Annotated in this window: 211 protein-coding genes, 5 tRNA genes, 1 riboswitch and 2 other annotated features (2 of these 219 running past the window's edge); of the genes, 73 read left to right on the top strand and 143 right to left on the bottom strand. The window is 31.4% G+C overall.

All coding sequences use genetic code 11. The features are described from left to right. The 4 genes from KQ51_RS02680 to KQ51_RS02665 all read right to left on the bottom strand — a co-directional run. Positions 1-707, bottom strand: the 5' portion of a protein-coding gene (locus KQ51_RS02680) for a DegV family protein (protein ID WP_038468583.1). The gene continues 142 nt to the left of window position 1, outside the view; the window shows 707 of its 849 coding nt (coding positions 1-707); its start codon is at positions 705-707; its stop codon lies off the left edge, out of view. 11 nt (positions 708-718) lie between these two features. Continuing rightward, positions 719-1,564 carry a DegV family protein gene (locus tag KQ51_RS02675; protein WP_038468580.1) on the bottom strand — a complete coding sequence of 282 codons (846 nt, stop codon included), beginning with the start codon at positions 1,562-1,564 and terminating at the stop codon, positions 719-721. A 12-nt stretch (positions 1,565-1,576) separates the two neighbouring features. Further along, positions 1,577-2,197: a PAQR family membrane homeostasis protein TrhA gene (gene trhA, locus KQ51_RS02670; RefSeq protein ID WP_038468577.1), complete on the bottom strand. Its 621-nt coding sequence runs from the start codon at positions 2,195-2,197 to the stop codon at positions 1,577-1,579. 137 nt (positions 2,198-2,334) lie between these two features. Next, positions 2,335-3,348 carry a hypothetical protein gene (locus tag KQ51_RS02665; RefSeq protein WP_038468574.1) on the bottom strand — a complete coding sequence of 338 codons (1,014 nt, stop codon included), beginning with the start codon at positions 3,346-3,348 and terminating at the stop codon, positions 2,335-2,337. Between the two features lie 77 nt (positions 3,349-3,425). On the opposite strand from KQ51_RS02665, the gene KQ51_RS02660 reads away from it, so the two are divergent. Further along, positions 3,426-3,653: a (2Fe-2S)-binding protein gene (locus KQ51_RS02660; RefSeq protein WP_052609094.1), complete on the top strand. Its 228-nt coding sequence runs from the start codon at positions 3,426-3,428 to the stop codon at positions 3,651-3,653. A 30-nt stretch (positions 3,654-3,683) separates the two neighbouring features. Here KQ51_RS02660 and KQ51_RS02655 read toward each other — a convergent pair whose 3' ends face one another. The 13 genes from KQ51_RS02655 to KQ51_RS02595 all read right to left on the bottom strand — a co-directional run bounded on the left by KQ51_RS02655 (position 3,684) and on the right by KQ51_RS02595 (position 17,353). Next, on the bottom strand, positions 3,684-4,322 hold the full coding sequence (locus KQ51_RS02655) for a cyclodeaminase/cyclohydrolase family protein (RefSeq protein ID WP_038468571.1): 639 nt from the start codon (positions 4,320-4,322) through the stop codon (positions 3,684-3,686). An 8-nt stretch (positions 4,323-4,330) separates the two neighbouring features. Then, a complete protein-coding gene (gene hutI / locus KQ51_RS02650; protein WP_038468569.1) occupies positions 4,331-5,584 on the bottom strand; it encodes an imidazolonepropionase in 1,254 nt (417 codons plus the stop codon). A gap of 11 nt (positions 5,585-5,595) precedes the next feature. Then, positions 5,596-6,558: a glutamate formimidoyltransferase gene (gene ftcD / locus KQ51_RS02645; RefSeq protein WP_038468566.1), complete on the bottom strand. Its 963-nt coding sequence runs from the start codon at positions 6,556-6,558 to the stop codon at positions 5,596-5,598. Continuing rightward, a complete protein-coding gene (locus KQ51_RS02640) occupies positions 6,555-8,579 on the bottom strand; it encodes a urocanate hydratase (protein ID WP_038468563.1) in 2,025 nt (674 codons plus the stop codon). The genes ftcD and KQ51_RS02640 overlap by 4 nt, the downstream gene beginning before the upstream one ends. An 11-nt stretch (positions 8,580-8,590) precedes the next feature. Further along, positions 8,591-10,102 carry a histidine ammonia-lyase gene (hutH, locus tag KQ51_RS02635; protein WP_038468560.1) on the bottom strand — a complete coding sequence of 504 codons (1,512 nt, stop codon included), beginning with the start codon at positions 10,100-10,102 and terminating at the stop codon, positions 8,591-8,593. A 129-nt stretch (positions 10,103-10,231) separates the two neighbouring features. Further along, positions 10,232-10,642, bottom strand: coding sequence for an acyl-CoA thioesterase (locus KQ51_RS02630; RefSeq protein ID WP_038468557.1), 411 nt, complete (start codon positions 10,640-10,642; stop codon positions 10,232-10,234). Between the two features lie 15 nt (positions 10,643-10,657). Then, positions 10,658-11,254, bottom strand: a complete 597-nt coding sequence (thpR, locus tag KQ51_RS02625) for an RNA 2',3'-cyclic phosphodiesterase (protein ID WP_038468554.1) — start codon at positions 11,252-11,254, stop codon at positions 10,658-10,660. A 65-nt stretch (positions 11,255-11,319) separates the two neighbouring features. Beyond that, positions 11,320-12,090, bottom strand: coding sequence for an endonuclease/exonuclease/phosphatase family protein (locus tag KQ51_RS02620; RefSeq protein WP_038468552.1), 771 nt, complete (start codon positions 12,088-12,090; stop codon positions 11,320-11,322). Continuing rightward, entirely contained in the window at positions 12,077-13,591 is a 1,515-nt protein-coding gene (locus KQ51_RS02615) for a bifunctional ADP-dependent NAD(P)H-hydrate dehydratase/NAD(P)H-hydrate epimerase (RefSeq protein WP_038468549.1), read from the bottom strand. Before KQ51_RS02615 ends, KQ51_RS02620 begins: the two co-directional genes overlap by 14 nt. A 129-nt stretch (positions 13,592-13,720) precedes the next feature. Then, the gene (locus tag KQ51_RS02610; RefSeq protein ID WP_038468546.1) at positions 13,721-14,815 is read right to left on the bottom strand and encodes a hypothetical protein; all 1,095 of its coding nucleotides are present in this window, start codon (positions 14,813-14,815) and stop codon (positions 13,721-13,723) included. 49 nt (positions 14,816-14,864) lie between these two features. Then, positions 14,865-15,983 (bottom strand): hypothetical protein, encoded by a 1,119-nt coding sequence (locus KQ51_RS02605; protein WP_038468543.1) that lies wholly within the window; start codon positions 15,981-15,983, stop codon positions 14,865-14,867. Further along, complete coding sequence (locus KQ51_RS02600; protein WP_052609091.1) at positions 15,976-16,521, bottom strand: RNA polymerase sigma factor; 546 nt, start codon at positions 16,519-16,521, stop codon at positions 15,976-15,978. Before KQ51_RS02600 ends, KQ51_RS02605 begins: the two co-directional genes overlap by 8 nt. A gap of 130 nt (positions 16,522-16,651) precedes the next feature. After that, complete coding sequence (locus KQ51_RS02595) at positions 16,652-17,353, bottom strand: DsbA family oxidoreductase (protein ID WP_038468541.1); 702 nt, start codon at positions 17,351-17,353, stop codon at positions 16,652-16,654. 136 nt (positions 17,354-17,489) lie between these two features. Here KQ51_RS02595 and KQ51_RS02590 point away from each other — a divergent pair, with 136 nt between their 5' ends. Next, positions 17,490-18,860 carry a GNAT family N-acetyltransferase gene (locus KQ51_RS02590; RefSeq protein ID WP_038468537.1) on the top strand — a complete coding sequence of 457 codons (1,371 nt, stop codon included), beginning with the start codon at positions 17,490-17,492 and terminating at the stop codon, positions 18,858-18,860. 11 nt (positions 18,861-18,871) lie between these two features. Further along, positions 18,872-19,555 (top strand): metal-dependent hydrolase, encoded by a 684-nt coding sequence (locus KQ51_RS02585; protein ID WP_038468535.1) that lies wholly within the window; start codon positions 18,872-18,874, stop codon positions 19,553-19,555. 23 nt (positions 19,556-19,578) lie between these two features. Here the strand turns inward: KQ51_RS02585 and KQ51_RS02580 are convergent, their stop codons facing one another. The 8 genes from KQ51_RS02580 to KQ51_RS02545 form a co-directional block, all read right to left on the bottom strand. Then, positions 19,579-20,805, bottom strand: coding sequence for a hypothetical protein (locus KQ51_RS02580; RefSeq protein ID WP_038468532.1), 1,227 nt, complete (start codon positions 20,803-20,805; stop codon positions 19,579-19,581). 10 nt (positions 20,806-20,815) lie between these two features. After that, positions 20,816-21,511 (bottom strand): SGNH/GDSL hydrolase family protein, encoded by a 696-nt coding sequence (locus KQ51_RS09335; RefSeq protein ID WP_052609088.1) that lies wholly within the window; start codon positions 21,509-21,511, stop codon positions 20,816-20,818. A gap of 11 nt (positions 21,512-21,522) precedes the next feature. After that, on the bottom strand, positions 21,523-21,783 hold the full coding sequence (locus tag KQ51_RS02570) for a hypothetical protein (protein WP_038468529.1): 261 nt from the start codon (positions 21,781-21,783) through the stop codon (positions 21,523-21,525). 96 nt (positions 21,784-21,879) lie between these two features. Then, on the bottom strand, positions 21,880-22,878 hold the full coding sequence (locus KQ51_RS02565; protein WP_052609086.1) for an NAD(P)-dependent alcohol dehydrogenase: 999 nt from the start codon (positions 22,876-22,878) through the stop codon (positions 21,880-21,882). Further along, the gene (locus KQ51_RS02560; protein ID WP_038468526.1) at positions 22,868-23,113 is read right to left on the bottom strand and encodes a helix-turn-helix transcriptional regulator; all 246 of its coding nucleotides are present in this window, start codon (positions 23,111-23,113) and stop codon (positions 22,868-22,870) included. The genes KQ51_RS02565 and KQ51_RS02560 overlap by 11 nt, the downstream gene beginning before the upstream one ends. Positions 23,114-23,115: 2 nt before the next feature. Beyond that, a complete protein-coding gene (locus KQ51_RS02555; RefSeq protein WP_038468523.1) occupies positions 23,116-23,580 on the bottom strand; it encodes a hypothetical protein in 465 nt (154 codons plus the stop codon). A 412-nt stretch (positions 23,581-23,992) separates the two neighbouring features. Then, positions 23,993-24,066, bottom strand: a tRNA-Trp gene (locus KQ51_RS02550). A gap of 16 nt (positions 24,067-24,082) precedes the next feature. Then, a tRNA-Tyr gene (locus tag KQ51_RS02545) sits at positions 24,083-24,166 on the bottom strand. Positions 24,167-24,581: 415 nt separating this feature from the next. Here KQ51_RS02545 and KQ51_RS02540 point away from each other — a divergent pair. Next, positions 24,582-25,799: an aminotransferase class I/II-fold pyridoxal phosphate-dependent enzyme gene (locus tag KQ51_RS02540; protein ID WP_052609085.1), complete on the top strand. Its 1,218-nt coding sequence runs from the start codon at positions 24,582-24,584 to the stop codon at positions 25,797-25,799. Continuing rightward, positions 25,792-26,577: an SDR family NAD(P)-dependent oxidoreductase gene (locus KQ51_RS02535; RefSeq protein ID WP_038468520.1), complete on the top strand. Its 786-nt coding sequence runs from the start codon at positions 25,792-25,794 to the stop codon at positions 26,575-26,577. Before KQ51_RS02540 ends, KQ51_RS02535 begins: the two co-directional genes overlap by 8 nt. 222 nt (positions 26,578-26,799) lie before the next feature. Here KQ51_RS02535 and KQ51_RS02530 read toward each other — a convergent pair whose 3' ends face one another. Next, entirely contained in the window at positions 26,800-29,181 is a 2,382-nt protein-coding gene (locus KQ51_RS02530) for a heavy metal translocating P-type ATPase (RefSeq protein WP_052609083.1), read from the bottom strand. Between the two features lie 2 nt (positions 29,182-29,183). After that, on the bottom strand, positions 29,184-29,552 hold the full coding sequence (locus KQ51_RS02525; RefSeq protein ID WP_038468517.1) for an ArsR/SmtB family transcription factor: 369 nt from the start codon (positions 29,550-29,552) through the stop codon (positions 29,184-29,186). A gap of 152 nt (positions 29,553-29,704) precedes the next feature. Here KQ51_RS02525 and KQ51_RS02520 point away from each other — a divergent pair, with 152 nt between their 5' ends. From KQ51_RS02520 to mgsA, 4 genes are all read left to right on the top strand, one after another. Beyond that, positions 29,705-29,899, top strand: a complete 195-nt coding sequence (locus tag KQ51_RS02520) for a 4Fe-4S binding protein (RefSeq protein WP_038468514.1) — start codon at positions 29,705-29,707, stop codon at positions 29,897-29,899. Further along, positions 29,900-30,211 (top strand): thioredoxin family protein, encoded by a 312-nt coding sequence (locus KQ51_RS02515; protein ID WP_038468511.1) that lies wholly within the window; start codon positions 29,900-29,902, stop codon positions 30,209-30,211. It abuts the gene before it with no gap. Between the two features lie 120 nt (positions 30,212-30,331). Then, on the top strand, positions 30,332-30,940 hold the full coding sequence (locus KQ51_RS02510; RefSeq protein WP_052609081.1) for a carboxymuconolactone decarboxylase family protein: 609 nt from the start codon (positions 30,332-30,334) through the stop codon (positions 30,938-30,940). A gap of 50 nt (positions 30,941-30,990) precedes the next feature. Continuing rightward, on the top strand, positions 30,991-31,353 hold the full coding sequence (gene mgsA, locus KQ51_RS02505) for a methylglyoxal synthase (protein WP_052609079.1): 363 nt from the start codon (positions 30,991-30,993) through the stop codon (positions 31,351-31,353). Positions 31,354-31,380: 27 nt separating this feature from the next. Here the strand turns inward: mgsA and KQ51_RS02500 are convergent, their stop codons facing one another. The 7 genes from KQ51_RS02500 to KQ51_RS02470 form a co-directional block, all read right to left on the bottom strand. Further along, positions 31,381-32,157 carry an ABC transporter permease gene (locus tag KQ51_RS02500; protein ID WP_038468509.1) on the bottom strand — a complete coding sequence of 259 codons (777 nt, stop codon included), beginning with the start codon at positions 32,155-32,157 and terminating at the stop codon, positions 31,381-31,383. Next, positions 32,141-33,055, bottom strand: a complete 915-nt coding sequence (locus tag KQ51_RS02495) for an ABC transporter ATP-binding protein (protein WP_038468507.1) — start codon at positions 33,053-33,055, stop codon at positions 32,141-32,143. The genes KQ51_RS02500 and KQ51_RS02495 overlap by 17 nt, the downstream gene beginning before the upstream one ends. Next, on the bottom strand, positions 33,055-33,261 hold the full coding sequence (locus KQ51_RS02490; RefSeq protein WP_038468504.1) for a PLDc N-terminal domain-containing protein: 207 nt from the start codon (positions 33,259-33,261) through the stop codon (positions 33,055-33,057). The genes KQ51_RS02495 and KQ51_RS02490 overlap by 1 nt, the downstream gene beginning before the upstream one ends. An 18-nt stretch (positions 33,262-33,279) precedes the next feature. Continuing rightward, on the bottom strand, positions 33,280-33,717 hold the full coding sequence (locus KQ51_RS02485; RefSeq protein ID WP_038468501.1) for a hypothetical protein: 438 nt from the start codon (positions 33,715-33,717) through the stop codon (positions 33,280-33,282). A 27-nt stretch (positions 33,718-33,744) separates the two neighbouring features. Further along, positions 33,745-34,071: a YbjQ family protein gene (locus KQ51_RS02480; RefSeq protein WP_038468499.1), complete on the bottom strand. Its 327-nt coding sequence runs from the start codon at positions 34,069-34,071 to the stop codon at positions 33,745-33,747. A 202-nt stretch (positions 34,072-34,273) separates the two neighbouring features. Further along, complete coding sequence (locus tag KQ51_RS02475; protein ID WP_038468497.1) at positions 34,274-34,552, bottom strand: hypothetical protein; 279 nt, start codon at positions 34,550-34,552, stop codon at positions 34,274-34,276. After that, entirely contained in the window at positions 34,522-35,805 is a 1,284-nt protein-coding gene (locus KQ51_RS02470) for a cation:proton antiporter (RefSeq protein ID WP_038468494.1), read from the bottom strand. Before KQ51_RS02470 ends, KQ51_RS02475 begins: the two co-directional genes overlap by 31 nt. 529 nt (positions 35,806-36,334) lie before the next feature. On the opposite strand from KQ51_RS02470, the gene KQ51_RS09330 reads away from it, so the two are divergent. Continuing rightward, positions 36,335-36,901 (top strand): TetR/AcrR family transcriptional regulator, encoded by a 567-nt coding sequence (locus KQ51_RS09330; protein WP_144242076.1) that lies wholly within the window; start codon positions 36,335-36,337, stop codon positions 36,899-36,901. 67 nt (positions 36,902-36,968) lie between these two features. Further along, the gene (locus tag KQ51_RS02460) at positions 36,969-37,367 is read left to right on the top strand and encodes a VOC family protein (RefSeq protein WP_038468491.1); all 399 of its coding nucleotides are present in this window, start codon (positions 36,969-36,971) and stop codon (positions 37,365-37,367) included. 56 nt (positions 37,368-37,423) lie between these two features. Here KQ51_RS02460 and KQ51_RS02455 read toward each other — a convergent pair whose 3' ends face one another. The 15 genes from KQ51_RS02455 to KQ51_RS02385 form a co-directional block, all read right to left on the bottom strand. Beyond that, positions 37,424-37,942 (bottom strand): hypothetical protein, encoded by a 519-nt coding sequence (locus KQ51_RS02455; RefSeq protein WP_038468490.1) that lies wholly within the window; start codon positions 37,940-37,942, stop codon positions 37,424-37,426. Positions 37,943-37,947: 5 nt separating this feature from the next. Next, the gene (locus KQ51_RS02450) at positions 37,948-38,712 is read right to left on the bottom strand and encodes a hypothetical protein (protein WP_144242075.1); all 765 of its coding nucleotides are present in this window, start codon (positions 38,710-38,712) and stop codon (positions 37,948-37,950) included. Further along, positions 38,694-39,485, bottom strand: a complete 792-nt coding sequence (locus KQ51_RS02445) for an InlB B-repeat-containing protein (protein ID WP_038468484.1) — start codon at positions 39,483-39,485, stop codon at positions 38,694-38,696. Before KQ51_RS02445 ends, KQ51_RS02450 begins: the two co-directional genes overlap by 19 nt. Beyond that, positions 39,482-41,353: an ATP-binding cassette domain-containing protein gene (locus KQ51_RS09325; protein WP_052609074.1), complete on the bottom strand. Its 1,872-nt coding sequence runs from the start codon at positions 41,351-41,353 to the stop codon at positions 39,482-39,484. Before KQ51_RS09325 ends, KQ51_RS02445 begins: the two co-directional genes overlap by 4 nt. Further along, positions 41,343-42,383, bottom strand: a complete 1,041-nt coding sequence (locus KQ51_RS02435) for an ABC transporter ATP-binding protein (RefSeq protein WP_038468481.1) — start codon at positions 42,381-42,383, stop codon at positions 41,343-41,345. The genes KQ51_RS09325 and KQ51_RS02435 overlap by 11 nt, the downstream gene beginning before the upstream one ends. Beyond that, the gene (locus KQ51_RS09320) at positions 42,383-43,795 is read right to left on the bottom strand and encodes an ABC transporter permease (protein WP_052609072.1); all 1,413 of its coding nucleotides are present in this window, start codon (positions 43,793-43,795) and stop codon (positions 42,383-42,385) included. Before KQ51_RS09320 ends, KQ51_RS02435 begins: the two co-directional genes overlap by 1 nt. Beyond that, a complete protein-coding gene (locus KQ51_RS02425; RefSeq protein ID WP_144242074.1) occupies positions 43,792-44,757 on the bottom strand; it encodes an ABC transporter permease in 966 nt (321 codons plus the stop codon). The genes KQ51_RS09320 and KQ51_RS02425 overlap by 4 nt, the downstream gene beginning before the upstream one ends. A gap of 233 nt (positions 44,758-44,990) precedes the next feature. Further along, a complete protein-coding gene (locus KQ51_RS02420) occupies positions 44,991-47,618 on the bottom strand; it encodes an ABC transporter substrate-binding protein (protein WP_038468475.1) in 2,628 nt (875 codons plus the stop codon). Positions 47,619-47,909: 291 nt separating this feature from the next. Beyond that, on the bottom strand, positions 47,910-48,752 hold the full coding sequence (locus KQ51_RS02415) for an undecaprenyl-diphosphate phosphatase (protein WP_038468472.1): 843 nt from the start codon (positions 48,750-48,752) through the stop codon (positions 47,910-47,912). A 91-nt stretch (positions 48,753-48,843) separates the two neighbouring features. Continuing rightward, the gene (locus KQ51_RS02410; RefSeq protein WP_038468470.1) at positions 48,844-49,740 is read right to left on the bottom strand and encodes a hypothetical protein; all 897 of its coding nucleotides are present in this window, start codon (positions 49,738-49,740) and stop codon (positions 48,844-48,846) included. Positions 49,741-49,820: 80 nt separating this feature from the next. Further along, entirely contained in the window at positions 49,821-51,449 is a 1,629-nt protein-coding gene (hcp, locus tag KQ51_RS02405; protein ID WP_038468468.1) for a hydroxylamine reductase, read from the bottom strand. 214 nt (positions 51,450-51,663) lie between these two features. Continuing rightward, the gene (locus KQ51_RS02400) at positions 51,664-53,976 is read right to left on the bottom strand and encodes an ABC transporter ATP-binding protein/permease (protein WP_038468465.1); all 2,313 of its coding nucleotides are present in this window, start codon (positions 53,974-53,976) and stop codon (positions 51,664-51,666) included. Positions 53,977-54,226: 250 nt separating this feature from the next. Further along, on the bottom strand, positions 54,227-54,772 hold the full coding sequence (locus KQ51_RS02395) for a nitroreductase family protein (RefSeq protein ID WP_038468463.1): 546 nt from the start codon (positions 54,770-54,772) through the stop codon (positions 54,227-54,229). Between the two features lie 200 nt (positions 54,773-54,972). Beyond that, complete coding sequence (locus tag KQ51_RS02390; protein WP_038468460.1) at positions 54,973-55,863, bottom strand: DMT family transporter; 891 nt, start codon at positions 55,861-55,863, stop codon at positions 54,973-54,975. Between the two features lie 254 nt (positions 55,864-56,117). Next, a tRNA-Val gene (locus KQ51_RS02385) sits at positions 56,118-56,193 on the bottom strand. A gap of 135 nt (positions 56,194-56,328) precedes the next feature. Here KQ51_RS02385 and KQ51_RS02380 point away from each other — a divergent pair. The 3 genes from KQ51_RS02380 (at position 56,329) to KQ51_RS02370 (ending at position 59,784) form a co-directional block, all read left to right on the top strand. After that, positions 56,329-57,600, top strand: a complete 1,272-nt coding sequence (locus KQ51_RS02380) for an endonuclease (protein ID WP_052609067.1) — start codon at positions 56,329-56,331, stop codon at positions 57,598-57,600. Between the two features lie 101 nt (positions 57,601-57,701). Then, the gene (locus KQ51_RS02375; RefSeq protein ID WP_038468457.1) at positions 57,702-59,393 is read left to right on the top strand and encodes a M3 family oligoendopeptidase; all 1,692 of its coding nucleotides are present in this window, start codon (positions 57,702-57,704) and stop codon (positions 59,391-59,393) included. 85 nt (positions 59,394-59,478) lie between these two features. Next, positions 59,479-59,784, top strand: coding sequence for a hypothetical protein (locus KQ51_RS02370; protein ID WP_038468454.1), 306 nt, complete (start codon positions 59,479-59,481; stop codon positions 59,782-59,784). 38 nt (positions 59,785-59,822) lie between these two features. Here KQ51_RS02370 and KQ51_RS02365 read toward each other — a convergent pair. From KQ51_RS02365 to tsaE, 34 genes are all read right to left on the bottom strand, one after another. Further along, positions 59,823-59,899: transfer RNA gene (locus KQ51_RS02365), tRNA-Glu, on the bottom strand. A 76-nt stretch (positions 59,900-59,975) separates the two neighbouring features. Continuing rightward, a complete protein-coding gene (locus KQ51_RS02360; RefSeq protein ID WP_038468451.1) occupies positions 59,976-60,377 on the bottom strand; it encodes an arsenate reductase ArsC in 402 nt (133 codons plus the stop codon). Between the two features lies 1 nt (position 60,378). After that, positions 60,379-60,615: a helix-turn-helix transcriptional regulator gene (locus KQ51_RS02355; protein WP_038468448.1), complete on the bottom strand. Its 237-nt coding sequence runs from the start codon at positions 60,613-60,615 to the stop codon at positions 60,379-60,381. Continuing rightward, positions 60,605-61,036: a DUF2178 domain-containing protein gene (locus KQ51_RS02350; RefSeq protein WP_038468445.1), complete on the bottom strand. Its 432-nt coding sequence runs from the start codon at positions 61,034-61,036 to the stop codon at positions 60,605-60,607. Before KQ51_RS02350 ends, KQ51_RS02355 begins: the two co-directional genes overlap by 11 nt. 337 nt (positions 61,037-61,373) lie before the next feature. Beyond that, positions 61,374-61,464, bottom strand: a tRNA-Ser gene (locus KQ51_RS02345). Between the two features lie 78 nt (positions 61,465-61,542). Beyond that, positions 61,543-63,747, bottom strand: a complete 2,205-nt coding sequence (locus KQ51_RS02340) for a Tex family protein (RefSeq protein WP_038468443.1) — start codon at positions 63,745-63,747, stop codon at positions 61,543-61,545. Between the two features lie 42 nt (positions 63,748-63,789). Beyond that, on the bottom strand, positions 63,790-64,266 hold the full coding sequence (locus KQ51_RS02335) for a thioredoxin family protein (RefSeq protein ID WP_038468440.1): 477 nt from the start codon (positions 64,264-64,266) through the stop codon (positions 63,790-63,792). A gap of 91 nt (positions 64,267-64,357) precedes the next feature. Continuing rightward, positions 64,358-64,705, bottom strand: coding sequence for a holo-ACP synthase (gene acpS / locus KQ51_RS02330; RefSeq protein ID WP_038468437.1), 348 nt, complete (start codon positions 64,703-64,705; stop codon positions 64,358-64,360). Next, on the bottom strand, positions 64,698-65,639 hold the full coding sequence (gene whiA, locus KQ51_RS02325; RefSeq protein WP_038468434.1) for a DNA-binding protein WhiA: 942 nt from the start codon (positions 65,637-65,639) through the stop codon (positions 64,698-64,700). Before whiA ends, acpS begins: the two co-directional genes overlap by 8 nt. Positions 65,640-65,726: 87 nt before the next feature. Then, positions 65,727-66,653, bottom strand: coding sequence for an NAD(P)/FAD-dependent oxidoreductase (locus KQ51_RS02320; RefSeq protein ID WP_038468431.1), 927 nt, complete (start codon positions 66,651-66,653; stop codon positions 65,727-65,729). A gap of 62 nt (positions 66,654-66,715) precedes the next feature. After that, positions 66,716-67,816: a prolipoprotein diacylglyceryl transferase gene (gene lgt / locus KQ51_RS02315; protein ID WP_052609065.1), complete on the bottom strand. Its 1,101-nt coding sequence runs from the start codon at positions 67,814-67,816 to the stop codon at positions 66,716-66,718. Between the two features lie 10 nt (positions 67,817-67,826). Beyond that, positions 67,827-68,759: an HPr(Ser) kinase/phosphatase gene (gene hprK / locus KQ51_RS02310; RefSeq protein ID WP_038468428.1), complete on the bottom strand. Its 933-nt coding sequence runs from the start codon at positions 68,757-68,759 to the stop codon at positions 67,827-67,829. 4 nt (positions 68,760-68,763) lie between these two features. Continuing rightward, entirely contained in the window at positions 68,764-69,321 is a 558-nt protein-coding gene (locus KQ51_RS02305; protein ID WP_038468425.1) for a hypothetical protein, read from the bottom strand. A gap of 4 nt (positions 69,322-69,325) precedes the next feature. Further along, the gene (gene uvrA, locus KQ51_RS02300; RefSeq protein WP_038468423.1) at positions 69,326-72,136 is read right to left on the bottom strand and encodes an excinuclease ABC subunit UvrA; all 2,811 of its coding nucleotides are present in this window, start codon (positions 72,134-72,136) and stop codon (positions 69,326-69,328) included. Between the two features lie 5 nt (positions 72,137-72,141). Further along, positions 72,142-74,127, bottom strand: coding sequence for an NAD-dependent DNA ligase LigA (gene ligA, locus KQ51_RS02295; RefSeq protein WP_038468421.1), 1,986 nt, complete (start codon positions 74,125-74,127; stop codon positions 72,142-72,144). A 36-nt stretch (positions 74,128-74,163) separates the two neighbouring features. Next, complete coding sequence (locus KQ51_RS02290) at positions 74,164-76,335, bottom strand: ATP-dependent helicase (protein ID WP_038468419.1); 2,172 nt, start codon at positions 76,333-76,335, stop codon at positions 74,164-74,166. Positions 76,336-76,399: 64 nt separating this feature from the next. Next, positions 76,400-76,702, bottom strand: coding sequence for an MGMT family protein (locus tag KQ51_RS02285; RefSeq protein ID WP_038468416.1), 303 nt, complete (start codon positions 76,700-76,702; stop codon positions 76,400-76,402). Positions 76,703-76,792: 90 nt separating this feature from the next. Beyond that, the gene (locus KQ51_RS02280; protein WP_038468414.1) at positions 76,793-76,990 is read right to left on the bottom strand and encodes a cold shock domain-containing protein; all 198 of its coding nucleotides are present in this window, start codon (positions 76,988-76,990) and stop codon (positions 76,793-76,795) included. A gap of 158 nt (positions 76,991-77,148) precedes the next feature. Next, positions 77,149-78,801 carry a glutamine--tRNA ligase/YqeY domain fusion protein gene (locus KQ51_RS02275; protein WP_038468411.1) on the bottom strand — a complete coding sequence of 551 codons (1,653 nt, stop codon included), beginning with the start codon at positions 78,799-78,801 and terminating at the stop codon, positions 77,149-77,151. Positions 78,802-78,937: 136 nt separating this feature from the next. After that, positions 78,938-79,654 (bottom strand): hypothetical protein, encoded by a 717-nt coding sequence (locus tag KQ51_RS02270; protein ID WP_038468408.1) that lies wholly within the window; start codon positions 79,652-79,654, stop codon positions 78,938-78,940. Further along, the gene (locus KQ51_RS02265) at positions 79,654-80,691 is read right to left on the bottom strand and encodes a hypothetical protein (RefSeq protein ID WP_038468406.1); all 1,038 of its coding nucleotides are present in this window, start codon (positions 80,689-80,691) and stop codon (positions 79,654-79,656) included. Before KQ51_RS02265 ends, KQ51_RS02270 begins: the two co-directional genes overlap by 1 nt. A 22-nt stretch (positions 80,692-80,713) precedes the next feature. Next, on the bottom strand, positions 80,714-83,062 hold the full coding sequence (locus tag KQ51_RS02260; RefSeq protein WP_038468403.1) for a CvpA family protein: 2,349 nt from the start codon (positions 83,060-83,062) through the stop codon (positions 80,714-80,716). A 90-nt stretch (positions 83,063-83,152) separates the two neighbouring features. Continuing rightward, complete coding sequence (locus KQ51_RS02255; RefSeq protein ID WP_038468400.1) at positions 83,153-85,045, bottom strand: hypothetical protein; 1,893 nt, start codon at positions 85,043-85,045, stop codon at positions 83,153-83,155. A gap of 99 nt (positions 85,046-85,144) precedes the next feature. Continuing rightward, positions 85,145-86,137, bottom strand: a complete 993-nt coding sequence (gene tsaD / locus KQ51_RS02250) for a tRNA (adenosine(37)-N6)-threonylcarbamoyltransferase complex transferase subunit TsaD (RefSeq protein WP_038468397.1) — start codon at positions 86,135-86,137, stop codon at positions 85,145-85,147. Next, positions 86,137-86,586 carry a ribosomal protein S18-alanine N-acetyltransferase gene (gene rimI, locus KQ51_RS02245; protein ID WP_038468394.1) on the bottom strand — a complete coding sequence of 150 codons (450 nt, stop codon included), beginning with the start codon at positions 86,584-86,586 and terminating at the stop codon, positions 86,137-86,139. Before rimI ends, tsaD begins: the two co-directional genes overlap by 1 nt. A 10-nt stretch (positions 86,587-86,596) precedes the next feature. After that, on the bottom strand, positions 86,597-87,484 hold the full coding sequence (locus tag KQ51_RS02240; protein ID WP_038468391.1) for a hypothetical protein: 888 nt from the start codon (positions 87,482-87,484) through the stop codon (positions 86,597-86,599). Then, positions 87,484-88,338, bottom strand: coding sequence for a hypothetical protein (locus KQ51_RS02235; RefSeq protein ID WP_038468389.1), 855 nt, complete (start codon positions 88,336-88,338; stop codon positions 87,484-87,486). Before KQ51_RS02235 ends, KQ51_RS02240 begins: the two co-directional genes overlap by 1 nt. Before the next feature lie 10 nt (positions 88,339-88,348). Beyond that, a complete protein-coding gene (locus KQ51_RS02230) occupies positions 88,349-95,116 on the bottom strand; it encodes a leucine-rich repeat domain-containing protein (protein WP_038468387.1) in 6,768 nt (2,255 codons plus the stop codon). A 1-nt stretch (position 95,117) separates the two neighbouring features. Next, positions 95,118-97,826 (bottom strand): ABC transporter ATP-binding protein/permease, encoded by a 2,709-nt coding sequence (locus KQ51_RS09315; RefSeq protein ID WP_052609064.1) that lies wholly within the window; start codon positions 97,824-97,826, stop codon positions 95,118-95,120. 5 nt (positions 97,827-97,831) lie between these two features. Then, positions 97,832-100,033, bottom strand: a complete 2,202-nt coding sequence (locus tag KQ51_RS09310; RefSeq protein ID WP_052609062.1) for an ABC transporter ATP-binding protein/permease — start codon at positions 100,031-100,033, stop codon at positions 97,832-97,834. Then, positions 100,030-103,314 (bottom strand): ABC transporter ATP-binding protein/permease, encoded by a 3,285-nt coding sequence (locus KQ51_RS02215; protein WP_038468384.1) that lies wholly within the window; start codon positions 103,312-103,314, stop codon positions 100,030-100,032. The genes KQ51_RS09310 and KQ51_RS02215 overlap by 4 nt, the downstream gene beginning before the upstream one ends. Then, positions 103,311-104,771, bottom strand: a complete 1,461-nt coding sequence (locus KQ51_RS09580) for an ABC transporter ATP-binding protein/permease (RefSeq protein WP_071162082.1) — start codon at positions 104,769-104,771, stop codon at positions 103,311-103,313. The genes KQ51_RS02215 and KQ51_RS09580 overlap by 4 nt, the downstream gene beginning before the upstream one ends. Positions 104,772-104,836: 65 nt before the next feature. Continuing rightward, the gene (tsaB, locus tag KQ51_RS02205; RefSeq protein ID WP_038468382.1) at positions 104,837-105,439 is read right to left on the bottom strand and encodes a tRNA (adenosine(37)-N6)-threonylcarbamoyltransferase complex dimerization subunit type 1 TsaB; all 603 of its coding nucleotides are present in this window, start codon (positions 105,437-105,439) and stop codon (positions 104,837-104,839) included. Further along, a complete protein-coding gene (gene tsaE / locus KQ51_RS02200) occupies positions 105,408-105,857 on the bottom strand; it encodes a tRNA (adenosine(37)-N6)-threonylcarbamoyltransferase complex ATPase subunit type 1 TsaE (RefSeq protein WP_038468379.1) in 450 nt (149 codons plus the stop codon). Before tsaE ends, tsaB begins: the two co-directional genes overlap by 32 nt. Positions 105,858-105,959: 102 nt before the next feature. On the opposite strand from tsaE, the gene KQ51_RS02195 reads away from it, so the two are divergent. After that, on the top strand, positions 105,960-106,808 hold the full coding sequence (locus KQ51_RS02195) for a diacylglycerol/lipid kinase family protein (RefSeq protein WP_038468377.1): 849 nt from the start codon (positions 105,960-105,962) through the stop codon (positions 106,806-106,808). Positions 106,809-106,832: 24 nt separating this feature from the next. Here KQ51_RS02195 and KQ51_RS02190 read toward each other — a convergent pair whose 3' ends face one another. The 13 genes from KQ51_RS02190 to KQ51_RS02130 form a co-directional block, all read right to left on the bottom strand. Beyond that, positions 106,833-107,495, bottom strand: a complete 663-nt coding sequence (locus KQ51_RS02190; protein WP_052609060.1) for a hypothetical protein — start codon at positions 107,493-107,495, stop codon at positions 106,833-106,835. A gap of 69 nt (positions 107,496-107,564) precedes the next feature. Further along, positions 107,565-108,452, bottom strand: a complete 888-nt coding sequence (locus KQ51_RS02185; protein WP_038468375.1) for a DMT family transporter — start codon at positions 108,450-108,452, stop codon at positions 107,565-107,567. Between the two features lie 40 nt (positions 108,453-108,492). Next, a complete protein-coding gene (locus KQ51_RS02180) occupies positions 108,493-109,827 on the bottom strand; it encodes a glucose-6-phosphate isomerase (RefSeq protein WP_038468373.1) in 1,335 nt (444 codons plus the stop codon). Positions 109,828-109,915: 88 nt separating this feature from the next. Then, positions 109,916-110,242 carry a S1 RNA-binding domain-containing protein gene (locus tag KQ51_RS02175; RefSeq protein ID WP_038468370.1) on the bottom strand — a complete coding sequence of 109 codons (327 nt, stop codon included), beginning with the start codon at positions 110,240-110,242 and terminating at the stop codon, positions 109,916-109,918. 103 nt (positions 110,243-110,345) lie between these two features. Beyond that, entirely contained in the window at positions 110,346-110,579 is a 234-nt protein-coding gene (locus tag KQ51_RS02170) for a NifU family protein (protein WP_038468368.1), read from the bottom strand. A gap of 75 nt (positions 110,580-110,654) precedes the next feature. Further along, positions 110,655-110,912, bottom strand: coding sequence for a YutD-like domain-containing protein (locus KQ51_RS02165; protein WP_038468365.1), 258 nt, complete (start codon positions 110,910-110,912; stop codon positions 110,655-110,657). Beyond that, entirely contained in the window at positions 110,905-112,119 is a 1,215-nt protein-coding gene (locus tag KQ51_RS02160) for an MFS transporter (protein WP_038468362.1), read from the bottom strand. Before KQ51_RS02160 ends, KQ51_RS02165 begins: the two co-directional genes overlap by 8 nt. Positions 112,120-112,133: 14 nt before the next feature. Continuing rightward, a complete protein-coding gene (gene ispF / locus KQ51_RS02155) occupies positions 112,134-112,610 on the bottom strand; it encodes a 2-C-methyl-D-erythritol 2,4-cyclodiphosphate synthase (RefSeq protein WP_038468359.1) in 477 nt (158 codons plus the stop codon). Beyond that, positions 112,607-113,263: a 2-C-methyl-D-erythritol 4-phosphate cytidylyltransferase gene (gene ispD, locus KQ51_RS02150; RefSeq protein WP_038468355.1), complete on the bottom strand. Its 657-nt coding sequence runs from the start codon at positions 113,261-113,263 to the stop codon at positions 112,607-112,609. The genes ispF and ispD overlap by 4 nt, the downstream gene beginning before the upstream one ends. Positions 113,264-113,609: 346 nt before the next feature. Next, the gene (locus KQ51_RS02145; RefSeq protein ID WP_038468353.1) at positions 113,610-114,764 is read right to left on the bottom strand and encodes a diguanylate cyclase domain-containing protein; all 1,155 of its coding nucleotides are present in this window, start codon (positions 114,762-114,764) and stop codon (positions 113,610-113,612) included. Between the two features lie 17 nt (positions 114,765-114,781). After that, positions 114,782-117,115 (bottom strand): hypothetical protein, encoded by a 2,334-nt coding sequence (locus tag KQ51_RS02140; protein ID WP_144242073.1) that lies wholly within the window; start codon positions 117,113-117,115, stop codon positions 114,782-114,784. Between the two features lie 85 nt (positions 117,116-117,200). Next, positions 117,201-118,019, bottom strand: coding sequence for a nucleotidyltransferase domain-containing protein (locus KQ51_RS02135; protein WP_052609058.1), 819 nt, complete (start codon positions 118,017-118,019; stop codon positions 117,201-117,203). Positions 118,020-118,077: 58 nt separating this feature from the next. Continuing rightward, entirely contained in the window at positions 118,078-118,812 is a 735-nt protein-coding gene (locus tag KQ51_RS02130) for a diadenylate cyclase (protein WP_052609057.1), read from the bottom strand. Positions 118,813-119,096: 284 nt separating this feature from the next. On the opposite strand from KQ51_RS02130, the gene KQ51_RS02125 reads away from it, so the two are divergent. Beyond that, on the top strand, positions 119,097-121,628 hold the full coding sequence (locus tag KQ51_RS02125) for a vitamin B12-dependent ribonucleotide reductase (protein ID WP_038468349.1): 2,532 nt from the start codon (positions 119,097-119,099) through the stop codon (positions 121,626-121,628). Between the two features lie 75 nt (positions 121,629-121,703). After that, complete coding sequence (gene hflX / locus KQ51_RS02120; protein ID WP_038468346.1) at positions 121,704-122,945, top strand: GTPase HflX; 1,242 nt, start codon at positions 121,704-121,706, stop codon at positions 122,943-122,945. Positions 122,946-122,955: 10 nt separating this feature from the next. On the opposite strand, the gene dusB is transcribed toward hflX, so the two are convergent. Further along, positions 122,956-123,939 (bottom strand): tRNA dihydrouridine synthase DusB, encoded by a 984-nt coding sequence (dusB, locus tag KQ51_RS02115; protein WP_038468343.1) that lies wholly within the window; start codon positions 123,937-123,939, stop codon positions 122,956-122,958. A gap of 112 nt (positions 123,940-124,051) precedes the next feature. On the opposite strand from dusB, the gene hslO reads away from it, so the two are divergent. Beyond that, complete coding sequence (hslO, locus tag KQ51_RS02110; RefSeq protein WP_038468340.1) at positions 124,052-124,921, top strand: Hsp33 family molecular chaperone HslO; 870 nt, start codon at positions 124,052-124,054, stop codon at positions 124,919-124,921. A 144-nt stretch (positions 124,922-125,065) separates the two neighbouring features. Here the strand turns inward: hslO and glnA are convergent, their stop codons facing one another. The 4 genes from glnA to pyrR all read right to left on the bottom strand — a co-directional run bounded on the left by glnA (position 125,066) and on the right by pyrR (position 128,866). Beyond that, the gene (gene glnA, locus KQ51_RS02105; protein ID WP_038468337.1) at positions 125,066-126,397 is read right to left on the bottom strand and encodes a type I glutamate--ammonia ligase; all 1,332 of its coding nucleotides are present in this window, start codon (positions 126,395-126,397) and stop codon (positions 125,066-125,068) included. 131 nt (positions 126,398-126,528) lie between these two features. Beyond that, positions 126,529-127,080 carry a hypothetical protein gene (locus KQ51_RS02100; RefSeq protein WP_038468335.1) on the bottom strand — a complete coding sequence of 184 codons (552 nt, stop codon included), beginning with the start codon at positions 127,078-127,080 and terminating at the stop codon, positions 126,529-126,531. A 32-nt stretch (positions 127,081-127,112) separates the two neighbouring features. Continuing rightward, positions 127,113-128,354, bottom strand: coding sequence for a serine hydroxymethyltransferase (gene glyA, locus KQ51_RS02095; protein ID WP_038468332.1), 1,242 nt, complete (start codon positions 128,352-128,354; stop codon positions 127,113-127,115). Next, positions 128,354-128,866, bottom strand: a complete 513-nt coding sequence (pyrR, locus tag KQ51_RS02090) for a bifunctional pyr operon transcriptional regulator/uracil phosphoribosyltransferase PyrR (protein ID WP_038468329.1) — start codon at positions 128,864-128,866, stop codon at positions 128,354-128,356. The genes glyA and pyrR overlap by 1 nt, the downstream gene beginning before the upstream one ends. A gap of 97 nt (positions 128,867-128,963) precedes the next feature. Between pyrR and KQ51_RS02085 the strand changes: the two genes are divergently transcribed. Further along, on the top strand, positions 128,964-129,659 hold the full coding sequence (locus KQ51_RS02085) for a hypothetical protein (RefSeq protein WP_038468326.1): 696 nt from the start codon (positions 128,964-128,966) through the stop codon (positions 129,657-129,659). 53 nt (positions 129,660-129,712) lie between these two features. On the opposite strand, the gene KQ51_RS02080 is transcribed toward KQ51_RS02085, so the two are convergent. The 9 genes from KQ51_RS02080 to KQ51_RS02040 all read right to left on the bottom strand — a co-directional run bounded on the left by KQ51_RS02080 (position 129,713) and on the right by KQ51_RS02040 (position 139,409). Next, a complete protein-coding gene (locus KQ51_RS02080) occupies positions 129,713-131,149 on the bottom strand; it encodes an NCS2 family permease (protein ID WP_038468323.1) in 1,437 nt (478 codons plus the stop codon). A gap of 74 nt (positions 131,150-131,223) precedes the next feature. Beyond that, positions 131,224-131,324, bottom strand: a riboswitch (purine riboswitch). 58 nt (positions 131,325-131,382) lie between these two features. After that, positions 131,383-132,021, bottom strand: coding sequence for a TIGR01906 family membrane protein (locus KQ51_RS02075; RefSeq protein ID WP_038468321.1), 639 nt, complete (start codon positions 132,019-132,021; stop codon positions 131,383-131,385). 1 nt (position 132,022) lies between these two features. Beyond that, on the bottom strand, positions 132,023-133,318 hold the full coding sequence (gene purB, locus KQ51_RS02070) for an adenylosuccinate lyase (RefSeq protein ID WP_038468317.1): 1,296 nt from the start codon (positions 133,316-133,318) through the stop codon (positions 132,023-132,025). After that, complete coding sequence (locus KQ51_RS02065; protein WP_038468312.1) at positions 133,315-134,163, bottom strand: bifunctional 5,10-methylenetetrahydrofolate dehydrogenase/5,10-methenyltetrahydrofolate cyclohydrolase; 849 nt, start codon at positions 134,161-134,163, stop codon at positions 133,315-133,317. Before KQ51_RS02065 ends, purB begins: the two co-directional genes overlap by 4 nt. Before the next feature lie 4 nt (positions 134,164-134,167). Next, a complete protein-coding gene (locus tag KQ51_RS02060) occupies positions 134,168-134,683 on the bottom strand; it encodes a flavin reductase family protein (RefSeq protein ID WP_038468309.1) in 516 nt (171 codons plus the stop codon). Between the two features lie 124 nt (positions 134,684-134,807). Continuing rightward, positions 134,808-136,298, bottom strand: a complete 1,491-nt coding sequence (locus KQ51_RS02055) for a carboxypeptidase M32 (RefSeq protein ID WP_038468307.1) — start codon at positions 136,296-136,298, stop codon at positions 134,808-134,810. Positions 136,299-136,353: 55 nt separating this feature from the next. Continuing rightward, positions 136,354-137,334 carry a DUF4097 family beta strand repeat-containing protein gene (locus tag KQ51_RS02050; protein ID WP_038468304.1) on the bottom strand — a complete coding sequence of 327 codons (981 nt, stop codon included), beginning with the start codon at positions 137,332-137,334 and terminating at the stop codon, positions 136,354-136,356. Next, on the bottom strand, positions 137,279-137,653 hold the full coding sequence (locus tag KQ51_RS02045) for a PadR family transcriptional regulator (RefSeq protein ID WP_052609052.1): 375 nt from the start codon (positions 137,651-137,653) through the stop codon (positions 137,279-137,281). The genes KQ51_RS02050 and KQ51_RS02045 overlap by 56 nt, the downstream gene beginning before the upstream one ends. A gap of 82 nt (positions 137,654-137,735) precedes the next feature. Next, positions 137,736-139,409, bottom strand: coding sequence for a formate--tetrahydrofolate ligase (locus tag KQ51_RS02040; protein WP_038468302.1), 1,674 nt, complete (start codon positions 139,407-139,409; stop codon positions 137,736-137,738). Positions 139,410-139,558: 149 nt separating this feature from the next. On the opposite strand from KQ51_RS02040, the gene KQ51_RS02035 reads away from it, so the two are divergent. From KQ51_RS02035 to aroF, 8 genes are read left to right on the top strand one after another with little or no spacing between them, the layout of a single operon-like run. After that, entirely contained in the window at positions 139,559-140,392 is an 834-nt protein-coding gene (locus KQ51_RS02035) for a prephenate dehydrogenase (RefSeq protein ID WP_038468299.1), read from the top strand. Then, positions 140,389-141,681: a 3-phosphoshikimate 1-carboxyvinyltransferase gene (aroA, locus tag KQ51_RS02030; RefSeq protein ID WP_038468296.1), complete on the top strand. Its 1,293-nt coding sequence runs from the start codon at positions 140,389-140,391 to the stop codon at positions 141,679-141,681. The genes KQ51_RS02035 and aroA overlap by 4 nt, the downstream gene beginning before the upstream one ends. Then, positions 141,668-142,666, top strand: a complete 999-nt coding sequence (aroB, locus tag KQ51_RS02025) for a 3-dehydroquinate synthase (protein ID WP_038468294.1) — start codon at positions 141,668-141,670, stop codon at positions 142,664-142,666. Before aroA ends, aroB begins: the two co-directional genes overlap by 14 nt. 8 nt (positions 142,667-142,674) lie before the next feature. After that, entirely contained in the window at positions 142,675-143,763 is a 1,089-nt protein-coding gene (gene aroC / locus KQ51_RS02020) for a chorismate synthase (RefSeq protein WP_038468291.1), read from the top strand. Next, on the top strand, positions 143,751-144,002 hold the full coding sequence (locus KQ51_RS02015; RefSeq protein ID WP_038468288.1) for a chorismate mutase: 252 nt from the start codon (positions 143,751-143,753) through the stop codon (positions 144,000-144,002). The genes aroC and KQ51_RS02015 overlap by 13 nt, the downstream gene beginning before the upstream one ends. A gap of 5 nt (positions 144,003-144,007) precedes the next feature. Next, positions 144,008-145,267 carry a shikimate kinase gene (locus KQ51_RS02010; protein WP_052609049.1) on the top strand — a complete coding sequence of 420 codons (1,260 nt, stop codon included), beginning with the start codon at positions 144,008-144,010 and terminating at the stop codon, positions 145,265-145,267. Beyond that, a complete protein-coding gene (gene aroQ, locus KQ51_RS02005; RefSeq protein WP_038468286.1) occupies positions 145,239-145,682 on the top strand; it encodes a type II 3-dehydroquinate dehydratase in 444 nt (147 codons plus the stop codon). The genes KQ51_RS02010 and aroQ overlap by 29 nt, the downstream gene beginning before the upstream one ends. Further along, a complete protein-coding gene (gene aroF / locus KQ51_RS02000) occupies positions 145,672-146,685 on the top strand; it encodes a 3-deoxy-7-phosphoheptulonate synthase (protein WP_038468283.1) in 1,014 nt (337 codons plus the stop codon). The genes aroQ and aroF overlap by 11 nt, the downstream gene beginning before the upstream one ends. A gap of 34 nt (positions 146,686-146,719) precedes the next feature. Here aroF and KQ51_RS01995 read toward each other — a convergent pair whose 3' ends face one another. The 8 genes from KQ51_RS01995 to rpmH all read right to left on the bottom strand — a co-directional run bounded on the left by KQ51_RS01995 (position 146,720) and on the right by rpmH (position 155,874). Further along, positions 146,720-148,003, bottom strand: a complete 1,284-nt coding sequence (locus KQ51_RS01995; protein WP_038468280.1) for an adenylosuccinate synthase — start codon at positions 148,001-148,003, stop codon at positions 146,720-146,722. A gap of 10 nt (positions 148,004-148,013) precedes the next feature. Then, complete coding sequence (locus tag KQ51_RS01990; protein WP_038468277.1) at positions 148,014-149,426, bottom strand: NAD(P)/FAD-dependent oxidoreductase; 1,413 nt, start codon at positions 149,424-149,426, stop codon at positions 148,014-148,016. A gap of 195 nt (positions 149,427-149,621) precedes the next feature. Beyond that, complete coding sequence (gene mfd, locus KQ51_RS01985) at positions 149,622-153,065, bottom strand: transcription-repair coupling factor (protein WP_038468274.1); 3,444 nt, start codon at positions 153,063-153,065, stop codon at positions 149,622-149,624. Positions 153,066-153,181: 116 nt separating this feature from the next. Then, the gene (gene pth / locus KQ51_RS01980) at positions 153,182-153,730 is read right to left on the bottom strand and encodes an aminoacyl-tRNA hydrolase (protein WP_038468271.1); all 549 of its coding nucleotides are present in this window, start codon (positions 153,728-153,730) and stop codon (positions 153,182-153,184) included. A 1-nt stretch (position 153,731) separates the two neighbouring features. After that, on the bottom strand, positions 153,732-154,340 hold the full coding sequence (gene jag / locus KQ51_RS01975; RefSeq protein ID WP_052609047.1) for an RNA-binding cell elongation regulator Jag/EloR: 609 nt from the start codon (positions 154,338-154,340) through the stop codon (positions 153,732-153,734). 12 nt (positions 154,341-154,352) lie between these two features. Next, positions 154,353-155,288 carry a YidC/Oxa1 family membrane protein insertase gene (locus KQ51_RS01970; RefSeq protein WP_038468269.1) on the bottom strand — a complete coding sequence of 312 codons (936 nt, stop codon included), beginning with the start codon at positions 155,286-155,288 and terminating at the stop codon, positions 154,353-154,355. After that, positions 155,272-155,628, bottom strand: coding sequence for a ribonuclease P protein component (rnpA, locus tag KQ51_RS01965; RefSeq protein WP_038468266.1), 357 nt, complete (start codon positions 155,626-155,628; stop codon positions 155,272-155,274). The genes KQ51_RS01970 and rnpA overlap by 17 nt, the downstream gene beginning before the upstream one ends. 102 nt (positions 155,629-155,730) lie before the next feature. After that, positions 155,731-155,874 (bottom strand): 50S ribosomal protein L34, encoded by a 144-nt coding sequence (gene rpmH / locus KQ51_RS01960; RefSeq protein WP_038468263.1) that lies wholly within the window; start codon positions 155,872-155,874, stop codon positions 155,731-155,733. A gap of 372 nt (positions 155,875-156,246) precedes the next feature. Here rpmH and dnaA point away from each other — a divergent pair, with 372 nt between their 5' ends. The 8 genes from dnaA to KQ51_RS01920 all read left to right on the top strand — a co-directional run bounded on the left by dnaA (position 156,247) and on the right by KQ51_RS01920 (position 167,830). Beyond that, positions 156,247-157,620 carry a chromosomal replication initiator protein DnaA gene (gene dnaA / locus KQ51_RS01955; RefSeq protein ID WP_038468260.1) on the top strand — a complete coding sequence of 458 codons (1,374 nt, stop codon included), beginning with the start codon at positions 156,247-156,249 and terminating at the stop codon, positions 157,618-157,620. Positions 157,621-157,746: 126 nt separating this feature from the next. Further along, the gene (dnaN, locus tag KQ51_RS01950; protein ID WP_038468257.1) at positions 157,747-158,871 is read left to right on the top strand and encodes a DNA polymerase III subunit beta; all 1,125 of its coding nucleotides are present in this window, start codon (positions 157,747-157,749) and stop codon (positions 158,869-158,871) included. A gap of 121 nt (positions 158,872-158,992) precedes the next feature. After that, on the top strand, positions 158,993-159,205 hold the full coding sequence (locus KQ51_RS01945) for an RNA-binding S4 domain-containing protein (RefSeq protein WP_038468255.1): 213 nt from the start codon (positions 158,993-158,995) through the stop codon (positions 159,203-159,205). Further along, positions 159,205-160,299, top strand: coding sequence for a DNA replication/repair protein RecF (recF, locus tag KQ51_RS01940; protein WP_038468252.1), 1,095 nt, complete (start codon positions 159,205-159,207; stop codon positions 160,297-160,299). The genes KQ51_RS01945 and recF overlap by 1 nt, the downstream gene beginning before the upstream one ends. Next, positions 160,292-162,193 (top strand): DNA topoisomerase (ATP-hydrolyzing) subunit B, encoded by a 1,902-nt coding sequence (gyrB, locus tag KQ51_RS01935; RefSeq protein ID WP_038468249.1) that lies wholly within the window; start codon positions 160,292-160,294, stop codon positions 162,191-162,193. The genes recF and gyrB overlap by 8 nt, the downstream gene beginning before the upstream one ends. Before the next feature lie 12 nt (positions 162,194-162,205). Next, complete coding sequence (gyrA, locus tag KQ51_RS01930) at positions 162,206-164,743, top strand: DNA gyrase subunit A (protein WP_071162081.1); 2,538 nt, start codon at positions 162,206-162,208, stop codon at positions 164,741-164,743. Positions 164,744-164,935: 192 nt separating this feature from the next. Continuing rightward, positions 164,936-165,117 (top strand) — a binding site (T-box leader). Positions 165,118-165,157: 40 nt separating this feature from the next. Next, positions 165,158-166,432, top strand: coding sequence for a serine--tRNA ligase (gene serS / locus KQ51_RS01925; protein ID WP_038468246.1), 1,275 nt, complete (start codon positions 165,158-165,160; stop codon positions 166,430-166,432). 9 nt (positions 166,433-166,441) lie between these two features. Then, positions 166,442-167,830 carry a leucyl aminopeptidase gene (locus KQ51_RS01920; RefSeq protein WP_052609045.1) on the top strand — a complete coding sequence of 463 codons (1,389 nt, stop codon included), beginning with the start codon at positions 166,442-166,444 and terminating at the stop codon, positions 167,828-167,830. Between the two features lie 29 nt (positions 167,831-167,859). Here the strand turns inward: KQ51_RS01920 and KQ51_RS01915 are convergent, their stop codons facing one another. The 3 genes from KQ51_RS01915 to KQ51_RS01905 all read right to left on the bottom strand — a co-directional run bounded on the left by KQ51_RS01915 (position 167,860) and on the right by KQ51_RS01905 (position 170,686). Further along, positions 167,860-169,473, bottom strand: a complete 1,614-nt coding sequence (locus KQ51_RS01915; RefSeq protein ID WP_038468243.1) for an alpha-glucosidase — start codon at positions 169,471-169,473, stop codon at positions 167,860-167,862. Between the two features lie 123 nt (positions 169,474-169,596). Then, positions 169,597-170,022, bottom strand: coding sequence for an HIT family protein (locus KQ51_RS01910; protein ID WP_038468240.1), 426 nt, complete (start codon positions 170,020-170,022; stop codon positions 169,597-169,599). Between the two features lies 1 nt (position 170,023). Next, the gene (locus KQ51_RS01905) at positions 170,024-170,686 is read right to left on the bottom strand and encodes an HAD-IA family hydrolase (RefSeq protein WP_038468238.1); all 663 of its coding nucleotides are present in this window, start codon (positions 170,684-170,686) and stop codon (positions 170,024-170,026) included. Positions 170,687-170,796: 110 nt separating this feature from the next. Here KQ51_RS01905 and pta point away from each other — a divergent pair, with 110 nt between their 5' ends. The 10 genes from pta to asnS all read left to right on the top strand — a co-directional run bounded on the left by pta (position 170,797) and on the right by asnS (position 180,529). Then, positions 170,797-171,759 carry a phosphate acetyltransferase gene (pta, locus tag KQ51_RS01900; RefSeq protein WP_038468235.1) on the top strand — a complete coding sequence of 321 codons (963 nt, stop codon included), beginning with the start codon at positions 170,797-170,799 and terminating at the stop codon, positions 171,757-171,759. A 66-nt stretch (positions 171,760-171,825) separates the two neighbouring features. Further along, positions 171,826-172,734: a diacylglycerol/lipid kinase family protein gene (locus KQ51_RS01895; RefSeq protein ID WP_038468232.1), complete on the top strand. Its 909-nt coding sequence runs from the start codon at positions 171,826-171,828 to the stop codon at positions 172,732-172,734. A gap of 2 nt (positions 172,735-172,736) precedes the next feature. Next, positions 172,737-173,882, top strand: coding sequence for an aldo/keto reductase (locus KQ51_RS01890; RefSeq protein WP_038468229.1), 1,146 nt, complete (start codon positions 172,737-172,739; stop codon positions 173,880-173,882). Then, complete coding sequence (rnmV, locus tag KQ51_RS01885) at positions 173,873-174,415, top strand: ribonuclease M5 (RefSeq protein ID WP_081909875.1); 543 nt, start codon at positions 173,873-173,875, stop codon at positions 174,413-174,415. Before KQ51_RS01890 ends, rnmV begins: the two co-directional genes overlap by 10 nt. Before the next feature lie 3 nt (positions 174,416-174,418). Continuing rightward, on the top strand, positions 174,419-175,282 hold the full coding sequence (gene rsmA, locus KQ51_RS01880) for a 16S rRNA (adenine(1518)-N(6)/adenine(1519)-N(6))-dimethyltransferase RsmA (protein ID WP_038468227.1): 864 nt from the start codon (positions 174,419-174,421) through the stop codon (positions 175,280-175,282). A gap of 47 nt (positions 175,283-175,329) precedes the next feature. Further along, on the top strand, positions 175,330-176,172 hold the full coding sequence (ispE, locus tag KQ51_RS01875) for a 4-(cytidine 5'-diphospho)-2-C-methyl-D-erythritol kinase (RefSeq protein WP_052609043.1): 843 nt from the start codon (positions 175,330-175,332) through the stop codon (positions 176,170-176,172). A 100-nt stretch (positions 176,173-176,272) separates the two neighbouring features. Beyond that, positions 176,273-176,533: a septation regulator SpoVG gene (spoVG, locus tag KQ51_RS01870; RefSeq protein ID WP_038468224.1), complete on the top strand. Its 261-nt coding sequence runs from the start codon at positions 176,273-176,275 to the stop codon at positions 176,531-176,533. A 112-nt stretch (positions 176,534-176,645) separates the two neighbouring features. Beyond that, on the top strand, positions 176,646-177,626 hold the full coding sequence (locus KQ51_RS01865) for a ribose-phosphate diphosphokinase (protein WP_038468221.1): 981 nt from the start codon (positions 176,646-176,648) through the stop codon (positions 177,624-177,626). Between the two features lie 61 nt (positions 177,627-177,687). Next, a complete protein-coding gene (locus tag KQ51_RS01860) occupies positions 177,688-178,854 on the top strand; it encodes a DNA recombination protein RmuC (RefSeq protein WP_038468217.1) in 1,167 nt (388 codons plus the stop codon). Positions 178,855-178,895: 41 nt separating this feature from the next. Continuing rightward, positions 178,896-179,098, top strand: a binding site (T-box leader). A gap of 42 nt (positions 179,099-179,140) precedes the next feature. Continuing rightward, positions 179,141-180,529 (top strand): asparagine--tRNA ligase, encoded by a 1,389-nt coding sequence (asnS, locus tag KQ51_RS01855; RefSeq protein WP_038468214.1) that lies wholly within the window; start codon positions 179,141-179,143, stop codon positions 180,527-180,529. A gap of 50 nt (positions 180,530-180,579) precedes the next feature. Here the strand turns inward: asnS and KQ51_RS01850 are convergent, their stop codons facing one another. Genes KQ51_RS01850 through KQ51_RS01835 form a run of 4 tightly spaced genes read right to left on the bottom strand, consistent with a single transcriptional unit; the run spans position 180,580 to position 182,922 of the window. Beyond that, entirely contained in the window at positions 180,580-181,476 is an 897-nt protein-coding gene (locus KQ51_RS01850) for an SPFH domain-containing protein (RefSeq protein WP_038468212.1), read from the bottom strand. A gap of 25 nt (positions 181,477-181,501) precedes the next feature. Further along, positions 181,502-182,107: an RDD family protein gene (locus tag KQ51_RS01845; protein ID WP_038468209.1), complete on the bottom strand. Its 606-nt coding sequence runs from the start codon at positions 182,105-182,107 to the stop codon at positions 181,502-181,504. Next, positions 182,104-182,538: an NfeD family protein gene (locus tag KQ51_RS01840; RefSeq protein ID WP_052609041.1), complete on the bottom strand. Its 435-nt coding sequence runs from the start codon at positions 182,536-182,538 to the stop codon at positions 182,104-182,106. Before KQ51_RS01840 ends, KQ51_RS01845 begins: the two co-directional genes overlap by 4 nt. Before the next feature lie 3 nt (positions 182,539-182,541). Then, positions 182,542-182,922 (bottom strand): hypothetical protein, encoded by a 381-nt coding sequence (locus KQ51_RS01835; RefSeq protein ID WP_038468206.1) that lies wholly within the window; start codon positions 182,920-182,922, stop codon positions 182,542-182,544. A gap of 146 nt (positions 182,923-183,068) precedes the next feature. Between KQ51_RS01835 and KQ51_RS01830 the strand changes: the two genes are divergently transcribed. Then, positions 183,069-183,878 (top strand): tRNA 2-thiocytidine biosynthesis TtcA family protein, encoded by an 810-nt coding sequence (locus KQ51_RS01830; protein WP_052609039.1) that lies wholly within the window; start codon positions 183,069-183,071, stop codon positions 183,876-183,878. A gap of 19 nt (positions 183,879-183,897) precedes the next feature. On the opposite strand, the gene mnmE is transcribed toward KQ51_RS01830, so the two are convergent. Beyond that, complete coding sequence (mnmE, locus tag KQ51_RS01825) at positions 183,898-185,250, bottom strand: tRNA uridine-5-carboxymethylaminomethyl(34) synthesis GTPase MnmE (RefSeq protein WP_038468200.1); 1,353 nt, start codon at positions 185,248-185,250, stop codon at positions 183,898-183,900. A 66-nt stretch (positions 185,251-185,316) separates the two neighbouring features. Between mnmE and KQ51_RS01820 the strand changes: the two genes are divergently transcribed. The 11 genes from KQ51_RS01820 to KQ51_RS01770 all read left to right on the top strand — a co-directional run bounded on the left by KQ51_RS01820 (position 185,317) and on the right by KQ51_RS01770 (position 197,553). Next, the gene (locus tag KQ51_RS01820) at positions 185,317-185,790 is read left to right on the top strand and encodes a hypothetical protein (RefSeq protein WP_038468197.1); all 474 of its coding nucleotides are present in this window, start codon (positions 185,317-185,319) and stop codon (positions 185,788-185,790) included. A gap of 75 nt (positions 185,791-185,865) precedes the next feature. Continuing rightward, positions 185,866-187,806, top strand: a complete 1,941-nt coding sequence (gene dnaX, locus KQ51_RS09305) for a DNA polymerase III subunit gamma/tau (protein ID WP_052609037.1) — start codon at positions 185,866-185,868, stop codon at positions 187,804-187,806. A 2-nt stretch (positions 187,807-187,808) separates the two neighbouring features. Then, a complete protein-coding gene (locus KQ51_RS01810; protein ID WP_038468196.1) occupies positions 187,809-188,114 on the top strand; it encodes a YbaB/EbfC family nucleoid-associated protein in 306 nt (101 codons plus the stop codon). Positions 188,115-188,126: 12 nt separating this feature from the next. Beyond that, positions 188,127-188,726 (top strand): recombination mediator RecR, encoded by a 600-nt coding sequence (recR, locus tag KQ51_RS01805; protein ID WP_038468193.1) that lies wholly within the window; start codon positions 188,127-188,129, stop codon positions 188,724-188,726. A gap of 88 nt (positions 188,727-188,814) precedes the next feature. Next, complete coding sequence (locus KQ51_RS01800) at positions 188,815-189,132, top strand: hypothetical protein (RefSeq protein WP_038468189.1); 318 nt, start codon at positions 188,815-188,817, stop codon at positions 189,130-189,132. Positions 189,133-189,302: 170 nt separating this feature from the next. Next, positions 189,303-190,364: an ABC transporter ATP-binding protein gene (locus KQ51_RS01795; RefSeq protein WP_038468186.1), complete on the top strand. Its 1,062-nt coding sequence runs from the start codon at positions 189,303-189,305 to the stop codon at positions 190,362-190,364. Then, the gene (locus KQ51_RS01790) at positions 190,364-191,275 is read left to right on the top strand and encodes a carbohydrate ABC transporter permease (RefSeq protein WP_038468183.1); all 912 of its coding nucleotides are present in this window, start codon (positions 190,364-190,366) and stop codon (positions 191,273-191,275) included. The genes KQ51_RS01795 and KQ51_RS01790 overlap by 1 nt, the downstream gene beginning before the upstream one ends. A 12-nt stretch (positions 191,276-191,287) precedes the next feature. After that, positions 191,288-192,208 carry a carbohydrate ABC transporter permease gene (locus KQ51_RS01785; protein ID WP_052609035.1) on the top strand — a complete coding sequence of 307 codons (921 nt, stop codon included), beginning with the start codon at positions 191,288-191,290 and terminating at the stop codon, positions 192,206-192,208. Positions 192,209-192,230: 22 nt separating this feature from the next. Then, positions 192,231-193,625: an extracellular solute-binding protein gene (locus KQ51_RS01780; protein ID WP_038468181.1), complete on the top strand. Its 1,395-nt coding sequence runs from the start codon at positions 192,231-192,233 to the stop codon at positions 193,623-193,625. 10 nt (positions 193,626-193,635) lie between these two features. After that, on the top strand, positions 193,636-194,799 hold the full coding sequence (locus KQ51_RS09300) for a thermonuclease family protein (RefSeq protein ID WP_052609033.1): 1,164 nt from the start codon (positions 193,636-193,638) through the stop codon (positions 194,797-194,799). 24 nt (positions 194,800-194,823) lie between these two features. Beyond that, a complete protein-coding gene (locus KQ51_RS01770; RefSeq protein ID WP_038468178.1) occupies positions 194,824-197,553 on the top strand; it encodes an immunoglobulin-like domain-containing protein in 2,730 nt (909 codons plus the stop codon). A gap of 712 nt (positions 197,554-198,265) precedes the next feature. Here KQ51_RS01770 and KQ51_RS09730 read toward each other — a convergent pair. Further along, positions 198,266-198,439: a hypothetical protein gene (locus tag KQ51_RS09730; protein ID WP_158497942.1), complete on the bottom strand. Its 174-nt coding sequence runs from the start codon at positions 198,437-198,439 to the stop codon at positions 198,266-198,268. A gap of 279 nt (positions 198,440-198,718) precedes the next feature. Here KQ51_RS09730 and KQ51_RS01760 point away from each other — a divergent pair, with 279 nt between their 5' ends. The 11 genes from KQ51_RS01760 to cysE all read left to right on the top strand — a co-directional run bounded on the left by KQ51_RS01760 (position 198,719) and on the right by cysE (position 210,648). Next, entirely contained in the window at positions 198,719-199,660 is a 942-nt protein-coding gene (locus tag KQ51_RS01760) for a DHH family phosphoesterase (RefSeq protein WP_038468173.1), read from the top strand. Beyond that, entirely contained in the window at positions 199,653-200,618 is a 966-nt protein-coding gene (locus KQ51_RS01755) for a DHH family phosphoesterase (protein ID WP_038468170.1), read from the top strand. Before KQ51_RS01760 ends, KQ51_RS01755 begins: the two co-directional genes overlap by 8 nt. A 108-nt stretch (positions 200,619-200,726) precedes the next feature. Beyond that, on the top strand, positions 200,727-202,532 hold the full coding sequence (locus KQ51_RS01750; protein WP_052609031.1) for a Na/Pi cotransporter family protein: 1,806 nt from the start codon (positions 200,727-200,729) through the stop codon (positions 202,530-202,532). Between the two features lie 173 nt (positions 202,533-202,705). Next, entirely contained in the window at positions 202,706-203,086 is a 381-nt protein-coding gene (locus KQ51_RS01745) for a DUF1934 family protein (RefSeq protein ID WP_038468167.1), read from the top strand. Further along, entirely contained in the window at positions 203,083-203,727 is a 645-nt protein-coding gene (gene rpoE, locus KQ51_RS09295) for a DNA-directed RNA polymerase subunit delta (RefSeq protein ID WP_052609028.1), read from the top strand. Before KQ51_RS01745 ends, rpoE begins: the two co-directional genes overlap by 4 nt. A gap of 120 nt (positions 203,728-203,847) precedes the next feature. Beyond that, entirely contained in the window at positions 203,848-205,449 is a 1,602-nt protein-coding gene (locus KQ51_RS01735) for a CTP synthase (protein ID WP_038468164.1), read from the top strand. 200 nt (positions 205,450-205,649) lie between these two features. After that, positions 205,650-207,044, top strand: a complete 1,395-nt coding sequence (locus tag KQ51_RS01730) for a TldD/PmbA family protein (protein ID WP_038468162.1) — start codon at positions 205,650-205,652, stop codon at positions 207,042-207,044. Further along, positions 207,044-208,357, top strand: coding sequence for a TldD/PmbA family protein (locus KQ51_RS01725; RefSeq protein ID WP_038468159.1), 1,314 nt, complete (start codon positions 207,044-207,046; stop codon positions 208,355-208,357). The genes KQ51_RS01730 and KQ51_RS01725 overlap by 1 nt, the downstream gene beginning before the upstream one ends. 130 nt (positions 208,358-208,487) lie before the next feature. Beyond that, the gene (fba, locus tag KQ51_RS01720; protein ID WP_038468158.1) at positions 208,488-209,354 is read left to right on the top strand and encodes a class II fructose-1,6-bisphosphate aldolase; all 867 of its coding nucleotides are present in this window, start codon (positions 208,488-208,490) and stop codon (positions 209,352-209,354) included. A 47-nt stretch (positions 209,355-209,401) separates the two neighbouring features. Then, positions 209,402-209,983 carry a hypothetical protein gene (locus KQ51_RS01715; protein ID WP_038468155.1) on the top strand — a complete coding sequence of 194 codons (582 nt, stop codon included), beginning with the start codon at positions 209,402-209,404 and terminating at the stop codon, positions 209,981-209,983. A 107-nt stretch (positions 209,984-210,090) separates the two neighbouring features. Then, on the top strand, positions 210,091-210,648 hold the full coding sequence (gene cysE, locus KQ51_RS01710) for a serine O-acetyltransferase (RefSeq protein WP_052609026.1): 558 nt from the start codon (positions 210,091-210,093) through the stop codon (positions 210,646-210,648). 45 nt (positions 210,649-210,693) lie between these two features. Here cysE and cysK read toward each other — a convergent pair whose 3' ends face one another. The 7 genes from cysK to tilS all read right to left on the bottom strand — a co-directional run bounded on the left by cysK (position 210,694) and on the right by tilS (position 218,392). Then, positions 210,694-211,602 carry a cysteine synthase A gene (gene cysK, locus KQ51_RS01705; protein ID WP_038468152.1) on the bottom strand — a complete coding sequence of 303 codons (909 nt, stop codon included), beginning with the start codon at positions 211,600-211,602 and terminating at the stop codon, positions 210,694-210,696. Between the two features lie 82 nt (positions 211,603-211,684). Next, positions 211,685-213,175: a lysine--tRNA ligase gene (lysS, locus tag KQ51_RS01700; protein WP_038468148.1), complete on the bottom strand. Its 1,491-nt coding sequence runs from the start codon at positions 213,173-213,175 to the stop codon at positions 211,685-211,687. Between the two features lie 79 nt (positions 213,176-213,254). Further along, the gene (locus KQ51_RS01695; protein ID WP_038468145.1) at positions 213,255-214,208 is read right to left on the bottom strand and encodes a metal ABC transporter substrate-binding protein; all 954 of its coding nucleotides are present in this window, start codon (positions 214,206-214,208) and stop codon (positions 213,255-213,257) included. Positions 214,209-214,265: 57 nt separating this feature from the next. Next, positions 214,266-214,523 carry an RNA-binding S4 domain-containing protein gene (locus KQ51_RS01690; RefSeq protein ID WP_038468142.1) on the bottom strand — a complete coding sequence of 86 codons (258 nt, stop codon included), beginning with the start codon at positions 214,521-214,523 and terminating at the stop codon, positions 214,266-214,268. Between the two features lie 54 nt (positions 214,524-214,577). Next, positions 214,578-216,527 carry an ATP-dependent zinc metalloprotease FtsH gene (gene ftsH, locus KQ51_RS01685; protein WP_052609024.1) on the bottom strand — a complete coding sequence of 650 codons (1,950 nt, stop codon included), beginning with the start codon at positions 216,525-216,527 and terminating at the stop codon, positions 214,578-214,580. Positions 216,528-216,546: 19 nt separating this feature from the next. After that, the gene (gene hpt / locus KQ51_RS01680; RefSeq protein WP_096334935.1) at positions 216,547-217,086 is read right to left on the bottom strand and encodes a hypoxanthine phosphoribosyltransferase; all 540 of its coding nucleotides are present in this window, start codon (positions 217,084-217,086) and stop codon (positions 216,547-216,549) included. Between the two features lies 1 nt (position 217,087). After that, positions 217,088-218,392, bottom strand: coding sequence for a tRNA lysidine(34) synthetase TilS (tilS, locus tag KQ51_RS01675; RefSeq protein ID WP_038468136.1), 1,305 nt, complete (start codon positions 218,390-218,392; stop codon positions 217,088-217,090). A gap of 143 nt (positions 218,393-218,535) precedes the next feature. Between tilS and KQ51_RS01670 the strand changes: the two genes are divergently transcribed. The 4 genes from KQ51_RS01670 (at position 218,536) to KQ51_RS01655 (ending at position 222,405) form a co-directional block, all read left to right on the top strand. Next, complete coding sequence (locus KQ51_RS01670; RefSeq protein WP_038468133.1) at positions 218,536-219,930, top strand: MFS transporter; 1,395 nt, start codon at positions 218,536-218,538, stop codon at positions 219,928-219,930. Further along, positions 219,920-220,477: a Maf family protein gene (locus tag KQ51_RS01665; protein WP_038468130.1), complete on the top strand. Its 558-nt coding sequence runs from the start codon at positions 219,920-219,922 to the stop codon at positions 220,475-220,477. Before KQ51_RS01670 ends, KQ51_RS01665 begins: the two co-directional genes overlap by 11 nt. A gap of 128 nt (positions 220,478-220,605) precedes the next feature. Next, positions 220,606-221,127 carry a LytTR family DNA-binding domain-containing protein gene (locus KQ51_RS09290; protein ID WP_052609021.1) on the top strand — a complete coding sequence of 174 codons (522 nt, stop codon included), beginning with the start codon at positions 220,606-220,608 and terminating at the stop codon, positions 221,125-221,127. A 12-nt stretch (positions 221,128-221,139) separates the two neighbouring features. Further along, entirely contained in the window at positions 221,140-222,405 is a 1,266-nt protein-coding gene (locus KQ51_RS01655; RefSeq protein ID WP_038468127.1) for a hypothetical protein, read from the top strand. Positions 222,406-222,438: 33 nt separating this feature from the next. Here KQ51_RS01655 and KQ51_RS01650 read toward each other — a convergent pair whose 3' ends face one another. The 3 genes from KQ51_RS01650 to KQ51_RS01640 are packed head-to-tail and all read right to left on the bottom strand — an operon-like array spanning position 222,439 to position 224,984. After that, on the bottom strand, positions 222,439-223,629 hold the full coding sequence (locus KQ51_RS01650; protein ID WP_038468125.1) for an NAD(P)-dependent malic enzyme: 1,191 nt from the start codon (positions 223,627-223,629) through the stop codon (positions 222,439-222,441). A gap of 3 nt (positions 223,630-223,632) precedes the next feature. After that, entirely contained in the window at positions 223,633-224,148 is a 516-nt protein-coding gene (locus KQ51_RS01645; protein WP_038468122.1) for a FumA C-terminus/TtdB family hydratase beta subunit, read from the bottom strand. Next, on the bottom strand, positions 224,145-224,984 hold the full coding sequence (locus KQ51_RS01640; RefSeq protein ID WP_038468120.1) for a fumarate hydratase: 840 nt from the start codon (positions 224,982-224,984) through the stop codon (positions 224,145-224,147). Before KQ51_RS01640 ends, KQ51_RS01645 begins: the two co-directional genes overlap by 4 nt. 187 nt (positions 224,985-225,171) lie before the next feature. Between KQ51_RS01640 and rpmE the strand changes: the two genes are divergently transcribed. Next, positions 225,172-225,387, top strand: coding sequence for a 50S ribosomal protein L31 (gene rpmE, locus KQ51_RS01635; protein ID WP_038468117.1), 216 nt, complete (start codon positions 225,172-225,174; stop codon positions 225,385-225,387). Positions 225,388-225,464: 77 nt separating this feature from the next. On the opposite strand, the gene KQ51_RS01630 is transcribed toward rpmE, so the two are convergent. The 6 genes from KQ51_RS01630 to KQ51_RS01605 form a co-directional block, all read right to left on the bottom strand. After that, complete coding sequence (locus tag KQ51_RS01630; protein WP_052609019.1) at positions 225,465-227,168, bottom strand: [Fe-Fe] hydrogenase large subunit C-terminal domain-containing protein; 1,704 nt, start codon at positions 227,166-227,168, stop codon at positions 225,465-225,467. A gap of 10 nt (positions 227,169-227,178) precedes the next feature. Next, complete coding sequence (locus tag KQ51_RS01625; RefSeq protein ID WP_038468114.1) at positions 227,179-228,969, bottom strand: NADH-quinone oxidoreductase subunit NuoF; 1,791 nt, start codon at positions 228,967-228,969, stop codon at positions 227,179-227,181. Positions 228,970-228,983: 14 nt separating this feature from the next. Continuing rightward, positions 228,984-229,349: a (2Fe-2S) ferredoxin domain-containing protein gene (locus tag KQ51_RS01620; RefSeq protein ID WP_038468111.1), complete on the bottom strand. Its 366-nt coding sequence runs from the start codon at positions 229,347-229,349 to the stop codon at positions 228,984-228,986. Next, entirely contained in the window at positions 229,349-229,900 is a 552-nt protein-coding gene (locus tag KQ51_RS01615) for an ATP-binding protein (RefSeq protein ID WP_038468109.1), read from the bottom strand. The genes KQ51_RS01620 and KQ51_RS01615 overlap by 1 nt, the downstream gene beginning before the upstream one ends. Beyond that, entirely contained in the window at positions 229,901-230,542 is a 642-nt protein-coding gene (locus KQ51_RS01610) for a PHP domain-containing protein (protein ID WP_081909872.1), read from the bottom strand. It lies immediately after the preceding gene. A 62-nt stretch (positions 230,543-230,604) separates the two neighbouring features. Next, a protein-coding gene (locus tag KQ51_RS01605) for a DRTGG domain-containing protein (RefSeq protein WP_038471511.1) crosses the window boundary here: on the bottom strand, positions 230,605-230,686 show its final stretch. 251 nt of this gene lie beyond the right edge of the window; only the last 82 of its 333 coding nucleotides appear in the window; its start codon lies beyond the right edge, outside the window; it ends in the stop codon at positions 230,605-230,607.

Here is a 230,686-nt window from a genome sequence, read left to right as displayed (position 1 = left end):
GAGTGTTGGCTTAAAACGTAAAATGTAATTTTTTTATGATCAATTAATGACTTATTAATATGTTCCATGAAATACCTGAAGATTTTTTTGTGGGTTCTTTCACTCTTGACAAGTTGAAGTTTACCATCAATTACTTTGATAATTGGTTTAATTCGAAGAACTGTTCCAATTGTAGCTCTTGCTACACTTAAACGTCCTCCTTTTACTAAAGAGAATAGATTTTGCACTGAGAACATTTGCACTGAGGTTCCTATAATTCTTGTTATTCTTTCAACAATTACTTCTTCAGTTTTATTCTCATTTACCATTTCTATTAACTCAAGCGTAATCATCGCAGTTCCATAGGCGCAAAGCATAGTGTCAAACAAATGCACTTTTGTTGAATCACCTAACATTTTTTTTGCTAGCAATGCACTTTGATAAGTACCTGAAATATTTTTTGATAATAAAACACAGAAAATTTTATCGTAACCTTCACTAATCATTCTTTCAAATATTTCTAAGAATTCACCTGGTGAGGGTTGGCTTGTTTTCCAGTGTGCTCCCTTATCTTGCATGTCCCAAACAAACTTATTATCAATATCTAGTTCCTTATAAGAATCCACACCATTAATAACATTTAAAGATGCAACACCAATGTTGTTATCATCTATCAGTTCTTGTGATAGATAAACAGTACTATCAATTACAATTCCGATTTTTCCCATCATTGCTCCTTTTATTCAACACACCAAGAAATACCATATCCTACAGATCCAAGATGCAGACTAAAGATAGGTCCTAGGTACTCGTTGAAAGATAATTTTATATTATTAAATGTTTCATTGATTTTTGCTTCTAAAGCTTTTGCTTGTTCAATAGAATTGTGACTAAGAATTCTAACATAAATAGTCTTAGCCCCTTTGGTAGTTTCCTTCATATTATTAATAATATTCGTAATCACTTTCTTGTGAGTTCTTTCAGATTTAAACAAATCTAGTTTCCCATCAATCATACGAATTAAAGGTTTTACCCTTAAAACAGTACCAATTAAAGCTTTTGCTCTTGATAATCTTCCACTACGTGCTATGTAATGAAGATTTTCAAGTGTAAATATCAAATTAGATTTACTATTCAATTTAGTAATAAATTCAATAATCTCTTTTTCTTCTTTACCTTCATTAATCAGTCTTTGAATTTCAAGAACCAACATTTCGTTACCAAAAGCTGCCATTTGTGATTTGAAAATATGAACTTTATTTGGATTATCTAACATTGTTCTTGCTAAAGTAGCACTTTGATAAGTACCACTTAATGGTTCTGCTAAAGTAACAACAAAAATCTTTTCAACACCTTCACTTAACAATTCCTCATAAATATCAAAGAATTCTCCTGGTGAAGGTTGGCTTGTAGTTAAGTGATGTCCATTATCTAATCTTTCGAAAACAAATTTCTTATCCACACTTAACTCTTTAAATGATTCATCTTTATCAATAATGTTTAAACTTGCTCGTTTTATCCCATAACTTTTGAATTCCTCTTCAGACAAATAAACCGTACTATCAACTACTATTCTATAATTCATAATAAGCCTCCTTCAACTTAAAATCATTAATACACAAACGAAGTGAAAAACACTTCCGCCTAAAACAAAGAGATGCCATACAAAGTGTGCATATTTAAATCTAGATACATAAAAAGCAACACCTAATGTATAACTGATTCCTCCTAATAAAAGATATAAGAAACAATCACCAATACCATCAATAACATCGTTATATACAAAAATAATACTCCAACCCATTAATAGATAAATTGATAAATGAACATATTTAAATTTATCTATCCATATCGCTTTAAAAACAATCCCAACAATAGTTATAGCCCAAAGTATTCCCAGTAGGATATATCCTGTTAGATTATCAACAACTAAGATTAAGAATGGTGTATATGTTCCAGATATTAATAAAAAGATACTTGAATGATCTAATCTTTGAAAAACGGTAAATACTCTTGTCATCTTTTCGGGAAAAGAATGAAACAAAGTACTACTTAAATAAAGCATAATTAGTGATAAACCAAATACTATACTTGATAAAATTTCTGGTGTTGTATCACTTTTTATAATCAGTATAACTAGAGCAGTTATTGCGAATATAACGCCTACTCCATGAGAAATTGCGTTAGCTATTAACTCTCCTAAAGATGTTTTTTTCATGATGTTTCTCCCTCTCCAGTTTACTCGAAATAATTACTATGCGTAATTACTATATCTCACATAATAATTTATCAAAAATTACTCTATCTGTCAAGGTAATCAAAGGAAATAAAAAAAAGCCTCAACATATATGAGACTTATTCAAAGAAATGTTTCAAATGTGGTACATTTTTCTTTTTAAATTGATATTTTGGATCTTTTAGTAAATCACCAATAAATGTATTAATTCGGCGTAGTTTACCATTATCACTTAATATTGGATTATCATTCATCATTCTAACAAATGTGTGATTCCATAATTGATAATCCTCGAATTTTCCAAATGATTTAACACTCTTATTCTTTATACTCCAAGGTTTTAACCCAGCAAAGTGAATACCGTATAAAACATCTATTTTAGGATAACCATTAAATGAAGAGTATTTTAAATCAATATTAGTCCATTCGCCACTACACTTACCTGTAATGTACTGCATTTCAGGCCAGTTATAAGAAGATATTCTATCTTGAACTTCAGTTTGAAGTAAATCGTCCATAATTGAATCATACAATTCCATTGTAGGCTCAAATAGACATATAGAAGTGTTAATCCCTAAATTAGTTGGATCAGTTAGCACTCTATCAGTCATTATTTTCGGTACTAACGTTCCATGTGGAACATCCTTATAAATATCATGCCAGTTCCAAGTTCCTGTTTTTTCTACACTTTCAGGAATAATATACTTCCCATCAACAAACTCTAAGCAATGTTCTTTTCTCTCATTAATAATACCCGCTGGAGCTCTTAAATTAAATAATTCGTCAAATCCTCTTAATGGTAAGTGATCACAGTCTGCTAAGATGATTTTATCATAAGCTTTTCCTAAGTCACCATCTTTACCTAATCTAAAAGTATTAAACCGCGAAAACAAGAAAGGTCTATCCTGTCTTTCGTGTCTTCGATCATGAGCAACATATAGTTCATCAATTACTAATACGTCATCATATATAACTTTTAACGCTTTGATCGCTCTTTCTGAGATATTCTCTGATACTATACAAATAAGATCATTTACAGTATTTTGTAATCTTAAAGCATAACCAAAAACAAGTGCTCCTGGCATATAAGAATCATTTCTAATTATAAATGTAACATAAGCGTTTTTACCCATCAAATCACCTTTAACTTTTCATACTATGTTATGTTATACTATATTATACAATACATCTTAGAAAATGTGGTGATATTATGGATAAAAGAGAATCATATATTAAACTTAAGAAACAAGAAGCAGATGAACAAGGAGTTTTATGCCTTTGTAAGCAAGTAACAGAAAGAAAAATTAGAAAAGTTGTTAGAGAAGGACGAAGACGCTTTGTATCTGTAAAACAAGCGACAGAAGCAGGAAGCGGATGTGGCCTTTGTCAACCACTTGTAGAAGATGTAATAAAAGATGAATTAGGTAAAAGAAGATAATAAAAACGAGCAGAATATCTGCTCGTTTTTTTATAGTTTATTATATACTTTATTAACAAATGATAAGACTTCATTATTACTAAATGCAGTTAACTCATCAATAACCTTTTGATAACTACTTACTAAATCTTCACATTTTAATCCAGAAAGGTTTATCTTCATGTTCATCACTGCTCCAATAATTGTAGTGTGTAATAATAATGCACTTACACCTAAATCACTTAAACAATTTTGATTACCATATGTGAACAATTGCTCTAAGGCTGGTAGAATTGATTTTCCATTTTCAGCAACTTCTCGAGGTACTTCAATTGCAATAATTGTTGCTTCTTCTATTTTATCAGCTCTTATTTTTTTATCTTCATCTGTTTCCTTAGGAAGTTTGAAAGCAGCCATAATCATATTGAATGCTTCTGTGTCTTTATCGATTAACTTTGCATATTCTTCCTTTTTTGATTCTAAAACAACCATTGCTTCTTTAACTTCTAGTTGGATTTTTTCATCTAAAGCTCTAAATTTCTTTTTACCAATTGTTAAATGTGAAACCATGTTTGCTAGTGCACTTGATAAACTTCCAGAAAGAGCAGCAACGCTTCCTCCTCCAGGAGCTGGACTTTTTGAATCTACTACATTGATAAATTCATTTACTTTTAATTCTATTAATTTCATATTACCACCTATATTATTTGTCTGTCTTTAACGACTAATTTTCCATTCTTAAATACATCTTTGGTATGATTTACTCCAAAGTGATACATAATATATTCTAAGTTAGAAGCATCCATTATTACGATATCAGCATTTTTGCCTTTTGCAATACTTCCTACTTTTTCTTTTAATCCGAGACCATAAGCTGGATTAATTGTAACTGCAGTTAAAACTTCTTTTGGTCGTAATCTCATTTTATTACAACCTAATTGCATTGAGAATTGCAAGTTTTCTGAAGGAGAACTACCTGGATTATAGTCACTTGATAATGATACAATGCACCCTTCATCAATCATTTTACGAGCGTTAGCAAAATCCTTATTTAGATAAAATGATGTTGATGGCAATAAGTTAGCCACAGTTTTACTTTTAGATAACTTTTTAATATCTTCATTACTTGCAGCAATTAAATGATCAGCACTTGAAGCATTTAATTCAACTGCTAAACCTAAACCACCCATCGGATGAATTTCATCTGCATGTAATCTTACAAAGAAACCTAGTTTTTTTGCGGCTTCAACGATTTTCCTTGTATCTTCTAAGTTATAGACACTATCTTCACAAAAGACATCTACGCTTTCAGCAAGGTCATTATTTCTTATTAAAGCCATATCTTTTATAACTGCATTTATATATTCATCTTTATTGTCTTTGTACTCTGTTGGAACTGCATGCGCTCCAAGGTATGTTGAGATAACATCTATTGGATGTATCTCATTTAGTTTCTTAGCTACTTCTAATTGCTTTACTTCTGTTTCATAGTTAAGACCGTAACCAGATTTTGCCTCCACAGTAGTAACTCCGAGTAACAACATCTCATCTAATGATTTACGAGCTTTTTGAAATAAAGTACCAAAATCACTATTTCTAGTAGCTTCCACTGTACTAAGGATTCCACCACCTTGTTTTAAGATATCTAAGTATGGCACTCCTTTGATTTTTTTACCAAACTCATGTTCTCTACTGCCCCCATGTACTAAATGGGTGTGAGAATCAATTAGCCCCGGTATAACTATACAGTTGTGTGCATCATGAAGATAAGTAGTATCACTTAGATATTTAGAGTGATTACCTTTTCCATAATCAATTATCTTACCTTTTCTAATTGCGATGAAAGCATCTTTAACACTTTCTAGCTGACGCATTTCTTTACCACGATGAGCTAAAGAACGGTGTGGTGTAATAATTTCCTTGATATTGTAAATTATTGTATCAGCAACCATAAAAGACCTCCTTAGATATTTGCTTCTATTATTTTTGATTTATCAAAATCTCTAAATCCAATATACTCAATACTGTATTTAGTTATTTCTTCTAATGACATATCTTCATTGAAATCTCTTCCTTCTACTTGGAAGTAATATTTAATCGTCTTTAATAAGGCTGTTTTAGGGATTAAACCAACTAATTCACATGAAGGTACATTAATATTATATCTTCTAGCTTCCATCTTAACCGCTTCTAATACACGGTAAATTGGATTCTTAGTATAATCCAAGATATTCATCGTAACTTGCGTGTGTCCTCTTGATTCTAAGAATACAGGACCGGCTTGAATAAAACGATATCCTCCACTACTAAAACGAATAGTTCTAGCAATAAACCCAGTTCTTTTAGTATTTTCTGTATCCAAATCAATGTTGTAAGCAATTAAAGGAATTCGAGCACCAACACCAATAACCCCAAATGTTGGATGAATTTCTGCATTACCATAATCAGGATACCATTTTTCTAATTTGATTTTTTCTTTCATTCCTTCAAATTCACCTTTACGGATATTAGGTAATTTAACTCTAGCTTTAATGTTTGCTGCTTCAGCATACATAAAGATAGGAATAGAAAACTCTTCATTTATCTTTTTAGCTACCGTGTTTGCATATTCAACACATTCATCCATTGTTGTATCTTGGATTGGAATAAATGGTATTACATCTATTGCACCCATTCTTGAATGTTCTCCTGTTTGGTGATTCATATCAATTAGGTCTAAACACTTTTTGGTAAAAGGTATTAAAGCTTCAATGATATCATTAGGGTTTCCAAGCAAAGTTACTACAGTTCTATTATAATCTTTATCTGGTTCATAACTAACTAACTTAAATCCTTCTTTATTCTTTAATACACTTACAATTTCTTCTACTTTTTCTAAATCTCTTCCTTCACTAAAATTAGGAACACATTGTACTATTTTCATTATTTACCACCTTTTACGTAATTCTTGTTAACTAAATTACTAACAAGTTCTTCTTCAGTTAAATATGGAATTGTAATTTCCGAATTATTATCCAAGTTATTATACTCTTTTGCAGTTGATATAGCATTTTCATTACGAGCCCAAGAACGTCTCGAAACTCCACCCATTACATCAAACAGCATTGCGTTTTCTAGAATTTCGTCAACTCTTTTACTTCCGTCCAATACCATTCCATAACCACCATTAATTACTTTACCAATTCCAACTCCACCACCATTATGAAGTGCAACTAAACTCATACCTCTTGAGGCATTTCCTAGGGCTACATGAGTAGCCATTTCACTCATAACGTTTGAACCATCTTTAATATTTGAAGTTTCTCTAAACGGTGAATCGGTACCACCGGTATCATGATGATCTCTCCCTAACATGATTGGTCCAACTTCATTATTTCGTACCATATCATTAAATTTAAGGGCAATTTTTAATCTTCCATATGCGTCTTGATATAGAATTCTTGCTTTTGTTCCAACAACTAAATTGTTTTTTTCAGCATCTTTGATCCAGTTATAATTATCTAAATCTTGAAATCTACGATCTTTATCAATTTGATCCATAGCAGCTTTATCAGTTTTTCTTAGATCCTCATCGCTTCTAGATAGACATACCCATCTAAATGGTCCATATCCATAATCAAATAAGATAGGCCCCATGATATCTTCAACATAACTTGGCCAGATAAATCCATCTAAGTCATTATTACCATTTGCACAGATATCAGTGATTCCACTATCATAAATAGCTTTCATAAAGCTATTACCATAATCAAAGAAATATGTTCCATTTTTAGAAATTGCTTTGATTGCCTTATAATGTCTTTCTAATCCTAAATCTATTAGTTCCTTAAATTTATTCTTATTATGAGCAAGCAATTCAGTTCTTTCTTTGAAAGTAATTCCCACTGGACAATATCCACCTTCATAAACTGCGTGACAACTAGTTTGATCACTTAGTAAATCGATATGGATATTTTCTTTAACAGCGTATTCTAGTATTTCCACAATATTACCACTATAAGCGATAGCTAATGGTTTTTTATTTACCATATATTCTTTAGCTTTATCAAATGCTTCTTTTGGCGTGTTTGCAACATATGATACCCAACCTTGGTTAAATCTTGTTTCGATTCGAGATGGATCTACTTCGGCTATAATACCTACACCACCACTAATCTCAACTGCTTTACCTTGAGCACCACTCATTCCTCCTAAACCAGAAGTAACAAATAATTTACCAGCTAAATTCTCGTTTTCAGGTATTCCAAGTTTACTTCTACCTGCATTTAACAATGTTGAATATGTTCCATGAACAATTCCTTGAGGACCGATATACATCCAACCCCCTGCAGTCATTTGTCCATAATTAGCTACACCTAATTGTGCCGCTCTATTCCAATTATCACTATCATTAAACTGCCCTATCATTAAACCATTACTTAAAATTACTCTGGAAGAAGTTTTGTGTGATTTAAACAATCCTAGAGGATGTCCAGACATAACAACTAGAGTTTGTGTATCATTCATTTCTTCTAAATATTTCTTTACTAAATGATATTGCATCCAGTTTTGCATAACTCTTCCTGTTTCACCGTAGGTAACTAATTCGTAGGGATATAAAGCTATCTCATTATCAAGATTATTATCAATCATAACTTGGAAGGCTTTCCCTTCCACTATTTGTCCCTTGTAATCATCAATTGGTTTACCAAAGATTCTTTCAATGGGACGGAATCTATATCCATATATTCTTCCTTTAGTTAATAATTCTTCAAGAAATTCTGGAGCTAGTTCATTATGCCATTTCTTAGGGACATATCTTAAAGCGTTCTTTAAAGCTAATTTAGTTTCATCTTTAGTTAAAACAAATTCTCTTTTCGGAGCTCTTCTTATTCCTTCAACAAATGGTTTTTTCTTAGGTAATTCTGAAAAAATATCACCTAAGTTATATTCTCTTTGTTCATTCATTTAAATCACCTCTATTTATTAAATACATATTCAAATAATTCATCACTAGTAATCAATTCTTCAACTTTATGAATATGAGGATACATTATTACGTCATTGTCAATAAATGGAATATATTCTCTTACTTTAGTATAAGCCTTTTTAGTATATTTACCTAAATTATGAGCCTTTTTTAAATCAATAGCTTGGCAAGCAGTAAATATTTCCATAGCAATTACTTTACGAGCATTCCCTAAAATAGAATTTGCTTTTCTAGCACCAATTGTACCCATACTTACATGATCTTCTTGATTAGCACTACTAGGAATTGAATCAACACTAGCAGGATGAGATAATACTTTATTTTCGCTTACAAGTGAAGCTGCGCTATATTGTACTATCATAAACCCACTATTTATTCCCGGATTCTTAACGAGGAAAGGTGGAAGTCCATTACTTAAACTTGGATTTACTAGTCTTTCTAAACGTCTTTCACTAATATTAGCTAATTCACTTATTGCAATACCTAAGTAATCAAACGGTAATGCTAAAGGTTGCCCATGAAAATTACCAGCACTTATTGCAATCCCATCTTCAGCAAAAATGATAGGATTATCAGTAACCGCATTCATCTCAATTTCAATTTTCTCTTTAACGAATTCAATAGCATCTACGGTAGCTCCGTGTACTTGTGGAGCGCATCTTATAGAATAAGCATCTTGAACACGTTCTTCACCTTGACGAGTTATATTTTCGCTTCCTTCAAGTAAAACTTTAACATGAGCAGCTACATTAATTTGTCCAATGTGACCTCTTACTAAATGAACTCTCTCATCGTAGGCATCAATAATTCCGTGTAGAGCTTCCATAGTTAAGCTTAAACTTAAGTCAGCTAATTTAGCTAATTTAGTTGTGTCATATAATGTAAAAGCCCCAACACTTGTCATTGCTTGAGTACCATTAATCAAGCTTAATCCTTCTTTTGCCAAGAGGTTTGAGATTGGTGTTATTTCTGCTTTATTAAAAGCATCAATAGTGCTCATTCTTTCACCTTTATAAAAACATTCACCAAGTCCAATAATCGGAAGACTCATATGAGAAAGAGGTGCTAAATCACCACTAGCTCCAAGACTACCTTTTTCAAAAACAACTGGACATACATTTTTATTCAACATCTCAACTATTTTTTCTAATACTTCAATTCTAATACCACTATTTCCTCTAATCAAAGCATTAACTCGTAAAAGCATCATCCCTCTAACTATTTCATCAGAAAATGGATTTCCTACTCCACAAGCATGAGATTTTAATAGATTCTCTTGTAATTTACTAACATCTTCTCTAGAGACAGACATATCACTTAATTTACCAAATCCAGTATTTATTCCATATACTGGTTTCTCACTACGTACAACATCATGTACATATTGGTGTGCTTTTAAAACGAGTAAACGCTGTTCCTCACCAATTGCCACTTCTTCCTTAAATCGAGAAATTTCTATAAATTTCTCGAGATTTAAACCTCTACCATTTAATGTTATCATTTTGGTCACCTACCTTGTAATAATATTATACAGTAGTGAAAGCGATAACAAAAGAACTAAATGGCCTATTTTAGCACTTTAGTCCGGTAAAGCGATAAAGTGTTATAGAATAAAAAAAGACAAAATAATCTATTTTATTTTGTCTTTTAATGCATAAACTTCAGGTAAATATATATCCATTTTGGCTATACTAAAATCATTCTTCCTAACAGAAATAATTGAAGTATTTCCTTTAGCTTTCAACTCATTATTACTAGTTACTAATTCATGAGAGAAATCAATTCTCACTTTAGTAATTTTCACAATACTAGTAACCACATAGATTTCTTCACCAAGGCGAACACTTTTAAGATATGTGCAATTTACATCTCTAACAGGGAAGATAAAACCTCTATTTTCAATTTCATAATAATCTATTCCAAAAGCTTTTAACATCTCAGTACGACCTTGTTCAAAGAACGAAAAATAGTTAGCATGATATACTACACCCATTTGATCACTATCACTGTATCTTAGTTCTAATTTCTTTTTATGTATCATATTATCACCACTTACTTATTGAGTTACAAATAGATTTGTCTTAACGTTTTTAGCAGGTCTCCAAACTTCTTCACCGGTTAAAAACTGGGTATATAGAGGAGTATAAGTTAAAACCCCATCAACTCTATGAGATTGGAACAATGTGAGTTTTTCAACTTCGATTTCCTCTTTAAAATAAGGTAATCCTCCTGCCACAGCTCCATTATTAAAGATAACTTTTTTAGCAATTGTTACATGTGGTCTAAATTTACGTAATTCTAGTGGGAACCCACTTCTATTTGTTTCTGTGTCAGTTATTTTATGTAGTCTCGCAAATTCTTCTTTTCCACGAGTAATTCCCACCCAAACAATGTTTGTGGACTTCTTATTAAAGAAACCTAAATCACCTATTTTTATAGAAAAAGGTGCAGTATTTGAGCAAATGTCATCAATACACTGACATAGATCTTGATACTCACCATTATATATTTCACCGATATATTTTACAGTGAGATGGAAATTATTGTAATGGGTAAAATTCCCATTATAAGTGGTCGTTTTAACAATATCTTGGACTTCCTTAAGATATCTTTTGACTTGGTCTTCAAACTCTATGGCTATAAAAACTCTCATCGAACCACCTCACTATATAATAATTATAGCACAAAAAAAGGATGCTTGAGCAACCTTCTTAATTTTTATAATCTTATCTCGATATAAACTCCATAATGATCACTAACTCTATTCTTATTGAACAATACTTCTCTTCTTAATACTTCTAATTTCATGTTCGCAAACAAATAATCTATCCTAGTTTCACCTTTATGAAGATCCATATCTTTAATATGAGTAGGTTCAAATAAGAATTTTGGATTGCTTCCAAATAGATCTGATAATCCTCTATTAATAATATAACTATACTCTTTAGTTTTTGGAGAAACATTAAAATCTCCAGCTATAAGAAGTACATGATTATCATCAACATGTGTAAGCAAACGATCTATTTGGTCTTCAAACACTTCATATTTGTCAGACCAACCAAGATGTGCGCTAACTAAAGATATTTTCTTATCCAACCGATGAATGTCTCCTTTAATCATTTTTCTTGTTCTCCAATAATCATAATCTTGAGATTTAGATATGTAGTTTCCTTTCACATCATAAAGAATATGTTTAGAAAGGATAGCTACCCCTTCATCATATTTGTCAAAAGAGTGTTTAATTGTATCAAAGTAGAAATAATATTCTTTCCCATTTTCTTTTAGTAGTTGCTGAAGTTGATATCCATAATTAGATTCTTTTACATTCTCATAAACGGTTTTAGAATCAGTATATTGTGCTACTTCCTGTAGAAATATAATATCAACATCTTTCTTCAGGATTTCTTCTATGATAAATATTTGCTTTTCTTTTATATTATCTTCTTCTAAACAGTGAAGGTTTAGTGTAAGTAATTTAAGACTTCGCATCTCTTATTACCTTATATATATTCTTTATAACATCAGTAGCCGTCATAGACTCTTCTCCGTATTTATGAGAAGCCAATTCTCCAGCTTTCGAATGTATTAGTACACCAATTTTTGCAGCTTCTAGTGGAGAGTATCCACGACCTAGTAAACTCGCAATAATCCCAGACAGAACATCTCCAGTACCTGCTGTAGCCATCCCAGGATTACCATGAATGCTAAAGTATGATTCTTCGTTGTTTGTAATAATTGTGCAAACTCCTTTTAAAACCACAGTTAGATTATATGTATGAGCAATGTTCTTAGCAAATAAAACTGGTTCTTGTTTAACATCCTCGATATCTATGCCCAGAAAAGTTGCCATCTCTTGGTTATGAGGAGTTATAATTATATTCTTTCTGGTGCTATATTCTTTCAATAATTGCTTTAAGTAGAATATCCCGTCAGCATCAATTATTAATGGAATATCTAAGGAAAGTAAGTAATTCAGAACATCTAGATTCACTTCATCGTTTTGTCCTAAACCTGGACCAAATATTACTGCTGATCTTTTACGCACTTGTGATGGAATATCTTCTATTCCAATATAAGTATTCACCATAACTTCTGGATAAATGTTATGAATATGATGTAAGTACTTTTCGTTATATGAAACAGCTGACAACCCTGACCCAGTATATAAAGCAGATATTCCTGCTAATAACGGAGCTCCCATCATTCCTTTAGAACCACCAATAGTTAAGATGTTACCAAAATGATACTTATGAGAATTCTTAACTCTTTTGTTTAGTTTGTTTTTCAAATATGATTTGTGAAGTAAAACTTGTGGTTCTTCGTATAATGTTTGCAAGATTCCGATATCTAATAAGTGAAGTTGTCCTGAATAATCTAAGGCATCATTAAGAAGATTACCTTGTTTATAGTTTTGGATAACAATTGTATGATCAGCTTTTACAGCTGCTTTCATGACTAATCCGTTATCTGCATTTATCCCAGAAGGTAAATCGATGCTAATAACTTGTGCATAGCTACGATTAATTATTGTGATTACTTTTGAGTAATAATCTCTAACATCGGAGCTTAGTCCTATCCCAAATATTCCATCAATAATAATCGTTGCAGTATCAACTAAACTTGTGAAAGCATCAATGTCTTCTTCGCTAGATACATAAGTTATGGCAGTTGTTTTAACTTTGAGAGTTTCTAAAGCTTCTTGATTTTCCACAGATTCATTTTCTAAATTACCAACAATAATAACATTAGGAATAATATTTTGTTCTAAAAGCGACAATGCTATGACTAAAGCATCTCCTCCGTTATTACCTGTACCGGCAATTACTAAAATAGAATCTGTACTAGAAAACATATCATTTATCATTAAGTAGTTTGAGATACTCCTACCCGCATGATTCATTAATTCATAAGATGTCATTTCTTTTTCTTTGAGTGTTAGTTTATCTAATAGACGCATTTCTTGAGCGCTAACTATTTGTAGATCTCTCATAAAATCACCTTCTCATCTATATTATATCATATTTGTAAATAATATAAATTTACTGGTAATTATATAAAGCAAACCCAGTCTATATTAGACTGGGTTTGCTAATTTATAAAGGTGGACTTTAGTGAGAGTTTAGGCTTCACTCTCTTCTTCATCTTCGTTCTCTTCTTCATCTTCATCATCGAAATGTGAATTTGGTTCTTGTTTTTCAGTATGCTTTTCTCTTCCAGCTTCTTGGATGAAGTATTCATAAGTGATATTTCCTTCTTCATCTACAACTTCTGTAATTCTAACCATACCTTTTACACCATCAACTTCATATTGAAGTTTATAAACTGTACCTTCTTCTTCTAATTCTTTTTTGAAGGTATATTCATCTTCACCATCTGTAATTTTGACTTTTGTTTCATTATTTTCTACTTCAATTTTCAATGTTACTCGTTTTTCGATTCCATCAATTGTTTGTTCAATGTAGAACTTAGTTTCAAATTCACCATCTTCAAGTTCATTTTTATAAATTATTTTAATTGTATCTTCACCATTTGTAGCGATTAATACCATTTTTGTTTCGTTATCTTCAGTATCTACTTCATCATCGTCTTCAGAATCTAAATCCTCAGTATCTACTTCATTATCGTCTGAGGTATTACGATTTCCATTGGTATTTTCCTCATCATCTTCATCGTCTTCTTCTTTGTGACTTTCTGGTTTATCTTCTTGATTATGTTCATATTCTTTGATGTTATCCATAACTTCAAACTCGTATTCAACATCACCAATAACAATAATACCTGTCATTTCATTAGTTACCTCATCAATATTGTAATAAATAACATAGACTTCTTCATTTACAGTAAATGTAAGTTTGAAAGCATATAATTCATTATCACTTTCTTCTTCTAATACACTACCAAAACTTTCTACACCATTATCGATTAGAGCTTTTAAACGATCGATATAAACATTTACTTCGTCCAATTCTCCCTCTATAACTGTTGTTGGTTCTGCAACCCCATCAGTAGCACTTAAGAATGACATGTTAGAAGCAACAACTGCTTCTGTACTGAAATCTAAGAATCCTGTTGATAAATATGATAAAGTAGCAAGGCTTTCTTCACTACCTAGATCTGCTGCTAAAATTTCTAAATTTTCGTTGTCTGCTGTTGTACATCCACTTAGTGTGAATGCAGTTATTAATGCTAGTCCTATAAATAATAATTTTTTCATATAATTCACTCCTTTGATAATATATACAACTCAACTTATTTTTTTTCTCCTAAATTAAATATATTTTATTTTTTTCTTCCATTTTATTTCCGGTTTTCCCATTATTTTCACCATTACCACTATCATCCTCATCATCCTCATCGTCTTCTTCATCCTCGTCATCGTCTTCATGTTCGTAGTTAGGTCTACCATGTTCTATTTCTTTTTCATTGCTTCCTTCTTTGATTTGATATTGATAAACAATATTACCATTAACATCAACTGATTCAGTTATTATTGCTTCTCCTTCTATCCCGTTGATTTTGTATTCTAATTTATATTGGTATTCAGAGCCTTCCATTTCTTTTTCTAATCTATATTCGTTTTCGCCATCTTTAATTTCAATTTGATATTCATTTTCTTCTAGAGACACTTTAATTTCTTGTTCTTTTTCAACATTATTGATTCGTTCATGAATTTGGTATTTTCTTTCAATTTCATTCTCATCCTGCTCTGAAACAAATTCTATATGAACGTAATCATCACCATTTACGGCTTCTAATTCTAATTTTAATTCATCTATTGATTCTTCAAGTTTGCCAGTTACATCATATGTTACTCCACCAACACTAAGTGTTCCGGAAAATGTATTATTGAGGAATGTAACGGTTAAAACATATTCAATTTCTTGAATTGAAAAAGTTATAATATGAGTATTTGGATCATCTTCTGAAATTGTTGTAGTTATTGAGTTTTGAAATAAATCATCCTCTAAGAAGACACGTAATGTATCAAAATATAGATTGATTAATTCATCATTGTCTTCAAACTCAGTAGTTTCATTATCAGCCGTAATAATAATATTATTATCTAACAACATCATATCGGTGTTACTTAAGACAATGTTTGAACCAATAAGACTAGTTGTTAAATAAGTAACTTCTGCAATTCTTTCTGATTCATATGCGTTAATAGTTACTGGTGTTCCAGGGGTGTTAGTATTTGGTATTACAAACATAACTACTAATGCAATGATTAAAACAAATGTTGATAATAACATTGTTCTGGTTCTTGTAAAGAATGGTTGTCTTGTAGTTTTTGGTGCAATTGAACATAAAACAAAATCAATTGATTTATCTCTTGATTCATTCATTCTTGTTTCGTCAATTCTTCTATTCATTTTAGTCATTAGTAGTCACCTCCTCTTTAATTTTTTCGACACTTGTTTTTAAAGCTTTATATATTGTTTTCTCGGGAATTTCTAATGTTAGCCCTATTTCTTTAACTGATAAGCCTGAGAAATAATGTAGGATTAATATCTTTTGGTGTTTTTCTGATAATCTCATTTTCATTACTTTGATGATTTCTTTTATTTGCTGTTCCTTAACTATTTCTGCTTCTATATCCAAATCATCCTCTATAAATGTTGTATCTAGTTCATTACCAGATTTCCGTTTATAGCTTGATGATTTCAAATAATTTATCGTATGATTAGATGCAATGCGGTATAACCAGGTTCTAAATGATGATTTCCTAGAGTTATATCTATTAAGATTATTATAAACCTTAATGAATATCTCTTGAATTAGATCTTCGGTGTCATCGTAATTACCAAGCATGTTGAAAACAAACGAGAACATCTCATTGTGATATTTAGTCATTAAGCTTCCAAAATGATCAATTTTACCTTGTAAAACATTGTTGATGACAACGATATCTTCGCTCATTTGCATCATCCTTTCAGTAGTATTATACCATTTAGGTGTTTGGATATCTAACAAATGAAGTCCTACATAAATATATACAAACTAACAAGTCTTTTTTCTCAAAAAAAAAGAACTAAAATTTAATTTAGTTCTAAATTGAGCATGACTCATCGCTACAAGTATGTCCTTCATCGGCTCCACTTAAATCTTCAAGTGGTTTCTCTTCTTCCCAAAGTTTTTCCAATGATTGTGTGAAGTATTCAATAGGTTGTGCTCCACTAATTCCGTATTTTCTGTTTAATACAAAGAATGGAACACCTTGAACTCCGATTTGCTTACCTTCGTTAATTTCGTTATAAACTTGATCACTATATTTTTTTGATTCTAATACTTTTCTTGAATCCTCTTCACTTAATCCCACTTCACCAGCAATAGTAACTAATGTATCAATGTCTGCAATATTTAAACCATCAGTAAAATATGCTTTCATCAGTCTCTCAGTTATCATTTGTTCTTTATCGAACTGGTTAGCCCATTTAGCTAAGCGATGTGCATCAAAACTATTTGTCATTTGAATATTTTCATAATCATATGATAACCCGACACTTTGTGCTTGTTCATTAAACATAGTAAATCTTTGTTTTGCTGTATCTGTACTCATTCTGTGTCCTTTTGCAAAACTTTCTACAGGACTCCCCTTCATAACTTTCGGGGCATTAGGATTCAATTGATAAGCCTTATATACAACTTCAATTTTATCCTTATGTGGAAAATTCTCTAATGCTTTTTCAAAACGTTTTTTCCCAATATAACAGAATGGGCATGCAAAGTCACTCCATAATTCTACTTTCATAATAACACTCCTTTTTCATTAACATTTATATTATGGATTAAAATACAATATATATCAAATAGTTTGCTTACAAACTATTAAAAGTAGTAAATTTATTATTCTTTTTGTATAATGAAAGTGTATAGGAGGTAATTTGATGAAGAAAAAAAATAACATTTATTTAATCCTTACATATCTATTTTTTATTTATCCACCATTTATTTGGGGACTTGTATTAATCTATCAAGAAGGTAATTACGGGGAAGAACACATTGTTAGTTTATGGATTAACTTAATACTGATTGCTGTAATAGCAGCTATATGTGTACTCTTAATATATAAGAATAAAATCCATAAACCAAAAGGTAACGAGATTAAGCATCTTATTTTTGGTTTAATAGGTAATATTGTAGTGTATTTCTATACATTTCAAAATCTAATGAAGATTGATGATTATATCTCAATTTACTTAATTTTATTAATTGTTTTAGGGGTGCATTATTTGTTAATATCTAGAAAGATTGTTGCCAAAGAACTATGGCTTTTAATGCCAATATTCTTGGCACTAGATTTAATTCACCTAATTGGAACAGGTTGTGGATTCACTGATGGTTGGCAATGTTACCAATCTGCAAATACAGTTTTTCAATACATAATTTATTCAATCATGATTTTAGTTTCACTAGGCTACTATGCATATAGATTATATTTACTAAGACAATGGGATATTTTAAAATATATCACTTTGGCACTAATTATTGCATTGTCTATAGTATTCCAAAATGAAGATTGGATGGAAGAGAAACTATCATTAACCTTGATGATTGCTTTACCATTCTTTACGATTGTTGATTTTATCATAACAATCGTAAACAAAAGATACACTCATAAAATGCTATTCCATTATCTAAGGTTATATGCTATCTTTGTGATTTTTTCATTCATGGGAGCTTTTGATTTTTTCTATGGTGAAGCCAATTTTGATATGTTAGCTTTGATGGTAACTATAGCTTATATCTCATTGTTTATTATCATCTTTAGGTATCTACTTAAAGTAGATCATACTAAAAGTATAGTTATGGAAAAAGGTATAATGTTTGGTGTATGTAACGAAATTCATCTCAAGTTAATAAAGGAACAATTTGGTGAAGTAAAAGCTGAATATGTCTCATTAGAGATTAATGATTATTCACTAATAGCAATGAAAGATAAAACAGTTGTAGGTTTTATCTCAACTAAATTGAACCCTCTTTTAGAACCATTGTGTGAAGTAAACGAAGCCTTTGTTGAGATTCTTGAAGTTCATCCTAATTATCAAAAACAAGGTGTTGCATCAAAACTTATCGAAAAAACAGAGAAATATTTTAGAAGTGAAGGAATATCACAATTACGAGCATGGGCGCTAAATAATAATCCAAATTATATTAACTTATGGAAAAAATTTGATTATTGCTTATCACCTACAAAAATTCATATTAAAGAGCAAAATAAATACTTAGATGGATATCACTTTATTAAAAAACTTTAAGGAGGTATATTATGAAAGTCACATTTTTAGGACACTCAGCCTTACTAGTTGAGGACAAAAATTTTAAAGGCTTGATAGATCCTTTCTTAACAGGTAATCCGTTGTATAAATCAAAAAAAGAACATACAGAAGGTATAACTCATATTTTTATAACTCACGCCCATGGCGATCATGTTGGAGATGCAGTAAAAATAGCACTAGATAACAAGGCAATCATTATCAGTAATGCTGAAATAGCAAACACAATAAAACTAGACAATCCAGAAATAGAGACTCATGCCATGCATATTGGTGGTAGATTTGAGTTTCAATTTGGGCAGGTTAAAATGACACCAGCACTTCATGGTTCAAGTTTTTTCAAAGATGGAAATTTCTATGATGGTGGTAATCCTGGAGGATTTTTAATTGATATTGATAATAAAAGTTTATACCACGCTGGAGATACTGGTTTAACTTATGATATGAAGTTATTAGAAGATGAAGAAGTTGATTTAGCATTTCTACCAATAGGTGGGAATTATACAATGGATATAGATGATGCGGTTAGAGCTGTTCACTTTATTAAACCTAAAATAACAGTCCCAATGCATTATAATACCTTTGGACTAATCCAAGCAGACCCTACATATTTTGTAGCAAAGCTACCTGATTTTGTAGTAAAAATATTGAAACCAGGTAAAAGTATAACCATATAAAAAGGAGCTATTAAGCTCCTTTTTTATTTAATACCCGAAATATATTTTGATAATTCACTATCCATAAAAACAAGTTCAATAGATAAAATTAATCTGTTATCTGGATCATTATGAGCAAATCCATATACTAATAATTCATTTACATAGTTTGATTCAAAATATAGTTTAGCATTATTAATGTCACTTAAATTATAACCAGATTCTAAGCCATATGTCTCCAAAGTTATATCAGTGTTTTCTAAGTCACCTTCAAACATCTTATATGCAGTTACTTTTCCATAACCACTTAGTTGAACATCGAACTCATAATCTTGCATTATTGGGTAGTTACCTAGATAAAGATAATGATTCTCTAAAATATATTCAACAGTACTCCAGTTTTCGACACTTAACATGTTCCAAGATAATTCATTAACAGTCGGGTTATTATCCTTAACATTTATATCTGCCTTCAAAACTCTGTGTCCATCATCAAATAGTTTTACCCGGTAATCTTCTAATAAATCATTTTTAATATCATAAGATACAAATGCTTTAAACTGATGAATATAATACTCAATCGTTTGTCTAATAAATTCTTGATTAGAATCTAGAGTACCTTTATACATGAAATATTCTTGGTCCTCATAAGAAGTGTACTCATATACAAATGATCTTGTTTCAGGATAATAAAGTTTATCTAAGATATAATCACGTCCATAAACTTCGATTTTCCTATCAAGTATTTCTCGATCATTTGCAATATCATAAACTGTCATATATTTAACCATTGATACAACACCATCTATTTTGGTTAACTCATATCTATGACTCATAGCAACATCTAACTCAGATATATGTTCATAATATTCTATCTTCAATACTTCATTATCATAGTGAACACAAACAGTTTCGGTAGAGATAGTCTCGTTATAACATGTGTTATAAGCAAAATTATCTATTTCGTTGACTGCTTGCTTTACAAATATTAGATTACTAAATGAAGTGTAATAATCATCATATTCGATGTCTACATTATTTGTGTTTTTTAAATCATAATTAAAGAAACTAGCTTTTGTATAGGTGATTTTTTCTCCTACATCATCTAAATTAGTGTCAAAATAATCATTTAACAAATCATTATTTTGAAGATAGAAATCAATTTCACCTAAAACAAAATTCTGAGTAATCTCTGAATCAACTTCATTCCCACAACTACTTAATAATATAGTTAGGAATACTAGCATTGTTATGTTTAATAATTTCCTCATAATATCACCTTTAACAAGTTGTTTTAATATAATCAGCAATTATATCCGCAGTTAGTTTAGCACCCTTAGAATTTAAATGTACACCATCTAGAGTTAAATGCAATCCTCGCTCATCACTTTCCTGATCTGCGAGTTGGTTATTAACTAAAACCGCTGCATCCATTCCTGTTCTAAACAACGATTCAGGAATGTAATCTACTACTTCTTTATCTTTAAGATATTCAACAAAAGCACTATAGACATCCAAGTAATCGATATGGGGATACTCCTTCAATATATCTTTTATTACTTCGATATACTCTTTAAGTTCCTCATTCCATTTACTTTTCAAGTTTTCCCCAAATAGTAGTGGGGGAATAATAACAACTTTTCTGCATTTAGTATCAAGATATTTAATTAAATCATAATATAGAGCTCTGAACTCGACATTATCTTTACTCCAATACTGTCTTCTTAAAGCTTTCATAACTTCATGTTTTCTATTTATTTTGGAATAAACATCGTTAACCCCAATGAATACAAAAACTAAATCGTACTCTTCAAGATGCTTAATTTTTTTAATCCTTTTTAATAAACTGTCTACGGTGTCGCCACCTTTACCGTAATTGGTTAATTCATATGAATCAAGATCTTGTAAAAGCATTTCAAAATAAGATACTTTTGGTACCCCTTTTGTAATACTATCTCCTAAAAAAGCTACCTTCATAACCTCAACTCCTAAAAAATACCTAAAATATCCACATCGTAAGTAATAAGTAAAAATAAATATACTCCTATCAATATCCAAATAGCACCTGCTATTCTTGTAAATAGGATAGAGCTTTTAGTAAAATCCTGGCTAAACTCTGACAAAGACTTTCCTGTTGAAGGTTTGTAGTCTTTAAGTGTCTGAACTAATTTTGGATTCAGGATAAAAAGTGTTCCTATAATACTAAACATAATTAAGGGTATAAACCCCATATTTGATGCAAGTAACATATAACTCCTCCTAATAATTTCTAAATCAATTATATCATATAATCTAATTGTAGTATAAGCATACTAAAAAAGAAGCCAATTTGGCTTCTTTTTTTCTTATATCTTTCTTAAATCTACTATAATATTCCCTTTTTTATGTCCAGTACGAACATGTTGTTGTGCTTTAGTCATGTCCTTAATATCAAATATCTTTTCAATAACTGGTGTTATTTTTTTATTAATAAGTAATCCTTCCAAATAATCTAAATCTATATTTTTCAAGTTAGGTTTTCTAAGACCTGTTGCTGCAAATAGTGATTTCTTATTCTTTTGTTTAACTTTGAATAGTGCTTTTAACATTGCTGGTAAATCAGGTACTGTGATTAGGTATGAACCCTTTTCAGTTAAGATGTTTTGGCATTCTATAAATGAAGATTTTCCAACAGCATCAAAGATTATATCATATCTATAATTACTTTCAGTGTACTTTGTTTTAGTGTAATCAATAACATAATCACACCCAATATCTTTAAGAAGTTCTTGATTACTAGTTCCACTTACTCCAGTAACAATAGCTCCATAATTTTTAGCTAATTGAACACCCATACTACCAACGCTTCCAGAAGCGCCAATAATTAGTACTTTTTGACCTTTTTGTATAAGTCCTTTATCTCTTAAAAAAGGTAAAGCAGTAATTCCACCATCAAGTAAAGCAAGGGTGTTTATTGGTTCAACACCTTTTGGTACTTTTCTTATAACAGTAGTATCTTTAACTCGTACATATTCAGCGTATGTCCCTAATTTCATTCCGTTGGTACCATAAACTAAATCACCAATATTGAAATCCTTTACTAATTCCCCAACTTCTGTTACTTCACCAACATACATTTCACCATATACACCAAATTTAGGTCTAATTAGTGAGCTAAACAGTCTAAAAATAAATGAATCACCTTTTTTACTAGTTAAATCTGTCGGTGTCACAGGAGCGTAATGTACTTTAATAAGTAGTTCTTTTTCCCTAGGGATTGGTTTTAATATTTCTCTTATTATAATATCTTCTTCAGTCCCATATTTAGGAACAATACATGCATTCATTATTATATTATTTTTCATTTTCTATTACTAACTTCCCATCTATTTTCTCTACTGTAAATATTTCATCAATTGATTTTTCAAAAACAATTGAAAGTTTAAAACATAATTCAAGTGTCGGAGAATATTGCCTTTTCTCTATAGCCACAATTGTTTGTCGAGAAACTCCTACTTTTTGTGCTAATTCTTTTTGAGTCATTTCGTTATTTAAAAACCGGAGTGTTCTGACGTTATTTGCAATACTCAGTTTTTTCATATTTAAACCCCTTTTCTATAGTAAATAATAGATAGAGTTTCCGATAACACTTCTGTGATCAACCCTGATATTACCATAATAATAAAGAACGAATGATTGCTTACATCAAATAATTGAATTGCAAGAGCAATAATAAAACCTAAGGCGAAAACCATCATTGAGATTTTAGATACTTTCATTTCAATTAGTTTATCTCTTTCATCAACTATATCCATTTCAAGATCAACTTCTTCACCTTTGGCTGTCTGAACAACAGATTCCAAAATATGGAAAATAATCATGATAATAATTCTAGAAATTACAGATATAGGTATAAAGATCAAAATGATGATTGCCCATAATCTAAATATATTTGTTGTATCGAATGCTCCATTCAAGTATTTTTGGTACATTACAACCGCATATATACTCGTTATCACTATTGAACTAATGATATTTGTTAAACTCTTTTTTTCTTGGTATGACATTTTATTTCCTCCTTTTACTTCAACTTGATGTCGAAGTGTATATCTACAATGTATCATAAACTTTACTTGGTGTCAAGTTTACTTTACACTATATTTTAACTATAAATATAAAGCCCTAAGGGCTTTGATTTTTTATTTTACCTGTTATATATCTTTATTAGTCTTCTAAGTAAGTAGACTCACCCGGATACTTAGCCATGGTTGTCTTAAATTTCTTAAACCATAATTTATCATAGAATCAATTGCTCTATGTGATAAATTCTCTTCACGATATACTGCTAGTAATGTTTCACCTTAATTGAATGCATTAAACCATTGAACTGATATACCTGTTTACCTCATAATATCAATGCATTTTTGACATTGTACAATAAAAAAAGAAGCCAGTAAGTGACTTCTATATTTGATCTAATGGCAGGGGCGGAGAGGATCGAACTCCCGTAGACGGTGTTGGAGACCGCTGCATAACCATTTTGCTACGCCCCTAAAAAAAATTAAAAAATGGTGGGAGGGGACGGATTCGAACCGCCGAACCCCAAGGAGCAGAGTTACAGTCTGCCGCGTTTAACCACTTCGCTACCCGCCCACTGTTTGCACTATTATTTAATGCGCTTTTTCATTATAGCAAAGAGGTTTTTAAAAATCAATAGTTTTTTTTAGATACTCCACATCAAAAATTCATTAATTATATCCTCTTTTCGAAGATTATATAACTTTTTGAACTAGTTTTCTTTGAATGATTATTATAGTTGAAATCATCATACAGTTACTTGAGTAAATATTAGCAAATCAATTGTTATAAATATGGCTTAGGTAGCACATTTGTTTTAGTGCTCTATATGTCAAAATTGTAAAAGTTAAGTAGCTAGATAACTCCACATGCTGTGCAGTTTAGCTTAGTTTCGATACTAATGTTGCATAACTTGTTTTCACGTTAAAAAATATTGGTAAGACTCCTCTAATAAGGTATAATATTAGATAGATAAAATGGGGTGAAACAAATGGATTTATTTGAAAAATGTTTCTCATACAAGGAAGTAGAAAAGATTACAGCTTTAGGCTTGTATCCTTACTTCCATTCGTTGGAAACTAAACAAGATGTCGAAGTAGTTATGGAAGGCCGAAGACAAATAATGATTGGTTCTAATAATTATTTAGGATTAACAGGAGATCCAAGAATTATTAAAGTTGGTGTTGAAGCTATCCAAGAGTTTGGTAGTGGAGTATCTGGTTCGAGATTTTTAAATGGTACATTAGATTTACATATCCAATTAGAAAAGGAATTAGCTGATTTTTTAAACAAGGAAGCTTGCCTTACCTTCTCAACTGGATTTCAAAGTAACTTAGGAATTATAAGTGCAATTGCTGGAAGAAGTGATTTAATCTTTAGTGATAAGGAAAATCACGCTAGCATTTATGATGGAATCAAACTAAGCTTTGCGAAAATGGTTAGATATAATCATAGTGATATGAAAGACTTAGAGAGAAAACTTTCTGAAGCTAGTCCCAATAAGGGTAAACTAATAATTACTGATGGAGTATTCAGTATGAGTGGAGACATCTGCAAACTTGATGAAATTGTTAGATTAGCTAGAAAATATGGTGCTAGAGTAATGGTTGATGATGCTCATGGTTTAGGTGTTCTTGGTAAAGGTGGTAGAGGTACTGCAGAATACTTTGATTTAGAAGACGAAGTAGATATCATCATGGGTACTTTCTCAAAATCATTAGCTAGTTTAGGTGGATACATGGTTGCTAAAAAAGAAGTTGTTGAATTTGTTAAACACACATCAAGACCCTTTATTTTTAGTGCAGCTATTACACCCTCAAGTACAAGAACTGCTCTTGAAGCTTTAAGAATTTTAAAAGCTGAACCAGAAAGACCTGCAAGTCTATTAAAAGCAGCAAGATTTATGAGAGATAAACTAATGGGATACAATTTACCAGTTGGTGAAGATAATATTGTTCCTATTATACCAATATACACATATTCAAAATTAAGAACTTTATTTGCTGTAAAGAGATTATATGAAAAAGGTGTCTATGTTAATCCAGTATTACCTCCAGCCGCTCCTGAAGGAGAATGTATGATTAGAACTAGCTATATGGCAACCCATACAGAAAAAATTCTTAATGAAGCTGCAGAAATAATTAATGAAGTAATTTCTTCACTCCCTATGGATGATGAAGAATTAATGGAATCGCTTAATAATGAGTAAAGTTATTCTGATCTCAGGAGCCAGTAGTGGAATCGGAAAAGAAATTGCAAATACAATGCATAATGAAGGTTATACAGTAATTGGTTTATCAAGAAAAAAACCAACTGATATAAACTATAAGTATTATGAGTGTGATTTAACTAATCAAGAACAAATCAAATCAGTAACAAATCAAATTAAACAAGGTTATCCTAAAATTGATGTTTTAATCAATTGTGCCGGTGTTGGTACTGGAGGAGCTATTGAAGAAGTATCTTATGAAGATCTTAAATGGGTTTATGAAGTAAATTTATTTGGAACTATTGAATTAATAAAAGGAATACTTCCTTCATTAAAAAATCATCAAGGTAAAATTATAAACATCGGAAGTGTAGCAGGTGCAATAACAATTCCTTATCAAACAAGTTACTCAATGAGTAAATCAAGTGTTGGTATTCTAACAGAAGGACTACGAATTGAACTAAAACAATTCAATATTGATGTTTGTACTGTTTTACCAGGTGATACTAAAACTAGTTTTACTACAAATAGAAAAACTATCCTGATTGAAGATAGTCCTTATTATGACAATGTCAAAAGAAGTATTGAAAAGATGGAGAAGGATGAACAAAATGGTGTTGATCCTAGTAAAGTTGTTAAAGTTGTTACAAAAGTAATGAATAAAAAGAAAATGCCAATTCAAGTTACTGTTGGTTTAGATTATAAGTTCCTGGTCTTTTTAAGTAAGATACTACCGAAAAGAGTTGTAGAATTTATTATCACAAAAATGTATGGATAAACGGAAAAGAGAAGGAAAAATTCCTTCTCTTTATTTTTTTGAGTATTTCCCCTACCCTTTTCCTTAAAATCTGTAATTTTGGAGATTACCATTTCCCTATAACTTAGCACCCTTTTGTAGCATCGTCTCTCAATTGGAGGTTAAGTCCTTGCTACATTAAAATTATACTATATTTATTTATCTAATACAAAAAAGTGGACATAAATGGTAAAAACGGCTTTATTACTTGACGTGATAACCTTTTCCCTCAATTGCTTTTATTGCCTCCTCTGAAGTTTTTCCATTTAAATCAAATACAACTGATTTATCTTCTAGGTTTACCTCTACATTATTGAATCCATTTTCTGTTAAAGCATTAGTAATACTCATTTTGCAGTGATTACAAGTCATATCTGTTACTTCTAATTTCATAATATCGTCTCCTTTATCTATTTTAAATTCTGGTAATTTATATCCTTTTAATCTTAATGCATTTAATACTACAGTAATACTACTGAATGCCATTGCAGCTGCTGCAACAACCATACTTAATCTACCTGTTGCTGCTAAAGGTATTGCTATTAAGTTATAACTAAATGCCCATGCAAAGTTTTGATATATATTTTTTAAAGTTGCTTTTGACATATCAATTGCTTTTATAACTAACCCAAGATCGTAACTCATCAATGTTACATCACTACTATCAATCGCAATATCTGTTCCATGTCCCATAGCTATTCCAACGTCAGCAAGTTTTAGTGCCGGTGCATCATTTATCCCATCACCTACAAAAGCTGTTACCAAACCTTTTGATTGTATATCTCCTACAATTTTAGCTTTTTCATGCGGTAGTACTTCACTATAAACATTCTTGATACCTAACTCTTTTGCAATTTGTTTTGCTACTACATGATTATCTCCAGTAATCATATAAGGAATTAACCCTCTAGCTTTCATTTCTTTGATAACCAGTTGCGATGTATCTTTAATTTCATCTCTAACTGCATAAATCGCTTTTATTGAATTGTTTATAACCAAAAAGTTTACTGTCTTAGCTTCTAGTAAATACTTGTTATAATCATCTAAGTAATCATGAGGAACATTTAACTCTTTTATTAAGTTATATGACCCAATATATACTTCATCAGAATTAATTACTCCTTTAATACCTTTCCCTTCAACTACTTCAAACTCAGATAACTCCAATAGCTTTGCTTGATTATCTTTAGCATATTCTACTAGTGATACACTAATTGGATGTGTTGATTCTTTTTCTAATGTGTATAAGTAATCTAATGATTTCTTACCACCAATATAATCAGTTACTACAGGTTTACCTATAGTCAAAGTTCCTGTTTTATCGAAAGCAATAGCTTGAATCTTATTTGCTAACTCAAAGAATTCTCCACCCTTATAAAGGATATGATTTTGTGCTGCTTTCCCGTTTCCTACTAGAATACTTGTCGGAGTAGCAAGGCCTAAGGCACAAGGACAACTAATTACCAAAATGGCAATAGTTCTTTCGAAAGCTATACTAAAATCTATTCCTAAAAGCCAAAACTGAACTATGAAATTAAGGATTGCTATAGATACTACAATCGGTACAAAGTAAGATGCTATCTTATCCGCAGTTCTTTGAATAGGTGGTTTCAAAGCACTAGTTTCTTCAACTGTTTCAATGATTTTAGCTAACATTGTTTCGCTACCAATTTTGGTTGCCTCAACAATAATAGTTTCTCGCAAATTAATAGTAGCTCCAATAACTTTGCTATCAATACTTTTCTCAACAGGAATACTTTCTCCTGTAATCATTGATTCATCTACAAAAGATTTTCCTTTAATGATTTTTCCGTCAATTGGAATTTTCTCTTTTGCTTTTACAACTATTAAATCACCTAAGAATACTTCGTCAATGTCAACCATAACTTCTCTATCATTTTTAAGAACTCGGGCTTCTTTAGCACCTAGATTAACAAGTTCTACTAAGGCATCTGTTGTTCTTTCTTTTGCGATATGTTCGATATAATTTCCTATCAACACCATAGTAATAATTAATGCACTTATCTCAAAGTAATATGTCGGATGCATTACAGGATTACTTAACTGGGCATATAGTAAATATAGACTATATAAGTAAGCACTAGTTGTCCCCATAACAACTAGTATATCCATACCTAATACTTTCTTTCTAATACTATGATATGCAGCTTTATAAAATCTTCTACCAATATAGAATTGCACTATCCCAGATATTACTAATTGAACTATACCGTTCTTCAATATCTCTGGGACATATATAAAACTAAAGAACTCAATATGACTAAACATTGCCCAAAGTAAAGGAATACTAAATACAAGACTAATGTAAATTTCTCTTCTTAATTTCGCTCGTTCAATCTTATTATCATTTAAAGATCCTTCTAATATAGGTTCATAACCAATTTTAGTTACAATATCAGCTATATCAACTAAGCTATATTTTTCTTCTTCATAAGTAAATATAACTTTCCCAGCCCCTACATTCACGTTTGCACTAATCCCTTCATAATTATCAAATGTATTAGTAATTGTTTTAGCACACATTGCACATGTCATACCGTTAACCTTTATTGATTTCTTAATCATAATCAACTTACCTCATTTCTATATACGCTACATACATAGACATTCTCATCTTTTACTTCTTCATGTTTTATAAACTCTTCAAAGTCTTTTTTTAATTGTTCTTCAATCAACTTCAGTTCTTTTATATGATTAATCAAATGATTACTTTTCAAAAATTCTTCAGACAAAGAATAGAACCCTCTTTGCTTATCTCTTCTAACCTCGACAATACCAACATCTTTTAAACTTATAAGATTTTTCGATATATTAACCTGTCTTATATGGAGAATTTCTTCTAACTCACATACACAAAGTTCGTTCTCTAATAAGAGACTTATTAATCTTAACTTTGTGTTATTACTTATACTCTTAAGGAAATTAATACTTTTCATTTCATCACCTCTTAATCATATATTATCAATATGTTATATTCCATACAAAGAATATAACAAACATTATAATTTATGAAAACATTTTTATAATTAAGTTTCTTGACTTTTCACTTAAAAGTTTGTAAACTAACTATCGGCTCGGAGGTGTTATAATGGCTTATACAGTAAACGTAAATTCAGAGAAATGTGTTGGGTGTTCTTTATGTGCAAGAATTTGTCCTACAGGAACCCTTAAAATAGACAAAGTAAATAAAAAGGCTTATACTACAGATATAATGTGCGATAATGCATGGGGATGTATTCATGCATGTCCTACAAATGCACTCAAGATTGTTGAGGCGAAATAAATGAATGTAATTGAAACATACAAAGATGTTGAAAAAGTACTCAAAAAGGACTTTGTAATGATTATAGCTAAGTCACACACATGTTCTGCTTGTAAAAGCATTCTCGGAATGCTTGAACAAAATGTACCTAACTTAGATAATATTGAAATTCAATCTGTTTATATCGATGATATGGATCAGTTCAGAGGAGAGCATTTAATCTTTAGTGTTCCTACAGTTCTTATCTTTTCTAAAGGTAAAGAGCTATTGAGAGAATCGAGATATATAAATTACAGTAAAGTAACTAGATTAATTGATATATATACAAGTTAAGACTGGGAATCCAGTCTTTTTTTATAATTAATCTAAAATGAAAACGTACATATTTAGAAATATTAGTGTAATAACCCCACGAATATATCTTCTTTGTTATAGTACAGGTGAGGTGATACAATGAGCAGTCATAACTCAAGAGTTTTTAAAATAAATGAGCAAATAAAAAATACCTATTACGGTGCTAAAGGGTTTGTTTTACTACGTTTTTCAAAACGTTTAAAACTAATGAATAAAAAGTTCAAAGAAAGAATCATGTTAGCAACAACCGAAGCTAATGGATGTAGTATGTGTTCTTATGTTCATACAAAGATAGCATTATCATCAGGTATGACAAATGAAGATATAAAGAAAATATTAGATGGTGAGACTTCAAGTGTTCCAGTTAATGAAGCAGTGGCAGTATTATATGCCCAAGAGTTTGCTTCTTCGTTAGGGAAGCCAGGAGAAGAAAGTACAATCCGTCTAATCAATGAATATGGATTTAGGAAAGCAGAACTTATAGTCGCGGCATGTAATATGATTACAATGACTAATGGAATGGGAATTAGTTTACATTTTCTATTAGATAGATTGAAATTCAATAGAAATAAAAATTCAAATATCCTGTTAGAAGTTCTAAACCCATTAATAACAATTGTTTTATTTCCATTACTCACAATACTCTTCGGATTAAAGAGTTTAATTGGTTTTAAACCAAAAACCCTAAAATTCAATTACTCAAACTAAAAAGCACAATATGTGCTTTTTTTATTGTATAATATGTTTGAGGTGGTTATATGAAAATTGCAATTATAGCGCATGACAAGAAAAAGGATGAGATGATTAGATTCTGTAAAAAACATGTAGAAGTACTAAGAAGACATCAATTATTTGCAACTGGCACTACTGGACACAGAGTTATGGAAGAGACCGGTTTAATTATTCATTGTTTTAAGAGTGGTCCTTTAGGTGGAGACCAAGAGATTGGTGCAAGAGTAGCTAACGGTGATATTGATTTAATAATATTCTTTAGAGATCCCCTAACAGCTCAACCGCATGAACCAGACGTATCTGCACTATTTAGATTAAGTGATGTGTACAAGATTCCACTAGCTTCGAACATAAATACTGCTGAGTTATTCTTTGAAACTTTACAATAAAAAAAGCCTATTCATTAATAGGCTTTTTTATATGTCTTGATTTCGAATTTTTCTAATTGTAAACCCTAAGAATACAGCGATAAATCCTAGAACAACTAAGACGTTTAAAATAATATCTTTATAGTCTGCGACATCCATTAAAATGTTCCCCATATTCGCTTGTATTCTGCTTGGAAAATATTTAAGAACTTCCCATACAAATGGTACATCTTCAAGGAGATTTATAATTCCACTAAAGATATATATCCCCCAAGTAACAAGCATTGCAGGAATATATCCTTTAAAGTGAGTTGCACTAAACAATGCAATAGCACATACGAACATAAGATCTAGGAAATACATTAGACTTATGTAAATCCCTTTAATAACAAACACTTCATCAAATAGTAAGTACGTATAATAAGAAAATACGATATTCCCTAGTAAAACACAACCTAACAACATTGTAGTAAATGAAATGTATTTTGACAAAATATATTTCGTTCGGTTTATTGGTTTACTAAATATTAATGGTTGGAGATCTTTTGTTTTATCTCTTATAAAGATACTTACACCAACAAATAGTGTAACAGTAAAAACTATTTCATATAAGTCTCCAATATATTGCGAATATGCTGTGAATACAGTGGTTTCAGGAATAGGAAACCCTAAATCTTCGCCATTTAGGAGGAATTCAAGAATTTCATTTAAATATCTTGCAGTTAAAGGTGAGATGATTGAAAATAATATAAATATTGCTCCAAAGACAATAAACTTAGAAGTTTTTCTTAAGTAATAATAATCGTATTTAAGTAGTTTTTTCACTTGTAACCCTCACAAATACGTCTTCTAGTGATGCATTCAATCTTCTAAATTCTTTAATCTTTATATTATTCTTTATTAATAGTTCTAATATGTCTTGAGCAGTTGTTTCACCTTTTACGTCACAGATAATTCCTTTATGGTTCATCTCAAAGTTGTTTTTAACTTCAAGTTCCTCTAGCAATTCATATATCTCTTTAGCTTCTTTGTCTGTTTCAATAAACATTCTATTATTGAAGTAGTTTTCCTGAATATTTTCAATTGTATCTTCTAGCACAAGTTTCCCTTGCTCTAATAATCCAATTCTATCGCAAACTTTTTCCACATCTTCTAGTATATGTGTTGAATAGAAAATGGTTTTTTTACCTTTAAGTTTTGAGATAATCCCCATAACATCTTTTCTACCAATAGGATCTAAAGCACTTGTAGGTTCGTCCATAATAATAATTTCTGGATCATGAACCAAAGCTTGAGCTATTGCTAATCTTTGTTTCATTCCTCTACTATAAGCACTTATTTTCTTCTTATGATCTTTTAAATCTACAAAATCTAAAAGTTCTAACGCTTTTTCTTTTTGATTTTTTAATTCATACATGTCACATGTATAGATTAAATATTCCAAAGCGTTCATATATTTAGGATAGGCTGGTACGTCTGGTACATAGCCTATAATCTTTTTATAATCTTGATTTTTAAATTCAACAAGCTTTTCGTTTATATAGATATTACCTTCATTCTGATGGATTAGCGATAACATTAGATTGATAGTTGTAGTTTTACCGGCTCCGTTTCTACCAATAAAGCCATAAACTTCACCCTGTTTTATTTGTATGTTTAATGAATCCAAGGCGATTTTCTTATCATAAATCTTTGACAAATTTTCTGTTTTAATAGCTATCATTATTCATCTCTCCCAAATAGGAAATAGAATATCCATCCAAAATTAATTAATACAGATATTAGTATCCATATTATTTTGTTATTCCATCTAACTCTTCTATCTTCCTTAACAATATCGATAATTGCATAGATCTTAAATCCTAAATCGATTAAAACAACCGGAAGTAAAAGAGGTAACAATTCGATAATTTTATCTAGTATTTCCATTTTGCTACCTCCTATATTTTAGATTCCCGTTCTAATGTCTTTTTGCTCTTTGTGGCCATTATATCCACCAACACCTGAGATTAAATATAATACACCTGTAATTTGGTTTGATAATAAATTAATTCCTCCCCAAATAGCTTGATATAAATATACTCTTTTTGCTTGTTGTTCAGTGTACTTACCACCAATTAATCTTGAGAATAGGTAAACATTGATTAAAGTGATTGCCCCGACAACATATGCCATAACTTTTAGAATACTCACCATTAAATTAAAATACCACATCATTAAATCGTACTCTGCTTGGGACATTTCTGCTAAATCAATATCCATTCCTGGAATATTCTCAAAATTACTTAATATCCATATACCAAATACGATAGCTAAAACACTAATCACTTCAAATACTAAACCTATTATTGTTATTATCTTTTTAGTATTGTCCATTTCATGCATACTATCACTCCTTTATAGGTAATAAAATTAATCTAATTTCACTGCAGTTCCATAAGCAATAATTTCTGCTGCTCCACCCATTACTGCTGATGTTTGTAATTTAAATCCTAGTACTGCATCTGCACCAAGTGCTTCTGCATCTTGTAATAATCTTTCTGTTGCAATTTGTCTAGCTTCGTTCATCATCTCAGTGTAAGAAGTAATCTCTCCACCAATTAAACTTTTTAATCCAGCTAAGAAATCTTTCCCGACGTTTTTAGTTTGTACCGTTGAACCTTTAACATAACCTAAAACTTGAACTGTTTTTCTACCAGGATACTCATTAATTGTTAATAACTCTTTTCTTGTAATCATAATATATCTCCTCATATAGTTTTTATTAGGGTATAACCCTTAATTCAATTATATTATAACTTATATATTAATTGAAATCAACATTAAATTATTTTATATTATTTTTTATACATATTTATTAATCAATATTGCATTACTATTCCAACATTAAATATAAGTAAATAAAAAAAGGTGGATATTCCACCTTTATCTAAGTCCTGAGTTAGTTTGAAAACAAATATTGGGTTACAGCTTCTTCAAATTCGGCTTCACGGTTAAGTTCAACTCTATCTAGTGACCCTTTTGCGTGATGAGTGATAAAGTCTACTGATTTATTTAGAAGATTTACTTCAAGTTTATAATCCATCCAGTAATAATTATTATATTCGTAAGTGATCGAAACTTGCAGATGATTTTCATCTTCATAACTTAAGTTAAGTTCTTCTAATTTACCGTTAAGAAATCTGTCAGTTATTTTTGTAAAGTCTGCGTATTTTTCCATGATAACTCCCTTTCTGTATCTTGTATTGTGTTTTCTTTAGCATTAAATAATGCCATTTTAACTAGGACAGGACCGGTTAAAGCAAAGAATAGTACTGAGGCTAAAATAACATTTTTTATAACCAAGGCATATTCCATATTTACTGGTTCAAATGCATTGAATGCTGCAACACTTAAACCAATAGCAACCCCAGATTGAGGTAGCAAGCTAATTCCTAAGTATTTTTTTACTTTAGGACTAGATTTAGTTACAGTAGCACCTAAGTAGGCACCAAAGAATTTCCCTATCGCACGTCCAACGATGTAAACGAGACCGACAAAACCAGCAGCAATAATTACTTTGAACTGTAATTGCGCACCTGCGATAGTAAAAAATGCAATCATTAATGGTGGAATAAAAAATCTAATTGTTTCTTCTTCCAATACGAAGCATTCTTTATTAATAAGATTAGTTACAACTGCACCAGCAACCATAGGTGTCAATATTGATGAAGCACCTGTTAAAATTGCAGCTCCAGTAGTTAATAATACTGTGATAATAACAATGTTAAGATTTTTTTCTTTTCTGTCATTATTATGTGAAATTGATTGGATTGCCTTTCCTGAAGCAAATCCAATAGCCGCACCGATACCGATACTTTTAGCAATTTCAAATAGTGGTTCTCCTATCATGTGTAAGAAGCTAGTTTCTGTTGCTCCTGCACTTGATAAACTTATACTAATTGATAATAATGTACCAAACATCACTACTCCAACAGCATCATCTAACCCAACAACTGGTAAAATTGTATCTGTTAATTCACCTTTAGTACGATATTTTTTAATAATCATCATAATAGGTGCTGGCGCAGTTGCAGCAGCAATTGCCCCTAACATTAACGCAACAGGCAAATCAACGAAGAACGACGTAGCAACAGCTACTAGTGTTGTCGTTAAAACTGCTTGAATAACAGTGATAATGACAATTCTTTTACCAGATTTTCTTAACTTACCTAACCATAATTCATTACCTACTTGGAATGCAATGAAACCTAGAGCAACATCTCCAACAATACTGAAGTGTTCTAAGTAATCAACTGACATATATCCTGAGATAGGTCCTAAAATTAATCCCGCTACCAGATAACCAGTAACAGCAGGGATTCTAATCAATTCAAATGCTCTACCAATTAAAAACCCAACTAATATAACGATTCCAAGATCTACAACAATTGTAGATAATTGTGAATCAATTGCAACATTTAGCAAATTCATGTGTATCACTCCTTAGTGTTTTGAATAACCAGGTGTGACAATCTCAATTCATATTTTCAAATTTGATACCAAAAATTTTTCAAAATGCTTGATTAGCAAATTTGAAAATTGAGTAAGAAATCATCACGCTATTAGATTAATCACTAATTGTCATTATACTCCCAAGTAAAGCAAAATCAAGCACAATTTAGCAACTTAAAGTGACTGATGAGTCAATTTCTATCTAAAAAAACTAATACTTGGCGCTTAACTAGTTATAAAAAAAAGTTTTAATTATGAAAACGCTTTACATCCCCTTAATAAAGCGCTGTGTGACTACTCAGTCATTTTTAAGTCATAGATGTTATATATAATATATGTATATATATGTTATAAATTTGCGTGAATAGATATGAAAGCACATACATAAGACTAAATAAACCGGTCAATAAAGAAATTAAAAATAGTTTTTTAAATAATTCTGTTGACATACTGTCTTTAGAGGAGTAAAATTTTCCCTAGAGTGAGTATTAAGAAAGAAGGGTTTATTGTGGACGAAAACAAAAGAAAACATATTTTGTTTACAGCTATGAAGTTGTTTAACGAATTTGGATTCCATGCCACCCCAACATCAAAGATTGCTAAAAAGGCTAAAGTTAGTGTAGGAACACTATTTAATTATTTTCCAACAAAAGAAGATCTGATTCATGCTATATATGGAGATATCAAATATCATTCAAAATCTGTATTTATTAATCAAATTAGAGACTGTCAAACATCGCATGACACAATGAGAAATATGTGGGCAGCAGTTATTACATGGGGTATTGAAAATCCCGAAGAGTTTAATTATATGGAGTTGTTCTTGCATTCTCCATTCAAGAAAATGTATTTAGATGAGAAAAAAATGGAGACTTTTACAAAATTTAGAATCTCTATTCTTCAATCGATATCACCTAAAACTATCTGTGTGCAATATCCCGAATACTCAACAGTGTTCATCGATAATGCACTACATGCAACTATTAATTTCCTTTTAGAAAATGAGATTAATGATAAAGGACACTTTATTAATTCATCTTTTGAACTATTATGGAATGGGTTCTCACAAAAATAAAAGAGCAAATTGCTCTTTTTTTTGTTTTTTACTTGCTAATATTATTGTATAAAGCAAGGAGGTTTTTATGAAACAATTCATATATCCGTATATTTTTCTAGAAAACAGTCTAGAAGCTGCAAAATACTACAAGAAAATATTTAATGGCGAAATTACATATATTATGTATGGAAAAGACACACCAGATTGTCCTAAAGAAAGACATGAAGAAGTAATGCATCTGCAATTACAGTTTAATAACAATCAAATCTTTATGGCTGATGAAAAAGGTGAACCTAATAATCTAATTCAAATTCATTTAGATTATCAAGACAAAGAGGAATTAATCACTGTATTTAATCGTTTTAGAGAAAAGAGTGTAATTGTACAAGAACTTAGCGAAACACACTGGGGAGCTTATTTTGGTGTCATTAAGGACAAATACGGTATCACTTGGCAATTTCATTACATGTTTCATCAAGAATAGATACTAAATAGTGTATATAACATAAAAAAACGTAGACAAAAGTCTACGTTTTTATTTTATAAAAGTATGAATAAAGTAATTAGAGCCGGAATTAAAACAAAGAATGCAGCGACAAAGAACATGTAGTAGAAATACCCAGGAATTTGATTATCTTGAATATTTTTCATATATGAATAGTAATCTGTCTTCGGACGTTTACCTACAAACATTAATGCAAAAGATTTTAACCCGTAAATCACAGGTGAGAATATATTATGATTATACACAAATAAAACCCAACCCATGAAAAATTCTAATGCAAATACCAACCATAACCCATCACTAACAGTCATTAGAGTCCATGAACCTTGCCATAACATCGACAAGATGAATAAGATGATAGTTAATACTGTCATACCCAAAACAATACGAGTAAATCTAATTTGCTTCATCTTCTTCTCTTTTAATAATGTTTCGATTGTTCTTTGGTTGATTTCTTCTTGTGTTAATTCAACTTCTTCAAATTTATCATCAATAATAGATGATTCAACTGCGTTGATATCATTTACAAACTTAAACTTTTTATCTTCAGGCACTTATATCACTCCTTAACGTTTGACAAACGTTTAATCTCTTGACATGCAAAGTAAACATATTTATTAGGAAATCTTTTAGTTGGACAAATACAATAAATTGATTGAATATCATCCAGATAACCTATTGTAAGATTAATTAATCTTTGCTTACCTGATCTATAAAGTACAGCAGATTCAATATCTGCTTTTACTTCATCGTCTAATTGATTATACTTTTTAAACTGTAAAGTGATCTGTTTATTAGTTTTTTGAAACTCTTTATTCGTTATATATACAGCTTGCATTGCTTTATCAATTTCTTCATTATAAAAATCAAAAGATTCATTTTTTGCAATATTGACAAAGACTAACGTTTTATCTGAATTCGCGAGACCCTCTATCTTGTTGTGGTACTTATAAAGTAACATATGTGTTGGGTAATCTTGGGCAACGATAAATCCATCGTTTTTTATTTGTTTAATCCACGATGTTGTGAATAGTTTTTTTGTTGTTTTTCTTGGTTCTTGCTCTTCCAAAGTAAGTAATGCATATTCAGCATACATACTATATAGGCTAATTTTTGGAGATATTATCATAATTTTAATAAAATCAATCAGTAGCAATGGAAAGAAAATCGTTGCTAATGTTTGAATATCTACAATACTAAAGCCATAAAAAATTAATAACCCAGATATAATGACTGTTGTAGGAACAATTAGAAGAAAGAGATATGTATTTCTCTTTCTTCTATATTTTTTGTAATTGTCCTCTTTTAGTCGGCTAATTCCCATGTACCATAAAGTGTGATTCTTTGAGTTCTTTCAAAGAGATCACCATTCTCATAGAAAGTACCGGTACCATCAGACTTAGTGTTCCATCCTAAGAATGTGTACCCATCTGTATCTTCAAATTGTTCGAAGTCGATAGTATTACCATATCCTATCAAGACTGGAAATAGACCTTCTGGTCCTTGATCATCAACTGGGAAGTTAATTTTGAAAGTAACACGTACTTTTACTGCTTCCCAATGAGCATATAATGTTATATCTTCATACATATTATCAGGTAGTACTTGCCAACCAGCATCCCCAGGAATTGTTGAAGATTCATCTACCCAAGGGTAAAGGTACCAAGCAACAAAACTGAAACCAGGTTTTAAAGCAACTGGTAAAACTCCAGTATCTCCTGAATAAAACTCAGTCATATAATCTACACCAGAAATTTCTCCACCATATGTTTCGTAAGTTATTTGATGTAACCACGGAGTCCAACCAGCGTATAACACTATTGATTCATCACCTATTTTATCAACAGCAAAGTCCCAAGGTTGTGTTAATGCATAGTCTCTATACCAACCTTCGAATGTAAATCCTGTACGAATAGGAGTTGCAGGTTCATCTACAAAAGTATTAGCTTCTAAATTACGTAATCTTTCGAAAGAATCACCAGTATTATTTGCAGTAAAGAATACTACAGTTAATTCGTTTACTTCATCATTTCCATTACAAGCAGATAGCGTAAATAAACTAAATGCAAGTATTAAAGTTAATATTATTTTTTTCATTTTGAATCACCTTTTTTAACAGCTTTCTTTCCACTATTATCATCATATGCTTTTTTAGCTTCAGCAAATTCTTTATCGTTTGCATAGATAAAATGGTCTGGTCCGATTTCTCTTAGGCTTGGTTTATCCATTCTATAATCATGCGCTCTTGGATTATATCCAATTCTAGTTCTGTTTTTCTCATAATCAGGATCCGGTTGAGGAACTGATGATAATAAACTCTTAGTATATGCATGCATAGGATTGTTGAATAACTCTTCAGCTTCAGCTAATTCTACGATTTTACCATTGTACATTACAGCGATACGATCACAGAAGAATCTAACTACTGATAAATCATGTGCGATAAATAAGATTGTTAATCCAAGTTTTTCCTTTAAATCAGATAACAAGTTAATAACTTGGGCTCTAATTGAAACATCAAGAGATGAAATAGGTTCATCAGCAATGATGAAGTCAGGATTCATGATTAAGGCACGTGCTACACCGATTCTTTGACGTTGTCCACCACTAAATTCATGAGGATAACGAGCAGCATATTCTTTTGAAAGACCTACTATTTCTAAAGTTTCTTGAACAGTTGCTTTAATTTGCGCTTTAGTAAATCCACCTTGGATTGTTAAACCTTCACCAATAATTTCAAGTACTGTCATACGCGGATTTAAAGAAGAGATTGGATCTTGGAAAATCATTTGCATTTTACGAGAGTATTCAAGAGCATCTTTTGATTTGTTAATTTGACGTAACTCAGCAATGATTGCTTTTTTCTCGTTAACAGCTTGATCTCTCCAAGCTTTGATTTCTTCAATTGCAACTTTTACTTCAGCTTCATTAATACCAGTTTCTTTGTTACTTGGTAAAACTGAAATTTCTTGTTTAGCTTTTGCTTGTAATTCACTGATTTGTTTTCTCATCTCAGTAATTTTAATCTTGTTATCAGTTTTCACTTTGTTTACAGCAGCTCTAACAGCAACCTTATCAGGTTTCACAATAGCAGCTTTAGCTTTTTTGTAATTTTCTTTTGCAATAAGTACTTTCTTGTGTCTTGCTTCTTTTATTACAGCTATACGAGCTTTTGCATCCTCTTTAGCAATAATATTTTTATCTCCCTTTTCAATTAGGGGAGCATATTTGCTAGATAAATCAGCAAACAATTTTTCATAGTTTGCATTTAATTCACTAATACGTGCTTCAATTACATCTTCATTTAAAGCAGCAGACTCTTTTAAACCATCAGTTTTACGATTTTTACCGATTTTTAGTCCTGCTAATTCTCTATCATAATCTGCTTGAGCACTGTTAATAGATAAATTATGAACTTTACTTGCTTCCAAGTTATAATCATATTTGATTGTTTCGATATTAAATTCATAATCATTTTTTACTTGATAGACCTGTTCCTTATTAGCTTCAATTGGACGATTAGCAATTTTTAATTGTCCTTTTTCACCCAAGTTAATATTTCTAATGTCTAATTTTAAGAATCCAATCGTTTGATTAGCTTTGTTGTTAATTAATGATGCTTGATATTTTTGGTTATCGAACTTTAAGATTTTTTCAGCAGCTTCTTCTTTGATGCGTTTGATTTCTCTTATATGTTCTTTATATCCTGCACCAATCATTTCACCATTTAATGATACTACTCCCTCAGTTGGGTTATAAAGTTTAATAATAGTTCTACCAGTTGTAGTCTTACCACATCCTGATTCACCTACTAAACCAAACACTTCACGTTTATAAACGTCAAATGTTAAACCATCAACCGCTGGGATTACCAATTTGTTTCTACCTACACCATGATAGAAATGCTTTTTAAGATTTTCAACTTCTAGAACTTTGTGACTATAATCTACGCGATTATTTTCCATAACTCATTTTCCCTCTCATTTCTTTAAGTCTGTTAACAGCATCAGGTAACTTAACTTTAGGTGCATCTGGATGTAATAACCAAGTTGCAGCATAGTGAGTATCAGATACTTTGAAATAAGGTGGTTGTTCTTCGAAATCAATTTCTAAAGCATATTTATTTCTAGGTGCAAATGCATCTCCCTTAGGTGGGTAGATCATGTTAGGTGGTGTACCTGAAATTGCATCTAAATGTTTTGATGTTGCTAAGTTAGGCATTGATGATAATAACGCCCAAGTATATGGATGTTTTGGATCATAGAAGATTTCTTCTGCTGTTCCATATTCCACTATTTTACCAGAATACATTACAGCAATTCTGTCTGCAACGTTTGCTACTACACCTAAATCATGTGTAATAAATATAACTGATAAATCTCTTTTAACTTTTAAATCATTAATTAATTCAAGAATTTGACCTTGGATTGTTACATCTAAAGCAGTTGTAGGCTCATCACAGATTAAGATCTCTGCATTGTTAGCTAAAGCGATAGAGATAACGATTCTTTGTCTCATTCCTCCTGAGAATTGGAATGGGTATTGCTTGTAGCGTTTTTCAGCTTCAGGAATACCAACTTGTTGCATTAATTCAACGGCTCTTTTTTTAGCCATTCTTTCAGGCATATCTAATTTGAATTTCAATGCTTCAGAGATTTGTTGCCCTACAGTTTGAATAGGGTTTAACGAACTCATTGGATCCTGGAAGATCATTGAGATTTTTGAACCTCTTATTTCATGCATTTCTTCTTCATGAACTTGTAATAAATCACGACCGTTATAATGAATTTCTCCACTTTCATAAATACTGTTTCCGGCTAAGATACCAAGGATTGATCTTGATGTAACACTTTTACCTGAACCAGATTCACCAACGATTGCTAATGTTTCACCTTTGATTAAATCGAAAGATACTCCGCGAATCGCATGTAAAATCCCATATTGTGTTTTAAATGAGATCGCTAAGTCTTTAACTTCTAATATTTTTTCTGCCATTATTCAACACCCCTTAGTTGAGGATTAAATGCATCTCTTAGACCATTACCAAATAGGTTAAATGTAATCATAAGAACTGCGATATAGATTGAAGGATAAATTAATAAATGCGGATGAATTTGCATAACTTGTTGCCCTTGCTCGATAAGCATACCAACACTAGTTGCATCTGAATAATTAATAATTCCTAAGAATGAGAATGATGCTTCAGTAAATACGAAGATTGGAATAGACAATGCTAAACCAGTAACGATTAATCCTAAAGTATTAGGGAAGATATGTTTAAACATAATTCTTCCATCGCTTGCACCTAAAGTTCTTGCAGCGAATACATATTCTCTATTTTTGAAACGGTAGAATTGCATACGTCCTGTCCTATACATACCAATCCAACCGGTGGCGGTAAAGGCAAAGACAATAACCCACAACTCCGTACCATAACGTAACGTTAACAGTGTTAATACTGATAAGAATGGAATTGAAGACACTATTTCTACTAAACGGTCCATAGCTAAATCTAAAGCTCCTCCATAATAACCAGCAATTGCACCAACAGTGATACCAACTGTAGAGTTAATAACCACTACTGCTAATGCCATTAGTAACGAAATTCTTGCACCTAACCAAATTTCAGTAAATAAATCTTTACCTGCGTTTGTTGTTCCAAGCCAGAAAAACGTATCTTCAGGTTCAGTATCTAATGATAACATAAACTGATTAACACGAACTTCATATTGATAGAACGGTTCAGATGGGTTCTCTGGATTAGGTGTTTCAATAATTCGTAATATATCGATAATATAGTTTTTCTTTACATACTCATTGAAATTATCTTGAGTTAATGTTCTACGCACAGAACCTAGCGCATCTTCATTTCCTCCAGAATTTTCATTCTCAGCTAAAACACCGAAATAATTCTCAGGCATGTATGAACTAATATAGTTTTTATACTTATAATAATCAACTTTTACTTCCAGAGAATCTACACCATCATAATCTGGATGGTTAGGATCATCTATCAGTTCTTGTGGTAATCCTTCTAAAATGACACCTTCACCAAGTTCAGTCTCATTTAAATATAGTAAGAATTGTGTACCACGAGTAATTGTTTTGGTACCATCAAAAAGACCGAATTTCTCTAAAATAGGAATTTTTGGTGTCAAATTGTTTAAACGTGCAGCTTCAATTGAGTGGGTTTCTGGTAAATCATAACTTTTCATATATGGACCAAAGAATACAAAGAATAGTACAACACATAAGATATAGAATGCTACTAAAGAAGCTTTGTTCTTTTTGAAACGATTCCATGAATCTTTGTAATAACCAATTTCTTTTGTCTCTAAGGCGATATCTGAAATCATATCATCTTTGTTATGAACTAATACTAATTTTGATTTGTCGATATCCATCATGATAATCTCCCACTTCCTACACGAACTCTAGGGTCAAATAGTGTATACGATAAGTCCCCAATAATCGCTGAAACCAGCGTTAAGAACTGTCCGAATGTGTTAATTAACATTAACAGTGCGTAGTCACGACCATTAAATGCTTGTAAATAGAGACGTCCTGTCCCATCTACACGGAAAATACGTTCGGTTATGATACCACCACTCATGATACCAATAACACCGATAAAGATTGCTGGTAAGAATGGCACCAGCGCATTTTTAAGCGCGTGTCTAAACACGGCTTGTCTTCTTGTAAGTCCTTTAGAAATTGCAAGTAACATATAATCTTGAGTTAATTGTTCTGTTAACTCAGCACGTACAGATCTTGCAAATCCTGGTATTGCTGAAATAGTTAATACTACTACAGGTAAAATGTATGTTGAGAGTCCATACCAAGTACCTAATTCTGCGAATTCCGAGGTCGTCGCAATCTTATAATCTGGCGCCCATCCCAATTTAAAATAGAATAAGTACTGGGAAAGTACGGCGACAACAAAATAGGGAACGGATATAAATACCATTATCCCAATGGATATTATTGTATCCGTAAGTTGATTTTTCTTAAGCGCGGCAATAACCCCTATAACAATGGCAAAGGGGATACTTAAGAAATACGGAACAATATTGATTCTAATAGACGCAGGTATTTTTGAGAAATACGCTGAAGACACGTCACGTTTCAGTAATACTGAAAATCCAAATGAACCATCTTCAAAAATATTTCTTACCCAAAGTCCAAATTGAACAATGATAGGTTTATCCCATCCTTCTCTCGCTTTGTAAATTTCATACCAATCATCACCTGATAATGGAGCAGGTATATGATTATCTGGAATCAGTTTAATGAATACAAAAAACAGAAAAACTGTAATAATGAATGTAATTATCATTAATCCGACTCTCTTCATCAAGTATCTAAACAATTGAAATCACTCCTCCGAGTCTTTAAAAACTCTAAATTTTACTTAAAACTAAATATATTTATAGTATGCCACAGTAATATAATTTTAACAAAAAAAAAACTGCATTTCAAATAAAAAAAAATAAATCATTTATAATAGTTACATATAATGTAATGGATAAAGAAAAGGGAAATCTTTTTGCGGATTTCCCTTTTACAATTTTATCTAGTAATCGTCAAAATTTAAACGACTTATTACATGAAATCAGGGTCTGTATCTAAATATCTATATCTGTTAGCACCCCAAGCAAATGCACTTGAGTAAGCAGGCCATTCAATTACTACGTTTTCAGCATAAATTGTAGCTGATGAACGTGTAACTGTAGGAATCATAGGTACATGTTCGAAGAATAATGCTTCGAATGCTGCAACTAAGTTCCAAGTATCATTAGTAGCACCTGTAAATGGTTCAGCAGCTGATCCATCATAAGGAGTATCATTGAATACTTGTAATAAAGCTACATCTTCCATAGGTCCAACATAGATTCCAGCAGCTTTACCAGTTTCAGCATCTGCTTTTAACCAATTGTACATATCTTCATGTCCAGCTAATTCTTCTTCTTGAATGTAATCTAATCCTAATTCTTCTAAGTAGTTCCAAGTATTAGTTAAGTCAATAGTAACTTCTTGAGTAGCATAAGCTGCAACTCCATCATCAGTTGACATATCCCAAGGTTGAGATAATCCTAATCCTCCACCACCGATATAATCACCGAAGAATGCGATTGCTTGATATTGCCACCATACACCAGTTGAATTACCAAATCCAATTGAGTTAAGTGACATGTCAAAGTCCCATGCAGCGATTTGAGCTCTATTAGCTGTAGGATCTTTAGAATCAATAACGATATCTAATTTATCTACTTCACCAGTAGTATTGAATAATGTTTCAAAATGTTCTTCAATATAATCTACTAATGCAACTGAGAAAGGATCGTTATCTGTGATTAATCCAACAACAACAGGACCAGTATTACCATCAGCTACCCATGCAGCGTATGCAGCATCAAATAATTGAACCGCGCGAGCTGGGATATATCCTTCAGTAGCAGGATCGATGTCTAAATCTTCTAATAACTGTAAATGTTGAGGAGATTCAGAATAATATAATGCATCTTGATTATAAGATTTAGTGTCTAGCGGTACTGGTAATAAAGAAGCAGTATTTGGAGCGTAAACACTTGTTGCATAATATTTTCTATCGAATCCGTATAATAAAGCTTGTCTAAATCTTACGTCGAATAAGATATCATCTTGTACATTTCCGCCTTCAGTAACCTTAGTAGGTCCTAAGTTGACGATTAAGTATTGTGGATATCCATCCCAAGATTTATATACGTTTGGTGATTCAGCATATTGTGCATAATAATCTTTTGATAATCCTGCAACGCTTAAGTCACCAGCAGCAAACAATGCCATTCTTTGATCGATATCATCAACGATTTGAACAACTTGACATTTGTAGTTAATTGTTCCTTTAAGAACGTAGTCATAGTTTTTGTTAAATACTAATTTTTGGTTTTCATCCCAAGTTTTTAGGATATAAGGTCCATAAGAAACATAAGGATGAGCTGGAGTACCATATTCAGAGTTAGTTTTATCAGTAGTTAAAGATGCTTCAAAAGCAGCTTTTTGTACTAAAGGCATAGCTCCGAATCCAACAGCTTCAGATTGTGAGATAGCTTCGAAAGTAGTTAATGTAAATGTATAATCATCTACAACTTCGAACCCAACTTCTGACCAAGCAACTTCACCTAAATAATATTCGTATGCGTTAACAATTGGAACACCATTTTGGTTTAATTCAGTTTTATAGTATAAGTTAGCACGATAGTTATTTAATAAGTGATCTAAGAACATTTTTAGAGTAAATTCATAATCATAAGCAGTAATTCCTGTACCATCTTCATATACTAAATCTTCACGGATTTTGAAAGTCCATTCAGTATCTTTGAAAGTTGATGCAGCATCACGGTCATAGTTACCATTTTCGTCTAAATGCTCGTCATCATCTGAATCGATAGGATAATTAGTAGCACCTTCTAAGATCCATTTAAAATCTAAAGATTCAATTGAGAATTCTTTAGCTTCAATTTTAGAGAAATCTCCAGCGAAGTCAGCAACGCCTTCTTCAATAGCTTTATCCCAATCAACTTCAGTAACATATAGATCTGTAGTTAACATGTTAATAAATGTATCTTCATGAGACCATTCATAAACTAATGGGTTTAAGATTAATCTTGAACTTGAATCTAAACTTGTAGTATAAGTTACTTCAGGTCCATAAGTGATTTCCTTAGAATTAACAGGTTCCCAGTAAGCAAATAAAGTAGTTTCTTCTGCTACTGTAGTAGCAAAATCAAATGCTTCAGTTTCTAACCAAGATAAACCTTTTTTAGTTAAGAACCAACCAGCAAATTCATATCCAGTACGTGTAGGAGCAGTAGGAGCAGTACCTAAACCGCCAACTTCACCTAATAATTGTGCTTCAATAGTTGCATCAGTTCTTGTATCAAAATGTAATACTACTTCTAATACCCATTTAGCGTATAACGTTGTATCAGCGTTAACAGGGTCTTCGAAATTATAAGCAGTAGTTCCGGCAGCTTCTGTATACCACCCAACAAATGTGTAAACTTCACCTGTAACAGTTTTAGTTGGTGCAGTTGGAGCAGCGATAGTTAATCCCTCTTCAACAACAACAGCTTCAATTGCGTTTCCACCAGTAGAGTCAAATGTAACAGTGTACTCTGTAGCTTTACATGCAGATAAAGTCAGAACAGCAAGTAATACCATACTTGCGGCAATAAGTTTTTTAATCATGAAAAATAACCTCCTTCTATTTAATTATTAATATTTTATCACATAAACGGCAAAAAAAAAAACAAATTCCCAATAATATTGCACTTTTTTTGTATGGAAACGCTTTTTTAGTTAAGATATGCAACATCTTGACCCTGTTTTTTATAGCGAAATTGTACACTACAGGCTAAGAACGTCTATAATTCAACATAATTGACTAATAAATATAATAATTCTTAATATTAAAAAAATAAAAAAAGTCATCAAAATTTGATGACTTTTCCACAATATTGATTTTGCTGATTCCATTTCCTATATATATATACTAACTAAGTATGGAACTAAAAAATACACAATGACTATAACTCCAAGGATGATTCTGTACCATCCAAAGACTTTAAAGTCATGTTTCTTAATATATCCCAGTAAGAATTTAATAGTTATTATTGAAATTATAAATGCCGTTACCATTCCTGTTATAAGGATAATAAGCTCTGAGCCTGTAAAATTAAAACCAAAATCTAGTATTTTGATAAAACTAGCGCCAAACATAACAGGTATTGACAAGAAGAAGGAAAACTCCGCAGCAATAAATCTTGATGTACCTAAGATAACTGCTCCTAAGATTGTTGCTCCTGATCTAGAAGTACCTGGGATTAATGCTAATACCTGAAACATACCAATTAGAAAAGCTGTTTTATAAGATAAATCGTTAAAACTTGTAATAGTTGCTTTTTTCCCTTTATTCTTATTTTCAATAACAATAAATAGAACTCCATAAACCACCAACATAATAGCCACTGTAATATAATTGTATAAAGTATTATATAGCCACTCATCTAACAGCAGTCCTATAATCGCAGCTGGGATCACACCAATTAGTACCTTAAACCATATTTGCCATATATCATTTCTTTCTTCTTTTGTCTTTTTAAATGCCAAAGGATTCAGCTTATTAAAGAACAATACTACTACTGCAAGAATTGCTCCTAATTGAATAACCACTAAAAACATTTCCATAAATTCAGGGCTAACGTCAAGTTTAATCCATTCATCAACTAGTATCATGTGTCCTGTACTACTAATTGGTAACCATTCAGTTATACCTTCAACGATCCCAATTATAATTGTCTTTATTATCTCAATAAATTTCATCATCACACCTCAAAATATTTTGCTTACTACATTATACTACAATAGTTATTATATTCCAATATATTAAAAAAGCAGAATCAATGGATTCTGCTTAAATAATTCTATGTAATCTCAAAGCTCTAATCATATCGAAGTAAATTTGTCCAATCCAATCATTTTTAACTTTCTCAAATTCATCTTTATATTGATACCATTCCCAGTTCGGTTTAACACCAAGATCATTAATTTTCTTAATTACTCCTGTCAAGTTTTCCCCCAATTGTTCAAGATGAGTATTAGTAAAATGAGGTTCAATTATGTAGATTTTATATGGCTCTAAACTGTATTCATCCCAATTTCCAAGCCCTGCGTCTAGTTCCTTGTTAACTAATAGATGAATTCGATCATGAATCAAATTCCTCACATCATCATCAACTTTTTTATAGAATCTCATAACACTCATTAATGAATGCATTTTTGCATCTAAAAACCTATCTGACATAACGTAATCGACAACTTTATTGATTAATGATGAGTAGTTCAATTTAGTAATAAATTGCCTATTTTCATATAAGAAGCCAATTACTTCAGGATCAGGATTTCCAAAGGGAAAATTCTTTTCTAAATCAATAAAGTTCCACCAGACTGCATGTGGATAATTATCCACATTATCGTCCACCATAAAGAATCTTTCCTTATCTATATCGTAATTGTTTTCTATGTACTGAACAATGTCTTTTATCATATCCACTTTCAAATCTCGGTTCTTAACAAAAGCAAGAGATTTTATGGCAATATTTGTAGCTAATATACTACTATTTGGCATCTGTACATCAGGTTCTAAACCATTACCAAATCCACCATCAGAATTTTGGAATTCCTTAAGTTCTTCTAGTATCTTCGAATCAACATTCTCGAATAAAGACATTATCAAGTAATACTCCAACATACGTGATTTTTCTTTTACTAAGGGTAATACCTTATCATATATAAATTTCTTACTAATCATAATATCACTTCCTTTGTATATATATTATATAACTAAATCTATCAAAAATACAAAAAAAGCTCCAATAAGGAGCTTTGTAATTAAATCATTTCTCTTATGTCTTGTTCAACAGTTGAGATAGTTGACAAGTTAAATGTATCAATTAAGAAATTAGCAACGTTCTCACTAAGGAAAGCGGGTAAAGTTGGACCTAGCTTAATATTTTTAACCCCTAAGTTTAGCAACGCTAATAATACAATAACTGCTTTTTGCTCATACCATGCTATGTTATATGCAATAGGTAAGTCATTGATATCACATTTAAATACATCCGCTAGTGTTAATGCAATAACCGCTAAGCTATATGAATCATTACATTGTCCAGCATCTAAAACTCTAGGTATACCATTAATATCTCCCAAATTTAATTTGTTGTATTTAAATTTTGCGCAACCAGCTGTTAAGATTATTGTGTCTTTTGGTAGTTCTCTAGCAAATTCTGTATAATATGATCTTTTTGGACTACGACCATCGCATCCTGCCATAACAACAAACTTTTTAATTGAACCATTTTTGATGTTCTCTATAACTGTATCTGCAAGTTCAAGTACTTGATTATGACCAAATCCACCTACTATTGTCCCTGATTCTATTTCAATAGGAGCTTTTGAACTCTTTGCAAGTTCAATAATCTCACTGAAATCCTTTTTACCATTTGATTCTACAATAAATTTGAAATCAGGGTGTCCTGTGTTCCCAGTTGTAAATACTTTATTCTTATAAATAGTATCTCCTTTTGGTGGCACAATACAGTTAGTAGTAAATAGTATTGGTCCATTAAATGACGTGAACTCAGATTTTTGGTTATACCATGCACTACCATAATTACCATAAAGATGACTATATTGTTGTAATTCTGGGTAATAATGCGCTGGAAGCATTTCACTGTGGGTATAGATGTCAATTCCAGCATCTTTTGATTGTTCTAATAATTCCTTGATATCATGTAAATCGTGGCCACTAATTAGGATACCAGGTCGTTTTCCAACCCCGATATTTACATGTGATATTTTTGGCACCCCGTATGTAGTAGTATTAGCTTTGTCCAATAAAGCCATACCAATAACACCATACTTCCCAGTCTCATCAACTAAGCCAATATAATCGGTAAGTGTTAATGAATTATCCTGTAATGCAATTAAAGCTTTTCTTGTAAAATTAAAAATCTCTAAATCTATATAACCCAATTTATGAGCATGGGAATGATATGCAGTAAGACCCATTAACCCAGTAATAATAATCTCTCTAATGCTTCTGATATCCTCATCTATAGTAGACATTACACCAACACTTCCTGCTTTTAATACAAACTCACTTGCAAGTTCACTTGCCCATGTTGTGATGTCAGTATCAAACATTGTATCTAAATCTCTTTTCAAACTTTCTCTTAAGGCAATTCCCTCTGAGATACTCGACTTAAATACATCATCATCAAAGTTCGCATTAGTAATAAGTTTGAATAACCCTTCCATAATAAATAAATCAGCTTGAAGTATTTCTTGTCCATTTCTCATTGCTTCATCTGCAACAACAGCTAATCCTTTAAGTACATATTTAAATGTGTCCATATAACTAGATAGTAGTGGTGTTTTACCACATACACCCATAACTTCACAAGCTGTATTTTTAGCAGCTTCTTGGCATTGATAACAAAACATTTTTCTTTCCATAATAACCTCCAGTAATTTTTGTTCCTGTGTAGTATATTAAATTGAAAATGAAAAAAATGTGATTTGCGTCACAAATGAAGAAAATGAGCAAATGATTAAAAGAATAAAATATCTACTCCTACTAAATCAGTAAAACGGAAAAGAAAAACCACTTTGAAATCCCACGAGAAAAAGTAAAAAAAACCGGAAAATTTTCCGGTTTTCTTAATATACATTATTCTGTTCTTAAAGCTATAACGGGATCTTTTCTAGCAGCTATACCACTAGGGATAAATCCAGCAATTAGAGTTAATACACTAGATAATGCAATTAATCCAACTGCATAATACGCAGGTAATGTAGCAAACCCTCCAACATCAATAAACTTAGAAATAACTAAGTTAAGTGGTCCTTGTAATAAGTAATAAATCGCTATTCCTAAACCACCACTTGTTAATCCAATTAACAATGTCTCTGCATTGAAGATTCTTGAGATATCTTTTTTTCTTGCTCCCAAACTTCTCATAATACCAATTTCTTTAGTTCTTTCAATTACACTAACGTATGTGATTATACCAATCATAATAGATGAAACAACTAAACTGATTCCAGCAAATGCTGTTAACACGATTGTAATAGTGTTGATCAAACTAGAGATTGTACTTGAGATAAGCTCTGAAAGATCGGTATAGATTACTGTCTCATCAGTTGCCAAACCATCATTATATGTATCTAGATATGCTTTAATTTCATCTTTACCTTCATAAGTAGTTGGGTAGATTTCAGCTCCTGTAGGAGTTGCATCCCCACCTAAGATTTGCATAACTGCATCATAAGTAACTTGTTCATTAAAAGGTTGTCCAATTAACACATTAGTATCTGGACTAGCAATTTGAGCTAATACAATTTCTGAAGTCATAGCATTTGATAACATATGATCGGTTAAATCAGGGGTATATCCAATTCCAGAACTTAGTATTTCACTAGTTGCATCTTCATTAACTCTCAATATCCCAGTTACTGTCAATGTTATTGCATCATCGCTAGTGTACATTGCCTCATAATCAGTGTCAGCTAAATAGATACCCATGATTTCTGTATAGTATAAATCATTAGTTACTACTTTGAACTCTTTACCAATAAAATCATCAAAAGTATATTCGTCATTAATATTAATACCTAAGGCAGCTAATGTCTCAACGTCTAGTTGATTTTCTTTATCAACAACTAAAATGATTTCATTATAGTTAGTAGGATACATTCCTTTTAATATATCATATTGTGATTCTACAAATTCTTGATTTGAAGGCATTTCATTAAATACACCACTACCACCGAAGAATGAGAAATCATTATCTAGTTCCACTAATTCATAAGCCCCACTATCACTTTCAGCAACAATGTTCAATGACATACTTCTTGTGTAAGAGATTGAACTATATAATGATGAATCCATTGCTTCTAAAAACTCAATATACTCCTCACTAATTACATTTCTATGAAGTGTCGTTTCTTGTAAGGAATCATACGGTGTAATTGTTTCCCCAGTTGGAAACTCAGTGTCACTGTCTTCAATATCAAATGGGGCGTTTCCTCCACCAGGTCCAAAATCAGCCTGGACATATTGAGTTATTGTGATTGGGAATCCTGAAAGAGTATCACCTTGAATTTCATTCACATAGTTCGTCATCCCTGTAGAAATACCAAGGACGAGAGCCACACCAATAATCCCAATACTACCAGCAATAGCAGTAATAAAAGTTCTTCCTTTTTTAGTTATTAAGTTTTTGAAACTTGTTTTTAAAGCTTGATAAAATGACATTGATGTTTTTGTATTACCCAATGTTTCAGTAATTTTTAACTCATCTTCTTTGATTCCATTTGTATCGGATAACACTTCACCATCTAATAATTGAATCAATCTATCACTATACTCATTAGCTATTTTACTATTATGAGTTACCATAATTACTAAAATATCTTTTGAAATTTCTTTAATCAACTTCATTATTTGAGCACTAGTTTTACTATCCAATGCTCCTGTTGGTTCATCAGCAAGTAATATTTTAGGTTCGTTTACTAATGCTCTGGCAATAGCAACCCTTTGCATTTGCCCACCTGACAATTGATTTGGTTTTTTATAGACTTGATCCCCAAGACCTACTTGTTCTAAAACTTTGATTGAACGTTCTTTTCTTTCTTTTGCACTAACACCCGAAAGACTTAAAGCCATCTCAATATTGTCAAGAACACTTAAATGAGATATTAAATTATAGTTTTGGAATACAAAACCAATGATTTGATTTCTATATGCATCCCAGTCTTTATCTTTATAACTCTTAGTTGATTTATTATCTATTAACAGATCACCATCAGTATATCTATCTAGCCCTCCGATGATGTTCAACATAGTTGTTTTCCCACAACCAGAAGGTCCTAGTATTGATACAAACTCACTTTTTCGAAACTTCAAGCTTACATTCTTCAAAGCCTCTACTGTTTGATCACCAACATAATAATTTTTGCTAATATTCTTTAGTTCTAACATCCTGTCACCCATTTTCTATTTTTTATTCACTATACATATAATATATTATTATCTATTATTATATGTGAATTTCTAATGAAATAATATTATAATACTGTACTGTTTTCCTCACATTATTTACATATAAAAAAACCAAGAATAATCTTGGTTTCATATTTTCATTACCTCTCAATACATATAGATGTTTTTTTGTTATCTAAGTAATCACTTACTTCCTCTATTTTGACAATTCCTTAATCGACCTAAATCTTTATATGAATCTAATCAATTCTTTAATGTCTTTTCTTGGAGTAGGTGCAGAATGGACCCCACTTTCAAAACCATAGACGATTAATGCCCCAACAGATTCTTCTTCAGGAAGCTTAATAATTTCCCTAATTACTGTATCATCTATTACACCCATGATAACTGTTCCTACACCTTTTGCATATGCAGCTAGGCAAAACTGATGAGTCGCTATCCCAGCATCAAAAACTTCCCATGAGTTAGTTTTAGATGTGGCGTACTCATCTTTTCCTAACTTACCACTCTTGCCTTTAACATAACTTATTACCGCGACATTTCTAGCATTTAAAAGAGTCTTAATATTATATACAAATCCCTTTACTCCATCTTCAGCAATTCTTTTAATGCTGTTTTCGTCTGTGATAAATGTATACCTTGCAATTTGCAGATTACCCCATGATGGAGAATATTTTGTTAATTCAGAAATTTCTAACATTAATTCCTTACTTACTATTTCATTCTTATATTTTCTTACACTTCTTCTGTCTTTTAATAATGTAATTGCATCCATCTAAATACCTTCTTTCTTTCTATTACAAAACAATTGTATCATTCTTAAGCAATAACACAAGTTATGCATTTTTAATAACAAATGAATCAAAGTCCTTTAAAAGTAAAAAAAGATGCACATTTGAATGTTTCATCTTAAAAAACTATACATGAATTCCTAGATATTCATAGGTTAAAGCATCTAATTAAAATCACAATAACTTATCTTTTTTCTCGGTTTAAAAGATCATTTCTTTTAGATAATAACCCTACCCCTGTAAGAATAATTACTAAACCAACAAAAACATTCCAACCTGCTCTTTCAGCTAGGAAAATGTATGACCATAAAACTGTAAATAAAGGTATTAGATATGTTACTGTTAACGCTTTTACAGCTCCTACTTCCCTTAACAATTTATAGTACAATATGTAAGGAACAGATGTACACATTATAGCAAAAAACAACAGGTATAATATGTGACTTACCTGGATATCCAAAGATATTTTGTAAAAGAATGAGAATGGTAATAAGAACAATCCTGCAAAAAATAATGTTCCTAATGATAATGTAGTTGCATCAACATCTTTGTTTCTCTTCTTAACATATGTCCCAGCCAGCCCATAACATGCAGATGCTAGTAAACAGGCAAAAACACTAATAACTGCTTCAACAGTCCCTGTCCCAAAAGAAGTACTAGAAACAATAATAACTCCAAGAAAACCAACTATTAATCCAAGAATCTGTCTCGTATCAAATCTGTTCTTAAGAATAATGAATCCAAATAAAGCTCCAAACATTGGTGATGAGGAATTAAGAGTTCCACTTAATGAAGCATCTATATGTAATGCTGCAAATGCATAAAGTACAAATGGTATTGCTGAGTTTACTACTCCAACAAATATAAAGAAAAGAATATTTCCTTTAAAAGAAATCTTCTTTCTACTTACTAACATATATATAAGTAAAAACAGACTAGCTAAAAGCAATCTTAATGAAGATACTAATACTGGCCCAAATACAGGTGATATTACTTTCATAAATATATAAGAAGATCCCCAAAGAGAACTAATTATTACAAGTTGTGTTAATTGTCTAGTTGTCATACCTATCATCAATCCTTTCTCTTAAAGTATATCAAAAGACATACTAGATTTATACATCTAAAATATCTCTCTATTATTTGCTCATTTTTTCTATAGTTTACTTCACACAAAAACCGATAATATTATTATAGTAGGCAATACTAATAAACTCTCCGGAAGCGTGTAGATATGGTGGAGAATACTTGAGTCGAACTAGTGACATATTCACCCAACATAATCAAAAGAAAAACCCTAGTCTAATGACTAGAGTTAAATTTCAATTCTGGTGGAGAATATTGGGCTCGAACCAATGACCCCTTGCTTGTAAGGCAAGTGCTCTCCCAACTGAGCTAATCCTCCAAAACTGTATTGTTATTTTAACACTTAATTTTACTTTTGTCTATACCAAATAAAATGTTTGTTTACTATAATTATGTAGTGGTTTTTATGATATAATTATTTTGTATGCAAATATAAGTAAAGAGGGTGTTTTATATGAAAAAAGTTAGATTATATATTGGAATTCTAATTGTTACTATTACTGCAGCTATTTTTGTATCAGAAAACTTATTAGGAATTGATTTATTAGAAATCTTTAATCCTGATACAACTGCTCCTATTATTGATATTAGTGATGTTGAAGATAGTATCCAAAAGGATGGTATTATTGACTTAACTGTTATTACTTGTGATGACGATAGAGATTCTGAATGTGAAGTGTCTATATCAGGTTCAACGGATACAACTACTTTAGGCACAAAAGTAATTACCGTTACTGCAACAGATACTAAAGGTAACATAAGTGAAGTCTACCTAAGTATCGAAGTTGTTGATGTAGATGATGTTGTAGATGGCATAGACACAACTATATACGTTCCAGTTGGTTATTATGATGGTATTGACAGTTTAACTGGTGAAGCACTTAAAAATGCTTTAAACGACATAATTACAAACCATACCGAATTTCCTTATACTGATAAGGATCTTGACGACATGGATGTATGGAAAATGTTAAGAGCTGGAGATGAAGATCCAGATAACTCAAATAATGTATTGTTATTCTATAGTGATTTTAGTTGGCCTAAAGAGTGCCAAGATACAAATACATCTTTGCTTCCTGACATTTGTTTTGTAAACAGCGATAGAGACGAAGAGTATACAGAATGGAATAGAGAACATATTTGGTCTAAATCACATGGTGATTTTGCTGACGAAGATGGATATGCTTTTGAAGATTCATTTGGTGGCTATCCTCTTGGTGCACATACCGATGCACATCATTTAGTGGCAGCTGAAAGAAGTATGAATTCTATTAAAAATAATCGTTTTTTCGATGATTGTCATGATGGTGTAAACGATGATAACCTAGTAGACAGAGGTGCTGGAAATTATACATGTGGAGATTGGTATTTCGAACCTCGAGATGACATGAAAGGTGATGTCGCTAGAATGTTATTCTATATGGCAACTCGTTATGAGGGTGAAGATGGAGATTTCGTAGATTTAGAATTGACAACTGATCTTTACTTATATGAAGATTTAGCTACAGCTATTAAGAATAGTAAACTACCCTATTATGAAAGCTTAGAAGTTCTATTAAGATGGCATATTGAAGATCCTGTAGATGAATGGGAATTAGAAAGAAACGAAGCAATATTTCAATTTCAAGGAAATAGAAATCCATTTATAGATCATCCTGAACTTGTTGCACTTGTTTGGGGAACTACCGAAAATCCAACCGAATACGTAAGTACTACAGCTGAGTAAATATTACTCAGCTTTTTTTTACGAAAAGTTATTTATATCCATTTATTTAACTCAAGTATTAATATATAATATTTATAGAGAAATTATACGAGGAGGAATATATGAAATTTAGTGAATATAAGTATGAACGTCCTGATTTAGAGTTATTTAAAAAAGAAATGGAAGATTTACTAGAAACTTTAAACGGTGACATTACTTTAGAACAAGAAATCGAAGTCATCAACGAAGTATTTGGATTACAAGATGAACTGGATACAATGGGTGGCTTAGCTAGTGTTAGGTTAAGTCTTAATACTAAGGATGAATTCTATGAAAAAGAACAAGAGTTTTTCGATCAAAATGGTCCTATTATGCAACAATATAACCAAATGTTTATCGACAAATTCTTGGCTTCTAAAAACAAAGATGGTTTACAAGAAGAATTTGGAAAACTTATCTTTGAACAAGCTGAATTAGAAAAGAAAACATTCAAACCTGAAATCATTCCTGATTTACAGGAAGAAAATAAGTTGTCAACTGAATACTCAAAGTTAACAGCTAGTGCTGAAATTGAGTTTGATGGTGGGACTTACAACTTAAGTCAAATGCACCCTTTTGCTACTAACACCGATAGAGATGTTAGACATAGAGCTCAATTAGCTGTTTCTAACTGGTTTGAAAACAATGAAGAAAAATTAGATCGTATTTACAATGATATGGTTCAAGTGAGAAGCAAAATAGCTAAAGTACTTGGTTATGAAAACTTTGTGCAATTAGGTTACGATCGTTTAGGAAGAACCGATTATAATCATGTTGATGTTAAGAAATATCGTGATCAAATCTTTGAATCAGTAGTTCCACTTGTTTCAAAATTAATTGATAGAAAATCAAAGAGAATTAATATTGAAGATTCAAAATCATATGATTTACCTTTACAATTCCTAAGTGGTAACCCGACTCCTAAGGGAGATAAGGAGCATTTAGTAAATCAAGCTAAAGAAATGTATGAAGCTATGAGTAAAGAAACTGGTGAGTTTTGGAACTTTATGATGGATCACGAATTATTGGAATTAGAAGCAAAAGAAGGAAAAATGGGTGGAGGATATTGTACATACTTCCCATTATATAAATCACCATTTATTTTCTCTAACTTCAATGGTACTGCTGGTGATGTTGATGTCTTAACTCATGAAGCAGGACATGCATTCCAAATCTACTCAAGTAAAGAAAATATACCTGCTTATCGTTGGCCAACAATGGAAGCAGCTGAAATCCACTCAATGAGTATGGAGTTCTTAGCTTGGCCTTGGATCGATAAATTCTTCAAAGAAGATACTGAAAAATACTTATTCAGTCATTTGTCAGGAGCTATATCATTCTTACCTTACGGTGTTGCTGTAGATGAATTCCAACATGGAATCTATGAAAGACCAGAAATGACACCAGAAGAAAGAAAAACTTGGTGGCGTAAAACTGAGAAAAAATACCTGCCATATAAAGACTATGATGATGATAAATTCTTAGAAAAAGGTGGATTCTGGTTCCGACAAAGTCATATCTTTGGAATGCCTTTCTACTATATTGATTATACACTTGCACAAGTTTGCGCTTTCCAATATTGGATAAAAGCTCAAGAGAATCATTCAAAGGCTTTAGATGAGTACAAAGAACTTTGCAAGCTAGGTGGATCTAAATCATTTGTTGCATTACTAGATGCTGCAAAATTAGACAATCCATTTAAACCAGGTACAGTATCTAGAATTGTAAAACCAATTCAAGATTACCTAGATAATATTGATGACACAAAACTATAAGAGAAGCTTAAATGCTTCTCTTTTCTCTTTATTTAATTTTTTTGCTATAATGAGTATAGAAAGTTATACACATTAGGAGGAAAATATGGGAAAATCAGATTTAATCAAGTTTAGACACGATAATTGTAAAGGAATTTTTCATTATACAGTTTTTGAAGGAGCTTTTGTAGCCTTATCTGAACTGGATACAGGGAAAGTTTCTTATATAAAAAAACACGGAACTTTGGATATAACATTTGATCAAAAGAGTGAAACGTATGACATTATGAATATAGACATTGTAGAAGATAAAGAGTATGTTCAAAAAGTATATGATTATATGACAGCTTTAAGCAATAGTTATTTCAATGATGGTATTGAAGGACTTTGTGTACTAAAATTTCATAAATAACTAAAAAACACACTCCAAGAGTGTGTTTTATTTTTTTATGGTGACCCGTACGGGATTCGAACCCGTGAATGCATGCGTGAAAGGCATGTGAGTTAAGCCGCTTCTCCAACGGGCCATTTAATAGGCTTTTTTATTATAGCAATATATCATATTTAAAGTCAATGAAAATAACGAATTATAAAAAGAGAACCTTAAAGTTCTCCTTTTTTTACTCTCTTAACTAACTCTATAACTTTTTCCTTTATAATATCTCTAGTAATTTCAAATCCTGCTTTAGGACCGCCTGATGGATCATCTAAACCCCAGTCTTCTCTATGGTTAGTAGGAACATACGGACACTCTACTCCACAACCCATAGTAACGAGTATATCAAGTTGGTCTGGAATTTCACTTAATAATTTGCTTGATGCATAACTCATATCTATCCCTGCATCATTCATTACCTCTAGAGCCATTGCTTTTGGACTATCGTATTCCTCAGTTCCTGCAGAATAAACCTCAAGTTCATCTTTACCCAATATTTTAGCCCATCCTTCTGCCATAATGCTTCTACAACTGTTATGGACACATACAAATGCAATTACTTTCTTCATTCTAAACCCTCCTAGATTGTTCACTTTCTAGTGTAATTCTAATTACTTCTTTAGGAGTTACTCCGAAAACTTTCGCTACTTTTACAACTAGCAAATATGAAGGTGAGTACTTATTCTTTTCAAGTGAGATAATTGTTTGTCTTGTACAGCCAACTAAGTTGGCTAACTCTTGCTGTGACATATTTTTTGTATTAAACCTCATTTGCTTTATGTTATTAGTAACTGATTTAGTTATCATAGCCAATTCCTCTAGAATCTATTACATAATATGATAAACTACCCAAAGTATAAAACAAGCAAAAACTACTATATCCTAAAAACCAAAACCATTCTCTAGATATATCTTGTCCTTTATTAATATCATACATAACCATACAAAATAGAAAGACATACATCATCGTAGATAAAGCGGTAAATTGCATTGATTTAGCCTGTATCTTAATCATTCTTTCATCGGTAACTTCTTTTTTATTTCTAAAGAGTAAGATAAAATTTACAACTATCCCGATTAATATAATTAAACTTCCTACTAATTTTTCAATCTTTGGATTACTAAAAATAGTTAAATCCAACGCAGGAAAGAAGAATAAAATAATAGATAGCAATACTATTAGCCATACAATGCCATTAATTAGTGAACTTTTCCTTCTGATATCCATATTATCACCTCAACTATAATGTAATATATTTTTTACATATTGTCAAATATATATTACAATAAAAAGTAAAAAATACGCCAAAAGACGTATTTTTTATCAGTAATTAGTTACAAGAAGGAGTTTCAACTGCTTATAATTACTCTAGTTATATTCTCATTATAGAAGAATATACTTTGAATTTCAAAGTATTGAATAATATTTATAAATAGAAAAGGTAATGGTATAAAAAATTACAAATAAAGAATATTGAAATGCAAAAGATTGTAAGTATGGCTTAGTTGAGAGAAGATATGGACATTAATAAAAAAAACGGACAATGTCCGTTTTAATTTTTTACTGGCGGAGTAGGAGAGATTTGAACTCTCGCGCCGCGCAAACGACCTATACCCTTAGCAGGGGCACCTCTTCAGCCACTTGAGTACTACTCCAACTGTTAGCCTTTATATAATAATATATTTTAGGCTAACTGTCAATACGAATATCTCGGTTATTTTATAGTTATTTTATTAACTTGTGTAAGGAGCGTTTCCTTTAATCATTGTTAGTTGTAATCGATGACGTTTTAAATCAATATCTTTTACCCAAACAGTAACTATTTCTCCGACACTTACTACATCTAAAGGATGTTTAACATATTCTTTAGTTAATTGGGAAATATGTACTAAACCATCGTCTTTAACTCCACAGTCGACAAAGGCACCGAAATCTACTACATTACGTACTGTACCTCTTAATTCCATACCTGGCTTTAAATCATCTAGTTTCAATATGTCACTTCTTAAGATAGGTGCCTCAACATCATCACGAGGATCTCGTAATGGTGCAACAAAGACATCCATAATATCTTCTACAGTGTTGACACCTGCACCTAATTTACTTGCCAATTGCTTAATGCTTATGTCTCTAAATTTAAGTCGTAAAATTGGATTTCCAATTTCATCTGGAGTTAGTTTCAATTCCTTCATTAGTTGATCAGCAATTGGATAACTTTCAGGGTGAATACCTGTTTTATCAAATGGATTAGAACTATTTAAAACTCTCAAGAATCCTATTGATTGCTCAAAAGCTTTATCACCTAAGCGAGGAACCTTTTTAATTTCATCACGGTTTTTAAATGCATTTTTAGTTTCACGATATTTAACAATGTTTGTTGCGATAGTTTTATTTAATCCTGCAACATATTGTAGTAACTGCACACTAGCAGTATTTACATTAACACCAACTTGATTTACTGCAGTTTCAACAACAAAGTCTAAAGAGTTACTTAAGTTCTTTTGTGAAACATCATGTTGATATTGTCCTACACCAATACTTTTCGGATCTATTTTAACAAGTTCACTTAATGGATCTTGTAATCTACGAGCTATACTTACGGCACTTCTTTCTTCTACATGTAAATCAGGAAACTCTTTTTTCGCTAATTCACTAGCACTATATACTGAAGCTCCAGCTTCACTAACTATTACATAGAAGACGTCTTTATTGATTTCTTTTTCAACAAATTTGATGACATTGATAATAAATTGTTCAGTTTCTCTAGAAGCTGTACCATTACCAATAGCAACAATGTCGATATCATATTTCTTAATTAAAGCTGCTACTTTACGACCTGCTGTATTTCTTCTTTCAGCTGGTATTTTTTCTCCAGGGAACTTTTGATGTGGATAAATAACATCGATTTCTGTCATTGTACCCAGTTTATCAACTACAGCTAGTTTACAACCTGTACGATATGCAGGATCAACACCTAAAACCATTTTCCCTTTCATCGGAGGTTGTAATAATAAAGATCTTAAGTTTTCACTAAAGATATGAATTGCGTTATTATCTGCTTTTTCAGTTAATTCACTTCTTAATTCTCTTTCAATTGACGGTGCAATTAATCTTTTATAAGCATCTTTAACAGCATCTTTTACATAAGGGACAACAATAGATCTTTGATTCTTGACAACTTGGCGTTCTAAATATTGATGAATCTTTTCAGATTCAACTACGATTTTTACGGTTAAAACTTTTTCTTTTTCAGCTCGATTAAGAGCTAAAGCACGATACAACTTAACTTTATTTAGATGATCTTCATAATCGTAGTACATTTCATATGTACTCATCTCATCTTTTGCGTTCTTCTTGATTTTAGATTGAATTAATCCGTTTACGTATGTATAGTTTCTTACCCATTTACGATATTCACTTGAATCACTTATTTCCTCAGCGATGATATATAAAGCTCCTTCTATTGCTAACTCTATAGTTTCAACTTCTTCAGTTATAAATTCTTCAGCTCTCGATTCTAAAGAACCCTCTAAAGGGAATGTTTGAATGTAATCAGCAAGTGGTTTTAATCCTTGTTTGACTGCAATCGTTGCTTTAGTTTTCTTTTTTTCTTTAAATGGACGATAGTAGTCTTCTACATCTACTAACTTCTCAGCTTTCAATATGTCAGCTCTTAATTCTTCAGTTAATAGTCCTTTTTCATCAATTAAACGGATAACATCTTCTTTACGCTTTAATAAATTAAGTTTATACTCGTATTCCTTGTTAATGTCACGGATTTGCTCTTCATCAAGAGCTCCGGTTTGTTCTTTACGATAACGAGCAATAAATGGTACGGTATTTCCCTCGTCTAATAAAAGCAGCACGGTTTCTACCTGTTTCTTACCAATATTAAGCTTCCTAGTTATCTCACTTACTAATTTTTCATTAATTTCCATATCTTTCACCTCTACACAGATAAAAAGCCTTTAGAAGGCTAATTAATCAATAAGTCCGTATGATCCCTCTTCTATTTGTTTTAATAAATCTTTAATAATTGTAGGTCCAACTTCCATAGCAACAACTTTACCATTCTTTATTACCATAATCGTTGGTGTTCCTGGTATTGCTAATCCTGTAATAGGATCATAAACTGGAAATGCATTATAGTTATCTAAAGATACATTACCTGATTCTATAAAATACACTACTAATTCAGCATTGTTTGAGTCTGCAAATCCTAAAATATCAGGTTTTAAATCAGTGCAATGACTACAATTCACACCATAGTAATATAATAAATACTGCTCTTCATCTCGATCTAATGCGTGTTCCCATGATGATAAGTGATATACATTAAAATCATCATAATCTAAATCGTCTGAATTCACACATCCCGAAAGAGTAAATATCAATAGCGCAAATAAGGCCAATGCCACGTATTTATATTTTTTATTCGTTCTTGTAATAGTATGCATTTTATCACTCCTAGCCTTATTTATTTTATATTGTATATTAGATATTTGCAAGGAATATAGACTAATTACAATATTATATAAGTACTTTACTTTATTCTTTTATGCAGATAGCTACGGCATAATTTCTTGAATGTGAAATACTCACACTTACATGATCTTCTGGGCGATACTTAGAAACTATATAAGGTGCCCCAAATTCATCATTCAATATAATTACATCTTTAAAGTTTAATGGTTCATCAAATTTCTTATACACTTTTGTATAAGCTTCTTTTGCCGCAAATCTACCAGCTAAGTAAGAAATTTTACGACCTGTATTTTTTATTTGATGGTACTTGTTTAGTTCTTGTTCACTTAGTATTCTATCTACAAATCTATCAGTAAGTCTTTCTTTTATCTCTTCGAATTCAACAATATCTATCCCTATGTGCTTACTCATTTAAGTTACTCATAATCTTTTCTGCAAGGTCATTGATGTTCCTAAAGCGATGGTTTAAAGCTGATTTAGATATTGTTTTGTTGAAAAGATCATAACTGTGGTCTGATAGTTCATTTAATGATGACTCAGGATACTGTTTACGAAGCTCAATTGCTTCTTTTATACTTTTAGGTAGTTTAGCTAAATCTGTCATATTTTCTAAAACACTAATACTTCTTAATTGATTATTAGCAGCAGCAAGTGTTTTGTTTTGATTGGCGATATCCATATTCATAACTCTTGTTATTGAGTTAACAAAATCCCTTTTAATTCTTTCATCCTCATAAATAAATAGTGAGCTAATAGCTCCAGCTACTCTTAAAAAATCAGCGATTTTCTCAGATTCCTTAATATAAGAAATGTATCCTTTCTTTCTTTTCAATGTCTTAGCATTCAAATTAAAGAAATTCAGAGTCTCAGTTATATTTATTGCGTCTTGTTCTCTGTTGGAATGTATTTCTAAATGATAACTACTAGATTTTGGTGAATTTATTGAACCAGCAGCTAAAAATGCTCCACGGAGATAAGATCTTTTACAACATTCTTTAATTAATAGCGGTTCTGACAAGATGTTTTCACTAGGGCTCATCAAAGCTAACTCGTTTATAATCATTGAAGCCTTATTCTTTATAATTATAATATACATATCATGTTTTTGAAGTTTCATTTGTTTCTTACTTCTAATTTCAACATCAACATGATATAAATCCTTTACATTCTTAATAACTTTTCTAGCTATTCCTAAATTAGTAGTGTGAAATTGAACACTTAATCCTTCACTAGATATTGTTACATTTCCATTAATAGTTAAAAGAGCCGATAACTCTGCTAGTTTGCAGCAATCATCCGCTTTAACGTTTATTAATTCACTTTTTGTGTCAAATGCAAAACTCATATAAATCACACCTTAAATTCTTAATTTATTATACCAAATATGTAGTTAAAAGTCTAATTAAAAAAGAATAGGCATTGCGCCTATTCTTTAAATTTTATTTGATTTTTCTAAGTATCTTGCGACTTCAACAGCAGCAATACTTCCATCAGAAGCAGCTGTAATGATTTGTCGCAATTCTTTATTGATTACATCACCTATAGCATATATACCAGGAACTCTAGTTTCCATTTTTTCATTTACTTCAATATAACCCCATTTATTAGTAATGTTAAGATCTTTAGCAAATGATACTTCAGGTATTTGTCCGATAAAAACAAAAGCTCCTTCTACTGTAAGATCCGATTCTTCTTTAGTTTCAACATTTCTTAATGTAATGCTAGTTAATTGATTATCACCATTAAATGAAACTACTTCATATCCTAACATAAAGTCCATTTTTCCAGTTGCTTTAGCTTGTTCTACCGCTTTAGCATCAGCCTGTAATGATGGCAAAAGGTTAATTACTGTAATGTGTTTAACGGTTTTGGTTAAAAAGATTGCTTCCTCAATAGCACTATTACCGCCACCAATTACTGCGATATCCATTTCTTTAAAGAATGCTCCATCACAAATCGCACACCAGCTTACTCCTCGTCCAGTTAATTTTGATTCACCAGCAGCTTTTGTACTTCTTGGAATTGTTCCGCTCCCAATAATTACAGCTCCAGCTTCAAAAACATCACCTGTTTGAGTATGAACTTCCTTAAGTGTTCCTTTATCAATAATGTTAGTAACGTCGCCATAACGGTACTCTACACCAAGTTCTTGGGTATGATTAAACATCTTTTCACTTAATTCAAATCCACCAATTTTACCAAAACCAGTATAGTTTTCAATTTCGAAAGTAGTCATCATTTTACCACCAGGAGCGGCTTTTTCTAACATCATAGTTTTTAAGTTTGATCTTTGTGTATATATAGCTGCTGTCATCCCACCAGGTCCAGCACCAATAATTATTACATCATATTTTTCCATTATATTCACCTCGAAATAAATTATAATACTTTTTAAATAGTTTGTTCAGTATTTTGCATTTTTTATTTTTCTTCTTCTAATGATAATTCTTTATATTTATTCAATTCATCCTCAAATTCGGTTATTTCAGGATGTTCTCCTTGTAACCACTCATCATCTTTTTGTTTATCTATTACTTCTTTTAAAATTAAGAATTTAGTAGTGATTTCTACATCTGTTTCTTCATTAACACTAGAATTTTTATATTCATTCATTTTATCTTCAAAATCATTTATAACCTTGTTTTGTTCCAAAGCAACATGATATTTCTTTTGCTTAATTACTGTTCGTAATAATACTGCAAGAACTATTCCACCTATAATCATTAGTATACTTATTAACTGCGCAGTTCTAATTCCAGTATTCAAAATGTATAAACTATCTGTTCTCATAGCTTCGATGAAGTATCTACCCGCACTATACCATATTAGATAGAAAGCTAATAAATCACCTTGTCTAATTTTTTTAGTTCTTCTTAAAACCAGCATTAGAATAAATCCAGCGACATTCCATAATGATTCATATAGGAATGTTGGATGATAGTAATTTAAACCTTCATTACCATATAAAAACATATTGTTTGTAATAAAATCTGGTAAATGTAGTTTATCAGTTAGGAATGCACGTTGCGCATCCCATGTTGAGCCACTTCCACCTATTACACCACCGTGAGCTTCTTGATTAAAGAAGTTCCCCCAGCGTCCCATTGCTTGAGCAATTAAGAATCCAGGTGCCATTAAATCAAATGCACCAAAGATACTTACTTTTTTCCATTTAGTAAAGAAATAAGCACTAACAAAAGCAGTTATAAATCCACCATGAATAGCTAAACCACCATCAGTGATATTAATAATTTTCATAATATCCCAAGCGTATTTATCCCACTCAAAGACAACATACCATAATCTAGTACCGACAATACTTAATGGTACGATGATTAACAATCCATCAAGAAGTACATCTTTATTGATTCCTAATTTTTTTCCTTCAAATAAACCTAACACAGCAGCAATAATAATACCTGACATTATCATGACACTATATTTATACCAAGTAATAAATCCTAAATCTAAAAAGATATTAGGGATTGGATCAAACACATGATCTACAATAAGAGTTAACATACTTCTTCCTCTATTCTTCTAATTTATTTTTTCTTTTCAATTCTTCATCCAAAGCAGTTGTAAATTCTAGAGCAGCATTCTCACCCATATACTTTAATCTTGCGTTAACAGCAGCTACTTCAACTAAAGAAGCGGTATTTCTACCTTCACTAATTGGCATAACAATATGAGCAACATCAGTATCGAAGAATTTAATTGTGTGATTTTCTAACCCTAAACGGTCGTAACTAGAAGTTTCATCCCATTGTTCTAAATCAACAACTAACATAATCTTTTTGTTTTCCTTGAATGCTTTTGCACCAAATAATTTTACGACATTAACAATCCCAATACCTCTTATTTCAAGATATTTCCTTAAGATTGGTGGCGCTTCTCCAACTACTACTCCAATTTCACGTTGATATACATCAACTCGATCATCAGCTACTAATTGGTGTCCTCTTCTTACTAATTCTAAAGCTACTTCACTTTTACCTAAGCCACTTTTACCTCTAATTAAAACCCCAACCCCACTAACATCAACTAATGTCCCATGGAGACTTTTTCTTTCAGCGATTTTACTACTTAAGTATTGGTATAGGCTACTTAGTAAAGATGAAGTTTTCTTTTGACATTTAAGAATTGGAATATTATATTCGTTACCTTTTCTTACAAATATTTCTGGAATTTGTGCATTTCTTGAGAATATAAAACAAGGTGGACTCTTCTTAAATAACATATCCACTCTTATTTCTTGGTCTTCTTTGTTTAACCATCCAAAAAAGGCAACTTCTTTGCTTCCAAGAACTTGAACACGATCAAATTCATAGAAATCAAATAAACCTGCTAATTCAAGTCCTGGTCTAGATACTTGAGCTTTTAAAACTTTATTTGAAAGCCCACCTTCTCCACTTACCAACTTGATATTATAATCTTCTACTACTTGTTTTACTAATAATGACATCTAATCACCTCATAGTCTGATATCTTAAAAAATTTCGTATTATTTGTCCCAAGACGTACCTTGTTAAGGCTAAGAACAGTACAAAGAACGGTAAAGCTATTTCATTTATAAAATTAAATGATTCAACTAATATATATTGATCTACCACGAAGAATATAAGCAAATAGATAAAATAGAATATCGTACCAAATGTACGTAGAATAATTCTAAAGTATCTCATCATTACATATGTTTTAATAAGTTCTTCAGCAATACTAAATAATAATATAGCAACTGCAAAGTATATAATATCACGATAACTTACAAAGTTAAATAATTCAGAGATAAAGAATGCGATAATAAAAGTTAAAATATATGTAAAAATAAAGTTAATTACACGATTATGATGAAAAAACCCACCGAATTCAAATGAGATTACTTTTCGCCGTGATTTTTGGGGAGGTTGGTTTTTACTCATCTCCTCTAATTTTTTTATAACTTCTTTTAGCTCATCGAGGTTTTCTTGTTCTTCTTTTGTTATTTCTTCCTCAATATCTTCATCTTTTTTGGGATTGTTGTCCATAAAATCACCCCAATACTTTCTGTAAGTATTCTCCTGTAAAACTAGCTTTATTGCTAGCTATATCTTCTGGAGTACCTGTTGCTATAACAGTTCCTCCCATATCTCCACCTTCAGGTCCTAAATCGATAATATGATCAGCAACTTTGATAACATCTAAGTTATGTTCAATTATAACAACTGTCGCACCTAAATCAACTATATGTTGAATTACTTTTAATAATCTCTTTACGTCGTCACTGTGTAATCCTGTTGTTGGTTCATCTAAAATGTACAGTGTATTTGATGAAATTCTCTTATGTAATTCTTTTGCTAATTTAACACGTTGTGCTTCTCCACCACTTAATGTAGTTGCCGGTTGTCCTAATTTAAGGTATCCCAATCCTACATCATTTAGAGTTTTGAGTTTGTTAAAAGCTTTAGGAATATTTTTAAAGAAGACCACTGATTCCTCAATTGTCATTTCTAATACGTCACTAATGTTTTTACCTTTATATTTAACTTCTAATGTTTCACTATTATATCTTTTTCCTCTGCATACTTCACAAGGGACATAGACATCTGGTAAGAAGTGCATTTCAATCTTGATTAATCCATCTCCATTACATGTTTCACATCTTCCGCCTTTAACATTGAAACTAAATCTACCTTTTTTATATCCACGTATTTTAGCTTCATTAGTCATTGCAAAGATATCCCTGATGTTATCGAAAACACCTGTGTATGTTGCTGGATTACTACGAGGAGTTCTCCCGATTGGAGATTGATCTATGTTGATGATTTTTTCAAAATCTTCAACACCTTTTAAATCGTCAAATTCCCCTTCTTGTTGCTTCTTACGATAAATCTTATTAGCTAAACCTTTATATAAACATTCATTAATTAAACTGGATTTACCACTACCACTAACACCTGTGATTACATTTAAAACACCTTTTGGTAGTTCGACATCAATGTTTTTTAAATTATTTTGACGAGCTCCTTTTATTGAAATATAACCATTATCATGAGTCCTTCTTATTTTAGGTACGTCAATTTTTAATTTACCTGATAAGTATTTCCCCGTAATTGAGTTTTCATCTTTTAAGATTTCTTCGATAGTTCCTTGGAATGTTACTTCCCCACCAAACAAACCTGCCCCTGGTCCAATATCGATAATTTGATCTGCTTCAAACATAGTTTCCTCATCATGTTCTACGACGATTAAAGTATTACCTAAATCGCGCATTTTTTTAAGTGTACTAATCAACTTATGATTATCTCTTTGATGAAGTCCAATACTTGGTTCATCAAGGACATATAAAACTCCAGTTAATTGTGAACCAATTTGTGTAGCCAATCTGATTCTCTGGCTTTCACCACCACTTAAAGTAGCAGCCTGTCTTGATAATGTTAAGTAGTTTAACCCAACATTATTTAAAAAGCTTAATCTCTCAATAACCTCTTTTAGAACCATTTCACTAATCTTTTGATCTGTTTTATTTAATTTAATATTCTCAAAGAAATGAATAGTCTCTTTAACACTCATGTCAGTTAAATCGATAATATCTATCCCACCGACTTTAACACTTAATGCTTTTTCGTTTAACTTTTTCCCGTGACATACAGGACAAGTTATTTCATTCATATATCCTTCAATCCATTCACGCATAAAACGTGACTTTGTCTCCATGTAGCGACGTTCCAAGTTTCTAATGATTCCTTCATATTTGGATGACTTTTCATATAGGTAGGCATCTGATTTTTTACCACCAAATTTGAAATCTATCTTCTCCTTAGTTCCATATAAAACGATGTGCAAGTGTTTAGGATCCATATCTTTAACAGGTACTTTTAAAGAGAACCCATAAAACTTAGCTACTTGCTTAATCATTTTAAAGAAGTAAGTATCGGTATTTTCCCAACCTTTTATTGCTCCACTTAAAATAGAAATATTTCGATTTGGAATCAGTAATTCTGGATCGATTTTTCGTTTATGTCCTAAACCATTACATTCGCTACAAGCACCGTATGGTGCGTTAAATGAGAATAATCTAGGTTGTAAATCACCAATGCTAAAATCACATTGGGGACAAGCATAGTGCTCACTAAAAATATGCTCCTCATTATCGATTAATACAATTACTTTACCTTCTCCTATTCGAGCAGCTGTTTCTAAACTATCATATAAACGACTTCTTATTCCTTCTTTGATTCGCAATCTATCGATTACAGCCTCAATAGTATGTCGTTTGTTTTTTTCTAAGTTGATATCATCATCCAAATCGTAGATTTCACCGTTTATTCTAACACGGACAAAACCATCTTTTTGAAGTTGTTCTAAGGTTTTTTGGTGAGTTCCTTTTCTCTCTTTCGCAATAGGTGCTAAAATTATAACTCTACCTTCAGAAACTTCCAGTACTTTATATGTCATTTCTTCAATTGATTGTCCTGAAATCTCTATTCCATGATTAGGGCAAATAGGTTTTCCTATACGTGCATATAGTAAACGTAAATAATCATATATCTCCGTTACTGTTCCAACTGTAGAACGTGGATTCTTGGATGTTGTTTTTTGATCAATACTAATTGCAGGAGATAATCCTTCAATACTCTCAACATCAGGTTTCTCCATATTCCCTAAGAACTGTCTTGCATAAGCACTTAAGCTTTCTACATATCTTCTTTGCCCCTCTTTATATATTGTATCAAACGCCAAAGAAGACTTACCACTACCACTTAACCCTGTCATAATAACAAGTTTATTTTTTGGTATTTGTATGTCGATATTCTTTAGATTATTTTCTTTTGCGCCTTTAATAATTATTTCATTAAGCATTTATATCACCTATCTAGTAAGTCTTTAAAATCCTGTTCACTAATTACTTTGACGCCTAATTGATTAGCCTTAGTTAGTTTACTTCCAGCATCGGTTCCAGCAACAACAAAACTTGTTTTCTTGCTAACACTCCCTGAAACTTTACCGCCTAACGATTCAATTAAAGCTTTTGCTTCATCTCTTTTATATAACTCTAATTTACCAGTTAATACAAATGTTTTACCCTCAAATTCTTCTTTTAAAACGACATTAGAGGTATATAACATGTTTAACCCTAATAATTTAAGCTTCAAAAGTAGTTCTTTATTTTTATCATCATTAAAGTAACTAATGACACTATCTGCAATTACTTCTCCGATTTCATCAACATCAGTTAACTCTTCTTTAGTTAATTCATAGAAGTTTTCTATATCCTTAAATTTGGTAGCTAAAACCTTAGATACTTTTTCCCCAACGTGTCTTATTCCAAGACCGAAAAGAAATTTGTCTAAGTTGTTATTCTTACTTGCTTCAATACTATCAAGTAGTTTAGTAATTGATTTTTGTCCAAAACCTTCTTTAACTACTAAATCCATTCGATGTTTTTCTAACATATATATATCATCAATAGTTTTAATCAAATTATCATTATAAAACTGTTCGATTATTCTATCTCCAAGACCTTCTATAGCCATTGCTTTTCTTGATGCAAAATGGATAAGTCCTTCAATTGTCTTTGCATCACAGAAAGGATTAACACAATAGAGATCAACTTCTCCGTCTTTTCTTGATGTATCTTCATTACAGACAGGACATTTAGAAATCATACTGAATTTTTTACTTTCAGAAGTTCTTCTTTCTAGAACGATACGAACAACTTCAGGGATGATATCTCCTGCTTTTCTTATAACAACATAATCATTTTCTCTTATATCTTTTTCACTTATATAATCCTCATTATGTAATGTAGCTCTAGAAACTGTACTTCCCTGAACCATTACTGGATCTAAATTGGCAACAGGAGTTATTTGCCCCGTTCTACCAACTTGTAAAGTTATTGAATTAATTTTAGTTATTACTTCTTCAGCTGGGAATTTATAAGCTATAGCCCACTTAGGAGATTTTGCTGTATATCCTATAACATCATATAATGCCAATTCATCAACTTTGATAACAATTCCATCAATTTCATATTTTAAGTCATTTCTCTTTTCAGTATATATATTTATGTACTCGATAACCTCTTCAATAGTTTTACATTTTTTACTTAAAGGATTAACTTTAAATCCTAGTTTTCTGGCAAAATCTAATGATTCAATATGTGTTGATAACCCGTGATTAACCGGTGAGATAACACTATATATAAACATATCTAGATTACGCGAAGCAGCAACTTTACTATCTAATTGTCTAACACTTCCAGCAGCCGCATTACGGGGATTCTTGAATTCCTCTTGAGATAAGTTTCTTCTTTCAGTATTAGATTTATCAAAAGACTTCTTACTCATAAAAACTTCTCCTCTAACTTCAAGATTATTGTCATAATCAATGCTTAGCGGAATACTCTTAACTGTTCGTAAATTTGAAGTAATATTTTCTCCAATAACTCCATTACCTCGAGTTGCACCTAAAACAAGACTTCCGTTCTCAAATTTCAAAGAACCTGCTAGTCCATCTATTTTTAACTCTACATTATAAGTAACATCACTTACTACCTTCCTAACTCGTTCATCAAAGGCATATAAATCATCTTCATTAAATGCATTGTTTAGACTCATCATAGGAATATCGTGGGTTACTTTTTCAAATTTATCAAGAATTACTGTTCCTACTCTAACAGTAGGTGAATCATCACTCTTATATTCTGGATTTTCGTTTTCTAAACGAATTAATTCATGTAGCAAATCATCAAATTCTTGATCACTTACAGTTGAATTATCCTCGATATAATACTCATAATTATAACGATTTAACAGTCTTCTTAACTCGTCAATTCTAATCTTTATATTCATCAAATCACCACACCTAATTATACCATATTTTAACTATTATTTCTTGCTTATTGCTGGATGATCTTTAAGAAGTTTTTTCACTCCATGAGGGTGTTTAAAGGCGATAATGCAGTTATCTCCTGCAACACTCACTACTACTCCATCACCAAATACTTTATGAGTTACTTTGTCACCTTTTGAAATATCATTTTGATTCGCATTTTCTAGTGATACTTTTCTTTTCTTTATTATATTATCTCTATAAGTAGGTCTTTTGTTTATTGAATTAACATTAATCGATCTACTAACAGCAACACTGTATCCTTGTTTCTCAATTAATTCACTAGGAATCTCATCCAGAAACTTGCTATTCGGATTTCTACTTATCTCCCCAAATGTTTGTCTAACATCAGCATTTGTTAAGAATAATCGTTCCTTAGCTCTAGTTACTCCTACATACATAAGTCTACGTTCTTCTTCAAATTCAAATTTATCGCCAAATGTTCTTGCTAAAGGGAACATCCCCATTTCAAGAGCAACAATAAATACAACTTTAAACTCTAACCCTTTCGCAGCATGAAGTGTCATTAACGTTACACCGTCCTCGACATCTTCTTTATTTTCATCTGCTTTCAAAGAAATATCTTCCAATATAAAAGTCAACATCTCAACTTTAGATATATCGCCATATATTTCGTTATTTTCGGCTAAGATCGTCTTAAATTCTTGTAAGTTTTCATATCTAACGTCACCTTTTTCATCATTTTCCAAGGTTTGATAGTATCCTGATTTTTCTAAAACATAGTCGACAAAATCAATAAAAGGTATTTCATCCAGTTGAGTTCTGAAGTGTTCTATCAATGTAATAAATTCTTTTAGTTTATTACTAGCATTTCTACCAAGATATTCATGGCTTTGCTTTAATGAATCACTAAAAGTCAAACCATTATCTACAGCATAAGTAGTGATTTTTTCTATTGTTGATGGTCCTATTCCTCTTCTTGGTGCGCTTATTACTCTTAGAAAACTAAAAGCATCATCTTGATTTAGAATAAATTTTAGGTATGCTGTGAAATCTTTAATCTCTTTTCTTTTAAAGAAACTAGTATTCCCAAAGATACGATAAGGAATTTGTTTTTGCAATAATATATCTTCATATTGTCTAGAGGTACTATTTGCACGATATAAAATAGCCATATCATTAAAGTTATAACCCATTCTATTTAAAGCTCTAATTGTTTGAGCAACGTATTCTACTTCATCGCGTGCAGTTACCCCTTTATAATGAGTAATTAATTCTCCTGCGCCTTTCGATGAGAAAAGATTTTTAGGTATCCTCGTACTATTATTTTTGATAATGCTGTTAGCAGCATCCAAAATATTATTTGAACTACGATAGTTTTGTTCTAAAAGAACAATATGATAACCTTTGTAGTCTCTTTTGAATTTGTTAATATTCTCAATATTTGCCCCTCTAAAGGCATAAATACTTTGATCCTCATCTCCAACTATAAATAAGTTCTTATCCTCGTTAACAAGCAATTTAACTAGTTCATACTGAATATTATTAGTATCTTGGAACTCATCCACTAAAACGTACTTGAATAAATCGTTATAGTATTTTTTTACTTCGGGTTCTTGTTTTAATAACTTAATTGTCAAAATCATCAAGTCCTCAAAATCAACTAAGTTTGATTCGAAAATATAGTCTTGATATTGCTTAAATATTCTACCTACAAACTCTTTTAAAGGAGATTCTATATCATCTATATAATCTTCATCAAACTTCATTTTTAAAACTAAACCTCTGACAACTCTGGGTTTATATACTTTTATATCTATATTAGCCTTTTTCATCAATGATTTAACAATTTGAAGGTTGTCATCATCATCTATAATTTGGAAGTTTCTTTTATACCCTAATTTTTCAATATGATCGCGTAATATTTTTGCACACATTGAATGAAATGTGCTAATCCACATATCATAAGGATTTATTCCAAGTAACGTTTTTACTCGTTGTTTCATCTCTTTCGCAGCTTTATTAGTAAAGGTGATAGCTAGAATGTTTTTATAATGAACATTCTTCTCATAGATTAAATAAGCGATCCTTTTTGTAAGAACGCTTGTTTTACCGCTTCCAGCTCCGGCTATCGCCATGATTGGACCCTCTGTTGTTAGGACTGCTTCTTTTTGCTTCTCATTTAAATTATCTAGTAAATTATTCATAAAATCACCTATATAAAGTATATCAAAAAAAGCACCAAAATAATAGTGCTTTGAATGTTATTTTTTAGTCTAAAAAGTGTTGATAATCTTTTAGATTTATTCGCTTATTTTCAACTTGAACTCCTTCACTAGATAAAAGATCGCCTTGGATAAATCCAGGCTCACCACTAAGTGAGATTCCACCTTTAGAGTTAATCACTCTATGCCAAGGAAGTCCATATTTTTTGCTCATACTACTTAGAATCCTTGAAACTTGTCTAGCACCTCGAGGATTACCTGCATAAGTAGATATTTGTCCATATGTCATTACAGTTCCATAAGGGATACTTTTTATAATTCCTAAAACCTGTTCAGTAAAGTTTGTCATTACATCACCTCTAGATAATAATATCATTTTAAGGTAATTAAATACATATAGATATAAAAAAAGACCCGTTAGGGTCTTTAATTGTTAAGATTATAAGCTTTCTACGTTTGCAGCTTGAGGACCTTTATTTCCTTCAATTACGTCAAAACTTACAGCTTCTCCTTCTTCTAAAGTTTTGAAACCATCTTTTTGAATTTGTGAGAAATGTACAAATAAATCTTCTCCATTTTCAGTTGTGATGAATCCGAATCCTTTTTCAGAATTAAACCATTTAACTTTTCCTGTCATGTTTGTTACCTCCTATATTATTTGATAATTATAAATTACTTTATAAAAATTGAGGTAACATTGTTATCCAAATTTATATTATTATTCATAATGCATCGACTTTATAATACACTATATTTTATTAATTGCAAGTCATTAACAAAAAAAGACGAAAAAAATTATTTCGTCTTTGGTCGATATGATGATTTTAATGACACAATTCTGTTAAAAACAAGGTTGTCTTCAGTAGAGTCTGTATCTATACAATAATAACCATTCCTAGTGAATTGAAATCTATCGCCTACTTTAGAGGTTATTCCTTCTTCAACATAACCATGTTTTATGATTAAAGAATCAGGGTTGATTTTCTCACTAAATGGTACATCTTTGTTCTCAAAATCAGTAATTAAATCATCATATAATCTAATTTCTGCTTTTTGGTTGTGAGTACCATCAACAAAGTGAATATTTCCATTTGGTTTTCTTTCTTTGAATCCACTACCACTTTTAGTGGCCGGATCATATGTACAATGTACTTCAATAATGTTTCCATCATCATCTTTTACAATGCTGTTAGCTTTAACAAAGTATGCATGCATTAGGCGTACTTCAATATCTAAAGCAAGTCGTTTCCATTTTTTATTTGGTTTTTGCTCAATAAAATCTTCTCTTTCAATATATACCTGTTTACTAAAAGGTATTTGTCTCGAACCTAACTCTTCATTTTCTCTATTGTTTTCTGCTTCTAAGTATTCTACTTTGCCTTCTGGATAATTATCAATAACTAGTTTTATAGGATCAAGTATTGCATTAGTTCTTGGTGCTTCTGTCTTTAACTCATCTCTTACTACTTGGTATAACATATCAATTTCAGTTTCACCTTGAGATTTTGGTAGACCTAAACTATAAATGAAATTTCTAATAGCTGCAGCAGGTATTCCTCGTCTTCTTAAACCAGATATTGTGATAAGACGTGGATCGTCCCATCCATTAACCGCACCACTTTCTACTAGTTCCTTAATATATCTTTTCCCAGTGACAGCACCTGCAATATACAGTTTACCAAATTCTATTTGTCTTGGTATATTAGGCATTTCACAGTTTTCTACTACCCAGTCATATAGAGGACGGTGATCCTCAAACTCTAAGCTACATAAACTATGAGTTATTCCTTCAATTGCATCTTCAATCGGATGTGCATAATCATACATTGGATAAATACACCATTTATCTCCGGTATTATGATGATATACTCTTTGAATTCTATATATAACAGGATCTCTTAAATTTATATTAGGACTTGTCATATCAATTTTAGCTCTTAAAACATGACTTCCATCAGGATATTTACCATTCCTCATATTAGCAAACATTTCCAAATTTTCTTCAATAGAACGATTTCGATATGGTGATTCCTTACCTGGTGTTTTAAAGTCACCACGGTATTCTCTAATCTCTTCAGCAGTTAAATCACAAACAAAAGCTTTACCTCTTTCGATAAGAAGAGTTGCTCGATTATACATCTCTTCAAAATAATCACTAGCAAAAAATAGATTTTCCCAATGACATCCCAACCACTCAATATCCTCTTTAATAGCTTCTACAAAGCTGATATCTTCTTTAATTGGATTTGTATCATCAAATCGCAAATTAAAATAACCATCATATTTTTCAGCCATTGAATAGTTTGTAATAATAGCTCTCGCATGACCTAAATGTAAAAATCCGTTTGGTTCGGGAGGGAATCTTGTGATTGCCTTCTCGTGTTTACCTAAACGAATATCTTCTTCTATTATTGTGTTTATAAAATGATTAATTTCCATATTTTTCACCCTTTTACTTTTTATTTTTTTATTACATCTTCTATTGATATTTGGGTGTTCTGCTGGACTTTCATAATAATCACCTCTAGTTTTTACTTTGATATTTTATATAATAACATAACTTTTATCAAGATAAAATCGAGAATTATGATTTATTCTCGATTTTTCTTTGTATTTCTTTAAATTCTTTTAAGCTTGTGGCAAAGATACCACTATTCTTATTTACCCATCCAAAGAAGTTTTCATCATCTAATACTTCCTCAGATATTTTTTCTATATCTAAGTAATGTTCATTTAAATATGTAATAAATTCTTCAACTTTTGTATATTTTTTGCCATTATATCTAAATACCTTTTGGTTCTTAACGTCTTCTTGAAGCTTTTCCTTCTTAGATATGTGATGACGTTTATCTTTCTTTTTACTTTCTGCTTTTTTAAGATTCTTTTTATCTTTGCGATTGAGTTTCTTATTCTTATCCTTACTATCTTCAAAGAAAGTACTCAACTCTTTTTTTGTTACTTCTTCTTTTGCTAGTTCCTCTTTTTCTACTTCTTCTGATTCTTTTTTACCTTTTCTACGTTTCTTTTTCTTTTTTTCTTTATTCTCTTTTCGTAGTTCATATTCCTCTGTATTTGCCCATTGCCAAGGTTCTTCCCCTACAACTATAGTAATAACTTCTTCATTACTTTCATCCTCTTCATCTGGTTCTTGTGATTCTGTTTTATCAAAATTAAAGAATGAAGAAGGTTTGTCACGCTCTATTACCTTTTCAGTTAGTTTGTCTTCTTTAGGTTCTTGGATCTTTTCGATTAATTCCTCTTCAATAATTTCCTCTTGAAGTTTCTTTTTCCTTTTAAACATTAGATCCACCCCCTAATTAAAGCAAATCCTACAGCAAAGAATAAAATAAATACAACAAAAGCTAAGACATATTCTAGTCGTAACAATCTAAACATTGTTTTGTAGTATTTTGTCATCCAATCATAACGCTTTTCAATCATTTGAACGTAGTCTTTAAATTTATCAAGTAAAATGCTAGGTCCAATCAATTGTTTTAGTTCTAATTCTGATTTATCAGGGTTTTTAACTACTATATCAACATAATCTTCTAAGATTCCCGCTTGTTTTAGTCGTGAATCTTTCATATCTTGTTCCCATTTGTCGAAAGTTTGCTCTGCACGCTTGTTTTTCTCGCTTCTCACATCTCTTATGTAGCGAGAGATAAAATTGTTTAGAACGGCATATCCTATCATTAGAAAGATAGCAACATTACCTAAGAAACTGTACCAAGGCACATCATATAGCAATTGCACATAATCATCAATAATTGTTTCCCAGAATGATAGCATTCCGATCAAGAATGATGGTTTTAATGAATCTGGAGCTTTGTATAAAAGCATTATTAACAATGCGAGAATAACACTTGTTAAGAATGTAATTTTGCTAGGTTTTTTATACTTTTTACTTTTCTTTGGTAATAATTTAACCATTTCACGAAGGTTTTCCATTTGGGTAATAGATGATTCACGGTATTCTTCAACCCAATTATCTAAAACGTCATATAAGATGCTTTCTCGGTTTACTTGGTTAAAATCTTTTAAGTTTAGGAACTCTTTCAATGTTATTTCATTATCCAAATCAGGATGAGTAATATGGAATTGATCCATACTTCTTACTTCCTGATTCCAATTAACTTGATAGGTTAAGGGATTACGGTGATAGAAATCAGCATCTTCATTAAAAGTATAATGACATACAATTAAATCAGCATATTTCTTATGCTTGTATAGTTCTAGGTTACCTGTTTTTTCATACTCTAGTTGTTTTTTAAGTTTAAATTTTCTTGTGTCAAACCCATTAAGTTCAAGTAACAACATTAATTCTTCACTAGATTTCATGGTATTCCCTCCTTTCAAGAGTTTATCTGATTAAACTTCTTACTCGGGCTCTGAAGTCTTCACTAAACAACTCGTATTCGTCATCTGCAAGAACTCTCATTGCTTCGATAGAAATATTTCCATCTTCATACATTTGCTCTAGAAGAGTTAATCCATTTGATTCATCAATTATGTTAAAAGCAAATTGATCAGCCATAGCTGTTACAACCTCTTTGCTTATTACACTATCTTTAACTGATTGATTAACTGAATCTAGATATTCATACATCATTTCTGAATCATAAGCTTTACTTTCATTATCTTCGTCAACCATAAAGTATGCCTTAAAGTAGATTTCACTAATTAGGTATCGCATATTCATTACTTCTTTAAACATTCCTGTTTCACCTTCAGATTTCGTGCAAATCTCGATATCATACCCACTTACCGGGTCTGGAGAAGCACAGAATCTAGCAGCATCATTAAAGAATGCGGCAATTAATGGTGTATTTTCTAATGTTTCATAGACATCCAAATGGTATTTCATAACACTAATACCAATTTTAAATAACATTGAGATATTCCCTTCAATACTGTTAGCAATATCCTTATATTTATCATCATATTCATCAACAAGTTCTTTAGTACTTTCTAAGACATCAGTCACTTCTGGATAATTAGTAAAGGCTTCATCGAATAATCCTGCTTCATAATCATATTTGAACTCCATAATAATCCACGAAACACTTTCACCTTCAAAGAGCGTTGTTACTATCCCTAAAGCATCATCAGTAAAGTTATAGTCTGTCACTTCTGAAACATCAAATGCAGGACATCTATTCTCTTCTAAATACAGTTCATCTAGAGATACAGAATCAATATTCCCTTGGGTATGTTCAAGCCAGATTGTAAAAACATCATAACTTCTAATACTCATTGCTGCTAAATATAATTTATCTTCTAGTTCTTTGTCGTTAATACTTTCACTTATTACTTCATAGTTATCTTTAAAGCTAACGATTACACTTGAAATATCACTTAGTCCCGGATCAAAACTTTGTCCTTCAGCTAACACATCAACATACCATACTAATAAGCCTTCATGGTTTTCAAAGTTAGTTCCTAAAGTATTCAATTCTGATGAAATATTTACTTTATCTTCGTATTCATCTACAAATGCAATAGCTTCTGTGACTGAAGTTAGGACACTTTCTAATGGATCTGTTGGAGGTATTAAAGGATTAATACCATCATCGTAAATGAAATCAATTGGTTCTACTAAGGTAAATGTCGGTCTTGTAAAATCAAATGTTTCGGTAAAGTCATTACCAGTACTTAAGGCAGTTAATTTAGCTATTGTATAAGTTTCTAATTCATCAATATAATCTTCTAAATCATCAACATAAGCATCATATAATACCTGATATTCAAAATTTTCTAAATCGGTATCATATTGTGCGATAGCTATTGTGTGTTCATTTTTAGTGTTGACGGCATTTGTATACTCGGTTTGGAAATCAGCTTCACTTCCAAGTAAGTCTTGGTAGATTAAATTATCTCCTGTACCATCCTGAATCAGAACTAATGATACCCCGTAATAGTTGGATGAACTTAAGTCATTAGCAAAATAAGCAAAATAAGCATCATCTATTATTCTCTTAGCATCGATTGTTAATTCAGGGTATATTTCTGACATAAAGTTAGATTCGTAAGAATCTTGTCCTCCAACATATTGCTGTTGATATTCATATATTGATTCATTGTAATAACCTTCAATTCCATCCACACTTAGTAATTCTTCAAAATTAGAAGCTTTATCAGCCAATCCTTTTATCGGAACAGCTTTTTCAGCTGTTCTAGCAATTCTTGAGAATGGTGGAGGGTTTTCTAGGACAAAGTTTGTAAGGTAAGCATTAGTATCTACTAGATTCAAACTGAAAGCTGGGAGAATAATGAAATACACTAACACGTATCCATTAATAAACCCGAATAATGCCCCTATATACTTGTTCTTTACACCTAGTTTAGCTCGCATATTTTCATTTAATACATATCTTCTTGCAAAGATTGATAAAACAAACACACCTGTAAATAAAAGCACATATGTAAATACATAGGCAAATATCATTCCAACTGTATTTTTAAAGATACCTAAATATTCATTTATTAATTCAAAGAAAAATGTTTCTGATAAAGGAGCGTATAGATAGGTAGTAATTGCACTCCCCATATAATAAATTATTACGAAAGGAAGGATTAAATTAATAGATATTCTAATTTGCTTATGTCCACCTGAAAAATATCCATATATTAGATATGAAAGGTAAATCATAATTAAGATTAAATCAAAGTTAAAATCTATACTTATTTCAGGGATTATACTAGATAACATCTATTTCCTCCTTTCCTCAAACTTCAAGAAAAACCCTTGTTTAATAAAGGGTTTTTCTATATAAGGGTTGGTTTTATTTCAAACTATAGTTTATTCTTCTTCACCTTGATCGAAATTACCGAATAGGTCTCCAAATTCTGCATATAAATCTTCATCGATTAGACCACCAATTGTTTCTAAGAATTCAATTTGGGTTTCTTCGTCTAACTCTTCAAAGTTTTCCATAAGGTCTTCTACTTGTTCAGGAGTTACTTCTTCAGCACCAGCAAGTGTTTCTTGGATATCTTCTATCGCTTCAAATACTTCTTGCTCTGCTCCGCCACCTGTTGTATCTAATACACCTTCAAGATCATCAAGTAATTCTTCACTTTCAATAACATCTTGTAATGCTGCTTGGAAGTTTTCTAATGTTTCTTGAAGTTCTGAGTCACTTGCTTCTACATCTAATACAATAGCGTCTGCTGTTAAACTAATTCCAGATACAACTACTGCACCTTCTTCAGAACCATCTTGTAATAATCCTGATAGTTTTTCAGTAGAAATTATTAAGTCTCCGTCAGCATTAAATTCTGCGAACTCAACATCTCCAAGTGTAGCAAATACGTTTTTGAATGCTGTTAAGTCTAAGATTTCAATGAAGTCTCCAGAGTTTTCTAATTCATCTTTACCAAATGTAATTTCAGTAAATTCAAATTTAAGTTCATCTTCAACACCATCTGCTGTTACATCTTCTGCTCTAATTACTAGCAATGAATCAATACCAGCTATTTTGAATAGTGCATGAACAAATATATCTTCTTCCTCGAACTCAAACCAGATTGCTTTTAATCCGAGTTCAATATCTTTAGTTTCAGTTTCTGAAACTTGAATTGGTTGAACTCCTCTTGTATCAGCAAATCCACCAGCTGCGCTGTAGATTAACTTATTAAAGATTTCTTCTTCAATTTCAAATCCGCCACCTAATAGTGAACTATTGAATAAGTATTGAGTAAATACGTCTGTTAAATAAGCTTCTGGATCGAATAAATCAGGATTAAATTCACCAATAACTGTTTCTCCACCTACTACTTCTTGATCATGTAGATCATATAAGTATTCAGGGAATTCAGGATTGTCTTCACTTCTAAATTTTGATACACCAGCCGTTAACACGAATTCAGTATCGGCTAAATCAAAGTTAATCAATTGATTATCAAAGATTATTGATAGTAATTCTTGCATTAACATAAATTCTGGAGTACTTTCGCCTTCTTGAGATTCAGCTACTTGTTCTAAAATCTCATCTTTTGCGATTGTATATGATACAGTATCAACATCAAAATCACCCATTGGGATTTGTCCATCTATTTCACTTTGTAAATCCATATTACCTTGATTTTCAGCAATTCCGATAATTGTTGTGAAAATCGATTTAGGTAATGGTAAGTTCCCTATTTGGATTTTATCAAATGCTAAATAGTATTCTTCTGGGTTATCATCAAATAACATATGTACTTCTAAAACAGTTTTATAAGTCATTTGATTATCAATGTTAATCTCTGCCATAACATTTAATACAAATCTACCTGGATCAGTAGCTGTTGAACCATCATAGAATGATACCCAAGCTCCTACTAATCTAAAACTAATATTATATCCTTCAATTTCCTGTGCTTCATCGAAAATATAGCATTCTTGATCGTTTGCACAATTTTCTCCTGGAGCATAATCAGGATTTTCTCCTATAATTGCTTCATAAATTGCACGGTTAATTACGTCTTGACTTAAATTAAATACTAAGTCGTCAGTAGTTCCGTCTTGTACTTCGGTAATTGAAGTGTCTAACTCTTCATATACCATTGTCATTGCGTCGTACTCATCTGTATACAGGTGAACTGGTAATTGTTCTGCCCCTGTACCATCATACATTAATGTAGCCACTAATGCGGGTGTTCCCAGTATTAATAGTACTGGAATTAATATAGCTAAAAATAATTTTCTCATAAATGTCTCCTCCTTCGAGAGCTTTCTTTATACAACCCTAGTATATAGAAAATATGTGTATATTTTATGAATATAGTTTTTATATGATATGAACTTGATTTATTCTAAATTAAGCCTACTTTTTCCGTTTAATTTCATATCATCTGTTTGCTGCTTGCTTAAGTATTGATAATACCCTGCAACACCAATCATTGCGGCATTATCAGTACAGTACTTAAACTCTGGCACAACAACCTTTACATTGTTAATTCTTTCTTCTATTTTCTTTCTCAAACCTTTATTTGCAGCAACTCCTCCTGCAATCATAAACATTTTTGCGTTATATTCAGCAATAGCTTTAATACTTTTATTTACTAAAACCTCAGAAACTGTTTCTTGGAAAGAAGCACATAAATCTGGTATATTTACTTCTTCATTTCTTTGGTTGATATTGTGTACTAAATTAATCACATGTGATTTGATTCCTGAAAAGCTGAAATTATATGTATTTCCTAAACTAATATCAGGCATTTTATACGAAGGTTTTCCTTCTTTAGCCAAACGATCAACAACTGGTCCACCTGGATAACCTAATCCAACTGTTCTTGCAACTTTATCATAAGCTTCTCCAACGGCGTCATCCATAGTTTCACCAAGTTTTTCAAAACTATAATGTTCTTTCATAAGAATTAATTCTGTGTGTCCACCACTTACAACTAAACAAACTAATGGAAATTCTAAATCTTTACTAATTGCATTGGCATATATATGTCCAGCGATATGGTGAACACCTGATATTTCAATGTCATTAGCAAACGCGAAAGCTTTTGCAGCATTTATCCCAATTAAAAGTGAACCAATTAATCCTGGCCCCTTAGTTACAGCCACTAAATCGATATCTTTTCTTGTTATTCCAGCAATTTGTATGGCTTCTTCAAAGACCATTGTAATTCCTTTTATATGTTCTCTTGAAGCGATTTCTGGAACCACTCCACCATATTGCTTATGAATGTCGATTTGACTTAAAACAACATTACTTAATATTTCTTTACCATCTTTAATAATACTTACACTTGTTTCATCACAAGAGCTTTCTACACTTAATATATTCATTATTTCACTCCTAAATCCAATACCATTAACAAGGCATCTTCACCGTTTTCGTAGTATTTCTTCCTTATTGCAGCATTTTTAAAACCCAATCCTTCATACAATTTTATTGCATATAAATTACTTACTCGTACTTCTAATGTTAAATTTTCTATTTCATTATCATTGCATACAATAATAACTTCATCCATTAAGAGTCTTCCAATACCTAAACCTCGATATTTTTCAGAAACAAAAAGGTTTAGAATTTCTGCGTTTGGTAGTGTCAACCAACTACCAACATATCCAGCTCTTCGTCCATCGACTAAAGCAATAAAGTATCTAGACATATCATTATACATTATTTCGTTGTATAAAGTCTTTTCCCCTAGAGATTTACCAAAAATCTTCAATTCTTCTTGATAAACATATGGTATATCACTTAGATCCATTTTTCTTACTGTAATACCCATAATATCACCTCTATTCTATAGGTTCTTCGTCTCCGGCTATTTCTTCATCTTCAATTTCTTCGGTCTCTGTATCGAAGTTAACTCCAATTTCTAGTTGTAGTTCTTCAATAGCAGTAATTTCAGACTCGTAGATGTCATCAAAATTATCAATTAACGGATTAATATCTGTCAAACTGTTTAAATCCATTAGATTTATATCAGCTGATAAGCCGTTTATTTCGTCTAAAGCACCTGAATCCTCTTGATGTTTCAAATATAACTGTTCAAAGATTGTCATATCTTTATAGTAATTGATTAAGTCATTATCAAAACCATCTTTATCTCTATTAATTAATATACTATTTACTCCAACCTTCTTAAAAGTATTAGGTAATTCATATATTTCAACAAAGTTTACTAATTCAGTTGGATTAAAAATAATTATACTAATCTCAACGTGAGATGCGACAGGTATTGTATCAGTTAATAAATACTCATCAGCATAACCTGGTTTGAATTGATTATGGTTATCGACAGTTTTATACTTGCATTCGTCATCTTCGTATTTATATCTTGTATTCCCTACTTCTAAATTTATTGGTATTAAAATGTCATTTGATATATCTGTGCAAGTATTACTTGGTTCAACAAAGATATCTCCGACAAATCCTTCTAATTCAAAGCCAAAGTCAATTGTAGGGTTTAATAGAATCATTTCTTCAATGGTTAATAATCTATCAACATTCAATTCTACCATTTTACCATCATTATTTGTTTTGTAATATATCATTATTGTTTCATCTTCACTTATATAATAAGAAGATTTTCTTTCTTGGAAGTTATAAACTGGACCACTTTCTGCGCAACTTGCTAAGGCAACGACTAAGAATAACATTAGGAATATCTTATATATTCTCATTAGAACATCCCCAATCGAGAAAGAGCATCATTGATTATATCAAGTATCTCTCCAGTGTTTTTAAGTCGTACTTTTTTAATTACTTCGTGGTCTCTTCCAAGAGCTTCTATGGTTGATTCTTCCCATATGTTGTTAATATCCTCTTCTTTGTAATCTAATCTTAGTCTTAATAAATTTACTGATTGATTTTCCAAAATGTAATTCTCAAGCACTTTCAGCTCTTCAATTATCTCATATGCATCTTCATAGTTGTTTCCAGCTTGGGTTAATGACATTGGGAGAACTGAAACAATCTCCTTGTACCATATATCATCAATAGCATCATACTTAATTTCTTCAATAAAGAGAATTTCTTCAAAAGTATTAATTGTGAAATCTGTATTTTTAAATCTTAGACGATTTAACTCTTCAATTGGTTCAACTAGTTCAGGAGCAATTATTTCCTCATCACTAAATCCGTCTTCATGGAATATATATTCATCATATGTACAATAACCATTTTCTCGGTTGTTGTAGAAGTATGTTTTCTCCCCTATTCTAAGGAACCTAGGAATTGGATAAGCTGTTTCTACACCACAATCAGTTAACTCAGCAACTGTAACATAAGAATTAATTGTTGTGTGCGTTGTTAACGTAGCAGCATCAAATCCTGTATATTCTAAAGCATCAAAGAATGTCATGATTTGATCAATCATAAAGATATCGATTTCGCCAATCGAATTGGTATGATAACTTACGATTAAATCATCGCTGATTACAAAGCCACTACGATCTTTTTCGTAATTACCACGATCAAATATCCCGCATCCAGTGAGTAGAATAATTGATAGTAAAGCAATAAATAGCTTTTTCATATGACACCTCCTAGCTTAATGTGAATGTTTTATTTGCTTGTTGTGCTATTGCAAATGTATCGGCATCTTCTTCAATTGAAGTAAGTACTAATACATATATGTCTCCTATTATAAGTGTTAATAATGCATCATCCAAAGTTGCTTGAATTGCATTCTTTATATTTGTTTCTTCTGTTGGTGTAACATCTAATGGATTAATTCCCGCATCATCAAGATAATCTTCGTAATAATCTTGTACAGATTGATATATTTGTGCATCAATTTCTGCTTTTGTTAGTGTTTCATCTAAATGATCCATATATTGATTTGTCAGTATCTCTGCCCATGCTTCATTGATTGCAGTTGTTCTAAATGCATCATAACGTGCATTGTTAGATGTTTCTAAATTATATAATCTTGTATATTCTTCATCATAATAGAAATCATATATATCATTATCAACAAGTGGACTAACAAGTGTAATACTTGTTCCATCTAGTTTAGCCATAATAGTTTCTATATTTGAAACACTTAATGTATTAATCGTTATTGTGTCTATATTCCCTAATACTTCATTACTAATGAATTCCAAATCATCAATTGGTGTACCATTCATTGTTAGCGATGTTAGAACTGTTAATGAAGTTGTTGTAATAGTGTCTAAGCTATCTCCACCAATTTCAAGGACTGCTATACTTCCTGTAATAGTTAATTGATTACTATTTACTATATCAAGAATCAATTCATTACTTAGGTTAGCATTAAGGGTTAACGCAGTTGCCCCTTCATATTCTAAAGTAACTTCAGCATTACCTGATGTATTTATATTAAGTGAATCTGATTTTGTAGTTATTGTGATGTTTGTAAAAGATCCAGAATAGTTTAATTGAGATATTGTCGCATCATTAGTATCAATTAAAGATACAGAAGTCGAACCAACACTCAATGTATCAATGTTTGATGGACTATTCACTTGCAGAGTTGTTATGTTATTACCATTTATATCAACAAATCCAGTTGCTACCAATTCAAGTGTTAATGTTCCTGTAGATACTCCAAAATGAAGAGATACTACATTTCCTGTTATTTGAATAAGATTAGTTCCTGAAACGTAGATATCAGCATTAGTTACATCTAAATCTAGTGTTTCTGTGTTTGTATCAATATTACCTGTATTGGTACTTATCAAGTTCAATGTCCCTGTTGTTAAACCAGAGTAATTAATTGCTTGGGCATCAGAAGTTAGTGTAAATACTCCTTGGTTTGTAGTTATTGATAAGGTACTAGATACTGATGTCCCATCGTCAAAACTAGTTAAACTATTTGCCTGCAATGTTAAATCTGTCGTTGTGTAGTCATCAATATTAAGTGAGGTTAAACTATCATTATCTATTAAAACCGTACTTGTTGAACCATTTAAATCAAGTGAACCATTAGTTGAATTTACAGTTAACTCACTTGATAAGGCAGTTGAATTTACAGTTAGAGAATTTAAGTTATCTCCATTTACTATAATTGTGTTTAACTCATCTCCGGTTATTGATACATCATTCAAATTAGTATTAAACACTAATTCATTAATATTTCCAGTTGTAAAATCTAGAGAACTTACATTTAGAGTATTTAACACTAGAGTCACGATATTTGTTGTAGCTAGTGCATCTAAGTTATCAATATCAGTTCCATTAAGAGTTACTTGATTAGCTGTACCATCTAGACTGAAACTTAAATTAGCCTTATTCAATATTAATTCTAAATCGTTTGTACTTAAATCAAAATCAATAGTACCTAATGTGCTACTAGTTATATTTGAATCTCCACTAGCAGTTAAAGTAATCTCATTTGTATTTGTAGTAACATCTACTCCTGTTTCAGATGAAATTGTAACATCTGTTGTTGAAGATAAAATTAAATCTAATGAGGTAATGTATGTATCAATAATGAATGTTTGAATATTTGAGCCAGAAACATTTAAGTTTGCACTAGACGTATCTATATTCATTGTATCAATATTTGCTGTATTAGATGTGATACTGGTTAATGATAAATCAGTAACACCAAATGTATCAATATCAGTGGTTCCTAAGAAAGTTATACTTGAAGTATCACCTAATAATGAGAAGTTAGAACTAATAATATCAAGATTTAATGGCAGGGAGTTATTTGAGTTCATATTAACTATACCATCTCCTGCGTCAATGGTTACATCTGTGAAATTGTCCCCATTTAAACCAATTAGGCCAACATTAGTTGCATCTATAACTATAATTGTTTCTGTTGATTCAAATGAGATAAACGATAAATCTACATCGTTTGAATTGAAAGTTGTGAATGAAGAGCTATTACTAATAGTAATTTCATCTAATACACTTAATGCATTTAGATTTAGTGTAACTAGAGATGTATTGTCAAATGTGATTTCATCAACTTTCAAATTAGCATTAACGACAGTACCTGAGCTATTAACAACTACAAATGCTAGACTTGCATCTATAACTATATTGGTATAACTTGCACCATCAAGAGTAATGTTTGTGAATGTTGTTCCTGTAATATTAATTGTTGTTTGATTTGTATCAATATTAATGAATTGAATACTTGCATCATTATAATTCACAGTATCCAGTGAATTATTGTTAGATAACTGCAATGAATTTATGTTTGAACCAGTTTCAATTATAACTGAAGATATATTATTTGCGTTTAACGTAAATACATCTGAAATTACAGTACCGGATAATGGTTGATTGTTTGTTGTATATAACTCTACATCCGCACCACTAGTTGATAAATCTAATGTCGTTATATTATTATCTGTGAGGATTAATGTAGTAATACTGTTATTAGATACAACTATAGAAGCAACACTTGTTGATAAGTTCAATGTAGTAATTGAAGCAGAACCAAGTAAGTTATCTATATTAGTTGATGAAATATCTACAATACCTATACTTCCGTTTAGTGTTAAATCAGTTAATGTATCCTGTGAGATTTCTAATTCAGTACTATTTGCATTAACCGTTATAACAGCTTGTGTATTGTTTATTGTAACTTTTCCTCCGCTAACAGTTATTGTATAGGAAGTTGCAATGTTGTTGTTAATTATTAAATTTGCTGCTCTTGTAGAATAACTAGGACTAATAACCGTAGAATTGATAGTAAATGTTGTAGCATTTACTTCAAAGGTTGTGTTTCTAGTTAAATCAATTAGTGCATCAGTATTAAATATTGTATTTGTAGTTTGATAATTATTAAGATCAATAGCAGTTACGTTTGAAGCATTCAATGTTAAATCATCAACATCTACTGATAGATTTAACGAAGCAACTGATGTATTAATAACGATATCAGCGTTTAATGCAGTAACGTCGTAACTCAGTGCATCTGTATTGAAGGTAATAGTACCAGTTCTAAATGAAGATAGATTAACTGTAGCATTAGCATTTAAATCAACAGTTATTGTATCAACTGCATTATCTGCAGAAATAATATGCAATAACTCAATACTATCATTTGCTAAATCAATAATATTTACATTTAGATTAGCTATAGTTACATCTGTTAGTAATGTATATCCATTTAAAAACGTAAAACTAGAATAATCACCATATATAAGGATTATCTCTTCTATATTGTCAAAACTTAGAGTATCGAAATTAGGTGTTAAATCTAATTCGTTTGTACTTATAGTAACAATGATAAGATTATTAAATGAATTTGTTACTGTTATTGATGCAGGGATTTCAACTGCATCATAATGAGAAGCTGTACCATATATATCAAAACTATTCGTAATTGCTACAAGACTAGTATAATTGTCAACCAAATAATCATTATCTGGATTATAGTCTGGTAGATTATTAAAACTATCTATAATTGATGTGATTTGAGAAAAATCAAATGTTAAATTTGCTAATTTATCTAATCCATCAAGGTTATTTAATGTTGTAGTTAGACTAGATTCAATAGTTAGATTTATAATCTCATCGTATTCACTTAGGTAAACAAAATCAGTTATTGATTGGAGATTTTCAATCGTCAAATGTACAAGAGTTAATTCAAAGTCTTGTCCTGAGAAATCGCTCAAATCAGCCAAATCAATTCCTATTGTCAGGTAAACCAAATTGTCAACATTATCTAAGAAAGTAACATCTGTAAATTGATGTCCTCCTAAATCTAACTCCGTTAAATCAGTACCAGTAAAAGATGTAGCGCTAATTGTATCAACTAAGATATCGTTATTATCTGAAAACGATAGTATAAACTCAGATATACCGATATTTTTTAGTCCATCTATTTGGCTTACGCCAATATTGGCATGTAGAAGAGTAGTAAGAGTTGGCATATTATTAATACCATCTATACTTACTAATGTCGCTGTATGTGTATCCTTTGTAGTTTGATCAGAGATATTTAATGTTATAACACCTGGTATCCCATCAAGGAATGAAAGTGTATTTAATAAATTACTATAAATTAGTAGAGTTTCTATTGATGTAGCTTGGTCTAATGAAGGAACTGTTTGTAAATAGTTTTCTCCTAGATTAAGTCCATCAATAGTACTTGATACAAACGAATTAGTAATTGTATATACATTGCTATCATTAAGTAATAATAAACTTGTTTCCAAATTGTTAAAACTATTAGTTATTGTTTCAAAGTTAGAACCACTTAAATCAACACCTGAAGAATTCTCTATTACTAAATTGTTAAATGAATCAGTTATTGATGTAGTAATAATGGTTGTAATTTGATCCTTTAGGTCTATTCTATGATAGTGTCCATTATTAAATGAACCGCTTATTACACCGATTTTACCGGCATCTAAAGCAAATATATTACTACTATTGTAAGTTGCAAATATATTATTAAATGAATCAGTTATTGTTTCTAAACTATCTGAATCAAAGGTAATTAGATTTAAAGTAGCTAAATCATTGAATGAATTATCGATACTAACAATTTGAGTATTCGCTAAATTGATATTTAATATGCTTGGTAAGTCGATAAAAGCATCTACGATATCATTATCAGCACTTATATCTGAAGCATCTATTTCTTCTAAATTATCTAAATCCGTTGTCGATAAACCACTGATTACTTGTAGATTAGCAACTGGGTTCCCACTAATATCTAATCTTTCAAGATTTGGATTACCTAAGATAAATCTGATATCAGTTAAATTATTGTTTTCAACATATATTGATGTTAATCCAGGTATGTTTATAGATAATTCATCAATAAGAGCGATATTCATATCTTCAAATCTTATTGTAGCTATATCTGTTAAACCATTGATACTATTATATATTTGTAAATTATCTTCAACTTCAAAACCAAAATCAAAGATATTATCTCCTGCTTGTAAAGGTAATTCAGGAACATTAGTAAACGAATCTCTAATCACTGTAATTGTGTTCGGGAATACATCCCCTGGCTCTAGTAGCGCTTCTAATTCAGCATCAAATATTACCAAATTATCTAGATTTGGTAGCTCATTAATACCTGAAAGTTCAGTTAAACCATTATTGTAAAGGATTAATGATTCTAATGTTGGATGTCCAGAAACCCCTGAAGTATCTGTAAGGACATTACTACTTAAGTCTAAAGTAGTTAAACTGCCCCATGCAGCACTAATATCTGGTATAATGACGATATTATTAAATGATAGATTAATTATTTCAACATTCTCAATACTCATTAAATCACTGATATCAACAATACTATTATGGGATAAATCAATACTTGTTAATCCTGTCATTCCCGATAAATCGTTTATACTACTTATATTATTATTATCTAAGTATAACTCAATGATATCTGTATATTCTGCTATTGGTGTTATATCAGTTAAATTATTATCATTCAAATACAATGTGGTTAAACTGATATCTCTGCCTCTTAATCCTTCGATAGAAGTTAAATCATTGTTATCAAGACGTAGTTCTATTAGATTTGGCGCATTTTCTAAACTTTCAAAGTTAGGACTGACACCAATACCACCACAACCTAAATCATTATTACTAAGAATCAATGTTTCTAAACTTACAAGATCGTCCAAAGTGGACAAATCACAGATTTCATTATTTTCTGCATTCAGAGTTCTTAAATTGCTTAATCCACTTAAATCATCACCTAAAACGTTGATATTGTTATCACTTATATCTAGTATTTCTAGGAATTCTAGATTGTTTATTGATGGGAATTCGATAATCTCATTGTCGTTTAAATATAGTGTTCTTAAATTAATCAAATTATTGAGTCCGAAAATATCTACAATACCGTTGTTAGATAAATCTAGATGGGTTAGTTTAGTCATTTCTTCTACACCATCGACACTTTGTAAGGTACGTGTATCAGAAATTTCTAAAGATTTAATTTTACTCAAATTTTTAAAACTGTCAATGCTTACTACATTTGTTCCAATTAATTCAATACTTTGTATATTGCTTAGAGCACTAATTGGGCTTAAATCTTTAAAACTTTGTCCAGTTAGTGAAATATCTGTTAGATTTTGGAAACACTGAATACCACTTAAATCAATACTTCTATTAGGTTCATCAACTTCAAAAGTTAAACTAATGACAGAAATAGCATCAAAATAATCAGAACGATTAATACTGATTCCACTATCGATTAATAAATCATAAAAATCCTTACTAGCAAAACTCGTAAAACCGGAATATGTTTGGCAATATTCAGGTAGATGTTCATTTTCAGCATTCCTACTACAAGCACTTGCGAAAAACACTACTATTAGTAGTAAAAATACTAATAAAGGTCTAAAGATTCTTTTCATCTTAGTCCACCTCTCTTAAAATATCGATTGGTTTTGTATTTGCTAGTTTGCTAACATTTCTATTACTTAAAATACCTAGTAAAACAAATACTATAACAATATAGAATGCAAGGTTGAAGAAGCTAATATTAGTAATAGTTCCATCATTACCAATACTTAATTTCATTCCAGCAAAGGTTATAACTCCGCTACCTTGGTTTATAACAGTTATAAATACATCATTAATAACATTATTAGCATAATAAATGATACCAATACTCATTATTGCTGCCAATACTACTTCGAATATAATCTCAATAAAGAACAATACTTTAATATCTTTACTAGTAGAACCAACACTACGGTAAATACCAATTTCACCGATTCGTTCGCTTAAAATTACTTGCAACAATATATTAAAGAAGATAATACTAATAAACATCAGTACATTAAAGAATACTCCAAAAAGAATACTAATAGAATTCAAGTAATGATAGCTATCACTATTGACTTTACAACCAGAGTAATCGGCAATATAGAAGACGTCTCCAGCGATTAGTACATTTTCAAACTCAGCACTATCTAGTAAGACATTGTCAATTGAATATATTGCACAAATTTCACCCTCTGCAGGATTCTTACTTTCTTTTCTTATAATTCTAAAGTCATCTGCGTAACCATTACTTGTTTCAAATTCAATTAATGGTAAAGCAAAATTATCTAATGCTATATCAATTGGTTCGTAATTATTATTGATTCCACCTTCTAAATTAATACTAAAATATCCATCTAAATTAACGATTTGATAACCTTCAATAAATAAATTGTTATATGTTTTATAATCCATATATATTATGGCTTCATTATCATTTTCAATGATTCCAGTTATTACCATTTCCTTAAATGTAGCTTGGCTTTTAAAGATTGCATCTCTAAATTCTGTTTCACTTGTACCTAGGATTGCTTCATTATATAGAGCACGATAAACCCGCTCAATATAGCGGTCATCTGTAGGATCTAAGTATGCATCTTTTTCATCAACTACGTAATAAATTGCACTACTTCTTAATAATATGTCAAAATAGTCTTCATCAATTTCATCAACTTGCACTTTGAAATCATCAAGGTATGCAATAAACTCTTCAACTGATTCAAAATATCTATTAAACTGCTCATCTCTAATTGTACTGTTACACTCACGTTGATAATACTCATTTAATTCATCATAGTTATAACAATACATTGGTACATATAAATCAAGGTATCTGACTTCAAGTTGCCCTCCAACTAAAAGTGGATTACTTTCTACAATACTACCATCTTCTAGCTCCACTAAGTTATTTAAATAGTCTTCAACACCAAAGATACCTTCTTCCATACTGAATGTATATTCAGGAATTAAGATAGTTTCATTCACAAATTCTGTTAGATTTCCAATGTCATCACCTAACATAAAATACTCTTGATAAAATTTAGTAGTTACCATTAATTCATCAAAATGTTGTGGATAAAGGCTTTCACCAATAAACAAATCATTATAACTATAAGTTTCTATATGTGATTGATCGAATAATCTTACTTTATACTGAGACAACATATCGGGATATAAAGGCTCATTATAAGTTCTTTCTGCTCCACCAGATGCTTCTGATATCGCTACATCTGGAGTATATCCAGTCACTATCTCACTATCAACATCATCGTATATAGCATTAAACTCACCTTGTAAATCGGATACAGCCTTTTCATAATCGCCAACAGTTATGGCATCTTCGATAGGGACCAAGCTAAAAGCATAGCTATTAGCTTTATTTAAAGCTTCAAAATATGCATCATAACTATCACTAACTCCTCGTTCTATTCCACTAAAAAGAATTGTAAAACTAAAAGCAAGAGCAAGTGATAAAGCTGTAAAGAATGTTCTTAATAACTGTGATTTTATCTTATTAAAAGTTAATTCTAATTTATCACCTAAACTTAAGTTTGTTGGCTTTATCTTGCGATATACGTTCTGATAAGTTTGTTCAATATCTTCTTTGATTAAGTCATTAACAAACTCACCTTCTGATAATTCAATAATTCTTGTTGCATGTTCATTAGCAATTCCTCTATCATGAGTAACTACAATTACTAATCTTTCTTTACTTAAACCTTTAATTAATTCAATTACATTCTCACTTGTTTTATGATCTAAAGCTCCAGTAGGTTCATCAGCTAAGATAATTGCAGGATCTTTAACAAGTGCTCTAGCAATAGCTACACGTTGTCTTTGCCCTCCTGATAACTGCCCTGGTAGTTTATGTATATGATCAATGATTCCCACATCAGTAAGAATTTGCTTAATTTTTGCATCTTTTGTTTTTCTATTTGATGAATGTTGATATTTCAAGGCAATTTCAACATTCTTATATACACTTAAATATTCTATTAGGTGGTATTCCTGGAAAATAAATCCGATTTTTTCATTACGAATAGCATCCCAATGTCCTTCATTAATATTCACGATGTTATTTCCTTCTAGGAAATAATCCCCTGAATTAGGCGTATCAAGACCACCTAATATATTAATTAATGTAGATTTACCACTACCACTTTTTCCAACAACTGCTACAAATTCGCCACGTTTAAAAGACGTAGTCACTTTATTAAGTGCTACAATTTTTCGTCCTTCTTTTGTTTCGTAAGTTCTTTCAACATCTACTAGACGTAAAATTATGTCTCCGCGGCTCATCTATCTCACCCACTTCTTAATGCATCTATTGCCCTCATATTTGCAGCTCTAAATGATGGAACTAGAACACTCACAAATAAGAATCCTACTGCTCCTAAAATTACATATATACTAAATGAAAGTTCATAACTGAACATTTCATTAACTCCGAAGAGCCCGTTAAATACCGTTAAATCAACTACTATCCATTTGTATAACCATTTGAACCCAAAGGCTATCCCAGCATAAATAACTGAATTAATCAATAAAATCCTAATTGCGGTTTCAACTGTTTCAAATACAAACATATTTCTAATACTTTTCTTACTAACGCCGATACATGAATATATTCCAATTTCTTTAATTCTTGAAGAAACAGAAGAAGCAACAATGTTTACATCAATCGTTCCTGATATAATTATTAAACTAAAGAATATTGCTAAATACATATAATAAAGCATATCTTCTAATGATTTAGTTTCTTGATATTCCCGTAATTGATCATTAGTAATCACATAACCCAATTCATCTCCTAAATCATTAATATTAATACCTTCATCAATATTGTTTAGGTAAAATCCGATGCTGTGATCATAATACTCATCAACTCTAGTAAAACCTTTATTATCTCTTAAATCATCTAAATAGCCTTTAAATCCTGCGTTAGGAGTGAAAATATGACCTGAGTAATTAATTCCTTTATAGTAACTATTAAGAACGCCACTAATAACAAATTGATAGCAATTGCTTTCAATTACTGAAATACTTATACTTTGATCAATAATCGTTTCACCGCAAACATAAAGTGATCTACCAACAAAATCATATAATGAATTAACTGGTTTTTCTGTATCAAGATTATTGATATCTTCCAAACTATACTTATAGAACCTTACTAACAGAAACTCACTTGAAACAATTATTTCATTATCTGCAACTGGATATTCTCCAGCAATTAGTTGATTATCTAAATAGAAATTACTTCTACTTTTTGGTAAAGAAACCATTTTAGGGCTATAAACTCCTTGGTTATAAGTTGGTTCACCAGATTGAATAGGCAAATAAGTACTTGCTAGTGAATCTACTAAATACAATTCAGAAACAAAGTGCTCATAGTAATCAGTTGCTTCATTAACATTGCTTTCTAGTTCTAAATTAGTGATAACTCCATCACTATCAGCACTTTCAATATCACTTATAATATACTGTTCATAATTATTGTTTATATTAAATAGATTGAAATTATAGGTTGTTATGTTCTTCATTACAATATTTACTACTAACAACATACTAATACTTATTACAAAACTCCATAAAATCCTTCTATTTATTTTTTTCTTCTGTTTATAGTTCTCTCGAGCTATCTTTCTTGTAAAAACAGGATTATTTGGTACATATTTTCTATGAAGAGGAACAAAATGTGTTTTTCCTACTTCTAAATCCCCTTCAAGTTCTGGGAATTGTTTTAATAAACGCTTTTTAAGTCTTCTTGTTACCTTTGTTTCATAAGATAAAACCTTATTAGTTGTATCTCTTGTCACGCTGTTTCTTTCTTTTACTACTTCATCACTAATAACTTCCCCGTCATGAAGCCTAACTACTCTAGTAGCATTCTTATAAGCTAAATCTTCATCATGGGTAACCATAATTATGATTCTACCTGCAGAGAACTTTTGTAATAGTTCTAATATTTCTTTAGCGGTTGTACTATCAAGAGCTCCTGTTGGCTCATCAGCTAGAATAATAGTTGGGTTAATAATGATTGTTCGGGCTATAGCCACACGCTGTCTTTGCCCACCACTAAGTTCACTAGCTAACTTATCTTCAATACCTTCAAGATCCACTTCTTTTAGTAATCTTCTTGCGATGTCTCGCGCAATATTATTATCACTACCTGTAAGAATTAAAGGTAATACTACATTTTCCATAACAGTTAAATGATCTATTAAATTGAATCTTTGGAAGATGAATCCTATTTCCGTATTCCTAATTTCACGCCATTTTGAGTCGTTAAATTTGTCTACATCTAGTTCATTAAACAAGATTTTACCTCTAGTTTTACTATCTACCCCACTGATCATATTTAAGAATGTAGTTTTACCGCTACCACTTTCACCTAAAATAGCGATAAACTCACCTGGTTCAAACCTAAGATTAACATCTTTTAATGCGATGAAATCTCTTTCTTTAGTTGGATATATCTTTTCTAGTTCGCGTACTTCAATCATAAGTTATCACCATCCCTAATCGCTTGAATAGTGTCAATGTTAGCAATTTTCTTATTTGAAACACGTTTGATGATAAATTTGTAGATAAACACATAGAAGATAATTGAAACAAATACTATAACTAAAGTATTCATTATGAATACATCGTATAAATTGAAGTCAAAGAATAAGCCTAATAATGGCATATAGAAATGATGAATTGGCGCATTAGTGAAAAACTGTAATTTACTTAATACAAATAGTACTAAGATAAAACTTCCATAACTAAATAAAGCAACACGGCGATTTTCCAGTTTTACCATACTGTGTATATCATCATATGATGTACCTAGAACACGTAAACTTGCTAGTTCTTTGATCCTTCTCCTAGTTGCAGTTTCATAGATGTTTCCGTAAAGGTTTATCAGTACAATACTTAGGAAAGTTATTGAGATTAATAAAACCAAATATATTACTATATATAAAACAACCATAACAATACTTCTAACAGCATTAGTACTAATACTACTTATTAACAAGTCGAGATTAGTATTTTGCATAAAGTTATTAAACGTTTGGTTTTCTTCTAAGTTTTGAATCATAACTACAATTTTGTCTAAGAAAGGAAGATTTTCAATAAAGAATCGCGGTACTACAACATATACAAGTGATAGTATGCTCCCTGATTCTCTTTCAAAACTACTAACTAGTTGCAATGAATAGCTTTCTTCATGATAAGTTTGATAAAATTGATTATTAAGTAAATGTCCATATTCGTTATATATTATTAGATTTGTACTTTCTTGATAAGTTAATCTAGAGAAATCTCCGTAATTCTCGAGCATATCGACATATTCTGAACTTTGTTTCAATCTTTCATATGCTGAATCTGCATAATCTAATAAGTCTTCTGTTTCTCTATTATTAATGTTACATGTTGAACAAAGGTAATTAAATTCATCTCGATCGTTAATTACGTGCATATGTTGCGCTATGTAATATCGTAGTAAATCACCGTAAGTAAGACCTTCAAACATTTCATTGTTAACTAAGTTATCCAAGAATAAACCACTTGGACTCTCTCCATTTAAATCGGCTTCAACATAATCAGCAACTATTGCACTTGCTGTATTTAGTGTCGTAATCCATGTTTCAAATTGATTGTGGATATCTTCTTCAATACCACCAACATACTCTTCTTCAAACTCAGCTTCAATTGAGGCAATATCGTATAGTTCATAGTTTTCTTGAGATATCTCAGCATATTGAATACTTCTTCCAAAATCACCAACAGTTGAATTATCAATGACTTCAAAGTTAATGTGTTCATCCGCTTTCTGGCTAAAAATAAAGCTAAAGTTCTCTCCTGAATCATCTGCAATGAAGATATCTTCTCTCATTTCTAAGTATGGATTTATGTCCCCATCAAAGTTTATTAGTCCAACAATAGTAAATTCATTTTCCTCAGTCTCAAAGCTTATAGTATAAGAATTACCTTCATCATCAATAGTTATTATATTTTTAGTGATTTCTATTTTCCTATCTTCTTCAGATAATTTAAAAAACTCGTCACTAATCATATCACTAGGAATAACTTCCATAATATTCCCATGTTCATCTTTAAAATTAGAAGGATTAAGGATTTCATATTCAAACAGGTAAGCAACAGGAATAACTACTTCAAATGTATCTGAAGGCAATCTACTGCCTTCTAACATGTGTTCATTAAGGATTTCTTCGTTACTTTCAGCATAAACATGATTAAATTGATAAATTGAGTCGTGATTTAAATCAGAATCCATAAATTTCGTCACCGAAACGTATGGTTCAGGGAATGTTACAATATTTTGATAGGTATATGATAAATCCTCAAATATAACATCTTCATTTTGCTGTTTTAAAATTATCGAAGCATTATTGTAATAAACACTGAATACATCTCCATTACCGTCTTCTATAAGTGCATTTTGAATAAATTTTATCTTCTCTTGCTCATATTGATATTGGTAATACGGATCAACGAACAACTTGTTAAAGAAGCGATTTCTTTCAATTTCAGTTTGTGAGAAATCGTTAATAAACATACTATCAACATCATAATAAAGAACACTTTCTTCCTCATCCATTTCATAGATATTTTCCGTGAAATAAAGGACATTATCATTATTCATTGTTCTTGTATACATAGCTTTTTCGTTAAATCCACCAAATGTCTCGGTTACAAAGTTCAATCCAAATACAATAGTTAGCAAGAACACGGTAAAAATAAGAGCACTAAATAAATGTAACCCTATGTTTCTATAAAAAGACTTACTTGCATAAGCTTTTTTACCATGAAAATCATCACTTGTTTGTAAGAATCTATATATTCTTGTATTTAGCTTAGAATTACGCATTCTTTGCTTAATTAAGCGACGTTTCAATTCTTCATCAATATCGAATTTCTCTTGATTATTTAATCTAAAGTCTTCTAAATCAACACCTAAATCTTTTAAGACTGTGACTTTATTTTCTTCAGTCATCTTCTCTTCAATATCAATGATTTTTTGAATTCTTTCATCATCTTTATGAATTTCTTTGTCAATAATTAAATCTAATTCATCAACATGTATTTTACTAGGATCAGTTATCAATTCATTTTTAATAGTATAACCACTTTTTAATTCAATTACACGTGACCCGAAGTCACGCACAATCGCTTTATTATGCGTTGCGATAAGTAATAATTTTGTACGACATAAGTCTCTTAATAATTCTAATATTTCATTAGAAGTACGTGAATCTAATGCTGCAGTTGGTTCATCAGCAATTATGATATCAGGATTCTTAACAAATGCTCTAGCAATAGCTACTCTTTGCTTTTGCCCTCCACTTAATTCATATGGGAATTTATCGGCGTGATCTCTTAAACCTACAAGTTTTAAAGCGTGCAATGCAGCTCTTTTTCTACTTCCTTGATTAGTAACACCAATTACTCTTAAAGCAAGTTCAACATTCTCAAGAACTGATAAGTTATTTAGTAGTACATAATGTTGGAAAACAAACCCAATACGTCGTTTTCTTATTGTATCTATTTCTCTTTCTGATTTTTCTCGCATGCCTTCACCATCAAGAACATAGTGTCCAGCATACTCACGATCAAATCCGCCCAGGATGTTTAGTAGCGTACTTTTTCCACTACCACTTTTCCCAAGTAAAACAACAACTTCACCTTTGTCAAGTTGATAATTGATATCACTAAGTGCAATTACGTTATAGTTCACTGTCTCATATACTTTAGTTAAATTCTTAAGTTCAATCATTCGCTGGCTAGCATCCTAATCGTATTACTACGTGATATTCTATAGGCTGGAATCAAACTACCTATCATGAATAAAACGAGTACTATACCAAATATTGGTAAGATATGGAGATAATGTAAGTGGAAGTCCACTAAAATACTCTCCGTGTTTATGAGCAGTGATATAAATGAACCGTAAACTATTTGCACAAAGTTTACGAAAAATTGATAGTAATCAGCATATAGAATACTTCTAAAATCAAGTACTCCGTTTAAGAGCAACATTAATACCGAAGTATAAATAAGTGTATCTTTAAAAATTGCTAATGTAAACTTAATTGGACGAAGCATAAACAAGATTCCTATAGATTCTTGAGAAGCTCCAAAAGCCTTTAATACAGCAATTTCCCTTTTCTTATTAATAATGTTTATTGTAAAAACAAATAGGTAACTGACAATACAGAAGCCAATTAGAATATACAAAATAAATTGAATTAAGATAGTTATGTTTTGTTCTAAGAATTGATAGATGAAGTCTAGAATAATATTCCTATCTGCCACTTCACTTTGAACAAAAAAGTTTAGGTATTTATTAGTAAATACATCTAAATTTTGATTAATAACACTTATCACAATAAAAAGAGTTAAAGAAATGCTAAACGTCCTAAACGTATTACCGAATTTCTTCTTATCAATATCCATACTCACAAAGGAGTACTTCAAAAGATTAAAGAAACCAGCTTTGCTTTCCTTTAACTTCTTAATTTTTTTGTCATTACTACCAGTAAATACGAAATCGCTTAAGATTTCGTCCTTTACTACTGTTCCATCAACTAACATAATGATACGGTTACTATATTTCTTGGCAAATTCCTCATCATGAGTAACCATTATGACAGTTTTTGTTTCAGATAATTCTTTTAATAAATTCAATATCTCAACAGCAGTATAATCATCAAGAGCTCCAGTTGGCTCATCACAAAGAATAATTTTTTGATCATTAACAATAGCTCTTGCAATTGCTACACGTTGTTGTTGCCCACCACTTAGTTCAGGCGGTCTTACTTTTATGTATTGTTCCAATCCGACTTGTTCCAAAGCTTCTTTAGCCTTTTCCCTAGCGTCTTTAAAACTAACACCATTAAGAATTAATGGTGTAGCTACATTATCTAGAACTGTCATATCTTTAACTAAATTGAATTCTTGAAATACAAATCCAATATAGTTATTTCTGATTACATTAATTTTCTTCTTATTTGCTTTAGAAATATCTTGGCCATCTATGATGATTTTACCTTTATCATACTCCAATAATGTGCTTATTACGTTTAAAAGTGTAGTTTTTCCCGATCCACTTCTACCGAGGATCGATACAAAACTACCTTCTTCTATATTCAAATTAATCCCTTTTAGGACATGTGTGGTGTTGCTACCATGGGTATAGCTCTTATGTAGATTCTTGATTTGAAGCATGCTCATGTAATCACCACCTTTTTTCCAACTATATATATAATACTAAAATTATGTGTATATAATATGAATTACTACAGATTTCTCTCGGCTTCAGTTAGTCGTAAGTAGTTAGGATTTAGTCCATGAATATCTTCAACTAACTCTAGAAGTTTACTGCATAGTACTTTAGGTATATTGGGTTCTCCAATACTTACGATTTCATACTCTTTAGTCAGAGAACTCTTATAATCCTCTAGATTAGTTAATTCTTCTTTACTAACTAATTCTAGCCCTTTATCAGTATTCTTATACAATCCTAAGAAAGAGTTTCCTCTTCTTGCATCAATCTCAGGTAGTATTAATTTATCACCATTATATGAGCTAGCAATCAAAGCCAAACTACTGATAGTTTTAACAGGAATATTGTTGTTCCAACCAAACATCTTAGCTACAACGACCCCTATTCTAAGACCAGTATAACTACCAGGACCAATACCAACTATGATCTCATCTAAATCACTAACTTTAAGATTGTTGGCTTTAAAAAGCACTTCAATTTCAGTCATTAATTTAACAGAATGATCATTATGCCCCGCTTCATAGAATTTTCCGATATTATTCTCATTATCAAAAAGACCAACATAAAGATATTTTGTTGCTGAATCAATTACTAATCTTTTTAACGATTTCTTCATATTTTCCAGTCCCTTCTATTTTTAATAAACGTCTAGTTTCACCGATTATCTCTATTTCAATAACCATTTTCTCCTCAGGTAAGCTATTGATGATGTTTTTATACCATTCAATAACACAAACACCTTCACCGTATATGTATTCCTCCAAATCATAATCAGAACCAATACCATTTAATCGGTAGACATCCATATGATTTAAATCTAAATCACCCTCATAAATTTTCATAATCGTAAAAGTCGGTGAATTAATGTTATCAGTAAAACCCATTCCTTTACCCATATACTTAGTAAACGTAGTCTTTCCGGCCCCTAAATCACCTTCAAGACATAAAATAAAGCCTGGAAAAACTTCCTTGCTCACTAATGTAGCAAAGTTCTTCATTTCTTCAATGTTCTCAATTATCATTTCTTTATACATATTCTCACCACTTATACTAATTTTCTATAAGAAGATTATAACATAATAATTATTTATGTTATATGTTTTTGTTATGATATAATCACAATAAGGAGTGATTTTATGGACCTAATATTATATAATCCGAAATCAAAAAACAGTAAAGCAAACATCCAAACACACAAACTAGTTAGAAAATACAAAATCGAGAAAAAACCCTTTAGATTAAAAAATATTCTGAAAATTCATGATATGAAGAAATATTTAGAAGATAATAAGCGCTTTGAGAACATCATCTTATTAGGTGGTGACGGTACTATAAACACTCTAGTAAATAATGTATTTGATTATGACATAAAGCAATCGTTTCATATTAAGAAAAATGGTTCAGGAAACGACTTCTTACGATCGCTAAAAAACAAAGATAAGAACCCCCAATATATTATGGAAAACACATTAGATCAAGAAGAGACACATCACTTTATTAATGGAACGGGATTTGGCTTAGATGGGCTAATAATTGATTATGTGGATAAAGCAAAAAACAAAGGGAAATTGAGTTACTTTATCTGTTCTATAAAAGGAATGATGAGTTATGTACCTGAACCTTTAGAAGTAGTAATTGATGGACAGAAATATAACTTTGAAAAAGCATATATGGTAGTAATAAATAATGGTAGATTCGTTGGTGGGGGAATGCAGATTACTCCTAACGCAAACATCGATGATGAGGACTTAGATGTTATCATTGTTCATGGTTTATCTAAGTTTATGCTATTAATCCTATTTTCAACAATATATTTAGGAATCCACACCAAATTTACTAAATGGGTCTTCTATAAAAAATGCAAATCCATTAAAGCAACATTCACAACACCTCAGATTTGCCAATCAGATGGTGAAAAACATGAAGATGTTACAAGTATGGAAGTTAAAAGTTCAGAAAAGAATATTCATTTAAGAGCATATTAAAAAAAGGAGCAAATTTTGCTCCTTTTATATTTCTTTCATATATGCTGTTTTCGAATCGATCGTTGTCTCCACAAATCCCATTTTCTTAAGATAATTTATGTGCATTAACTCATCAGTAAATGTTACAAATTTCTTAAACCCTAACTCTTTAAAATATTCTTTGTTCTCATCAAAAACAAACGAACCCATTTTAAAATCTCTATACTGGGGAACAGCGTAATCAAGCTCAATATTAAGCGTCTTACTATCTAGCTTGTTTCCTGAGAACAATCCAGCTAATGTCATATTTCTTAAGACATATAACTTCACATCTGAACCAGAAATGTAGATTTTATCTAATTCAATAAACTTGTTTATATCATCTTGGTAAAAATCTAAAAACGAACTTAATAATTCACTGTCTTTTGTTATTGGTTGTAATTTGAAGTAGTCTTTAGAAGTGTACATTTTGACTAAGTAGTAAGCATCAATAATTACTATTCCCAAATTCATAACTCCTGTTGGTAAACTTTCTATAATAAAGAATGCATATAAACCAAATAATACTGCACCTATCAAGTTAATCCATCTAAGTTTTTTTAAAGAACTCATTAACAGCGAAACTAAGACGATAAGTGATGCAACATAACCAATCCAATCTGCAACTGAAATCTCTAGAAATAACGTGTTTCTAATCCAATCTAACATATTAATTAATACCTCCTAAATAAAGTATATAAATTTTATAATTAATTTCTTCTTAATGCAAGTAATATATTATGTTTTCTGCTTTAGTTTATTAAAAGGCTTTATTTCCGAGACAATTACTGCACTAACAATCATGAACCCTCCAATAACAATATTAAGTGACAATACTTCATTTATAATAAGTACTGCTCCTATTGCAGCTACAACACTTTCTAATGTCACAATTAAGCTAACTCTAGTTGGCAAGCTGTACTTAAGAGCGTATCCTTGAACCAAGAATCCAAGACCCGTATTTAAAACACCTAAGAACAACAATGGCCAGTAATCTAATATTTCTACATTAGGTAATGTTTCAGAAACTGCCATAAATAATAATGATAAAACACAAGATACAATAATATTAACAAAAATGAATACTGCTGGATCTAAATCATATTTCTTTTGATAGAAAGAACCAGTTATAATATTAAAAGCCACCAGAATAGCACATATGATTGTATAGAAATCACCAATGTTAAATGAGTTAAATTCGTTCTTACTATAGAACATTAAGAACATTCCAATAACAGCTACTACCACAGCAATTATGTTGTAAAAATCAACCTTTTTCTTGAAGAATAAAAAGTACAAATAAGGTACAAAAACAATATTTAACTGTGTAATAAATCCATTTTTAGATGCCGTTGTATAGACGTTTCCCAATGTTTGGAAGTAGAATCCAAAGAATAGGAATAGTCCAGTTATTGTTCCAGTTACTAAGTATATTTTATTTATCTTTTTAAGTCTCTTAAAATATACTAACCCTAGAAGAATTGATGCAGTAAAAAAGCGTCCAACCATTATTGTGTTTGGACCAAATCCACTATTAATAGCTAATTTAGTAATAGGAAATCCTAATCCCCATATTACAGTTGTAAATATCAGTGCTATTTCTGAATATGTTCTCTTTTTACTCATAATTTCTCCTATCAAGAAAAAGCAATTCACGAAGAATTGCTTATTTTTTTAATCTTGCTTTTAGTTCTTTAGTAATTTCTTCATATCCTGGTTTTTCTAATAAACCAAACATATTTCTTTTATAGTCTTCAACACCTGGTTGATTAAAAGGATTAACACCTAATACATAACCACTAACTCCACATGCTATTTCAAAGAAATAAACCATGTATCCAAAAGTATAAGGAGTTAATTCTGGAACATTAATTATAATGTTTGGAACACCACCATCAGTATGAGCTAACAATGTCCCTAAAAATGCTTTTTTATTGACATAATCAACGGATTTTCCAGCTAAGTAATTTAAACCATCAAGATCTCGTTCATCTTCTAATACAGCCATTTCTCTTCTTGGCTTTTCTACATTTATTACTGTTTCAAACAAATGTCTTTCACCATCTTGGATGTATTGTCCTAAACTGTGTAGATCAGTACTAAATGATGCGCTTGCTGGGAAAATTCCTAAGTGATCTTTCCCTTCACTTTCACCAAATAATTGCTTCCACCATTCCCCTACGAAGAATAATGATGGTTCATAGTTTACTAACATCTCAATCTTCTTACCATTTCTATAAAGTAGATTTCTAATTGCTACATACTTATAAGCTTCATTATCTAAAGAAGGTTCACTATATTCATTTTTTGCGTCTAGTGCCCCTTTCATAATTGCATCTATGTCAACCCCTGTAGCGGCTATAGCTAATAATCCGACCGGTGTTAAAACACTATATCTTCCTCCAACATTATCTGGTACAACATAAGTCTCATAACCCTCTTTGTCTGCTAAAGTTCTTAAAGCTCCTTTAGCTTTATCAGTAGTTGCGTAAATCCTTTTATTTGCCCCTACTTTTCCATATTTATCAATTAAAACTTTCTTAAAAGTACGGAAAGCAATTGCAGGTTCAGTTGTAGTTCCTGACTTACTAATAACATTGATACTAAAGTCTTTTCCATCAATGTAATCTAATAAATCCATCATGTATGTACTTGAAATGTGATGTCCAACAAAAATAACTTCAACTTTTCTATTTTTATCAAAATGCTTATTTAACATATCAATAGCAGCCTTTGCTCCTAGATATGATCCCCCAATACCAATAACAAGTAATACCTCAGAATCTCTTCTAATTTTAGCTGCTGATTTTTTGATTCTACCAAACTCATCTTTATCATAATTTTCAGGTAAAGTAACCCATCCCAAAAAGTCATTTCCAAGCCCTGTTTTATTGTGAATATCATTGTGTGCCTTTTTAATTTCTTGTTCTAATAAAGCCATTTCCCCATTTTTAACAAAAGGTAATGCATTACTATAATCAACCTTGATATATTTACTCATTTTATACCTCCTTATTTCAAATAAAATATTACCATATAATTAAATAAATGTATATAAAAAAGAGTTTGTGTAATTTAAAAAGCGATGATTATTCATCGCTTTCAAACTTGTAGTCATTCAACCACTGAACCAATTCTTTTTTTAAAGGAGAAAAACCTTCCTTAAGGGTAATATTATAGCGTTTCTTTCGCTTATGTAATTCCTTAAAACTAAGTGATAATTTATTATTATTAACACTTATAACTTTTAGCTCTATAATATCTCCAACGGAAACGTAGTCATCTATGCTACGAACAAAACCATCACTGAACTCGGAAATATGGATTAATCCATCATACTCATTTCCAACTTTTACAAATGCCCCGTATGGCTTTATTGCAGTAATCTCCCCTTTAACACTGCTTCCTTTTTTCATGATATGAAACACCTCGTTTTAGATTACTCGTTAATATTATATCAAAAACAAATTGCATTTAAAAGAAATAAAAAAGAAAACCATATTAGGTTTTCTATGTTTATTAAATGTTCTCAACACCGATAATTCCCGGTACTTCTTCTAATAATATAGCTTCAATACCGTCTTTTAAAGTCGAATCAAGGGCACTACATCCAACGCATGCTCCCATCATCTCTACATATACGATTCCATCTTCATATCGTACATACTTCACATCTCCACCATCTCTTTGTAAGTATGGTCTCACTTTGTGAAGTATTTCTTTTACTTGCTTTTCAATCATTGTATCTTCCATAAAATCACCTCGAAATATTTACGCAAACTTATTATACAATTTTTTGAAGGTTGTGTATAATAAAACGCTAAAAAATTAATTAGACGGCTTTTTAATGCGTTTTAAAACGAAGTAAGGAGCGTTTGGTGTTGCTGATTCCATCAAGTAATCAGGAATCGTCTCATAATTACCTTCTGTAAAACCTTTAAGTCTTAACATATCAGCACTATAATCTCCTACTATATAAGGATATTTATTTAAATATTGTACATATCTTTCATTAAACGCAAGGATCTCTAAAGCTTCTTTATAATCTTTAACTACTTCAAATATTCCATGTTCTGTTTCAATCATTTTTTGCCTCCTTAACATAATTTTGACGATATTCTTTAACTTCTTTGTATTTTATCATTATTAGTACAGAAAAACCAATAAAAACAATAATATAAAACCCAACTGCTAAATAGTAAACATATAAATGTTCTACTTCATATAGAATCCCACCTACTATAAATCCTATGGTGGTTCCTAATCCTACAATACTTTGCCTGACTCCAACCAATACACCTTGGGAAACGGCTTTATTGTCAGACATGAAACTTATTGCTGTTGGTTCATAAACCGCAAGAATTAAGGTATATCCCATATAATATGTAAATAATCCTAACATCAAATCTTTCGTTGTAAATGCGAAAAAAAGGAAGATTGGTGCAAAGATAAACTGGATCTGTAAGAACCTAAAATTATGCATTCTCTTTAAGAAGAAAGGTGCAATATATACATTAGAAATCAAGCTTACAATTCCTGCTACAAATACTACAATACCTAAAGTAGTAGCGCTAAAACCTTCATCTATAACATAATAATCAAGCCATCTCCTAACATTATTATGAGAAAAACTAATAAAAAAAGTTAATGTAATAGTATAAATTGGTACCCAAGGTAACTTAAACACTTGTTTTATATTAACCCAGAAATGTCTTCTAGTTATATGATGATCAGTATCAACTAAGTCTGGTTTACTAAAATATATATATCCTGCAAATATTAATAATAGCATGGCTTGTATAATAAATACTATGTTGTAATTTGGACTAATTAAGTCTGTAATTATTCCACCTATAATATATGCAATCGCTCCCCCTAGTAAATACATGGAAACTGTATAACTAAGCATTTTATTCCGCTCTTGCTCTTCTTTAAAAGAATCGTTTATATATGAGTAAACATTAACTAAAACCCCAGCAAAAAATACACCACTAAACAATGATGCTCCTAGTAAAGCATAATCTGATTCAAACAACCCAAATAGAAGTTGTCCTACACCAAATCCGGCAAAGATAAGTGCAAGAACCTTGTTGCGATCCTTAATATCTCCTAAAGCGCCCCATAGTGTCGCAAATACTAATAGTCCTAATCCTGTGCTAGCTAAGTAAAAACCCACCATACTTTCATGAATTCCTAAACTTGCAGTATATTTAGGAAGAGCTGGGTTACCTAGACTAAATAGAAAACCATACATCAATGAAATTGTAAGTAAATAATTTTTCCTTTGTCTCATAAACTCACCTTTATTTAGTCATTTGTTACTAAAACAACACTTTCAGTTTGTATTGCTTCTTCTCTTCCTACCATCCCTACTCTTTCGCTTGTAGTAGCCTTTACACTAACAAATTCAATGTCAATATCTAGCAATAAAGCTATATTCCTTCTCATTTCTTCAATATAATTGGCTAATTTAGGCGTTTGTAAGAATACTGTAGAATCGATATTTACGATACGGTAACCTCTTCTTTTCACTTCAATCATTACTTTCCTTACTAATAAACTAGAATCAATACCTTTGAATTCCTCAGAAGTATCTGGGAATAACTTCCCTAAATCTCCTAGGGAAAGAGCTCCAATAAGCGATTCACAAACAGTGTGTAGTAAGCAATCACCATCGCTATGTCCAACACTACCTTTATAGTGGGGCACTCGTACTCCACCTATAATTAACTTGTTTCCCTCTTCTAATCTATGAATATCTGTACTATGTCCAATTCTTATCATAAAATCACCTTCAATATTTCAATATCCTCTTTAGTAGTTAGCTTAATAGAGCCGTAATCTCCTAATACATAAGAGGGTGTTACATCAGTAAATCGTGAAATTAAACTAGTGTCGTCTGTTCCAAAATACCCCATTTTTATTGCTTTCTCGTGAGCTTCAATAATTAACTCTCTCTTAAAAGCTTGAGGTGTTTGAATAGCTAATAACTCACTTCTATTTAACTGCTTGCCTAAACGGTTTCCACAAGTCTCAACAATTGAATCTTTCACAAGAACAGCTAATGTTGTAGCGTTTGTTTCTTTAAGATTAACCAATAATCGATCTATACAATCTTTTACAATATAAGGTCGCGCACTATCATGAATTAAAATATATTCATTTTTGGCTTTAACTAGTCCTTTATAAACACTTTGCTGTCTAGTACTACCCCCATGAACAATTAAATCGACTACATCTTTGTATTCATCAAACATGAAATTATAGTCTCTTTCCGAGGAAACTATAATTATTTCATCACATTCCTTATGTTTTTTAAAAAATTCGACACTATATTCTAGGACTCTTTTTTTGTTAATTCTAATAAGCACTTTGTTAGTATCAAGTCCAGTTCTAGAACCACTTCCAGCAGCTAAAATAATTGCTGTATATTTCATTAAAATCACCTCTAATTATTATGTCTTTTTTTGTAAATTTATTATGTTATATTTGGATACATTATGATATATATTAATCCCTGATATTCGAGAAGAATATTTGTGTCCTGAAAATATTTTTATCCACAATTTTAATGCAAATATCAACTCTTTTTATTGTCAATCTAGAACTGTTGATTATGATAGATGAGTATTTGTCACTCACTTTGAATAATTTTTATTTATTTTACATTTTTTCTGGCTTTTTTTTCAATGCTCTTCCAATATTTTTCTCTTATCATATCTATTCATTAAAACAAAAATATTTTTACGTATATATTAGTTTTTTTTGAATAGTTTTCCACACCTATATTCGATCATAGAAACAAAATGATGTTTCAAATCCATCTTTGAGGGATAGGTTCAACGCTTCATTTGCTTCTCTGATTACCAAATCAGAGTTTTTGGCACCATATGGCGACTCAGAGATTCCTAAATTTGGATAAACCGTTTGTGTAACCCCTCCAAATTGTAATTGCAAAGTCATTAATTCTCCTGTCCCTACAAGAGCTCTATCTAGTAAATCAAACTTGGCTTTTTCTTTTATCAATAAACCAAATTTTATTCCGGAAATTCTGAATAAACTTTTGTTATCTTTTATAAATTTAAATCGTAGTTTTGAAAGGTATTCTCCCATCAATAAATCACCAAAATCTCGTCCAAATTTTTCATTAATTTTCGGAATATTTGTTAGTTGAATGACTACTAGATGGTATGAGTTTTTTTGTCTATTTAAACGTTGCATTTCTTCATACATGTTTTTAAAATCTGAGAGAGTATTTAGAACGTCGACATCTGATTCTGGATACATCTTTATATCCATTGTTTTTATCGTAGATATGTAAGACTTTTTCTTTTCGAGAACTAATAATTTACCTCGCTCTGAAATCCATAAATATTTACCTTCTTTTTTAACACGATACTTTATATTATATATTGGATATTTCTTAGTAAGTTTTTCTAATTTCATATCATATTGAGGTAGATCATCTTTATGAATCATTCCTCTATAATCTTCTACGCCAAATTCATTACTTTCTATCCCTGTAATATCAATAAAGCGGTCTGTACCAAAGATAAACTCACCATCTCTAAAAGCAATACCATCATTTACTAACTCTATAGTAGAGATAAATCTTTTTCTTAACAACTCAGAAGCATCATTTGTTTGAGCTAATTCGTCTTCTAAGTCACTAAAATCGAATTCTGAGACGTTTTTCTTAAACAGTAGTAAAAGATTATCAAGTACAAGCCAAATTGCAAACAAGGCCAATATAGCGTATGAAAAATAGGTATAGTAATTTGAATCTATTTGATCATCTAAGTAAAAATACCCAAAAGCAAGTAAAAAAACAAAAGCGACTACAAAGGAGTAATCATACTTTCGTTTTTTTGTTAGTTTAATAATTATGGCGTAAATTAGCCATAGTCCAATAATAGATAATGTAATATACATATTCATTTAACTTCACTCCTCTATTAATCGATGTATCCTTTGATGTATGATGATGGATAATAAATTGATAAGTAAAGTGATAGAGCTACAATGTAATAAGTAAGCGATGCGTAACTTCTAGGTAACATGAAATCTGTCGCCATAAGAATAAAGAAGGTTGCACCCCATATAAATGTTAATCCTCCACTCATTTTCTTGAATAGCTTAGTTCTGGTGTAATCGGTACGATAATCATGTCTAATGTAATATAACGCTACAGGTATATTAATCAACCAAGTAACTAGTAAATATAATGTAAACAGTATAAGTGTGTATTTAGAATCCTTAACATAGTTAACTTCAGGTATAAATATACTCAACACTGAGATTACAAAATATAGACCAAGTACAACATACTCAAATATGGTAATTTTATTCAATACACGGTATTTTAAATAAACCGTTATACCGAATAAAGCCAAGGTTATTGGTGCTAAGTAAATGTTGTTATGGTAATTCCCTAAAAGATTAGATAACAGCAACATAGACAATTGCAGCAATAATATTTTATTACCCCAACCACCTTTAACATATTTGTATGTGTTTGGTTTTGTAATTTCTATTCCCATATCAAACGCTTCAATAACGGTATCTAAGAATTCTCGATCACCAACATATTCAAATGTTCCACTAGAAACTGCTTTATCTAGTGTAATATTACCAACACTGAGATCGTACAAGCACTCATTAGTAGCGATAATAATTAAATCAGAAATATCACTCACACCTTTATATAATCTTTGGTGAGCTCCTTTTGTTCTTATGTAATACGAGTCCTTACCAATGAAGAACTGCACATTTTTCTCTTCTTTACCTAAAGAGTTTGGAATAAATTGATGATTTATAATATTCATTAACTCATCATGATTAATGAAATAATCATCATCATCACCATGATAAATTAGGTCATCAATAATATCTCCATACTCTACTCCAGTTTGAATCATACCAGTAATCCCAGCTTCAGGTTTAGTCCATGAACCAATGAAATATCCATTTTTAAAAGGATTTAATTCCGAATAGTCGTCAATTGAGAATAAATCATTAATTGCTTTGTCACGCCAATACTCAGTCGTAGCCAGACTTCCGAAGTAAGGTCTTTTGTTTCCGATTCTCTTAAGAGTAATATGGTCTTTTGTTTTAGGGAAATATTTTAGGAACTGGGAAATTACTTGTTCTAATTTTGTCTTTCTTGGTGTTGAATCATCAATGAATTCAACCATAATTGCACTTTTTCCATTAGGACAAGCTTTTGAATCATAAGCTTTATAGTTCAGAATACTTAGTAATTGAACATCATCAGTCTCTACTTTATTAAAAATATACTGTTTTTCACTTAGTTCAAGATCTTCAACAGGTTTATTGAAGCCTAAATATACTTGATTAACAAATCGTTCAACTTTTGTATCTGGATACATATTATAGAACTTTTCTTTAAATTCAAGATTTTCTGGGAAATAACGGTCCATAAAATCATCAATTCTCATATTTATTACAAAGTGTTTAGCGCTAATCTCAACACCATTATTATCAATTACCTTCTTAATTACATTGTTTTCAACAATAACCTTTTCAATACTTCTTCCAACAAAAATCTTTTCTCTTGTTTTGGAAATTTCACCCGATAAAGTCTTAACAACGTCATCAAATGATGATGTAATAAAGTGTGATCCATCAATAAAAGTATCAAAAAACTTTATAAAGTAATGATAAGCGTTGATATCTTTAGAATCTAAGCCAACTGAACCATATACTAGAGTAAATTCTTCAATAATGTCATCATTACTAAAGTATTTAGCTAATGCATTATATAGACTTAAATCCCCCCATTCGATGATTGCGGACGTTAAGGTATATTCTTTATTAGTTAACCTTGCTTGTTTTTGTACACGATAATCTTCATAATGTATCATAATATCATCGAACAATTTGTGGATATTATCACGTAATTTGGGATAATGTCTCACTAAATATATTTTAAAATTAGATAAATCATTAGGGCGTCTTATCAATTGCTGATTTTTACCTACAACCATAGTGTAGGTATTATCGTAAAATTCAAAGGAACTAGAAAGGCCGCATTGTTTCAAATAATCATTAAACAAATCACCATCATGTACTCCACCAATATCATAGTTATAAAAACTAAAATTAAAGGTAGAATTTTCAGTATCTCTAAATTTTTTAGTGTATTTAGCTATTTTTTTCTTATTACCATCTTCAAAAACAGCGATATTTCTTAGTCGCTTTGATAGATAAGTGGCCGTAGTTAAACTTCCTAAGCCACCGCCAATAATTACAACATCGTATTTTTCCACATGATCACCCATTTTCTAAACTACCCTCTATTATAGCACAATTTATTTTCTAAAATATAGTCAAAATATAAAAAACGCCGACATTTCAGCGCTTTTCTTTGTAAGAGTGTATCTTTAAATTGTATCCTTGATCAATTAATAGTTTATATAATTCATTACTAATCTTCTCTAATAGCTTCAATGATTTGTCCTTTTCCACAAACAGATGTTCAAAATACAATTGAATGTCTTCTTTCATACCTTTAGGCTTATTCCTCAGTTCTAAAGCCATTTCTAGCATCCTTTTTTCACCTGGATGTGTTTTTCTATTTACAGCAAATAGAATATCAAAGTAAATAGCAAAATACTCAGTTGTTCGATGGTTTAACGATAAAAGGTCATTACGCAATATTGCCTTTTCCACTTGATAGTACAGACTAGGCATCTTGTCCATAATGAGAGGGAAGTTAGAATAAATTATTTTGTCATAGAAATCCTCAGTTAAAAGTTTTGAATACTTATCCCTCATAAGTGCAATTCTATTTTGCTTATCGAATATAATCTTAGATTTTAATAAGTTATCCACAAAACAAGTTGAATACCCATGTTTTGTATATCCCTTTACTAAGAGATTATCCATCATTTCCTCTATCTCTTCAACAGTTCTATATATAAACTCGATATCAATTCCATTCTTTAGTATTCCGTCGTCTTCTAGTTCCCAAAACTGATTAGAATACTCCATATAACACATAAATTCATTTAAAAGTACTTCTCTTTCTTTTTCAGATAGTTGTTTTTTTAAATATACATAATAGTCGTAATCACTATTAATATCAAAACATCCAGTTGCTCTGGAACCACCTAAGACTAATGCTTCAATCGCTTCACATTCATGTAATTTCTTAAATAGTATATTATTCATATTTATCACCCAAGTTAATTATACAAAATTTTTCAAAAAAAAAAGCCTGTAACGGCTTTTAAGTTTGTAAATGTTTCTCTAAATAGAGTAATAATGATTCTTTACTAATATCAAGATCTAAATAACCTTCAACTGCAACACTTATATTTCCAGTTTCTTCTGAGACAACAATAGTTAATGAGTCTGTTATTTCGCTAATTCCTATTGCTGCTCTATGTCTAGAACCAAGTTGCTTAGGTATATCTAGTCTTTCAGTAGGCGGAAAATACGCTCCTGCACATACTATTTTATTTGATCTAACGATAACTGCACCATCATGTAAAGGTGTGTTTGGGAAAAATATTGTTGATAATAATTCACTATTCAATGTTGCTTCAATCGGATAAGCTGTTGCGATAAACTCATCTAATGAAGACGTTTTCTCGAAGGTTATTAATCCTCCTATTTTTTTACCTGATAAGAAATCGATACTTTTTATTAATTCAATCTTAATTGTATCCTCAAGTGTATTTGAGAAGAATCCCCCACTTGTAATACCTAGTTTCTTTAAGATAAGCAATACTTCTGTTTGAATCATAACTACAAGTAATGGCACTAAAGGGAGCAATTTTACAATTGAAACCCATAAAACTAAGTCACTATCGATAATAAGTTCCACTATTACAATAATAAAAAGCGATAAAACGAGTAGTTTAAAAAAACGATATAGTTGAAGTGTCGTCTTAGTTTTTATTAAATTTGTAAAAATTGCCAGTAAATATACATTGATAATAAGAACATCAAAGTTAGTCATATAAACCACTCCTTTAGTACATTATAGCATAGTTTTAAAAACGCGATAAGGACGAAAATTAATTTATTCATAATCATAGGACAGATTTTGAGGTATATTCGGTAAAAAACAGTTGTAGAACCAACTAAATAAGTTGGGGATTTCAACTATATTTTTTTGAATTTATTTTTTGTAAAAATCGGCTATACTGTGCCATTTCACAGTATTAAAAAAAAGTCAAGACTGTTAAAATATATTTTTAAATTATATAATATAAGCACACTTTTCTATTAGGGGGAATATTTATGGTGAAATATAATAAAGAATTAATAAACAAGATAAATGGGGACATTAAAACTGCTTTTCCTCACCTTTTTCCGATCACGAAAGAGATGAGTAAAACTTTTGATGGTGTGTCTCGTTTAGTAATGCTTGATCGTTACACACAAAAGGATTTAACATTAGATTCATTAAGTATTGGTGATATTGTTATCACTATTGTTAAGAATGATCCTAAATTTCCAGCAAGAGGGATTGGAAATGTAGTTGATATAAATGGAGACACTGTACGTATTAAGCTAGAAGAGGATTATCTTGGTGCTGCAGAAGATGCAGACAAAGAGGGTTGTATATCTAGAAACAAGCGTCAGTTAGATAAACCTCTTGAATTATATTTTGAACAGATTGCTATGCGTTTAGCTCATCATTTAGGTGAAGATGAAACTAAAGAGACGATTGAAGCCTTCTATCATGAAGTTTCAACTTTAAACTTAGTTCCAGCAGGTCGTGTTTTATTTGGTGCAGGAAGCAATACTAATGTTACATATTTCAATTGTTTTGTTATGCCATTTATTCATGATTCACGTGGTGGAATCAGTGATCACAGAAAACAAGTAATGGAAATCATGAGTCGTGGTGGTGGTGTAGGTACTAACGGATCTACTCTACGTCCTAAAAATTCATTAGCTAAAGGTGTTAATGGTAAATCCAGTGGCGCTGTAAGTTGGTTACATGATTTAAGTGAATTAACTCATTTAGTTGAACAAGGTGGTTCTAGACGTGGTGCCCAAATGATAATGATGGCTGATTGGCATCCTGATATTGTTGAATTCATTATTTCAAAAATGCAAAATCCAAAGATTTTGCAATTCTTAATCGAAAATATTAAAGATGATTCAATCATCCAAGCAGCTAAAAACAAACTAAAATTCGTACCATTAACTGAATCTGAAATTCAAATAAATGAGTATATATTAGAACAATCTCGCCTTACTCCAGGCATTTTCTCTAAATCTATTGTTGATTCATCTTTCGAAATTATCAATAAAGGTGGACGTTATGAAGTAAACAATCCTGATTTCTTAACTGGAGCTAATATTTCTGTAGCAATTACAAAAAACTTTATGGACGCTGTTGAAGCAGACGCGATTTATGAACTTAAATTCCCAGATGTTGATTCATATTCTGGAGAAGAAAAAGAATCATATGACGCAAAATGGATGGATATCGGTGATGTTAGAGAATGGGAAAAACTAGGATATAGAGTTAAAACATATAGAACTATCCGTGCAAAAGATTTATGGAATTTGATTAATGTCTGCGCTACATATAGTGCTGAACCTGGGATATTCTTTATTGATAACGCTAACGAAATGACTAATGCTCAAGGCTATAATCAAAAAGTTGTTTGTACAAATCCTTGTGGAGAACAACCATTAGCACCATATTCAGTTTGTAATCTAGCTGCAATAAACTTAGCTAATATGGTAAATCGTGATAAAGGTGTTGTTGATTGGGATAAACTCCAAAATACAATAAAAGTAGCAATAAGAATGCAAGACAATGTTATAGATAAAACACATTACTTCTTAGATGAAAACCGTGAACAAGCCCTAGGTGAACGCCGTATAGGTCTTGGAATTATGGGTCTTCACGACTTATTAATCTGGACAAATTTGCGTTATGGTTCAAAAGAAAGTAATGTATTAGTAGATAAATTATTCAAGTTTATCGCAGTAAATGCGTATGGAACATCAATTGAAATAGCTAAGAATAAAGGTTCATTCCCATTCTTAGAGTCTCAAGGAAGCAGAGAAAAATTAGTTAATAGTGGTTATATTAGCAAATTACCGGAAAACATTAAAAAAGACATTATGAAATACGGTATTAGAAATTCACACTTACTAACTATCGCTCCAACTGGTTCTACAGGAACAATGGTAGGAGTTTCAACAGGATTAGAACCATACTTTGGATTCTCATACTTTAGAAGTGGTAGACTAGGTAAGTTTATAGAAGTAAATGCTCCAATCGTCGAAGAATACATAAATTTACACCCTGGTATTACTAAATCTACTTTGCCAGATACATTCATAAGCGCAATGGAGTTAGCTCCTGAGGAACATGTTGATATCCAATGTATTATTCAAAACTGGGTTGATTCTTCAATTTCAAAAACAGTAAATGCTCCTAAAGGTTATAGTGTCGAAGAAGTAGAACAAGTATATATGAGATTATATAAAGGTGGAGCTAAAGGTGGAACTGTTTATGTAGATGGTTCAAGAGACTCTCAAGTACTCACCTTATCAAAAGATGAAGATGATAAATTCACAACTCCTAAGCAAGTAGATATCGTTGAACTTGGTGTTGAACTAGATGAAGAGAAAAAAGAACCAAAAGCAGCAAAAACAGTTGGTTTAAGAAGTGATCGACAAGATAGAAATATAGGTGTAGAACCTGGAGATATCTGTCCTATCTGTTTAGAAGGAACAGTTGAAAACATCGGAGGATGTCACACTTGTACTAACTGTAATGCCCAACTAAAATGTGGATTATAAAATAAAAAGGCGCTAATCGTGCCTTTTTTTTGTATAATGGAGATGAGTTCAAAAATAAAAACCGAGGTGATAACTATGTTAAAAGCTGTACTAGTTGGCGCAGACTTAGTGAATGATGGTATGATTGATTATTATATGAAAGAGTTAGAAAATTTAGCTGAAGCAAGCAACATAGAGGTAGTTTATTCAATGACACAAGCTTTAAATAAAATCACACCAAATTTCTATATCGGACGAGGAAAAGTTGATGAAGTAAAACAATTTGTCATCAATTTAGAAGCTGACATGGTTATTTTCAATGATGAATTATCAGGTTCTCAAATTAGAAACATAGAAGAAGTTGTTGAATGTAGAGTTATCGATAGAACATTGTTAATCCTTGATATTTTTGCATCTCGAGCAAAAACAAAAGAAGCTATGTTACAAGTTGAAATCGCTCAATTAGAGTATTTACGCCCCCGTCTTGCTGGAATGGGAGCTAGTCTCAACAGACAACAAGGTGGTATCGGGAGTCGTGGTCCTGGTGAGAAAAAGCTGGAACTAGATCGTCGTAAAATTCATGAAGAAATACACAAATTGAAACGCGAATTACAGAACGTTGTTAAATCTAGACAAGTTCAAAGAAAAAACAGAAATCGTTCAAATATTAAGAAAATTGCCATTGTTGGTTATACCAATGCAGGTAAATCAACTCTATTAAATACATTTGTTGAATCAACTAATTCAGAAAATCCAAAAGAAGTATTTGTCAAAGATATGTTGTTTGCGACATTAGAAACAGCAACTAGACATATACAATTACCGTCAAATAAGGAATTTGTACTTACTGATACAGTTGGGTTTGTCTCAAATTTGCCTCATAATTTGGTTGAATCATTCAAATCTACTTTGGAGGAAGTTACAGAAGCTGATTATTTAATTCACGTAGTTGATGCAAGTAATCACTACCATTCTAAGCAAATTGACGTTACTAATGAAACACTTGAGGAAATCGGTGTCCATGATATTCCTACATTATATATCTATAACAAACAAGATCTTATTGAAGAAGAAGTTAATCCAACTTACTACCCTAATTTAATCGTAAGTTTACTAGACAATAGAGAGGTTTCTCGAATACTTGACACTATCGAAAAAGAAGTATTTAAAGGCTACTCAGTTGTTAAATTGCTAATACCTTTTAAAGAGGGTGAATTAGTATCTCATTTAATTGAAAACAGTCATATTATCAATCAAGAATTTTCCAATGAAGGAACAATATTAGAACTCGAATTGTCCCAAATTTTATTATCTAAATACGCTAACTATATTATTTAAAAAGAAGGACCTACATTGGTCCTTCTTTTAAATATTTTCGGTAGCTTTCCACTAATTTGTGTAAATCTTCCCTTGTTTTTATACTTCCTATTTCTCTTTTGACAAAACTAGCACCTTTCATTCCTTTAACATACCAAGCTGCATGAGTTCTCATTTCTAATAGAGCAATTTTTTCATTTTTCAACTCAATTAGTCGATCCATATGATTAATAATTCTGTTCAATCTTTCTTCATCTTCAATTACTTTTATATATGTCCCTGTTTCTAAGTATTCAACAGTTTGTTGGCATAACCAAGGATTCCCAAGGACTCCTCTACCAATCATAACTGCATCACAACCTGTTTCATCTAACATTCGTTTAGCATCTTCTGGAGATTTAATATCTCCATTTCCAATTACAGGAATATTAACAGCCTCTTTTACTTGTTTTATATAATCCCAATTGGCCTTACCTGTATACATTTGAGATCTTGTTCGTCCATGTATTGCAATAGCTTTGGCACCAGCTTTTTCGCATAGTTTAGCTATTTCTACAGCATAAATAGTTTCATTATTCCAACCGGTTCTCATTTTTACTGTTACTGGCTTATTAACATTTGCAACAACTTCACTTACTATTTCAAATATCTTTTGCGGGTCCAACAATAATTTTGCACCAGCATCGCTTTTAACTATTTTGTTTACTGGACACCCAAAATTAATATCAATAATGTCGCAATCGCTCTCTTGATCTATAATCATAGCACCTTTAACAATTGATTCCTTATCTCCACCAAAAACCTGCATAGACAAAGGTCTCTCTTCAGGTACAACTCTTATCATCTTAAGTGTTTTTTCATTACGGAAACTTAAAGCCTTATCACTAACCATTTCAGCATAAATAAGCCCCGCACCAAATTCCTTCATTATTGTGCGGAACGCAATATTTGAAACTCCAGCCATTGGAGCTATTATTACCTTGTTTTTTATTTCAACATTTCCAATTTTAAACATATTTTCACCTATTTCTTTTGCATTTACTATTTTACACAAACGAATTTATAATTGCAAACACGTTATACTTTTATTTTTTACAAATAATGTTATAATGTTTTTGGTGATTTATATGAAAGATTATTTAGTAAAAGCTTTTGCTTTTGATGGTACGGTAAGGATATACAGTGCCAACACAACAAATTTAGTAGCTCATGCACAGAAAATACATGATTTATGGCCAACAAGTGCAGCTGCTTTTGGTCGATTGTTAACAGCAAGCGTAATTATGGGTGCAATGTATAAAGGTGATCAGGAACTAACAATTAGAGTTGAAGGTGATGGTCCTCTTGGTGGTATGGTTGCTACAACAAATACCTTTGGTGAAGTTAGAGGTTATGTTGGTAACAATCATGTTTTTCTTCAATATGATAGTGGCAAACTGAATGTAGGACAAGCTGTAGGAAACGGCTTTATTCACGTAACAAAAGATTTGAAAGTTCGTGATATGTTTACATCAAGCGCTGAAATCCAAACAGGAGAAATAGCAGAAGACTTCGCATATTATTTTACAGCAAGTGAGCAAATTCCTAGCGCTGTTGGCTTAGGAGTATTAGTAAATGATGACAACACTATAATTTCAAGTGGAGGATTTATTTTACAAGTAATGCCTGGTTGTAAAAGTGAAACCATCGATAAGATAGAAAAAGCACTAGAAAATATAATGCCTGTTAGTGAAATGATAAAAAATGATTATACACCAGAAATGATTATTGAATCAATTACTAAAGATGATTATAAATTGTTAGAACATTTAGAGTTGGAATATAAATGTAACTGTTCTAGAGAGAAATTTGAAAAAGGATTAATTTCTCTAGGTGTAGAGGAATTAGAGAAACTAAAAATAGATGATGATCCTGTTGAAGCAGTCTGTCATTTTTGCAACACAAAATACAATTTTACCAATGACGACTTAGAGAAGATAATTGAAGAAATAAAATAAAGAGAGTTGAATTTAATCAACTCTTTTTTTATTAATACAATCTAAGATAAGTGTGGTTGGTCTTCTATCTAAGCGATTATCCAACAATATATATATTGCAAATAAAAAACCGTTTCTTATTCGAAACGGTTTTTTTTATATTACTTATAAATATTTTTTTATTTCCCATTCAGTTACTGAAGTTCTAAATTCATCCCATTCTCTTGTTTTTGCTTCAATAAATTTTTCAACAGCATGTTCTCCAAGGGCTTCTTGAATAACCGAGTTTCTTTTTAACGCTTTAACCGCATCTTTTAAGTTCTCAGGTAAGTTTTCTATTCCCATTGCTTCTCTTTCTGATCTTGATAACTCATATAGATTTATATATACTCTTTCTTTACATTCAAGTTTCTTTTCAACACCTTCAAGTCCACTAGCTAAAATAGCCGACATTGCCAAATATGGATTTGCAGAAGGATCTACACTTCTAATCTCTGTGCGTGTTGCACGTCCTCTCTTAGCAGGTATTCGAATCATAGCACTTCTGTTAGCATCAGACCAAGAAACATAACAAGGTGCTTCATAACCTGGCACTAAACGCTTATATGAGTTAACAGTTGGATTCGTAATAGCAGTAAAAGCACGAGCGTTCTTCATAATACCAGCGATCCAATACTTAGCTACATCGCTTAATCCAATCTCTCCATCAGGATCATAGAAAGCATTATTGCCATCTTTATCATTTAAGGAACAGTTTGTATGCATTCCTGAACCATTAATGTCAGAAATGGGTTTTGGCATGAACGTTGCATGAAGTCCGTGTCTCTTTGCAACATTTTTAACTACTACTTTAAAGATTTGTAAGCTATCGCATCCTTCAACAACACCTTCATACTCAAAGTTAATTTCATGTTGTCCTGGTGCTACTTCATGATGTGATGCTTCCATGTTAAATCCAATCTTCTCTAATTCTAATACAATATCTCTACGACAATCTTCTGCACCGTCAACTGGCGCTAAATCGAAATATCCTCCATTGTCATTAAAATCTAAAGTAGGATTTCCTTTCTCATCAAGTTTAAACAAGAAAAATTCTGGTTCAACACCAATATTGAAAGACGTAAAACCAAGTTTTTTCATTTTTAAAACATTTCTCTTTAGTATTCCTCGTGGATCTCCAATAAATGGTTCCCCTGAAGGTAAATAAATATCACAAATTAACATAGCGACTTTACCATAAGTTGTTTGCTCCCAAGATGATATTAACCAAGTATTATAATCGGGTCTTAAGTACATATCAGCTTCTTGTATACGTACGAATCCATCAATTGAAGAACCATCAAACATAATTTCATTGTCTAATGCATCTTCTAGTTTACTTGCTGGTACCTCAACATTTTTAATTACTCCGTGAATATCAGTAAAACATAATCTTACATACTTAACATTTTCTTCTTTTGCATTTTTTAGAATTGCTTCCTTAGTAAATTTAATCATTTTCTTTTTCCTCCTTGAAAAATAAAAAAAATGGTGTCAAAAATGCTTTGTCAGCATTGACACCATTATAATGATATTTTTTGTTTTATGAGACGTCCTTGTCTACAAAATCAATTATAGATAAGGGTGATTTAAAAGTCAATCTTATTTTCAATGATAAGGTTTACAAGCTTTAACTTAGAAACTCGTAATTCCATTGATTTTCTTTGTATTAACTTATGGGACTCCGCTTCAGTAAAGCCTTTTCTCATTAAAACTAATTTTGCCTTATTGGTTAGTTTTAGTAATTCATTACTTTCCTTCAATTGAGTGATTTCTTCTTCTAAATTGACAATTTCTTTAGTGTATTTTGAGTTATTATTTATAACTATTGGTAGCTCAATTTCTAGTGATATTTCAGTCACCATACTAAAGAATATATCATTAAATACATTATAGTAATATCCAATTGACGAAACATTATTTATATAAATAACTAAGATTTTTCTTTCCAATACCAATGTTTCAATTAGTTTTGGTAAGTTGGGAATATCAATATTATGTGAAAATATCACACAATCATAAACGTTTATCATATTTCTTGTTAGTTTTGTTTCAATATCACCCTTGATATTGTTATTTTTAAGTATTCTATCGATTCGCTTATCTAGATATCCACCACTTGAAATTATTATTGCTCTCATATGATCACTCCTTTGTGATTGAGATTATGATTCTAATAATTTAATGGGTATTTATCGGCTAGTTCTTTAACAGTTTTTCTTACATCATCATGTACTTTCTCATCTTCAGGATTCATTAATGTATCAAAAATACATTTTGCAATTACTTCCATGTCTTTTTCATTAAAACCTCTAGAAGTTACTGCAGGAGTTCCTAAACGAATACCACTCGTAATAAAAGGTTTTTCAGTATCGTTAGGTACTGTGTTCTTATTACATGTAATTTTAACACAATCTAATAATTTCTCAGCGTCTTTTCCTGTTAAACCCGTTAATGATTTAACTTCTACCAAAATTAAATGATTGTCAGTTCCACCAGAAACCACTTTAAATCCGTGACATATTAACGCTTTAGCTAAAGCATCTGCATTAACAATTACTTTTTCTTGGTATTCTTTGAACTCAGGGCTTAAAGCTTCTTTAAAAGCCATAGCTTTTGCCGCAATCACATGCATCAAAGGTCCACCTTGAATTCCTGGGAATATAACTCTATTGATTTGCTTATATAATTCAAAACTATTTGTAAGGATAATACCACCACGTGGTCCTCTTAATGTTTTGTGGGTTGTTGAAGTAATAACATCAGCGTAGTCACAAGGATTTTGGTGTAATCCTGCAGCTACTAATCCAGCTATATGAGCCATATCGACCATGAATTTTGCTCCAACTTTATCGCAAATATCCTTAATTCTGGCAAAATCAATTTTTCGTGGGTAAGCGCTAGCTCCAGCCACAATCAGATTCGGTTTGTTTTCAATAGCAATTCTTTCTAATTCATCATAATTGATTTGTTCTGTAATTTCATCAACACCGTAACTAATAAAATTATAATCGATTCCGCTAAAATTTAATGGATGTCCATGAGTTAAATGTCCACCATGATCAAGACTCATCCCTAAAACTGTGTCTCCAGGGTTAAGAATAGCTCTATAAGCTCCCATGTTTGCTGTTGAACCACTATGCGCTTGAACATTGGCATATTTGACATTAAATAGCTTCTTAACTCGATCTCTCGCTAAGTTCTCTGTCATATCAACAAATTCACAACCACCATAATATCTTCTTCCTGGATATCCTTCAGCATATTTATTAGTTAATACGCTTCCTTGTGCTTCTAAAACGGCCTTACTAACAAAATTCTCTGAAGCAATTAATTCAATATGTGATTCCTGTCTACCTTTTTCCAGCATTATTGCTTCATATAGTTCTGAATCTACCCTCTTGATATTCTCCACTATTGTTTCTCCTCTTTACTTAGAATATAAACACCTATTTCTCCAGTAAAACTAACTTTTACTAGTTCATCAGCACTTGTTGGCATATTTTTACCAACATAATCAGCTCGAATTGGCAATTCTCTATGTCCTCTATCAACCAAAACTGCTAATTGTATCTTTGAAGGTCTTCCTAAATCAATAATTGCATCCATGCTTGCTCTTACAGTTCTTCCTGTAAATAAAACATCATCGACAACTAATACAGTTTTATCATTAAGATCTATATCTAGTTTTTGAAAATCACTAATTTTTTTATCATCTCGATATCCGGAAATATCTAGATTATAAATTGGAACATCAACATTTTCAATTTTTAGAATATTTTCCTTAATAATTTTTGCCAATGGAACACCTTTCGATTTCACTCCTAAAATTATTAAATTTTCCAAATCTAAATTTTGCTCAATAACTTCATGGGAGATTCTTCGAATTGTTCGATGCATTTTTTCTTGATCTATTAATTTTCTCATAAAAATCACCTTCTTAATTTCATATCAATATTTTAGTAGAAAAGAAGAATATTGTAAACACTTTCTTAAAGTATTATAATAATAATCAGGTGATATTATGAACAAAATCTTCTTCAAATTTGCATTAAGTTTAGTTTTATTGCTAAATACAGCCGTTTTCCTTATATTCTTCCCTAACCTAATTGACGTTGTGGAACAGTATTTATACCCATTATTTTTCGTTTATTTTATAGTCGATTCATTTTCAGTGATTTTACCAGTGTTTAACGATGCTATCTATTCGGGTAAAATGCAAGAAAGACTTTATAAACCGGTAGTTGAGTATGACAAAGAAAAACTACGAATTTTTACTAAGAAAAGCAACAAAATAGCCCTATTAGTGTTCGTTTTATACAGTTTGGGAATAATAACACTTGGATTATCATACATTCATTTCGATTGGCTAGATAAGAAATTTATCTACTTAATCTTCTTTGGATTAAACTTTGCAGATTATTTTTGTATTATGTTATGGTGTCCATTTAGATCACTATTTTTTAAAAACTCATGCTGCAATACATGTCGTATCTCAAATTGGGATCGAATCATGAAATTTTCAATTCTGATTTTTATTCCGAATATTTATACAATAACAATTTTTATTTTGGGAATTGGAATTTTCTTATATTGGGAATATCATCATTTAGTTCATCCAGAAAGATTTTATAGAATTTCTAATGAAACATTATGGTGTACAAATTGTGATAAAGTGACATGTGGTAATAAAAATAAAAATATAGATAAAAAGGAGTAGCAATTTCGCTACTCCTTTTTTTGTTAAGAGAAGATATAAAATCAATTTATACTCTAAATTGCTCCTAATACAAAGTTAAGAACAAATAGAACTGCAAGTATGTACATTACAATATTAACTTCTTTACCTTTACCTTGTGCAAGTTTCACTACTGGGTAGAAAATAAATCCTACTGCGATACCAGTTGCGATTGAATAAGTTAACATCATCATTACAATAGTTAAGAATGCTGGGATAACGATTGCTTTGTCATTCCAATCAACTTCTTTAAGTTGTCCTACCATTAATGCTCCAACCATTACCAAAGCCATTGAAGTAACTGGTGCATAAACAACAACATCATTATATGCGTCAAATCCTATAACAACACCATTAACAATACTTAATAATGGATATAGGAAGATTGCTAATATGAATAATAGTCCAACAACTACACTAGATAATCCTGTACGTGCTCCAGATTCAATTCCTGTTGCACTTTCAATATATGAAGTAACATTAGATGTTCCTAATACAGCTCCTGTCATAGTCCCAATAGAATCAACTAATAGAGCTTTTTCTGAACCAACTAACTCCCCTTCGTCATTTACTAATCCAGCTTGATTTCCAACAGCCATTAATGTACCAGCAGTATCGAAGAAATCAACAAATAGTAAAGCGAAGATAATTGTGAATGCAGAAGCAGAACTAAATAATTCACCAAATCCACCAAATGCAGCTCCTATTGTTTTTCCAGCACCTGTCCATACTTCAGAAATACTAAAGTTAGAATAAGCAGGCATAACCATTAACTCAATTCCGGCATTTGTAGATTCAGGTCCAACAGCAGCAACTGTAAAGAAATCTGGTGCAACTGCTCCTAAAACTAACCCAACAACAGCAGTAGCGAATATTGAGATAATTAAACTGAAACGATTACCCATAGAATAAAGTACTACTACTAATAAAATTCCAAATAGTCCTAATAATACTGCAGGATGAGAAAAATCACCTAAAGCAACTAATGTTGCTCCATCATCAACAATAATACCAGCATTTTTTAATCCAATAAATGTAATAAAGAATCCAATTCCAGCTCCTACAGCAAATTTCAAGCCAGCAGGAATTGCGTTAATAACAATCTTTCTTAATCCAGTAACTGAAATAATAAAGAATAAAACTCCTGATACTAATACAGCAGCTAATGCAGCTTGCCATGATAATCCCATACCAAATACTAATGTGTATGTGAAAAATGCATTTAATCCCATACCCGGCGCTAAAGCTACAGGTAAATTAGCTAGTATTCCCATTACTATAGATGCGATTGCCGCAGCTAATGCAGTTGCTAAGAATACTCCTCCTAGTGGAATTCCGGTTTTTGCTAACATGAAGCTATTTACCGGCAATATATATGCCATAGCCAAGAATGTTGTTAATCCCCCGATTAATTCTCTAGTTAACCCAGAACCACGTTCTTCCAATTTAAAGAAACTTTTGATAAACTCCATTAAAAAATCCTCCATTTTTTCTTTTTTTGTATTTAGTAGGCACTATACACAAATGAAAAAAGGAGAATTATCTCTTTTTATTGTATAAGTATCATAGTCCTGTTGTTTACGGCACAGGGTAGAGACAATCGAACCATATTTTCGATCATATATAATACCAACTATTTTAATAATACCAAATTAATAATAAATAGACAATCAAAAGAAAGCATTTTCATAAAAAAAACGCTAAATTAAGCGTTTTTTAAATACTTTTCATTTAAGAAGTAAATTAATCCTAATGATGATGAGAATAATATGAGTATTATTATCCCGCTTACCATCCAAAACATTTCTGGTAGTAATAGAATTAAAACGTCATCACTATATAAGAGCCAATCATTATTTGAAAAGAATATTTGATGGAATGTTGTGAACGCTGTATTAAAATCAATAAGCATATATCCTCCTACAAATAGAATGAACAAGATTGGAGCTAAGGGTAATGCCTTTAATGTTTTGTAAAGTTCCTTTTTGTCTTTCTTATACAGATAGACTGACAGGGAAACCCCTATAGTTAAGGATCCAAGAGCAACTAATCTCAAAGCTGTATATAGGTTTTTAACATCTACCATATGACTGATTTCTATGTCTCTCATAATTGTAGCACCATCAAATTCATCTATACCAAACTCTAAATTATCATATCTATAATTCAGATAACCCATGATTCGATCTGCTGCAAAGTCGTGATCATAATATATTTCCTCATGAGATTCATAATGTCCTTTAGAAAGTAATAAATATTGTTTTGTTGTTAACAAACTAGCAAAAAGCATAATGATGAATATTGGTAGTGTTATACAAATTATTACTCGATATAATTTCATCATTTTAAACTATACCTACGCGTTCAAAGATGGTTCTGACATTCTTTAGAAAGTATGATATATCGAAAGATTCTTCAATCTCTTCTTTGGACAAATATTCATTTATTTCCTTACTATCAAGAAGCAATTCCTTAAATAACAAGCCATTTTCCCATGATTTCATTGATAAAGGTTGAACTGTATCATATGCAACTTCACGTGATAACCCTTTTTCAATTAACTTAGATAGAATTCTTTGTGAGAATATAACACCATTTGTAATATAGATGTTTTTTAACATTCTATCTTCGAATACAGTAATATTTTCTAACACCTTTGTATAGCGATTAAGCATATAATCTAGAAGCATTATTGCATCTGGAACAATAATTCTCTCAACTGCAGAATGTGAAATATCTCTTTCATGCCATAAAGGAATATTCTCATATGAAGCAAGCATATATCCTCTTAGTACTCTGGAACATCCAGCGATATTTTCTGAACTTATCGGATTTCTCTTGTGAGGCATTGCACTTGAACCTTTTTGGCCTTTTCTAAAGAATTCTTCTAGTTCTCTTACTTCAGTTCTTTGTAAATGGCGAATCTCAACAGCGATTTTTTCCATTGAAGAACCAATAAGTGCGAGTTCCGCCATATAATTAGCATGACGATCCCTTTGTAATGTCTGAGTAGATATATTTGCTGAGTTAATTCCTAACTTCTCACAAACATAATCTTGAACAAATGGAGGTGTATTAGCGAAATTTCCTACTGCACCGCTTATTTTACCCATTTCCACTTCATCTCTAACTAGTTTAAACCTTTCTAAATGACGACTAAACTCATCAAACCATAATGCCCATTTAAGTCCAAATGAAGTAATATCTGCATGAATTCCGTGAGTTCTTCCAATACAAGGCGTTTTTTCAAATCTCAAAGCTTGTTTTCTAAGAACTTCTTGGAATTTTAGTAAATCCTCAAATAGGATATCATTAGCTAGTTTATATAAGTAACCATTTGCTGTATCAACAACATCTGTACTTGTTAAACCATAGTGTACCCATTTCTTTTCTTCACCTAGATATTCGCTTACACATCTTGTGAAAGCGACGATGTCATGTCTTGTTTCTTGTTCTATCTCTTTTATACGTTCTACGCTAAAATTAGCGTTTTCCCTTACTTTATCAACATCTTCTTTGGGTATAACACCTAATTCACTCCATGCTTCTAAAGTATATATTTCCATTAATAGATAAGCTTTAAATTTATTCTCATCTGTAAAGATGTTTTCTACTATTTCTCTTCTATATCTATCTATCATTTCATTAACCTCTCAAAGCATTCAAGTGTATTTTGTAATAATGATGTTATTGTCATAGGTCCAACTCCACCTGGAACAGGAGTAATATAACTTGCTTTGTCTTTGATGTTTTCAAAATCACAATCACCACAAAGTTTACCATCAACTCGGTTAACACCTACATCAATTATAACTGCACCATCTTTTACCATATCAGATGTAACAGTATTTGGTCGTCCAACAGCAGCTACTATAATGTCTGATCTTAGACATTTTTCCTTTAAGTTTACAGTTCTACTATGAGCAATTTGCACAGTTGCATGTTCTTTCATCAATAGCATAGCTATGGGTTTCCCCACTATATTACTACGTCCAATTATAATTGCATCTTTACCTTTTAGCTCAATGTTTTTACTATGAATCATCGTCATGATTCCTTTAGGTGTAGCTGGTAAAATAGCATCTCTACCTAAATGCATATAGGCGACATTCAAAGGATGGAACCCATCAACGTCTTTAGTAATATCTATCGCATCAATTACTTTATTCTCATCAATATGTTTAGGTAATGGAAGTTGTACAAGTATACCATGAACCGTTGTATCATCATTTAAGTCTTTTACTATATTCAACAACGCTTCTTCAGTAATTGTTAATGGTTTTATAATTGCCGTACTTTTCATACCTGCTTTTATACAAGCACGTTCTTTCGCTTTCACATAACTTTGGCTTGCTGGATCTTCTCCAACTAAGACCACTGCTAGATGGGGAACGGCTTTATACTTGCATTTCAGTTCTTCTACTTGAAGTCTAACTTCTTCTCTTATTTGCTTAGATAATTCCTTACCACTAATGATTTCTCCCATAAATTTACTCTCCTTTTATGATATAAGAATCTACAATCTCACCATAAAATATAACATGAAAATTATTGTTTGTATAATACCTTTGTAAAATACTCTCAGGAATATTATTAGGTTCCATTGCTTGTTTATAAATAACTTTACATTCATAATGCATCTCACAATCAGCTATAATTGGCGTGTTAACAATTCTTCCATCTATGAGAGTAAAATTACATTCCCTAATTTTATCGTAGTCTCGGCCTGATTTCGTACCACAGAAGGCCAATTCATTCTTTAGATCATTGTGTAGAGGTACATTTATTGTGAATTCTTCAGTATTCTTCATCATTTCATATGTATCTCTAGAATATCTTACATAAGCAACAAATACTGGTTTATTCCAAACAAAGTTGATTCCACCCCAAGCGATAGTCATTGTATTAACTTTGTCTCCTACCTTCGTAGTCATAAAAATCCCATTTTCTAAAGCAGGTAACATTTCACTTGCTTTTTCACTATAATCTAGATCAATATATTTCATATTATCGCCTCCAAGTTAATTATAACACAGTGCTTTTTTAATAAAACAAAGAAAAGAGTAATCATTTGATTGATTACTCTTTTTGTCTATTTAAAGCGGTTTCCCCACTAGTCAATGATTCGTTTTATAAATACAGTTTTGTGTATTTCTCAATTAGATACTTAACGTAATATTTAGGATTGAATTTTTCACCAGTTATATCAACTAATAATTCTTCAGGATTCTTAGAACTACCGAATTGGTGAATTTTCTCCTTCAACCATTTATTTATATCTTTGATTTTGTTTGTTCTTACAAGTTCATCAATATCAATTTCCTTCATCATAGTGTAGTAGAATTGTGCTGCATAAGCACTTCCCAGTGCATATGTTGGGAAATATCCAAATAATCCAGCACTCCAGTGAACATCTTGTAATACACCGTCGGCATAATCTTTTGGCTCTATACCAAGATATTCCACCATTTTCTCACTCCATACTCTTGGTAAATCATCAACTTCAATTTCATTTGAGAACAGCATTCTCTCAATTTCATAACGAAGCATGATATGCAGAGGATAAGTTAACTCATCGGCTTCAACACGTACAAACGAAGCTTCTACTTTATTTGTAGCTCGATGAAAATCATCAAGTGTTACGTCTTTAAGTTGTTCTGGGAATAATTCCTTAAAAGCAGGATAATGTACTTCCCAAAATTCTCTACTTCTTCCAATAACATTCTCATAGAATCTAGATTGTGACTCATGAATACCCATTGAAGTCCCACCACTTAAGCCTGTCTCATTCCATTTTTCATCTATTTGCTGCTCATATGTAGCGTGACCTAATTCATGTATTGCAGCAAATATTGAAGAAAATACAAAGTTTTCTAAGTATCTTGTCGTAAATCTTACATCAGAAGGATGTGTATTCCAAGTAAAAGGATGAACACTCTCTTTCATAAGTCCTTTTGTACGATCAAAATCTAAAACGTCGATTAAATATTCACAGAACTCCTTTTGCTTGTTCGCTTCAAAGAAATCTAAAGTGAAGTCTTTATCTAGCGGTTTTCCCTCTTTAAGAACTTTTCTTACGAATGGTACCAAGTCTTTTTTCAATGTGTTGAAGAACTTATCGTATTTAAACATGTCCATTCCTTCTTCGTAATCGTCCAATAACACATCATAAGCCTCTTTATCTGTATCGAAATATGTAATAAATTTGCGATTATAATCAACTAATTTCTCTAAATTACCTTTAAACATGTCCCAATCATTCTTTTCTTTTGCTTCTTCCCAAAGTCTTTGAGATAACCCAACCAAAGTTTGGTATTCTACAAATTCATTTTCAGGAATCTTAGTAAGTTTGTCTAGCGCTTTTTTTGCTTTCTTAATCTCTCTTTGCACAGAATCTTCAAGAGTATCAAGTTGCTCAAACAAGCCATATACCGCTTGTTGGTATTCCTCATTTACTCCTAATTTAAATAATTCTCCGGTTACAAATTGTAACATTTTTGCTCTTCTTGGGAATGCAGCTCCTGGTGCCTCTGTTGCACTATCCCATCCAATTATGTTTAGGACATATTGATATGATTTCTGTTTTTCCTGTATTTCTCTAAATTTAGCTAATAAATCCAATTATATCACTCCTCTAATTCGATTATAACACAAAAAAAAGGAGCGAGCTCCTTTCTTATTGATTAATACTAATATCTCCACTTAATGATCTTTTTCTTCCTACAGTGATAGGTCTTGTTTTATCTGTATTACTAATTTCAACATCTCCACTTACAGATTTAAGATCGATTTTCTCAACATAAAACTCATTTGCTTCTAAATCTCCGCTTACTGAGTTAAAGACAGCACTGTTTGCTGAAACATTCAAGAATTCAAAATCCCCAGATACTGTATTCATATCGATGTCTTCATCTATTTTAAGATCTTTGCATTCAAAATCCCCTGAAACAGTATTCATTTTAACAGATTTTAAATTTGCATCTACAACTTCAAAGTCCCCGCTTACTGTAGTAAACTCTGTCGGCTCTGTTACGACAATTCCTGTTACTTCAAAATCTCCAGATGTAGATTTTAGTTTAAGTTTTGAAGTAGCAATACCTTTTAAATCACAATCTCCAGATACACTCTTAATATCATAATTTTCTAACTTTCCAACATTTGGATATCTAACAACAAAATCACCGTTATCACGATTAAACACATTTACATTTAATCCAGTTTTTCTAATTAGCTTAAATACGCCATTTTCCAGTGAAGTTTCATATTTATCTAAGTTCTTTACTTTATGATAATGAACTTCAATATTTTGCCCTTCATAAGGATAAATCTCAATATCCTCCGAGACCAATTTAACAATAATCTCCTTTAAATCAGTTACTGGAAATACTTTAAAGATTTCAAAATCTTTTATAGAGCTAAATTCACTATCTTGAACATATTTATTTACATCTACTTCAACTTTATTTAGGTCGTTATATAGGTCTTGAGCTACTTTCATAGGATCACCAAACTTATTTGATATTTCCTCTTCTGACAAACCTTGATTTAATGCTTCATTTATCATTTCTTCATGATCTGATAATATTTCTTCTACTTCCTCATTACTTACTTTCAATTTCTTCAATGCGTTTTGCAAATCTTTTAAAAATTTCTTCATTCTTTTTCCCTCCTTTATTAAGAATTTCATAAACTCCACCTATAAAACTGTCCCATGAATCTCGTAATTGTAAATAATAGTTAAATCCTATTTTAGTGATTTTGTAGTATTTACGCGGTGCACCTATATTTGATTCCTTTAAATATGTTGTAAAATATCCTTCTTTAGTTAATCTTCTAAGAATTGGATATATTGTGTTTTCATTTACATCTAGATGATCAGATATATTATTAATGATCAAATATCCATACATATCTTCTTGAACTAGTTCAGACAGAACACAAAGTTCTACAATACCTCTTTTAAATTGCGCATTCATATTATCATCTCCCAACTCAATCATAACACAGTACTGTGTCTAGCACAATACCTAATTAAAAAAAGAGAACTTTACGTCCTCTTTAGAATAATCCTTTAGCTTCTCCTTTAGGGGAAATGTCCATATTAAGGGCTGCAGGCTTTTTAGGTAATCCAGGCATTGTCATTACATCTCCTGTTAAAGCAACGATAAATCCCGCTCCCACTGATGGTCTTAATTCCCTAATAGTGATTACGAAATCTTCAGGTCTCCCAAGTTTTTTTGGGTTATCACTTAAACTATATTGTGTTTTTGCCATACATATTCCTAAAGTGTCCCATCCTTGTTTTTTGAATCTTCTTAATTGGATTTTGGCTTTAGAAGAGTATTCTACTGCTTTTGCTCCATAAACAATTTTAGCTATTTTCTCTATTTTAATAGATAAAGTATCTTCTACTTCATATAATCTATTGAAATTATTTTCTTTGGTATTTATTTCGTTTATCACTTTATTTGCTAAATCTATGGCTCCATCTCCACCTTTTGCCCAAACTTCACTAAGGCTATATGGATGATTACTTCTTATCAAGTAATCTTCTAAAGCTTGAGTTTCTTTATTTGTATCTGATGTAAATGCATTTATCGCTACAACATAAGGCAGTCCAAAATGTTTTACAGTTTCGATATGCTTCTCTAAGTTGGAAATCCCTTTAATTAGCGCTTCAACATTTTCTGGACCAAGTTCTTTCTTATTAACTCCACCATGCATTTTTAATGCTCTTATGGTCGCAACTATAACAACAGCACTAGGATCAAATCCACCTTGTAAGGTTTTTATGTTTAAGAATTTTTCAGCACCTAAATCCGCACCAAATCCAGCTTCAGTTATTACATAGTCTGCTAGTTTTCTCCCCATATTAGTAGCAATAATACTATTACATCCATGAGCAATATTCGCAAATGGTCCACCATGTACTAATGCAGGTGTATTTTCTAATGTTTGGACCAAGTTTGGTTTAATAGCATCTTTCAATATTAAAGCAACTGCACCTTCTACTCCCAAATCACCAATAGTAATCGGTTCTCTAGAATAGGTATATCCAATTACAATACGTCGAACTTTATCTTTTAAATCTGATAAATCATTAGCTAAACAAAGCACAGCCATGATTTCAGAAGCAACTGAGATATTAAACCCGTCTTGCCTAGGTAAGCTGTTTCCCACACCCCCAAGACCGATAACTACATCTCTTAAAGCTCTATCATTCATATCAATACATCGTTTCCAAGAAATACGTCGTGGATCAATGTTCAATTCATTGCCTTGATGAATGTGATTATCAATGATTGCGCTAACCGCGTTGTTTGCAGTAGTAATCGCATGAATATCTCCAGTAAAATGTAAATTTAAATCTTCCATTGGTACAACTTGGCTATATCCACCACCAGCGGCTCCACCCTTAACTCCCATGACAGGACCAAAAGATGGTTCTCTAAGCGCAATAATTGCGTTTTCCCCAATTTTATTAAAAGCTTGGCCTAATCCAACAGTTGTCGTTGATTTCCCTTCCCCTGCTGGTGTGGGGTTAATAGCTGTCACTAATATGACTTTTCCACTTTTTTTATCTTTCAGTGTTTCCATAACATCTAGATTTATTTTAGCTTTATAGTTTCCGTATAACTCAATATCACTTTCTTCTAAACCTAGGTTTGAAGCGATTTCCTTGATATTTTTCATGCTAGCTGCTTGTGCAATTCGTAAATCTGTATTTTCCATATCGTCATACCTCCTAATATTCTTTTTAATTTTCTCATTAAATAGCCACAAAAGCAACCATCTTACAAAAAACGCTTACAAATAATATAATTCTAAAATTTTCCACAATATAGTATAATTAGTACATAACTACGAAAATGGGTGATTTTATGAACATAGGAATAGTAGGTATGGGTTTAATTGGCGGTACTTACGCTAAAAGTTTGCGTAAATATCCATACAAAGTTTATGGAATTGACATCAAAGAAGAAACCATAACTTATGCACTAGAGAACAATATAGTAGATTATGGGACAATAGACCCTAAGTCTGTTTTGAAGAATCTAGATGTCATTTTTCTATGTTTATACCCAAAAGACACTATTAAGTTTATTCAAAAATATATACCCTGCTTTAAGAAAGATGCCATTATAGCTGATGCTGTAGGCGTTAAGCGAAAGCTTGTTGATTACTTTGAAATGTACAAAAATGATGATGTTGAATTTGTTTATACACACCCAATTGCTGGTAGAGAGAAAATCGGAATAGAATATAGTGATGAAGCGATTTTCCACAATGCAAACTATGTGATTACTCCAACAAAATACAATAATGCAGAGTCTTTAAATCTTATAGAAACACTAGCAAGACAAATGGGTTTTAAAAACATCACAAGAATAAGTGATGTCGAACATGATGACATAATAGCCTTTACATCTCAACTAACTCATGCAATTGCTATTAGTTTAGTGAATAGTGACAACGGTATGTACGACACAAGTCTATTTATAGGCGATTCCTATAAAGATTTAACTAGAATTGCAATGATTAACGAAAACCTTTGGACCGAGCTATTTTTGCAAAACAAAGATTTCTTGTCGAAAAGAATAGCAGCTTTCGAAGAAAAACTAGATGAGTTTAAAGAAGCGCTCGATAAGAACGATTCGGAAAAACTTAAAAAAATTATGATTCATTCAACCCAAAAAAGGGGTGAAATAAAATGACAAATTACGACCAAATAAAGCTCTTCCCCAGTAATTTAAAAGGTGATATAAAAGTTCCCGCCTCAAAAAGCATGTCTCATCGTGCATTAATATGTGCAAGCCTAGCTAAAGGGAGGAGTGTAATAACCAATGTAGTCTTCTCAGAAGATATCATGACAACAATTAATGCGCTTAAGCAATTGGGAGCAAATTTTGAAATAGATAGAGATACAGTCACAGTAAATGGCGTTCAAAAGCCTAAATACGATAACGATCCGGTTTTTTGTAATGAATCTGGTTCTACTTTAAGATTCCTAATACCTTTATTTAGTTTAACTGATAAAGAAATAATCTTTACTGGTAAGGAGTCTTTAATAAGTAGGCCACAAACTATATATAAGAAAATATTCGAACACGACCAAAACATCTTTAATAAAACATATAATAAAATAGTGGTAAAAGGCTCAGTTAAGAGTAGAGAGTATTTTATAGATGGTAATGTTAGTTCACAGTTTTTCAGTGGTTTGATGTTCTCATTACCACTGTTAAAGGATGATTCAACTATTTATTATAACGGTAAACTAGAATCAAGAAGCTATATAGATTTAACAATAGAGATGCTAGATCTATATGGTATAGAGATTAAAGAAATAGAAAACGGCTATTTTATACCCGGAAACCAAACATACAAGCCCCATAATTACCAAGTTGAAGGAGATTACTCACAAGCTGCATTTTTCTTGGTTGCAGGTATTTTAAATGGTGCAGTTAGATTAGATGATCTTAATCATGAGTCTTTCCAAGGTGATTATGAGATTATAAATATAATTAAACGCATGAAAGGCAAAATTATATTTACGGAAAACGGCTTTGTTACTGAACATTCACAAACTCATGGTACGACCATAGATATTTCAAATTGCCCTGATTTAGGACCAATAGTTGCACTACTTGGTGCACTTAGTAAAGGTACCACGACAATTACGAATATCGCTAGACTAAGACTAAAAGAATCTGATAGAGTTGAATCAACTGTAAACACACTACAAGCTCTTGGTGTTAATATAAACGTAAAAGATGAACAGATAATTATTTATGGAAGAAAAAGCTTTAAGGGTAACATTACACTAGATTCATACAATGATCATCGAATAGCAATGATGATTTCAATTGCGGCCACACGATGCCAAAACCCAGTATTTTTGACAAATGCAAATGCAGTAAATAAATCTTATCCACACTTCTATAACGACTACAAATCAATTGGTGGACTTTTAGAAATAGTAGGTGATATTAATGAGAACTATTAACGTTCAAATACCTAACAATGAGTATGATGTTGTTATTCAAAAGGGTATTCTTAGCAACATTGGCTTATATATTGACAAATCTAGAGAGATTGTTATCATATCAGATGATAATATCCCTAAAATTTACCTTAATATAATAAAACCATTATTAGGGAACCCATTAACCTTATTTGTACCCCAAGGAGAAGTTTCAAAATCCATGGAAACGGCTTATTCACTTGTTAATACACTTATTCACAAAGGAGTAACCAGAGGTGCTTTGATCATCGCATTAGGTGGAGGAGTTATTGGAGATCTTGTTGGTTTTGTTTCCAGTGTTTATTTAAGGGGAGTAGAATACATCCAAATACCTACTACTTTATTGTCACAAATAGATTCTTCTGTAGGTGGTAAAGTAGGTATTAACGCCATTTCTATGAAGAATGCTATTGGTTCCTTTAAACAACCAAAGCTAGTAATAATAGATCCCAACACATTAAAAACATTAGATCAAAGACAAATATCATCAGGTATATCTGAAATGATAAAGTATGGTCTAATTGCTGATAAATCGCTATTTTACGACATTTTAAATAATAATATATTCAATAGCATTGAGGACTACATCTACAAATGTGTAACCATAAAAAAAGACATCGTTGTAGAAGATGAACTAGATTATGGAAGAAGACAATTGCTAAACTATGGCCATACCATTGGCCACGCTATTGAACAATACTCTAATTATAATCTACTTCATGGTGAAGCTGTAGCAATCGGTATGATGATGATGGCAAAAGGTTCACACTTTGAAAAAGATTTAGAAGACGCATTAGTTAAGTATGATCTACCCTTAACATATGAATATGATAAAAAATCAATTTACAACATAATCAAAACAGATAAGAAAGTTAATGGTAATAAACTAAATATCATTCTTGTAGAAGAAGCAGGAAAAGGCTTCATTAAGACAATTAATGTTCATGAAATAAACGAAAGGATTTAGGTGGTTTTATGAGTTCATTTGGTAAAGCTTTCCACATTAATTTATTTGGTGAATCACATGGTAAAGCAATAGGTATAGTCATAAATAACTTACCTGCAGGCATTACTATTGATATGGATCGAATAAATAATGCATTGTATAAAAGAAGACCAACATCAGAATTATCCACATCTCGTCAGGAGAAAGATACCTTTGATATCATCAGTGGTTATTTTAACAATAGAACTACAGGTACGCCATTAACCATTGTTATCCCAAATTCAGATACACGTTCAAAAGACTACAATCAAGACATATTGAGACCATCTCATGCCGATTATACAGCTAAGATGAAATACAATAATAACAATGATTATAGAGGTAGTGGGCATTTCTCTGGAAGAATAACTGCTCCAATAGTAATCTTAGGAGCAATATGTGAACAGATACTTGAGCAAAAAGAAATATATGTTACTTCACATATTGCAAGTATAAAGAATAAGAAAGGTACTAAATTTGATAAATTACTATTAAATGAGGAATTAGTACAAACCCTTAATTCAAGCGATTTTCCAACGTTAGATGATGAAATATCTAATGAATATAAAGCCATTATACTAGAAGCAAAAGAAAACAAAGATAGTGTTGGTGGAACCATAGAAACAGCCATTATAGGAGTGAATCCTGGATATGGTGATCCTTTCTTCGATTCTATTGAAAGTATTATCTCTCACTTAGTATTTAGTATTCCTGCAGTAAAAGGTTTAGAATTCGGTAAAGGATTTGATATAACATCTCTTTATGGTTCAGAAGCTAATGATAGTTTTATACTGGAAAACGGCTTAGTTAAGACTTCTACAAATAATTCAGGTGGAATACAAGGTGGTATAAGTAATGGTATGCCAATTACATTTACAACAGCTATTAAACCAACATCATCAATAGGTAAGCCCCAAAACACCATTAACATTAGGACGATGGAAGAAACATTACTGGAGTTAGTTGGAAGACATGATCCTTGTATTGTTCATCGAGTTATCCACGTAATTAACGCCATAACTTGCTATTCAATCCTCGAGATTATCGCTAGAAGTGAGGGACTAAAATGGATAAAATAAATAACATAAGAAAAGAAATCGATTCTATAGATACAAAAATTATGGAATTATTAGATGAGAGATTTGCTAAAACAAGCCATATTGGTACCTTAAAGAAACAAACCACAATTAATGTATATGATAAAAACAGAGAAGAAGCAATATTTAATAAAATGGCTAATTATAGACATTACCCTGAACTTAAGAATATATATACCACGATTATGAATGAGAGTAAAAAGCTGCAAAGAAAGAAGTGATTCCAATGTATGGATTACTTGGTAAGAAACTAAGTCACAGTTTCTCAAAAACAATTCATGAGCAATTTACAAACACAAAATACGAATTGATCGAAACTAGTAGTTTAGATCAATTCTTTAAAACTAGACAAATAGAAGGAATCAATGTAACTATACCTTATAAGAATAAGATAATCCCTTACCTTGACGAGTTATCCCCAGAAGCACGAGAAATTAACGCTGTAAATGCCGTCATTTCAAGAAATGGAAAACTATTAGGGTATAATACTGATTATTATGGACTCAATAAGACATTGGATTACTATAATATAAAAGTTAAAGATCAAACGATAATTATATTGGGAAACGGCTCTACTAGTAAAACAATTTCATATTATTGTAAAAAGAATTTGGCTAAAAAAGTCATAATATTAGCTCGCAATCCTAAGAGCAATGAGTACAATTTAAATAAGGTGGATAACTTCAAATCTACCACTATTGTATTCAATGCAACTCCTGTGGGTATGTTTCCCAACAATAATCAAGGAGCATTGGTAGAGTTAAGCAACCTCCCTAATTTAACTTCAGTTGTTGATGTTATATACAATCCTATTAGATCAAACCTACTTATCGCTGCTGAGGAACTTAAACTAACAGCGGTAAATGGCTTATTAATGCTAATATATCAGGCAGTAGAATCAATAAAATTGTTCCACAATATTCATATATCTGATGTAGAAGTTATTGATTATTATCATAAATTGCAGTTCAAGAAACAAAATTTGGTGTTTATTGGAATGCCGATGTCAGGTAAGACCTTCCTATCCAATCTTACTTCTAAGAAATATAATAAGAACTTTGTTGATATAGATGAGGAAATAACAATATATACTAGGGATTCTATTGAGAATACCTTTAAGAACCAAGGGGAAGATTACTTTAGAAATGTAGAATCAAATATTATTTCAAAGTATTCAAAACTTAATAACCAAGCGATTTCCTGTGGTGGTGGAGTAATCCTTAACAAAGAAAATATGGTTAATCTAAAACAAAATGGTATAATCATATTTATCGACATGCCACTTACTTTACTTAAGAAATGTAATCCACGCAATCGTCCTTTATTGAAAGATAAGAGTAATATTGAAAGACTGTATAGTGAAAGATATCGTCTTTATAAGTCTTTTGCAGATATCACAATCCATAAGACATCTTTTAATGAAAAAGCGATTATGCGTCAAATAGAGGTGAATATAAATGAATATATTAGTACTAAATGGTCCTAATTTGAATATGCTTGGGATTAGAGAGCCGGAATTATACGGAAATAAGACATATAAAGACTTAGAAAACTACATAAATGATTTTGCTAAGACTAATTCCTTAAAAGTTGACATCAAGCAATCCAATTTAGAAGGAATAATGATTGATATTTTACATTGGGCTAATGATAACTTTGATGGTGTTATACTCAATGCTGGAGCCTTTACCCATTATTCTTACGCACTATATGATGCTATTAAATCAATCAATATTCCTGTAATAGAAGTTCATCTTACTGATATTAATACAAGAGAAGATTTTAGAAAAGTATCTGTAATAAGAAACGCTTGCAAAGGAAGTATAATGGGACTAGGGTTTAAGAGTTATGAAGAAGGTATAAAACTACTAATAAAAGAGGTGCAAGACAATGATTGTTAAAATAAAAAGAACTGCTGATCCTAAGGATATCGCCAACTTAAAGGAACACTTACAAAATAAAGGATTTGAAATTCACGATAGTGTTGGTAAAACATATAGTCTATTTGGTGTTGTTGGTGACACTGCTGGCTTTGATTTAAGAAGTTTATATGCTTTCCATTGTGTTGATAGTGTAATTCGTGTTCAAGAGCCATTTAAAAAGGTTAACCGCAAATTCCAAAAAGAAGATACTATCATTGAAGTCGGTGATGTTAAGATCGGTGGAGATGAAGTTATAATTATGGCTGGTCCTTGTAGTGTCGAGTCATTTGAACAAGTAGATATAATCGCCAAAGCTGTAAAAGCTTCAGGTGCTAAAATATTACGTGGTGGAGCGTTTAAACCACGTACATCTCCTTATTCATATCAAGGAATGGGAGTAGAAGGATTAAAGATTCTTAGGGAAATTGGTGATAAATACGATATGCCAATCATCTCAGAGTTAATGAGCACAGAAAATATTAATGACTTCATAAAGTACGTTGATATCATTCAAATTGGTGCTCGTAATATGCAGAATTTCGCTTTACTGAAGGAATTAGGTAAAATTGATAAACCAGTAATGCTTAAAAGAGGTTTCTCTAATACAATTGAAGAATGGCTAATGAGTGCAGAATATATAATGGCTGGTGGGAATCACAAAGTCATATTATGTGAACGTGGAATTAGAACATTCGAACCATATACAAGAAACACATTGGATATTTCCACAGTCCCAATTGTTAAGAAACTAAGCCATTTACCAGTCGTTATAGACCCTTCTCATGCTGCTGGAAAATGGGATTACGTTGAAAGTTTGTCAATGGCTAGTATCGCAGCTGGAGCTGATGGATTAATCATTGAAGTACATCATGAACCAGAAAATGCCATGAGTGATGGAGCTCAATCGTTAAAACCTAAGAAATTCAATGAACTTATGAAGAAAGCAAGAGTACTTGCTGCTGCAGTAAACAAAAAAGTGTAAACAAAAAGGTTATCTCACGATAACCTTTTTTATTTTACATCAAATCTTCTAATACCACTGTTTGTGTTCTATCAGGACCAACACTAAAGATTGATACTGGTGTTTCACTTAACTCTGATATTTTATTTAAATAGTTTTGTGCATTAAGCGGTAAATCGCTAAATTTAGCCACTTGTGTAATATCTTCAGTCCAACCAGGAACTTCAATATATACAGGTTCACAGTTCTCATAATCCTTTATATTTGCAGGGATATAGTCGATCAATTCATCTTCCAATTTATAGGCAACACAAATTTTAAGTGTTTCAATGTTTGTCAGTACGTCTAACAACATAACACTAAGTCCTGTAATTCCACTTACTCTTCTCGTATGTCTTAATACCACAGTATCAATCCATCCAATTCTACGAGGTCTTCCTGTAGTAGTGCCATATTCATGCCCAATATCTCTTATTTGCTTAGCAACTTTATTTTCAAACTCCGTAGCAAAATAACCACTACCTACTCTTGTAGAATAAGCCTTTGTAATTCCTATAACATCAGTAATATATTTAGGGGAAATCCCTGTATTTAGCGGTACTGAAGCAGCTGTAGGTGATGACGATGTTACAAAAGGATATGTCCCGTGATCAGTACAAAGTAATGCTCCTTGAGCTCCTTCAAACAATACTTTCTTATCATCATCAAAAGCTTTGTTAAGTAATATTGAAGTATCTGTAACAAATTTACTAAGTACTTCTGCATATTTACTATATTCAGTATAAATAGCTTCTATATTCATTTCTTCTTTTCCAAACAACTTAAATAACTTATTGTAGTAGTTCAAATTGTCAGTTAGTTTATCATAAAATGTTTCAGGATCTATAAAATCGCACATTCTAATCCCGATACGAGAGTATTTATCTGCATACGTTGGTCCAATGCCCTTTTTAGTTGTTCCTACTTTTTTTGAATCTTCTTTTAATTCTTCAAACAAACCGTCAAGTTCAATATGGTAAGGTAATACAACATGAGCTCGATTACTAATTGCTAAGTTATATTCATTTACACCGCCTTGTTTAAGCATTTCCAGTTCCTCTAATGCAGCTTTTGGATTAATTACCATTCCATTAGCCAGGACATTTATTGCGTCTTTTCTAAAAATCCCTGAAGGAATTAAATGTAATGCAAATTTCTTTCCATCAAATTTTATTGTATGTCCTGCGTTGTTACCACCTTGAAATCTAACAACAACGTCAGCTTTTTCGGCTAAGAAGTCGGTTATCTTACCTTTACCTTCGTCACCCCATTGTGTTCCTACTACTACGACACCTTTCATAAATATCCTCCTATAAACTACTAATTATATGTCTTGCTACCCAAATACCATTTGCTCCAGCTTGGGCTAAACCACGCGTTATTCCAGCGCCATCTCCACCAAAATATAATCCATTTACTGGTGATTCGAAATACTTATTAACTTCAGGTCTTGCACTATAAAATTTAGCTTCTACTCCATAAAATAAAGTGTGATCACTAGTAATTCCTGGTGTTACATGTTCTAAAGCTTCCATCATTTCAATTAAAGACTTCATAGTATTATATGGTAACACCAATCCTAAATCACCGGGAACGGCTTCTTTAAGCGTTGGTGTAACAAAACTTTCCTTTAATCTTTTGCTTGTAGTTCTTCGCCCTTTTTTAATATCACCGTATGTTTGAATAACAATTGAACCATTACTAAGTTTATTGGCTAATCTACTCACTTCATGTGCAAATTCATTAGGTTCATTAAATGGTGTACTAAATTTATGAGAGACTAATAAAGCAAAGTTAGTATTTCTACTTCCATACTTAGGATCTCTATAAGCATGGCCATTTGCCAGCATTGTACCACTATGATTTTCAACTACAACGTGCCCACTAGGATTTGAACAAAAAGTTCTTACCGTTGTTCCAACACTAGTTCTATATATAAACTTACCTTCGTAGAGGTTTTCATTAATTTCCTCCATTAACTCATCATTTGTCTCAACACGAACTCCAATATCAACTTGGTTAGCTATTTGAGGAATATTATATTTCTTAGTTATTTTCTTCAACCAAGAGCTACCATCGCGGCCTGGTGCAATAAAAACTTTATCAGCAAAGATTCTATCACCATTTAACACAACTCCCTTAATAGAGCCATTTTCCACTATTATGTCAGTAACTTCTGTTTTATATCTCATCGTTATTTTCTCAGATAAGTACTTGTATATACTTTGTAATATCTTTAAATTATCTTCAGTCCCTAAATGTCTTACTTTAGCTCTTAATAATTTTAGACCTGCAGCTAATCCTCTTTTTTCAATTTCCTTAACTTTGGCAGTTGTTGGATCAGTGATATTTGGTGTAGCACCGTGTTTTAAATTAATTGCATCAACATATTCAATTAATTCCTCAACTTGCCAGCTATCAAGATATTCAGTCATCCAACCACCAAATTCACTAGTAATGTTGAATTTTCCATCACTATAAGCCCCAGCTCCACCAAATCCATTTGTTATTGAACAAGCAGGATAACAACCACTTACTCCTTCTCTATTCAACGGACATTTAGTAATCTTCTTCTCTAAAATAGGACATTTCCTACTAAAAATATCTAGTCCTTTATCAATCAAGATTACCTTTAAATCAGGTTTTTTCTCGATTAGTTCATAACTAGCAAATATACCTGCAGGTCCCGCACCTACAACCACAACATCAAATTTATAGTCCATGAAAAAACCTCCCTAAAAAATAAAAAAAGCACCTATAATAGGTACACTTGTAGCGTACATCTATTAGATTTTGGTACGCCGTTTTTGATATTTCCATTTGTATAATAGCATTTTAAATTTTTGATGTCAATAAGTAATCTTTATCCAATTTTAATATTGAAAAAAAAAAGGCTAAATTTAGCCTTTTTCCATTACTTAAACAAATTCTAATAAATCAACGACATAATATAGATAGTGTTTATCAAGTTTGATTGTTTCAAATATTACGTTCAATCTATCTTTTTTAAACTCAAATCTAATAAATCTACTTAGATCATTTGCTCTCATAAACAGATATTCTCCATTTATATTGGCCGATACATCTTCATTTAACGTTACGGTTACATTGTTTTTTAATCTACGTATCTTCTCTACACCTTTTAGTACCGAATAATGTTCAAAAAGTTTTTCATACATATATAATTCAATCTCTTTTGAAGGAATCCCAAAACGATCTTTAAACTCTTCAGTTAATTGAATTATATCTTCTTTGGACTTGATATTCGCTATTTTGCGGTGCATTTCCATTTTTATGTAATCATTTTTTATATAATTTGAATCAATGAACTTGTTTACTTTTACTTTTAATGGTGTTGTAGGCTCTTTAATTTCATCTATTTCACCATTTTGAAGACTTACTTCTTGCTTTAACATCTCTAGAAAGAGATCAAGACCTACACTATCCATAAATCCCGATTGTTCAGTACCTAAGACGTCTCCCGCTCCTCGTATTGATAAATCTCTCATCGCAATCTTGAATCCTGAACCAAGCTCGGTGAACTCTTTAATTACCTTTAATCTTTTTATTGCTTCTTCTGTTAATTGTTTATTTTTCTTATACATAAGATATGAATAAGCTATTCTATCACTTCGCCCTACTCTACCTCTTATCTGGTAAAGCTGAGATAATCCTAATCTATCACTATCATGAATTAATAAGGTATTGGCATTAGGAATGTCAATTCCAGTCTCAATGATGGTCGTCGATACTAGTACGTCGTATTCCCCATCAAGAAAAGCTTGGATTACTTCTTCAAGTTGTAATCTACCCATCTTACCATGAGCATAAACAACTCTTGCTTCAGGAACTAATCTTTCAATTTGTCTAGCTACAACAGCTATATCATCTACTCGATTATATAAGTAAAATACTTGGCCATTTCTAGCCATTTCCCTTTCAATTGCATCCCTTGTTATAGCATCGTTTCTTTCCAAAACATAGGTTTGAATTGGATATCTATTTAAAGGGGGTGTTTCTAACAAACTCATACTTTTAACACCCATAATAGCCATTTGTAATGTTCTTGGAATTGGTGTAGCACTTAATGATAATACATCTATATTTATCTTCATTTCCTTAATTATCTCTTTGTGTTCTACTCCAAACCGTTGTTCTTCATCAATAATTAGCAAGCCTAAGTCATTAAAGACCATATCCTTAGATAAAATACGGTGTGTACCAATAACAATATCTATTTCTCCTGTTACTAGTTTCTTCATAACTTCTCTTTGAACTGATCTTGTAATAAATCTATTAAGTAGTCCTACTTTTATTCCATACTTAGTTAATCTTTCCTTAAACGTAAAGTAATGTTGGCGGGAAAGCACTGTAGTTGGCGCTAAATAAGCAACTTGTTTGTTGTCCAAAACAGCCTTAAATGCAGCTCTCATTGCTACTTCTGTTTTACCATATCCCACATCACCACATAATAATCTATCCATTGGCATTGTTGATTCCATATCTCTTTTAATGTCTTCAATAGCTGTTAACTGATCTGGTGTTTCTTGATATGGGAAATCTGCTTCAAAATCCAATTGTAAATCTGATTCAGGGCTATAAGCGAAGCCTTTTGCCTCTTCTCTTGCTGCATATAGTTTTATTAGTTTTTCTGCAATATCCTTAACTTTCTTACGAACTCTTTGTTTTGTTTTCGCCCAATCTGCTCCACCAAGTTTATGGATTTTCGCCTTTGTTCCTTCACTTCCCACATATTTTTGAATTAATTTAATATTTTCTACTGGAATAAATAACGTATCATCACCCTTATATGCAATATGGATGTAATCATTGGTATTTTCTCCTAATGTCATTTGTGTAACACCTAAGAATCTCCCAATACCATGATCGTAATGAACAATTAAGTCACCTTTTTTTAATTCTTCAATTCTAGATAGTTTTTTAGCATCTTTTAAAGAAGACCTATATTTAGCCTTTTTCCGTTCCTGTCCCTTGTATAAATTATCTTCATTTAGAAGTATTGTGTTTATACTAAAGAATTCGAAAGCTAAGAAGTTGTCGCTAACAAGCAAGTTAAGCTTCTTATCAAGAATGTCGTCTTTTAATCCAATTATGCTAAACTCTACTTTATCATCAATCAGTGATATAAATTGATTTAATTTCTTTTGATCTTTAAAAGTAATAATTACTGTAGTATATCCTTTATATTTGTTTAAATCTTTTAGTAACATATGGACATTATTGTTATATATCACAGGTTCTTTTGCTCTTACTTCTAGTTTATCTTTAGCTTTTCTTGTTACACCAAACACATCTAAATAAAGCGATTTACCAGCGTATATATGTTCAATATCCTTTACTAATTTGAATCCTAGTTTAGGATAATCTCCTGTTGATGTATACCACTCAGTAATATCAGTGATTACCGTCTCATAGTTTTCTTGTACTTTTTTATGATCCCAGTATATTATTGTCTTATTGTCTAAATAATCGATGATTGTTTCTGGTTTGTTATAGATAAAAGTAGAATATCTAGCCAATTTATCAATGTCTGTGTGTGATTCTAAATTAAGCAAATCCTCTTCAATTCTCGAATATGATTTCTCATCAAAGGGCATTTCCTCTAGTTTTTCATTAATTAGGTTGTTTAGTTTCCTAAATTGAGTTTCACTATAATGAAACTCAAACATAGGGAATATTTCTATGTCTTTTGTCTTTATTGTTGATCTCTGAGTGTTTATATCAAAGAACCTTATAGTTTCTACTTCATCATCAAAAAACTCAATACGCAAAGGATTTATCTCATTTAATGGGAATATATCTAGCAAACCGCCTCGATATGAGAATTCACCTTGCTTATCAACCTTCTCTTCTCTTTTATATCCTAATGAAACTAACTTTGATAGCAACTCATTAATATTAACAACATCATTCTTTTCTAGCTTAATTATGGCCTTTTCCCATTGTTTTCTTGGTTGTAGGTACTTAATTAATCCTGTTGTGTTAGTTACAATAACCATTTTATTATTATCTAATATTTTTCTAATGGTATTGATTCTTTCCAACTTGAATTCATTACTCATCGCAAGCATTTCAGTTGTTAAGAATTCATCTTGTGGGAAAAACCCTAGATTATTAGGTTCTAAGATGTTTGAAAGTTTATCAAAAACCTTTTGGGCATGGTAAATATTGGGTGCCACGAGTAAAACACTATGTTCTACCTCATTAAATACTTCTAGTACAGTAAAAATACTGATACTTTCATTAGTATCAGTTATGTGTAGTTCATCTAATTGATGGTATTTTGCCTTTAAATCTCTAAAGAAAGAGGTATTAGACAAGTATTTTAGTATTTTATTCATAATTTCACCCCACGCACTTATAGCAAATTCCTCAAAAGTAGGGGGATTCGCTTTAATGTAAATTTATATTAGCATAACACTATTGTTTTTTCAAACAAAAAAGCCCAGAAGGGCTTTTAGTTGTAATTATTCATTATTATTGTGAATTCTTTGGAATTCTTAAATTCTTCTATAATTTCTGATGTCTTAGTTAGAGCTTTATTTAGGTCTGTTCTTTCTTCCTTAGAAAACTTGCCTAAAACATAATCTTTTGCAGCAATTAAAGGATTTGAATCAATTCCAATTCTAACTCTTTGGAATTCTTGTGTTCCCATATGAGAAACAATCGATTTAATCCCGTTGTGACCACCAGGACTACCTTTTTCTCTTAAACGTAGTTTACCAAGTGGTAGTGCTAAATCATCATAAATGATTAGAACATCTTCAACATCAATATCATAATAATCCATTACAAGACGAATACTTTCTCCAGATAAATTCATAAATGTATGTGGTTTCAATAATACTAAGTTGTCTAATTTTAGCGATTCCCCACGGAATTTATTCTCTAATTTGAATTTTCCTAAGTTATCATCAACATATTTATCTAAACACATAAACCCAACATTATGTTTGGTATCTTTATATTTCTTTCCTGGATTTCCTAGTCCTACAACTAATCTCATATTATCGCCTCTTTGGTTTAATAACTAAATGTCTTTGCTGTCCTTCTCCTTCAGAAATCGTTGATACATCACGCCATTCTGCTAATTTTGTATGAATTATTCTTCTTTCATAGGCGTTCATTGGTTGTAACTTAGCAGAAACTCTTGTTTTAGCAACTGTTTTAGCAGTTTTAGTAGCTAAAATCTCAAGTTGTTTCTTACGATTAGCCTTATATCCCCCGATATCAACTAATACTATTAATCTTTCATCGGTATAGATGTTAACCAAATTGCGAATATAGAATTGAAGATTTTCTAAAGTTTTTCCGTTTTTTCCTATTAATAAGGGATTTTCATCAGTATTAATAGCATAAACGATTTCATTTTCAGATCTTCTTCTCATCTCTACTTGTGCTTGAATCTGCATATTTTCAAAGATATCAATTAAAGCTTTATACCCTTGTTCTGCGGGATCCGCGTTTACTGTAGCAGCAACAACATAAGTTTTTATAATCATACCTTTTTTATCAATAACTTCAATATCGATAAATTCTTGGCTAATACGAAGTTCTTTTGATGCGTATTCTTTAGCTTTATCTAAATTTTTTGTCTCAAATTCAATTCTTTTCATAATCAATTACCTCTAAACTACAACTGATTTGCTTTTTTGTTCTTCTAAATACTTCTTATAACCTTGTTTTCTATTGATATAAGTTTGGAAGAATTGGTAAGCATTACCGACGATCCAATACAATGCGATACCATTATTGGTAACCGCTATACTAACTAACATAAATACCATGAAATATGACATATATTTCATTTGATTAGCAGTTGATGCTGCCTTATCTGATTGATATTTTTTGTTTTGTAGGTATTCCGGTTTAGATTGTGCATATTTTTGATATCCGAACATTAATACACCTACAAATATTGCTAATAATACTTCAGGGAATATTGATCCTAAAGCTGTAAATACACCTTCAGAACTAAATACACTAAAATCTACACCTGCTTTTAAATCCATTCCTAAGAAAGTATAGTTTAAATCAGAGTAATCTCTAGTAACAACGCTACCAAATGCAGCTCCAATTGATAGAGGTACTCTACGTACAACTTGGTACATTACTATAAAGATAGGCATTTGTAAGAAAGGTAATAAACATCCTAATGGATTAATATTATATCTCTTATAAACTTCCAAAGTCTCTTGCTGTTGTTTCTTTTGAGAAGCTTCATCAGTTCGTCCTTTATACTTTTCTTGAATTTTGTTTAATTCTGGTTGTGCTTGTTGCATATTCGTTGTCATTGCATTACTTTTAGCGTAAATTGGCCATCCTACTGATCTTACAATTAATGTCATGATAACTAATCCTACCCAGTAATATCCACCGGTAACATTACTTAACCACACCATAAAATCACCTAATAATCCAACTAACCATTGGAACCAACCCCAACCTTGATCATAACCTATTGGTTGTTCGTAGATTGACGTTTCACCGCTACCACAAGCTGCTAGTAATACTACTAAAACTAACGTTACGGCAACTAATTGAATTCTAGTTGTCTTTTTCATTGTCTTTTCTCCTTAAAATGTTTTGTTTTTCCATCAATCCTTCAATTGAATTCTTTATTTCTGTAAAATTAAGCGCTCTAGCATCATTTTTTACAACAACAAAGATATCATAAAGATTGACAATGTCTAAGTTAGAAATGATTTCTCTAACTCTACGTTTGATTTGATTACGTTTTACAGCATTTCCAAATTTCTTAGAAACACTAACAGCATAACGGAAATGAGGTTTTTCATGGTTTTCGTTCTTATACAAGACAAAATAGCGATTTCCCCTGCTTTGTCTTGTTCTAATTATCATTTCAATTTCACTGCTTTTCTTAACGCGGTACTCTTTTTTCATTACTACATCACCTACCTAAAATAAAAACCACCTAAAAAAACAATATTATTTTTTTCAGGTGGGTACAGGTATTTTATAATATATTCGATTTTAAATTGATGCTTAGTCAGAAACTGTAAGTCTCTTGCGACCTTTAAGTCTTCTTCTTGCTAGAACTTTGCGTCCTCCAGGAGTCTTCATTCTTGAAAAGAAACCGTGAGTCTTTGCTCTCTTACGCTTATTTGGTTGATATGTTCTTTTTGGCATAATCAACACCTCCTAATTCTTTTGATAAAACCATGCTATAACATTATATATGTAATGAAATCATGTGTCAATAGTATAAATCAAAAAATATAAAAGTACAATAAGTTTCAAAAGTTATCCACATTGAATTACGGCTATTTCTCGTTATTTCAATATAGCGAATTGTGGAAATGTGTAAGATGTTAATTCATATAATGTGGGAAATGTGGGAAACATACTTAAAAGGCTTGTTATGAGTGTGATTAAACCGCCAATAATGTTAACAAGTAGTGTGTATAAAATTAGTTATCCCCATTTTTAGTGGACAAGTTTTTTTTCTTTTCCATATTTTTTTATGTTATATTAATATTGTAAGATTTTGAGGTGAACTACATGAAAAAATACACAGAAATATGGGAAGACATCAAACAATCCTTAGAAGAAGATTTAGATGAAGTTGTATTTACAGAGATTTTCAGACCTGTAAATACTGTTTTTAAAGTAGTGAACAATTATATATATATAGTTGCTCCTAATGAATTTGTTAAAAAGCGTATTGAAATGCTTTACTTAAACAAATTGAACAAGTATTTAGAGTACAAAGTAGATGAGATGCATAAATTTCGGATAATTACTGAAGAACAAGCATCAAAAGAATTGTCAGATTCTAAAGAATATAACGTTAATAAAGCTGATGATTCACTAACAAACCGCTATATACATGGAAATATGAACTCTAGCTATACGTTTGATAGCTTTGTAGTTGGTAATTCAAATCGATTAGCTTATACCAGTGGAATAAAAGTTGCCGATCAACCAGGTATTGTTGCTAATCCTTTATATATTTTTGGTGATGTTGGTCTTGGTAAAACGCATTTAATGCAATGTGTAGGTAATTATATCCTAGAAGGTGACATGAACAAAAAGGTATTATATGTTAAAACTGATCAATTTGTTGAAGAGTATGTAAGAAGTGCATCAAAAAGGAAATTTGATGAATTTAATAGCAAATACCGCGAAGTAGACGTTCTATTAGTAGATGATATTCAGTTTTTATCAGGTAAAACACAGTCTCAGAACGAGTTTTTCAAATTATTTGAGTTACTTCATGGCCAACAAAAACAAATTGTTATAACAAGTGATAGAAGTGCAAACGAGTTAAAAGATATAATGTCTAGACTTACATCTCGTTTTGAATGGGGAGTAACAGTCGATATTAATCGTCCCGACTTAGATCATCGTATTAAGATTTTAAAGAAAAAATTAATGGCAGAAACATCAAATTCAGATTTGATTCCAAATGATGTAATTGAGTACATTGCAAGTGTCTTTGATAACAACGTAAGAGAGTTAGAAGGAGCACTAAAAAGAGTACTATTTTATTGTACAGCTTTCAATATAGATTTCACAGTTAAAAGCGCAGAGGCAGCACTGGAAAACCTCGTTAAACCGCGCATAAACGATAATTTCTTAAGTGAGAATAAAATAAAGAATATTATGAGTTTAGTTAGTGATTATTATCGTATATCGACTAGTGATTTAATATCGAAAAAAAGGACTGCAAAATATGTATTTCCAAGACAAGTTTCAATGTATTTAATAAAAACATTATATGATCTTCCATACAAAAAAATAGGTACTTTCTTTAACAATAGAGATCATTCAACTGTAATGCATTCAGTTGAGAAAATATCTAACGAAATAGAAATGGATATTAATGTTAAAAAAGATGTGGAAAAACTAACTATAAAATGTGGACAAAAGTGAAAAAAAAATCACCAAAAAACGGCATAATATGGTATAATAAGACTATGATAAGTGTGGATTTCCACAATTCCACAGTCTATAATAATAATCAATAATATAAATTATAATTAATTAGGGGTGGATTTTATGAATTTTCAAATTAACAAGGACACTTTATTAAACAATTTGATAGTAGCTCAAAAAGCTTTATCAAACAAAACACCAAACCCTGCTTTACAAGGGATAAAGTTGGATGTTTTAGAAGATCATTTAATTATTACAACAAGTAATTCTGATATCGCTATTAAACTAACAGTTAAAGATCCTAGTCTTTCAATTCAAAGTACAGGTTCAGTTTTAATACCTGGTAAATACTTTATTGAAATTATCAGAAAATTAGATGGTTTAAAGGTTTCTTTATCAATGGCAGCTGATAATATGCTTAGAATTGAAGCAGATAGATCAGACATTACTTTGAATATGATGGATTTAGAAGATTATCCAGAATTACAATTTAGTGAAAAAGTTAAATCTATTAAAATAAATGTTCGAGTATTAAAAACTATTATTAGACAAACTGCTTTTGCAACTTCATCAATTGAAAACAGACCTATATTAACTGGTGTAAATTTTAAAATTGAAGGAAAAAAATTAAGAGCAATAGCTACTGATAGTTATAGATTAAGCCAAAAAGAAATAGAATTAGAAGAATCTTATGAGCCATTAAATATTATTATTCCTGGTAAAAGTTTAGAAGAGTTAATTAAAGTACTAGAGAATAATAACGATACAGTTGAGCTTCATTTTGATCATTCTAAAATATTATTTAAATATAATAACTTATTGTTCCAATCACGTTTATTAGAGGGAAATTATCCGGAAACATCAAAATTAATTCCGACAGAATTTCCAACAGTAATAAGATTTAATAAAGAAAATTTATCTACCGCTATTGAAAGAGCAAGTTTATTATCTTCAAGAGATGGTAATAACGCGATAGTTAAATTAGCTTTAAGGAGAGACAATATTATTGAAATTACTTCTAACAGCCCTGAAATTGGTAAAGTATTAGAAGAAGTATATCCTGTTGATGAAATAGTAGGACAACCGTTTAAAATAGCGTTTAGTTCAAAATACATACTAGACGCATTGAAAATATTTAATTCTAGCGAAGTAGCAATCAATTTTACCGGTGAAATAAGACCATTTATAATCAAAGGTGAATATGATGAAAACATGCTTCAATTAATATTACCTGTAAGAACAGAATAAAAGGCCTAACAAGGCCTTTTTTTTATGAGCTTGTTTTCCACAATAAAACTTGTTTATATACACTATTTATTATATAATATTTATATACATAATAATATATATGAAAGATAGTGATTTTTTTATGGAAAAAATTAAGATAGAAAGTGAATACATCACTTTAGGTAAGTTTATTAAATTCGCAAACATAACTTCTTCTGGTGGAATGGTTAAAGCTATTCTTCAAGAACACAAAATTTATGTAAATGATTTATTAGATTCAAGACGAGGAAAGAAGCTTTATCCTGGAGATAAGGTTTTAATTAAAGGTATCGGTGTCTACCGTATTATAAGTTAATGTATTTAAAAACCCTTAATATAGCGAACTTTCGCAACTACGAGTCTCAAAAATTAGAATTTAATAAGCATTCTAACATCTTCATTGGTAACAATGCTCAAGGAAAAACAAGTATCCTTGAAGCTATCTATGTTTTAGCATTTACAAAATCACATAGAGTTTATAAAGATGTAAGTTTCATTAAAAATAGCGCTGAGTACGCTAAAATCAATTCCCTAATCAATTTAAACAACAAAGATATAGAATTAGACATAGTAGTATCAAAACTTGGTAAAAAAGCAAAATATAACCAAATAGAGTTAGATAAACTAAGTGAGTATTTAGGAATTCTAAATGTTGTAATATTTGCACCAGAAGATCTAGAGTTAATTAAGGGAAATCCTAAAACTAGGCGAAAATTTCTTAATTTAGAGATTGGGCAAATATCAAAAGAATATTTATATAGTCTGCAAAATTATCGCAAAGTACTTAAACAAAGAAATGATTTATTAAAATCTATGCAGAAGAAACAAACAAAAGATTTAATGTTACTTGATGTGATAACGGATCAATTAGTAGGTTATCAAGAGTATTTAGCAAGCAAAAGAAGCGAATTTGTTAAGGAAATTGAAAGTTTAGCTCAAAATCACTATAAAAAGTTAGCTTCAACAAAAGATATTTTAACAATTGAGTATATTCCTTCAATTGTTAAAAATATAAAAGAAGAATATATTGCTAAGTATCAGTACGATATTATTACAGGAACTACTAATCAAGGGATTCATAGAGACGAATTGGAATTTTACATTAATAGCTTCCCTGTAAAATCTTTTGGTTCTCAAGGTGAACAAAGAACAGCTGTATTAGCTATTAAATTGGCACTTATTGACTTTATTTACAACTATAAAAAAGAATATCCTGTCTTATTACTAGACGATGTACTTAGTGAATTAGATAAAACAAGACAAAATAACTTATTAGAATATGTTAGTAAGGACATTCAAACATTTATAACAACAACAGATTTAAATGAGATAGATTTAGAAAAAATAGTAGATTATGACATTTTTCAAATTGAAAATGGAACTATAAAGGAGAGTGACAACAATGGATAACAACACTTATGATTCTAGTAATATACAAATATTAGAAGGACTAGAAGCAGTTAAGAAAAGACCAGGAATGTACATAGGGTCTACCGGACCTAGAGGTCTTCATCATTTAGTATGGGAAATTTTAGATAATTCAATTGATGAAGCTTTAGCAGGAGTAGCAACTCATATTAAGGTTGATATTCTTGAAGGAAACATTGTTTGTGTTGTCGATGATGGAAGAGGGATACCAGTAGATATTCACCCTAAAACGGGACTTCCAGCTGTTGAGACAATTTTAACAACATTACATGCTGGAGGAAAATTTGATAATTCTAGTTATAAAGTTTCTGGTGGGTTACACGGTGTTGGAGCTAGTGTTGTAAACGCCTTAAGTGAATGGATGGAAGTTGAAATTCACAAAGATGGTAGAAAATACACACAAAGATACGAATATGGATTTACTAAAACGAAGTTAATTGATCATGGTCCATCAACAAAATCAGGGACTATTACAACATTTAAAGCAGATCCATTAATTTTTAAAGAAACAACAGAGTATGAATATGAGATCTTAAGAAATCGTGTTCAACAAATGGCGTTTCTAAATCGAGGTGTACGCATCCAAATTAACGATTTAAGAACAATTGAACCAATTATGAACGAATACCACTATGAAGGTGGAATAATTGAATATGTTCAGTATTTAAACCGTTCTACAGATGTTTTACATGATAAAGTAATCTTCTGTGAAGGTGAAATTGATAGTATTGTTATAGAAATAGCTATGCAATACAATACTGCTTATCGTCCAAACATCTTTAGCTTTACAAATAACATTAATAATGTTGAAGGTGGAACACATGAAGAAGGATTTAGAATGACTTTAACACGTGTTTTAAATAATTATGGTAAAGCAAATAACATCTTTAAAAAAGATGAGGCTTTAGTTGGAGATGACACAAGAGAGGGATTAACATGTATTATTAGTGTTAAACATCCCGATCCTCAATTTGAGGGACAAACAAAATCAAAATTAGGTTCAACAGAAGTAAGAAAAATCGTAGCTAGCGTCTTAAGTGACGGATTAGATCGATTCTTAATGGAAAACCCAAATGATTCAAGAATTATAATTGAGAAAGCATTAATGGCTTCAAGAGCACGCTTAGCAGCTAAAAAAGCTAGAGAAGCAACAAGAAGAAAAAGTCCTCTTGATGGTTTAGGTTTTGCCTCTAAATTAGCTGATTGCAGAAGTAAAAACCCAAAAAAATCTGAAATATATATAGTCGAGGGAGATAGTGCTGGTGGTTCTGCTAAACAAGGACGAGAATCAGAATTCCAAGCTATCTTACCATTACGTGGAAAAGTAATAAATGTTGAGAAATCACGTTTAGACAAAGTTTTAGGTAATAAAGAGATATTATCAATGATTCAAGCTTTTGGTACAGGTATTGGTGACGAATTTAATATTGATGATGCAAGATATCATAAGATAGTAATTATGACCGATGCGGACGTTGATGGTGCGCATATTAGGACTTTATTACTAACATTCATATTTAGACATTTAAAACCTTTGATTGAAAAAGGATATGTTTATATTGCACAACCACCTTTATACAAAGTACAACAAGGTAAAAAAGTTGAATATGCTTATATAGAAGAGGAATTAGAACCTTTATTAAAAGAATTTGGACCTAGAGTCACAATTCAACGCTATAAAGGACTTGGAGAAATGAATCCAGTACAATTATGGGAAACAACAATGGATCCAAGTACAAGAACATTGCTTCAAGTAACATTAGAAGATGCAATTGAAGCTAATGAAGTATTTAGTATGTTAATGAGTGAAGAAGTTGCACCAAGACGTGAATTTATCCAGAAAAATGCAATATACGTACAAAACCTGGATGTATAGGAGATGAACAACATGGAAGAAAATGTTAAATATGACAATATAAAAGAAATAAACATCTCCACAGAGATGAAAGCATCATTTTTAAGTTATGCAATGAGCGTTATCGTTTCTCGTGCTTTACCAGATGTTAGAGACGGTTTAAAACCTGTACATAGAAGAATATTGTACGGAATGGATGAACTTGGTGTATATCCTGACAAATCATATAAGAAATCGGCTCGTATTGTTGGGGACGTAATGGGGAAATACCATCCTCATGGTGACTCATCAATCTATGATGCAATGGTTCGTATGGCACAAACATTTAGTTATCGTTATCCATTAGTTAATGGACATGGTAACTTTGGTTCTATTGATGGAGATGGCGCAGCAGCAATGCGTTATACCGAATCAAAAATGATGAAAATAACAACAGAAATGTTAGCTGATATTAAAAAAGATACAATTGATTTTGTTGATAATTATGATGGTTCTGAAAGAGAACCAAGTGTATTACCAGCTAAGTTTCCTAACTTATTAGTTAATGGTGCTACAGGAATAGCTGTAGGTATGGCAACCAACATACCACCACATAACTTAAATGAAGTAATTGATGGTATATTGGCATATATTGACAATCCAGAAATTACTGTTGATGAAATCATGATGTATATTAAAGGACCAGATTTTCCAACTGGTGGAACAATCATGGGAATGACTAATTTACGTCGCGCTTATGAGACTGGAAACGGCTCTATTAAGATAAGAGCTAAAGCTGAGATAATTGAACACAAAAACGGAAAAAAATCAATTATTATCACTGAAATACCATATCAAGTTAATAAATCAAGACTGATTGAAAAAATAGCAGAGTTAGCAAAAGAGAAAAGAATTGAAGGAATAACAGATTTACGAGATGAATCAAATCGTAAAGGAATTAGAGTAGTAATAGAACTAAGAAAAGACATAAATGCAGAAGTTACTCTAAATAACTTGTACAAATTTACACCCCTTCAAACTTCATTTGGAATTAACATGCTTGCTCTTGTTAATAATGAACCTAAAGTTTTACCAATTATTGACACATTAAAATATTATGTAGAACATCAAATAAAAGTATTAACCAGAAAAACCCAATTTGAGCTAAACAAAGCGAAAAATAGAGCTCACATCTTAGAAGGATTAATTGTTGCTTTAGATCACATTGATGAAGTTATAGCTACAATTAGAAATTCATATGATGATGCTGAAGCACAATTAATGTCTAAATTTGATTTATCAAGTGAACAAACTAAAGCAATTCTTGAAATGAGATTACGTCGTCTTTCAGGTCTTGAAAGAGAAAGACTAGAAAAAGAATTAGAAGAATTAACACTATTAATTAGTGATTTAGAGTTCATTTTAGCTAATGAAGATAAAAAATACGAAATGATTAGAGAACAATTACTTGAAATTAAAGAAAAATTTGGAGATGAAAGAAGAAGTGATATCAGTTTATCATTAGATCTAGACATTGAAGATGAAGATTTAATTCCAGTTGAAGATGTAATCATAACAATTACTTCAAGCGGATATTGTAAACGTATGAACACAGAAGTTTATAAAACACAAAACCGTGGGGGTAAAGGAATGAAAGGTATTAAAACCAATGAAGACGATGTTGTTGAACACTTAATCAACACATCAACTCATGATTTTATCCTGTTTTTCACTACTAAAGGTCGAGTTTACAAAATGAAAGGGTACAAAGTCCCTAATTATGGTAGAACATCTAAAGGTTTACCAATTGTGAATCTACTTAATTTGGATGATGGTGAAGATTTAGCAGCAGTTGCTAAGATTAGCGATTTTGATTCAGAAGATTTCTTATTCTTTGTAACTAAACGAGGAGTAGTAAAACGTACTCCTGTAACAGATTTTAAAAATATTAGAACTACAGGTATAAAAGCTATTAATCTACGTGAAGAAGACGAATTACTTGCGGTTAGATTAACTGATGGAGACCGTGATGTAATTATCGGTGCTTCAAACGGTAAAGCTATTCGATTCCACGAATCAACAGCCCGAGCTATGGGTCGAGTTGCTAGTGGAGTAAGAGGTATTTTGCTTGGAGATGCAGACGAAGTAGTAGGTTTCACAATTGTTACTGAAGAAAGAACACAAATTTTAGTAGTAACTGAAAATGGTTATGGGAAAAGAACTCAAGTTGATGAGTATCGTCAACAAAACCGTGGAGGTAAAGGAGTTAAAACTCTAAATATTACCGAGAAAAACGGACAATTAACTAAACTAAGAAGTGTAGTTGGAGATGAAGATTTAATTATTACAACTACTAAAGGTATGATCATTAGATTACCAATTGAACAAATAGCAACTTCAAAACGTGCAACACAAGGTGTAAGATTGATAAAATTAAACGAAGGACATAAAGTAGCTACCATCGCAATTGTCCCAAAAACAGAAGATGAGTTTGATGAAGAAATACAACCAGAAAATACTGAGAATAATGTTGAAACTGTTGTAGAAAACACGGAAATAGCTGCGGAAAATTTAATAGATAATAAAGAGTAATAATATTTGGAAGAGGCAAAATATGCCTCTTTTTTATTATAATATGATAAAAATATAAAAGGCTATATAAAGCGTTTTCCCAAGCATATATAATCAATAGTGGGGAGTATATTGAAGAGAAATGAATATGATATATACTTGTCAAATTTACAACTGATTGACAAATATATTTTATAATGGTATTATCAAATCAACAAAGCGAAGAAGAGGCTAAGTAATATACGAAACATTTAAGAGAGTTAGTGGTTGGTGTGAACTAATAATGACTGTATATGAAATCTACCTTGAAGTGAGACTAATTATCTCCGGGTTGTTCCGTTAGAGACATAAGTTATAAATTTAGGTGGTACCGCGGAAATTATTTCGCCCTTGTTGATTGACAAGGGCGTTTTTTTATACAAAAGGAGGAATAATATGTTAGACATTAAAAAAATAAGAGAAAACACGGAATTTTATATTGAACTACTAAATCGTCGTGGAGGAGATTTTTCCTATTTGCACGACCTGGTAAAAAAAGATAGTAGGAGAAGAGAAATAATACTTGAAGTAGAACAAGTAAAAGCAAAAAGAAATGAATTAAGTAAATTGATAGGTAACTATAAAAGAGAGAAAAAAGATACTAAGGAATTATTTGAAAGTATAACTAATACTGGAAAAAATATTGGTGATTTGGAACAAGAACTAAAAAGAAATGAAGAAGAAATTCATGAAGGTTTATTGATTACTCCAAACATTCCAAATGAGGAAATACCAGTTGGAAAAGATGAAGAAGACAATTTGGAAATCAAGAGATATGGAGAGATAAGAAAGTTTGATTTTGAACCTCAACCTCACTGGGATTTGGCTACAAACCTTGACATCTTAGATTTTGATAGAGCTAGTAAAATTACTGGTCCACGCTTCACTGTTTATAAAGGACTAGGAGCAAGACTAGAAAGAATACTAATAAATTTTATGTCAGATTTACACGCTCACGAGCATGGATATACAGAAATTATTCCACCATATATTGTTAATGGTGAATCAATGCTTGCAACTGGACAATTCCCAAAATTTAAAGATGATGCTTTCAAGATTTTGGATGAAAGAGATTTATATTTAAATCCAACAGCTGAAGTACCAACTATTAATATGCATAGAAATGAAACTCTAAAAGCAGAGGAATTACCAATTAAGTATACAGCTTTCACAACTGCTTTTCGTCAAGAAGCAGGAAGTGCTGGACGTGACACTAGAGGAATTATTCGCCAACATCAGTTTAATAAAGTTGAATTAATTAAATTCACAAAACCTGAGAATTCAGCAAAAGAATTAGAAGAAATGTTAAAGAACAGTGAAAAAGTATTAAAACTTCTAAACTTACCATATCGAGTAGTAACTTTATGTACTGGAGATTTAGGTTTCAGCATGAGAAAAACTTATGATATAGAGGTTTGGTTACCTTCTTATAACACATATAGAGAGATTGGTAGTATTTCTAACGCCGAGGATTACCAAGCTAGAAGAGCTAATATTAAGTTTAAACGAGATCCAAAAGCAAAATCTGAATTTGTCCACACATTAAATGGAAGTGGATTAGCAGTTGGAAGAACTGTAGTAGCAATATTAGAAAACTATCAACAAAAAGATGGTACAATTAAAATACCAGAAGTTTTAGTTCCATATATGAGAACTGAAGTAATTAAATAGGAGGGTAAAATGATTGACATTCATGAGCAAAAAGAATTTAAGTTGTTAGAAGAAAAGAATGATATAGTAATAGTTAATAATTTAGAAAATGAGTTAGTAAAACAATTGGATAAGGCATTAGGAGGTTATTTGCAAAAAGGCCTAAAAGAGCCATTTACCACTATTCATACACTTGGTAAATTAACTGCGAAAAGAGTTCACATAGTGAATTATGACAAGTTAAAAAAACCATGTAAGAGAAAGAATATATATAAAGAAATTTCAAAACTAAAGAATGATATTTGTGTATTAATTGATACATTTGAATGTGAAGATTATAAAGAAATTGTTAAGGATTTATCGGAAAAAATATTAACTAATAATTATGCATTCAATAAATTCAAGTCAGATAAAAAAGAAGAGAATAAAAACTTTTATTATTATGGTGAAACTAAGATTAAAGATAGTGTAATTAAAGGTTATGTATTAGGACAATCTATTAACAACTGTAGAGATTTAGTAAATACTCCTTATAACAAACTCAATGCAAGCGATTTAGCTGAGTATGCTAATAAACTTGAGGAAATTGAAAACGTAACTGTTGAAATTTTTGATAAAAAAGCTTGTGAAGATATGAATATGGGATCATTTCTTGGTGTAAATAAGGGATCAAAAGATGAACCAAAACTTATTCTTATTAAATATAAGGGAAAAGAAGAATGGAAGAAGCCTACTGCTTTAGTTGGTAAAGGTGTTATGTACGATACAGGAGGTTATTCTTTAAAAACCCCAGTGTCTATGCCTGGGATGAAAGTTGATATGGCTGGCGCTGCTGCAGTAATTAGTGCAATTGGAGCAATCGCCAAACTAAAATTAAAAGCTAATGTAATGAGTATTGTTGCTGCAACGGATAATCGTATTGGTGACGATGCAATTGTACCTGATGACATTTTAACTTCAGCAAGTGGAAAAACAATCGAAGTTATTTCAACTGATGCAGAGGGACGACTTACTTTGGCAGATGCAGTATGGTTCGCTCAAAAACAAGGTGCTAAAAAAATAATTGATATTGCCACTTTAACTGGAGCAATGGTAATGGCTTTAGGTAAAGAGTTTACAGGTGCATTTACTAATGATGATAAATTCTTTAAGGAATTTAATAAAGCTGCTCACAAAACAGGTGAAAAAGTATGGGAGATGCCTATAACTAAAGGATATCACGACGAGCTTAAAAGCAAAGTTGCAGACATGAAAAATAAAGGTGGAAGAATGGCTGGTGCTTCTCAAGCAGCAGCATTCATTGAGAATTTCATCGATAAAGACACTAAGTGGATTCACTTAGATGTTGCAGGTACTGCTTCGAATAAAAATGGTGGTACAGGTGTTATGGTTAAAACGTTTACAGAGTTATTCGAGTAAAAGATAAAAAAAAAGCTATAAGTTAAGTCTTATAGCTTTTTTTCTTTATATAGTATTAAAGATTCATAAGGTAGTAATTTTTTTAAAGATGAAGCTTGATAGTTTTCCATAACTATATCGTAACCTTTATAATCATACTCAAAGTCTAATTCTTTATCAGTAAAATTAGATATGACAACTATTTCTTGAAAGTCATTAAATCGTCTATAGGCAAATATTTCATTACTATCTTTGAATAGAAGTTCAAAATCACCACTAGATATCAATTCTGAATAATCACTTTTTCTTCTCATTTCAATAAGATCTTTATAAGTATAGAATATTGAATTAGTATCTTTTAAAGCAGCAATAACATTTATATTTTTATAGTTTGGGTTAACTTTTAACCAAGGAGTTTCATCGCTAAATCCAGCGTTTTCCTGGTTGTTCCACTGCATAGGTGTACGTGCATTGTCACGTCCCATTGCGTAGACTCCATTCATGAATTGATCATGTGTTATTAGTTTTTGATTAACAACAAAATCTTTATAACTACCATGTATTTCAACATCATTATAATCTTCAAGAGAATCAAATTTCACGTTTGTCATTCCTATCTCTTCACCTTGAAAAATATAAGGAGTTCCTTTCATTATATGTAGTGTCATAGCTAACATTTTAGCGCTCTCAACTCTATATTCTTTATCGTTACCCCATCTTGAAACTATTCTAGGTAAGTCATGATTATTCCAGAATAATGAATTCCACCCTTTTTTAACTCCTGTTTGCCATTTAGAAAGAACTTCTTTAAGTTGCTTTAGATTGAGCTCTTTGGGAATCCACTTACCTAGCCAATCCCAATCTAATGTCATATGTTCAAATTGAAAAATCATACTAAGTTCTTTTCTTTTGGGATCACTATAGAGTTCTCCAATTTCTGGAGTTGCACCCCATGTTTCTCCAACTGTCATAACATTATAATTTCCAAATGTTTCACGATTCATATCCTGAATAAAAGGATGAAGATTAGGACCGTTACTAACAATGTTCTTATCAATTTCTTTTCCAATTAAATCTATTACATCTAATCTAAAACCACCAATACCTTTATCTAACCACCAATTTATCATAGAGTGAATTTCTTCACGTACTTTAGGGTTTTCCCAGTTTAAATCCGGTTGCTCTTTTGCAAAATTGTGGAAATAATACTGCTTTGTTGCTTCATCAAAAGTCCAAGCACTTCCACCAAAAGTACTCCCCATATCACTTGGTTCATCACGCCATATATAATAATCTCTATAAGGATTATTTTTTGTCTTCCTACTTTCTTGAAACCATTTATGTTTGTCACTTGTATGATTAACAACAAGATCCATAAGAATCTTGATTTTATATGTTTTCCCAAGTTTAATTAGTTCTTCTAAGTCTTTTAAGTTACCAAAAATAGGATCTATATCCTGATAATCAGAAATATCATAACCATTATCTTTCATAGGGCTTTTGTAAACAGGACTTAACCAAATTACATTAATCCCTAAATTTGATAAATAAGGCAACTTTTCTAAGATCCCCCTGATATCCCCTACACCATCATTGTCTGAATCCATAAAACTTCTAGGATATATTTGATAAACAACTGCAGTTTTCCACCATTTTACATTCATAGTAATTCTCCTAAGTTAGTATAGTGTTAATTAATTGTAGGATAAACCTTTTAATCTTTGAAGTAAATAGGGAAGTGGTTTCAGTAATAAAAAAAGAAGAATTTTGAAATTCCTCTTTTAAGTTTATATGGCGCTATGTTCAAGCTCTTTCTTTATAGAATTAACTAAATTATTAAAATATTCACTATTGAATTTACCATAATTATTAATAGTTGACAATTCCATACCATCATCTTCATATCTTGGTATTAAATGAATGTGAAAATGAAATACACTTTGTAATGGTTGATCATTATTGCTAATAATATTTAAACCTATAGGACTAAATGCTTTATTTATTGCCTTAGCAAGCCTAGGAACAACTTTAAATATGTTCATAGCAGTTTGTTCGTCTAACTCATAAACATTCTTAACGTGTTTCTTAGGAATAATTAGAGTATGACCTTTTGTACCTTGAGTAATATCAAGAAACGCCAGAACATTGTCATCTTCATAAACCTTATAGCTTGGGATTTTACCAGCTCTTATATTACAAAAAATGCAATCCATTCTATTCATCTCCCTCAATAATTCTTAAAACTCGATAAATGTCTTTCATATCTCTTAACATGAAGTCAGGTTCTACTTCCATTAAATGAAGTGCTCCTTTAAAACTCCAGGCAACACCTGCACTATATATACCAGCGTTTTTACCAGCTAAAATATCCCCTTGGTTGTCTCCTATCATAATGGCACCTTTAGGGTTGTCAAAGTTACTTAAAGCTACGTCTACGCTATTTCTGTGTGGTTTAGGAAACTCAACTTCATCTAATGAAGTGAAAGAATCAAAGATTTTTTCTAAACCGTAATGTGTGTAACTAGGCCAAGCAGCTTCTTTAAACTTTGATGTAAGGATTCCTAGGTTATAACCTTTAACTTTTAGGTCTTTCACTACTTCGACTACATCAGGATAGATTTCAAAGTTTCCAACTTCGTATATAACATAAAATTCTCGATAAGAATTTATCATATCTTGGATTTCAAAAGGATCTTTAGTGTAATTCCCAAATGTTTGCTCTAAGGTAGGACCAATAAATGTGTGAATGTCCTCATCAGTAATTGAAACATCAGGAAAGTGACGATCAAAAGTTGATCTAAAGCTTCTAATTATAACGTCATTTGTATTAATTAATGTTCCATCTAAATCAAATAATATTGTGTCTAATTTCTTCATAAAATCACCTAAAAAGATTATAACATATATAGTTTTTTAATCAAAACAACATGAAAAGATTTGAGTTTTTAAAAAAAAGAGGTACAATATTATCGGTAAGGAGTGATATCATGGCAAATATCATTAACGAATTAAAAGAGAAAATTAAAGGAAAAGGGCTAAAAATAGTGTTTCCTGAATCAAATGACGAAAGAATAGTTGAAGCTGCAGTAAGACTTGCAAAAGAAGGATTAGTAAATCCTATTTTAATTAAGACAGACAAAGGAATTCCAGAAAAATTTGACACTTCAAAGTGCACTATCATTGATCCTAAAGAATACGAAGAGTTTGATAAAATGGTTGAAGCATTTGTGTTAAGAAGAAAAGGAAAAGCCACTGAGGAACAAGCAAGAACAATGCTGTTGGATGAAAATTATTTTGGTACTATGCTTGTATACCTGAATAAAGCAGATGGATTAGTAAGTGGGGCTTGTCACTCGACAGGTGATACGGTACGACCTGCTTTACAAATTATTAAAACAAAACCAGGTATAAGAAGAACATTTGGTTATTTCTTAATGGTTAGAGACAACGAGAAATATATATTTGGTGATTGTGCTATTAATCCAAATCCAGAGGCAGAAGATTTAGCACAATTTGCTATTGAATCAGCGAAAGCAGCTGAAATGTTTGGAATAGTACCTAAAGTTGCATTATTATCATTTAGTACTAATGGTAGTGCTAAAACAGAAGAAGCAGAAAAAGTATTAAAGGCAACTAAATTAGCTCAAGAGGCTAATTCTGGTTATGCTATTGATGGAGAAATGCAATTTGACGCAGCCTTTGTCCCTAGTGTTGGAATTAAGAAATATCCAGGAAGCAAAGTTGCAGGACATGCAAATACATTTATATTCCCTGATCTAAATAGTGGAAATATTGGATACAAAATAGCACAAAGACTTGGTGGTTTCGAAGCTATGGGTCCCATCTTAGCAGGACTAAATAGCCCCGTAAACGACTTGTCTCGTGGTTGCGATAGCGAAGATGCTTACAATACTTCTATCATCACAGCAGCACAATCATTATTAAATTAAAAGCCTATAAAGGCTTTTTCTTTTTGCTTTTTCGTATGTTATAATATATTAATGAGGACTGATGCTATGAAGACATGTAAAATAATATATAATCCAACAAGTGGTAAGAAGGATTTTGAAAATCATTTGGATTATGTCGTAAAAAGAATTGAAAGTGAAGGATACAAAGTAACTGTTGAAGCAACCTTTAGACCAAAGCATGCTATAACATTAGCAAAAAATGCTTGTAAGGAAATGGTTGATTTATTGGTTATTTCTGGAGGAGACGGAACATTTCACGAATGTTTGAATGGAATTTCAAAAAGTGAATTTTCTCCAGTTATCGGCTATATTCCATCAGGAACAGCTTGTGATTTAGCTAGTACTTTGAAAATACCTAAAGATGTTGTTTCTGCAGTAGATATAATCCTAAATGGTGAAGTTGTCAAAATGGATTATACAAACAGTAATAAAGGATCTTTTATTTATGTAACAGCAATAGGAACATATGTTGATATATCCTATGTAACAGATTCAAAAACAAAAAAGTATCTTGGTTACTTAGCCTATTTGATTACAGGGATAAAAGAATTCTTTACTATTCCAATGATTAAAACAAAGATAGAACATGATAATGGCTTTTTAAGAGGATATTATTCACTGATACTTGTTGTAAACTCTAAAAAAGTAGCTGGGTTCAATATCGTAAATAAACCCATATTAGATGATGGTAAAGTAGATGTAGTAGTTTATAAGTATATTCCACTATTAAATAATATCATATACTTCATTTCATTTTTACTAAGTCCAAAAATTTTACCTGGAGTAAGAAAATTTCGGACTTCCAACTTAAAAATATACACTAATCACCCCCATAAGTGGAATATGGATGGGGAAGAAGCAGATAGTGGTAATCTAGTAATTCAAGTGCAGAAACAGGCACTTAATATAATTATTAACCCAAAAATTAAAGACAAGTACTTTAAGGAGCAGTGATTATGGAAAAAAGAGAAATCAAAGTAAATGGGAAAAGAGAACAAGTATCACTACTTGGATTTGGATGTATGAGATTTCCAACAAAAGATGGAGAGATTGATACAAAAGTATCAAAAGAAATGATATATAAAGCTGTAGAAAATGGCGTTAATTATATTGATACTGCTTATCCATATCATGGAGGTAAAAGTGAACTGTTTGTTAAAGAAGTTATTCAAGAATTAGATAGAAATTCATTTTTTCTAGCCGACAAATTACCAATATGGGATTGCAAGACAAAAGAAGATGTTGATCGTATTTTTCATGAGCAATTAGAGAAATGTGGAGTAGAATATTTTGATTTCTACTTAATTCATGCGGTTAATAAGGATAGAATAGAAGAAGTGAAAAATCTTGATTTATTCGCAACATTAGAAAAATACAAAAACGAAGGTAAGATAAGAAATATAGGATTTAGTTTTCATGATGATTTAGACGCATTTAAATTGTGGGCTGATTTATATGATTGGGACTTTGTGCAAATTCAACTAAATTATATGGATATTGAACATCAACAAGGGATGGAAGGTTACGAAATTCTTACCAAAAAAGGGATTCCCGTAATTATAATGGAACCTGTTAAAGGTGGTAGTTTAGCTAAGTTCAATGAGAAAATAGAAAGTAAGCTTAAAAGTTACAATAAAGAAGCTTCTATAGCATCTTGGGCTTTTAGGTGGGTAGCTAGTTTACCAAATGTTAAAGTAGTTTTAAGTGGAATGAGCACTTTAGAACAAGTTGAAGACAATTTAAAGACATTCAATAACTTTATACCGTTTAATGAAGAAGAATATAAGATTATTAAAGAAGTTAGAAATGACATTCATGATTTATCAAAAGTAGAATGTACATCGTGTAATTATTGTATGCCTTGTCCTCATGGAGTGGATATCCCTAAGAATTTCCGTGCTTACAATAATCATTCAATGTACGAAAATGATAATTATATAAAATGGGTAGTTGAGGATATGAACAAACAAAGCTCTTTAGCAAGTTTTTGCATTGAATGCGGGGAATGCTTACCAAAATGTCCTCAATTCATAGAAATACCAACAAGATTAATTGAATTTGATGGTTATTTAGAAGAAAAAAGGTTAAAAAATTGGAAATAATAAAAGAGGTTGTGGTAGTTGAAGGTTACCATGACCTTGCTAAATTAAAAGCAATATATGATGAGATAGATGTTATCATTACTAACGGTAGTGAGATTAGTGATGATACTCTCAACGAGTTAAAAATGTTAAACAAAAAAAGAGGTCTTATTTTATTCTTGGATCCAGATTATCAAGGTGAAAGAATAAGAAAGCAAATAAATGACTTTGTTGGTGAAACTAAACATGCCTTTCTACCAAAGGAAAAGTGCATCAATAAAAATAAGACAAAAGTAGGGATTGAACATGCTTCAAAAGTGGATATATTTGATGCGTTAAAAAATGTCCTAGAAACCAAAGAACAGACAATCAACCAAATAACTTTTCAAGACTTATGTGAACTGAAATTGATAGGGTGTAATAATGCAAGACAAAACAGGGAAATTTTAACAAATAATCTTGGAATAGGACTTAGTAACGGGAAGAGTATTTTACGAAAATTAAACATGTTTGGTTTTATAAAAGAGGATATAATCAATAATATTAAGAGGTGAATTATGGCGAAAATAGGAACAATTGGGACCACAAAAAACACATTAAAGAAACATGATTTTCATATTAAGAAGAAGTTTGGCCAGAATTTTCTTACGGATCAAAATATATTAAGAAGAATAACTGATATTGCATCAATAGATAAAGAAACTTTGGTAGTTGAAATTGGTCCTGGGTTAGGAAGTATGACTGAACTACTACTTGAAAAAGCAAAAAATGTCTTAGCTTATGAAATTGACAAGGATTTAGTGCCAATTTTACTAGACAATCTTAAAGATGATAGATTAATCCTAATAAATGATGATATTTTAAAGAGAAACATAGACGAGGACATTACCAATTTAAATAGCACATATAGTAATATAGTATTAGTGGCAAATTTACCATATTATATAACGACACCAATTATTATGAAGGTTCTAGAAGAATCTACTCAAGTAAAAGAATTAGTTATTATGATGCAATTAGAAGTAGCTAGAAGGTTCACTTCTGTTCCAAGCACGAAAGACTACAATTCATTAAGTGTGGTAATCCAATTTAAAACAGAATCAAAAATAGCCCTTAAAGTACCTAAAACTGTCTTTGTACCTGCACCTAATGTTGATAGTGCAGTAATACATATGAAGGTGAAAGAGAAGATAGAACCTTTTCCAAATGATTTAGAAGTATTCTATAAATTAGTTAGGACTTCTTTTACGCAAAGAAGAAAAACATTAGTAAACAACTTATCTAGTGGCTTCTCTATTACTAAAGATAAACTTTCAAACACATTGGTAGACCTTGGGTTTAGCCAAAGTGTTCGTGCAGAAGAATTAACTGTAAATGATTTTATAACACTATCAAATGAATTTAATAGAGATATCTTATAGATTTCTCTATTTTATATATATATGTTAAAATTATGTAGGTGATTATTATGATTAAAGAGAAAGCTTATGCGAAAATTAATTTGTTCTTAAATGTAACTGCAAAAAGAATTGATGGATTCCATGATTTAGAAATGGTTATGGCAGCAATTGATCTTTTTGATGTACTTACATTTAAATTATTGAAGACAAAAGATATCATTATCAAATCAAATGTGCAAATTACTAAAGAAGTTAGAGACAATCTTGTTTATAAGATTGCAAAAGGACTACAAAGCGACTTTGACATTGATTATGGAGTAGAAATTAATATAACGAAGAATATACCAATTGCTGCAGGACTTGCTGGAGGTAGTGCAGATGCTGCCGCAGCACTAAGAGGATTAAACAAATTGTGGAAAATAGGATTATCACTCGATGATTTATCCATGATTGGGAAGAATTATGGTTCAGATATTCCTTTCTGTATTTATAACAAGCTATGTGTAGCTAGAGGAAAAGGAGAAGAAATAGTATTTCTCGATAAAAAGCTTAGATTACCTGTTTTAATCATTAATCCAAATGTAAGAATTCAAACTGCAGACGTATTCAACTTAGTAAAGAAAGAAGAATTGTTATCTAAAAAGATATCCAATATGACATCTGGGATTTACAATGGAAACTATAATTTGATAGAGAACGAGTTATTCAATTCGTTAGAGAGATATGCATTCGAAATAGAACCAAAAATTTCAGAAATAAAGAACCAAATTAGGAATCTAGGTGTGAATGGAGTATTAATGAGTGGTAGTGGAGCTACAATTTTCGCTATAAGTAAAGATAAGAAGAAACTGAAGAGAATATTAGAAGTATTTAATGATTTATATTTCAAAAAATTGACCAAAATACGATAAACGGCCATTTAGTGCAAAAAATTAGTTTGAAACCGTTTTCTGTGTGTGGTATAATTATCTCAGGAAGCGAACAAAATACTTTAGATGCGAGGTGGTATTTATGAACATAACAGACGTAAGAGTAAAGAAATTCAACGGCCAAAACAGATTGAAAGCAATTGCCGCGATTACAATAGACGAATGTTTTGTGGTTCATGAGCTACGCATTATCGATGGGAAAGCTGGTTTATTTGTAGCAATGCCAAGCCGTAAAATGCCTAATGGAGAGTTTAAGGATGTTGCTCATCCTATTAATCAAGAAACTCGAAATGAAATCGAGAATGCTGTGATTGAAGCCTATAACCAACTGCCTGAGGAATAGACGTTTTTAAACAAATGTAACTTTGCTTAAAAAGTTGCATTTTATTTTGCATTTTTATTGAGAAAGTGTTAATGTATAGACGAGTAAAAATAGTTATTTTGGAGGTCTTTTAATGGCAAGAATATTAGGTCACAATATTAAGTTATTTAGTCTAAGTGCAAATCCTCAAATTGCTGAGGAAATTTCTGAATTTACTGGTATTCCACTAAGTAAAATTGAATTAAACCGTTTTGCAGATGGTGAGATTGGAGTTAATCTACCTGAAACAGTACGAGGACATCATGTTTTCTTAGTACAACCAACTCATGAACCTGTAAATGAAAATATTATGGAATTATTGATAACAATTGATGCAATGAGAAGAGCATCTGCTAAGAATATAAATGTGATTATGCCGTATTATGGTTATTCTAGACAAGATCGTAAGTCTAAGTCAAGACAACCAATATCTGCAAAATTAGTTGCTAACCTAATAACAGTTGCTGGTGCAACGCGAGTATTATCTATGGATTTACATGCAGGACAAATTCAAGGATTCTTTGATATTCCGATTGATAATTTCCGCGCTATGCCTTTAATTGTTGATTATTTCTCAAAGAAAAAATTTAAAGATGATATAGTTATAGTTGCTCCTGATCACGGTGGAGCAGTAAGAGCAAGAAAAATGGGAGATGTAATGCATTGTCCTATAGCGATTATAGATAAAAGAAGACCAAAACCAAATGTTGCAGAAGTAATGGGAATAGTTGGAGATGTTGAGGGTAAAGTAGCCATATTAATTGATGACATGATTGATACAGCAGGGACAATTACTGCAGCAGCTAGAGCTTTAGTAGCTAGAGGAGCAAAAGAAGTTTATGCAGCATGTACACATCCTTTGCTTAGTCCACCAGCAGTTGATCGTATTAACGAGTCGCCTTTAAAAGAAGTTGTATGTATGAATACAATTATGTTACCTGATCATAAGAAATCAGATAAAATAATTCAATTAAGTGCAGGACAATTGATTGGTCGAGGTGTATTAAACATAATTAAAGATAAACCATTAAGTAGTTTGTTTGAATATGAGGCTTTCGTATCAGAAGATAAATAAGTAGATGATTTCATCTACTTTTTTTTATCCAAAAATGGTATAATTTCAATGAGGTGATTTTATGAGCACAGGGGAAATAATTATTACAATATTAGTCGGATTAGTTTTAGTAATTGAAATTATGAGATTAACACAAAAACAAGGAAACAATAATCATGATGACATTATAGATAATCTTAAAAATGAAACAGGTAAATCGCTTAATACTTTAGTTAAAGAGTTATCAGAAATGAATATTTCTATAAATAAATCTATTAATGAATCTTCAAAAGATAATATCAAAGACTTAGGTGAATTCAAAGAAGGATTAACTAAAAACATTGTTGGAAATTTTGACTTAATGAATAAAAGAATTGAAGAACAAATGGACCGAATTAATAAAAAGGTTGAAGACAGGTTAAATGATGGATTTAAAAAAACAAACGAGACTTTTACTAACATAGTTCAAAGATTATCGAAAATTGATGAAGCTCAAAAAAATATTGAAAAATTATCTAGCGATGTGGTTTCATTACAGCATTTACTTACTGATAAAAAAGCTAGAGGTACATTTGGTGAAGTCCAATTGAATCATATACTATCAAGTATTTTCGGGGAGAATAATCAAAAAATCTTTGGAACTCAAGTTACATTATCAAATGGTAAAATAGTTGACGCATTACTTTATTTACCTGAAGAAATGGGGAATCTTGCAGTAGATTCAAAATTCCCACTAGAAAACTATCAAAAAATGGTAGATAGGGAATTATCTGATAGAGATAGAGAATTAGCTGGAAGAGCATTTAAACAAGATATGAAGAAACATATTGACGCTATTGCTACTAAGTATATAATTCCTGCTGAAACAAGTGATCAAGCTGTTTTGTTCGTTCCTGCAGAAGCTATATTTGCAGAGATAAATGCATATCATCAGGAAATAGTTGATTATGCACAAAGAAAAAGAGTATGGATAGCATCTCCAACAACATTGATGAGTCTTTTAACTACAGTGCAAGTATTATTGAGGAACGTAGAAAGAGATAAATATGCCAAAGTTATTCAAGAAGAACTTGTGAAACTTGGTGATGAGTTTAATAGATATCAAGAACGTTGGGACAAACTGTCAAGAAATATAGACACAGTTAACAAGAGTGTTAAAGAAATTCACACTACTAGCTCTAAAATTGGTAAGAGATTCCAAGCTATATCTCAAGTTAACATTGAGAATGATCAAATTGAAGACAAGTAATATCTTTTATTGACAAAAGATATTGAGATGTTATTATATTTGTATAAACGTTGATTGGAAAAGTAAAACTTGGGACTGTAACAAGCGAGTCTAGGATGGTGAAAGCTAGATTATAAGTTAAGTTTGAATAACACCATGAGTGATGGAAGAATTAAGTAGAACCATCCGTATTCCTGCGTTAAAGGAAAAAGTGCTAGATATTTCTAGAACTAAGGTGGTACCGCGGATATTATTCGCCCTTAAACATTTGTTTAAGGGCGTTTTTTTATTATAAAGGAGTGATAATATGAAATATTCAGTAAGACAGCTTTACAAAGTACATGAAAAATTGGAACAAAAAGAGATTACATTGTTTGGGTGGGTTAGAAATAATCGTGCTCAAAAAGAGTTCGGTTTCCTTAATCTAAATGATGGGACATTTTTTGAAACTATCCAAGTAGTATATGAAAATGAGTTTCTAGAAAATTTTAAAGAAGTTCAAAAATATCGTGTTGGTGTAAGTGTTAGAATCAAAGGTGTTTTAATAAACACACCTGAAAGGAAACAACCTTTCGAGATAAAAGCACGAGAGATTGAACTAATAGGAGATTCTCAAGAAGATTACCCTATTCAACCTAAAAGACATACAAAAGAGTTTTTAAGAGAAAACGCTCATTTAAGACCTAGAACTAACTTGTTTAGTGCTGTCTTTAGAGTGAGAAGTATTTTAAACCATGCGATTCATACTTTCTTCCAAGAAAGAGATTTTGTACACGTTGCAGCCCCCCTTATTACAGCAAGTGATGCGGAAGGAGCAGGAGAAACTTTTAAAATAACAACTCTTGATTTAGATAAATTACCTAGAACTGATAAAGGCGAAATTGATTTTAAACAAGATTTCTTCCAAAAGAAAACAAACTTAACAGTTTCAGGACAGTTAGAAGCTGAAGTCTTTGCAATGGCATTCAGAGATGTCTATACATTTGGACCAACATTTAGAGCAGAAAACTCAAATACAACAACTCATGCTAGTGAATTTTGGATGATTGAACCCGAAATCGCATTTGCTGATCTTGGTGACGATATGGATTTAGCTGAAGAAATGCTTAAGTATGTAATTAAATATATTATGGAAAAAGCACCTGAAGAAATGCAATTTTTTAATAAGTTTGTTCAAAAAGGACTCATTGACAAGTTAAATAAAGTTGTAACTAGTAGTTTTATAAGAATAACCCATAAAGAAGCCGTTCAAACGTTGCTTGATGCGAATGAAAAATTTGAAAATAAGCCTTCATTTGGTGAAGATTTAGCTACAGAACATGAGAAATATTTAGTTAAACATTTTGATGGACCAGTTTTTATAATTGATTGGCCTAAAGATATTAAAGCTTTTTATATGAGATTAAATGATGATAATGAAACAGTTGCAGCTATGGATTTACTTGTACCAGGTAGTGGTGAACTAATTGGTGGTAGCCAAAGAGAAGAACGTTTAGAATTTCTCGAAAAACGTATGGAAGAGATGAATGTACCTAAAGAAGACCTCTGGTGGTATTTAGATCTTAGAAAATATGGAGGGTGTAAGCATGCTGGATTTGGATTAGGATTTGACAGAATGTTAATGTACTTAACAGGTATTGAAAATATTAGAGATGTAATTCCATTCCCAAGAACACCTAGAAACTGCGAATTTTAGTAAACAAAAAGCATCCATTTAGAATGGATGCTTTTTTATTTATGAACTTTTTATTTTTTGATTGTTTCAGCTAAAGTACCGGCTAAACCAACTAGACCCTGCATATCTGATGGAATAATCAATTTAGTTGATTGTCCATTAGCTACTTCAATCATTGCTTTGTATGCTTCTAATCTTAAGAATGCTTCACTTGCTTGAGCATTGTTGATTAGTTTAATACCTTCAGCTGTTGCTGATTGTACTTCAAGAATTGCTTTTGCCTTACCTTCTGCTTCACGAATTCGTACTTCTTTTTCTGCTTCTGCACGTAAAATTTTAGCTTGTTTATCACCCTCGGCAGTAAGGATTGAAGACTTTTTCTCACCTTCAGCTAATAAGATAGACTGACGACGTTCACGTTCAGCACGCATTTGTTTTTCCATTGCTTCACGGATGTCTTTTGGTGGTATGATGTTTTTAACTTCTACACGGATAATTTTTATTCCCCATGGATCTGTTGCTTCATCTAAGATAATTCTCATTTTAGCATTGATTTGATCACGAGAAGTTAATGATTCATCTAATTCTAAATCCCCGATGATATTACGTAATGTAGTAGCTGTTAAATTTTCGATTGCTCTAAGTGGATTATTAACACCATAAGTAAATAATTTGGCATCAGTAACCATATAGAATACTACAGTATCAATTTGCATTGTAACGTTATCCTTTGTGATAACTGGCTGTGGTGCAAAATCAACTACCTGTTCTTTTAATGAAACTCTTTTAGCAATACGATCTACGAATGGAACTACAAATTGAATCCCTGCGTTTAAAGATTTACTATACTTACCTAATCTTTCAATAACGTATCTGTTTGCTTGTTGTACTACAATGACTGCTTGTGAAAGCAATATTAGTGCAAATAATACTAATGCACCTAATAAAATCCAACCAAAACCTGGCATAATGTTTCCTCCTTAAATTTTTCTATTAAAATGGATAATCTACACCTTGAAATTTAGTGTCAATTTTTGAGACATAATCTCTTGGTGCTTTTTTCTTCGAAGAGAATGAAATCATAACGATATCTACTAAGATACCACCGATAAACAATGTTAACATGTAATAACCTGTTTTCCAGATAACTTCTCTGATAAATAGTGTCCACCAGTTTATTTTACCAGTTAACTCTATTTTCATCATGTTTCTACCTAACGTATGACCTTTCATAATTCCACTATACACATAATAAAGTAGTGTTACTGAAATAATATAGTATCCTAAGATCATTTGATAGTATTGCATGATAGCGGCTGCATGTTCCTCTGTATCAGTTGTATGGCCTGTTACGAGGCCGTCATATAGAACATCGTACTCTTCTTCTGTTAACTCTCCTGCATCAAACTGTGTGTTATAACCTGCAGCTAATTCATTATAATCTGCTGTTATTTGATTATATTCAACAAGCAAATTATCATAATTGTCGGGTTTAAGTATATCCCCTACTAAAAATTGAAATAGTAACATTAAAATTGCAATGATAGGAATTAAGTCTAGTAAATATGCACCTATCCTACGTAAAGAACCTACTCTCATCGAATCTTATCTACTATAAGCTTTACGCCTTCAATAGCCAAGACTTCAACTTTTTCATCTATCTCGATGTCTTCATCACCTGAAGTTACAGCAAGCCAATATTTACCATCAATTTTTACTTCTCCACGTTCTCCGATACCTATAGGTTTAGTACAAGTTGCTACTTTTCCTAGTAAGCGATCTGAGTTTGTGCTTATTGAGTTTGTCTTAAAGTAATTCTTTGCAACCGGACGCACTGCAACAACTAAAATTACAGAAACTACCAAGAAAGCAATTACTTGCACTGTTGTACTAACTCTTGTTAAGGATAATACAAAAGCAACTAGTGCCCCAACGCTAAACCAAATACTTGTTAGGTCCATCGTGTTCATTTCGATTAATGCTGCTACGATAATGACAACGAACCAAATAATAATCATAATTTCTCCCATAATTTACACCTCCGGTTTATTTAAATCAATAATTAAGAGTGATTCTTCAGAACTCCATTTCGTTTTAAATTTAAACGAATTGTTGTTTGATAAGTCGATGTCAATAAGACTAGCGACTTCTTTAATAAACTTCTTGTTACTTACTCTAGCATAGCTAGCTTTTACAGTTATTTTATGTCTTTTCTCCTGAGGTATTGCTCCAATATCAAATTCTTCTTTACTAATTGGTTTAACCGCAACCATTTTGGAATCAAGATCTAACCCTAATAGTACGTTATACGCACTTTCAAAGTGAGAACTTGCTGCCTTATTTAAAGTAATATTAGATTCGTATAATGTTGCAATTCCATCTTTAGGTTTTTTTGATGTCCAGACAAATGACATAATCTCACCTCCAAATATTTTTGTTTCACTTACTGGTATATTATACTATGGGAATTATTAACATACAAGAAAATTACAAAAAATTATTTTTAATTACTTTCCAAATATAGTATACTATCAATGCTGATGAAGGTTGTGATAGATTTATGAAAGAAGCAATAAAGAAATTTGAAAGAGATATAATTAAAACTTACCGCAGAGATATATGGAGTAAGTTTATTAAAACTATTCAAAAATATGATTTAGTTCAAGAAGGCGATAAGATAGCAATTGCTATGAGTGGTGGGAAAGATAGTCTATTAATGGCTAAACTATTTCAAGAACTTAAAAAACATCCACAACAAAATTTTGAAATTGAATTTATATCTATGGATCCAGGATATAATGACGAGAACTTAAAACTACATTTTCAGAATGCTGAAAGATTAGGTGTGCCATTAAATATTGATAAATCAAATATTTTTAAAGTCGTAGAGAAAATATCAAGTGATTATCCTTGTTATATGTGTGCTCGTATGAGAAGAGGATTCCTTTATAACATGGCAAAAGAAAGAGGATGTAATAAATTAGCTCTTGGACATCACTTCGACGATGTCATTGAAACAACTATGCTTAACATGTTATATGCCGGTAGTGTACAAACTATGTTGCCTAAATTTGCAAGTGATAATTTTGAAGGACTAGAACTAATAAGACCGATGTATTTAATAAAGGAAAGGCACATTATAGAAATTATGAAAGCAAATGATGTTGATACAATGGATTGTGGTTGTGAAATTACAGTTTGTCGTACGTCCTCAAAAAGATGGGAAGTAAAGCAACTTATTGAGAATCTACGGAAAACATCACCAGATATTGATAAAAGTATCTTTAGAGCAACTGAGAATGTTAATGTTGACAGGATTGTAAGTTGGACTTACAAGGGAGAAAAGTATAATAGATATGAAAAGAAGTAGGAAGTTTCCTACTTCTTTTTTATTTACCTAAACAGAATTTACTAAATAATTCATCTAATAGACTTGTTGATGAAGTGTCGCCAATAATCTCACCAAGTAATAACCAAGCGTTTTTAAGGTCTATTTCAACCATATCAACGGGCATTTGATCACTAATTGATGCAACGCCCTCTTTTAAAGCATTAAGGGTTTCAGTTAATTTGGCAATGTGTCTCGCGTTAGAAACGTATGTTTGATCTGTTAGATTAATTTCACCACTTAAGAACATTTTTCTAATCAGTTCCTCCAGGTCTTCGATTCCTTGTTTATGTAAAGCACTAATTGAAATGCTATTTTCAAATGAATGAGTTAACTCATTTTGTAAATCCTTCTTATTTATTATAATAATACGTTTTTTATGCTCTGTTAGTTTAAGTAATTGTTCATCTTCGTTTGTTAATGCTTGATTATTGTCGAGTACAAAGAGAATTAATTCAGCTTCTTTGATGCTTGCTTTTGCCTTATCTATACCTATTTTCTCTACAACATCACTCGATTCTCTAATTCCTGCAGTATCAATTAAATTTAGAATGATTCCACCAATATTGATGTTTCCTTCAACAATGTCTCTTGTTGTACCTTGTATCTCAGTAACAATTGCTTTATCTTCACGTAATAGAGCATTTAAGATACTTGATTTTCCTACATTAGGTCTACCGATTATTGCTGTTTTAATACCATCCTTAATGATTTTACCGAAGTTAGCTCTTTCAAGAATCCCATTTATATTTTTGATTAAGTCAAGAATACTCGGCTTTAATACATCATTACTTAAGACTTTGACATCATCATATTCAGGATAATCAATATTTACTTCGATATTAGCTATGATGTTTAGTAAATCACTTCTTAAATCAGAAACTAAACTATAAATAACACCATCTAAACCCTTATTAGCTAAAGTCAAACTCATATCTGACTTAGCTTCAATTACTTCCATGACTGCTTCGGCTTGTGTCAAATCAATGCGACCATTTAAGAATGCACGTTCAGTAAACTCACCGGGATTAGCACTTCTTGCGCCATTTATCATCATTAGTTGTAAGATTTTATTAGCTACAAAAACACCACCATGACAGTTAATTTCGACAATATCTTCAGTAGTAAAAGAACGAGGAGCTCTAAAAACACTGATCATTACTTCATCAATTTGCTTTTCATTTTCATCTAAAATGTGTCCGTAAGAGATTGTGTGAGACTGCACTTTTTCTAAGTTTGGACCTTTAAATGATTCGTTAACTACTGAAATGGATTCATCACCACTTAATCTTACTATACTAATTGCTCCCTGCCCTAAAGCAGTAGAGATTGCTACGATTGTATCTTTCATCATTTTCATCACCTAAATTATTATATCATATTTTATATTTTTAGTGTATAATGCTACTAGGTGATTATTATGAAAAATAAAAGAGGTTTTAAACATTATCTAAGATTTTGGATGTTAGCAACAGTTCTTTACTCTGCATATGTTATATTCATAAGTAGTAGAGATGGTATGGAACTATCATTCATTTTATCAGCAGTGTATTTGCCAATTGTCTTTACTTTTTTACTGTTTGCATTTGATACTGTATTTGATCGAATTTGGCCACAAAAGGACAAAAAAAGTGATCAAGAATTTGATGAATTCTTAAAAAAAACGACTTATAAAGTAAATGAAGAATTAGAGTTAAGTATTGAAGATTTTAGAAGATTAAGAGAAAATGAGAAATTCCAAAAATCATTATATCAAGTTTACCAAATCTATCTAATTGGTGAAACTGAAGAAATAAACTTCATATTTTTAGAAAAGAAATTTAAGAAAGATACTACTGAATATGTTGCACTAGAAATAGTAGTTAAAGAAGTTAAAAAAATGATGGTAAATTAATGAAAAGACTACCAAATATAGTCTTTTTGTTTTATAATAGAGGTACCCTATTTTTAATTATTGGAGTGAGAAATTATGGCTTATAAAGCACTTTATAGAACGTATCGTCCGCAAAATTTTGAAGAGATTGCAGGACAAGAACATATCACAAGAACTTTCAAGAATGCATTAAAAAATGATAAGATAGCACATGCTTATCTTTTTAGTGGTCCTAGAGGAACTGGAAAGACTTCAATAGCTAAAATAATAGCTAAAGCAGTTAACTGTGAAAAAGCTCCAGCCGAAAATCCTTGTAATGAATGTGATATTTGTAAAGGTATTGATCAAAACACAATAAATGATGTAATTGAAATTGATGCTGCAAGTAACAATGGTGTCGATGAAATTAGAGAAATTAGAGATAAAGTAAAATATTTACCAGGTGTTGGTAAATACAAAGTATATATTATCGATGAGGTTCATATGTTGAGTACTGGTGCATTTAATGCACTTTTAAAAACTTTAGAAGAACCACCTAAACATGTAATCTTTATTTTAGCTACCACAGAACCGCATAAAATTCCTGCTACAATCCATTCTCGTTGTCAGAGATTCGATTTTAGAGGTGTTAGTGTTCCTGAAATGATTTCTCGTTTAAATACTATTATCGAAGAAGAAAACATTTCTGTTAGTAAAGAAGCAATCAAGGTAATCTCAGAAAGTGCTGAAGGAGGTATGAGAGATGCAATTAGTCTTTTAGACCAAGTTGAGTCGTATACTGACAAGAAAATTACTGTTGATGATGTTCATGCTATTAAAGGAACGGTTTCTAATGAAAAATTATTAGAGATTGCAGAGGCAATCTATGTAAATAACTCAGTAGAAGCTATCAAGATCCTTGATGAATTAGTTTCTATGGGAAAAGAAGCACCTCGCTTAGTAGAAAATTTAATTAGATTTTACCGCGATATGTTAATCTATAAAAACACAAATGCTAACAAAGAAGATCAAATAATCTTTTCAAACAATGAGTTTATAAATTTATCAGAAAGAATAACTAATAATCTAATATTCTTTTATATTGATATATTAAATCAAACTCAAAATGATATGAAACGTACAAATAACGCTAAACTATATATGGAACTAGCATTAATCAAAATGGTAGATCATATTGAAAAGCAAGAGATTGTCATTGAAGATGTTGTATCTGAATTAAGACAAGAAATTGAGAATTTGAAAACAAATCTAAAATCTGACAATATCAAGATTTTAAAACCGGAGTCAGAAACTGTAGACTCTATTAAGGAAACATATACAAAAATCGCAATAGAGCCAAAAGAAGAAATAGTTAATTCTGTAGAAGAGACTGTTATTGAATCGAGTAATACGATTGATGATAAAAAAGAGGTTTCTGAACCAAAAGAAGAAGTAGAAGAAGAATCAAGTGAAAAAGAAGAGAATAAAGAGAATAATTTGTTTGATTTAGAAGTGAATTCTGAGAAAAAAGAAGAGCTTACTGAAGAACCATACAAAACATATGATATAAGACATGTTGAAGAAGTTCTTAACAATGGTAATAGAGAAGCTAAAATTGAAATGAATAAGAAATGGTTTGATATCGAAAGACATGTTGAACCTAGTATGATGACATATGCTAAAAGCATTACTACAGGGCGCTTAGTAGCTACTAATGGTAATATGATTATTATTCAGTATTCAAATGCATCACTTTGTAATAGGATGATGACTCCTGATGTTAAAGGAATAGTTGTTAAATTATTAAGTGACTTCTATAAATCAAATTTAAATTACTTGGCATTGCCGAGCGCAGTGTGGGAACAAAAAAGTCAAGAATTCATTAAAAAGTGGAAAGAGAATAAAGGAGAATATATAACACTATCTCCAATTGAACATTCAGCACTAAAAGAAATGCCAAAATTCAATAAAGAAGTAAGTGAATTTACTCCAGATAGCGTAAAAGATGCGATTAACATCTTTGGCTCAGATGCAGTAAGAATTAAAAAAGGAGAATAATTATGAATCCGTCGATGATGAAAAAGTTGCAAAAGATGCAAAAAGATATGGTAAGCGCACAAAAAGAGTTAGAAGCTTCAATTTTTTATGGTTCAGCTGGAGGAAAAATGGTAACAGTAGAATTTACTGGTGACAAAAGAATGCAAAACGTTGCAATTGATCCGGAAGCAATAGAAAGCAAAGAAGATATCGAAATGTTACAAGACACAATTATTGCCGCTGTTAATGATTGTATTAAAAAAATAGATCAAGAAACAGAAAGCGTAATGTCTCAATTTACTGGTGGAGGAATTCCCGGACTGTTTTAGGAGTGAAACACTATGAAATATCCAGACGCAATAGATAAACTAATTGAATCGCTTCGTAAATATCCAGGAGTGGGTAAAAAAACTGCTGAAAGATACGCATTATATACAGTGAATCGTTTAAATGACGATAGTATAGATGAAATTATCGAAGCATACCAAAAAATAAAAGAGGACATTTTCGAATGTCCTATTTGTGGAAATATCACTGATACAGATCCTTGTTATATATGTAAGGATGAAGCAAGAACACATTCAACAATTATTGTAGTTGAAGAAGCTAAAGATATAATTGCAATGGAAAGAACCAATAAATATCATGGGTTATACCATGTGTTAAATGGTGTTATATCTCCTAGTGATGGAATTGGACCAGAGGATATAAATTTAAAATCATTACTAAAAAGATTACAAAATGAGCAAGTAAAAGAAGTGATTTTAGCAACTAACTTAAACAATGAGGGAGAAACAACAGCTAACTACATTTCAAGACTTTTAGAAAGTACTGATATCTTAGTTACACGCATTGCCCACGGTATCCCTGCAGGGGGAAATATTGAGTATGCAGATGAAATAACCATTATAAAAGCATTAGAAGGTAGAAGAAAATTATAATTATTTCAAAAAATTCATAATATATACACATGTTTATTGGTATAATATAGGTAGAAATTTTAATTAATTTGTAGAAGAGGTGGAAAATATGAATGAATGGGTAATGGGACTTCCGTTTTATGACATGATTGAAACATTAATAAATGAGACTTTAGGATTATCGGATTTAATTCAAAGTGGGTATGATTTCTTTATTGGATTAAATGTAGTAGTTCAATTAATTGCATTAGTAGTATTAGCTATTATTGTAATCATGGGATTGTTTGAGCTAATCAAAAAATTGTCAAAAATTATTGTAGTAGTAGGGATCCTAGTAGGATTATACTTGCTTTACGATGGTGGCGCACTAGATGGAATTATTCCAAGTAGTGGAGCACTTGATGTTTTATTTTCATTAATAGGATGATAAAAGAGAACGATATTTTTATCGTTCTTTTTTTATGAAAAACTTACAAAATATTGACCTCTTTTAATGTAAGAATTTACATTAACAAATTTTCGAAAATTTAGTTTTAAATGAACTGAATCTATTGTATAATGTACTGTTAAAAAGATAAATATTTTAGGAGAGATAAGATGGAAATTAAATTACAGAATGTTACTAAGATATTCCAAGCGAAAGACAAAACAGAAACTGTTGCAGTAAATGGTTTGGATATAGTGATCCCATCAGGTAAATTGATTGGATTACTGGGCCCATCAGGGTGTGGTAAATCTACAACGCTTTATATGATAGCTGGGTTGTTAGACCCAAATGAAGGTCGAATTTTTTTTGGAGATGAAGATGTAACTGATATGCCTCCGGAAGAAAGAGGAATAGGACTAGTTTTCCAAAATTACGCATTATATCCTCATATGACCGTTAGACAAAATATAATGTTCCCACTTGAAAATATCAAAGTTCCAAAACAAGAAGCTGTTGAAAGAGCACAAGAAATGGCAGATTTAGTTGGAATTGGTGAACTTATGGATCGTAAACCAAAACAATTATCTGGGGGACAACAGCAACGTGTAGCAATTGCACGAGCTTTAGTTAAAAAACCAAGAGTATTATTACTTGATGAACCATTATCAAATTTAGATGCTCGTTTACGTTTACAAACACGTGAAGAAATTAAACGTATTCAAAGAGAAACAGGAATAACTACTATCTTCGTTACTCATGATCAAGAAGAAGCAATGAGTATTAGTGATGAAATAGTATTAATGGAACTAGGGGTTAAACAACAAGTTGGGGAACCTCAAAATGTTTATGATAAACCAGATAACCTATTTGTTGCTAAATTCTTAGGTACTCCACCAATCAATATATTTGATGGTGAAATTAAGGGTGGAAAAGTTCTTATTAATAATATAGAAATAGGAAAAGTTAAATCAGATGATCAAGAAGTGGTTGTTGGAATTAGACCTGAAGGGTTTGATGTAGTTAAAACGGGAACACTTAAATTAGAAGTGTTTCAAGTTGAAACTATTGGTAGAGATACAACTTTAATCATAAAAGATCCGACTGATGATAATAAAACATTTAGATCTATCGTAGATGCACAATATAGAGTTAAGCCAGGGGATATTGTGGATTTTGAAGTTAAAGACCACAAACTATATGTCTTCGATAAGGATACTGGGGTTGTTCTTTAATGTTAGAAAGAAAGAGTACCTTAAAGGCCTGGATGTATTTAGCGCCTGCGCTAACACTATTAACAGTATTTACATTTTATCCTTTAATTAATGCGTTTTTAATTTCATTCTTTGGAGACGTAATTATCGAGGATATGTCAACATCAGGATTCGTTGGATTACAAAATTATATTGATGTAGTTCAAAATGGGAATTTCCAAAGTGCTTTAGGAAATACAGCTGTAATAGTATTTGTTTCAGTACCAATTTCAATTATTTTAGCTCTATTAATTTCTGTAGGATTGAAATCAATTGATAAACTACAAGGTGTATTTCAAACTATATTCTTCTTACCATATGTAACTAATGCTATTGCAATAGGGATGGCATTCGCGTTCATATTCAACCAAAACTATGGATTATTAAATACTATCTTAGGATGGTTCGGATTAGCGGGAGAAGAAGGAATTAACTGGGTAGGAGCAGGAGCAACATGGGGTAGAGCAATGACGTCTTTACTTATTTATTCAATTTGGGGAGGACTAGCATTTAAAATTCTAGTATTCTTAAGTGGTTTACAAAGTATTGATAAACAATATTATGATGCTGCTCGAATTGATGCTGCACCACGAGGAAGAATTTTCACAAAAATTACAGTACCTTTACTGTCACCAATGATTGCTTATATTACAATTACTTCATTTATTGGTGCATTCAAAGTATATACAACTGTTGTAGGGATGTTTGGACCTAGTATGGGGACATCAGGTAACCCTCGTCAATTAATTACAGTTGTTGGGATGATATATGGATACATTGGGCAAATCGGACAAGGTGGAACCGCTGCTGCAATGGCTATATTATTATTCTTGATCACCCTTGCATTCACAGGAATCCAGATGCAAGTATCTAAGAGAAGGGTTCATTTCTAGGAGGGTGATATTATGAGTATAAAAAATACAAATACAAACGTTATTGATAAAAAAGAACGTGAAAAAAATAGAATTAAGACAATAGTATTCACAATTTTACTATATACTGGATTAGTTTTATTCGCACTGTTCGTTATAATTCCATTCTATTGGATGGTATTAACTGCATTAAAATCAGATGCTGATTTAACTGCACTCCCACCAAAATTATTCTTACCATTTAAAGATTTAAACTTCTCAAACTTCACAAATGCATTTGCAAGAGCACCATTTGCTAGAAACATGATGAATACTGTAATTGTAGCTATGATTTCAACTGTAGGTACACTGGTAACTACTATCTTAGCTTCATTTGCATTTGCAAGATTAAACTTTAGAGGAAGAGATTTATTGTTTGTTATATTCTTATCAACAATGATGATTCCTGGAGAAATATTTGTTATTACTAACTATTCAACTGTTGCTAGAATTGGATGGCTAGGAGCAGATGAATTAGCTCAGACTTATGGACAAGCACTACTTGCTATGACGTTCCCGTTTATGACAAGTGTGTTCTACATTTTCTTCTTAAGACAAACATTTAAAAGTATTCCAGATGAACTTTATTTAGCAGCTAAAGTTGATGGAACAAGTGATTTTAAGTATTTAAGAAGAGTTATGGTACCAATCGCAAGTCCAACAATTGTAACTATTACAATATTAAATGCAATGGGGACTTGGAATGCCTATATCTGGCCGAACTTAGTAACATCTAATGCTGATTTTAGGTTGGTAACAGATGGATTAAGAAATGCTTATACAGATGGGTTAGGTACAATATTCAATGAACAAATGGCTGCCGCATTAATCGTAACAATACCATTATTGTTAGTTTTCCTATTCTTGAAAAAATACATCATGCGTGGTGTTTCAAGAAGTGGAATTAAAGGATAAAAAAATAGGAGGATTTTAGAAAATGAAAAGAATGTTAACATTAGTTTTAACTTTAGTTCTTGCGTTCTCATTAACTGCTTGTTTAAACACAAGAGGAGACCAAAAGACAATTGAAGTAAATGTTCCGGATAGTTTAGGTACAGAGGAAATTACTATTACTTTCTGGCACACTTATGGACAAGGAAAATCAGACTTATTGGATGAAATGATTGCTGAATTCGAATTGCTTTATCCAAATATTACTGTAGACTCAGAATCACAAGGGAACTACACAGATTTATTATCTAAAACTAAAAAAGCTTTAGGTAGTGCTGGTGGAGTTAAACCTGACGTGGTTGTTGGTTATCCTGATCATTTCGCTGAATATATGGATTTAGGTGGAATTATTCCTCTAGATAAATTTATCGAACATGCTGACTGGGGAGTAGATTTAGATGATTACCAACCTTCATATGTAGCTGAAAATGCACAATATGCAGACGGTATGTACTCTATGCCATACTCAAAATCAACTGAAATGATGGTTTATAACAAAACTAGATTTGATGCTTTAGGAATTACATTTGATGCAAATGAAATCATAACTTGGGAATATTTAGAAACAATTGCTGATCAAGTAGTTGGTACTGGAGATAACCAATGTGAATATTTAATCAATTATGATTCAGCTTCAAACTTATTTATTAACTCAAGTCGTCAATGGGACGCAGGATATACAAATTCTGATGGTGAAGTATTAGTTGATAATGATACAACTAACGCAATGCTTACTTATTATCAAGGTTTAATGGAAGATAATATCTTAGCATTACCAATGCAATGGGAACAAAATTATGGTTCTGCAAACTTCTTATTAGAAGACGTATGTATGACTGTTGGTTCTACTGCAGGATTAACTTATAATAATCCTTTAGATAGATTAGAACCTGCAGATCAATTTGAAATTGGAATCTTACCAATCCCTCAATTCGATGGTAAAACTCAAAGCGCTATGCAACAAGGGCCAAACATCGCTGTTATGGAAAGTGGAGACGATTACGAAAGATTAGCTTCTTGGTTATTAATTAAACACTTAACTAGTACAGAAAACACTGCAAAATGGGCTATCGATACTGGATATTTACCTGTAACTCTATCAGGTTATAACAGTGATACATTCCAAGATTTCTTAGCTGGAACTGACTTAGATTATATCTATGAAGCAATTTCTGCTAACGCTGCTTATGCACAAATGAGCTTTAATAATTACGATCCAGCATTCGCTGGTATTGGTAAAATCTCATCAGCAAAAGTACGAGAAGAAGCTGGCTATGCGATAGAAACAATCTACGCTAAAACAATGTTGCCTGACACATATGATAAACCACAAACTATTATTGATGCAGTTCAAGAAATGATTAACCAATTAACTTGGTAGTTGTGTTTATATGAGAATCAAATTAGGGTTAATTATTGCTGTTTTACTACTTGTACTTACAGGATGTAATACAGACCCAGAAGACAAAGAATTAAATACAGATTATACCGATGCCTTGGAGATGGATTTTACTTATGAAGGTAAAAACTTTCTAACTGATCGTGTCGGAGAAGTTACACTAGTTAAATGTACTGACGGAGATACTGCAACATTTTCAACAGGTTCACAGCAGTTCGCAGTAAGATTCTTAGGTATAGATACTCCTGAATCAACTTATAGAATTGATCCTTGGGGTAAGGCTGCAAGTGCTTATACTTGTGATAAATTAACAAATGCTACAACAATTGTTTTAGAAGCTGGAGACGAAATGCAAGACGGCTATGGTCGATACTTAGCATGGGTTTGGTATGATGGTAGATTATTAAATCTAGAACTTATTGAACAAGCTTTCAGTAATTCTAAAGGAGTTTCAGGAACAAAATATGAGGATATATTCTATAACGCAGAATTTGCAGCTATAGAAACTGACAAACGTTACTGGGGAGAAATAGATCCAGATTACGATTACAGTTTAGAAGGTGCACCAATTACAGTAGGAGAATTAATTACTAATATGGATAACTATATTGGTAGAAAGATTGAGATTACCGGAACGGTAGCCTATGAAGTTGGAAATAGTCCATACTTAGTTGATGAGAGTGGATATGGTATCTATATTTACTTGTTAGAAAACTCATATAAAATTGCACCTGGAAATAAAATTACTATCTCTGGATTAGACTTAACATTCTATCCAGACCAAGAAACTGGTAGTCCTCAACTTGTTGGGGTTTACAAGAGAAATGTTGAACTCATTTCTGAAGGAAATGAAATTGTTCCTAGAATTATTGCTGTACCTGATATAGAAGTTATTGATTTAGGATCATTTGTAAAGGTAGAAAACGTTACTGTAACTGAGGTTTATACAAGCCCAAATACAGGAGATTATACAATTACATGTGAAGATAGTTTAGGAAATGAAATAGGATTACACATCTCGAGTAGTGTTGAACAATCATTAATTGATTCAATGTTATCTGTTGGAAGTGTAATTGACACGGCTGGTGGTTTAAGCCGTTACAATGGGCAATATCAACTGGAAATGTCAAGTTTAGACACAGTTGTAAAAAAATAAAAAGGTGAAGGAGATTTAAAAAAAATGAAGAAAGTATTAACTTTATTGTTAGTATTCACATTAGGTTTAACATTAGCATCTTGTACAGATCAAGAAGCTGCTACTAATGTTGCTGATGCTGCACAAAAATTATCTTTAGAAGTTTCAGATCCTACTGCTGTTACTTCAGATATTACGTTACCTACTGAAGGGTTACATGAATCTACAATTTCATGGGAATCTGATAACGCTGCTATCTCAGCTGCTGGTGTAGTTACTAGACCTGCTATTGGTTCAGATGACGTTACAGTTATATTAACTGCAACTTTTACAATTGGAAAAGAAACTACTACTAAAGAATTTACATTCAAAGTATTAGCTGCTGTTCCATCTGTTGCTGTAACTGCTGCTGTATTTGAAAGTTCAGCTACTGCTGTTGGAGATGTTGTAGAATTAACAGGTATCGTTGTTGGACTTGTTAAAACTTACGGTTATGAAATCTATGATGGAACTGGATTCACTTATGTTAATGAATTCCAAGATCCTACAGTTTCTATCGGTGATGAAGTTACTGTAATGGGTGAAAAAGGAATCTATAATAATGGTTCTGAATTAGTTGAAATTCAAAGTACAGTTGTAAATTCAACTGGAAATGCTCTTCCTAATTTTACAGAAACTACTATTGGAGAAATCTTTGCACAAGATCCTGATACTACAGATTGGTATCATGATATGTTCAATGCTGAAGGTGTAATCGTAGTCCAAGGTGATTATGATAATGCATACTTATCATGGTTTGATCAAGATTTAAATTTAAGACAAATGGAAATCTATTATAAATCATATGACGATGCAAAACTTGCTGCTGTCAAAGCTTTAGAAGGAAAAAAAGTTGAATTAGACTTTATCCTTAAAGATTATAGCTATGGTTCATTTAGATTAACAGTTAACTCTACTGGTGAAGTAAATGAAGCTACAATTTATACTGATGCTGAAAGAGCTAAATTAGCTGTTGCTTATAATGATTTGTTCTTCAATTCACTTGGTGATGAAGTTGTTGCTAGTTTAGATTTACCTACTGATAGTGATTTTGTTACAAAATATGATGATACAGAAGAAGCAAATATGCCAATTGAATTAGTATGGACTTCATCAAATGAAGTAGTTATTGCTAATGATGGTACTGTAACTCTTCCTGTTGGTGCAACTGCAGATGTAGAATTAACTGTAACTGCTACTGTTGGTGATGTTTCTGCACATAAAACTTATACTGTAACTGTTGCTGATGCTGACACTCTTACTACAAACACTGTAGCTGAAGTAATCGCTATGGAAGATGGAGAAACTGTCATTGTTGAAGCTATTGTTTCTGGTCTTAGATATGGTAATCCATTCGTTCAAGATGCTGATGGTACAGCTATGTTTATCTATACTAAATTAGATGTAAAAGTTGGAGATAAAGTATGGATTCAAGGTGAATTAGCTACTTTTTCTAGTTATGGAAATGCTCTTAAACAGTTAACACGTGGTGTTCTTGTAAAAACTGTTTCTACAGGAAATGCTTTAACTTACAATACAACTACAACTGCTGCTGAATTAGCTGCTGCAATTAATACAATGCATTCAGATTCATTTACTATGACTTTAAAATTCTTAGAAGAAGACTTTGGATATTACTTCTTTGAGGCATATGTAGATGGTGATGATGCAGATAATAATGTAAGAATCAAAATGGATACAGATTGGTTCCCTACAATGGAAACTTACTTAGATGGATCAGATATGATTGAAATTTCGTTCGTATTATATGATGTACATTATGACGAAGCTCGTATTGTTCCAGTTGCGTTCCCAGGTTTAACTAATGCAGATAGACTTGATATCGTAAAAGGAATGATTGCATTAGAAGAATTTATCGTATTAGATGTTAACTTATTAACTTACTTACCTACATTTGATGCCGCTATTACTTGGGTTTCAGCAAATACTGCAATGGATGCAGAAGGTAATGTAACAAGACCTGTTGCTGGTGAAGATAATGTTGAAGGTGATTTAACAGCTTCAATAGTTATTGGTTCAGATGCTGCTGTTGATGAAGTTTATACAGTTACTGTTGTAGCTAGTCCTACAGATGCAATGACTGTTGCTGAAGTATATGCTGCAGGATATAGTGATTACTTTGGAGATTATACACATGTATATGTTACTGGTGTTGTCGCTGGATTAACTGATGATGGATATGTTATTCAAGATACTGTAAGTGGAAAATTCTTAGTTGTTGAAGATTTTGATAACGAAGTTGAAGTTGGACAAGAACTTAATTTAGAAGGATTCTACAATGCTAGTTACGAGGTTATCAAACTTAGAGATGTATTTGTGTTTATGTTTGTTTCTGAAGGAAATGCATTAAACTTAGAATTAACTGATGCTGTTGCAATGGATTGGGCTACATTTGATAGAAATGATTATCAAACTGGTGAATTAATTGCAATTACTGCACCTTGGGCAACTTTATATAGTGGAGACACTAGTTACTTAAGATTAGGTAATGGTGATGGTCTTGAAAATGCTAAGTCATTTGATGGTAAATATGTCGGGTTACAAAATGGAGCTAACGAATTGAACTTAACGGGTACTTTAGCTGATATATTTGACGGTGGACAAACTTCAACTGAATATGCTGACGTAACTATTTATGTATTAATTTATGATACAACTAGTTCTTACAATAAATTTATCATATTAAGCGATGACTTTATTGTTGTAACACCTTAAATATAATTTCAATTTAATATAATTAAAACGCCACTTTCAAAGTGGTGTTTTTTTTTACTCCAAATCAGTTAGTTTTGAGACAAAGAAAATAGTCGTTTTAAGCTCAGTTTTATTAATTGATTCTCAATATTTAAAAACTGTACTAATTTATCTATTTTTTTGGTGCATTTTGTAGGTATAAAATTATAAATATGGTATAATGTAATGTTATTTTTAGAGGTGAAAATATGTATGATATAGTAAAATCCTTAATTTAGAAGGATTCTACAATGCTAGTTACGAGGTTATCAAACTTAGAGATGTATTTGTGTTTATGNTTGTTTCTGAAGGAAATGCATTAAACTTAGAATTAACTGATGCTGTTGCAATGGATTGGGCTACATTTGATAGAAATGATTATCAAACTGGTGAATTAATTGCAATTACTGCACCTTGGGCAACTTTATATAGTGGAGACNCTAGTTACTTAAGATTAGGTAATGGTGATGGTCTTGAAAATGCTAAGTCATTTGATGGTAAATATGTCGGGTTACAAAATGGAGCTAACAAATTGCCTTACCGGGATACTTAGGCAACATTACAGAAAGCAGTGCAGATCAACTTAAGTTAGAAAATATATTGAATATGTATATATCCTATCTTGAATTACCTTTTGATACTTTTGATGTATTCTCATAATAAAAAGCACTATCATAAATGATAGTGCTTTTTTCTACTTTCTTTTCTCGAGTACAGAACCTACAATTATTCCAACTAAGGCAAACATAGCCAAAATGATAAACAGTAGAAGTTTAACTTCAAATCCTTCACTAAATATGTAATATAATGAAAGTATTACTATAGCTGCTGCACAAGTAATTGCAAACACTTTTTGATATATATTCATGATATACCTCCTATTTCGTATATCATTATAACACAGCCTTTTTGAATCATCAATCATAACTAAAGTGCACTTCAGTAATTCAAATTACATATTCTTAAAGTTTAACTACGAGTTAATAATTTTAAAAGTCAAAAAAGAAAATAGTCGTTTTAAGCTCAGTTTTATTAATTGATTCTCAATATTTAAAAACTGTACTAATTTATCTATTTTTTTGGTGCATTTTGTAGGTATAAAATTATAAATATGGTATAATGTAATGTTATTTTTAGAGGTGAAAATATGTATGATATAGTAAAATCCTTAATTCACAAATATAACCGAATTATAATACATCGACACAAGAATCCTGATGGTGACGCTTATGGCTCACAAATGGGATTAAAAAGACTTATTGAACTTAATTATCCGGACAAAGAAGTGTATGCTGTTGGAGATGAAAATACTTTTAATTTCCTAGGACATATGGATATAATACCTGATGATTATTATTATGGATCTTTGGCCATTGTTGTTGATGTTTGTGTGCATCGATTAATTAGTGATAAACGATACTTAAAAGCAGATGAGATATTAGTTGTAGATCATCATTTAAATGAACCAGATTTTAAATGTATAAGTATTATAGAATCAGATCACATTGCTTGTGCTGGCTTACTTGCAAGTGTTTTTATTGAGAATGACTGTATTTTCGATGAATTGGCAGCTACAAGGTTTTTAACAGGTATAGTAACTGATAGTGGAAGATTTGTTTATCCAAAAACATCAGCTGAAACTCTTGAAACAGCTGCTTATTTAGTTAGACAGGGTGCTGATTTAGATTGGATATATGACAAGTTATACACTGAAGAATTAAATTTTAAGAAATTAAAAGGTTACTTTATTAATAACTTTAAAATAACTGAAAACAATGTTGCTTATATGAAGAATGATAAAACCGTAAAAGACATGTTTGGGGTAACCACGTTTACTGTTTCAAGAGCTATGGTAAACCAAATGAGTAGTATTAGAAATATTAATATATGGGCTAATTTTACAGAAGAAGACGATGGTAATGTATTAGTTGAATTACGTAGTGGTAAAGAATCAATTGTACATATTGCCCGTAAATACGGTGGTGGAGGACATGCTCTTGCTTGTGGATGTTCGTTATCGTCATTAGATGAAGTAGAAAAGGTACTAAAAGATTTAGATGATTTCTCTGGAGGAGTAAATAATGAATAGAAGTAAACTGAAAGATATTTATGGAAAGATAGAAGATTATAATAAAATAATTATCTTTCCACATGCACGTCCTGATGGGGACTGTATAGGTAGTTCGTTTGGACTAAAAAATATAATCGAAACAACATGGCCTAACAAAATTGTAAAAGTAGCCGGAGAAACTAGTGTTTTCACTTCATTTCTTGGAACACCTGAACAATTAGATGACGATAATTTTAAAGGAGCTCTTGGTATAGCTCTAGATACAGCTAATAAGGATAGATTAGCAGAACAAAGATACAAAGACTGCGATATGCTAATTAAGATAGATCATCACATATTAGTAGAAGAGTATGGGGATATAGACTACGTAGACACTACTAGACCTGCTGCTGCCTTGATTATTTTAGATTTGTTTATGGAATTCCAAGACAAACTAAAAATGACAGAGGATGGAGCTAAAGCACTTTATTTTGGAATACTAACTGATACAGGTAGATTCAAATATGATGGTGTTAATGGAGACACTTTCAGAAATGTTGCTGTATTATTTGATAACGGATTAGTCACTAAACCAATTTATCAATATCTAGATACAAAAGAAGAGAATATGTTAAGGTTCAAAGGATTCTTACTACAAAATTATAAAAAAACTCCAAATGGAGTTGTTTATTTTAAAATATTACCAGAATATTTAGAGGAGTTTGAAGTTACTCTAGAAAATGCTAGTTCATTGGTAAATGAAATGGGTGTAATTGAAGATTATCCAATTTGGTTACTATTTGCTGAGTATGAAGAGGGAATAGTTAGATGTAGAATGAGATCTAAAGGTCCTGCAATTAATGAGTTAGCAAACAAGTATGATGGTGGAGGACACAGACTGGCTTGTGGTGCTAATTTAGGTACTTGGGATCGTACTGAGCAACTGATTAATGACTGTGATTTATTAGCTAAAAAATATAGAGAAGGACTATTATAGTTCTTCTTTTTTTTGTGTAAATGTAAAGATAAATAAATTAAAAATAATCTATTTCAATAATAGAAATAGTATGTTATATTTCTATTGAGTATACATTAGGAGGAAATTATGACAAAAATTAAAAGAGCACATGGTGTGGTTAGGGAATTTTTGGGAAAATATAAGGCATATATTTGGGTAACTATTATAGCTATATTAGTTGTAGTTGGTTATTTTTATGCTCAAATTTTAGAGGAGCAAATTCCAGAGATTGACTGGAAAACAACTTTCTTTTCTATTTTAGGAGGATTGGGGATATTTCTATACGGGATTAATTTAATGGGAGATTCATTAAAGGCACTTGCAGGAAATAAACTTAAATTAATTATTGAGAAAACAACTAATACACCGATAAAAGGTATATTAGTGGGGATTATAATTACAGGACTTATTCAATCATCTTCTGGGACTACAGCTTTAACCGTAGGATTAGTAAGAGCGGGTTTAATGACTTTACCACAAGCAGTAGGTATTATTATTGGAGCTAATATCGGAACAACAGTTACTTCGTTCTTATTAGGTCTGAAAATAAAAGAATACGCTTTACCAATTATGGCTGCTGGTGCATTTTTAATATTCTTTACACAACGTAAAAGATATAAACAACTTGGTGGAGTTTTACTTGGATTTGGGATGTTATTCTATGGATTGGATGAAATGGGTGGAGCTTTAAAACAATTAGCTAAACTTGATCAATTTAAGGCTATGTTATCTGCAGTAGGAGACACTCCTTTCTTAGGATTAATGGCTGGAGCAGGAACTACTGCGCTTGTACAATCAAGTAGTGCAACAATTGGTATCCTTCAAAGTTTATATAGTACAGGCTCAATGGAATTAATCGGAGCTGTAGCAATACTATTTGGTAATAATATTGGAACAACAGTTACTGCTGTATTAGCATCTTTAGGTGGAAGTATTGCAGCAAAAAGAACAGCGGCAGCTCATGTACTATTTAACTTAATAGGTAGTTTAATGTTTATGTTATTTTTAGTACCATACACTAAACTAATTGCATACTTAGAAATAACAATACTACATAACAATAACCCTGAAATGACAATAAGTTTTGCACATATGGGATTCAATATAGTTAATACATTTATTATGTTCTGGTTTATCAACCAACTTGTTTGGTTAGTTAAATTCTTAGTACGAGGTGAAGATGGATTAATTGAAGTAGACGTTGACAGCTTAGATGATAAATTAATTCAAGAAGCGCCTATTTTGGCCTTAGAAAGCGCTAAAATGGTAGTAATAAACATGGGTAAAGTGGCACAACAAATGTTTGACGGAGTATTAAAATACTCATTTGATAATAATAAAAAGTACTTCGAAAATGGTATGCAGATAGAAGAAATGTTAGATACAATTGATAAAAAAGCTCATGATTATCTTGTAAAGATATCACAAGCAGATTTGGACAAAACAGGTTCAAGTAATCAAGCGGCATATGTAGATACAATTCGTGACTTTGAAAGAATTGGAGATCATTGTACAAACTTGTATCAATTTTTCGAAATGAGACATGAGGACAAAGTTGAACTTAGTCCTGAAGCAAGAAAAGAGTTAGAGAAACTATATGCTGTTGTTAAAGAAACACTTGAATTAACAGTTGAAGCATTCGATACCCAAAGCAAAGAGACTTCAAAACGTGTTATGGATCGAGAAGACGTAATAAATAGATTAGTTATCAAAAACCGTAAACGTCACATTATGAGAATAAACAATCGCCAATCAAGTGAAACACAAGATGAGATGTATGTAGATATTCTTTCTAATATTGAGAGAATCGGTGATCATTGTAATAATATTGTAATAAATGTAGTTCAAGAATATTACTATAATGAAGAACTAGATTACGAGTTTAATGATTAACATCTATTAGAAGTAAAGAACTATATTCACAATTATCTTACTAAATAAAGAATAAAAGGAGCAATCCTTTTATTTTTTTCTTGAAAGAAAATACACTTTAATATATAATAGTGTAGCGTTAATTATTTTTAAACTAATCTAAATTGTTATAATTGAGGCGGTTTGGTGATAATATGAAGAAGATAAGAGTAGATTTTCAAATTAAATCGCTGGATACTGACAATTCATTCGTAATAAACGGCGAATATTCAAACAATCGGATTAAATTTATTGATAATGAGAAAAATATTAATTATATCATTTTTCATGAAGATAATATCCAGTATTACAAAAAAGGTAATATTGATATGAAATTTAAATTTGATATGCAACATACAACTAAGGGTGAATACACATCATCAGGATATGAATTTGTATTTGAAATAAAAACAAATCGAATTGTAAGAAAAGATGGACATCTCTATATACAATATGATTTATATCAAGATAAAGAATTAGTAAATGAAACAGAAATAATATTAGAATATACCTGTCTTAAGGAGGAATTATTATGAAAGCACAAAAATCATTAATTGATGCAGCTGTCGAGTTGTTAGAGGTAGAGAAGAAACCCTATAATTTATATCAATTGTTTGATAAAGTAACAAAGGGCCAAAAATTTAGCGAGGATGCTAAAGCAGATGCCGTTACTAAATTTTATACTGATTTAACTACATCAGCTAAATTTGTATACACAGGGGATAATCAATGGGATTTAAAAGCTAATCAGAAAATAGAACTATGGGAAAAAGACGGTTCATTCTATAAAGAATATACTAAGGTTGACTTACCTGATGAATACAAACCTGCACCAAAACCTAAAAAAGCTACTAAAACAAAAACGAAAGCTAAGCCTAAAGCCAAAGCCAAAGTAGTAGAAGTAGTAGAACCAGTAATTGAAAAAGTAGTAGAACCAGTAATTGAAAAAGTAGTGGAGCCAGTAATTGAAAAAACAGTAGAACCAGTTATAGAACCGGTTGTTGAATCAGTTGCTAAACCAGATGATAAAAAAGCTGCAGTACCTGTTACTGATGAATCAGGTAAATCTGAAGTAGTTGAAACTTACGAAGAAGAAGTGTTTGAAGAGTTTGAAGACTTCGATGAAGACAAATACAACGAGTACATGGATACATACGAGGATCAATACAAGGATTAAATTCTTAAAAATTGTATTGCTTTAGAAAAATTCATTTGTTATAATTTAAAAGGGCACATTAGAAAATAGTTCTCCTGCAATGGGGGACTATTTTTTTATATAATCTAAAGGAGTGATATAATGAAAAAAACTAAGTTTATATTTGTTACCGGTGGGGTTGTTTCTAGCCTAGGTAAGGGAATTACGGCATCTTCTTTAGGGAGACTTTTGAAAAATAGAGGATTAAAAGTTTTTATGCAAAAATTTGATCCATATATAAACGTTGATCCAGGAACAATGTCACCATATCAACATGGTGAAGTTTTTGTTACCGATGATGGAGCAGAAACTGATTTGGATCTAGGACATTACGAACGTTTTATTGATGAGAACTTAAGCCAAGCAAGTAATATTACAACGGGACGAGTGTATGCTCAAGTAATTGAAAAAGAACGTCGCGGGGACTATTTAGGTGCAACTATTCAAGTAATACCGCACATAACAAACGAGATAAAAGCTCAGTTATATAGAGCAGCAGAAGAAAGTGGAGCAGACATAGTAATAACTGAAATTGGTGGTACTGTCGGAGATATCGAATCATTACCATTTTTAGAAGCAATTAGACAAGCACGAAGAGAATTTGGATATAAAAATACTATTTTCATTCACAACACTTTGGTGCCATATTTAAGTGCAGCAAAAGAATTAAAGACAAAACCTACTCAACATAGTGTTAAAGAACTACGTGGATTAGGTATTCAACCAGATATTATTGTTTTGAGAACAACAAGACCAATCACAAATGCAATGCGTGAGAAAATAGCATTATTCTGTGACGTTCAAAAGGAAGCTGTTATCGAAGCTAGAGATGAAGAAATCCTTTATGAAGTTGCATTAAATCTTAAAAAGCAGAACTTAGATGATATTGTTGTTAAACATTTACGAATGGAAACAAAAGAGTGTGATTTAACTGAATGGATAGCAATGATTAATCAAATCAAAAGTTTAAATAAAGAAGTAACTATAGGATTAGTGGGGAAATATGTTTCATTACAAGATGCTTATCTAAGTGTTAGTGAAGCCCTAAAACATGCGGGATATCACCATTTAGCAAAGATTAACATCAAATGGATAAACGCAGGTGAATTAGTAGAAGGAGATGTTAAGTCTCACTTAGAGGATTGTGATGGTTTATTAGTTCCAGGTGGATTTGGACATCGTGCAATTGAAGGTAAAATAAATGCTATAACGTATGCACGAGAAAACAACATTCCATATTTAGGATTATGTCTTGGTATGCAAACAGCATCAATTGAGTTTGCAAGAAATGTATGTAAATTGGAAGGTGCTAATTCAACAGAGATGGATCCAAATACTCCTCATCCAATTATAGATTACTTACCAGAACAATATGAAGGTATTGATATGGGTGGAACACTTCGTTTAGGTCTTTATAAATGTGATATAACTGAAGGGACGTTAGCATACAAAGCTTATCAAAAACCACAAATCAAAGAACGTCATCGTCATCGCTATGAGTTTAATAATGTTTATAAGAAACAATTAGAGGATTGTGGATTAGTATTTTCAGGAATGAATCCAGAAACTGGATTAGCAGAAATCATAGAATTACCTGATCACAAATTCTTTATTGCATCACAATTTCATCCGGAATTTTTATCAAGACCAAATAGACCTCATCCATTATTTAGAGAATTTATTGGGGCATGCATAGATAAATAAAAAAGGCTATTAAGCCTTTTTTTTATTAAATGACATTTATAAGTAAATTGTACATTTTAATATGACTTATCTTATGGCGTAATAAAGCCGTATAAATTGATTATTTCCTATGTTAATTTTGCTTTGGTTTAATGAATTAATATGATATAATTTTGATAGATAATTTTAATTGAATTAAAAAAATGTTAAAGGAGGATCATATGTTAGATAAGAAATTAATCAAAAAAGTACTAGATCAAGCATTAACTACATCTGCTGATTTTGCAGAAGTTTTTATTGAAGATAAATTTACAACTAACGCAACGTTAGTTTCAAGTAAAGTTCAAAATGTTAGTAATGCTAAAGTATTTGGTATTGGTATACGTGTAGCAAAAGGATATCAACGTGTATATGGATATACTAATAGTAGTGAAGAAAAAGATTTATTAAAACTTGCTGACGATTTGGCTCAATCATTCCCTGGAGAAAGTGCAAATATTGAATTTGAACTAAGTGAAATGGAAGTTGCTGAATTGCATCAACCAAGAGTTTTACCATCAGAGGTAGCGATGGAAGAAAAAGTTGCATTATTAAGACGTGCAGACAAAGCTGCTAGAGAATACTCAGAAGAGATACAACAAGTTCAAGCAAGATATCAAGATTATGTCCAAAATGTATGGATAGCAAATACTGAAGGTACATATGTTAATGATAGAAGAGTGAGAACCCGTATTGCAATTGCTGCTGTAGCAATGAATGACGAAACAAAACAAACAGGATTCTATGGACCTGGAGGTACTTACGGATTTGAATTCTATAGTGATGTGATTAATGTAGAAGAAGCCGCACAAGAAGCTGCTAGAATTGCAAAAGCAATGTTATATGCAGATGAATGTCCAAGTGGAAAATTCCCAGTAGTTATTGATAATGGATTTGGTGGAGTAATCTTCCATGAAGCAGTAGGACACAGTTTAGAAGCAACTAGTGTTGCTAAAGGAGCAAGTGTATTTACTGGTAAAAAAGGTGAACTTATCGCTAATACATTAATTAATGCAGTAGATGATGGAACTATTTCTCATGCATGGGGTAGTGCTACATTTGATGATGAAGGTAATAAGCAAATACGTCGTCAATTAATTAAAGATGGTGTTTTAACTAGTTATATGATTGATAAATTAAATGCAAAACGTATGGATGATGCTTGTACGAATTCAGGTCGTCGGGAATCGTATCGGTTCGCACCAACATCAAGAATGACTAATACATATATTGATAATGGTGACTCAACATTTGATGAAATTGTTGCTGCTACAAAATTTGGTTTATATGCTAAAAAAATGGGTGGAGGAAGTGTAAATCCAGCAACTGGAGACTTCAACTTCTCAGTATCTGAAGGATATATGATCAGAGATGGTAAAATTGCAGAACCAGTACGCGGGGCTTCACTTGTTGGTACAGGTAGCCAAGCATTATTAAAAGTTGATATGGTTGGAAACAATTTAAAACGTGAACAAGGTATGTGTGGTAGTGCATCAGGAAGTATTCCTACAGATGTAGGACAACCTACAATTAGATTATCAGAAATCACTGTTGGTGGTAGAGGAGGGACTGTCTAATGAACTTTAAGAAATTATTTGCTTTGGCAAAAGAAAAAGGGATAGAAGATATCCAAGTATACTACGCTGGAAATACTGAGTTAGATATTGAAGTATTTAAAGGTTCAGTTGAGAAATATGCAATAGCTGATAGTGCTAAATTAACTGTTAAAGGAATTTATAACGGTAAAATGGGTACAGTTAGTACAGAAATAGTAAATGAAGATGTATTTGATTTCATCGTAGAAAGTATTATTGGATCTGCAAAAATGATTGACAGTGAAGATGAAGTATTTATCTATGAAGGAGATAAAGAATACAAGCAAGTGGAAGGATTATTTGATGCAAGCTTAGATGAAGTTGGAGCTGCTAAAAAAATTGAAGACACTAAGAGATTTGAAGAATTAGTAATGGCTCAAGATGAAAGAATTAATATGGTTCAAGCATTCTATGGTGAAGGAACTACAAAAGTATTAATTCAAAATTCAAAAGGGTTAAAACTAGAGAAAAAAGTAAATGGTGGTGTAATTGGGGCGTTTATTATTGCTAGTGATGGTAAAGACCAAAGAACTACTTATGAATACAAATTATCAAATGATTACAATGATTTCGACCTTGAAGCAATGGCTATATCAGGAGCAAAAGATGTTTGCTCACAATTAGGAGCTTCACCTGTTGAAACTGGAGAATATGAAATTTTACTTACAAATAAAGCAAGTTGTTCTTTGTTAAGTCCACATGTTAGTATGTTTAGTGCTGAAAGTGTACAAAAGGATATTTCTTTATTGAAAGGTAAAGTAGGAGAAGTTATCGGTAATGAACTTATTACTTTGGTAGATGATCCTTTTAGAAAAAAATCTGGTAGATCTGGGGCTTTCGATGATGAAGGTGTTGCTACACAATACAAAGAATTAATCAAAGATGGTAAATTAACAGGATACCTACATAACTTAAAAACTGCTAAGAAAGACGACACTAAATCAACAGGTAACGGATTCTTAAATGGTATTGCTCCGACGAACTTCTATTTCTTAGAAGGAAATACGGAATACGATGAAATTGTTAAAGATATGAAAAAAGGTTTAATAATTACTGAACTTGCAGGAACACATGCAGGATGTAATGCAGTTAGTGGTGATTTCAGTTTACAAAGTTCTGGATTCTTAGTTGAAGACGGAAAAATTGTAAAACCTGTCGCACTTATTACTGTGGCTGGGAACTATCTAGAATTGTTAAAGGATGTTACAGCTGTTTGTAATGACTTATATTTTAACTTTGGATATGTTGGTAGTCCATCATTAAGAATTAAATCATTAAAAGTATCAGGAAAATAAAACACTGCCTCGGCAGTGTTTTTTTTAGTAAGCATTTACATTGGCTCTTATAATCTACATTAGTTTACATATACAAACAATTAATGTATAATATTATTGAAAATATTAATATTAATTAGGAGGAAATTTTATGGGACTTGTGTCTGCAAAAGAAATGCTTGAAAAAGCGAGAAAAGAAGGTTATGCAGTAGGACAATTTAACATTAACAATTTAGAATGGACAAAAGCGGTTTTAGTAGCTGCTCAAGAATTAAAATCACCAGTAATTTTAGGTGTATCTGAAGGTGCTGCTAAATATATGACAGGATTTGATACTGTAGTAGGAATGGTAGAAGGAATGCTTAAAAACTTAAACATTACTGTACCAGTTGCGCTACATTTAGATCATGGTAGTTTTGATGCTGCAAAAGCTTGTATCGAAGCTGGATTTAGTAGTGTAATGTTCGATGGATCACATTATTCAATCGAAGAAAATATTCAAAAAACAACAGAAATCATTGCTTATGCTAACGAAAGAGGAATCAGTGTTGAAGCTGAAGTTGGATCTATCGGGGGAGAAGAAGATGGTGTTGTTGGCGCTGGTGAAGTTGCTGACGTAAATGAATGTAAAATGATTGCTGATTTAGGTGTATCTATGTTAGCTGCTGGAATTGGTAATATTCATGGTAAATATCCTGCAAATTGGACTGGATTACGTCTAGACGTATTGAAAAATATCCAAGATGCAACAGGAAATATGCCATTAGTACTTCATGGTGGTACAGGAATTCCTAACGAAATGGTTACAGAAGCTATTACATTAGGTGTTTCAAAAATTAACGTTAACACTGAATGTCAATTAACATTTACTGCAGCTGTTAGAGTTTATTTCGAAGAGAAAAAAGACTTAGAAGGTAAAGGTTACGACCCAAGAAAAGTAATTAAACCAGGTTATGATGCTATCATGGCAACTGTAACAGAAAAAATGGAGTTATTTGGTTCTGTTAACAAAGCTTAATCAATTACTTTACAACAATTTTGTTGTGATAATAAGTAGGTGTACAAATGGATAGTTTTATTCTTAAAGATTATGCTTCGTGGAAGATTGAAAACCACGAGATGATCGAAAAATTCAAAGGAAACAATAATGTTATTTATCAACGATTAGAGCCAGTATTCTTAGTCCTAGATTATGTTTATGATCTAGCTTGTGACCAACAAGAGTTAGATGAAGACCTGGAGACAATTTTTGAAATTGGGTTTAATTATATTAATGCTCAATTTAATGTTATTAAGATTTACTTTGAAAGTTTATTCCAATCAAAGTGTGATGAATTCGAAGATTATAGTGAAATGTTATTGTTTCTTATATATATCTTTGATTTCCGAACAGATTTAGAAAATCATGGTTTTGAGTCAGATATTGAAGTATTGAATGATGCAGAAACTTATATTGAAAACATGATTATGGAGCGAAGAAGAGATTACGATTACGTTCGTGATATGCTTAATGAAGCTCTTAAAAATGTCTCTGAGACTATTGATTATGAGTATGTTAGTTTAATTGATATATATGTTGAGATTGCTGAGAATTTTGGTATCTATGTATTTGAAAATGATGAGTTTGTTGTTGGAAAAGAAATCTAAACGCAAGGAATTATTCCTTGCGTTTTTTTTTGTAAACTCTTTCAAGTGTATATCATTTAACAAGCTTAACTACATTATGTATAATCAAAGTGCAAAGAGGTGATTTTATGGGAATGATTAGTGATATAAAAACCCTAAAACAAAAAGATCCTGCAGCTAGACATATACTTGATATAGTACTTACCCACAACGGTCTTCATGCTGTCTGGAGTTATCGTATAGCTAGATTCTTTTGGAAGTTAAGGTTAAAAATGATTGCCCGAATAATTAGTAATATTGGAAGATTTAATACTGGGGTAGATATACATCCTGGGGCTCAGATAGGTAAGAATTTTGTAATTGATCATGGTAGTGGTATCGTTATAGGTGAAACCGCTGTTATTGGAAATAATGTATTGATGTATCATGGTGTCACATTAGGTGGTACTGGCAATCATTCAGGAGCAAAAAGACATCCATCTTTATGTGATGAAGTTATGATTGCTGCTGGAGCAAAAATATTAGGAGATATTAAAATTGGTTATGGAGCAAAAGTTGGTGCTAACTCTGTTGTATTAAAAGATGTTCCACCGCATGCTACTGCAGTTGGAATGCCGGCTAGAATTATAGAAGGAAAAGATATCTTAGAAGTAGAATGCAGTTTAGTTAGTAAAGAGAGAGATTAATTTCTTTCTTTTTTTTATAAAAAAATCATCCCGAATGGAATGATTTTATTTAAATAATTCTGTAGATAAGTATCTTTCGGCATTACTTGGAGATATAGTAAGTATTTGGTTATTTACTTGTGCTTTTTCAGCTATTTGTAAGGCTGCAAATACGTTAGCTCCTGTTGATATTCCAACAAATAACCCTTGTGATTTTGCTAATTTTCTTGCCATATTAAATGCATCATCATCTTCTACTTGAATAACTTCATCATAGATGCCTGTATCTAAAATGTCCGGAATAAATCCAGCACCTATTCCTTGAATCTTATGTGGCCCTTTTGAGTTACCACTTAAGACAGAACTTCCTTTTGGCTCAACTGCTTTAATTGATATATTTGGATTATGTTCTTTAAGGATAGTACCTACACCGGTAATAGTTCCACCAGTACCAACTGCTGCTATAAAGTAATTAAGATTAGGTAATTCTTCTAGTATTTCTAAAGCTGTTGTCTTCATATGTGCTCGAGGGTTATTTAGGTTTTTGAATTGCATTGGCATAAAATAGCCATGCTTATCAACTAAGTCTTCTGCAACTTTTATCGAACCATTCATTCCCTCACTTTTAGGTGTTAAAATTAATTCTGCACCATAACCTATAAGAATTTTCCTTCTTTCGATACTTAGACTATCTGGCATAGTAAGTATTGTCTTATATCCTTTAGCTGCACCAATCATAGCTATACCTATACCGGTATTTCCACTAGTTGGCTCTATAATTGTATCACCTGTTTTAAGGAGACCTTGTTTTTCGGCTTCTTCGATCATATTAATCGCGATTCTATCTTTAACACTACCACCAGGATTAAACCATTCTAGTTTAAGATAAATATCTGCTTTTTGATTTTTCGTCAATTTATTTAGTTTGATTATAGGTGTATTACCTATAGTTTCATATATGTTATTGTATATCATAAAATCACCTCATTTAGATTATATTATTAATCTGAAATTTTAACTAATTATATGATAAAAAAAAGAACTGAAATTTCAGTTCTTATTTACTTCTTGGTTTCATGTGTGGGAATAGTAGTACATCTCTTATTGAAGCACTATCAGTTAGAAGCATAATCAATCTATCAATTCCAACTCCAAGTCCTCCAGCAGGTGGCATACCATATTCTAAAGCTTCTACATAATCGATATCCATTTCTGTAGCTTCATCATTTCCTAATTCTTTTTCAGCTAATTGAGCTAAGAAACGTTCCTTTTGATCAATTGGATCATTTAGTTCTGTAAATGCATTAGCATATTCTCTACCATCAATAAATAATTCAAAGCGATCTGTAAATCGAGGATCTTCAACATTCTTTTTAGCTAATGGTGAAATCTCAATTGGGTGTCCGAAAACGAATGTTGGTTGAATGACTTTTTCTTCACAATACTCTTCGAATAATAGGTTTAAAATGTGACCTGTACCTGTATAATGTTCTGGAACATCTAAGTCTTTATCCAAAGCAAATTGTTTTGCTTGTTCGAAAGTTAATTCTTTATTCCAAAAATCAATTCCGACTTCGTCTCTAACCGCATCAGCCATATGTAATTTAACCCATGGTTGATCCAGATAGATTTCTTTACCATTATATGTAGCAGTACCTTTACCTAAACTTTTAGCAACTGTTGAGAATAAGTACTCTGTTAATTCCATCATTGTATCTACGTTACCATACGCTTGATAAAGTTCTAACATTGTAAATTCGGGATTATGTTTAATACTCATTCCTTCATTTCTAAACGTACGTCCGATTTCATAGACACCGTCTAAACCACCAACGATTAATCTTTTTAAGTATAATTCAGGAGCTATTCTTAAATAGAATGGCATATCCAAAGTATTGTGGTGTGTTACGAAAGGTCTAGCAGAAGCTCCACCTAGAATTGGGTGAAGGATTGGTGTTTCAACTTCTATGTATCCACGAGCATTCAATAAATCTCTAATCATGCTAATGATTTTTGAACGATTAATAAATGTCTCTTTTGATTCTTCGTTTGTAATTAAATCAACGTAACGACGACGATATCTTTCTTCAATGTCTTTTAATCCATGAAACTTTTCAGGTAATGGACGTAAAGACTTGCTTAAATGAGTGATTTTTTCAGCACGTATGCTTAATTCACCCATTCTTGTTTTCATAATTTTTCCTTCTATACCAAGGAAATCTCCTAGATCTGCTCTATTGAATAATTCAAATTGGTCTTCTCCAACAGCATCTAATCTAACATATAATTGAACTTGTCCAAATTGATCCATAATATTAGCGAAACCTGCTTTACCCTTACCGCGTTTAGTCATTAGACGTCCTGCAATCCTAATTGGTTCAGTTTCCATTTCATGTAATTCTTCTTTACTGTATTGATCAAATTTTTGTCGTAATGTTTCTGTGTTACAATTACGATCAAATCTTTGGCCGAATGGATCGATTCCTTTAGTTTTTAATTCTTCTAATTTTTCTCTTCTAACAATCTCTTGTTCTGTAAGTTTTTCCATTTAAGTCACCTCTTCTATAAAACATATTGATTATAACACAAACTACTTCATTTCAAAATAAAAATAGAACAAAATTGCTCTATTTTGTAGTGTATCTTAATACTTCCAAGTTATCATACATAATTGAAATGTAGTTTGAACCATTCTCAACCTCATCTGCGGTAATAACTCCAAGTCCATGAAGATATAGTTTATCTGCCATTGTGAATGTGTTTTTTAGTTCTTCTAATACTTGATCACCAGCAGGAGAATTAGCATTTTTTTCAAATAGGATTGTGGTTATTCCGTGGAATACAGCTTCCTCAGCTAGTTCAATAATATCGCCAGGGTTTGTCTCTGTAGAATGAATATCTGAAGTAATCGAGATAATTTCGATATCATATCTTTCTTCCCAATATGTGAATAATCTAACAGTTGTCATGATTGGTTTTACGGCTGAATCTGCCATTTCCTGGAAATCAAGGTTAAGTTGTTCCAAAGTAGCGCTAAGATTAGTGTACTTGTTATTGTATAACTCTGTATTTTCCGGGAAGGTACTTATAAGTTTAGATTTAACAAACTCTGCAGCTTGAATCATCTTAATTGGATCTAACCAAAAATGAGGGTCAGGAGATAGCGAGTTTTCGTTACAAGTAACAGGCTCATCTGGTTCCTCATCATCGTGGGTATGTGTTAAACAAATCTCGTTATAAACGATGTGCTCAGACATATCAACCATTTCTACATTACCCTGTGCTAAAGTAGATTCAATATTCAATATATAACTATCAGCACCACCGTTAACAAAGAAAAGCAAATCGGCATCAGACATTTTAATTAGTTCTTGCCCAGTTGGAGTATATCCCTCGGTATGAGAAGATGTACCTACAACAAGTCTCACTTCAACTGTGTCTCCTGCGATTTCTTCAACTAGGTATTGCATTGGGTAAACAGTCACATAAACAATATTCTTATCTTCTGTCGGTCCTTGATTACAAGCCGACAAAGTAATTGCTAGAACAAGTGCTGTTATTGTTATTAGTATTTTTTTCATAGTTAATCACCTTATTTCTCATCCTAAATTATAAAGCAATACAAATAAAAATGCAAATTATTGTATTCTTTTTTCTTCAATTATTTCAAACATATTTTGCGCGTCTTCTTTTTTAGTCGAATCACGTAATTCTAATACTTTGATTGTTAAAATCTTGTTACCAAAGGAAATAGTGATGATATCGTCAACTTCTAGCTTTGTAGAAGATTTAGCAACGCGATTGTTGACAGTGATTCTATCGTTATCAGCAACTTCTTTAGCTATAGTACGTCTTTTGATAATTCTTGATACTTTTAGAAATTTGTCTAATCTCATAATTTACCCCTTTCAAATAAAAGGGCAGAATATTAGTATATCCTACCCTTTAAACTAATGACTTACCTTTATTTCTTTTGCTTTTATTTCTTTAATTTGGATAGGTTCTACAGGTTTTAGTTCTTTAGATTCTTTGGCTTTTTTCTTTTCCCACCATCCAAGTTTACCTGTATCAACGATTTCATAGATATCCTCTTTAGTTAAAGTCTCGATATCTAATAAATGTTGAGCAATATTTTTAAGTAAAACGACATGCTCTTTAAGTACAACTCTAGCAATCTCGTAACATTCATGGATGATTTTTCTTACTTCTTCATCAATTTCTAAAGCAACTTGATCACTAAATGCTTTTTCTGAATTGTAGTCGCGTCCTAAGAAGACACTATCGCTGCGTTTTTCATATTGAATTGGACCAAGTGAACTCATACCATATTCAGTTACCATACTACGGGCTATTTCTGTAGCTTTTTGGAAGTCATTGTGAGCCCCTGTTGAAACTTCATTGAAGATGATTTCTTCAGCAACACGACCACCAAGTAAACCTGTAATACGGTCGACTAATCCTTTTCTTGTTGAAAGGAAAGATTCTTCCTCCTCAGGTAACATTAATGCATATCCACCAGCATCTCCACGAGGTATAATTGTAACTTTGTGAACAATGTTCGCGTTATCTAATTTGATTCCAAGAACTGCATGTCCGGCTTCGTGATGAGCGATGAAACCTCTTTCGCGTTTAGAAAGAACTCTTGATTTCTTAGCAGGTCCCATCATTACACGATCTACAGCTTCATCGATGTGATAAAGTTTAATGTTTTCCTTTTTCTCACGAGCAGCAAGAAGAGCGGCTTCGTTAAGAAGGTTTTCTAAGTCAGCACCAGTAAATCCAGGTGTTCTCTTAGCTATTTCTGAGAAAGTAACATTTGGATCAATTTTTTTATTTTTTGCATGAACCTCTAAAATAGCTTGGCGACCTTTAATATCTGGTCTTCCAATTGTGATTTGTCTATCAAAACGACCAGGTCTAAGTAATGCAGGATCTAATACATCAGGGCGGTTTGTAGCAGCCATAACGATAATACCACTATTAGTTCCAAAACCATCCATTTCTACTAGTAATTGGTTTAATGTTTGTTCACGTTCATCGTGTCCTCCACCTAAACCTGCACCTCTTTGGCGACCTACAGCATCAATCTCATCAATAAAGACAATACATGGTGAGTTTTGTTTTGCATTTTTAAACATGTCTCTAACTCTACTTGCTCCAACTCCGACGAACATTTCAACGAAATCAGAACCACTAATAGCATAGAAAGGTACACTAGCTTCACCAGCAACTGCTCTTGCTAATAATGTTTTACCAGTTCCCGGAGGACCTACTAATAGAACACCAGTTGGAATTCTAGCACCTAAAGACATATATCTTTTAGGGTCTTTAAGGAAATCGATAATTTCCTCTAACTCTGCTTTTTCTTCTTCAACACCGGCTACATCATTAAATGTAGTAGTTTTACCTTTTTGCAATTTGGCACGGTTCTTACCGAATTCAAATGCTTTGTTGTTTCCACCACTATTTCTCATAAACATAGCGACGATAATTACTAACAATAGCAATGGTCCTACAATTGAGATTACTCCCCATATACCATATGAAGGTGCAGGGTTATGATCATATTCAACATCATTACCATCAGCTAGAACGATTAATGTGTTCAAAGTGTCTTGGTTAGGAATATCAAGAAAATATTCAGTTCCATCTTCTTTTAATTGTCCTGTTATTTGATATCCTTCAACATTTTCATTTCCAGATTGTGGGGTTGAAATCATTGTTGAAATATCACCATTCTCTAATTTTGTAATAAATGTTGTGTAATCATATTCTACTGGTTGTTCTTCATTGTTTGTAAAAACAAAATATGCTCCAAAAACAAATACTAATATTATAGCAATAACAATGAGATTACCAAATCTACTCTGTGATGGTTTCATTTGCTTATTATCTGCCATCTTATTCACTCCTTACGAATTACTTACTATATACCTCTTTTTTAAGTACGCCTACATACGGTAGGTTGCGGTATTTTTCATCAAAGTCTAAACCATATCCTACAACGAACTCTTTTGGTATGGTTACACCAATATATTCGGGATCTAATTTTACAACACGTCCTGCAGGTTTGTCTAGTAGAGTAACTACACTGACACTTTTAGCACCACGATATTTTAATAAATCCATAATAACCTTAATTGTTCTTCCTGTATCAACGATATCTTCAGTAATAATTACATGACGATCTTGTACGGGAATGTCTAAATCTTTTTTAATTTTGATATCACCAGTAGATTCAATTCCACCATGATAACTTGATACATCCATAAATCCAAGTTCAATATGACATTTTATTTCAGTAATCAGTCTAGCCATAAATGGTACGCATCCCTTTAATAAACCTATTACGATAGGGAATTTGTCTTTATATTCTTCGGTTAAGATTACTCCTAATCTTTTAGCTATTTCATCAATTTCTTCTTTAGACACTAATACTCTTTCAATATCTTTATCCATCTTATTCCACCTCATATATATATAATTTTTTAGGGTTTTGTTGATCTTGATGTGATTTTTTAACTCCTGGTATCCAAAGGACAACATCATCGTTTGTTAGAACTAATAATCTATCTCTTTCAGACTTTGGAATTTTTTTATCAATTAAGATATCCTTCACTTTTTTAGAGCCAATTTTAAGTGACATTTTATCACCATTTTTTCTTTGTCTAATGTGTAAAGGAAACACTAATTCATTATAACATAATTCAAAATAATTTCTATAATTATGTGTTATTTTATTGTTACTAAAAATATAACTTTTATTATCGTCTACAAAGTACTCTCCTTCTTTGGTTACTTCGATAGATATAGGAATAATGGGCACTTCTTTTTTTATGTAGATAACATCATATTCTTTAACAAATAAATATGTATTTGGAAGAGAATAAGTTTGATTTGGAGTGGATGATAAGCAAATATCAATGATGGCATTATATTGTTCATAACTAACTTCCACTGTATTGTTTGTAGTATTGTTTACCATGTGTTGAATAACCTTGATCTTTAACACTTTATTTAGATTATTAAAATCTACCAAACTAACATTGCTATACATTGAATATGCCTTTAAGAATTCCTTTGTTTTTTCTTCTAGAACTTCATTGGCTGAATCAATGTACTCAGCTAGTTGAATAATCTTTTTGTTTAGGTTAGGATTCTCCTCTTTTAATAGTGGGATAATGTTGTGTCTAAATCTATTTCTTGTATAAATATCTTCACTATTTGAAGAATCCTCGAAAAACTTGATATTATTTTCTTTTGAATACTCAACAATGTCCTCTTTTGTAATTTCCATTAAAGGTCGAATTATTGATACATTTCGGTCGTATCTGATTTCTTTGATTCCGGAGTATCCGCTAAAACTAGTTCCTCTTACAATTCGCATTAACACTGTTTCAACTTGATCATCTAAATGATGTGCCACGACAATTTTAGTTGAATGATATTTTTGAGCTATAGCTCTAAAAAATTCATATCTTTTGAGTCTTGATTCATGATGAAAATTGTCAGTAGTTTCTTCAATAGAATAACCTTCAAATGGGATGTTTATCTCATTTGCCATAGTTTCAATATATTTGTATTCAACAATTGATTCAGATCGCTTATTGTGATTAACATGGGCGATTATAACATTGTTGTTTAATTGATGTATTATATCAAAAAGCACCATTGAATCAATACCACCACTAAGTGCTACGACAATTGGTTCGGTTTCTGTAAATAATTTTTTATCTTTAACGTGTTCTACTATGTTTGTTTTCACTTTAATCACCCATTTCATTATAGCATATTATATTACAGTTATTACCATATTAATACTTTGATTTTCAAATTGATAACAGGAATTATCTTGATATATGATATAATGGAAAAAGATAGAAATAAATCACGATTGGAGTCGATTTTATGTTTAAATTACCGAAATTAACAAAGAAAGAAAGAGCATGGGTTCTATATGATATAGCGAATTCTGCTTTTATTTTAACTGTAATAACAATTTTCTTCCCTATTTTATACGAAATGATTTATATGGCACCACATGTTGCCTCTGGAATTAGTAAATACATCTTAGAAGCAGGAGAGGAAATTCTTAATCCTGAATATACAAGATTATGGATTGGTACTTCAGGTGTAACGGGTGGTACTCAAATATTCAAATATATGACTTCAATTTTAGCTTTAGTAGTTGCTATTATTAGTCCAATGATTGGATCTTGGAGTAACTATAAAGGAAATAAAAGAAAATTCTTCATTATATTCTTAGCTGTTGCTATGATTGGTGGAGTTGGGCTTGCTATTCCTGGTTATGGATGGTTGACTTTATTAGTAATATTCTTTATTACTAGCATGGGTTATAACTTAACCAACGTTATATATGATGCATTCTTAGTAGATGTAACTACTGAAGAACGATTTGATGAAATCAGTGCAACAGGTTTTGCTTGGGGGTATATCGGTAGTTTAATTCCGTTCTTTGTTGGATTAATTCCTTACGGATTAGTGCTATTTGGATTTGTTAAACCAGGATTTCTTGGATTGGATACATTCCAATTAGAACGTTTAGGAATTAGTTTTGCATTCTTAGTATCTATTGCTTGGTGGATCTATTATTCATTACCTTTATTAAGAGATGTAGAACAAACATTCGAACTAGAGTCAGGTGAAAATGATCTAAAAGAGTCTTTAAAACGATTGAGAGTTACATTAGGAGAATTGTGGAATTACAAACACATCTTACTATTCTTAATTGCTTACTTATTATATATTGATGTTGTTAACTCGGTAATTCGATTAGCTACGAACTTAGGTGGAGATTTAGGTGTTGGAGCTATGACAATGCTTGGAGTAGTTGTAATGGTACAAGTAGTTGCATTCCCTTCTGCATTACTATATGGTCGCCTAGTTAAGAAGTTTGGTAATAAACGTATGATTTTCTATGGTATTCTTATTTATGCCATTGGAGTATACATGGTTTATCTAATTCAAGACGCAAGTACTATATATTTTATGTGGATCGTTGGATTCCTTATTGGTACAGCTCAGGGTGGTATTCAATCTGTAAGTAGAAGCTACTATGCAAAAATGGTTCCTTATGAAAAAGCAAATGATTTCTTTGGCTTCTTCAGTGTATTCGGACGTTTTGCTGGAATTTTCTCGCCATTCCTAATTGCATTTTACCAATCAGAATCTCGTTTAGGAACTAATAAAGCAGTTTTATTATTATTAATTCCATTGGCGATAGCTAGCTTCTTATTAATCTTTGTTAAACCACCTGTTAAGGAAAAGGCAATTGAAGAATAATTACATCTTAGCTAGTAAGTCTCCAAGAAGAAGAGAGCTTCTTAAATTACTTGGTATTGATTTTACTATAAATGCTAGCAATATTTGTGAAGATTTGAAGGAAGGTCTAACAAATGAAGAAATAGTTATGGACTTGGCTTTTCAAAAAGCAGAGGATATATTGAAAAATAGTATCGGGAGTATTGTATTAGGTTTTGATACACTAGTTATATTGGATGGTATTCCTCTAGGGAAACCAAAAGACAGATCAGATGCATTTATAATGATTAAAAGCTTATCTGGTAGAAAACATAGAGTATTAACAGGATGTGCTATTCTTGGGGAGGACATAAAAGATATATTTTACGATTATGCTGATGTTTATTTCAATGAAATGTCAGTTGATGAAATAAATGAGTATTTAGATACTGATGAACCATATGATAAGGCCGGAGCTTACGGTATTCAAGGTTATGGAGCTAAGTATATTAAGAAAATTGAAGGAGATTACTACTCAGTGATGGGTGTTCCACTTCAAAAACTATATAACAAACTAAGAGATCTTTAAGGTCTCTTTTTTGTTTAATTGCTCGAACTGTGTAATATAGTGTAAAATATATGTATGATACCTTTCATATATTTTTAAATAGAATAAGTAATGCTAAACTTGAAGTAGCATAAAAAGGGGGGCCTTTTATGTTCAAACTCAAAATAAATAAAAGCGAACATAAACTAGTTAAGGAAAAACTTAAATTAGTCGAAACACCTAAGTATAGTTATGTTGTCACTGACGATAAGGAACTTGTTGAGGACGACAAACTAAACATAGTGTTTAATCATGCAGAAATTACAAAAGTATCTAATCTTCTGGATTTAATTGTCCAAGGTGAGGAGCTATTTATTACTGGTAATAATGAATTTGGACAAAAAAGGATTGAGTGTCGTAATTTCTATTATTTTATAGTAGAAGAAGATGATGTTTATGGTGTTCTTGGACAATCGAAATTGATTATTCGAATGAAATTATATGAAATTGAAGAAATATTGAATCCAAAGGATTTTATTCGTTCTAGCAAATATTGTCTAGTTAATATTGGTAAAATCGATTATATCAAAGCAGCATTAAATTCAAAACTAGATCTATTAATGAAGAATGGGGAACATTTGGAAGTTAATAGAAGCTATCTTAAAGAATTCAAAAAAGCACTAAAAGTATAAGGAGGTATTATTATGACTTTTTTTATTAATAATCCTTGGGCACTAGTTATTGGTACTCTGGTAACTGTGTTTATAACCTTAATGACTATAAAAATCATTAAAGAGGTAAAATTGAATGGTTTATTAAGAGCCAAACATCAACTAATGCGTATTAAATCCGTTTCTTTAAATATAGGGTTTATAAAACGTATTGGTGTTTTAACTAGCACAGCTTTAGCACCTATAGCAGTAATAGCTGTTATTGTATTGGTAGGTACAAATAGTAATACTGTTCCTTCCGGAGAACTTAGGACTTTTGACGATTCAAATGATATAACAAAGTTGTATGAGAGCATTTCAGGAGTTTTACCAAGGTACTCTTCAACAGAATATAGCATGGATGTTCCTTATAATGATGAACCAGAATATAATATTTCCTCAGTTGAAGGTGATAATTACGATGCAGTAGCAACTACACATTTTTTAACAGGTTTAGAAAGAACATACTCTTCAGGAGAAGTGGTTGGAGAAGATCAGTATTCAACATTATTACATAATGATGATTACTATTATGAAGTAGTTGGGACTAGTATTGAAATCACAGTCAACTCAAATGAAGGAACGACTAAAACTGGTACCCAATTTGTTGATTCAATAAACTACTCTAATTGGGCTGGAGCTTGTAATGAGAATTATTTTATCAAAGGGATGTATTTAGATGAAGACTACTTAACAGTAGTATTATTAGAGTATCCAATTAGTTGCATTGGAATAGATTTAGATTCGCAGTATGTTTTTGAGAATATGAATATTTTGGTTAGTGTAATCAATATAGATGATTTAAGTGATGCAAAAAATTATCGACTAAATGGAAACCTTAATGGGGTAATTTATGATAATGGTTATCTATATGTAACCACAAAAAGATTCCTTAATTATGATGAAGAAGGATTTAATATAGAGAACTATTTACCTTATTATGAAATAGACGGAATTAAAATCTATAAAGATTATAGTGAAATAGTTTATATAGAAGGGACTGTACCTAATTCGTATACTAGCGTTTATTCAATAGAACTCGGTGCAAACATTGTAGATCATGAAGTACTATTAGTTGATTATTATTATGACACTCACATTTCATCATCTGGAGTTGAGTTTATTGGAACAATTTATTACTTCGAGACAATGGCAGCTGTATTTGAATTAGAGGATACAATTGAAGAATCAAAAAAGATAACTATTACTTTGAATTTTGAAACAGGTAACATTGTCTATGAAGGAATTGAGATAAAATAAAAAAGACTCTAACGAGTCTTTTTTTTTATTATACTAAGTTCTGTTGATTCCTAATTTAATTACCTCATCATAAACTGCTTTACTAACACGTTCTACAACTCTTTTATCAAAAGCAGAAGGAATAATATATTCGTTTGTTAATTCATGTTGCTCGATGATATCAGCTATTGCTTTGGCGCTTACGATTTTCATACTTTCGGTTATTTTAGTAGATTTAGCATCAAGTGCTCCGCGGAATAAACCCGGGAATGCAAGGACGTTATTGATTTGATTTGGATAATCGCTACGACCTGTACCTACTATATAAGCACCTGCTTCGATGGCTTCTTCATATGAAATTTCTGGGTCTGGGTTAGCCATAGCAAAGATAAAAGGATCTTGATTCATTGTTTTTACCATTTCTTTTGTAAGAATTCCTTTAGCAGAAACACCAATAAACACATCTTTGTTTTTAATTAGTTCTTTTAGAGAATCATCCTTAAGATTTCTTGGTGACTTAAAGACTTTACCATCTAATAATTCTTGTTCTAGGAATGAGTAATTATTATACTTTGATTCAAGGATTACTCCTGATCTATTATATCCGTAAAGATTTTTAATTCCCATCTCATGAAGTAATTTAGCAATACTGCTACCTGCAGCACCTGTACCAGAAATAACTACCTCTAAATCATTTAAGGACTTATTTGTTAACTTGCAAGCATTGATTAACGCTGCAGAAGTTACAATTGCAGTACCATGTTGATCATCATGAAAAACAGGGATATCTAATTCCTCTTTTAATCTTCTCTCAATATAGACACATTTTGGTGCTTTAATATCTTCTAGGTTAATACCTCCAAATGTTGGAGATATATTTTTTACTAATTCAATAATTTCATCGGGATCTGTTGTATCAACCATTATTGGAAAGGCATCTACATTAGCGAATTCTTTAAACAAAATAGCTTTACCTTCCATTACAGGGAGACCTGCGTATGGACCAATTTCTCCTAAACCAAGAACTGCACTACCATCACTAACAACAGCTACCATATTACCTTTTGAAGTATACTTATAGATGTTCCTTCTGTCTCTTTGTATCTCTCTACATGGTTCAGCTACACCCGGAGAATATGCTAAACTCAAGTCATCTTTATTTTCTACTCGCACTTTAGAAATAACGGAGATTTTACCATTATGTTCCTCGTGAAGTTTTAAACTTCTTTCTTTTAAATCTTTCATAAGTTAACTCCTTTTGAAGATGTCGTTTCCATAAGTATCATATGCCACAAAACAAGGGAAATCCTTTACTTCAAGTTTTCTAATAGCTTCTGCGCCTAGGTCTTCATACATTATAATTTCACTTTTTAAAATACAACTACTCAATAGTGCTCCAGCGCCACCTGTAGCGATTAAATAAACAGCGTGATTTTTAATCATTTCACTACGAAACTCTTCACTTCTGTCGCCTTTACCTATCATTATCTTTAAACCTTGTTCCATTAAAGGTTTTGATAATTTATCCATCCTGTAGCTTGACGTAGGACCACTTGCACCGATTGGAACTCCGTCTCGAGCAGGTGTTGGTCCAACATAAAATATTACGCTACCATTTATTTCGAATTTAGGGTTATCTTCATTAATTAATCTTATATGTGCTTGATCTCTCGCTGTAAAAATGGTTCCAGATATTAATACCTTTTCACCAACTTTTAATAAATCAATATCAGCATCAGTAATAGGTGTATTAAGTTTTATCATATAATCACCTCTGTATGGCGTGATGAATGACATTGAATATTGATAGCAACCGGTAAACTAGCTATATGCATAGGGTAGTAATTGATTTTAACAGCTAAACAGGTAGTTTCTCCGCCTACACCCATAGGACCAACACCTAGTTTATTAATTTCGTTATATAGTTCAATCTCAAGATTTTTGATAGTCTCATCTTCATTAGAGTCGTCTAAGTCTCTAAGTAATGCTTCCTTAGACAATAAAGCACTTTTCTCTAAGTTCCCACCAATACCAATACCTACAATTATAGGAGGACATGGTTTACCACCAGCATTAAATACTGTATCTAGGACTAATTGCTTAACTCCTAGAATTCCATCTGCAGGAGTTAACATAGTAACTTTACTCATATTCTCACTACCGCCACCTTTAGAGGCGATCTTAAGTTTAATTGCATCTCCAGTAACTAATTTAGTGTGGATAATTGCTGGTGTATTATCTTTTGTATTCTCACGATTAAAAGGGTGATTTACAATGCTTTTACGAAGATACCCTTCTTTATATCCTTGACGTACACCTTCGTTAATAGCTTCATAAATATCACCTTCGAATGAAACATCATATCCTATTTCTAGGAACACAACGACAACACCAGTATCCTGACATAAAGGAACTTTCCCTTTTTTGGCAATCTCTTGATTAATAATTATATCATCAAGGATTGATTTGGCTGTTTTATTTGTTTCATTTGCTTTGGCTTTTCTGAATAGTTCAACTAAATCATTTTCAAGATTGTAGTTGATTTTGATAACGGCTTCTTTAACTTCTTTAGTAACTTCTTTTAAATTGATTACTCTCATTGTTTTCACCTTCTATCGACAAAGTAATTATAACATAGTATATAATATATATATGAAAGAAAAGGATAAATATTTATAGAGAAAAAATTAATAATATGTCTTGCTTAAATAATTTTCTTTTGATATAATTTACTAGCAAATAAAACTTACTATGGTATATGCTACCATGGCGGAAGGAGTAATGACAATGAAAAAAGATATACATCCAAATTACAATACTGTAACGGTTACTTGTACAACATGCGGAAATACATTTGAAACAGGTAGTGTTTCAAAAGAAGTCCGTGTTGATACTTGTTCGAACTGTCACCCATTCTATACTGGTGAGCAAAAATTCGGAAAAGCAGCAGGTCAAGTTGATAAATTCAATAGACGTTATGGTCGTAAATCAGATAACGAATAAAACATGCCACTTTATGTGGCTTTTTATTTACCTTAAGATAAAGAAAAACCCTAGTTTTTATACTAGGGTTTTTTTGTTTATTTATAGAAACTTCTTTCGTGATACGAAGTATGTAACATATTGTCGATTTTTTCTTCTCCAACTTGTTTTAATAACTCAGTATAAGCAGATGTTACTGCTTCCTTGTTAACTTCGCCTTGAAGTTTTCTTAGTGATTCTTCACGAATTTCATTAATAGGTAATGTTTGCTGTTCGTAAGCACTGCGGATTGGACTTCCTCCACCATCTAGTAAACTACCCATATATTCAACATAGTGATAAGACTTTTTAGTTTTCTTCATTTTTGTGAAGAACTCTTTTATATTGATGTTTCCATGTACTAAAGCAACATTAATACTTTTACCTGCTAGTTTGTAAGTAGCTTCTTTAACCCCTTTTGTGTTTTTGAAGTCTAACTCTTGAGGCGTTTCTCCTAATATATTAGAAGCAGCAGTTAAAGTGTCTTGAAGAACACTGTTTTCAACTCTAATAGGATTGTTAGTTAAGTTAGCTAACTCTCCATAAGGTTTAGCATCTTCAAGTTTTAATAATGTAATATTCTTGCGTTTTAATAAACGTGCATATTCTTTAGTAGTTAGTGAATAATCAACATCTTTAAGTCCAGCAAATTCATTGTGAGGACGAGAACATTCGTCTTTACTTGAAATTGTCGGCATAATAGATACAACAACAACGTTTTCCTTGTTGTAACCTAGTTTTTCTGCATAATGATGTTTAACTAAGACACCTGTAATAAGTTGCTCTGATTTCTTAGAAGAGATGTTCTCTAATAATTCAGATTCATATTGCTCGATATAGTTAATCCATCCTGGAGCTTTAGAAGTATAAAGAGGTAATTTTTTGCTTTTAATACTCTCTATTAAATCTTTTGCTTCTTCTTGAATGCTTAATTCTGTAGCTAAGCTTGTATCGATTACTTCATCGAATCCTAGTGATTGTAAAGATGCAAACAGCTTACCTTCAACATTTTCACCAATTTCAGTACCGAAATCTTCACCTAAAGTTACTCTAACTGAAGGATCAACCGCAGCTACTACTATTTTTGATTTATCATTTAATGAATCTATTACTTCATTAGTGTGTGATTTTTCTTTGATTGCAGCTGTTGGACATGATTGAATGCATTTACCACAGTAAATACAACCACTATCTTCCATAGAATGGAATAAAGCTGGTCCAACGTAAGTTTCATTACCACGTTCATTAAAATCTAATACACCTAAATTAGTGTAGTGATTACATGCACTGACACATCTACCACAAAGGATACATTTACCACTATCTAAAACGATAGAAGAAGAAGTGTCATTGATTTGACGATCTTTTTTGGTAAAGAAACGATTACCATCATATGAATTTTCAACATTGAATTTTCTCATTAAATCTAGAAACTCACAATTGCTTTCTCTTTCACAAGCCCAACATTCAAAGATATGGTTACTTGCTAATAGTTCTAAGTTAGCGACGATAGAATCATGGATTTCTTCTGTATCAGTATCGACTTCCATACCGTCTATTAATGATAGTGTACATGAGTTCTTAAGCCCACGCATATTTTTAACATCAACTACACATAAGCGACATGCAGAAGTTTCATTTATATCTTTTAAGAAACATAGTCTTGGGACATGAATACCTAATTCATCAGCTGCTTCCATAACTGTAAAGTCTTTAGGAACGGTAACTTCTTGTCCATTAATTTTAATTGTAACTTTTTCCATCATTTACCTCCTAAAGAGTTATGATAGCATCAACTGGGCAGACGTTTTTACAAACTCCACATTTTATACAAGTTGATGTATCAATATCATGTTGTTGTTTAATTGAACCTGAGATTGCATCTACAGGACAGTTTGTTGCACATTTAGTACAACCAATACAGTTATCAAGAACTTCGAAGTGAATTAATGGTTTACAAACTCCACCAGGACATCTTTTGTCAATTACATGTGCTTCAAATTCTTCACGGAAATGAGTTAACATTGATAGTATTGGGTTAGGTGCAGCTTGACCTAAACCACATAGTGAAGAGCTCTTAACAGTTCTTGCAAGTTTTTCTAATCTTGTTAAATCATCCATAGTACCTTCACCAGAAGAGATGATTTCTAAAAGTTCTAACATTTTTTTAGTACCTTCACGGCATGGAGTACATTTACCACATGATTCTTCAACGGTAAAGTCTAAATAGAATCGACAGATATCTACCATACAGCTATCTTCATCAATAATAACCATACCACCAGAACCCATCATACTTCCCGCTTCAATCAATGTTTCATATTCAATAGGCATATCCATCATTGATTCAGGGATTGCTCCTCCAGAAGGACCACCTGTTTGAACAGCCTTTAAAGCTTTGTTCTTAGGGATTCCTCCACCAATTTCATATATTACCTCACGTAATGTTGTTCCCATAGGAACTTCTACTAAACCAGCATTTTTAATGTTTCCACCTAAACTGAATACTTTTGTTCCTTTTGATCTTTCGGTACCAATTTTTGCGAATTCAGCAGCACCTGAGAATAATATTGCAGGAATATTAGCTAAAGTCTCAACATTGTTGATAATTGTTGGTTTTCCCCATAATCCTTTTGCAGCAGGGAATGGTGGTTTGTTACGAGACATACCACGTCCACCTTCGATAGAAGCGATTAATGCAGTTTCTTCACCACAAACAAATGCTCCAGCTCCAAGACGTATTTCAATATCAAAATTGAAACCACTACCAAAGATATTATTACCGATTAAACCTAATTCTTTTGCCTGAGAAATAGCTAGTTTTAATTTTTCAATGGCTGTTGGGTATTCAATACGTACATAAATAAATCCTTTATCTGCACCAATTGCATATCCAGCAATCATTAAACCTTCTAATACGCTATGAGGGTCACCTTCTAATAAAGCACGGTCCATAAATGCACCTGGATCTCCTTCATCTGCATTACAAATTACATATTTTTGATCGCTTTTATTATCATAAGCGAATTTCCATTTTAGACCTGTAGGGAATCCTCCACCACCACGTCCACGTAATCCTGAAGCTTGCATTTCTTCGATTACTTCTAATGGAGTCATTTCAAGTAATGATTTACCTAATCCACGGTATCCATCTCTAGCAATATATTCTTCAATATCATCAGGATTGATTAAACCGCAATTACGTAATGCAATACGATGTTGTTTCTCATAGAATTTAATTTCATCAAATGCTATGATTTCTTTGTCCTCTGTGATTGTTTCATCAAATACTAACTTTTCTACGACTCTACCTTTATAAAGATGTTCCTCGCATATAGCTTTGATATCTTTGTTTTTTACAAGTGCATAAAATACACCTTCTGGATAAACAATAACGAATGGACCTTGTTCACAAAGACCCACACATCCTGTGTTTACCAGTTTAATTTCTTCTCTAATGCCTAATCTTGTTAAATGCTCTTCAAACTCATCACGTAGAGATTTCGCTCCTCTACTGACACACATTGAACCACTACAGATTAGGACATGCGCTCTTTCTATCATTATGCCACCACCTATTAAATTCTGAATTTTCCGATTGTATAATCTTCGACAACTTTACCGCCGAGGATATGTTCTTTAACTATTCTTTCCGCTACTCTTACATCAACTCTACAGTAAGTAGTACGTTTTTCACCTTCTAAAACTTCAACGATAGGTTCTATCGCACACTCACCAATACATCCAACAGGTGTAACAGTTATATTCTCAATATTTCGATCTGCGATTTCCTCTACGAATTTGTTCATAACAGGTCTTGCTCCTGCGCTAATACCACAAGTAGCCATACCTACTAAGACTCTAGTACCATCATTTTTACCTCTCATTGTAACTTTCTTCTGAGCGGCATCACGGATTTTCTTTAAATCATCTAAAGATTTCACTATGTTTCCTCCTTATGAATATCAAGTATTCCTTCTTTAATATTGTTTTTAATCCACGTAATTACTTCATAATTAGTGAATGGAATTCCATCTAAAACTTCTTTTATTTCTCTTGTATCAAAATTATAAACTTTAGTATTTAATTTGTGGATATAATGAATGTCAATCTCAGCTTCATTAAGAACCAAAATACTAATTGTTTCAGCAATATTACCTAAAGGTGCTCTATCAAGATGATTGTACTTGAATAAAGCATCTATTGAAGTTCCTTCATTCAATTTTGATTCAATGTTAAAACTACCTTCAGCCATTTCAGCAGCCATTTTAAATAGAGATACACCTAATCCTACTTTACGTGTAGTTCTTGTCGTAAAGAACGGATCAGCAACTTCTGATAGGGTTTTGGCACTCATCCCACTACCATTATCCTTAATGATTATTTCAAAAATGTTTTCTTGGGGTTGTTCATTTACAATAATCTGGATTAAACTTGCATTTGCTTTTATTGAGTTTTGACAAATGTCTAAAATATGCAAAGATAATTCATTCATTTAATCACCACCGATTAGATATTCAAAGAAAGCATCTAGTGTTTTCTCTTTAATGTCTATTGCTTCTATGCGCTCAGATATTGTAAGTAGTGTATGTGAGTCCGAGCTTGCAAATACTTTATATTTTTTAAGCTCAGTATGTTTAGTTAGATATTCATTTTTAAAATATTGTTGAATTTCAATACCATCAAAGGGTATTTCATCTAGTTTATATGAATTTAGAGCTGATTTACTCTTTCGATCTATATGAGCTAGAACGACAGCGCCATTTAACGCTTTTACTTCATTATATAAATCTTTATAACTAATAGAAGTGGATCTGAGAGGTTTAGGATAAGTATCAATTGTAATATCGTAGATATCCGTAATCATTTGGTCCTCTTCACTAAATGGTCCCCATGTTCCATTTAGATAATTCTCAAGTAATATATCGATTTTATATGCGTCTGTGTATGTTCTAAAGTAGCACAATACATCAAAACCTTCTTTAACAGTAACTTCAATCCCTGGAATGAAGATGAAATCATATGCTTTTTCAATTTCTTCAACAACTGATAATTGTTTTGCACTGTTGTGATCGGTTATAGCCACAAAGTCTAATTCCTTAAGCATTGCCATATTGAGGATGTTATTAGGTGTCATAAAGTCATCAGCATCAGGTGATAAAACACTATGAATGTGTAAATCGTAGTAATACTTAATAACTAAATACCTAAATTATATAAATAAATTGTGATTTCATATGTTGTCTTGTCAGTTACGAATAGTGGTATCTCTAATTCGTTA

Source organism: Candidatus Izimaplasma bacterium HR1, assembly GCA_000755705.1.
Taxonomy (GTDB): Bacteria; Bacillota_I; Bacilli_A; order Izemoplasmatales; family Izemoplasmataceae; genus Xianfuyuplasma.
The sequence above is the reverse complement of the archived record's forward strand: the minus strand, read 5'-3'. Positions and strand labels throughout refer to the sequence as shown.

Coding starts and splice junctions, on each gene's coding strand:
- KQ51_RS02480 (WP_038468499.1), bottom strand. CDS start 34,071: ATGATTACAAGAAAAGAGTTATTAACAATTAATGAGTATCCTGGTAGA.
- KQ51_RS02080 (WP_038468323.1), bottom strand. CDS start 131,149: ATGGAGTTTATCAAAAGTTTCTTTAAATTGGAAGAACGTGGTTCTGGG.
- pta (WP_038468235.1), top strand. CDS start 170,797: ATGGCAAATATCATTAACGAATTAAAAGAGAAAATTAAAGGAAAAGGG.
- KQ51_RS09730 (WP_158497942.1), bottom strand. CDS start 198,439: ATGAATATATATCAAAAAGTGTTTGCAATTACTTGTGCAGCAGCTATA.
- gyrA (WP_071162081.1), top strand. CDS start 162,206: ATGGAAGAAAATGTTAAATATGACAATATAAAAGAAATAAACATCTCC.
- KQ51_RS02320 (WP_038468431.1), bottom strand. CDS start 66,653: ATGGAAAAATATGATGTAATAATTATTGGTGCTGGACCTGGTGGGATG.
- KQ51_RS01995 (WP_038468280.1), bottom strand. CDS start 148,003: ATGAAAGGTGTCGTAGTAGTAGGAACACAATGGGGTGACGAAGGTAAA.
- KQ51_RS02565 (WP_052609086.1), bottom strand. CDS start 22,878: ATGAAAAATAATATAATAATGAATGCATGTATTGTTCCTAAATATGGG.
- KQ51_RS02165 (WP_038468365.1), bottom strand. CDS start 110,912: ATGATTGAAACAGAACATGGAATATTTGAAGTAGTTAAAGATTATAAA.
- KQ51_RS09310 (WP_052609062.1), bottom strand. CDS start 100,033: ATGATTGAAGTACGCGAACTAGAAAAGATATATCCAACTAAAGAAAGA.
- KQ51_RS02390 (WP_038468460.1), bottom strand. CDS start 55,863: ATGATAGGTATGACAACTAGACAATTAACACAACTTGTAATAATTAGT.
- KQ51_RS02485 (WP_038468501.1), bottom strand. CDS start 33,717: ATGCATGAAATGGACAATACTAAAAAGATAATAACAATAATAGGTTTA.
- KQ51_RS02660 (WP_052609094.1), top strand. CDS start 3,426: ATGGATAAAAGAGAATCATATATTAAACTTAAGAAACAAGAAGCAGAT.
- hpt (WP_096334935.1), bottom strand. CDS start 217,086: ATGGATAAAGATATTGAAAGAGTATTAGTGTCTAAAGAAGAAATTGAT.
- KQ51_RS01780 (WP_038468181.1), top strand. CDS start 192,231: ATGAAAAGAATGTTAACATTAGTTTTAACTTTAGTTCTTGCGTTCTCA.
- KQ51_RS02495 (WP_038468507.1), bottom strand. CDS start 33,055: ATGATAGCTATTAAAACAGAAAATTTGTCAAAGATTTATGATAAGAAA.
- KQ51_RS02665 (WP_038468574.1), bottom strand. CDS start 3,348: ATGGGTAAAAACGCTTATGTTACATTTATAATTAGAAATGATTCTTAT.
- purB (WP_038468317.1), bottom strand. CDS start 133,318: ATGATAGATAGATATAGAAGAGAAATAGTAGAAAACATCTTTACAGAT.
- KQ51_RS09315 (WP_052609064.1), bottom strand. CDS start 97,826: ATGAGCCGCGGAGACATAATTTTACGTCTAGTAGATGTTGAAAGAACT.
- KQ51_RS02540 (WP_052609085.1), top strand. CDS start 24,582: ATGGATTTATTTGAAAAATGTTTCTCATACAAGGAAGTAGAAAAGATT.
- KQ51_RS02615 (WP_038468549.1), bottom strand. CDS start 13,591: ATGAGAGATCTACAAATAGTTAGCGCTCAAGAAATGCGTCTATTAGAT.
- KQ51_RS01725 (WP_038468159.1), top strand. CDS start 207,044: ATGAACTTTAAGAAATTATTTGCTTTGGCAAAAGAAAAAGGGATAGAA.
- whiA (WP_038468434.1), bottom strand. CDS start 65,639: ATGAGTTTTGCATTTGACACAAAAAGTGAATTAATAAACGTTAAAGCG.
- KQ51_RS01970 (WP_038468269.1), bottom strand. CDS start 155,288: ATGAAAAAGACAACTAGAATTCAATTAGTTGCCGTAACGTTAGTTTTA.
- KQ51_RS02035 (WP_038468299.1), top strand. CDS start 139,559: ATGAACATAGGAATAGTAGGTATGGGTTTAATTGGCGGTACTTACGCT.
- ligA (WP_038468421.1), bottom strand. CDS start 74,127: ATGAATATAAAGATTAGAATTGACGAGTTAAGAAGACTGTTAAATCGT.
- KQ51_RS02170 (WP_038468368.1), bottom strand. CDS start 110,579: ATGGAAGATACAATGATTGAAAAGCAAGTAAAAGAAATACTTCACAAA.
- KQ51_RS01790 (WP_038468183.1), top strand. CDS start 190,364: ATGTTAGAAAGAAAGAGTACCTTAAAGGCCTGGATGTATTTAGCGCCT.
- KQ51_RS09335 (WP_052609088.1), bottom strand. CDS start 21,511: ATGAAGGTAGCTTTTTTAGGAGATAGTATTACAAAAGGGGTACCAAAA.
- KQ51_RS01645 (WP_038468122.1), bottom strand. CDS start 224,148: ATGATAAAACTTAATACACCTATTACTGATGCTGATATTGATTTATTA.
- aroF (WP_038468283.1), top strand. CDS start 145,672: ATGATTGTTAAAATAAAAAGAACTGCTGATCCTAAGGATATCGCCAAC.
- KQ51_RS02240 (WP_038468391.1), bottom strand. CDS start 87,484: ATGAGAATATATAAGATATTCCTAATGTTATTCTTAGTCGTTGCCTTA.
- KQ51_RS02360 (WP_038468451.1), bottom strand. CDS start 60,377: ATGAAGAAAGTAATTGCATTTGTATGTGTCCATAACAGTTGTAGAAGC.
- KQ51_RS02560 (WP_038468526.1), bottom strand. CDS start 23,113: ATGAAAAAACTGAGTATTGCAAATAACGTCAGAACACTCCGGTTTTTA.
- KQ51_RS02620 (WP_038468552.1), bottom strand. CDS start 12,090: ATGCGAAGTCTTAAATTACTTACACTAAACCTTCACTGTTTAGAAGAA.
- KQ51_RS01655 (WP_038468127.1), top strand. CDS start 221,140: ATGACTTTTTTTATTAATAATCCTTGGGCACTAGTTATTGGTACTCTG.
- KQ51_RS02370 (WP_038468454.1), top strand. CDS start 59,479: ATGGGAAAATCAGATTTAATCAAGTTTAGACACGATAATTGTAAAGGA.
- KQ51_RS01920 (WP_052609045.1), top strand. CDS start 166,442: ATGATTGACATTCATGAGCAAAAAGAATTTAAGTTGTTAGAAGAAAAG.
- hcp (WP_038468468.1), bottom strand. CDS start 51,449: ATGGAAAGAAAAATGTTTTGTTATCAATGCCAAGAAGCTGCTAAAAAT.
- gyrB (WP_038468249.1), top strand. CDS start 160,292: ATGGATAACAACACTTATGATTCTAGTAATATACAAATATTAGAAGGA.
- KQ51_RS02490 (WP_038468504.1), bottom strand. CDS start 33,261: ATGGAAATACTAGATAAAATTATCGAATTGTTACCTCTTTTACTTCCG.
- KQ51_RS02065 (WP_038468312.1), bottom strand. CDS start 134,163: ATGGGAGAAATCATTAGTGGTAAGGAATTATCTAAGCAAATAAGAGAA.
- dusB (WP_038468343.1), bottom strand. CDS start 123,939: ATGTTTAAAATTGGAAATGTTGAAATAAAAAACAAGGTAATAATAGCT.
- ftsH (WP_052609024.1), bottom strand. CDS start 216,527: ATGGCAGATAATAAGCAAATGAAACCATCACAGAGTAGATTTGGTAAT.
- KQ51_RS02340 (WP_038468443.1), bottom strand. CDS start 63,747: ATGGAAATTAATGAAAAATTAGTAAGTGAGATAACTAGGAAGCTTAAT.
- KQ51_RS02570 (WP_038468529.1), bottom strand. CDS start 21,783: ATGTTACTTGCATCAAATATGGGGTTTATACCCTTAATTATGTTTAGT.
- lgt (WP_052609065.1), bottom strand. CDS start 67,816: ATGTTAACTCTTATTGTAGATCATGTGTTTGATCCAATCCCTAATATC.
- KQ51_RS01610 (WP_081909872.1), bottom strand. CDS start 230,542: ATGACACCTAATAACATCCTCAATATGGCAATGCTTAAGGAATTAGAC.
- KQ51_RS02075 (WP_038468321.1), bottom strand. CDS start 132,021: ATGATGAAATTATATCGAGTAATAATTTGTATAACACTACCAATATTC.
- KQ51_RS01840 (WP_052609041.1), bottom strand. CDS start 182,538: ATGGGAGAAATTATGATTATTATTTGGTTCGTTGTCATTATCGTAGCA.
- KQ51_RS01670 (WP_038468133.1), top strand. CDS start 218,536: ATGTTTAAATTACCGAAATTAACAAAGAAAGAAAGAGCATGGGTTCTA.
- KQ51_RS02400 (WP_038468465.1), bottom strand. CDS start 53,976: ATGTTAGAACTAAAGAATATTAGCAAAAATTATTATGTTGGTGATCAA.
- KQ51_RS02375 (WP_038468457.1), top strand. CDS start 57,702: ATGAAATTTAGTGAATATAAGTATGAACGTCCTGATTTAGAGTTATTT.
- KQ51_RS02145 (WP_038468353.1), bottom strand. CDS start 114,764: ATGAATATGTATATTACATTATCTATTATTGGACTATGGCTAATTTAC.
- KQ51_RS02230 (WP_038468387.1), bottom strand. CDS start 95,116: ATGAAAAGAATCTTTAGACCTTTATTAGTATTTTTACTACTAATAGTA.
- rpoE (WP_052609028.1), top strand. CDS start 203,083: ATGAAAGCACAAAAATCATTAATTGATGCAGCTGTCGAGTTGTTAGAG.
- ispF (WP_038468359.1), bottom strand. CDS start 112,610: ATGATAAGAATTGGACATAGTACAGATATTCATAGATTAGAAGAGGGA.
- KQ51_RS02595 (WP_038468541.1), bottom strand. CDS start 17,353: ATGAAAGTAGAATTATGGAGTGACTTTGCATGCCCATTCTGTTATATT.
- KQ51_RS02010 (WP_052609049.1), top strand. CDS start 144,008: ATGTATGGATTACTTGGTAAGAAACTAAGTCACAGTTTCTCAAAAACA.
- KQ51_RS02100 (WP_038468335.1), bottom strand. CDS start 127,080: ATGAGAGCAATAATAATTTCAAGTGGTGGATATCTAGATAAGCGAATC.
- KQ51_RS01835 (WP_038468206.1), bottom strand. CDS start 182,922: ATGTCATTTGTCTGGACATCAAAAAAACCTAAAGATGGAATTGCAACA.
- trhA (WP_038468577.1), bottom strand. CDS start 2,197: ATGAAAAAAACATCTTTAGGAGAGTTAATAGCTAACGCAATTTCTCAT.
- KQ51_RS02590 (WP_038468537.1), top strand. CDS start 17,490: ATGAAGAAAAAAAATAACATTTATTTAATCCTTACATATCTATTTTTT.
- KQ51_RS02655 (WP_038468571.1), bottom strand. CDS start 4,322: ATGAAATTAATAGAATTAAAAGTAAATGAATTTATCAATGTAGTAGAT.
- KQ51_RS01630 (WP_052609019.1), bottom strand. CDS start 227,168: ATGGAAAAAGTTACAATTAAAATTAATGGACAAGAAGTTACCGTTCCT.
- KQ51_RS01860 (WP_038468217.1), top strand. CDS start 177,688: ATGAGCACAGGGGAAATAATTATTACAATATTAGTCGGATTAGTTTTA.
- KQ51_RS02215 (WP_038468384.1), bottom strand. CDS start 103,314: ATGATTGAACTTAAGAATTTAACTAAAGTATATGAGACAGTGAACTAT.
- KQ51_RS01810 (WP_038468196.1), top strand. CDS start 187,809: ATGAATCCGTCGATGATGAAAAAGTTGCAAAAGATGCAAAAAGATATG.
- hutI (WP_038468569.1), bottom strand. CDS start 5,584: ATGGTTGCTGATACAATAATTTACAATATCAAGGAAATTATTACACCA.
- KQ51_RS01915 (WP_038468243.1), bottom strand. CDS start 169,473: ATGAATGTAAAATGGTGGAAAACTGCAGTTGTTTATCAAATATATCCT.
- KQ51_RS01890 (WP_038468229.1), top strand. CDS start 172,737: ATGGAAAAAAGAGAAATCAAAGTAAATGGGAAAAGAGAACAAGTATCA.
- KQ51_RS02675 (WP_038468580.1), bottom strand. CDS start 1,564: ATGAATTATAGAATAGTAGTTGATAGTACGGTTTATTTGTCTGAAGAG.
- KQ51_RS01715 (WP_038468155.1), top strand. CDS start 209,402: ATGGATAGTTTTATTCTTAAAGATTATGCTTCGTGGAAGATTGAAAAC.
- glnA (WP_038468337.1), bottom strand. CDS start 126,397: ATGATTAAATTTACTAAGGAAGCAATTCTAAAAAATGCAAAAGAAGAA.
- pth (WP_038468271.1), bottom strand. CDS start 153,730: ATGAGATTAGTTGTAGGACTAGGAAATCCAGGAAAGAAATATAAAGAT.
- KQ51_RS02285 (WP_038468416.1), bottom strand. CDS start 76,702: ATGACAAACTTTACTGAACAGGTTTTAGGAATTATAAAAAGTATCCCT.
- KQ51_RS02470 (WP_038468494.1), bottom strand. CDS start 35,805: ATGAATTTGCTAAATGTTGCAATTGATTCACAATTATCTACAATTGTT.
- KQ51_RS02280 (WP_038468414.1), bottom strand. CDS start 76,990: ATGACAGGAAAAGTTAAATGGTTTAATTCTGAAAAAGGATTCGGATTC.
- KQ51_RS02555 (WP_038468523.1), bottom strand. CDS start 23,580: ATGTCATACCAAGAAAAAAAGAGTTTAACAAATATCATTAGTTCAATA.
- KQ51_RS02235 (WP_038468389.1), bottom strand. CDS start 88,338: ATGAAAAAGCTATTTATTGCTTTACTATCAATTATTCTACTCACTGGA.
- cysE (WP_052609026.1), top strand. CDS start 210,091: ATGGGAATGATTAGTGATATAAAAACCCTAAAACAAAAAGATCCTGCA.
- recR (WP_038468193.1), top strand. CDS start 188,127: ATGAAATATCCAGACGCAATAGATAAACTAATTGAATCGCTTCGTAAA.
- jag (WP_052609047.1), bottom strand. CDS start 154,340: ATGAAAAGAATTGAATTTGAGACAAAAAATTTAGATAAAGCTAAAGAA.
- hutH (WP_038468560.1), bottom strand. CDS start 10,102: ATGATAACATTAAATGGTAGAGGTTTAAATCTCGAGAAATTTATAGAA.
- tsaE (WP_038468379.1), bottom strand. CDS start 105,857: ATGTATAAAGAAATGATAATTGAGAACATTGAAGAAATGAAGAACTTT.
- KQ51_RS01615 (WP_038468109.1), bottom strand. CDS start 229,900: ATGAATGAATTATCTTTGCATATTTTAGACATTTGTCAAAACTCAATA.
- KQ51_RS01830 (WP_052609039.1), top strand. CDS start 183,069: ATGAAAGAAGCAATAAAGAAATTTGAAAGAGATATAATTAAAACTTAC.
- uvrA (WP_038468423.1), bottom strand. CDS start 72,136: ATGCTTAATGAAATAATTATTAAAGGCGCAAAAGAAAATAATCTAAAG.
- KQ51_RS02605 (WP_038468543.1), bottom strand. CDS start 15,983: ATGACTAAAATGAATAGAAGAATTGACGAAACAAGAATGAATGAATCA.
- recF (WP_038468252.1), top strand. CDS start 159,205: ATGTATTTAAAAACCCTTAATATAGCGAACTTTCGCAACTACGAGTCT.
- KQ51_RS09300 (WP_052609033.1), top strand. CDS start 193,636: ATGAGAATCAAATTAGGGTTAATTATTGCTGTTTTACTACTTGTACTT.
- serS (WP_038468246.1), top strand. CDS start 165,158: ATGTTAGACATTAAAAAAATAAGAGAAAACACGGAATTTTATATTGAA.
- KQ51_RS02350 (WP_038468445.1), bottom strand. CDS start 61,036: ATGGATATCAGAAGGAAAAGTTCACTAATTAATGGCATTGTATGGCTA.
- KQ51_RS02610 (WP_038468546.1), bottom strand. CDS start 14,815: ATGAAAAAATTATTATTTATAGGACTAGCATTAATAACTGCATTCACA.
- KQ51_RS02600 (WP_052609091.1), bottom strand. CDS start 16,521: ATGAGCGAAGATATCGTTGTCATCAACAATGTTTTACAAGGTAAAATT.
- KQ51_RS01800 (WP_038468189.1), top strand. CDS start 188,815: ATGAATGAATGGGTAATGGGACTTCCGTTTTATGACATGATTGAAACA.
- KQ51_RS01625 (WP_038468114.1), bottom strand. CDS start 228,969: ATGATAGAAAGAGCGCATGTCCTAATCTGTAGTGGTTCAATGTGTGTC.
- KQ51_RS02180 (WP_038468373.1), bottom strand. CDS start 109,827: ATGAGTAAATATATCAAGGTTGATTATAGTAATGCATTACCTTTTGTT.
- KQ51_RS01650 (WP_038468125.1), bottom strand. CDS start 223,629: ATGAAAGATTTAAAAGAAAGAAGTTTAAAACTTCACGAGGAACATAAT.
- KQ51_RS02535 (WP_038468520.1), top strand. CDS start 25,792: ATGAGTAAAGTTATTCTGATCTCAGGAGCCAGTAGTGGAATCGGAAAA.
- aroQ (WP_038468286.1), top strand. CDS start 145,239: ATGAATATATTAGTACTAAATGGTCCTAATTTGAATATGCTTGGGATT.
- KQ51_RS01640 (WP_038468120.1), bottom strand. CDS start 224,984: ATGAGAGTAATCAATTTAAAAGAAGTTACTAAAGAAGTTAAAGAAGCC.
- KQ51_RS02395 (WP_038468463.1), bottom strand. CDS start 54,772: ATGGATGCAATTACATTATTAAAAGACAGAAGAAGTGTAAGAAAATAT.
- thpR (WP_038468554.1), bottom strand. CDS start 11,254: ATGAGAGTTTTTATAGCCATAGAGTTTGAAGACCAAGTCAAAAGATAT.
- KQ51_RS02015 (WP_038468288.1), top strand. CDS start 143,751: ATGGATAAAATAAATAACATAAGAAAAGAAATCGATTCTATAGATACA.
- KQ51_RS01760 (WP_038468173.1), top strand. CDS start 198,719: ATGTATGATATAGTAAAATCCTTAATTCACAAATATAACCGAATTATA.
- spoVG (WP_038468224.1), top strand. CDS start 176,273: ATGAACATAACAGACGTAAGAGTAAAGAAATTCAACGGCCAAAACAGA.
- dnaN (WP_038468257.1), top strand. CDS start 157,747: ATGAATTTTCAAATTAACAAGGACACTTTATTAAACAATTTGATAGTA.
- KQ51_RS01695 (WP_038468145.1), bottom strand. CDS start 214,208: ATGAAAAAAATACTAATAACAATAACAGCACTTGTTCTAGCAATTACT.
- mgsA (WP_052609079.1), top strand. CDS start 30,991: ATGAAAATTGCAATTATAGCGCATGACAAGAAAAAGGATGAGATGATT.
- KQ51_RS02510 (WP_052609081.1), top strand. CDS start 30,332: ATGAGCAGTCATAACTCAAGAGTTTTTAAAATAAATGAGCAAATAAAA.
- KQ51_RS01690 (WP_038468142.1), bottom strand. CDS start 214,523: ATGAGATTAGACAAATTTCTAAAAGTATCAAGAATTATCAAAAGACGT.
- KQ51_RS02255 (WP_038468400.1), bottom strand. CDS start 85,045: ATGAGAAAATTATTTTTAGCTATATTAATTCCAGTACTATTAATACTG.
- mnmE (WP_038468200.1), bottom strand. CDS start 185,250: ATGATGAAAGATACAATCGTAGCAATCTCTACTGCTTTAGGGCAGGGA.
- acpS (WP_038468437.1), bottom strand. CDS start 64,705: ATGAGTAAGCACATAGGGATAGATATTGTTGAATTCGAAGAGATAAAA.
- KQ51_RS09580 (WP_071162082.1), bottom strand. CDS start 104,771: ATGAGCATGCTTCAAATCAAGAATCTACATAAGAGCTATACCCATGGT.
- lysS (WP_038468148.1), bottom strand. CDS start 213,175: ATGGAAAAACTTACAGAACAAGAGATTGTTAGAAGAGAAAAATTAGAA.
- KQ51_RS01730 (WP_038468162.1), top strand. CDS start 205,650: ATGTTAGATAAGAAATTAATCAAAAAAGTACTAGATCAAGCATTAACT.
- KQ51_RS01865 (WP_038468221.1), top strand. CDS start 176,646: ATGGCAAGAATATTAGGTCACAATATTAAGTTATTTAGTCTAAGTGCA.
- cysK (WP_038468152.1), bottom strand. CDS start 211,602: ATGATATACAATAACATATATGAAACTATAGGTAATACACCTATAATC.
- KQ51_RS02195 (WP_038468377.1), top strand. CDS start 105,960: ATGGACCTAATATTATATAATCCGAAATCAAAAAACAGTAAAGCAAAC.
- tsaB (WP_038468382.1), bottom strand. CDS start 105,439: ATGAAGAAATCGTTAAAAAGATTAGTAATTGATTCAGCAACAAAATAT.
- KQ51_RS01745 (WP_038468167.1), top strand. CDS start 202,706: ATGAAGAAGATAAGAGTAGATTTTCAAATTAAATCGCTGGATACTGAC.
- KQ51_RS01795 (WP_038468186.1), top strand. CDS start 189,303: ATGGAAATTAAATTACAGAATGTTACTAAGATATTCCAAGCGAAAGAC.
- KQ51_RS09325 (WP_052609074.1), bottom strand. CDS start 41,353: ATGGAAAATAATCGCGTAGATTATAGTCACAAAGTTCTAGAAGTTGAA.
- KQ51_RS02450 (WP_144242075.1), bottom strand. CDS start 38,712: ATGGGAATTAGCCGACTAAAAGAGGACAATTACAAAAAATATAGAAGA.
- KQ51_RS02380 (WP_052609067.1), top strand. CDS start 56,329: ATGAAAAAAGTTAGATTATATATTGGAATTCTAATTGTTACTATTACT.
- KQ51_RS02355 (WP_038468448.1), bottom strand. CDS start 60,615: ATGATAACTAAATCAGTTACTAATAACATAAAGCAAATGAGGTTTAAT.
- KQ51_RS02525 (WP_038468517.1), bottom strand. CDS start 29,552: ATGAAAAGTATTAATTTCCTTAAGAGTATAAGTAATAACACAAAGTTA.
- KQ51_RS02175 (WP_038468370.1), bottom strand. CDS start 110,242: ATGAAAAAAGGAAGCAGTGTTAAAGGGGAGATTACTGCAATAAAGCCA.
- KQ51_RS02050 (WP_038468304.1), bottom strand. CDS start 137,334: ATGAAGAAATTTTTAAAAGATTTGCAAAACGCATTGAAGAAATTGAAA.
- dnaX (WP_052609037.1), top strand. CDS start 185,866: ATGGCTTATAAAGCACTTTATAGAACGTATCGTCCGCAAAATTTTGAA.
- KQ51_RS02515 (WP_038468511.1), top strand. CDS start 29,900: ATGAATGTAATTGAAACATACAAAGATGTTGAAAAAGTACTCAAAAAG.
- KQ51_RS01910 (WP_038468240.1), bottom strand. CDS start 170,022: ATGGATTGCATTTTTTGTAATATAAGAGCTGGTAAAATCCCAAGCTAT.
- mfd (WP_038468274.1), bottom strand. CDS start 153,065: ATGAATAAAATACTAAAATACTTGTCTAATACCTCTTTCTTTAGAGAT.
- aroA (WP_038468296.1), top strand. CDS start 140,389: ATGACAAATTACGACCAAATAAAGCTCTTCCCCAGTAATTTAAAAGGT.
- asnS (WP_038468214.1), top strand. CDS start 179,141: ATGAAATATTCAGTAAGACAGCTTTACAAAGTACATGAAAAATTGGAA.
- KQ51_RS02475 (WP_038468497.1), bottom strand. CDS start 34,552: ATGGAAAAATACGCAGACTTTACAAAAATAACTGACAGATTTCTTAAC.
- KQ51_RS01735 (WP_038468164.1), top strand. CDS start 203,848: ATGAAAAAAACTAAGTTTATATTTGTTACCGGTGGGGTTGTTTCTAGC.
- KQ51_RS02040 (WP_038468302.1), bottom strand. CDS start 139,409: ATGGAAAATACAGATTTACGAATTGCACAAGCAGCTAGCATGAAAAAT.
- KQ51_RS02305 (WP_038468425.1), bottom strand. CDS start 69,321: ATGGACAACAATCCCAAAAAAGATGAAGATATTGAGGAAGAAATAACA.
- hslO (WP_038468340.1), top strand. CDS start 124,052: ATGAAAGATTATTTAGTAAAAGCTTTTGCTTTTGATGGTACGGTAAGG.
- KQ51_RS02640 (WP_038468563.1), bottom strand. CDS start 8,579: ATGAATGAACAAAGAGAATATAACTTAGGTGATATTTTTTCAGAATTA.
- KQ51_RS02190 (WP_052609060.1), bottom strand. CDS start 107,495: ATGTTAGATTGGATTAGAAACACGTTATTTCTAGAGATTTCAGTTGCA.
- KQ51_RS02270 (WP_038468408.1), bottom strand. CDS start 79,654: ATGTTTAAAAGGAAAAAGAAACTTCAAGAGGAAATTATTGAAGAGGAA.
- KQ51_RS02580 (WP_038468532.1), bottom strand. CDS start 20,805: ATGAGGAAATTATTAAACATAACAATGCTAGTATTCCTAACTATATTA.
- pyrR (WP_038468329.1), bottom strand. CDS start 128,866: ATGAGAAAATTAATAGATCAAGAAAAAATGCATCGAACAATTCGAAGA.
- KQ51_RS02135 (WP_052609058.1), bottom strand. CDS start 118,019: ATGAATAATATACTATTTAAGAAATTACATGAATGTGAAGCGATTGAA.
- KQ51_RS02445 (WP_038468484.1), bottom strand. CDS start 39,485: ATGAAAAAAATAATATTAACTTTAATACTTGCATTTAGTTTATTTACG.
- KQ51_RS02045 (WP_052609052.1), bottom strand. CDS start 137,653: ATGAATGCGCAATTTAAAAGAGGTATTGTAGAACTTTGTGTTCTGTCT.
- KQ51_RS02130 (WP_052609057.1), bottom strand. CDS start 118,812: ATGACTAACTTTGATGTTCTTATTATCAATGTATATTTACTGGCAATT.
- KQ51_RS01990 (WP_038468277.1), bottom strand. CDS start 149,426: ATGGACTATAAATTTGATGTTGTGGTTGTAGGTGCGGGACCTGCAGGT.
- KQ51_RS02585 (WP_038468535.1), top strand. CDS start 18,872: ATGAAAGTCACATTTTTAGGACACTCAGCCTTACTAGTTGAGGACAAA.
- fba (WP_038468158.1), top strand. CDS start 208,488: ATGGGACTTGTGTCTGCAAAAGAAATGCTTGAAAAAGCGAGAAAAGAA.
- hflX (WP_038468346.1), top strand. CDS start 121,704: ATGTTAAAAGCTGTACTAGTTGGCGCAGACTTAGTGAATGATGGTATG.
- rpmE (WP_038468117.1), top strand. CDS start 225,172: ATGAAAAAAGATATACATCCAAATTACAATACTGTAACGGTTACTTGT.
- KQ51_RS02630 (WP_038468557.1), bottom strand. CDS start 10,642: ATGATACATAAAAAGAAATTAGAACTAAGATACAGTGATAGTGATCAA.
- KQ51_RS09290 (WP_052609021.1), top strand. CDS start 220,606: ATGTTCAAACTCAAAATAAATAAAAGCGAACATAAACTAGTTAAGGAA.
- aroC (WP_038468291.1), top strand. CDS start 142,675: ATGAGTTCATTTGGTAAAGCTTTCCACATTAATTTATTTGGTGAATCA.
- KQ51_RS02160 (WP_038468362.1), bottom strand. CDS start 112,119: ATGAGACAAAGGAAAAATTATTTACTTACAATTTCATTGATGTATGGT.
- rpmH (WP_038468263.1), bottom strand. CDS start 155,874: ATGCCAAAAAGAACATATCAACCAAATAAGCGTAAGAGAGCAAAGACT.
- KQ51_RS01895 (WP_038468232.1), top strand. CDS start 171,826: ATGAAGACATGTAAAATAATATATAATCCAACAAGTGGTAAGAAGGAT.
- KQ51_RS02460 (WP_038468491.1), top strand. CDS start 36,969: ATGAAACAATTCATATATCCGTATATTTTTCTAGAAAACAGTCTAGAA.
- KQ51_RS01850 (WP_038468212.1), bottom strand. CDS start 181,476: ATGCCAGGTTTTGGTTGGATTTTATTAGGTGCATTAGTATTATTTGCA.
- aroB (WP_038468294.1), top strand. CDS start 141,668: ATGAGAACTATTAACGTTCAAATACCTAACAATGAGTATGATGTTGTT.
- dnaA (WP_038468260.1), top strand. CDS start 156,247: ATGAAAAAATACACAGAAATATGGGAAGACATCAAACAATCCTTAGAA.
- KQ51_RS01750 (WP_052609031.1), top strand. CDS start 200,727: ATGACAAAAATTAAAAGAGCACATGGTGTGGTTAGGGAATTTTTGGGA.
- rsmA (WP_038468227.1), top strand. CDS start 174,419: ATGGCGAAAATAGGAACAATTGGGACCACAAAAAACACATTAAAGAAA.
- KQ51_RS02125 (WP_038468349.1), top strand. CDS start 119,097: ATGGTGAAATATAATAAAGAATTAATAAACAAGATAAATGGGGACATT.
- KQ51_RS01785 (WP_052609035.1), top strand. CDS start 191,288: ATGAGTATAAAAAATACAAATACAAACGTTATTGATAAAAAAGAACGT.
- KQ51_RS02060 (WP_038468309.1), bottom strand. CDS start 134,683: ATGAAATATATTGATCTAGATTATAGTGAAAAAGCAAGTGAAATGTTA.
- KQ51_RS01820 (WP_038468197.1), top strand. CDS start 185,317: ATGAAAAATAAAAGAGGTTTTAAACATTATCTAAGATTTTGGATGTTA.
- KQ51_RS02530 (WP_052609083.1), bottom strand. CDS start 29,181: ATGATTAAGAAATCAATAAAGGTTAACGGTATGACATGTGCAATGTGT.
- ispD (WP_038468355.1), bottom strand. CDS start 113,263: ATGAAATATACAGCAATTATTTTAGCTGCTGGAAGTGGTTCTAGAACT.
- rimI (WP_038468394.1), bottom strand. CDS start 86,586: ATGGGTATTACAGTAAGAAAAATGGATCTAAGTGATATACCATATGTT.
- KQ51_RS01945 (WP_038468255.1), top strand. CDS start 158,993: ATGGAAAAAATTAAGATAGAAAGTGAATACATCACTTTAGGTAAGTTT.
- KQ51_RS02185 (WP_038468375.1), bottom strand. CDS start 108,452: ATGAGTAAAAAGAGAACATATTCAGAAATAGCACTGATATTTACAACT.
- KQ51_RS02420 (WP_038468475.1), bottom strand. CDS start 47,618: ATGATTAAAAAACTTATTGCCGCAAGTATGGTATTACTTGCTGTTCTG.
- tsaD (WP_038468397.1), bottom strand. CDS start 86,137: ATGAATATATTAAGTGTAGAAAGCTCTTGTGATGAAACAAGTGTAAGT.
- KQ51_RS02085 (WP_038468326.1), top strand. CDS start 128,964: ATGAACAAAATCTTCTTCAAATTTGCATTAAGTTTAGTTTTATTGCTA.
- KQ51_RS02265 (WP_038468406.1), bottom strand. CDS start 80,691: ATGAAATCTAGTGAAGAATTAATGTTGTTACTTGAACTTAATGGGTTT.
- KQ51_RS02260 (WP_038468403.1), bottom strand. CDS start 83,062: ATGTTATCTAGTATAATCCCTGAAATAAGTATAGATTTTAACTTTGAT.
- KQ51_RS02410 (WP_038468470.1), bottom strand. CDS start 49,740: ATGATTAGTAAGAAATTTATATATGATAAGGTATTACCCTTAGTAAAA.
- KQ51_RS01755 (WP_038468170.1), top strand. CDS start 199,653: ATGAATAGAAGTAAACTGAAAGATATTTATGGAAAGATAGAAGATTAT.
- KQ51_RS02290 (WP_038468419.1), bottom strand. CDS start 76,335: ATGAATAATTTACTAGATAATTTAAATGAGAAGCAAAAAGAAGCAGTC.
- KQ51_RS01845 (WP_038468209.1), bottom strand. CDS start 182,107: ATGAGAGTAGGTTCTTTACGTAGGATAGGTGCATATTTACTAGACTTA.
- rnpA (WP_038468266.1), bottom strand. CDS start 155,628: ATGAAAAAAGAGTACCGCGTTAAGAAAAGCAGTGAAATTGAAATGATA.
- KQ51_RS02520 (WP_038468514.1), top strand. CDS start 29,705: ATGGCTTATACAGTAAACGTAAATTCAGAGAAATGTGTTGGGTGTTCT.
- KQ51_RS02435 (WP_038468481.1), bottom strand. CDS start 42,383: ATGGCAGAAAAAATATTAGAAGTTAAAGACTTAGCGATCTCATTTAAA.
- hprK (WP_038468428.1), bottom strand. CDS start 68,759: ATGTCATTATTAGTAAAACAAGTAGTAGAAGATTATAATATCAAGTTG.
- KQ51_RS02335 (WP_038468440.1), bottom strand. CDS start 64,266: ATGCATACTATTACAAGAACGAATAAAAAATATAAATACGTGGCATTG.
- KQ51_RS01905 (WP_038468238.1), bottom strand. CDS start 170,686: ATGAAGAAATTAGACACAATATTATTTGATTTAGATGGAACATTAATT.
- ispE (WP_052609043.1), top strand. CDS start 175,330: ATGATTAAAGAGAAAGCTTATGCGAAAATTAATTTGTTCTTAAATGTA.
- KQ51_RS09320 (WP_052609072.1), bottom strand. CDS start 43,795: ATGATGGATATCGACAAATCAAAATTAGTATTAGTTCATAACAAAGAT.
- KQ51_RS01770 (WP_038468178.1), top strand. CDS start 194,824: ATGAAGAAAGTATTAACTTTATTGTTAGTATTCACATTAGGTTTAACA.
- KQ51_RS02415 (WP_038468472.1), bottom strand. CDS start 48,752: ATGAAATTTATTGAGATAATAAAGACAATTATAATTGGGATCGTTGAA.